Annotated in this window: 216 protein-coding genes, 1 tRNA gene, 3 pseudogenes and 1 riboswitch (1 of these 221 only partly in view); of the genes and pseudogenes, 100 read left to right on the top strand and 120 right to left on the bottom strand. The window is 61.3% G+C overall.

The window, feature by feature from the left end:
• The 5 genes from FAA86_RS14645 to hemN form a co-directional block, all read right to left on the bottom strand.
• On the bottom strand, positions 1–735 hold the 5' portion of the coding sequence (locus tag FAA86_RS14645) for a beta-ketoacyl-ACP synthase (RefSeq protein ID WP_136541718.1). Its footprint begins 555 nt before the window's first position; the window shows 735 of its 1,290 coding nt (coding positions 1–735); its start codon is at positions 733–735; the stop codon falls past the left edge of the window.
• A 13-nt stretch (positions 736–748) separates the two neighbouring features.
• Positions 749–1,954, bottom strand: coding sequence for a beta-ketoacyl-ACP synthase (locus tag FAA86_RS14640; protein WP_136541716.1), 1,206 nt, complete (start codon positions 1,952–1,954; stop codon positions 749–751).
• A gap of 103 nt (positions 1,955–2,057) precedes the next feature.
• Positions 2,058–2,531: a 3-hydroxyacyl-ACP dehydratase FabZ family protein gene (locus FAA86_RS14635; protein WP_113459611.1), complete on the bottom strand. Its 474-nt coding sequence runs from the start codon at positions 2,529–2,531 to the stop codon at positions 2,058–2,060.
• Between the two features lie 26 nt (positions 2,532–2,557).
• Positions 2,558–2,836: an acyl carrier protein gene (locus FAA86_RS14630; protein ID WP_003502893.1), complete on the bottom strand. Its 279-nt coding sequence runs from the start codon at positions 2,834–2,836 to the stop codon at positions 2,558–2,560.
• Between the two features lie 105 nt (positions 2,837–2,941).
• A complete protein-coding gene (gene hemN / locus FAA86_RS14625; RefSeq protein WP_136541714.1) occupies positions 2,942–4,291 on the bottom strand; it encodes an oxygen-independent coproporphyrinogen III oxidase in 1,350 nt (449 codons plus the stop codon).
• A gap of 191 nt (positions 4,292–4,482) precedes the next feature.
• On the opposite strand from hemN, the gene FAA86_RS14620 reads away from it, so the two are divergent.
• Positions 4,483–5,208: a Crp/Fnr family transcriptional regulator gene (locus tag FAA86_RS14620; protein ID WP_113459609.1), complete on the top strand. Its 726-nt coding sequence runs from the start codon at positions 4,483–4,485 to the stop codon at positions 5,206–5,208.
• Between the two features lie 52 nt (positions 5,209–5,260).
• On the opposite strand, the gene cbiB is transcribed toward FAA86_RS14620, so the two are convergent.
• The 4 genes from cbiB to cobA are packed head-to-tail and all read right to left on the bottom strand — an operon-like array spanning position 5,261 to position 9,395.
• Positions 5,261–6,238 (bottom strand): adenosylcobinamide-phosphate synthase CbiB, encoded by a 978-nt coding sequence (gene cbiB / locus FAA86_RS14615; RefSeq protein ID WP_136541712.1) that lies wholly within the window; start codon positions 6,236–6,238, stop codon positions 5,261–5,263.
• Positions 6,239–6,241: 3 nt separating this feature from the next.
• Positions 6,242–7,240: a threonine-phosphate decarboxylase CobD gene (gene cobD / locus FAA86_RS14610; RefSeq protein WP_136541710.1), complete on the bottom strand. Its 999-nt coding sequence runs from the start codon at positions 7,238–7,240 to the stop codon at positions 6,242–6,244.
• Positions 7,237–8,541 (bottom strand): cobyrinic acid a,c-diamide synthase CobB, encoded by a 1,305-nt coding sequence (locus FAA86_RS14605; RefSeq protein ID WP_136541708.1) that lies wholly within the window; start codon positions 8,539–8,541, stop codon positions 7,237–7,239. Before FAA86_RS14605 ends, cobD begins: the two co-directional genes overlap by 4 nt.
• Positions 8,538–9,395: a uroporphyrinogen-III C-methyltransferase gene (cobA, locus tag FAA86_RS14600; protein ID WP_113459605.1), complete on the bottom strand. Its 858-nt coding sequence runs from the start codon at positions 9,393–9,395 to the stop codon at positions 8,538–8,540. Before cobA ends, FAA86_RS14605 begins: the two co-directional genes overlap by 4 nt.
• Positions 9,396–9,502: 107 nt before the next feature.
• Here cobA and FAA86_RS14595 point away from each other — a divergent pair, with 107 nt between their 5' ends.
• Together FAA86_RS14595 and FAA86_RS14590 are read left to right on the top strand one after the other, a co-directional pair.
• Positions 9,503–10,642 (top strand): cobalt-precorrin-5B (C(1))-methyltransferase, encoded by a 1,140-nt coding sequence (locus FAA86_RS14595; RefSeq protein WP_136541706.1) that lies wholly within the window; start codon positions 9,503–9,505, stop codon positions 10,640–10,642.
• Complete coding sequence (locus FAA86_RS14590; protein WP_136541704.1) at positions 10,632–11,321, top strand: cobalt-precorrin-6A reductase; 690 nt, start codon at positions 10,632–10,634, stop codon at positions 11,319–11,321. Before FAA86_RS14595 ends, FAA86_RS14590 begins: the two co-directional genes overlap by 11 nt.
• 12 nt (positions 11,322–11,333) lie before the next feature.
• On the opposite strand, the gene FAA86_RS14585 is transcribed toward FAA86_RS14590, so the two are convergent.
• Positions 11,334–14,744: a DUF3971 domain-containing protein gene (locus FAA86_RS14585; RefSeq protein ID WP_136541702.1), complete on the bottom strand. Its 3,411-nt coding sequence runs from the start codon at positions 14,742–14,744 to the stop codon at positions 11,334–11,336.
• 122 nt (positions 14,745–14,866) lie between these two features.
• On the opposite strand from FAA86_RS14585, the gene bcp reads away from it, so the two are divergent.
• From bcp to FAA86_RS14560, 5 genes are all read left to right on the top strand, one after another.
• The gene (gene bcp, locus FAA86_RS14580; protein ID WP_136541700.1) at positions 14,867–15,334 is read left to right on the top strand and encodes a thioredoxin-dependent thiol peroxidase; all 468 of its coding nucleotides are present in this window, start codon (positions 14,867–14,869) and stop codon (positions 15,332–15,334) included.
• 1 nt (position 15,335) lies between these two features.
• A complete protein-coding gene (locus FAA86_RS14575; RefSeq protein ID WP_167494988.1) occupies positions 15,336–16,181 on the top strand; it encodes a ferritin-like domain-containing protein in 846 nt (281 codons plus the stop codon).
• A 133-nt stretch (positions 16,182–16,314) separates the two neighbouring features.
• Positions 16,315–17,625: a M23 family metallopeptidase gene (locus FAA86_RS14570; protein ID WP_377343312.1), complete on the top strand. Its 1,311-nt coding sequence runs from the start codon at positions 16,315–16,317 to the stop codon at positions 17,623–17,625.
• Between the two features lie 225 nt (positions 17,626–17,850).
• Complete coding sequence (locus FAA86_RS14565; protein ID WP_113459600.1) at positions 17,851–19,365, top strand: DEAD/DEAH box helicase; 1,515 nt, start codon at positions 17,851–17,853, stop codon at positions 19,363–19,365.
• Between the two features lie 3 nt (positions 19,366–19,368).
• The gene (locus tag FAA86_RS14560; RefSeq protein ID WP_136541696.1) at positions 19,369–19,776 is read left to right on the top strand and encodes an NUDIX domain-containing protein; all 408 of its coding nucleotides are present in this window, start codon (positions 19,369–19,371) and stop codon (positions 19,774–19,776) included.
• On the opposite strand, the gene FAA86_RS14555 is transcribed toward FAA86_RS14560, so the two are convergent.
• Genes FAA86_RS14555 through FAA86_RS14525 form a run of 7 tightly spaced genes read right to left on the bottom strand, consistent with a single transcriptional unit; the run spans position 19,764 to position 25,509 of the window.
• The gene (locus FAA86_RS14555; RefSeq protein ID WP_136541694.1) at positions 19,764–20,105 is read right to left on the bottom strand and encodes a TfoX/Sxy family protein; all 342 of its coding nucleotides are present in this window, start codon (positions 20,103–20,105) and stop codon (positions 19,764–19,766) included. The two genes, FAA86_RS14560 and FAA86_RS14555, sit on opposite strands and share 13 nt — an antisense overlap.
• A gap of 2 nt (positions 20,106–20,107) precedes the next feature.
• Positions 20,108–21,751: an NTP transferase domain-containing protein gene (locus FAA86_RS14550; protein WP_136541692.1), complete on the bottom strand. Its 1,644-nt coding sequence runs from the start codon at positions 21,749–21,751 to the stop codon at positions 20,108–20,110.
• A complete protein-coding gene (locus FAA86_RS14545) occupies positions 21,748–22,464 on the bottom strand; it encodes an XdhC family protein (protein ID WP_136541690.1) in 717 nt (238 codons plus the stop codon). The genes FAA86_RS14550 and FAA86_RS14545 overlap by 4 nt, the downstream gene beginning before the upstream one ends.
• On the bottom strand, positions 22,464–22,793 hold the full coding sequence (locus FAA86_RS14540) for an XdhC family protein (RefSeq protein ID WP_136541688.1): 330 nt from the start codon (positions 22,791–22,793) through the stop codon (positions 22,464–22,466). Before FAA86_RS14540 ends, FAA86_RS14545 begins: the two co-directional genes overlap by 1 nt.
• Positions 22,790–24,064 (bottom strand): vWA domain-containing protein, encoded by a 1,275-nt coding sequence (locus FAA86_RS14535; RefSeq protein ID WP_136541686.1) that lies wholly within the window; start codon positions 24,062–24,064, stop codon positions 22,790–22,792. Before FAA86_RS14535 ends, FAA86_RS14540 begins: the two co-directional genes overlap by 4 nt.
• Position 24,065: 1 nt before the next feature.
• Positions 24,066–24,998, bottom strand: coding sequence for an AAA family ATPase (locus tag FAA86_RS14530; protein WP_136541684.1), 933 nt, complete (start codon positions 24,996–24,998; stop codon positions 24,066–24,068).
• Between the two features lie 25 nt (positions 24,999–25,023).
• A complete protein-coding gene (locus FAA86_RS14525; RefSeq protein ID WP_136541818.1) occupies positions 25,024–25,509 on the bottom strand; it encodes a flavin reductase in 486 nt (161 codons plus the stop codon).
• 165 nt (positions 25,510–25,674) lie between these two features.
• Here FAA86_RS14525 and FAA86_RS14520 point away from each other — a divergent pair, with 165 nt between their 5' ends.
• A complete protein-coding gene (locus FAA86_RS14520; protein WP_136541682.1) occupies positions 25,675–26,769 on the top strand; it encodes a branched-chain amino acid ABC transporter substrate-binding protein in 1,095 nt (364 codons plus the stop codon).
• Positions 26,770–26,785: 16 nt separating this feature from the next.
• Here the strand turns inward: FAA86_RS14520 and FAA86_RS14515 are convergent, their stop codons facing one another.
• On the bottom strand, positions 26,786–27,550 hold the full coding sequence (locus tag FAA86_RS14515) for an SDR family NAD(P)-dependent oxidoreductase (protein ID WP_136541680.1): 765 nt from the start codon (positions 27,548–27,550) through the stop codon (positions 26,786–26,788).
• Between the two features lie 174 nt (positions 27,551–27,724).
• Here FAA86_RS14515 and rpe point away from each other — a divergent pair, with 174 nt between their 5' ends.
• The 5 genes from rpe to FAA86_RS14490 all read left to right on the top strand — a co-directional run bounded on the left by rpe (position 27,725) and on the right by FAA86_RS14490 (position 31,334).
• Positions 27,725–28,402 (top strand): ribulose-phosphate 3-epimerase, encoded by a 678-nt coding sequence (gene rpe, locus FAA86_RS14510; RefSeq protein ID WP_136541678.1) that lies wholly within the window; start codon positions 27,725–27,727, stop codon positions 28,400–28,402.
• On the top strand, positions 28,399–29,118 hold the full coding sequence (locus FAA86_RS14505) for a DUF2259 domain-containing protein (RefSeq protein WP_136541676.1): 720 nt from the start codon (positions 28,399–28,401) through the stop codon (positions 29,116–29,118). The genes rpe and FAA86_RS14505 overlap by 4 nt, the downstream gene beginning before the upstream one ends.
• 65 nt (positions 29,119–29,183) lie before the next feature.
• The gene (locus FAA86_RS14500; protein ID WP_246035083.1) at positions 29,184–29,597 is read left to right on the top strand and encodes a hypothetical protein; all 414 of its coding nucleotides are present in this window, start codon (positions 29,184–29,186) and stop codon (positions 29,595–29,597) included.
• A gap of 64 nt (positions 29,598–29,661) precedes the next feature.
• Positions 29,662–30,963: an adenylosuccinate lyase gene (purB, locus tag FAA86_RS14495; protein WP_136541674.1), complete on the top strand. Its 1,302-nt coding sequence runs from the start codon at positions 29,662–29,664 to the stop codon at positions 30,961–30,963.
• Between the two features lie 74 nt (positions 30,964–31,037).
• The gene (locus FAA86_RS14490; protein WP_136541672.1) at positions 31,038–31,334 is read left to right on the top strand and encodes a hypothetical protein; all 297 of its coding nucleotides are present in this window, start codon (positions 31,038–31,040) and stop codon (positions 31,332–31,334) included.
• 9 nt (positions 31,335–31,343) lie between these two features.
• Here FAA86_RS14490 and FAA86_RS14485 read toward each other — a convergent pair whose 3' ends face one another.
• A complete protein-coding gene (locus FAA86_RS14485; protein WP_136541670.1) occupies positions 31,344–32,135 on the bottom strand; it encodes a DUF2189 domain-containing protein in 792 nt (263 codons plus the stop codon).
• A 376-nt stretch (positions 32,136–32,511) separates the two neighbouring features.
• Between FAA86_RS14485 and FAA86_RS14480 the strand changes: the two genes are divergently transcribed.
• Both FAA86_RS14480 and FAA86_RS14475 read left to right on the top strand, forming a co-directional pair.
• A complete protein-coding gene (locus tag FAA86_RS14480; RefSeq protein ID WP_136541668.1) occupies positions 32,512–33,060 on the top strand; it encodes an RBBP9/YdeN family alpha/beta hydrolase in 549 nt (182 codons plus the stop codon).
• Between the two features lie 139 nt (positions 33,061–33,199).
• Positions 33,200–35,713, top strand: coding sequence for a sensor domain-containing protein (locus tag FAA86_RS14475; RefSeq protein ID WP_136541666.1), 2,514 nt, complete (start codon positions 33,200–33,202; stop codon positions 35,711–35,713).
• Positions 35,714–35,750: 37 nt separating this feature from the next.
• Here FAA86_RS14475 and FAA86_RS14470 read toward each other — a convergent pair whose 3' ends face one another.
• Positions 35,751–36,065 carry a DUF1476 domain-containing protein gene (locus FAA86_RS14470; protein ID WP_136541664.1) on the bottom strand — a complete coding sequence of 105 codons (315 nt, stop codon included), beginning with the start codon at positions 36,063–36,065 and terminating at the stop codon, positions 35,751–35,753.
• 244 nt (positions 36,066–36,309) lie between these two features.
• Between FAA86_RS14470 and purC the strand changes: the two genes are divergently transcribed.
• The 5 genes from purC (at position 36,310) to FAA86_RS14445 (ending at position 38,728) form a co-directional block, all read left to right on the top strand.
• Positions 36,310–37,074 (top strand): phosphoribosylaminoimidazolesuccinocarboxamide synthase, encoded by a 765-nt coding sequence (gene purC, locus FAA86_RS14465; RefSeq protein WP_113459581.1) that lies wholly within the window; start codon positions 36,310–36,312, stop codon positions 37,072–37,074.
• A gap of 18 nt (positions 37,075–37,092) precedes the next feature.
• Positions 37,093–37,335, top strand: coding sequence for a phosphoribosylformylglycinamidine synthase subunit PurS (gene purS, locus FAA86_RS14460; RefSeq protein ID WP_113376567.1), 243 nt, complete (start codon positions 37,093–37,095; stop codon positions 37,333–37,335).
• 19 nt (positions 37,336–37,354) lie between these two features.
• Positions 37,355–37,612 (top strand): hypothetical protein, encoded by a 258-nt coding sequence (locus FAA86_RS14455; RefSeq protein WP_136541662.1) that lies wholly within the window; start codon positions 37,355–37,357, stop codon positions 37,610–37,612.
• A complete protein-coding gene (purQ, locus tag FAA86_RS14450; protein WP_136541660.1) occupies positions 37,609–38,280 on the top strand; it encodes a phosphoribosylformylglycinamidine synthase subunit PurQ in 672 nt (223 codons plus the stop codon). Before FAA86_RS14455 ends, purQ begins: the two co-directional genes overlap by 4 nt.
• Positions 38,281–38,341: 61 nt before the next feature.
• Positions 38,342–38,728 (top strand): hypothetical protein, encoded by a 387-nt coding sequence (locus FAA86_RS14445; RefSeq protein ID WP_113459578.1) that lies wholly within the window; start codon positions 38,342–38,344, stop codon positions 38,726–38,728.
• On the opposite strand, the gene FAA86_RS24840 is transcribed toward FAA86_RS14445, so the two are convergent.
• Positions 38,729–38,887, bottom strand: coding sequence for a YjiS-like domain-containing protein (locus tag FAA86_RS24840; RefSeq protein WP_205910039.1), 159 nt, complete (start codon positions 38,885–38,887; stop codon positions 38,729–38,731).
• Between FAA86_RS24840 and FAA86_RS24835 the strand changes: the two genes are divergently transcribed.
• The 4 genes from FAA86_RS24835 to FAA86_RS14425 all read left to right on the top strand — a co-directional run bounded on the left by FAA86_RS24835 (position 38,886) and on the right by FAA86_RS14425 (position 43,209).
• Entirely contained in the window at positions 38,886–39,053 is a 168-nt protein-coding gene (locus tag FAA86_RS24835; RefSeq protein WP_205910038.1) for a hypothetical protein, read from the top strand. The two genes, FAA86_RS24840 and FAA86_RS24835, sit on opposite strands and share 2 nt — an antisense overlap.
• 20 nt (positions 39,054–39,073) lie before the next feature.
• The gene (locus tag FAA86_RS14435; protein ID WP_136541658.1) at positions 39,074–40,492 is read left to right on the top strand and encodes an aminotransferase-like domain-containing protein; all 1,419 of its coding nucleotides are present in this window, start codon (positions 39,074–39,076) and stop codon (positions 40,490–40,492) included.
• 146 nt (positions 40,493–40,638) lie between these two features.
• Entirely contained in the window at positions 40,639–42,861 is a 2,223-nt protein-coding gene (gene purL, locus FAA86_RS14430) for a phosphoribosylformylglycinamidine synthase subunit PurL (RefSeq protein WP_136541656.1), read from the top strand.
• A 114-nt stretch (positions 42,862–42,975) separates the two neighbouring features.
• Positions 42,976–43,209, top strand: coding sequence for a BolA/IbaG family iron-sulfur metabolism protein (locus tag FAA86_RS14425; RefSeq protein ID WP_054149753.1), 234 nt, complete (start codon positions 42,976–42,978; stop codon positions 43,207–43,209).
• A 52-nt stretch (positions 43,210–43,261) separates the two neighbouring features.
• Here the strand turns inward: FAA86_RS14425 and FAA86_RS14420 are convergent, their stop codons facing one another.
• A complete protein-coding gene (locus FAA86_RS14420; protein ID WP_136541654.1) occupies positions 43,262–44,416 on the bottom strand; it encodes a hypothetical protein in 1,155 nt (384 codons plus the stop codon).
• Between the two features lie 122 nt (positions 44,417–44,538).
• Between FAA86_RS14420 and FAA86_RS14415 the strand changes: the two genes are divergently transcribed.
• The 3 genes from FAA86_RS14415 to FAA86_RS14405 all read left to right on the top strand — a co-directional run bounded on the left by FAA86_RS14415 (position 44,539) and on the right by FAA86_RS14405 (position 46,543).
• Positions 44,539–44,769: a hypothetical protein gene (locus FAA86_RS14415; protein WP_136541652.1), complete on the top strand. Its 231-nt coding sequence runs from the start codon at positions 44,539–44,541 to the stop codon at positions 44,767–44,769.
• A 105-nt stretch (positions 44,770–44,874) separates the two neighbouring features.
• On the top strand, positions 44,875–45,207 hold the full coding sequence (gene grxD / locus FAA86_RS14410; protein ID WP_113459572.1) for a Grx4 family monothiol glutaredoxin: 333 nt from the start codon (positions 44,875–44,877) through the stop codon (positions 45,205–45,207).
• Positions 45,208–45,337: 130 nt separating this feature from the next.
• On the top strand, positions 45,338–46,543 hold the full coding sequence (locus FAA86_RS14405) for a multidrug effflux MFS transporter (RefSeq protein ID WP_136541813.1): 1,206 nt from the start codon (positions 45,338–45,340) through the stop codon (positions 46,541–46,543).
• 56 nt (positions 46,544–46,599) lie between these two features.
• Here the strand turns inward: FAA86_RS14405 and FAA86_RS14400 are convergent, their stop codons facing one another.
• Complete coding sequence (locus tag FAA86_RS14400; RefSeq protein WP_136541650.1) at positions 46,600–47,427, bottom strand: inositol monophosphatase family protein; 828 nt, start codon at positions 47,425–47,427, stop codon at positions 46,600–46,602.
• 175 nt (positions 47,428–47,602) lie between these two features.
• Between FAA86_RS14400 and FAA86_RS14395 the strand changes: the two genes are divergently transcribed.
• Positions 47,603–48,220, top strand: coding sequence for a thioesterase domain-containing protein (locus tag FAA86_RS14395; RefSeq protein ID WP_167494987.1), 618 nt, complete (start codon positions 47,603–47,605; stop codon positions 48,218–48,220).
• 5 nt (positions 48,221–48,225) lie between these two features.
• On the opposite strand, the gene FAA86_RS14390 is transcribed toward FAA86_RS14395, so the two are convergent.
• The 5 genes from FAA86_RS14390 to rpsD form a co-directional block, all read right to left on the bottom strand.
• On the bottom strand, positions 48,226–48,807 hold the full coding sequence (locus FAA86_RS14390; protein ID WP_136541646.1) for a protein-S-isoprenylcysteine O-methyltransferase: 582 nt from the start codon (positions 48,805–48,807) through the stop codon (positions 48,226–48,228).
• Positions 48,804–50,009, bottom strand: coding sequence for an alpha/beta fold hydrolase (locus FAA86_RS14385; protein WP_136541644.1), 1,206 nt, complete (start codon positions 50,007–50,009; stop codon positions 48,804–48,806). The genes FAA86_RS14390 and FAA86_RS14385 overlap by 4 nt, the downstream gene beginning before the upstream one ends.
• A 177-nt stretch (positions 50,010–50,186) precedes the next feature.
• The gene (ttcA, locus tag FAA86_RS14380; protein WP_136541642.1) at positions 50,187–51,074 is read right to left on the bottom strand and encodes a tRNA 2-thiocytidine(32) synthetase TtcA; all 888 of its coding nucleotides are present in this window, start codon (positions 51,072–51,074) and stop codon (positions 50,187–50,189) included.
• 58 nt (positions 51,075–51,132) lie between these two features.
• Complete coding sequence (locus FAA86_RS14375) at positions 51,133–52,062, bottom strand: glutaminase (RefSeq protein ID WP_136541810.1); 930 nt, start codon at positions 52,060–52,062, stop codon at positions 51,133–51,135.
• Positions 52,063–52,170: 108 nt separating this feature from the next.
• Complete coding sequence (gene rpsD / locus FAA86_RS14370) at positions 52,171–52,788, bottom strand: 30S ribosomal protein S4 (protein WP_113459565.1); 618 nt, start codon at positions 52,786–52,788, stop codon at positions 52,171–52,173.
• A 357-nt stretch (positions 52,789–53,145) separates the two neighbouring features.
• On the opposite strand from rpsD, the gene FAA86_RS14365 reads away from it, so the two are divergent.
• Complete coding sequence (locus FAA86_RS14365; protein WP_246035082.1) at positions 53,146–53,964, top strand: D-alanyl-D-alanine carboxypeptidase family protein; 819 nt, start codon at positions 53,146–53,148, stop codon at positions 53,962–53,964.
• A 28-nt stretch (positions 53,965–53,992) separates the two neighbouring features.
• On the top strand, positions 53,993–55,228 hold the full coding sequence (gene pepT / locus FAA86_RS14360; RefSeq protein ID WP_136541640.1) for a peptidase T: 1,236 nt from the start codon (positions 53,993–53,995) through the stop codon (positions 55,226–55,228).
• A 27-nt stretch (positions 55,229–55,255) separates the two neighbouring features.
• Here the strand turns inward: pepT and FAA86_RS14355 are convergent, their stop codons facing one another.
• The 7 genes from FAA86_RS14355 to FAA86_RS14325 all read right to left on the bottom strand — a co-directional run bounded on the left by FAA86_RS14355 (position 55,256) and on the right by FAA86_RS14325 (position 62,489).
• Positions 55,256–56,776 carry a helicase HerA domain-containing protein gene (locus tag FAA86_RS14355; RefSeq protein WP_167494985.1) on the bottom strand — a complete coding sequence of 507 codons (1,521 nt, stop codon included), beginning with the start codon at positions 56,774–56,776 and terminating at the stop codon, positions 55,256–55,258.
• A gap of 100 nt (positions 56,777–56,876) precedes the next feature.
• Positions 56,877–58,013: an MFS transporter gene (locus FAA86_RS14350; protein ID WP_136541636.1), complete on the bottom strand. Its 1,137-nt coding sequence runs from the start codon at positions 58,011–58,013 to the stop codon at positions 56,877–56,879.
• A 150-nt stretch (positions 58,014–58,163) separates the two neighbouring features.
• The gene (locus FAA86_RS14345; RefSeq protein WP_113459560.1) at positions 58,164–58,397 is read right to left on the bottom strand and encodes a DUF1127 domain-containing protein; all 234 of its coding nucleotides are present in this window, start codon (positions 58,395–58,397) and stop codon (positions 58,164–58,166) included.
• 394 nt (positions 58,398–58,791) lie between these two features.
• Positions 58,792–60,081, bottom strand: a complete 1,290-nt coding sequence (locus FAA86_RS14340; protein WP_136541634.1) for a hemolysin family protein — start codon at positions 60,079–60,081, stop codon at positions 58,792–58,794.
• Positions 60,082–60,165: 84 nt separating this feature from the next.
• Positions 60,166–60,993 carry a glutamate racemase gene (murI, locus tag FAA86_RS14335; protein ID WP_136541632.1) on the bottom strand — a complete coding sequence of 276 codons (828 nt, stop codon included), beginning with the start codon at positions 60,991–60,993 and terminating at the stop codon, positions 60,166–60,168.
• Complete coding sequence (locus tag FAA86_RS14330) at positions 60,974–61,807, bottom strand: RNA methyltransferase (RefSeq protein ID WP_136541630.1); 834 nt, start codon at positions 61,805–61,807, stop codon at positions 60,974–60,976. The genes murI and FAA86_RS14330 overlap by 20 nt, the downstream gene beginning before the upstream one ends.
• A gap of 145 nt (positions 61,808–61,952) precedes the next feature.
• Positions 61,953–62,489, bottom strand: coding sequence for a hypothetical protein (locus FAA86_RS14325; RefSeq protein ID WP_136541628.1), 537 nt, complete (start codon positions 62,487–62,489; stop codon positions 61,953–61,955).
• A gap of 221 nt (positions 62,490–62,710) precedes the next feature.
• On the opposite strand from FAA86_RS14325, the gene FAA86_RS14320 reads away from it, so the two are divergent.
• Positions 62,711–63,925 carry an NADP-dependent isocitrate dehydrogenase gene (locus tag FAA86_RS14320; protein ID WP_113459556.1) on the top strand — a complete coding sequence of 405 codons (1,215 nt, stop codon included), beginning with the start codon at positions 62,711–62,713 and terminating at the stop codon, positions 63,923–63,925.
• A 33-nt stretch (positions 63,926–63,958) separates the two neighbouring features.
• Here the strand turns inward: FAA86_RS14320 and FAA86_RS14315 are convergent, their stop codons facing one another.
• A complete protein-coding gene (locus tag FAA86_RS14315; RefSeq protein WP_136541626.1) occupies positions 63,959–64,477 on the bottom strand; it encodes a hypothetical protein in 519 nt (172 codons plus the stop codon).
• Positions 64,478–64,639: 162 nt separating this feature from the next.
• Here FAA86_RS14315 and FAA86_RS14310 point away from each other — a divergent pair, with 162 nt between their 5' ends.
• The gene (locus FAA86_RS14310; RefSeq protein WP_136541624.1) at positions 64,640–66,274 is read left to right on the top strand and encodes a SulP family inorganic anion transporter; all 1,635 of its coding nucleotides are present in this window, start codon (positions 64,640–64,642) and stop codon (positions 66,272–66,274) included.
• A 6-nt stretch (positions 66,275–66,280) separates the two neighbouring features.
• On the opposite strand, the gene FAA86_RS14305 is transcribed toward FAA86_RS14310, so the two are convergent.
• From FAA86_RS14305 to recA, 3 genes are all read right to left on the bottom strand, one after another.
• Positions 66,281–67,531, bottom strand: coding sequence for a GGDEF domain-containing protein (locus FAA86_RS14305; protein WP_246035081.1), 1,251 nt, complete (start codon positions 67,529–67,531; stop codon positions 66,281–66,283).
• 133 nt (positions 67,532–67,664) lie between these two features.
• Positions 67,665–70,322 (bottom strand): alanine--tRNA ligase, encoded by a 2,658-nt coding sequence (gene alaS, locus FAA86_RS14300; protein ID WP_136541622.1) that lies wholly within the window; start codon positions 70,320–70,322, stop codon positions 67,665–67,667.
• 153 nt (positions 70,323–70,475) lie between these two features.
• Positions 70,476–71,564, bottom strand: coding sequence for a recombinase RecA (recA, locus tag FAA86_RS14295; RefSeq protein ID WP_113459553.1), 1,089 nt, complete (start codon positions 71,562–71,564; stop codon positions 70,476–70,478).
• Between the two features lie 242 nt (positions 71,565–71,806).
• Here recA and FAA86_RS14290 point away from each other — a divergent pair, with 242 nt between their 5' ends.
• Together FAA86_RS14290 and FAA86_RS14285 are read left to right on the top strand one after the other, a co-directional pair.
• Positions 71,807–72,751, top strand: a complete 945-nt coding sequence (locus FAA86_RS14290) for a carbohydrate kinase family protein (RefSeq protein WP_136541620.1) — start codon at positions 71,807–71,809, stop codon at positions 72,749–72,751.
• Between the two features lie 29 nt (positions 72,752–72,780).
• Entirely contained in the window at positions 72,781–73,707 is a 927-nt protein-coding gene (locus FAA86_RS14285; protein WP_136541618.1) for a pseudouridine-5'-phosphate glycosidase, read from the top strand.
• An 81-nt stretch (positions 73,708–73,788) separates the two neighbouring features.
• On the opposite strand, the gene cckA is transcribed toward FAA86_RS14285, so the two are convergent.
• Positions 73,789–76,410, bottom strand: a complete 2,622-nt coding sequence (gene cckA / locus FAA86_RS14280; RefSeq protein WP_136541616.1) for a cell cycle histidine kinase CckA — start codon at positions 76,408–76,410, stop codon at positions 73,789–73,791.
• Between the two features lie 255 nt (positions 76,411–76,665).
• Here cckA and FAA86_RS14275 point away from each other — a divergent pair, with 255 nt between their 5' ends.
• Positions 76,666–78,132 (top strand): flagellar biosynthetic protein FliO, encoded by a 1,467-nt coding sequence (locus FAA86_RS14275; RefSeq protein ID WP_136541614.1) that lies wholly within the window; start codon positions 76,666–76,668, stop codon positions 78,130–78,132.
• Positions 78,133–78,231: 99 nt separating this feature from the next.
• Here the strand turns inward: FAA86_RS14275 and dksA are convergent, their stop codons facing one another.
• On the bottom strand, positions 78,232–78,651 hold the full coding sequence (gene dksA / locus FAA86_RS14270) for an RNA polymerase-binding protein DksA (protein ID WP_113459548.1): 420 nt from the start codon (positions 78,649–78,651) through the stop codon (positions 78,232–78,234).
• A 274-nt stretch (positions 78,652–78,925) separates the two neighbouring features.
• Between dksA and FAA86_RS14265 the strand changes: the two genes are divergently transcribed.
• The 4 genes from FAA86_RS14265 to FAA86_RS14250 all read left to right on the top strand — a co-directional run bounded on the left by FAA86_RS14265 (position 78,926) and on the right by FAA86_RS14250 (position 82,816).
• Complete coding sequence (locus FAA86_RS14265) at positions 78,926–79,420, top strand: SixA phosphatase family protein (RefSeq protein ID WP_136541612.1); 495 nt, start codon at positions 78,926–78,928, stop codon at positions 79,418–79,420.
• A 124-nt stretch (positions 79,421–79,544) separates the two neighbouring features.
• Positions 79,545–81,017, top strand: coding sequence for a YcjX family GTP-binding protein (locus FAA86_RS14260; protein ID WP_136541610.1), 1,473 nt, complete (start codon positions 79,545–79,547; stop codon positions 81,015–81,017).
• Entirely contained in the window at positions 81,014–82,123 is a 1,110-nt protein-coding gene (locus tag FAA86_RS14255) for a YcjF family protein (protein ID WP_246035080.1), read from the top strand. Before FAA86_RS14260 ends, FAA86_RS14255 begins: the two co-directional genes overlap by 4 nt.
• A gap of 141 nt (positions 82,124–82,264) precedes the next feature.
• Positions 82,265–82,816: a hypothetical protein gene (locus tag FAA86_RS14250; RefSeq protein ID WP_136541608.1), complete on the top strand. Its 552-nt coding sequence runs from the start codon at positions 82,265–82,267 to the stop codon at positions 82,814–82,816.
• Between the two features lie 27 nt (positions 82,817–82,843).
• Here FAA86_RS14250 and folK read toward each other — a convergent pair whose 3' ends face one another.
• From folK to folP, 3 genes are read right to left on the bottom strand one after another with little or no spacing between them, the layout of a single operon-like run.
• Positions 82,844–83,368 (bottom strand): 2-amino-4-hydroxy-6-hydroxymethyldihydropteridine diphosphokinase, encoded by a 525-nt coding sequence (folK, locus tag FAA86_RS14245; protein ID WP_136541607.1) that lies wholly within the window; start codon positions 83,366–83,368, stop codon positions 82,844–82,846.
• A complete protein-coding gene (gene folB / locus FAA86_RS14240) occupies positions 83,349–83,720 on the bottom strand; it encodes a dihydroneopterin aldolase (RefSeq protein WP_136541605.1) in 372 nt (123 codons plus the stop codon). The genes folK and folB overlap by 20 nt, the downstream gene beginning before the upstream one ends.
• On the bottom strand, positions 83,717–84,592 hold the full coding sequence (gene folP, locus FAA86_RS14235; RefSeq protein ID WP_136541603.1) for a dihydropteroate synthase: 876 nt from the start codon (positions 84,590–84,592) through the stop codon (positions 83,717–83,719). The genes folB and folP overlap by 4 nt, the downstream gene beginning before the upstream one ends.
• 104 nt (positions 84,593–84,696) lie before the next feature.
• Here folP and FAA86_RS14230 point away from each other — a divergent pair, with 104 nt between their 5' ends.
• Positions 84,697–85,323, top strand: coding sequence for a DUF922 domain-containing Zn-dependent protease (locus FAA86_RS14230; protein ID WP_136541601.1), 627 nt, complete (start codon positions 84,697–84,699; stop codon positions 85,321–85,323).
• A gap of 291 nt (positions 85,324–85,614) precedes the next feature.
• On the opposite strand, the gene FAA86_RS14225 is transcribed toward FAA86_RS14230, so the two are convergent.
• Together FAA86_RS14225 and FAA86_RS14220 are read right to left on the bottom strand one after the other, a co-directional pair.
• Complete coding sequence (locus tag FAA86_RS14225) at positions 85,615–85,935, bottom strand: 2Fe-2S iron-sulfur cluster-binding protein (protein WP_113459539.1); 321 nt, start codon at positions 85,933–85,935, stop codon at positions 85,615–85,617.
• Between the two features lie 111 nt (positions 85,936–86,046).
• Positions 86,047–86,430, bottom strand: coding sequence for an Hpt domain-containing protein (locus FAA86_RS14220; RefSeq protein ID WP_113459538.1), 384 nt, complete (start codon positions 86,428–86,430; stop codon positions 86,047–86,049).
• Between the two features lie 463 nt (positions 86,431–86,893).
• On the opposite strand from FAA86_RS14220, the gene FAA86_RS14215 reads away from it, so the two are divergent.
• Complete coding sequence (locus FAA86_RS14215) at positions 86,894–92,722, top strand: apolipoprotein A-IV repeat region-like domain-containing protein (protein ID WP_136541599.1); 5,829 nt, start codon at positions 86,894–86,896, stop codon at positions 92,720–92,722.
• A 109-nt stretch (positions 92,723–92,831) separates the two neighbouring features.
• Here the strand turns inward: FAA86_RS14215 and FAA86_RS14210 are convergent, their stop codons facing one another.
• From FAA86_RS14210 to FAA86_RS14190, 5 genes are all read right to left on the bottom strand, one after another.
• Entirely contained in the window at positions 92,832–93,464 is a 633-nt protein-coding gene (locus FAA86_RS14210) for an ABC-type transport auxiliary lipoprotein family protein (RefSeq protein WP_377343345.1), read from the bottom strand.
• A gap of 26 nt (positions 93,465–93,490) precedes the next feature.
• On the bottom strand, positions 93,491–94,864 hold the full coding sequence (locus FAA86_RS14205) for an MlaD family protein (RefSeq protein ID WP_136541597.1): 1,374 nt from the start codon (positions 94,862–94,864) through the stop codon (positions 93,491–93,493).
• 3 nt (positions 94,865–94,867) lie between these two features.
• Positions 94,868–95,677 carry an ABC transporter ATP-binding protein gene (locus FAA86_RS14200; RefSeq protein ID WP_246035079.1) on the bottom strand — a complete coding sequence of 270 codons (810 nt, stop codon included), beginning with the start codon at positions 95,675–95,677 and terminating at the stop codon, positions 94,868–94,870.
• Positions 95,678–95,687: 10 nt separating this feature from the next.
• Positions 95,688–96,839 carry an ABC transporter permease gene (locus FAA86_RS14195; protein ID WP_136541595.1) on the bottom strand — a complete coding sequence of 384 codons (1,152 nt, stop codon included), beginning with the start codon at positions 96,837–96,839 and terminating at the stop codon, positions 95,688–95,690.
• A 171-nt stretch (positions 96,840–97,010) separates the two neighbouring features.
• Positions 97,011–97,928: a UDP-2,3-diacylglucosamine diphosphatase gene (locus FAA86_RS14190; protein WP_374725540.1), complete on the bottom strand. Its 918-nt coding sequence runs from the start codon at positions 97,926–97,928 to the stop codon at positions 97,011–97,013.
• A gap of 149 nt (positions 97,929–98,077) precedes the next feature.
• Here FAA86_RS14190 and FAA86_RS14185 point away from each other — a divergent pair, with 149 nt between their 5' ends.
• The 4 genes from FAA86_RS14185 to FAA86_RS14170 all read left to right on the top strand — a co-directional run bounded on the left by FAA86_RS14185 (position 98,078) and on the right by FAA86_RS14170 (position 103,166).
• The gene (locus FAA86_RS14185; protein WP_136541591.1) at positions 98,078–100,393 is read left to right on the top strand and encodes an NADP-dependent malic enzyme; all 2,316 of its coding nucleotides are present in this window, start codon (positions 98,078–98,080) and stop codon (positions 100,391–100,393) included.
• A gap of 113 nt (positions 100,394–100,506) precedes the next feature.
• Positions 100,507–101,214: a helix-turn-helix transcriptional regulator gene (locus FAA86_RS24830; protein ID WP_205910037.1), complete on the top strand. Its 708-nt coding sequence runs from the start codon at positions 100,507–100,509 to the stop codon at positions 101,212–101,214.
• A gap of 122 nt (positions 101,215–101,336) precedes the next feature.
• Positions 101,337–101,978, top strand: a complete 642-nt coding sequence (locus tag FAA86_RS14175) for an acyl-homoserine-lactone synthase (RefSeq protein ID WP_136541587.1) — start codon at positions 101,337–101,339, stop codon at positions 101,976–101,978.
• A gap of 132 nt (positions 101,979–102,110) precedes the next feature.
• Positions 102,111–103,166, top strand: coding sequence for a DUF2865 domain-containing protein (locus tag FAA86_RS14170; protein WP_167494984.1), 1,056 nt, complete (start codon positions 102,111–102,113; stop codon positions 103,164–103,166).
• Here the strand turns inward: FAA86_RS14170 and bluB are convergent.
• From bluB to FAA86_RS14150, 4 genes are all read right to left on the bottom strand, one after another.
• The gene (gene bluB, locus FAA86_RS14165; RefSeq protein ID WP_136541583.1) at positions 103,123–103,848 is read right to left on the bottom strand and encodes a 5,6-dimethylbenzimidazole synthase; all 726 of its coding nucleotides are present in this window, start codon (positions 103,846–103,848) and stop codon (positions 103,123–103,125) included. The genes FAA86_RS14170 and bluB overlap by 44 nt on opposite strands.
• Positions 103,849–103,889: 41 nt before the next feature.
• A riboswitch (cobalamin riboswitch) is annotated at positions 103,890–104,078 on the bottom strand.
• Between the two features lie 38 nt (positions 104,079–104,116).
• The gene (locus FAA86_RS14160) at positions 104,117–104,953 is read right to left on the bottom strand and encodes a TolB family protein (RefSeq protein ID WP_136541581.1); all 837 of its coding nucleotides are present in this window, start codon (positions 104,951–104,953) and stop codon (positions 104,117–104,119) included.
• A gap of 19 nt (positions 104,954–104,972) precedes the next feature.
• The gene (locus FAA86_RS14155) at positions 104,973–105,290 is read right to left on the bottom strand and encodes a hypothetical protein (RefSeq protein WP_136541580.1); all 318 of its coding nucleotides are present in this window, start codon (positions 105,288–105,290) and stop codon (positions 104,973–104,975) included.
• A gap of 20 nt (positions 105,291–105,310) precedes the next feature.
• Positions 105,311–106,990 carry an NAD+ synthase gene (locus FAA86_RS14150; protein WP_136541578.1) on the bottom strand — a complete coding sequence of 560 codons (1,680 nt, stop codon included), beginning with the start codon at positions 106,988–106,990 and terminating at the stop codon, positions 105,311–105,313.
• Positions 106,991–107,190: 200 nt separating this feature from the next.
• Between FAA86_RS14150 and FAA86_RS14145 the strand changes: the two genes are divergently transcribed.
• Both FAA86_RS14145 and FAA86_RS14140 read left to right on the top strand, forming a co-directional pair.
• Complete coding sequence (locus FAA86_RS14145; protein WP_246035078.1) at positions 107,191–109,122, top strand: LTA synthase family protein; 1,932 nt, start codon at positions 107,191–107,193, stop codon at positions 109,120–109,122.
• 201 nt (positions 109,123–109,323) lie between these two features.
• Complete coding sequence (locus FAA86_RS14140; RefSeq protein WP_136541574.1) at positions 109,324–110,214, top strand: hypothetical protein; 891 nt, start codon at positions 109,324–109,326, stop codon at positions 110,212–110,214.
• A gap of 6 nt (positions 110,215–110,220) precedes the next feature.
• Here the strand turns inward: FAA86_RS14140 and FAA86_RS14135 are convergent, their stop codons facing one another.
• Both FAA86_RS14135 and FAA86_RS14130 read right to left on the bottom strand, forming a co-directional pair.
• Complete coding sequence (locus tag FAA86_RS14135) at positions 110,221–110,616, bottom strand: GFA family protein (RefSeq protein WP_136541572.1); 396 nt, start codon at positions 110,614–110,616, stop codon at positions 110,221–110,223.
• 82 nt (positions 110,617–110,698) lie between these two features.
• Positions 110,699–112,075, bottom strand: coding sequence for a class II 3-deoxy-7-phosphoheptulonate synthase (locus FAA86_RS14130; protein ID WP_113459523.1), 1,377 nt, complete (start codon positions 112,073–112,075; stop codon positions 110,699–110,701).
• A gap of 242 nt (positions 112,076–112,317) precedes the next feature.
• On the opposite strand from FAA86_RS14130, the gene FAA86_RS14125 reads away from it, so the two are divergent.
• Positions 112,318–113,178, top strand: coding sequence for an alpha/beta hydrolase family protein (locus tag FAA86_RS14125; RefSeq protein WP_136541570.1), 861 nt, complete (start codon positions 112,318–112,320; stop codon positions 113,176–113,178).
• 431 nt (positions 113,179–113,609) lie between these two features.
• On the opposite strand, the gene gor is transcribed toward FAA86_RS14125, so the two are convergent.
• From gor to rpiA, 3 genes are all read right to left on the bottom strand, one after another.
• Positions 113,610–114,998, bottom strand: coding sequence for a glutathione-disulfide reductase (gor, locus tag FAA86_RS14120; RefSeq protein ID WP_136541568.1), 1,389 nt, complete (start codon positions 114,996–114,998; stop codon positions 113,610–113,612).
• A 115-nt stretch (positions 114,999–115,113) separates the two neighbouring features.
• Positions 115,114–115,656: a DUF2059 domain-containing protein gene (locus tag FAA86_RS14115; protein WP_113459520.1), complete on the bottom strand. Its 543-nt coding sequence runs from the start codon at positions 115,654–115,656 to the stop codon at positions 115,114–115,116.
• A 17-nt stretch (positions 115,657–115,673) separates the two neighbouring features.
• Positions 115,674–116,375, bottom strand: a complete 702-nt coding sequence (gene rpiA, locus FAA86_RS14110; protein ID WP_136541566.1) for a ribose-5-phosphate isomerase RpiA — start codon at positions 116,373–116,375, stop codon at positions 115,674–115,676.
• 147 nt (positions 116,376–116,522) lie between these two features.
• On the opposite strand from rpiA, the gene FAA86_RS14105 reads away from it, so the two are divergent.
• Positions 116,523–117,194: an HAD family hydrolase gene (locus tag FAA86_RS14105; protein WP_246035077.1), complete on the top strand. Its 672-nt coding sequence runs from the start codon at positions 116,523–116,525 to the stop codon at positions 117,192–117,194.
• A 70-nt stretch (positions 117,195–117,264) separates the two neighbouring features.
• On the opposite strand, the gene FAA86_RS14100 is transcribed toward FAA86_RS14105, so the two are convergent.
• Positions 117,265–119,139, bottom strand: coding sequence for a L,D-transpeptidase family protein (locus tag FAA86_RS14100; protein WP_136541562.1), 1,875 nt, complete (start codon positions 119,137–119,139; stop codon positions 117,265–117,267).
• A gap of 449 nt (positions 119,140–119,588) precedes the next feature.
• Here FAA86_RS14100 and fumC point away from each other — a divergent pair, with 449 nt between their 5' ends.
• A complete protein-coding gene (gene fumC, locus FAA86_RS14095; RefSeq protein WP_136541560.1) occupies positions 119,589–120,977 on the top strand; it encodes a class II fumarate hydratase in 1,389 nt (462 codons plus the stop codon).
• A gap of 51 nt (positions 120,978–121,028) precedes the next feature.
• Here the strand turns inward: fumC and FAA86_RS14090 are convergent, their stop codons facing one another.
• Positions 121,029–121,901, bottom strand: coding sequence for a GGDEF domain-containing protein (locus FAA86_RS14090; protein ID WP_136541558.1), 873 nt, complete (start codon positions 121,899–121,901; stop codon positions 121,029–121,031).
• A gap of 171 nt (positions 121,902–122,072) precedes the next feature.
• On the opposite strand from FAA86_RS14090, the gene FAA86_RS14085 reads away from it, so the two are divergent.
• Complete coding sequence (locus FAA86_RS14085; RefSeq protein ID WP_136541556.1) at positions 122,073–123,680, top strand: fumarate hydratase; 1,608 nt, start codon at positions 122,073–122,075, stop codon at positions 123,678–123,680.
• A 216-nt stretch (positions 123,681–123,896) separates the two neighbouring features.
• Positions 123,897–124,961, top strand: coding sequence for a GGDEF domain-containing protein (locus FAA86_RS14080; RefSeq protein WP_113459513.1), 1,065 nt, complete (start codon positions 123,897–123,899; stop codon positions 124,959–124,961).
• 9 nt (positions 124,962–124,970) lie between these two features.
• On the opposite strand, the gene FAA86_RS14075 is transcribed toward FAA86_RS14080, so the two are convergent.
• On the bottom strand, positions 124,971–125,579 hold the full coding sequence (locus FAA86_RS14075) for a pyridoxamine 5'-phosphate oxidase family protein (RefSeq protein WP_136541554.1): 609 nt from the start codon (positions 125,577–125,579) through the stop codon (positions 124,971–124,973).
• Between the two features lie 68 nt (positions 125,580–125,647).
• Positions 125,648–126,574, bottom strand: coding sequence for an alpha/beta hydrolase (locus FAA86_RS14070; RefSeq protein ID WP_136541552.1), 927 nt, complete (start codon positions 126,572–126,574; stop codon positions 125,648–125,650).
• 47 nt (positions 126,575–126,621) lie between these two features.
• Between FAA86_RS14070 and FAA86_RS14065 the strand changes: the two genes are divergently transcribed.
• The gene (locus FAA86_RS14065; RefSeq protein ID WP_136541550.1) at positions 126,622–127,113 is read left to right on the top strand and encodes a MarR family winged helix-turn-helix transcriptional regulator; all 492 of its coding nucleotides are present in this window, start codon (positions 126,622–126,624) and stop codon (positions 127,111–127,113) included.
• Here the strand turns inward: FAA86_RS14065 and FAA86_RS14060 are convergent.
• Positions 127,094–127,456 carry a gamma-butyrobetaine hydroxylase family protein gene (locus FAA86_RS14060; RefSeq protein WP_136541548.1) on the bottom strand — a complete coding sequence of 121 codons (363 nt, stop codon included), beginning with the start codon at positions 127,454–127,456 and terminating at the stop codon, positions 127,094–127,096. The two genes, FAA86_RS14065 and FAA86_RS14060, sit on opposite strands and share 20 nt — an antisense overlap.
• Positions 127,457–127,661: 205 nt before the next feature.
• Here FAA86_RS14060 and moaA point away from each other — a divergent pair, with 205 nt between their 5' ends.
• The gene (gene moaA / locus FAA86_RS14055; protein ID WP_246035092.1) at positions 127,662–128,648 is read left to right on the top strand and encodes a GTP 3',8-cyclase MoaA; all 987 of its coding nucleotides are present in this window, start codon (positions 127,662–127,664) and stop codon (positions 128,646–128,648) included.
• Between the two features lie 23 nt (positions 128,649–128,671).
• Here moaA and FAA86_RS14050 read toward each other — a convergent pair whose 3' ends face one another.
• Positions 128,672–131,206: a methyl-accepting chemotaxis protein gene (locus FAA86_RS14050; RefSeq protein ID WP_136541546.1), complete on the bottom strand. Its 2,535-nt coding sequence runs from the start codon at positions 131,204–131,206 to the stop codon at positions 128,672–128,674.
• 228 nt (positions 131,207–131,434) lie between these two features.
• Here FAA86_RS14050 and FAA86_RS14045 point away from each other — a divergent pair, with 228 nt between their 5' ends.
• From FAA86_RS14045 to mobB, 4 genes are read left to right on the top strand one after another with little or no spacing between them, the layout of a single operon-like run.
• The gene (locus FAA86_RS14045) at positions 131,435–132,340 is read left to right on the top strand and encodes a DMT family transporter (protein ID WP_167494983.1); all 906 of its coding nucleotides are present in this window, start codon (positions 131,435–131,437) and stop codon (positions 132,338–132,340) included.
• 29 nt (positions 132,341–132,369) lie between these two features.
• Positions 132,370–133,575, top strand: coding sequence for a multidrug effflux MFS transporter (locus tag FAA86_RS14040; protein ID WP_136541544.1), 1,206 nt, complete (start codon positions 132,370–132,372; stop codon positions 133,573–133,575).
• Between the two features lie 4 nt (positions 133,576–133,579).
• A complete protein-coding gene (gene mobA, locus FAA86_RS14035; protein WP_136541542.1) occupies positions 133,580–134,206 on the top strand; it encodes a molybdenum cofactor guanylyltransferase MobA in 627 nt (208 codons plus the stop codon).
• Positions 134,206–134,724: a molybdopterin-guanine dinucleotide biosynthesis protein B gene (gene mobB, locus FAA86_RS14030; RefSeq protein WP_136541540.1), complete on the top strand. Its 519-nt coding sequence runs from the start codon at positions 134,206–134,208 to the stop codon at positions 134,722–134,724. The genes mobA and mobB overlap by 1 nt, the downstream gene beginning before the upstream one ends.
• 69 nt (positions 134,725–134,793) lie before the next feature.
• Here mobB and FAA86_RS14025 read toward each other — a convergent pair whose 3' ends face one another.
• Entirely contained in the window at positions 134,794–137,184 is a 2,391-nt protein-coding gene (locus tag FAA86_RS14025; RefSeq protein WP_136541538.1) for an OmpA family protein, read from the bottom strand.
• Between the two features lie 354 nt (positions 137,185–137,538).
• Between FAA86_RS14025 and FAA86_RS14020 the strand changes: the two genes are divergently transcribed.
• The 4 genes from FAA86_RS14020 (at position 137,539) to FAA86_RS14005 (ending at position 140,489) form a co-directional block, all read left to right on the top strand.
• A complete protein-coding gene (locus FAA86_RS14020) occupies positions 137,539–138,312 on the top strand; it encodes an ABC transporter substrate-binding protein (protein ID WP_136541536.1) in 774 nt (257 codons plus the stop codon).
• Positions 138,313–138,422: 110 nt separating this feature from the next.
• Complete coding sequence (locus FAA86_RS14015) at positions 138,423–139,226, top strand: ABC transporter permease (RefSeq protein ID WP_136541534.1); 804 nt, start codon at positions 138,423–138,425, stop codon at positions 139,224–139,226.
• Positions 139,223–140,053, top strand: coding sequence for an ABC transporter permease (locus FAA86_RS14010; protein WP_136541532.1), 831 nt, complete (start codon positions 139,223–139,225; stop codon positions 140,051–140,053). Before FAA86_RS14015 ends, FAA86_RS14010 begins: the two co-directional genes overlap by 4 nt.
• 169 nt (positions 140,054–140,222) lie before the next feature.
• A complete protein-coding gene (locus FAA86_RS14005) occupies positions 140,223–140,489 on the top strand; it encodes an usg protein (RefSeq protein ID WP_136541530.1) in 267 nt (88 codons plus the stop codon).
• Between the two features lies 1 nt (position 140,490).
• Here FAA86_RS14005 and FAA86_RS14000 read toward each other — a convergent pair whose 3' ends face one another.
• Positions 140,491–141,228, bottom strand: a complete 738-nt coding sequence (locus tag FAA86_RS14000) for a DUF2270 domain-containing protein (protein ID WP_113460901.1) — start codon at positions 141,226–141,228, stop codon at positions 140,491–140,493.
• A gap of 126 nt (positions 141,229–141,354) precedes the next feature.
• Between FAA86_RS14000 and FAA86_RS13995 the strand changes: the two genes are divergently transcribed.
• The 4 genes from FAA86_RS13995 to FAA86_RS13980 all read left to right on the top strand — a co-directional run bounded on the left by FAA86_RS13995 (position 141,355) and on the right by FAA86_RS13980 (position 145,441).
• Positions 141,355–142,167, top strand: a complete 813-nt coding sequence (locus tag FAA86_RS13995; RefSeq protein ID WP_136541528.1) for a class I SAM-dependent methyltransferase — start codon at positions 141,355–141,357, stop codon at positions 142,165–142,167.
• Positions 142,168–142,264: 97 nt separating this feature from the next.
• Positions 142,265–143,791 carry a hypothetical protein gene (locus FAA86_RS13990; protein WP_136541526.1) on the top strand — a complete coding sequence of 509 codons (1,527 nt, stop codon included), beginning with the start codon at positions 142,265–142,267 and terminating at the stop codon, positions 143,789–143,791.
• Between the two features lie 94 nt (positions 143,792–143,885).
• The gene (locus FAA86_RS13985) at positions 143,886–144,758 is read left to right on the top strand and encodes an NAD(P)-dependent oxidoreductase (RefSeq protein WP_113460904.1); all 873 of its coding nucleotides are present in this window, start codon (positions 143,886–143,888) and stop codon (positions 144,756–144,758) included.
• Positions 144,755–145,441: a DNA alkylation repair protein gene (locus tag FAA86_RS13980; protein ID WP_136541524.1), complete on the top strand. Its 687-nt coding sequence runs from the start codon at positions 144,755–144,757 to the stop codon at positions 145,439–145,441. The genes FAA86_RS13985 and FAA86_RS13980 overlap by 4 nt, the downstream gene beginning before the upstream one ends.
• Before the next feature lie 13 nt (positions 145,442–145,454).
• Here FAA86_RS13980 and FAA86_RS13975 read toward each other — a convergent pair whose 3' ends face one another.
• The 3 genes from FAA86_RS13975 to FAA86_RS13965 form a co-directional block, all read right to left on the bottom strand.
• Complete coding sequence (locus FAA86_RS13975; protein WP_113460906.1) at positions 145,455–145,943, bottom strand: Lrp/AsnC family transcriptional regulator; 489 nt, start codon at positions 145,941–145,943, stop codon at positions 145,455–145,457.
• 65 nt (positions 145,944–146,008) lie between these two features.
• Positions 146,009–146,653: a uracil-DNA glycosylase family protein gene (locus FAA86_RS13970; protein WP_246035090.1), complete on the bottom strand. Its 645-nt coding sequence runs from the start codon at positions 146,651–146,653 to the stop codon at positions 146,009–146,011.
• A gap of 34 nt (positions 146,654–146,687) precedes the next feature.
• Positions 146,688–147,251: a thermonuclease family protein gene (locus FAA86_RS13965; RefSeq protein ID WP_246035076.1), complete on the bottom strand. Its 564-nt coding sequence runs from the start codon at positions 147,249–147,251 to the stop codon at positions 146,688–146,690.
• A gap of 118 nt (positions 147,252–147,369) precedes the next feature.
• On the opposite strand from FAA86_RS13965, the gene FAA86_RS13960 reads away from it, so the two are divergent.
• Complete coding sequence (locus FAA86_RS13960) at positions 147,370–148,905, top strand: sensor histidine kinase (RefSeq protein WP_113460909.1); 1,536 nt, start codon at positions 147,370–147,372, stop codon at positions 148,903–148,905.
• A gap of 9 nt (positions 148,906–148,914) precedes the next feature.
• Here the strand turns inward: FAA86_RS13960 and FAA86_RS13955 are convergent, their stop codons facing one another.
• A complete protein-coding gene (locus FAA86_RS13955; RefSeq protein WP_136541518.1) occupies positions 148,915–149,337 on the bottom strand; it encodes a diacylglycerol kinase in 423 nt (140 codons plus the stop codon).
• Positions 149,330–150,352 carry a nicotinate-nucleotide--dimethylbenzimidazole phosphoribosyltransferase gene (cobT, locus tag FAA86_RS13950; protein ID WP_113460933.1) on the bottom strand — a complete coding sequence of 341 codons (1,023 nt, stop codon included), beginning with the start codon at positions 150,350–150,352 and terminating at the stop codon, positions 149,330–149,332. Before cobT ends, FAA86_RS13955 begins: the two co-directional genes overlap by 8 nt.
• A 123-nt stretch (positions 150,353–150,475) precedes the next feature.
• Here cobT and cobS point away from each other — a divergent pair, with 123 nt between their 5' ends.
• Genes cobS through FAA86_RS13935 form a run of 3 tightly spaced genes read left to right on the top strand, consistent with a single transcriptional unit; the run spans position 150,476 to position 152,216 of the window.
• On the top strand, positions 150,476–151,261 hold the full coding sequence (gene cobS, locus FAA86_RS13945) for an adenosylcobinamide-GDP ribazoletransferase (RefSeq protein ID WP_136541516.1): 786 nt from the start codon (positions 150,476–150,478) through the stop codon (positions 151,259–151,261).
• A gap of 35 nt (positions 151,262–151,296) precedes the next feature.
• Positions 151,297–151,518, top strand: coding sequence for a DUF1289 domain-containing protein (locus FAA86_RS13940; RefSeq protein WP_136541514.1), 222 nt, complete (start codon positions 151,297–151,299; stop codon positions 151,516–151,518).
• Entirely contained in the window at positions 151,515–152,216 is a 702-nt protein-coding gene (locus tag FAA86_RS13935; protein ID WP_167494981.1) for a retropepsin-like aspartic protease family protein, read from the top strand. Before FAA86_RS13940 ends, FAA86_RS13935 begins: the two co-directional genes overlap by 4 nt.
• An 8-nt stretch (positions 152,217–152,224) precedes the next feature.
• Here FAA86_RS13935 and FAA86_RS13930 read toward each other — a convergent pair whose 3' ends face one another.
• The 8 genes from FAA86_RS13930 to hmuQ form a co-directional block, all read right to left on the bottom strand.
• The gene (locus FAA86_RS13930; RefSeq protein WP_113460914.1) at positions 152,225–152,986 is read right to left on the bottom strand and encodes an ABC transporter permease; all 762 of its coding nucleotides are present in this window, start codon (positions 152,984–152,986) and stop codon (positions 152,225–152,227) included.
• Positions 152,983–153,909 (bottom strand): ABC transporter ATP-binding protein, encoded by a 927-nt coding sequence (locus FAA86_RS13925; RefSeq protein ID WP_136541510.1) that lies wholly within the window; start codon positions 153,907–153,909, stop codon positions 152,983–152,985. Before FAA86_RS13925 ends, FAA86_RS13930 begins: the two co-directional genes overlap by 4 nt.
• Positions 153,910–153,987: 78 nt before the next feature.
• Positions 153,988–155,292 carry a response regulator gene (locus FAA86_RS13920; RefSeq protein WP_246035089.1) on the bottom strand — a complete coding sequence of 435 codons (1,305 nt, stop codon included), beginning with the start codon at positions 155,290–155,292 and terminating at the stop codon, positions 153,988–153,990.
• Positions 155,293–155,395: 103 nt separating this feature from the next.
• A complete protein-coding gene (locus tag FAA86_RS13915) occupies positions 155,396–156,220 on the bottom strand; it encodes a response regulator (protein ID WP_136541508.1) in 825 nt (274 codons plus the stop codon).
• Positions 156,221–156,374: 154 nt separating this feature from the next.
• The gene (locus FAA86_RS13910) at positions 156,375–156,647 is read right to left on the bottom strand and encodes a hypothetical protein (RefSeq protein WP_136541506.1); all 273 of its coding nucleotides are present in this window, start codon (positions 156,645–156,647) and stop codon (positions 156,375–156,377) included.
• Positions 156,648–156,756: 109 nt separating this feature from the next.
• Positions 156,757–159,273 carry a DUF3772 domain-containing protein gene (locus FAA86_RS13905; protein ID WP_377344425.1) on the bottom strand — a complete coding sequence of 839 codons (2,517 nt, stop codon included), beginning with the start codon at positions 159,271–159,273 and terminating at the stop codon, positions 156,757–156,759.
• A 189-nt stretch (positions 159,274–159,462) separates the two neighbouring features.
• Entirely contained in the window at positions 159,463–159,981 is a 519-nt protein-coding gene (gene hutX, locus FAA86_RS13900; protein WP_136541502.1) for a heme utilization cystosolic carrier protein HutX, read from the bottom strand.
• Positions 159,982–159,988: 7 nt separating this feature from the next.
• Positions 159,989–160,333, bottom strand: coding sequence for a heme-degrading protein HmuQ (gene hmuQ / locus FAA86_RS13895; protein ID WP_113460920.1), 345 nt, complete (start codon positions 160,331–160,333; stop codon positions 159,989–159,991).
• Positions 160,334–160,578: 245 nt separating this feature from the next.
• Here hmuQ and FAA86_RS13890 point away from each other — a divergent pair, with 245 nt between their 5' ends.
• From FAA86_RS13890 to FAA86_RS13880, 3 genes are read left to right on the top strand one after another with little or no spacing between them, the layout of a single operon-like run.
• Positions 160,579–161,457, top strand: coding sequence for a heme/hemin ABC transporter substrate-binding protein (locus tag FAA86_RS13890; protein ID WP_136541500.1), 879 nt, complete (start codon positions 160,579–160,581; stop codon positions 161,455–161,457).
• Between the two features lie 20 nt (positions 161,458–161,477).
• On the top strand, positions 161,478–162,548 hold the full coding sequence (locus FAA86_RS13885; RefSeq protein ID WP_210309955.1) for a FecCD family ABC transporter permease: 1,071 nt from the start codon (positions 161,478–161,480) through the stop codon (positions 162,546–162,548).
• Entirely contained in the window at positions 162,548–163,339 is a 792-nt protein-coding gene (locus FAA86_RS13880; protein WP_136541496.1) for a heme ABC transporter ATP-binding protein, read from the top strand. The genes FAA86_RS13885 and FAA86_RS13880 overlap by 1 nt, the downstream gene beginning before the upstream one ends.
• A gap of 296 nt (positions 163,340–163,635) precedes the next feature.
• On the opposite strand, the gene FAA86_RS13875 is transcribed toward FAA86_RS13880, so the two are convergent.
• From FAA86_RS13875 to FAA86_RS13855, 5 genes are all read right to left on the bottom strand, one after another.
• Positions 163,636–163,711: transfer RNA gene (locus tag FAA86_RS13875), tRNA-Lys, on the bottom strand.
• 148 nt (positions 163,712–163,859) lie between these two features.
• Complete coding sequence (locus FAA86_RS13870; protein ID WP_136541494.1) at positions 163,860–164,777, bottom strand: PhzF family phenazine biosynthesis protein; 918 nt, start codon at positions 164,775–164,777, stop codon at positions 163,860–163,862.
• A 74-nt stretch (positions 164,778–164,851) separates the two neighbouring features.
• Positions 164,852–165,589, bottom strand: a complete 738-nt coding sequence (locus FAA86_RS13865; RefSeq protein ID WP_136541492.1) for an NUDIX hydrolase — start codon at positions 165,587–165,589, stop codon at positions 164,852–164,854.
• Positions 165,586–166,695, bottom strand: coding sequence for an endonuclease/exonuclease/phosphatase family protein (locus tag FAA86_RS13860; RefSeq protein ID WP_136541490.1), 1,110 nt, complete (start codon positions 166,693–166,695; stop codon positions 165,586–165,588). Before FAA86_RS13860 ends, FAA86_RS13865 begins: the two co-directional genes overlap by 4 nt.
• A gap of 107 nt (positions 166,696–166,802) precedes the next feature.
• On the bottom strand, positions 166,803–168,026 hold the full coding sequence (locus FAA86_RS13855; RefSeq protein ID WP_136541488.1) for an aminotransferase-like domain-containing protein: 1,224 nt from the start codon (positions 168,024–168,026) through the stop codon (positions 166,803–166,805).
• A gap of 192 nt (positions 168,027–168,218) precedes the next feature.
• Between FAA86_RS13855 and FAA86_RS13850 the strand changes: the two genes are divergently transcribed.
• Positions 168,219–169,412, top strand: a complete 1,194-nt coding sequence (locus FAA86_RS13850) for a GGDEF domain-containing protein (protein WP_136541486.1) — start codon at positions 168,219–168,221, stop codon at positions 169,410–169,412.
• A 45-nt stretch (positions 169,413–169,457) separates the two neighbouring features.
• Here FAA86_RS13850 and FAA86_RS13845 read toward each other — a convergent pair whose 3' ends face one another.
• Positions 169,458–170,048: a TetR/AcrR family transcriptional regulator gene (locus FAA86_RS13845; RefSeq protein ID WP_246035075.1), complete on the bottom strand. Its 591-nt coding sequence runs from the start codon at positions 170,046–170,048 to the stop codon at positions 169,458–169,460.
• Positions 170,049–170,127: 79 nt separating this feature from the next.
• Here FAA86_RS13845 and FAA86_RS13840 point away from each other — a divergent pair, with 79 nt between their 5' ends.
• Entirely contained in the window at positions 170,128–170,622 is a 495-nt protein-coding gene (locus tag FAA86_RS13840; protein ID WP_136541482.1) for a cupin domain-containing protein, read from the top strand.
• 211 nt (positions 170,623–170,833) lie between these two features.
• The gene (locus tag FAA86_RS13835; protein WP_136541480.1) at positions 170,834–171,211 is read left to right on the top strand and encodes a hypothetical protein; all 378 of its coding nucleotides are present in this window, start codon (positions 170,834–170,836) and stop codon (positions 171,209–171,211) included.
• A gap of 83 nt (positions 171,212–171,294) precedes the next feature.
• Here FAA86_RS13835 and ilvC read toward each other — a convergent pair whose 3' ends face one another.
• A complete protein-coding gene (ilvC, locus tag FAA86_RS13830) occupies positions 171,295–172,314 on the bottom strand; it encodes a ketol-acid reductoisomerase (protein WP_136541478.1) in 1,020 nt (339 codons plus the stop codon).
• Between the two features lie 23 nt (positions 172,315–172,337).
• Positions 172,338–173,024: a TetR/AcrR family transcriptional regulator gene (locus FAA86_RS13825; protein ID WP_136541476.1), complete on the bottom strand. Its 687-nt coding sequence runs from the start codon at positions 173,022–173,024 to the stop codon at positions 172,338–172,340.
• 434 nt (positions 173,025–173,458) lie between these two features.
• On the opposite strand from FAA86_RS13825, the gene FAA86_RS13820 reads away from it, so the two are divergent.
• The 4 genes from FAA86_RS13820 (at position 173,459) to FAA86_RS13805 (ending at position 174,756) form a co-directional block, all read left to right on the top strand.
• Entirely contained in the window at positions 173,459–173,698 is a 240-nt protein-coding gene (locus tag FAA86_RS13820; RefSeq protein ID WP_136538457.1) for a hypothetical protein, read from the top strand.
• 101 nt (positions 173,699–173,799) lie between these two features.
• Positions 173,800–174,048: a hypothetical protein gene (locus tag FAA86_RS13815; RefSeq protein ID WP_112241939.1), complete on the top strand. Its 249-nt coding sequence runs from the start codon at positions 173,800–173,802 to the stop codon at positions 174,046–174,048.
• 104 nt (positions 174,049–174,152) lie between these two features.
• A complete protein-coding gene (locus tag FAA86_RS13810) occupies positions 174,153–174,401 on the top strand; it encodes a hypothetical protein (protein WP_136541474.1) in 249 nt (82 codons plus the stop codon).
• Positions 174,402–174,507: 106 nt separating this feature from the next.
• On the top strand, positions 174,508–174,756 hold the full coding sequence (locus tag FAA86_RS13805) for a hypothetical protein (RefSeq protein ID WP_136541472.1): 249 nt from the start codon (positions 174,508–174,510) through the stop codon (positions 174,754–174,756).
• 71 nt (positions 174,757–174,827) lie between these two features.
• On the opposite strand, the gene FAA86_RS13800 is transcribed toward FAA86_RS13805, so the two are convergent.
• A complete protein-coding gene (locus FAA86_RS13800) occupies positions 174,828–175,292 on the bottom strand; it encodes an Lrp/AsnC family transcriptional regulator (RefSeq protein WP_136541470.1) in 465 nt (154 codons plus the stop codon).
• Positions 175,293–175,457: 165 nt separating this feature from the next.
• Here FAA86_RS13800 and FAA86_RS13795 point away from each other — a divergent pair, with 165 nt between their 5' ends.
• A complete protein-coding gene (locus FAA86_RS13795) occupies positions 175,458–176,171 on the top strand; it encodes an aspartate/glutamate racemase family protein (RefSeq protein WP_136541468.1) in 714 nt (237 codons plus the stop codon).
• An 11-nt stretch (positions 176,172–176,182) separates the two neighbouring features.
• Here the strand turns inward: FAA86_RS13795 and FAA86_RS13790 are convergent, their stop codons facing one another.
• Positions 176,183–176,935, bottom strand: coding sequence for a pyridoxine 5'-phosphate synthase (locus tag FAA86_RS13790; protein WP_136541466.1), 753 nt, complete (start codon positions 176,933–176,935; stop codon positions 176,183–176,185).
• A gap of 241 nt (positions 176,936–177,176) precedes the next feature.
• Between FAA86_RS13790 and FAA86_RS13785 the strand changes: the two genes are divergently transcribed.
• The 3 genes from FAA86_RS13785 (at position 177,177) to FAA86_RS13775 (ending at position 179,639) form a co-directional block, all read left to right on the top strand.
• Positions 177,177–178,157, top strand: coding sequence for a hypothetical protein (locus tag FAA86_RS13785; protein WP_136541464.1), 981 nt, complete (start codon positions 177,177–177,179; stop codon positions 178,155–178,157).
• Positions 178,158–178,334: 177 nt separating this feature from the next.
• Positions 178,335–179,018 (top strand): MerR family transcriptional regulator, encoded by a 684-nt coding sequence (locus FAA86_RS13780; protein WP_136541462.1) that lies wholly within the window; start codon positions 178,335–178,337, stop codon positions 179,016–179,018.
• A 108-nt stretch (positions 179,019–179,126) separates the two neighbouring features.
• Positions 179,127–179,639, top strand: coding sequence for a DUF4405 domain-containing protein (locus FAA86_RS13775; protein WP_136541460.1), 513 nt, complete (start codon positions 179,127–179,129; stop codon positions 179,637–179,639).
• 15 nt (positions 179,640–179,654) lie between these two features.
• On the opposite strand, the gene FAA86_RS13770 is transcribed toward FAA86_RS13775, so the two are convergent.
• From FAA86_RS13770 to FAA86_RS13750, 5 genes are all read right to left on the bottom strand, one after another.
• On the bottom strand, positions 179,655–180,785 hold the full coding sequence (locus FAA86_RS13770; protein WP_136541458.1) for an ATP-dependent DNA helicase: 1,131 nt from the start codon (positions 180,783–180,785) through the stop codon (positions 179,655–179,657).
• A 73-nt stretch (positions 180,786–180,858) separates the two neighbouring features.
• On the bottom strand, positions 180,859–181,233 hold the full coding sequence (locus FAA86_RS13765; RefSeq protein ID WP_136541456.1) for a nitrile hydratase accessory protein: 375 nt from the start codon (positions 181,231–181,233) through the stop codon (positions 180,859–180,861).
• Complete coding sequence (gene nthB / locus FAA86_RS13760; RefSeq protein WP_136541454.1) at positions 181,220–181,879, bottom strand: nitrile hydratase subunit beta; 660 nt, start codon at positions 181,877–181,879, stop codon at positions 181,220–181,222. The genes FAA86_RS13765 and nthB overlap by 14 nt, the downstream gene beginning before the upstream one ends.
• Entirely contained in the window at positions 181,876–182,532 is a 657-nt protein-coding gene (gene nthA, locus FAA86_RS13755; protein ID WP_136541452.1) for a nitrile hydratase subunit alpha, read from the bottom strand. Before nthA ends, nthB begins: the two co-directional genes overlap by 4 nt.
• 9 nt (positions 182,533–182,541) lie before the next feature.
• Positions 182,542–183,135, bottom strand: coding sequence for a LysE family translocator (locus tag FAA86_RS13750; RefSeq protein WP_136541450.1), 594 nt, complete (start codon positions 183,133–183,135; stop codon positions 182,542–182,544).
• A 156-nt stretch (positions 183,136–183,291) separates the two neighbouring features.
• Here FAA86_RS13750 and FAA86_RS13745 point away from each other — a divergent pair, with 156 nt between their 5' ends.
• Both FAA86_RS13745 and FAA86_RS25210 read left to right on the top strand, forming a co-directional pair.
• On the top strand, positions 183,292–184,137 hold the full coding sequence (locus tag FAA86_RS13745; RefSeq protein ID WP_136541448.1) for an aldo/keto reductase: 846 nt from the start codon (positions 183,292–183,294) through the stop codon (positions 184,135–184,137).
• A 165-nt stretch (positions 184,138–184,302) separates the two neighbouring features.
• Positions 184,303–184,578: pseudogene (locus tag FAA86_RS25210) on the top strand (metalloregulator ArsR/SmtB family transcription factor); the annotation flags it as partial.
• Positions 184,579–184,898: 320 nt separating this feature from the next.
• Here FAA86_RS25210 and ilvN read toward each other — a convergent pair.
• Positions 184,899–185,471, bottom strand: coding sequence for an acetolactate synthase small subunit (ilvN, locus tag FAA86_RS13735; protein WP_113460856.1), 573 nt, complete (start codon positions 185,469–185,471; stop codon positions 184,899–184,901).
• A 17-nt stretch (positions 185,472–185,488) separates the two neighbouring features.
• Positions 185,489–187,246: an acetolactate synthase 3 large subunit gene (locus FAA86_RS13730; protein WP_377344426.1), complete on the bottom strand. Its 1,758-nt coding sequence runs from the start codon at positions 187,244–187,246 to the stop codon at positions 185,489–185,491.
• A 365-nt stretch (positions 187,247–187,611) separates the two neighbouring features.
• Between FAA86_RS13730 and FAA86_RS13725 the strand changes: the two genes are divergently transcribed.
• Positions 187,612–189,729: an ATP-binding protein gene (locus tag FAA86_RS13725; protein WP_136541446.1), complete on the top strand. Its 2,118-nt coding sequence runs from the start codon at positions 187,612–187,614 to the stop codon at positions 189,727–189,729.
• A 6-nt stretch (positions 189,730–189,735) separates the two neighbouring features.
• On the opposite strand, the gene miaA is transcribed toward FAA86_RS13725, so the two are convergent.
• On the bottom strand, positions 189,736–190,650 hold the full coding sequence (gene miaA / locus FAA86_RS13720; RefSeq protein WP_136541795.1) for a tRNA (adenosine(37)-N6)-dimethylallyltransferase MiaA: 915 nt from the start codon (positions 190,648–190,650) through the stop codon (positions 189,736–189,738).
• On the opposite strand from miaA, the gene serB reads away from it, so the two are divergent.
• Genes serB through FAA86_RS13705 form a run of 3 tightly spaced genes read left to right on the top strand, consistent with a single transcriptional unit; the run spans position 190,649 to position 194,532 of the window.
• Positions 190,649–191,539, top strand: coding sequence for a phosphoserine phosphatase SerB (gene serB, locus FAA86_RS13715; RefSeq protein WP_136541444.1), 891 nt, complete (start codon positions 190,649–190,651; stop codon positions 191,537–191,539). The two genes, miaA and serB, sit on opposite strands and share 2 nt — an antisense overlap.
• A 5-nt stretch (positions 191,540–191,544) precedes the next feature.
• Positions 191,545–192,117, top strand: coding sequence for a GNAT family N-acetyltransferase (locus FAA86_RS13710; RefSeq protein WP_136541442.1), 573 nt, complete (start codon positions 191,545–191,547; stop codon positions 192,115–192,117).
• Positions 192,118–192,156: 39 nt separating this feature from the next.
• Entirely contained in the window at positions 192,157–194,532 is a 2,376-nt protein-coding gene (locus FAA86_RS13705) for a putative bifunctional diguanylate cyclase/phosphodiesterase (protein WP_136541440.1), read from the top strand.
• Between the two features lie 3 nt (positions 194,533–194,535).
• On the opposite strand, the gene FAA86_RS13700 is transcribed toward FAA86_RS13705, so the two are convergent.
• The 6 genes and pseudogenes from FAA86_RS13700 to thyA all read right to left on the bottom strand — a co-directional run.
• A complete protein-coding gene (locus FAA86_RS13700) occupies positions 194,536–196,137 on the bottom strand; it encodes a Do family serine endopeptidase (RefSeq protein WP_136541438.1) in 1,602 nt (533 codons plus the stop codon).
• Between the two features lie 110 nt (positions 196,138–196,247).
• On the bottom strand, positions 196,248–196,433 hold the full coding sequence (locus FAA86_RS13695) for a DUF2065 domain-containing protein (RefSeq protein ID WP_136541436.1): 186 nt from the start codon (positions 196,431–196,433) through the stop codon (positions 196,248–196,250).
• 4 nt (positions 196,434–196,437) lie between these two features.
• On the bottom strand, positions 196,438–197,439 hold the full coding sequence (gene hflC, locus FAA86_RS13690) for a protease modulator HflC (protein WP_136541434.1): 1,002 nt from the start codon (positions 197,437–197,439) through the stop codon (positions 196,438–196,440).
• A gap of 1 nt (position 197,440) precedes the next feature.
• Positions 197,441–198,565 carry an FtsH protease activity modulator HflK gene (gene hflK, locus FAA86_RS13685; protein ID WP_136541432.1) on the bottom strand — a complete coding sequence of 375 codons (1,125 nt, stop codon included), beginning with the start codon at positions 198,563–198,565 and terminating at the stop codon, positions 197,441–197,443.
• Between the two features lie 152 nt (positions 198,566–198,717).
• A complete protein-coding gene (locus FAA86_RS13680; RefSeq protein WP_136541430.1) occupies positions 198,718–199,239 on the bottom strand; it encodes a dihydrofolate reductase in 522 nt (173 codons plus the stop codon).
• A 21-nt stretch (positions 199,240–199,260) separates the two neighbouring features.
• A pseudogene (gene thyA, locus FAA86_RS13675) lies at positions 199,261–199,539 on the bottom strand (thymidylate synthase); the annotation flags it as partial.
• A gap of 324 nt (positions 199,540–199,863) precedes the next feature.
• Between thyA and FAA86_RS13670 the strand changes: the two are divergent.
• Positions 199,864–200,418 carry a hypothetical protein gene (locus FAA86_RS13670; protein ID WP_136541428.1) on the top strand — a complete coding sequence of 185 codons (555 nt, stop codon included), beginning with the start codon at positions 199,864–199,866 and terminating at the stop codon, positions 200,416–200,418.
• Here FAA86_RS13670 and FAA86_RS13665 read toward each other — a convergent pair.
• On the bottom strand, positions 200,415–201,059 hold the full coding sequence (locus tag FAA86_RS13665; protein ID WP_136541426.1) for a helix-turn-helix domain-containing protein: 645 nt from the start codon (positions 201,057–201,059) through the stop codon (positions 200,415–200,417). The two genes, FAA86_RS13670 and FAA86_RS13665, sit on opposite strands and share 4 nt — an antisense overlap.
• Before the next feature lie 433 nt (positions 201,060–201,492).
• On the opposite strand from FAA86_RS13665, the gene FAA86_RS13655 reads away from it, so the two are divergent.
• The 4 genes from FAA86_RS13655 to FAA86_RS13640 all read left to right on the top strand — a co-directional run bounded on the left by FAA86_RS13655 (position 201,493) and on the right by FAA86_RS13640 (position 207,580).
• On the top strand, positions 201,493–203,463 hold the full coding sequence (locus FAA86_RS13655) for an AAA family ATPase (RefSeq protein ID WP_246035073.1): 1,971 nt from the start codon (positions 201,493–201,495) through the stop codon (positions 203,461–203,463).
• Between the two features lie 634 nt (positions 203,464–204,097).
• The gene (locus FAA86_RS13650) at positions 204,098–204,739 is read left to right on the top strand and encodes a hypothetical protein (RefSeq protein WP_136541422.1); all 642 of its coding nucleotides are present in this window, start codon (positions 204,098–204,100) and stop codon (positions 204,737–204,739) included.
• Between the two features lie 656 nt (positions 204,740–205,395).
• The gene (locus tag FAA86_RS13645) at positions 205,396–206,397 is read left to right on the top strand and encodes a nucleoid-associated protein (protein ID WP_136541420.1); all 1,002 of its coding nucleotides are present in this window, start codon (positions 205,396–205,398) and stop codon (positions 206,395–206,397) included.
• An 85-nt stretch (positions 206,398–206,482) separates the two neighbouring features.
• Positions 206,483–207,580, top strand: a complete 1,098-nt coding sequence (locus tag FAA86_RS13640; RefSeq protein WP_136541418.1) for a hypothetical protein — start codon at positions 206,483–206,485, stop codon at positions 207,578–207,580.
• 162 nt (positions 207,581–207,742) lie between these two features.
• Here the strand turns inward: FAA86_RS13640 and FAA86_RS13635 are convergent, their stop codons facing one another.
• From FAA86_RS13635 to FAA86_RS13615, 5 genes are all read right to left on the bottom strand, one after another.
• On the bottom strand, positions 207,743–208,912 hold the full coding sequence (locus tag FAA86_RS13635; protein WP_136541416.1) for a PIN domain-containing protein: 1,170 nt from the start codon (positions 208,910–208,912) through the stop codon (positions 207,743–207,745).
• A 522-nt stretch (positions 208,913–209,434) separates the two neighbouring features.
• A complete protein-coding gene (locus FAA86_RS13630) occupies positions 209,435–210,187 on the bottom strand; it encodes a helix-turn-helix domain-containing protein (RefSeq protein WP_136541414.1) in 753 nt (250 codons plus the stop codon).
• An 88-nt stretch (positions 210,188–210,275) separates the two neighbouring features.
• The gene (locus FAA86_RS13625) at positions 210,276–210,896 is read right to left on the bottom strand and encodes a hypothetical protein (RefSeq protein WP_136541412.1); all 621 of its coding nucleotides are present in this window, start codon (positions 210,894–210,896) and stop codon (positions 210,276–210,278) included.
• Positions 210,897–211,437: 541 nt separating this feature from the next.
• Positions 211,438–212,025, bottom strand: coding sequence for a hypothetical protein (locus tag FAA86_RS13620; RefSeq protein ID WP_136541410.1), 588 nt, complete (start codon positions 212,023–212,025; stop codon positions 211,438–211,440).
• Complete coding sequence (locus FAA86_RS13615) at positions 212,022–214,409, bottom strand: hypothetical protein (RefSeq protein ID WP_136541408.1); 2,388 nt, start codon at positions 214,407–214,409, stop codon at positions 212,022–212,024. Before FAA86_RS13615 ends, FAA86_RS13620 begins: the two co-directional genes overlap by 4 nt.
• A 258-nt stretch (positions 214,410–214,667) precedes the next feature.
• On the opposite strand from FAA86_RS13615, the gene tnpA reads away from it, so the two are divergent.
• From tnpA to tnpC, 3 genes are all read left to right on the top strand, one after another.
• Positions 214,668–215,057 (top strand): IS66-like element accessory protein TnpA, encoded by a 390-nt coding sequence (gene tnpA, locus FAA86_RS13610; RefSeq protein ID WP_136541406.1) that lies wholly within the window; start codon positions 214,668–214,670, stop codon positions 215,055–215,057.
• The gene (tnpB, locus tag FAA86_RS13605; protein WP_136541404.1) at positions 215,054–215,407 is read left to right on the top strand and encodes an IS66 family insertion sequence element accessory protein TnpB; all 354 of its coding nucleotides are present in this window, start codon (positions 215,054–215,056) and stop codon (positions 215,405–215,407) included. The genes tnpA and tnpB overlap by 4 nt, the downstream gene beginning before the upstream one ends.
• 69 nt (positions 215,408–215,476) lie before the next feature.
• Positions 215,477–217,078, top strand: a complete 1,602-nt coding sequence (gene tnpC / locus FAA86_RS13600) for an IS66 family transposase (RefSeq protein ID WP_136541402.1) — start codon at positions 215,477–215,479, stop codon at positions 217,076–217,078.
• Positions 217,079–217,113: 35 nt separating this feature from the next.
• Here tnpC and FAA86_RS13595 read toward each other — a convergent pair whose 3' ends face one another.
• Positions 217,114–217,683 (bottom strand): hypothetical protein, encoded by a 570-nt coding sequence (locus tag FAA86_RS13595; protein WP_136541400.1) that lies wholly within the window; start codon positions 217,681–217,683, stop codon positions 217,114–217,116.
• A gap of 119 nt (positions 217,684–217,802) precedes the next feature.
• Between FAA86_RS13595 and FAA86_RS13590 the strand changes: the two are divergent.
• Positions 217,803–218,057, top strand: a pseudogene (locus FAA86_RS13590) (transposase domain-containing protein); the annotation flags it as partial.
• Here the strand turns inward: FAA86_RS13590 and FAA86_RS13585 are convergent.
• From FAA86_RS13585 to FAA86_RS24620, 8 genes are all read right to left on the bottom strand, one after another.
• Entirely contained in the window at positions 218,022–218,711 is a 690-nt protein-coding gene (locus tag FAA86_RS13585) for a hypothetical protein (RefSeq protein WP_136541398.1), read from the bottom strand. The pseudogene FAA86_RS13590 and the gene FAA86_RS13585 sit on opposite strands and share 36 nt — an antisense overlap.
• A 701-nt stretch (positions 218,712–219,412) precedes the next feature.
• On the bottom strand, positions 219,413–220,441 hold the full coding sequence (locus FAA86_RS13580; RefSeq protein ID WP_136541396.1) for a hypothetical protein: 1,029 nt from the start codon (positions 220,439–220,441) through the stop codon (positions 219,413–219,415).
• Positions 220,434–222,422: an ORC-CDC6 family AAA ATPase gene (locus tag FAA86_RS13575; protein WP_136541394.1), complete on the bottom strand. Its 1,989-nt coding sequence runs from the start codon at positions 222,420–222,422 to the stop codon at positions 220,434–220,436. Before FAA86_RS13575 ends, FAA86_RS13580 begins: the two co-directional genes overlap by 8 nt.
• Positions 222,419–223,378 (bottom strand): phosphoribosyltransferase-like protein, encoded by a 960-nt coding sequence (locus tag FAA86_RS13570; protein WP_136541392.1) that lies wholly within the window; start codon positions 223,376–223,378, stop codon positions 222,419–222,421. Before FAA86_RS13570 ends, FAA86_RS13575 begins: the two co-directional genes overlap by 4 nt.
• Positions 223,375–224,547 (bottom strand): DNA cytosine methyltransferase, encoded by a 1,173-nt coding sequence (locus FAA86_RS13565; protein ID WP_167494980.1) that lies wholly within the window; start codon positions 224,545–224,547, stop codon positions 223,375–223,377. Before FAA86_RS13565 ends, FAA86_RS13570 begins: the two co-directional genes overlap by 4 nt.
• 309 nt (positions 224,548–224,856) lie before the next feature.
• Positions 224,857–226,170 carry a site-specific integrase gene (locus FAA86_RS13560; RefSeq protein ID WP_136541388.1) on the bottom strand — a complete coding sequence of 438 codons (1,314 nt, stop codon included), beginning with the start codon at positions 226,168–226,170 and terminating at the stop codon, positions 224,857–224,859.
• A gap of 347 nt (positions 226,171–226,517) precedes the next feature.
• A complete protein-coding gene (locus FAA86_RS13555; protein ID WP_136541386.1) occupies positions 226,518–227,084 on the bottom strand; it encodes a hypothetical protein in 567 nt (188 codons plus the stop codon).
• Positions 227,081–228,897: hypothetical protein (locus FAA86_RS24620; protein ID WP_167494979.1), on the bottom strand; the 1,817-nt coding region annotated here is incomplete at its 5' end. The genes FAA86_RS24620 and FAA86_RS13555, both read right to left, overlap by 4 nt.

Genomic DNA, 228,897 nt, shown 5'->3' with positions numbered 1-228,897 from the left:
CACGAAGCCGTCGCGCTCCTTGCTGAAGGGTTTTGATGCTTTTTCCGGCGGATCATTCTGGGTCGAGAGTGCCGACAGCAGCGAGAAGCGGATGACCGCTTCCGGGCTGATCGAGCCATCGGTTGCAACCGTCAGCGCCCGTTCCGTACGGCCCTGGCGGATCGCCTCGACGCCGAGCTGGATCGCGGTCGCGCCAGACGCGCAGGCCGTCGACAGGGTCACCGGCAGACCACGGGTGCCGAACTTGTCGGACAGACGCTCGGAGATCGAGCCGAACTGCACCGCTTCGAGAAAGACCGGATCCGGCTTTTCGCGCATGGCGGCAAGGAAGCGGTCATAGGCGTCGCCCGGCTGGGTCGAGGCCGGAGCGCGTTCAGCGAGCGCAAAGCGGTCATGCCATTCCGGCTCGACCGGCGGGGCAGCGAGGAAGAGCGGGCCATTGAAGTCGCCATTGATGCCGGCCTGCGCCAGCGCTTCAATGGTCGTCTCGCGCGCCAGCGCATAGGAGCGCTCGACGGCATTGTTGGCGGGAACGGCAACGAAATCGACGGTGCCGCCGATGCGCGTCGACATGCCCTCGGTGTCGAAACGCTTGATGTAATGGATGCCGGATGTGCCCGAAGTGAGCTTCGACCAGTTGTCGGCAAGCCCCTGGCCGAGCGAGGTGATGACGCCCATGCCAGTGACGGCGATGATCGGGCGGCCGAGATGATCCTTGAAACGGCGATCGGTCATGGATCTTTACTCCTCACGCATTGGCCGAGAGCACGGCAAGGCCTTCGCCTCGCACATAGCCGACGGTGGAGATGATGGCATGTTTGGCCGGACCGGACTGAGCCGTTTCATGCGCCGGATCGAAGGCCGGCACGGTGGCGCCGGAATCGATCGCAAGGGCGGCAAGCGCCAGACCCGCGGGGAACTGCGCCTCGACTGAATGACCGATCGAACCGGCGAAGCCACGCACCGGCATGCCGGCGAAACGTTCCGTAAGGAGAGCCTTCTCACGTTGCGTAAGGTCGGCAAGACCCGAGGCGCCCGAAAACACCACGGTGTCCGCAGCCGACAGTTGGTCGGCTTCCGGAACCATGCCACTGAGGCGTGCTTCGAGCTTTCCGTCGTCACGCTGACCGCGGTCACCTTCGACGGCGTCGAGCACGGCATAGATATGCGCGCCACGGGCCTCGGCATGTTCGCGTGATTCAAGCACCAGGAAGGCGCCGACCGTGCCGAGGATCATGCCGCCGCCGGAGGAGCCGTCTCGCGCCCAAAGCGGCTGCCACGGTCCGGTCTGATGGGCACGAATGCCCTCGACGAGCAGCAGGATATCGGGACGCTCCGAAACGAAGGCGCCGCCGACGAGCGTATGCGTCGACTGGCCGGCCTTGATGCGGGCGAAGGCGGTGGCGATCGCCGAGATGCCGGCGGCTTCTTCGCCCATGAAGGTGCGCGAAGAACCGGTCACCTTGTGGACGATCGAGATATTGCCAGCGAGCAGGTTCGAAAGCTGTGCCAGGAAGAGCGTCGGACGCAGTTCGGTCTTCAGCTTCTCGATCAGGAACTTTTCGCGGTCGTTGCGCTGCAGGGCCTCGTCGACGATCAGGCTGTCGACGGCGATATCCCGCTCGCCACCACCGGCCGCAACGATCAGGTCCATGGTGCCGCAGGCATCCGCATCGTCCTTCATGCCTGCATCGTCGAGCGCGAGACCGGCGGCGAAGACGCCGAGACGCTGCCAGTTCTCCATCTGGCGCTGGTCGCCACGCTTGGCGATCTGCTGCGACCAGTCGATCTCAGGCAGCTTGTGCACGACGTAAGGCGCGAATTTTTCGGTCTCCAGGACGGGTTCCGGAGCGGTCGTGGCGGACAGAAGCGCCAGATGGGCGTCCTTGCCGGTGCCGTGGCAGGTGACGATCCCGACGCCGGTGATCACCACATCATTCGGTTGTTTGACCATAAGCAATCCTCTCGCCGGCAGGCTCACCGGCGTAAAATGCGGGTTTTCCCGAATAAGGCCCCAAGGTCAATAGGAGATTGCCTGCCTTGAAGCCGAATGCGTGTCAGCCTTGAGAGGCCATCGCGGCGATCAGGCCGACTTCCTCCGCGCGCTTGCGCACGATTGGCGCCAGCGGTACCTCGGAGAAGGGCATGGTGCGCAGCTTCAGCTGCGCGTCGCAGACCTTTTTGCCGGCGCTCGTGATCTTCGCCTTGGTGACGGCGAAACCCGATCCGTCATGCTCCAGCTCCGCCTCGATATCGAGGACCGCACCGGGCTCGACGAAAGTGCGCATCTTGGCGCCATCGACCGACATCAGGAAGGGCATGGCCTCGAAGTCCTTGACCGCGAGCAAAAGCATGCCGGAGGCCTGCGCCATGGTCTCGATCAGGAGAACGCCGGGCACGAGCGGCATGCCCGGAAAATGGCCCTCGAAGACAGGGCTTTCCATCGGCACGGTCGAGGTGGCCTTCAAACGACCAAGGCCGAGATCCACGCTCTCGACCTTGTCAATCATCTGGAAATATTCAAGCAGCATGACAATGTCCGCTCGTTGGAGACGGATCAGCCCTTTGCGGCGCGAAGCTCGTCGATCTTGGCGCAGAGGTTCTTCAACACGAAGTATTCTTCGGTCGAAACCTTGCCTTCGTTGACTTCCTGCGTCCACTGCTCGAGCGGGATCTTGATGCCGAATTCCTTGTCGATCGCGAAGACGATGTCGAGGAAGTCGAGGCTGTCGATGCCGAGGTCATCAATCGTGTGGCTTTCCGGCGTGATCGTCTCGCGGTCGATTTCGCTGGTCTCAGCAATGATGTCGGCAACTTTGTCGAATGTAGCGGTCACGCCTGTACCTCATATGTCTCAAATTCTGGGTTCCACATAAGGAAAACACCGTCAAATGCCAATGGTGGTTTTTTGCGGCAGCGAAATTTGCGGGGTTAGTGTTGCTTAAACAGCAATCGAATGGCGTCCCTTGCCATTGCCGAGATAGCTGTCGAAGACGGCGGCAATCGTCCGCGCGAAGGGACGGCCGGTCTCCGTGATGACGAAGCGGTCACCCTCGACGAGACAGATCCCGTCCTGGTTCGACTGGGCAAAGGCTCGCGCCTCGAGGACGATCGCCTCGGCGGCATCGCCGAACTCGGCGCGCAGATCGGAAAAGTCGACGGCAAAGCGGCACATGATCTCCTCGATCACCCGACGGCGCAGCCTGTCGTCGGCGCTGACCTCGATGCCGCGGACGGCCGTCAGGCCACCAGTGTCCGCCATGCGCTGGTATTCGCCGGTTGCCGGCATGTTCTGGACATAGCCCTGCGGCAACTGCCCGATCGAGGAGGCGCCGAGCCCGATCAGGGCCTCTGCAGCGTCATCCGTGTAGCCCTGGAAATTGCGCCGCAACCGCCCTTCCCGCGCGGCAATCGCCATCCGATCCGAGGGAAGCGCGAAATGGTCGATGCCGACGGGCTCGTAGCCAGCCTCGATCAGCATCGATGCCGCAAGGTTCATCTGCGCGAAGCGCTCGTCGAGCCCCGGCAGCACCTCTTCCTTGATCATCGTCTGATGCTTCTTCATCCACGGGACATGGGCATAGCCGAAAAGAGCGATGCGATCGGGCGCGAGCGAGAGGATGTCTTTCACCGTTTCCGTGAGTGTCGCCTCGGTCTGGTGCGGCAGGCCATAGAGGATGTCGCAGTTGACGGAATGCACGCCACGCGCCCGCACCGCATCGACGACGGATTTTGTGTGTTCAAACGTCTGGATCCGGTTGATCGCTTTCTGCACCTCAGGGTGGAAGTCCTGAACCCCGAGGCTGGCACGGGTCATGCCGATGGCAGCGAGCGCATCATAACGCGGCTCGTCGAGGTCGTTGGGATCCATCTCCACGCTGATCTCGACGTTATCGGCGAAACTGAAGACGGAGCGCAGCGCCGTCATCAGGCCGACGAGGTCGTCCGGGCGCAGCATGGTGGGAGAACCGCCACCGAAATGCACGGCCGTGACGGCGGCATCTCGCGAGACCAGCGCGCCGACCGAAGCGATCTCTTTCTTCAACGATTCCAGATAGATGGCGATCGGCTCGTATTTCAGCGTGTGCTTGGTATGGCAGGCACAGAACCAGCAAAGGCGATCGCAATAGGGCACATGGATATAGAGAGAGATTCTCTCCTGTCCAGTAATGGCCTTCAGCCACTGCGCATATTTGCCGCAGTCCACGGCCTCGTTGAAGTGTGGCGCCGTCGGATAGCTCGTATACCGTGGAACAGCGCCGGAATACTTGGAAAGTAGAGGATTTTGCATGGATTTGCGCTGCCTTGGATGTGTCGAGCTACGACCAAAGATAGAGCCGTCAGCAGATCCATCCTTTGACTTCGATCAATTTACTGATAGATTTCTCACGTAGAGTTTATTGAAACTCAGCGGCCCGAAACGGGGCACCGACCGGTTACGACGGTTTTTGTCGAGAACCGGTCACACGGGATGGCACGACCATGGACACCTATCGAAAACACTTCCCGGAATGCGAGGCTCCGGCCGTTTGTCGTTCCTGCGAGGCGCGCCATGGTGGCCTGTGTTCGGTCCTGACGGCCTCGCAGTTGACCGAGCTCAACAAGCATTCAATGCGTCGGCGGATCGACTCGGGCAATGAGGTGATCGGCCAGGGCGAACAGGTCGGCAGCTACAGCAATATCCTGAAGGGCGTGATCAAGCTGTCGAAGATGATGGCCGATGGCCGCCAGCAGATCGTCGGCCTACAGTTTGCCCCGGATTTCCTCGGTCGGCCCTTCCTTGGCGAAAGCACGATCACGGCAGAAGCCGCGACCGACACGGAAATCTGCACCTTCCCGCGTAACATTGTCGACCGCATGGTCGGCGAAGTGCCGGATATGGAGCGCAAGCTGCATGCCCAGTCGCTGAAGGAACTCGACGAAGCCCGTGACTGGATGCTGACGCTGGGTCGCAAGACCGCGCAGGAAAAGGTCGCAAGCTTCCTATACCTGATCGCAACCCATATCGACCCGGAAAGCGAAGGCACCCAAACTTTCGACCTCCCACTGTCGCGGGCCGATATCGCCGACTTCCTTGGATTGACGATCGAGACCGTCAGCCGCCAGATGACGAAGCTGCGCAAGGACGGCATCATCGTCATCGAGAACAATCGGCACGTCATCGTGCCGAAGCTCGACCGCCTGCGAGACGCAGCCGGCGTCGATTGATCGGACAATCCCGATTTTACAAGGGACCTCCGCATGCCCTTGCGGCATGCGATCAGAAAATGCGCACCATCAACCAGGCAAGCGCGACGGATGAGGCCATGACGCTGCAGGCCGTGTAGAAGACGCGGATGCCGGACAGGATATCCTGCGGGCCAGCATCAGCCCGGCCGGCCGCATGCATCATCGGCTCGCTGACCCTGATCCCGCCATAGACGCGCGGGCCTGCAAGTTGCAGATCGAGCGCTCCCGCCATGGCCGCCTCCGGCCAGCCGGAATTCGGCGAGCGATGCAAGCCGCTGTCGCGCAAGGCCGCAGAGAGCGAACGGCGCCCTGCCCCCGCCCCAAGCCGGAGTAAGGCTGCCACGGCGATGAAGCCGGCGGACAGCCGCGCGGCGGGCCAGTTTGCGAGATCATCAAGGCGGGCAGACGCCCAGCCGAATTGCAGGAAGCGTTCGTTCTTGTGCCCGATCATGGAATCGGCGGTGTTCAGCATCTTGTAGGCCAGGATGCCGGGAAGACCCGCAATCAGATACCAGAAGACGGGCGCGACGACGCCGTCGGCGAAATTCTCCGACAGGCTCTCGATGGCAGCGCGCGACACGCCCGCCTCATCGAGCGTCTTCGGATCGCGTCCGACGATCATGGCAACCGCCTGCCGCCCTCCCTCGAGACCATTGCGCAAGAGACCATCGCCAACCGCCTGCACATGATCGCCGAGGCTCTTCTGCGCGAGGAAAACCGCAACGACGATGATCTCCAGAATAAGCCCCAGAAATCCCAGGTGATGGAAGATCATGGAAAGCAGCATGCCGACGAGTATCGTCAGCGCAAGCAGTGCGAGGATGGTGAAGACACCATTCAGCCGGCGACCTTCCGGGGTGAAAGCCCCGGTATTCAGCCGCTTCTCGAAGAGATCGATGCCCTTGCCGAAGATCACGACCGGATGCGGAACGCGCTGCCAGAGCCAGGGCGGGTCCCCTACGATGCGGTCGAGCCCGATCGCGGCAAGAAGGATGAGGAGATGGCTCATGCCTCAGGGTCTCCGAAACGATGCGAGTGCATCCAGCAACCGCTTGTCCGACGCCTCATCCGGAGCAAGGCCGAAACGCAGCCAGTCCGGGCGATAGTCGAACTTGCGCGTCAGAATGTGGTGCTTGCAGAGGTGCTGGTGCACGTCGCCGGCCTGCGCATCCTCGACCAGTTGGAAAAGGTCGGTACCGCCGCGAATTGTCAGGCCTGCCGTTGCAAGAACATCGCGCAGGGCGCGGGCGCGTTGTCTGATGCGGTCGGCGATGATGTCGGTATCCGAGGTCATCAGTTGCTCGGCGAGGATCAGCGCGGGGCCGGAGACGGCCCAGGGCCCGAGCCAATCGGAAAACCGCGCAGCGATCGGCTCATCGGCGATCACAAAACCCAGCCGCACACCGGCAAGGCCGAAGAACTTGCCGAACGAGCGGAAGACAATGAGGTTCGGGCTGACGTCGCCGGCGAGGCTCTGATCGGGCTGCATGTCCCCGAAGGCTTCGTCGACCACGAGCACCCCATTCCGCCGCGCAAGCGTCTCGGCGAGCCGGCGCAATCTCTCCCGGCCGTGGAGCCGGCCATCCGGATTGTTCGGGTTCACGACCACGACGAGACAATGTTCGGCGGTCACGTGCTCGAGATCATCGACCATGTCGACGGCAAGCCCCGCCACGGTGAAAGCACGGACATATTCGCCATAGGTCGGAGAAACGACGGCGACCCGCGCGCCTGCGGGAACAAGGCGCGGCAGCAGCTGGATGACGGACTGTGTGCCCGGTACGGGCAGAGGCAGGTGCTCGCCCGAACGATAGTACAGCCGGGCAGCCTCCCGCGCAGCCAGTTCACGCTCCAGGTCGGGAAGTCTGTGCCAGGCGCGCATCGGGATCGCGGGCAGATCGGGCGGGCAAGGATTGATGCCGGTGGAGAGGTCCAGCCAGTCCTCGATCCGGCCGCCATGAAACGCCGCCGCTGCCGCAAGCCCGCCGCCATGCTGGATCGGTGCGCTCATCGGCTCTCTCCGGCGATGTCGATCAGATGCATGTAAGACCCGGCGATCGAACCACGGCGCAGACCGACAGAGCCCAGCGGCTCACCGAGCGCATCCTCGGCGGCGAAGAGACGGTCGACTGAACCCTCGGAGACGACGCTCGAGTAGTGGAACTCATGCGCGGTGAAGGCACCGGCAAAGAGATCCGGCGCCAGTGATGTCAGACGCCGATAGCCGAGATGGCGCTTGCGGGCGGCGTAGCTGGTGACGAGTGGCAGCAGGCCGAGCATCCCGTGCCGCGCACCACTGGCATCGATCAGGCCTTCGCCCAGCACCATATAGCCCCCGCACTCGCCATAGATCGTGACGCCACGCTCGGCCGCTGCGAGCATGCCAGCATGGAAATCTGCCGCAGCTGCCAGCCTACCCGCATGCAGCTCCGGGTAACCGCCCGGCAGATAGACGGCATCGGCGTCAGCGTGTGGGGCCTCGTCGGCCAGCGGCGAGAAGAAGGATATCTCAGCCCCCTGCGCCCGCCAGCTTTCGATGAGGTGCGGATAGGAAAAGGCAAAGGCGATGTCACGGGCCACTGCAATCCGCTGCCCGAGCGGCAAGAGGCCGGCAACCGCTGCTGAGGGAGAAGCCGCGGCGCTCTGGCCCGCAAGCTGAATCAGCGTGTCGAGATCGATGCCCTTCTCGACGGCATCGGCTGCGTGCTCGATGAATACCTCCAACGCGCCATGCTCGCCCGCCTGAACAAGCCCAAGATGACGCTCTGGCAGTGCGAGCGCGGGATCGCTTCGGAGACAACCGAGAACGGCTATCTCCGTCTGAGCCATCGCAGACCGCAGCATCGTCTCGTGCCGATCGCTGCCCACCCGGTTGAGGATCACGCCGGCGACACGCACATCAGGACGAAACCGCGCAAAACCGGTGACGAGAGCCGCGACGGACTGGGACGTGCGCGCGCAGTCGACGACGAGCACGACCGGCAGCGACAACAGAGCCGCCAGATCCGCGGCACTGCCGCCGCCGTCGGCCGCACCGTCGAACAGGCCCATCATCGCTTCGATGATCATTGTACCGTTTATCGAGCAGCGCTCGGCCTGGGACCTGAGAAAATTTGGCCGCATGGCCCAGGGGTCGAAGTTGAAGCAGGAGGCGCCACTGGCGGCTGCGTGAAAGGCCGGGTCGATATAATCGGGTCCGGCCTTGCCTGGCGCCACCGCAACACCCCGTCGCCGCAGCGCACGCATCAGGCCGAGCGTCACCACCGTCTTGCCCGACCCGGAAGCCGGCGCGGCGATCATCAAACCGCTCATGCCGTGTCTTTCCGCTCCACCGCAAAGGGATCCGGCAGCAGCTTGCGTCCCGACAAGGCGCCGAGCCAGTCCAGCGAGGGCCTCAGACGCACGACTTCGCCGATGACGACGATTGCCGGAGGTTCGATGCCGGCTGCCAGCATGTCGGCCTCGGCACGGCCGAGCGTGGTTTCGAGCACTGTCTGCTCCGGCGTGGCGGCATTGCAGACGAAGGCAACCGCCTCTTCGGCACGCCGGCCGGCCGCCATCAGGTTGGCGGCAATCTGCCCCATATGTTTCATCGCCATATACATGACGATAACAGGGGAGCCGCGACCGATCGCATGCCAGTCGATCCGATCCGGCACGACCCCGGAGGAATCATGTCCGGTGAGGAAGGTGACCGCGTGGTTGACCTCACGATGGGTCACCGGGATCCCGGCATAGGCCAAGCCGCCGATGCCGGCGGTAATGCCGGGCACGATGCGGAAGGGCACATTGTGTTCGATCAGCGTCAGCGCCTCTTCGCCGCCACGTCCGAAGACGAAGGGATCGCCACCCTTGAGGCGCAGGACCCGATGGCCGGCCTTGGCAAGCTCGACCAGCCGAAGCGAAATGTCACGTTGCTTGGCGGAGGGTTTGCCACCCCGCTTGCCGGCATATTCGAGCACGGCACCGGTCCGGGCGAGCTTGAGGCAGTCTTCGTTGACGAGCGCGTCATGCACGATGACATCGGCTTCCGACAGGCCCTTGGCTGCCAGCAGCGTCAAAAGGCCGGGATCCCCGGGGCCGGCACCGGCCAGCCACACATGGCCGGGCTGGATTGCCGGCAGGCTCGTGGGCAGGGCTAGACGCGTCGTGTCACTCATGCTCATGGTCTAGGCCCCGTGCGGCAAAATTGCAATTCCGAGATGCGGCTTTCCGTATGCTGGCAAGCGTCATCCGCCTTTCGCCCGGCAGCCGCCTCGCCTATAAGCGAGCCATGAGCGACGCCAAGCGACCGGACGCGAAAGATGCTGTGGAGACCCAGCGGCTGGAGAAGCCGGAGGGCGCTGCCTTGCTGCGCAATGGCTGGACCACGGGTGCCTGTGCGACCGCGGCAACCAAGGCGGCCTTTACGGCTCTTCTCACCGGAAAGTTCCCGGATCCGGTCTCCATCACCCTGCCGAAAGGCGAAACGCCGGCCTTCGCGCTTGCCCGAGAAGGCTTCGACGGTGAGAGCGCCTATGCTGGCATCGTGAAGGATGCGGGGGATGATCCGGATGTGACCCATGGCGCCACCGTAATCGCGTCGGTCAAACGCCTGCCTCCCGGAAGCGGCATCCGCTTTGTGGCCGGCGACGGTGTCGGCACGGTCACCAAGGCCGGCCTGCCGATCGCCGTGGGTGAGGCCGCGATCAATCCCGTACCCCGGGCGATGATGACAGCCGAAATCGAGGCACTTGCGCAAGAACATCGGGTGTCGCCGGACGTGGAGATCAGAATTTCCGTGCCCGGCGGAGAGACGATCGCCCAGAGCACCTGGAACCCGCGGCTCGGCATACTGGGCGGCATTTCCATTCTCGGCACCACGGGCGTGGTGCATCCCTTCTCCTGCGCGGCCTGGATCCATTCGATCCACCGGGGCATCGACGTGGCGCGGGCCGAGGGGCTGACCCATCTGCTCGGGGCCACCGGCTCGACATCCGAAAAGGCGGCGCAAAACTTTCACCGCCTGCCTGATGGCGCCTTGATCGACATGGGGGACTTTGCCGGAGGGCTCCTCAAATATCTGCGCAGTCATCCCGTTCCCCGTCTGACGATCGCTGGCGGCTTTGCCAAGATGTCCAAACTCGCCCAGGGCGCGCTTGATCTCCATTCCTCCCGCAGCCAGGTCGACAACGGGTTCTACTTGTCCCTCCCCTGCGCGGCATCGCTTCGAGAGCACGAGCGGGGTGCTGTGGAAAGCGCGAACACGGCGATGGAGGCGCTCGAGATCATGACGGCCGCCGGCATCGACATTGCAAAGGCTGTGGCTGAGACGGCCAAAAAGACAGCTGAAGGCGTCCTGCGGGACAGCGGCGTCAGCGTCGATATCCTCGTCACCGACCGCAAGGGCACGATCATCGCCCATGCAAAGTGATCGTCCGGCACAGCAAAAAATCCTGATCCTCGGTGGCACGGTCGAGGCACGTGAGCTCGCCGAAACCCTGGTCAGAGAAGGCCACGATGTGACGACGTCGCTTGCCGGCCGGACAATCGATCCGGTGCAGCCGGAAGGTTCGGTACGGATCGGTGGCTTCGGCGGAGCGGAAGGCCTCGCCACCTATCTCCGGGAAGAAGGCTTCGACAGACTGATCGACGCCACGCATCCCTTCGCCAGACGCATCAGCGAAAACGCCATCAAGGCATCCGCCTTATCAGGCATTCCGCTCGAGCAACGGCTGAGACCCCGCTGGCAGAAGCAACCCGGCGACCGATGGAAGGCGGTGGCAACACTCGACGCGGCGGCCGAAGCCTTGCCACCGGGTGCTACGGTCTTTCTCGCGCTCGGGCGTCAGTATCTCGACGCCTTTAGCGCGCGCCACGATTGCCGCTTCGTCATCAGGATGGTCGATCCGCCAGAGACGCCCCTCGCTTTCTCGGATCACGTGCTTGTCTTGGGCAAGCCCGCCAGCGATCCGGATCGCGAGGCCGATCTCTTCAGCGCCCATGGGATCACCCATCTCGTCTGCCGCAATTCCGGTGGCCCCGGCGGCTATGCCAAGATTATCGCGGCGCGGCGCCTGGCACTGCCGGTCATCATGCTGGAGCGCGAATAGAACCGCTGACGCTCAGCGGAATTCGAAGATCTGGCGGAAAACGCCGGGCGCGATGATCGACAGCGGATTGATCGCCAGATTGGGCTTCGTCGTAGCACCGGTGAGCTTGAAGGTGATGCCGAGCAGGCCGCGATCCCGGCCGTTTCCGAGGATTGCTCCGATGACCGGCAACTCACCGAACAGACGGTTCAGGCCATAGGCCGGCATGAAGGTGCCGGTGAGGTCGATGCGTCCGGACCTGTCGCGCACGATCCCCTGGAAGGTCGCACCGATCTGCTCGCCGCGCACGATCCCGTTCTCGACGCTCAAGGTCCCGTCAACAAGGGCAAGTCGCGCAAAGGCGCGCTGGAAGCGGGCCGAGCTGACATCGATATCCCTGCGGACGGCGGTGTTGAGACTGCGCCCATCGGCACCGGTCGGCGTCGAAACGATGGTCTGCAGGCGCTCTTCGTTCTCGACCTGGAAATTGCGCAGGTCGAGACTGCCGCTCCAGGAACCCTCGCGTGTTTCCGTCAGCCTCAGATTGGCAAGACCACCGCCGAGACGCTTGTAGGTATCGAGGAAACGCAGCAGGGCGCCGGCGTCACTCGTCGTCACCGACAGTTCGCGCAGGTCGTTCGGCTGGCGGAGCTTGGCAACCACGGCCTGGCCGCTGCGGGTCACGCCGGAAAAGTCGACGGCACTCACCCGGCCCCTGGACGCGCCGTAGAGAATAGACACGCCCGACAGATCCTCGCCACCGAAGCCGAGCACGCGGTCGAACCGCCCCTCGATCCTGAGAGACGTCCGCGACTTGGCCGCTTCACCGCCCCCGGCCGGGCCGTGCAAGGTGTTGAGCACCGAACGCGCGTCGAAAGCGCGGCCATTCGCAACGACCGAATAGACACCCTTGGACAGTCGAACCGTGAGCGCAACCTCATCTTCCGGCGACAGGCGCACGCGTGAGAGATCGGCAGCCACGAGCCCCGAATCGTCAGCGGAAATCTTGCCGCTGGCACCGAAGCCGTCACCGGCGAGCTCGAACTTCTCGATCAGCGACAGATCACCACTCTTCGACAGTTCAAATTTCGCTGTCGCACCGATGCCTTGGCCCTTGGCCCAGCCCACCCACGGGATGGTGAGGGTCGCCGAGCGCAAATCGACGGACACCGACTGGCGTGTCTCGTCCAGGCGCCGCAACTCGACCTTCAGCGGGCCATTGATGATCTCGTCAAGTCCGGGCACCAGCTTTTCGCGCATGGCGTTGTCGAGCGTCGCGGTCACCACCCGTTCGCGGTTGACCTCTCCTTCACCCTTGCGGATCGGTTCGGTGAGTTCGATCTCCATCGGCACATCGTCGATGCGGGCCTCGGCATCGAGCCTGGCGCTTGCCATGTCGACGGAGAGCTTGCCCGAGACATCGGCGATCTGGCGTCCGTCGAAGGGCTTCGATATGTCGACGTCCTCAAGATCGACCTCCGCATTCCAGACGGGGTCGGGCGGCCCCTGATCGGGCACGAGCCCGAGGCGGATCTTGGCCTGACCGCGCACCTGGCCGGAAAAGTCGTCGGGCTTGAAGTCGACGACCCTCAGCGCCTCGATCGGCTTGAACGAGACGAGTTCGGCAACGGCATCGGCCGCACCACTGACATCAAGGTCGAGATCGGCCATCAGCGGCTTTTCGTAGGCGTCCTGCAGAACAAGCCGGCCGCGCTCCAGCTTGACCATCCGGCCGGACGGGAAGAAAGACCCGGCCGAGCGGATATCGACATCCACCCGCTCGCCCACCATGTCGAACCGGCCATAGAGATCGCGCAACGGCGGCAATTCACCTGTCAGGTTCAGGCGCGCATCTTCGAGATCGAAGCCGATCTTCAACTCATCCGCATTGAGGCGCACGGGCTTCGGGTCGATCGAGAGACGGTTCTGCGGGATGAAGACATCGATCGTGCCGCTCGGAATGACGCCGCCATAGAGGTTTTCGAGCACCCATTGCCGCGGCTTTGATGCGATCCAATAGGGCCACAGCTGCTTGACTACGGTTGTGCGCATGTTCTGCACGCCGGCTTTAAACCGGATCTCCGGACCGGTGCCACCAAAGCGCACCTGCAACTTGCCGGCCATGTTGCCGCTCGGCGTCGAGACATCGAGCGTGTCGAGCTGCAGCATGTTTTCGGCAACGAGATAACGGCCATAGCCTTTCATGAAGAAGGGAAAGGGCGTCTCTCCGGCTGCCGGCACATTGGCCTTGCCGTCGTTGACCACGAGATCGATGCCGAAGCCCTTGCCGAAATTTGGCCCTTCCGGAAGCCGGTCGAGATCGATGATGCCACCGGACAGCGGGAAGACGGTTTCGCTAAACCGCGCCACCGAATCGGCAAGCTCGATCGTGTCCTTGGCAAAGTCATAGGAGAACTTCAGTCTGGCATCGGTGAGGTCCTGCCGCTGGCCGTCGGAGTAGAAGCCACCGTTCTGCATGTTGATGCCGAGCGAAATGGCAGCTGCCTGGCTGCCATCGGCGCGCCGCGCATTGAGAAGGAGTTCCGCCGAGCCTTCGATCCCCTGGCGCGCTTCGCCCGTGCTCGAGCGGCGCAGGAGGAAGGGCGTGACCCGGATATCGGCAACCCGCATCGTCAGCGTCTCGGCACGGCCACCGACATTGGTGGTGAGCGCCGTGAGCTCTGTCTGCTGCCCGTTGACGGAAACCGCGCCGAAGATCGAAAGGGAATCGTCATCACCGCGCTCCAGCACGACATCGTCGATGGCGATCGTCAGCGGTCTTCCGCTTGCGCTGGTGGAGGCGATCTCCAACCCCGCCAGCCGCATCCGATCGAGGCCGCCCCGGGCAATGAAGCCCTGCAGCCGGTCGAGCTCTGCAAAAGCATCCGTCAGTCGCGCCGGCACCTGATCGACGCGCCAGTTGGTGAGATCGATCGGCTTGCCCTTGGGCAGCACGGTCGCGTCGAGATTGATGCCTTCGCTGACCACTTCGCGTATCGAGAAGCGACCACCGAACAGCGCCAGCGGTTCGACGATGAAGCGAACGGAATTTGTCAGCGCCACCCGCTGACCGCCAGCCTGCTCATGCAGCGTGACGTCCCGCGCCTCGACGGTCAGTTCCAGATTGTTGGAGAACCGGACCTCGGTGCCGCCGATTTCGGCGGAGAATTTCGGACCGAGCGCATTGTTGAGAACCGTTTGCGCCCGCTGGGCGAGTGCCGCATCGAGTGTGCCGCTCTCGACGACCGCGTAGACGGCAAAAAACACGATGAGCCAGAGCCCGGCAAAGCCCGCAAGAACCCGCGAAAATCGACGGAGCAAGGACCGCTTCGGCGGCGGACAATGCACGATCAAGGGATCCTCGGCCTGGGCAGACGGAAGAGCATGCAAGGGTACGATGTCCCGCTTGCGAAACCGTAGCTTTTCGCCCCGGATCTCCGACATGTCCTGGTGATTGTCTCCGTCGATCGATGCCGCTAACAAGTCGCTCTGGACGACTGCGGAGCGGACTATATATCGATGACGCCCACAATCACCCACAAAACGGGCAAAAGAAAGGTTATCCCATGACGGATTTGACTGCAGGGGACATGGCCCCCGATTTCTCCCTGCCCCGCAACGGCGGAGGCACGATTTCCCTTTCCGATTTCGCCGGAAAACCGGTGGTTCTCTACTTCTATCCGAAGGACGACACGAGCGGCTGCACGACAGAAGCCATCGATTTCTCGGGCCTCGCCGGCGAGTTCGAGAAGCTCGGCGCGACCGTCATCGGGGTGTCGCCCGATTCGGTGAAGAGCCACGATAAGTTCGCCGCCAAGCATAACCTCTCCGTCGTGCTCGCGGCCGACGAGGAACACAAGGCGCTCGAAGCCTATGGCGTCTGGAAGGAAAAGAGCATGTACGGCAAGACCTACATGGGCGTTGAGCGCTCGACCTTCCTGATCGACAAAGCGGGCAAGGTTGCCGAAGTCTGGCGCAAGGTGAAGGTTCCCGGCCATGCCGAGGCCGTGTTGAAGGCAGCGCAGGCCCTCTGACATGCCTGAGACGATGCAGCCCGAGACGGCTTTTCATTCCCTTCGCGGCGCTGCCACTCTTGCGATCCTGAGCGCCGACCTCGACGAGAAGACGGCGCTCGCTCAAGCCGCGGCACTCCGGTGGCAGGAGCGACGGCTTTCGCTGCGCTCGCCGCTCGACCCGCCTTTGCCTGACAGACCGGGACGGCCGGCAAAACCGGAACTGGTGCCGCCCAAGGCGGTCGAAAAGCGGTCTCTGCACACCCTGCCCGGCCGCATCGCGCTTCTTCATGCGCTCGCGCATATCGAGCTCAACGCAGTCGACCTCGCCCTCGACATCGTCGCCCGCTTTGCCACGGAGCCAGTGCCTCACTCCTTCTTCGACGGGTGGATGAAGGTGGCCTACGAGGAGGCCAAGCATTTCCGGCTGGTGCGCGACCGGTTGCGGATGCTCGACGCCGATTACGGCGACATGCCGGCCCATGATGGTCTCTGGCAGGCCGCGCATTCGACGAAGAACGATCTGACGGCTCGGCTGGCCGTTGTCCCGTTGATCCTCGAAGCCCGCGGGCTCGACGTGACACCTTCGCTTCAGGAGAAGATGCGCGAAACCGGCGACATCAAGAGCGCGGATGTCCTGAAGGTCATCTATGAGGACGAGAAAGGCCATGTGGCGGTCGGCGCCAAATGGTTCCGTTTCCTCTGCGCCCGCGAAAAACGGGATCCGGCGCGTGCCTTCCAGGATCTGGTGCGGGCCAACTTCCGCGGTCAGTTGAAGGCGCCCTTCAACGACGTTGCCCGTGCCGAGGCAGGACTGACACCATCATTTTACCGGTCGCTATCCTCGAAGAACAACTCGTCGTTTTGACACGCAATTCCAAGCGCCTAACGCTTCATTAACCCTAATTATGCGTAACTTCCTGCGGCGGGAGCGGACAGGCGACTCGCTGCCATCGGGCACGCGCACATCAACGCTCAGCCCGGAATAAATGGGGGTGAGCGTGGCGACGAGTTCGAACGGCCAGGTCTTCGGCAAACGCAAGGAACAGCACATCGTCATCCTGGCGAGCGGCGACCGCATCCGCCACATGACGATCCGTCCCTGGATGGTGACGCTGACCGTCTGTTTTCTCGGCACCATGGCCATCGGCTATCTGGGTGCCACCACCTATCTCGTCCTGCGTGACAATCTGATCGGCGCCACCATGGCTCGACAGGCACGCATGCAGCATGAATATGAAGACCGGATCGCGGCCCTGCGCGCTCAGGTCGATCGTGTCACCTCCCGCCAACTGCTCGACCAGCAGGTGGTCGAGGACAAGGTTGAAAAGCTGCTCGAACAGCAGATGGCTCTGACCTCGCGCCATGGCCGCATTGGCGCTCTGCTGCAGGGTGCAGACACGACAGGCTCCCTTCCGAGCGACGGACCGGTCCCGGCCGACAAGCCCATGATCGACAGCAACGACCAGGCCGCCTTGCCGAATAGCACGCAGGCCTTCGCGGCCTTGCTGAGCGAGCCGAAGATGGCTCCGGGATCGGACGCTTCTCGCAAACCCGTGCTGGCCCTCGGCTATGTCCCGATGACCGGCGAAAATGTTGCCGATCGCGCCGACAGGCTGTTTTCCCACATGACGCTGTCGCTGAAGGAGATCGAGGCCGAACAGCTGCAGCGGATCGAGGAACTGGCAAGCGGCGCCTCGCAGACGGCCGATGAAATCGCAGCGATCCTCAAGCGCCAGGGCGTACCTGTCGACGAACAGGCCTCCCTGCCCGTGGCCGACGCCGTGGGCGGTCCATATCTCGCACCGCAATCCGACCGGGACTTCAATGCCTCGCTGAACGCGCTCGATGCCGCCCTGACGCGGCTGGAAACGGTTCGCGACACCGCCAAGCGGCTCCCCTTCGCCAATCCGGCTCCCGGCCGCGACATCACCAGCCGATTCGGCAACCGCCCAGACCCATTCTTTGGTGGCCTCGCCATGCATGCCGGCATCGATTTTCGCGCGCCGACGGGTACGGAAATCCGCTCGACCGGCTCCGGCAAGGTCGTCACCGCCGGCTTTTCCGGCGGCTATGGCAACATGGTGGAGATCGACCACGGCTTTGGGCTATCGACACGCTACGGCCACATGTCCCGCATTCTGGTAAGTGAAGGCGACACGGTCGAACCGGGTCAGATCCTCGGCCTGTCCGGATCGACGGGCCGCTCGACGGGACCGCATCTGCACTACGAAGTTCGCCGCAACGGAGCACCCGTGGACCCGATGCGTTTCCTGAATGCCGGAATGAAGCTGACGCCGCTGATCAATTGACGAACAGCGCGATTCGCCTAGCAAATATCAAAGGCCGAGCGCCGGCTCACAGACAGTCTGGACGGTGCAACCCAATTAATCGTGATCATTAAGCCTTTGTAGGGGTAAATCCGGCGGTTTCCTTGACTTTCCGGCAGTTTCCTTCTATTCGCCGCAACCATTGGAGCCCGATACGCCGGGCTATAGAGCGATGTTCGCGAGAACAGGAACGGAAACTACTTCCCTTTGACCACTTTTGCTGACCTTGGCCTGAGCCAAAAAGTCCTTTCTGCCGTCACCGATGCCGGCTACACCATTCCAACACCGATCCAGGCAGGCGCAATTCCGCCGGCCCTGCAGCGGCGGGATATTCTCGGCATCGCGCAGACTGGCACCGGCAAGACCGCATCTTTCGTTCTCCCGATGTTGACGCTGCTCGAAAAGGGCCGCGCCCGCGCCCGCATGCCGCGCACGCTGATTCTCGAGCCGACCCGCGAACTCGCGGCCCAGGTTGCCGAGAACTTCGAGAAATACGGCAAGAATCACAAGCTCAACGTGGCCCTGCTGATCGGCGGCGTTTCCTTCGAAGAGCAGGACCGCAAGCTGGAGCGTGGCGCCGACGTTCTCATCTGCACGCCCGGCCGCCTGCTCGACCATTGCGAGCGCGGCAAGCTTCTGATGACGGGGGTCGAGATCTTCGTCATCGACGAAGCCGACCGCATGCTCGACATGGGCTTCATTCCGGACATCGAGCGCATCGCCAAGATGATCCCGTTTACCCGCCAGACCTTGTTCTTCTCGGCGACTATGCCGCCGGAAATCCAGAAGCTGGCCGACCAGTTCCTGCAGAACCCCGAGCGCATCGAAGTCGCGCCTCCGTCCTCGACGGCAAAGACCGTGACCCAGCGTCTCGTCGCCTGTCACAACAAGGATTACGAGAAGCGCGCCACCCTGCGCGACCTGATCCGCGCCCAGGATGATCTCAAGAACGCGATCATCTTCTGCAATCGCAAGAAGGATGTCGCCGACCTCTTCCGTTCGCTCGATCGTCACGGTTTTTCCGTCGGCGCCCTGCATGGCGACATGGACCAGCGTTCGCGCACGACCATGCTGGCGAACTTCAAATCGAACGCGATCACGCTGCTGGTCGCCTCTGACGTTGCAGCCCGTGGCCTCGACATCCCCGATGTCAGCCATGTCTTCAACTTCGACGTTCCGATCCACGCCGAAGACTATGTCCACCGCATCGGGCGCACCGGCCGTGCCGGACGCTCCGGTGCCGCCTTCACTCTGGTGACGCGCAGCGACACCAAGTTCCTCGACGCCATCGAAAAGCTGATCGACCAGAAGATCGAATGGCTCGATGGCGACCTCTCCGGCCTTCCGGCTCCGGCAGAGAGCCATGACGAAAGCCGTGGAAAACGCGGTCGCGACAAGGGTCGCGAGCGGCGCGGCGGTCATAAATCCGATACGCGCAGCGAGTATGTGAAGCCGACCGAGGCTCGCAACGAACCAGTCAAACCGGCAGAGGAACAACAGGTGATGGAAGCGGTCAAAGTGGAACCGGTGGCGAATGAGCGCAAGGCCGACAAGCGTCGCGACCAGAACCCGCGCAACAACCGCAACAATCCCTATCCGGCCAATGACGACAACCGCGATCGCCGCCGCAATCGCCATCACGACCACGACGATGGCCCGACGCCCGTTGGCTTCGGCGATGACATCCCGGCCTTCATGCTGATCGTTGCCGCCAAGGCCTGATTTGTGGGTCAGCCCGGTCTCGATTTCCCCGGTCTCGGGGTTGGTCTTGCCATCCTACGGGATGGCAAACTGCTTTTGTGCAGGCGCATGAAGGCCCCCGAAGCCGGCTACTGGAACATCGTCGGTGGCAAGGTCGATCACATGGAGCCGGCAGAACTTGCCGCGCGCCGCGAGGCCGAGGAAGAAACGGGCCTGACGATCAGCGCGATCCGCTATGTCGGGATGACCGAGCAGCTGATCGAGGCCGACCGCCAGCACTGGATTTCGCTGCTGTATGTCTCAGACGACACGACGGGCGAGCCGCAGCTGACCGAGCCTGACAAGCTGTCGGAGATCGATTGGTTTGATCTCGACGCCTTGCCGCAACCGCTGTCAGTCTTCACCCAGGCCGTGCTGCCCTACTTGCGCTGAGCCGCCTCCCGCTCCGTCACCCGGATCGCCGCATCGAGCGCAATCCGCGCCCATTTCGCCATGATGTCAGGGTCATCAAGCGCCTCGTCGGGAATGGTCCAATAAGGCATGGCGACGGGTTTGCCTCCCTTGCCCTCATAGCGCCAGCGTGTGGCTCCAGCCCCTTCGAGCAAGGGCGCACTCTCCTCGTCGCCCTTCAGCATCAACTCGCCCCGCAGTTCGAGCGCGAAGATGATGCCGCGTGCATAAATGCCTTTGCCCCCGAACATCCGGCGGATCGTTACGGGCCCGACCGCCTCGAACATTTCCTCAATCGCCGCATTGTCCATGGTTAGCCCTTCAAGATCCCGCCGGCGGACAGAATAGCCTCAGGCGTATCGACATCAAGACGCGCGGCGGGTCCGATTTCGACATCGATCACGGCAAGCCCGGCGCTTTCGATGACGGGCCGCGCGCCGATGTCTCCTTCCAGCGCCTTCAGAGCCTCGAAGGTAGCGGCTGGCAGGATCACGGGATTGCCGCGCTGGCCATCGGAGACGGCGCGCACGACTGCCTTGCCACCGGACTTTGCGTAGGCGCTGGCCAAAGCCGCGATATCGGCAGCAGAAACATTCGGCATATCGGCGAGCAGCACCATCATGCCAGGCAGCCCTTTGTCTTCTGTAGCGGCAAGCCCGGTTTTCAGCGATGAGGCCATGCCGGAGGCATAGTCGGGATTGTCCACGAGTTTGATCGGAAGGCCGGCCAGCGCATCCGCAATCTCGGCGTTCCGATGGCCGGTGACGACGGTCACGGGCCCCACCTTCGCCTCCAGAGCCTGACGCACCGAACGCCGAACGAGCGGTTCGCCTTCGAATTCAGCAAGGAGCTTGTGGTGACCGCCCTCGCCCATACGACTTGCCCGACCGGCGGCAAGCACGACGAGACCGAGAGCCGCGGGATCCGAGTCGGCAGTGGCCGTCAGTCGCGGCAGCGGGCGGCTCGGGATCTCCATCAGCAAACCACCGACACCCCAACCGGTCATTTCGGCCCGATCCGGCGGATGGCCGGCAAGGATGCGGTTCAGCACCCAGTCGAAGCCGTTTTCCTTTGGTGAGCGGGCACAGCCAGGCGCGCCGATGACCTCGACATCACCGACACGGCCGAGCACGAGCAGATTGCCGGGATCGACGGGCAGACCGACATGGTCGACCACGCCGCCGGCGAGGCGGATGGCGGCGGGAATGACGTCATCGGCATCGGCAACGGCGGACGCGCCGAAGACGATAACGAGGGCTGGCTGACCCTTCTCTGCCTTTGGCTTGGAAAGGGCGGCCGAAATGGCCTCGGCCACCGCCTCAGCCCGGTGCGGTACACGATTTTCCGACACGATCCGGCTCTGCGAGGACGCGAGACGCGCCTCGAGCACGCGTGCGGTCTTGTCCATGACCGAGGGTTTCAGCGAGGGCAGCTGGGTGGCGATGAGATGCACCTGACGAGACTGATAGCCTGCAACCTGGAAGGCAGTGCCTTCGCGAAGGATCGCGGCGGCGGCTTCGACGCTCGAACCGGCGACCGCAAGCGGGATGATCTTGATCGTCGCCACCAGATCGCCCGTCCGGACATCGCGGCGGTCGGCAAGACAGGCGAGCGTGATGGCTGGGTCGACACTGTTGAAGCGATCGACCAGCCCCTTCTCCGCGAGGAAGAGGCCGTTCTCGGTCGCATAGAAATTCACGCGCCCCGTCGAGGCCGGGCTGCGAGTGATGCCTTTGACGTCGATCGCTGCGGACAGGCGTTCGGCAGCCTCGTCCTCGGTGAGATCACCCGGCTCGAGCCGACAGGCGATCACGCTGGCGATGCCTTCGTCCAGCAACCGCGCGATATCTTCAGCCTCTAGCCGCCGGCCTTTCGGCAGCTTGCCTGAGACGAGTGGCTGGGAATGGGCGAGGATCGCCCCCTCCGCCTCTCCGGTCGGCACGGGACCGAACTTCAAGACACGGCCTCGGCCGGATCGCCGGCATGGGCGAGGTCCCGGCGGCGCAGCGCACCGATGATCTCCGCCAGGATCGCGACCGCAATTTCCGCCGGCGTGGCAGCCCCGATATCGAGGCCGATCGGCGCCCGGATGCGGTCTATCATGGCCTGGTTAAAGCCGAGCGACGCGAGACGGTCGACGCGCTTCGCATGGGTTTTGCGGGACCCCAGCGCGCCGACATACAAACAGCCCGCTTTAAGGGCTGCAGTCAGGCCGGGATCGTCGATCTTCGGGTCATGGGTGACGGCGACCATCGCGCTGTAGCGGTCGAGCGGCTGGGTGGCGAAGACCTCATCGGGCCAGTCCGCGCGGAGATCAACGCCGGCAAAGCGTTCCGGCGTGGCAAAGGCCGTGCGCGGATCGATGATGGTGACAGCGAAACCTGCAAGGGTCGCCATCGGCGCCAGCGCCTGGCTGATGTGAACCGCTCCGATCACGACGATCCGCGGCGGCGGAAGATGAACGTTGAAAAAGAGGCTCTTCCCGTCGATTTCGACAGTGCCCGACTTGCCGGAGAGAAGCCGTGCGCGGATCTCGCCACTCAACGGATGCGACGCGACCTGATCTTCTGTCACGAGCTCTGACGAGCCGGCATCGAGGTCGCTTACCAAGACGGCGCCACGACGCTCGCGTTTGGCGGCATTCAGCGCGACAAGCGTTGCGACATCCATCAGCCGAGCCTCTCCACATGGACGCGGATGCGGCCGCCGCAGGAGAGGCCCACCCGCCAGGCCGTCTCATCCGCGACACCGAATTCGAGCATCTTGGATTGGCCGCTGTCGATGACGTCGAGCGCTTCGGTGATCACGGCACCTTCGACGCAGCCACCGGAAACCGAGCCCTCGAAATTGCCCTCGCCGTCGATGACGAGGTGACTGCCGACTGGGCGCGGTGCCGAACCCCAGGTTTCGATGACGGTCGCAATGGCGACAGTTCGGCCTTCGCCATGCCAGCTTTCTGCGATCGCAAGAGGATCGCGTGCGGTGGTCTCCATGGTCATGTCAGGCTCCTTTCAGAACCGAGGTAACGCCTGGGATCGCAATCCCGATCCGGTGCGCCGGACAAAGATTGCACCAGATCCGACAGGGCTTCCAGATTGTGCACGGACCTCAGTTCGTCAACATGCGGCAGCATGGCCCGCACGCCGCGCGCCCGTGCCTCGAAACCGGCAAAGCGCAAAAGCGGATTGAGCCAGACCAGCCGCCGGCAGGAGCGGTGCAGGCGGTCTGTCTCGCGGCTCAGCACATCCACTTCGTCGCGCTCCAGCCCGTCGGTGATCAGCAGCACCACGGCACCCTGCCCCAGCACACGCCGGCCCCAGTGACGGTTGAAGAGCCTCAGCGTCTCGCCGATGCGGGTGCCGCCCGACCAGTCGGCCACCGCATCGGTGCACTGGGCGATCGCCTCATCGGGATCGCGATGGCGAAGCTGGCGCGTGACATTGGTGAGCCGCGTGCCGAAGAGGAAGGTATGGACGCGACGGCGCCGTTCGGTCAGCACATGGAGGAAATGCAGGAAGATGCGCGTATACTGGCTCATCGAGCCGGAGATATCGGCAAGGATCACAAGCGGTGGCGGCTGTTGCCGACGCTCGCGAAACTTCGGCAGCATCAGGTCGCCGCCGGTGCGCAGCGACTGGCGCATGCTGGCGCGCGGATCAATGAGGCGGCCCTTGGTTGATGACCGGTAGCGGCGCGTCTGCACGAGATCGAGCGGCATGGCGAGGCGCTCGATGGCGTTGCGTGCCTCTTTCAGTTCTGAGGCCGTCATCTGACCGAAATCGAGCCGGCGAAACACTTCCTGGCCGGAGACCGTGAGCCGGGCATCCACCTCGACATCCGGCTCCTCGCGCGGCTTCGGCTCGCTTTTCCGGTCGGCAAACAGCGCATCACTGACGCGTGCGCCACCCGCCTTCGGCTTCTGGCGCTCTCCGATCGCGGCAACCGGTGACATCAGCGCAATCATCTTGGCGACGAGATCACGCGAGCGCCAGAAGATCGAGAAAGCCTCATCAAAGACAGGCTGGTCTTCATGCCGCTTGACAAAGATGGCCGACAGCGCGGCGTGGAACTCAATACGCGAGCCGATCCCGATCGCGTCGACAGCCTCGATGGCATCGATGACGGCACCGGGCCCGGGCTTGAGACCGGCCTTCCGCAGCACCCGGGCAAAGTGGACGATATTGTCGGCGAGCCGGCCATCCCCCTGCACCGGTGGCGGCACGACGATGCCGTCGTGTCCGCTGCTGGGATTAGGCCCGAAGCTCTCCATCTCAGCCGGCCTTTGCGAGCAGCTCTGCCTTCACCTCGGACAAGAGCTTCTCGCCTTCACTGCCCTGGATGCGGGCAATGTCCTCCTGGTATTTCAGGAGCGTGCCGAGTGTGTCCGCGATTGTCTCGGGATCGAGCGCCAGCCGGTCGAGCTCGGTCAACGCCGTCGCCCAGTCGATGCTTTCGGCAATGCCCGGATTCTTGAAGAGGTCGATGGTCCTGAGCTTCTGCACATAGGTGACGATCTGTCGGGAAAGCTGCTCGTTGCAACCCTTCACCTTGCGGCGGATGATCGCGAGCTCGTCGGCCGCGGCCGGATAATCCACCCAATGGTAGAGGCAGCGGCGCTTCAGCGCGTCATGGACCTCGCGCGTCCGGTTGGAGGTGACGATCACGATCGGCGGCTCGGCGGCCTTGACCGTGCCGAATTCCGGGATCGTCACCTGGAAATCCGAGAGCACTTCCAACAGGAAGGCTTCGAAGGCTTCGTCGGTGCGGTCGAGTTCATCGATCAGGAAGACCGGCGCGCGGCCAGGTTCGCCTTCGAGCGCCTGCAGCACAGGACGCCGGATGAGGTAGCGTTCGGAGAAGATGTCACCTTCGAGCCGGGATCGATCGGACACGCCGGAGGCTTCCGCCATGCGGATCTCCAGCATCTGCGCCGGATAATTCCACTCATAGACAGCGGAGGCGACATCGAGCCCTTCATAGCACTGCAGGCGGATGAGAGGACGATCGAGCGCCTTGGCCAGCACCTTGGCGACTTCCGTCTTGCCGACGCCCGCCTCACCCTCGAGGAACAGTGGCCGCTTCATCTTTAGCGCCAGGAACAGAACGGTGCCAAGTGGCCTGCCGGCCAGATAATCCTCAGCCGCAAGCAGATCGATGATGCCATCGATCGTCTCCGGCAGCGCCTTTCCCGAGGTCTCTGCCATGTCTCCTCCCTGGTTCGAGGAGAGCTTATAGCGTGTGAAAGCCCCGGTCCAGATAGATGAGCGATGGCTCACGCTCTCCGAAATGCACGGCCCGAACTTCGCCGAACAGCACCGTATGGGTGTTCGTCACCTTCCGGTCCGTCACGACGCAATCGAAGGCAACGACAGCGCTTGCAAGGACTGGCGAACCCGTTTCCATCACCTGCCATTCGGCCAGTGCAAACCGATCCTCCGCAGAGAGTTTGCCGAAGCCGGCAAAGGCATTGGCCAGTTCCTGATGGTGAGCACCGAGCGTGTTCAAGGCGAAGTGCCCGCTCTCGAACAGGACGGCATTGCTGGGATTGCTGTTGTTGAGGCAGGCGAGCACCATGGGCGGGCTGTCGGAGACCGAACAGGCGGCGGTGATCGTCACGCCGCGCCTGACACCCTCATGCTCCGTCGTCACGATCTGCACATGCCCCGCATAACGGCTCATAGCCTCGCGATAGACGACCGGATCCACACCTTGCATGCTCAAATTCACGTCTCCCCTCGGCGACCTTTCCCCGTCGCCATCGCAATATGGGCCGGAGGCCTTACCTTTTCCACAACGGCATCACGATTTCGTTCCGAGAGGTCACCATCGACCGGAAAGCCAGCATTTCCAATCGCCTGCGCTTTCGGCTAGGATCGCAGCATGACCAAAGCGCGACCGATCATCTCCTGGCTTGCACTTCCTCTGCTGTTCGGCGTGACGGCAGGACCGCTGATGGCAGACGAGCTGAAGCTTGCGGTCGTGGCGCCGAAGACAGGTCCCTTTGCGGTACTCGGCGATCAGGTGCGCCAGGGGGCTGCGCTCGCCGCCGGCAAGCTGTCCATTAGCCTCGTGGAGATCGACGAGAACTGCAACGAAGGCAGCGGACAAGCCATCGCCGAATCGATCACGGCAGCGGAGGCCAAGGCCGCAATCGGCTTCCTTTGCAGCGAAAGCCTGACGGGGGCTCTGCCGGACCTCGCCAAAGCCGATATTCCCGCCTTCACGCTCTCGGTGCGCTGGAAAGGCCTGATGGAGGATGCGCTGAAAGCCGGCTGGCCGCTGTTCCGCCTCGCGCCCAATGGCGATCAGGAAGCCGCAAAGCTCTCAGAGATCATTCTGCGGGACTGGGCGGGCGAACCGGTCGCCCTTCTGGAGGACGGCACGATTCGTGGCCGCGAACTGACCGAGGCGATCCGCATCAGTCTGGAAGAGCGTGGCCTGAAACCGGCCTTCATCGACACCTTCCGCCCCGGACAGGAGCAGCAGCTGGCCCTTGTCCGCCGGCTAAAGACGGCAGGCGTCACCCATGCCTTCGTCGGCGGCGACAGGAACGACGTCGCAATCATCGCTCGTGACGCCAAGCAGGAGAAGATGGCGCTCACCTTGCTGGGCGGCGAAGCCATGCGAGCGGCCGATGATCCGGTGCCGCTCGAAGATGGCGTGCTTGCCGTTGGGCTGATCGAGAAGCCATCGGAACCCGCTGCAACACTGCTGGCGACAGAACTCCAAGCGGCAAAGCTCGAACCGGAAGGCTATCTGATGCCGGCCCATGCCGCCGTCACGATCCTCGCGGATGCCTGGGGCATTTCATCGGCCGTGGGCACGCCTGTGACCGATGCGCTGATCGGCACGACCTTCGAGACGGCGCTCGGCCCGCTCACCTTCGGCGAAGATCATGAGCTGAGCGAGAATCCCTATCGCCTTCTGCAATGGCAGGGGGATGCTTTTATGCCCGTGGCCGAGCCCACGCAATGACGAGCCTTGCGAAGGATCAGTCGCGATAGGGCCAGAAGGCCTGGCTGAAGACGCCACCATCGACCCAGATCGTCTGCCCGGTCACGAAAGCCGATTGCGGCCCGGCGAGGAAGAGGATCGGCCCGGCGATATCCTCGGGCGTGCCGACGCGACGCAGCGGCGTCACATCACCCCAGGTCTTGGCATAATCGGGCGCTTCCGCTTGGGTTCGTGCCGTCTCGATTGCACCGGGCGCGATGCAATTGACCCTGATCTGATGCGGTCCAAGCTCGACAGCGGAAACCTTGGTCAACTGCTCGATACCCCCCTTGGAGGCGGTGTAGTCGACGAGTTTCGGAAAGGCGTGTTTGTTGCAGCCGGAGCCGAGATTGATGATCGAACCTCCCTTGCCCGCCTCGACCATCCGCCGCGCCACGCGCTGCGTGTTGAGGAACGTGCCCTTGAGATTGGTGCTGATGACGGCATCCCAACGCTCCTCGGAAAGCTCGAGCATCGAGGCCCAGGTCTGGATGCCGGCATTATTCACCAGGACATCCGGCACCTCGCCGGCCCATGCGATCACCTCGTCCAGAAACACCTCGATGGCTGCGCTGTTGGCAACTTCGCATTCGCGGCCGATCGCGCGCCCGCCAAGGGCCGCCGCCTCTTCCTCGACCTCCGATGTCGCATCATGCTGCCCAAGATGGGTGAAGGCGACGTCATAGCCTTCTCGCACGAAGGCCGAGACCAGATGCCGGCCGATGCCGGAACTGCCGCCGGTGATGATCGCGAACTTGGCCATGTCGTCCTCCCAGACTGCTTTTCATTGGCCGAGGGATGAAGCGAGCAAGCGTCATCGTCAAGGGTGCCGGGCCCGGAAAGCGACCGCTTCTCATCCAAAGGCATGGTTGCCGGTGGGGGTGGCCGGTGCTATGCGGACGCCCAACAGTCGCCCTACCCTTGCGAGGAGCCTTCGATGACCCGCCCTCTTCTGATTTCGCCTTCCATCCTCGCCTCGGATTTCTCGCGCTTGGGCGAGGAAGTCCGCGATGTCGTCGAGGCCGGTGCAGAATGGGTGCATCTCGACGTGATGGACGGCCATTTCGTGCCGAACATCTCTTTCGGCCCTGCGATCATCAAGGCGCTTCGTCCCTGGACCAAGGCGGTCTTCGACTGCCACCTGATGATTGCGCCGGCCGATCCCTATCTCGCAGCCTTCGCCGATGCCGGCTGCGACATCATCACGGTTCACGCCGAAGCCGGTCCGCATCTGCATCGCTCGCTGCAGACCATCCGCGGGCTCGGCAAGAAGGCCGGCGTTTCGCTCAATCCGGCAACGCCTCTCTCGGCAATCGAGCATGTGATGGATGATCTGGATCTGATCCTGATCATGAGCGTCAACCCCGGCTTCGGCGGCCAGAAATACATTCCCGCCATGACCGACAAGATCGCCAAGGCGCATGCCTTGATCGGCAACCGTCCGATCGATCTGGAGGTGGATGGCGGCGTCACCGCCGACAACGCGGCCGAAATCGCCAAGGCCGGTGCCAATGCCCTGGTTGCGGGCTCGGCGATCTTCAAGGGCAAGGGCGTTGACGACTACCGCAAGACGGTCGACACTCTCAGGCAGGTAGCCCTGGGAGGTCGCGGTTGAGGTCACAGCTTTCTGCCATTGCGCTCTCGCTTCTGTCGGCCTCTGCCGCAGGCGCGGGGGACGTGGCGGAGATGCGGCCGATCGGCTATTCGCCGGATGGCAGATATTTCGCCTTCGAACAATTCGGCGAGCAGGATGGCTCCGGCTTCGCCTATGCCGAAGTCCAGGTAATCGACACCGAAACGGACCGCTATGTCGAGGGCACGCCGGTCAGGGTTGTCATTCAGCGCGAGGAAGCCTCGATCGGCGAGGCGCGTCGCCAGAGCCTCGGGAAGGCCAAGGCAATCCTGGAAGCACGCAAGATCGGCGACGATCCGGGCCATCTCGTGGCTCTTACACCCATCGGAGAACTGGCGGAGAAGACGCGAGACCTGCGTTATCAGGCCTTTCCGAGCTTCTATGTCTCCGACGGCATTCACCGCATCTTTCTCGAAGAGTTCGAGGCCAAAGGTGAAGACCTCTGCGAAAGCATGGACGTCAAGGTGCGCGGCTTTGCACTGTCCGTGGCCAGTGACGCAAAGCCAGATGAGCGGCGCGAAGTCTATCGCGATCAGGCCGTTCCGATGAGCCGCAACTGCCCCAGCGCCTATGCCATCGGCGGCGTGGTAACGCCTGGCTATGGCTCCTCTGCGCCGCATATGGTTCTGGTGCAGGTCGTATCCCTGGGCTTCGAGGGCAACAATCTGCGCTGGCTGGCCGTCCCGGTGAAGCCTTGACCGGGGGACGCTGGCTTCCCTCCGCTCGGTTCTGGATGCTCGGTGCGCTAGGCTGGGGACTGGCCATGGCGGCGAGCTTTCTTCTCTCCATCCACCTCTTCAGCCGCGCGACCGGCAGCCACGACCTCATCCTGACGGTGATCTACGCCGGTGGCGGGATCTTGGGATGGGTCGTCGCACTGCCGCTGATCCACATCCTTACTGTCGGCCGCCAGCCGCAGATCGTCCTGGCCGGCTGGGTATCGCTCCTCGGCATCGTCACGATCGGCGCGACGGCCGGCCTCTATGCCCTGCAGTACCGTTATTTCTATGCCCACTGGCATGCCCCCTTCGCGACCCGAATCTGGGGTTATCAGCTGATTTACACGACGGCGGTCGCACTCTACCAGTTCGCGGTTCTGGGCCTGCGCCATCTGCTTCCGGTCGGATTGGCCCTGCTTCTTGCCGTGAGCATCGTCATGGCCCGCCGCAGCCGTTGAGCTTGCAGCCCCACTTTGCTAAGGGGGGCCAGAATTTTCCCATGTCCAACGAAAGACGAGCCCGATGATCCCGCGTTACTCCCGGCCGGAAATGGTCGCCATCTGGTCCCCCGAAACCAAGTTCCGCATCTGGTTCGAGATCGAGGCCCATGCCTGCGACGCGCTCGCCGATCTCGGCGTGATCCCGAAGGAATCCGCCCGCACCATCTGGGAAAAGGGTGGACCGGCCGAATTCAACGTCGCCCGCATCGACGAGATCGAGGCCGTCACCAAGCATGACGTCATCGCCTTCCTGACCCATCTCGCCGAATTCATCGGCCCGGATAGCCGCTTCGTCCACCAGGGCATGACCTCGTCGGACGTGCTTGACACGACACTCAACATCCAGCTGGTGCGCGCCGCCGACATCCTGATCGCCGACATGGACCGCGTGCTGGCAGCCCTGAAGGCGCGCGCCTTCGAGCATAAGGACACGGTCCGCATCGGCCGCAGCCACGGCATCCATGCCGAGCCGACGACCATGGGCCTGACCTTTGCCCGCTTCTATGCCGAAATGGCCCGCAACCGCGATCGTCTGGTCAATGCCCGGGCGGAAGTGGCAACCGGCGCGATCTCCGGCGCCGTCGGCACCTTCGCCAATATCGACCCGCGCGTCGAAGAGCATGTCTGCGCCAAGCTCGGCCTCGTCCCGGAGCCGATCTCGACCCAGGTCATCCCGCGCGACCGCCATGCGATGTTCTTCGCCACCCTCGGCGTCATCGCCTCGTCCATCGAAAACGTTGCGATCGAGATCCGCCACATGCAGCGCACGGAAGTCCTGGAGGCGGAAGAATTCTTCTCACCGGGCCAGAAGGGCTCGTCCGCCATGCCGCACAAGCGCAATCCGGTTCTCACCGAAAACCTGACGGGCCTTGCCCGCCTTGTGCGCATGTCGGTGACCCCGGCGCTCGAGAATGTGGCCCTCTGGCACGAGCGCGACATCAGCCATTCGAGCGTCGAGCGTGCGATCGGCCCGGATACGACCATCACCCTCGACTTCGCCCTGAACCGCCTCGCCGGCGTCATCGAGAAGCTCGTGATCTACCCAGAGAACATGTTGAAGAACATGAACAAGTTCAAGGGTCTGGTCATGAGCCAGCGGGTGCTTCTGGCGCTCACCCAGGCCGGTGTGTCGCGCGAAGACAGCTATCGCCTCGTCCAGCGCAACGCGATGAAGGTCTGGGAAAAGGGTGCCGACTTCCTGGAGGAACTGCTCGCCGACGAGGAAGTTCGTGCCGCCCTGTCGGAAGAGGACATCCGCGAAAAATTCGACCTCGGCTATCACACCAAGCATGTCGACACGATTTTCAAGCGGGTTTTCGGCTGATTTTCATCAGGCAATCTGACATGACGAGGGGGCGCGAAACATTCGCGCCCCTTTTCGGTTGAGAGGAAAGACCCTTGCGGCACCTGTTGCGCCTGATGCTTGCAGTGATCTCGCTGTCCGCGAGCTTCGGCATTGGGCTGCTCAGTGGTCACGAATACGGCTGGATGACCGAATTCGATGCGAGCCTCGATCCCACGACAATCGAAACCAATGGCAACCGAGCGCTGGTGCGCATCGTACTGCTGGTCCTTGCATTGGCTGCGGCAGCCACCATGGCGGCGACGACGAAGACCACGACAAGAAGTAGATACGTGCTACCTCTTGTCCTGTCCTTGCTCGCAATCGCCGCCTATGGCTTTGGCAGCCGCTGACGCTGCGCCTCAGACCACGAGCCGCCGGTAGAAGTGCCAGGTCGCATGGCCGAGCACGGGCACGATGACGACCAGTCCAACCATCAGGGTTGCCATGCCGATCGCGAGCAGCGCGGCGACCATGAGACCCCAGGCGGCGACCGGAACAGGATTGGCAAGGCTCGCCCTGACCGATGTCGAGACGGCGGATGCAGCGCCACAATCGCGGTCGAGCAGCATGGGAAATGCCACGATGCTGATGACGAGCGCAATCAGCGCCAGAACGAAGCCGAAGGCATTGCTCCAGAACAGGAAGGCAATGGCGTTGGGGTGGTCGAGAATACCGCTGGCGAAGGCAAAGACGCCCGGCGACGGATAATCGCCGATCAATTGCAGGTACAGCCCCCGCGAGACCACCAGCCAGACCATGAAGAGGGTCAGGAGGTAAAGGCTCATCATCAGCAGCGCAGGCAAAGATGGCGACCGCATGAGATCGAGCACATTCGACCAATCGGCCGGCTGACCGAGCTCGCGACGACGGCTAATTTCCATCAGCCCGAGCGCCAGAAGCGGCCCGACAAGGGCGAAACCGGCGAGAAGCGGGTAGACCATCGGCAGAAGCTCGATGCCGGCACTCCAGCCGATCATGATCGCACCGGCGATCGGATAGATGAGCGCCACGAAAGCATAATGCGAAGGCTTTTCGCGAAAATCCTCATAACCTTCGCGCAGTGCCGCAAGGACGTCGGACACGCCTATCCGCCGCACTTCGGGCCTGACGATCGTACCGGTGGCATCAGTCATTACATGAAAGGTCGACATTCTCACTTCCTCCTCGAGCAACAGGGTCTGTAAGCTGCAAAGTGAAATGCGTGGGCGACGTCGGGCCAAAGCGGTCGCGACGTGGCGCCGGCTCTTCCTCCCAAGGCCGGGGTGATGAACGCAATGCGCCGGGCCAAGGAGTTAAGCGATTAGATTATCACCTAAAGGTCTATCTGTCGCCCGTTCTCGGCGCACGAAGCCGTGAGTCATCTCGTTGATCTGTAGGTCCCCGTGTCGCCGCGAGACAGCTCGCCCTTCCGCCTGCGCAGAATCCAACAGCCCACGCCGAACAGAATGGCCCGTTCGGCGCGATTTTCTGGCGCTGAGCGCGCCGCGAAATCTTGACGTTGAAGCGGCGGAACAGCAGATAGGGGCCATGAAAGTTTCAGAAGCAGACATCCTGATCGTCCCCGGCTACACCAATTCCGGTCCCGACCACTGGCAATCCCGCTGGGAAGCGAAACTGTCCACCGCGCGACGAGTGGAACAGGCCGAATGGTCCAAACCGGTTCGTGAAGACTGGGTCGCGCGCGTGGCCGAGGAAGTGAACGCCTCCACGAAGCCGGTCGTGCTCGTGGGGCATTCGCTGGGCGTGCCCGCGATCGTGCACGCTATTCCGGAGATGAAGCAGCGTGTGGCCGGAGCCTTTCTCGTGGCGCCGCCGGACGTTGCCAATCCGGATATCCGGCCGAAACATCTGATGACCTTTGGTCCCTACCCGCGCCTTCCGCTTCCCTTTCCGTCGATCATGATCGCGAGCCGCAACGACCCCTTCGGTGAATACGCCCATGCCGAAGACATCGCCAATGCCTGGGGCTCCTTCCTGATCGATGCCGGCGAATCCGGCCACATCAATGCCGAGTCCGGACACGGTCCATGGCCTGAGGGAACCATGGTTTTCGCCCAGTTCCTCGGCCGCCTCTAGGCTTCGGACACCTGGGACACGGCGCGAGCCGGCAATTGCAAAGACGGCGTTAATTCCGGCGTCGGACGGGAGAGTTTAAAACCTTCTTAAGCGGGCACTCATAGACTTCCTGCAACCGTTCGAAGCCAGGAGCATGATCTTGCGCCCAAAAGCTGCCACCCTCCCCACGCCCGGCGCGGGTGGAATAGAGATCTCCTGCCTCGACTGGCCTGCTGCATGGCTCACCGCGGATGGGATCATCCGCTCGTTGAATGACGCCATGCGCGGCGCCCTCGGCGCCGATGCGTCGCCAGGCCTCAACGTCGCCACGTGCTTCAGGGACACCGACGCGGCGAAACTGCTGCTCGCGCTCAGCCGGCTGATGGACAACGAGCCATCGTCGATCGAGGTCTCGACTTCGAAGGCTGACCAAAAACACTTCATCGCCGGCCTGAGCCAGGCCAATTTCAACGGCTCAGGCGACGGCGCTGTTCTGCTCCAGCTGACCGATATCACCGACCTCCGTCGCAAGCTCGACGAGGTTACAATGCGGGAAAGCCGCTGGAATTACGCCCTGGTCGGCTCCACCTCCGGGGTCTGGGACCAGCGCAGTTCCGGCGACTACTATTACTCGGATGTCTGGCGCGAGATCCGCGGCCTGGGGCCCGATGATGCCTTCCCCCCGACCATGGAAGCATGGCTGGAGCTCGTCCACCCGCAGGACCGCGAGCGCGTCTTGCACTGTATCGAGCGGCAAAATGCCGGTGACCCTGATTACAGCGTCTTTCAGTACAGGGAGATGCACAAGCAAGGCCACTATGTCTGGATCGAGTGCCGCGGTGCATGCGTCGAGCGCGATGCGGATGGCAACCCTGCGCGCATCATCGGCACCGACACCGACATTACCGCCCGCAAGCAGCAGGAAGAGTGGCTGGAAGGCCTCTCGCGCCGCCTGAAACTGGCAATCGACATTTCCGGGATCGGCATCTTCGAGACGGACTTCGAAGCCGGCACCAGCGAATGGGACGAAGGGATGCGCCGGATCTTCGAAGTCGAAAACGACTGCGAGGTACAGATCGGCGGCTTTTGGGAGAGCAAGCTTCATCCGGAGGATCGGGCCCGAACGCTTGCCTATGTCGCGGGCAAGATCGCGGAGATGAAGCCCTTTACCGACAACTACCGGATCATCGCCCGGGACGGCAGCACCCGCTACATTCGCTCCAACAGCCTGCCCTTCATGGACCATGACGGGCGGCTGAAGATGATTGGCGTGAACTGGGACGTGACGGAGGACCAGCGCCTCAGACAGGAGCTCGAGCAGCAGAAGACGCTGGCCGAGGCCCGCAATGCCGAGCTGGAACGCACACGGCTCGAAGCCGAGCATTCGGCCATGCACGACTATCTCACCGGACTGCCCAATCGCCGCTATCTCGAGATGAAGCTCGAGGAGTGGCGGGACAGCAAGGGAGAGCTCGGCACGGGCATCGCCGTCCTTCACATCGACCTCGACCGCTTCAAGCAGATCAACGACACGCTTGGCCACGGTGCCGGCGACGCCATGCTGACACTGGCGGCCAAGATCCTCAGAGACAACATCCGCGTCACCGACTTTGCCGCCCGAATCGGCGGCGACGAGTTCGTGGTGCTGATCGATCATGATGGGGCCACACCGGCACTTGCGACCGTTGCCAGCCGCATCATCGCCCAGATGCGGCAGCCCGCCTGGTACAACGGTCAGGAATGCCGCTTCGGCGCCAGCATCGGCATCGCTCACAGCCTGACGCGGGACATCGACCCCAAGCAGCTGCTGCAGAACGCCGACATCGCGCTCTACAAGGCTAAGTATCTCGGCAGAAATCGCTACGAGTTCTATGTGCCTGCCAGCCGCACACTGCTCGCCGACAGCAATCGCCTTTCGAGCGAGCTACTGAGAGCGCTGGAAAACGACGAGATTTTCCCGCAGTACCAACTGCAGTTCGACGCACGAACCCGCAATGTGGTCGGGGCGGAGTGTCTGGCCCGCTGGCGCCATCCGACCCGTGGCATCCTCGGCCCAGACAAGTTCCTCACGATAGCCGAGGAATATGGGGTGCTGGCTCAGATCGATGGCCTCATCCTGGAGAAGGCGCTCATTGACCAGGCGGCCTGGCGCGCGGAGGGCATCGCACCGCCCAAGATTTCCGTGAACGTCTCCGCCCGCCGCCTCACCGACCCCGATCTGGCCCGCGGACTGTCTGATCTCGACATCAAGCCGGGCACGGTGTCTTTTGAACTTCTGGAGAGTGTCTTCCTGGATCGCCAGGATGCGGCCGTCATGAGCAATCTTGACATGCTCCGTCGACTGGCGATCGATATCGAGATCGACGATTTCGGCACCGGCCACGCCTCGATCGTCGGACTTCTGAACCTGAAGCCGACGACACTGAAGATCGACCGACAACTGATCGAGCACGTGCCCGACAGCCAGGAGCAGCGGATCCTCGTCAAGTCGATCATCCAGATCGCCCGCTCGCTCGGCATCAAGGTGACGGCCGAAGGCGTGGAAACCGAAGAGCATGCCCGGATCCTGAGCCGCCTCGGCTGTGATGTCCTGCAGGGTTATGGCCTCGCCCGGCCCAAAAGCTTCGAGGACGTCACGCAGATGCTCAGAGACAAAAAATCCGCCCAGGCATGAGCCGGGGCGGATCGTTATCGACGATAGGCAACTTCGATCAGGAATTCTGAACCTGCTCAATGGCCTGGCCGAGGAACTCGATCATCTTGGCGCGCAGTTCTTCATCGGTGATCGAAACGCCACCAGCCGTCAGGTCGCCCATGACCTTGCGGATCACGTCTTCATCGCCGGCCTCTTCGAAATCGGCAGCAACCACTTCCTTGGCATAGGCATCCGCGTCGGCTTTGCCGAGCAGGCCTGCGGCCCAGAGGCCGAGCAGCTTGTTGCGGCGGGCTTCTGCCTTGAAGCGAAGCTCCTGGTCGTGTGCGAACTTGTTTTCGAAGGCCTTTTCGCGATCGCTCATGCCGCTCATATCGATCTCCCGTTTTATACCGCCATCGTGCGGTTTCGTTTCCCCATTAATCAAAAGGGAGTACAAAGTGCAATGCAAACTTCCGCGATTCTGGGTCAGTCCCTGGTGGCGCGACGTTTTGGCAGGAAGGGGTGATCTGCGCATTGTGAAAACGAAGGTTTTCCGTTAAGGGACCGCTTCAGAGACCGATCCACTGCGTCCGCGCTTCAGGCGCCGGGATGCCAACCAACAGAGAAAACCATCCATGAACCGTCGCCGCCGCGTTTACGAGGGCAAGGCAAAGATCCTCTATGAGGGTCCCGAGCCCGGCACGCTGATCCAGTTCTTCAAGGACGATGCAACGGCATTCAACAAGAAGAAGCATGAAGTCATCGACGGAAAAGGTGTTCTGAACAACCGCATCTCCGAATACGTCTTCACGCATCTGAACAAGATCGGCATTCCCACACACTTCATCCGCCGCATGAACATGCGCGAGCAGCTGATCAAGGAAGTCGAGATCATTCCGCTCGAGATCGTCGTGCGCAATGTCGCCGCCGGCTCGCTCTCGACCCGGCTCGGCATCGAGGAAGGCATCGTTCTGCCGCGCTCGATCATTGAATTCTACTATAAGTCCGATGCACTCGGTGACCCCATGGTCTCCGAAGAGCACATCACGGCCTTCGGCTGGGCGAACCCGGCCGAACTCGACGACATCATGGCGCTTGCCATCCGCGTCAACGACTTCCTCTCCGGTCTCTTCCTCGGCATCGGCATCCAGCTCGTCGACTTCAAGATCGAATGCGGCCGCCTCTACGAAGGCGACATGATGCGCATCATCCTGGCCGATGAGATCTCTCCGGACAGCTGCCGCCTCTGGGATATCGAGACCCGCGAGAAGCTCGACAAGGACCGTTTCCGCCAGGATCTGGGCGGCCTGCTCGAAGCCTATCAGGAAGTCGCCCGCCGTCTCGGCATCATGAATGAAAACGAACCGATCCGTGGCACGGGCCCGGTTCTCGTCAAGTAAGCTTTGGAGAAGAGATCAGTGATCAAGGCACGTGTCACAGTCACCCTGAAGAACGGCGTTCTGGACCCGCAGGGCAAGGCCATCGAAGGCGCCCTCGGCGCACTCGGTTTCGACGGCGTCGGCCAGGTCCGCCAGGGCAAGGTCTTCGATCTCGAACTCGCCGGCGACGACAAGGCCAAGGCAGAGACCGAGCTGAAGGCCATGTGCGAAAAGCTCCTCGCCAACACGGTCATCGAGAACTATACTATCTCCATCGCCTGAGGGTTGTAGGAGATGCGCGATGGCTGAAGTCACCAGCGAATTGATGTTCGAACTCTTGAAGCGAGTTCACGCAGATATTGCGGACATCAAGCTGGGGCAGCGGGAGTTGCGCTCCGAGATGAATGCGATACGCGGGACGCTCGTCTTCGTGCATCAGGACATTCACAACATCCATACGACGCTGGCGCGTCACGAGGCGCGCCTGGATCGGATCGAAAATCGTCTGGAACTGCGCGAGTTCCAGGAAGCCCAGCTAAGGTTTGAGCCACAGCCATGAAATCAGCCGTCGTCCAGCTCCCAGGCCTCAACCGTGACCGTGACATGATCGCGGCGCTCACCAAGATCTCCGGCCATGCGCCCGTGACGATCTGGCAGACCGAAACCGAGGTCCCGGATGTCGACCTGATCGTCATCCCCGGTGGGTTCTCCTATGGGGACTATCTGCGCTGCGGCGCGATTGCCGCCCGCATGCCGGTGATGCAGGCGATCAAGGAAAAGGCTGAGAAGGGCGTGAAGGTCATTGGTGTGTGCAATGGCTTCCAGATCCTCGTGGAAGCAGGCATGTTGCCGGGCGCCCTGATGCGCAACACCTCGCTGAAGTTCGTCTGCAAGGAAATCAAGCTGGAAGTCGTCAACGCCGACACCGACTTCACCCGCGCCTATGCCAAGGGGCAGATCATCCGCTGCCCCGTCGCCCATCACGACGGCAACTACTTTGCTGATGCCGAGACCCTGAAGACAATCGAAGGCAATGGCCAGGTGGTCTTCCGTTACGCGGACGGCACCAATCCGAACGGCTCGATGAACGAGATCGCCGGCGTGATCAATGCCAAGGGCAACGTGCTTGGCATGATGCCGCATCCGGAAAACCTCATCGAGGCCGCGCATGGCGGCAATGATGGCCGCGGCATCTTTGCCTCGGCGCTCGACGTCATCGCAGCCTGAGGTAAGCTTCGCTTAATCGCGGACAGATAAGAGAAGGCGGCACTCAGCCGAAAGATCGTCCATGCGCCGCCTCGTCCTATCAGCCATCCTCATCGCAGCAGCGGGCCTGTCGGCCTGCAAGCCCGAAACACCGCGGCCGACGGCTAGCGGACAGTCGGCTCTCGACATCATGGAGAAGGTGGCGGTGAGCGCGAACAATTGCTGGTTCAAGTCCGGCGACGCCGCCTTCCGGGCCTACCAGCTTTCTCCTGAACTCAGCTCCTTCTCGGGTCGCCCTCGTATCCTTCTGGTTCGCAAGGGATCACGCGACGACCGGCCCGTGCTGGTGGTCCAGGCCGAAGGCAAGCCTCCGCGCCTCGATGCCTTTGGCCCGCTCCTGAACGAGGACGTCGCGCCACGCATCCGTCAGGACGTCGTTCGCTGGGCGAATGGCAGGAAAGACTGCTGATCAGAAGGGCGGCTGATAAGGCCGATCCAGCATCAACAGCCGCGACTTCCCGATTTCCCGCTCTGCCATTTCAGGCGTTAGCCCGACATCGCGCAACTGCTCTTCCGTGAGCTGCGCCAGATGCAGGCGCGTGCGCCGACGGCGCAACCAGAATGTCATGACCCGCACCAATGCGGCAGTCGACTTTGCCAGCGCGCCCCGCGATCGATCGGGCGAAGCGCGCTCCAAAGGTGCTCTGGAAGACATTGTCTCTATTGTCACCATGACCGTGTGTCCTTCTGACAAATCCTGTTTCGTCACGTATGAATTGACTCATTCAGGGTGACAATCTATAGAATTGTCATCATGACAAATTGGCTTCCTTCCCTCGATTCCGGCACCGGCCCACTTTACTTGCGCATCGCAGATGAGGCTGAGAACGCCATAAAATCAGGCGCACTGCCGCACGGGACCAAGCTGCCGCCGCAACGTGATCTGGCTTATGACGTTGGGGTGACAATCGGGACAATCTCGCGAGCCTATGCGCTTTTACGCGAACGTGGCCTCGTCACGGGCGAGGTCGGACGCGGCACCTATGTTCAGGGTCATGATGAACAGGCGAACGGCGCGCCCCGCGATCCCGTGTCGATGACCTATGGCGGCACGCGGGCCATGGTGCCGCCGCCGGGCAAGCTGCGCTTCGACACGACCGCTGCAATCGATGTCGGCCAGGCGGAGATTGTCGGGCGCATCATGGCGGAGATCGCATCGGCCCATCCCGGCGAGATTTCGAGCTATACCCGCACCCTTTCACCCGACTGGCTGGAAGCTGGCCGGCAATGGCTCTCTTCAGGCGACTGGTCACCGGACGCCGAGCAGATCCTGCCGCAGCTCGGCGTTCACGCCGGCATCAATGCCGTGGTCGCCGCCGTCAGTGGGGCGGGTGACCGGATTGTGTGCGAGCACCTAACCTATTCCCAGGTCTCCCGAAGCGCCAATCTCATGGGTCGACAGATCGTCCTGGTTGATTCGGACCAGGACGGCATCCTGCCGGCCGACTTCGAGCGTGTCTGCGCGCGGGAGCATCCGAAGGCGGCCTTCATCATGTCCTCGGGGCAGAACCCGACACTCGCCTCCCTGCCCCTCTTGCGCCGCAAGGAGATCGTCGACATCGCCCGGAAGTACAATGTCTGGCTGATCGAGGATTATCTCTATGGCGGCATGATCGGCGACAGGATCCCGCTGCTGGCCGAGCTGGCACCGGACCGGACTTTCCTGCTGAACGGGCTCTCGAAGTCGGTCGCGGCCGGCGTGCGGGGCGGCTGGGTCGCCTGCCCGCCGCATATGAGCCAGCGCGTGCGCGTGACGCAGAAGATGGTGAGCGGTGGCCTGCCCTTCCTGCTGGCGGAGCTTTCGGCGCGCCTCGTGCTCTCGGGTGCCGCTGCCGATATCCGCGATCGGGTGATCACGGAAATCGGCGCGCGCGAAGAGGTCGTCCGCGAGCTCTTTGCCGGACACGAGTTCCGCTCGCATCCCCGCCTGCCCTTCTTCTGGCTGAAGCTTCCGGAGCCCTGGATGTCGGGCACCTTCAAGCAGGCGGTACTCGATGCCGATGTCCTGATTGACGACGAGGACGAATTCAAGCCGGCGCGCTCGGCACGGGTATATCATCATGTGCGTGTCGGCTTCAGCGAAGGGCGCGACCGCTCGATCTCGGTCGAGGGCCTGAAGACGGTACGCCGCATCCTGGACCAGTCTCCGCTCGGCACGAGCGCCATCGTCTGACGCCCGGCTCACCTCGGCTGACATGGCAGCGAAAGGGGCAGGAAAGGCCTGATCGGTCGCATTTTTCAAGTGCGCCGGCCGCAGGCTTACGTTATAGCCTGCCTCGAAACCGATCTCCCACCGATCTCCATTGCCCTGAGAGCCAGATGACCGTTTCCAACTCCCGTCCCATCACCCCGGAACTGATCGCAAGCCACGGCCTGAAGCCCGACGAATACGATCGCATCCTGAACCTGATCGGACGCGAGCCGACCTTCACCGAGCTTGGCATTTTCTCGGCGATGTGGAACGAGCACTGCTCATACAAGTCTTCCAAGAAGTGGCTGAAGACGCTGCCGACCAAGGGTCCGCGCGTCATCCAGGGTCCAGGCGAAAACGCAGGCGTCGTCGATATCGATGATGGCGATGTCGTCGTCTTCAAGATGGAGAGCCACAACCACCCGTCCTACATTGAACCCTATCAGGGCGCGGCGACCGGTGTCGGCGGCATCCTGCGCGACGTCTTCACCATGGGCGCCCGTCCCGTCGCTGCCATGAACGCCCTGCGCTTCGGCGCGCCTGATCATCCGAAGACCAAGCATCTGGTGGCAGGCGTCGTTGCGGGCGTTGGCGGCTATGGGAATTCCTTCGGCGTGCCCACGGTCGGCGGTGAAGTCGAATTCGACGCCCGCTATAACGGCAATATCCTGGTCAACGCATTCGCTGCCGGCCTTGCCAAGGCGGATGGCATCTTCCTCTCGGAAGCCAAGGGCGTCGGCTTGCCGGTCGTCTATCTCGGTGCGAAGACCGGCCGCGACGGCGTCGGCGGCGCGACCATGGCCTCTGCCGAATTCGACGAGTCGATCGAAGAGAAGCGTCCGACCGTGCAGGTCGGTGACCCCTTCACCGAAAAGTGCCTGCTCGAAGCCTGCCTCGAACTGATGAAGACCGGCGCCGTCATCGCCATTCAGGACATGGGTGCTGCCGGCCTCACCTGCTCTGCTGTCGAAATGGGTGCTAAGGGCGACCTCGGCATCGAGCTGCATCTCGACAAGGTGCCGGTGCGCGAAGAGCGCATGACGGCCTATGAAATGATGCTGTCGGAAAGCCAGGAGCGCATGCTCATGGTGCTCGAGCCTTCCAAGGAAGAGGTCGCCAAGGCCATCTTCGTCAAGTGGGGCCTGGACTTCGCGATCGTCGGCTACACCACCGACGACCTGCGCTTCCGCGTCATCCATCAGGGCGAGGAAGTCGCAAACCTGCCGATCAAGGAACTCGGCGACGAGGCTCCGGAATACGACCGTCCGTGGATCGAGCCAAAGACCCCTGCCCCGCTGACCGAGAACGACATTCCGGCCGGCGACGTCGCGGACGCGCTCGTGAAGCTCGTCGGCTCGGCCAACAATTCCTCGCGCCGCTGGGTCTACGAACAGTATGACACGCTGATCCAGGGCAACTCGCTGCAGCTTCCGGGCGGCGATGCCGGCGTCATCCGTGTCGAAGGCCATGCCACCAAGGCGATTGCCTTCTCCTCCGACGTCACCCCGCGTTACGTTGAGGCCGACCCGTTCGAAGGCGGCAAGCAGGCGGTTGCCGAATGCTGGCGCAACATCACGGCGACCGGCGCCCTGCCGCTTGCCGCGACCGACAACCTGAACTTCGGCAATCCGGAACGCCCGGAGATCATGGGCCAGTTCGTCTTTGCGATCAAAGGCATCGGCGAGGCCTGCAAGGCCCTCGATTTCCCGATCGTCTCCGGCAACGTCTCGCTCTACAACGAGACCAATGGCCAGGCCATCCTGCCGACCCCGACGATTGCCGGCGTCGGCCTGATGAAGGACTGGAAGAAAATGGCCCGCATCCGCTTTGCCGCTCAGGGTGAGGCGATCCTGCTCGCGGGCGCGCCGTCCGGCTGGGGCACACATCTCGGCCAGTCCTGCTACCTGCGCGACATTCACGGCCGCACCGACGGTCCCGCACCGCATGTCGATCTCGAGCACGAGAAGAAGGTCGGCGATTTCGTCCGTAGCCTGATCGAAGACGGTCTGGCAACCGCTGTGCATGATTGCTCGTCCGGCGGTCTCGCGCTGGCTGTGGCGGAGATGGCCATGGCCTCCGGCATCGGCGCCCATATCAACGCCCTGGCCGACGCAAATCCGGTCGCCGTCTTCTACGGCGAAGACCAGGGCCGTTACGTGCTGACGGTCAAAGAAGCCGATGTCGACCAGGTGCAGGTCCGCGCCGAAGCGGCAGGTGTCTTCTGCCCGTGGATCGGCCGCACCGGTGGCTCGAATGTCGTGCTTGGCGATGCGAAGCCGGTGGCCGTCGAGGACCTGAAGAAGGCCCACGAAGGCTGGTTCCCGGCGCTCATGGACGGCGAGATCGTCTGATCCATGCGATCACATGCCTGTGGAGCATGGGGTAGGCGCCACCTACCCCATTGAAACGCTTCGGCGAATGCACGATAGTTCTCACATTGCTGATTTGCATGAGGGATCCGTTACATGCCGATGAAACCAGGCGACATTGAAGACATGATCAAGGCCGGCATTCCGGGAGCAAAGGTCGTCATCCGCGACCTCGCTGGTGACGGAGATCATTACGCCGCCGAGGTCGTCGCCGAAGCCTTCCGCGGCAAGAGCCGCGTTCAGCAGCACCAGATGGTCTATGACGCGCTGAAGGGCAATATGGGCGGCGTGCTGCACGCTCTGGCATTGCAGACAAGCATTCCTGACTGACCACCGGATTATTTAGACGTTCAGAGGCCTGCCGTTCACCGGCGGGCCTTTTTCATGACCTTGCAGGGATGGTCGGCGGCTTCTGCGAATCCAGCGTCTGGAAGGTGTTGGCGGGCAGCGGCCCGGCCGTCATCAGCGTGAAATCGAAGCCGCTCGGCTGATCCGGTCCGAGCACATATTGCCGATGCATGCGCAGAAAATCGCGCCGGTTCTTCTCATAACGCGGCTGCGACATCGCATGCTTGAAGCGGATGAAGACGAGCCTGGGTTGCGGCGCATCCTTGTGGCGAGACAGCGCCACCGTATGGCATTTGTAGAGATGGATCGGGTCCGTCAGACACTGAATGTCGAACCAGTCGACATCCGGACGCCTGGCGAGCGCACCGATGCGACCGCGAAGCACAGCCGCCGATGACAACAGGCTGCATTGAAGAGCCGCACCACCGAGTGTCACGAAGACCAGCCGACGGCCTTTGAGAGCCTCCGGCGCCAGCTCGAACACGCGAGCGATGACCGAGACCGCGAAATTGGCGCCCATGCTATGGGAGGTGACGAGGATTTCATCAGCGCGCTCTTCCAGTGCGGCAATCACCTGGGCGGCGGCCTGATCGATCCAGGAGGCAATCTCCGGTCGGTTTTCGGCAACCGCGACGGCGAGCCTCCAGTCTGCCAGCAGATGCAGGACGTGATAGCGGTCCGAGAAGCGGATCACGCCGTATCGGAAGATCAGATAACCGGCAGGTACTGAGAGCGCGAACCACCACGCCGAGAGCTCCAAGGCAGTCGGAATGGCCGCGATGTTGACGCCAAGCGCCAAACCGGCCGCCAGGAAGAGATACGGGAAGAGGAAGAAGAGCCCGAAGCGCCAGGCGTTGCGGAAATAGGCCCATGCGCCGCCCTGGACGACAACATCCCATCCGGCTCTGAAACCTCGTCCGATCTGAGTCCAGAGGGGCTCGGCCCGCATCGCCGTGATCAGTGCATTGTGATCGAAGACGTGGATCTTCGCAGAGGTATTCCAGCCGGCAACATCGGCATCAACCGGGAAATGAGCACCCCGCCTGTCGCGAGCGAGTTCACCGACCTCGAAGCTTGCATTCCAGACCGCTGACGCCTGCCCTGCAGATCGCTTGTAGCGCTGAAGATGGGCTTCGGCATCGAATGGCTCGAAACCCGGAAAATGCAGGACAATGCGGCTTTGAATCATTGAGGCAGTCACTCGATCGACGGCCGGCGGCCGCAGGTGGCGCTTGCTAGACGAGAATTGCGCTGATTTAAAGAGCGTATGGAACAAAACCACCTGAAACACAGGGTATACGGGAGGCGAACATGGCGGATCTGCTCGGCAACATCGTGAAGGACGTCGTCGAGGGCGTCCTGAAGGAAATCCTAAAGAAGACCAACCGCAAGGGCACCACCCGTCGGCGCAAGCGCCAGACCCGCTCGGCGACAACGGGGCGTTACGTCCGCAAGACGACAAAGCGGGTCAAGGCACCGGCCCGCAAGCAGGTGAGCCGCCGTCGCACCGCTGCCAAACGCAGCCGTCAGCGCAGCCGCTAATTCGGGCGTGCCACAAACTCGCCACTGGCAAAAGGCGATCCGTGTTGCTATTTCTACGGCAAATCGAAGCTGCCGCCTTGAACGGCATGTGAAAGGAAGAATGACATGAGCGCCCACGATTTCATCGACAACGAAGTCAAGACCAACGACGTAGTCCTGTTCATGAAGGGCAGCCCGCAGTTCCCGCAGTGTGGTTTCTCCGGCCAGGTGGTTCAGATCCTCGACTACCTCGGCGTGGACTACAAGGGCGTGAACGTGCTCGCCGACATGGAAATCCGTGAAGGCATCAAGGCCTATTCCAACTGGCCGACGATCCCGCAGCTCTACATCAAGGGCGAGTTTGTCGGCGGCTGCGACATCGTCCGTGAAATGTTCCAGGCGGGCGAACTTCAGAAGCATTTCGAAGACCAGGGCATCGCCGTCCGCGGCGCTGCCTGACCCCCCGGCCGACAGGCCATACAAAATCTCCAGGTTATGAAGGCGTTGTTCAAAGCAACGCCTTCATGCCGTTTCAAGGTCATAATTCATGTCAGATTCATTACAGGCCACGCCCAAGACTCTGGGCGCCATGGGACGTGCCGAATTTATTGCACTGATGGCTTTCCTGATGGCGCTCAACGCGCTCGCCATCGACATCATGCTGCCCGGTCTCCAGGAGATCGGCGCCGCGCTCAACGTCGAGAATGAAAACCACCGGCAATATGTCGTCTCCGCCTATCTGATCGGCTTCGGCATCGCGCAGCTCTTCTACGGCCCGATCGCCGACCGCTTCGGTCGCCGGCTGCCGATGATCTTCGGTCTTGCGATCTATGTCGTCTCCTCGCTGGCCGTGGTCTTCGTGCCCTCCTTCGAATCGCTGCTTCTGCTGCGCTTCATCCAGGGCATCGGCTCGGCCGCGACCCGCGTCATCACGGTGTCGATCGTGCGCGACGTCTTCGGTGGCCGCCAGATGGCGGAAGTCATGTCGCTGATCATGATGGTCTTCATGGTCATCCCGGTCGTCGCACCCGGCACCGGTCAGGTGATCATGCTCTTCGGCGACTGGCACTGGATCTTCGTCTTCATGGCGGTAATCGCCATGATCGTCGGCGTCTGGATGTATATCCGCCTGCCGGAAACCCTGGCACGGGAAGATGTGCGGCCCTTCACCATCAAGGTGATCTTTGACGGTTTCCGCATCGTCCTGACCGACCGCGTGGCACTCTGTTACACGATCGCCAGCACCTTCATCTTTGGCGCCCTGTTCGGCTTCATCAACTCCGCACAGCAGGTCTATGTCGGGATCTATGGTCTCGGCGTCTGGTTCCCGGTCGCCTTTGCCGGCGTCGCCCTGTTCATGGCCTTGTCGTCCTTCGTCAATGCCAAGCTGGTCGGCCGTTTCGGCATGCGCAAGCTGTCGCACGGCTCGCTGCTCGGCTTTATCGCGATCAACTTCATCTGGCTGATCGTTCAGGTCGTGGGCCCGCAGCCCATGCCCTTCTTCTTGTTCATCGGCTTCTTTGCACTGGCGATGTTCCAGTTCGGCTGGATCGGCTCGAACTTCAACTCGCTCGCCATGGAGCCGCTCGGCCACGTCGCCGGCACCGCCTCGTCGGTTCTGGGCTTCATGGGCACGATCGGTGGCTCGATCATCGGCGCCGCGATCGGCCAGGCCTTCAACGGCACGGCTTTGCCCATGGTGGCCGGCTTCTTCGTGGTCGGCATCATCGGCCTCGTCTTCGTCCTGATCGGCGAAAAGGGTCGCCTGTTCCAGGCTCACAACAAGCCGGTCTGATCGGCGCAAAGGCAATCGAGACAAGAAGGCCCGGTCAATGCCGGGCCTTTTCATTTTCAGTCGACGGTGAAGATCCGCTCCCGCAATTCCTGCCAGGCATCCGCATCCGATGCCACGAGCAACCCGCCGGAGGTGTGATGCGGCAGATAGGGTGACCCATCGAAGCGGGCGACATGGGCACCCGCTTCCTGCATCATCAGCGCACCCGCAAGGTGATCCCAGGGCATCAGCTTATTGTACATGGCAAAATCCATGTGTCCCTGGCCGAGCAGACGATATTCATGCGCTGCGCAGCGATAGCTGGTGAAGAGCCGCACCTCGGCGAGATTGGAGAGGATCCTGCGGCGCGTGTCGATGTCGAAGAAGCCGGTATTGGCGATCCCGATCATCTGCTCGAGCGGGCCGCTGGGACGCACCTGCATCTGCTCCTGCGAGCCATCCGGTCGGTAGAGCCAGGCGCCCGAGCCCTTTTCGACCAGAGCCCAGTCGTTGCCGATAGGGTCATAGATGACACCGCCGACGGTTTCGCCTTTGGAGACCACGGCCAGGATCATGCCGAACAGGGTGAGGCCGGAGGCGAAGTTGAAGGTTCCGTCGATCGGATCGACCACGACGGCAAGCTCCGCACCCTGCAGACGATCGAGCAGGGCCGGGTCTGCTGCGACCGATTCCTCGCCGACGAAGAGTGCATCGGGCATCAGGCGCTCGATCCCCTTGCGGATGACGCGTTCGGCGGCCTCGTCAGCCTCGGTCACGAGGTCGATCGCCTCCGTCTTCATCCTGACGTCGTCATCCCCGAGATTGCGGAAGCGCGGCAGGATCTCCTCCACGGCAGCCTCCTGCAGGAGATTGGCAAGGGCGGCGATGTCGATGGCGGCTGTCATGGGCGTCTCCTTGTGGGTGTAATGGACGCACGCTTCGACATACGATCCAGTCGTCCGTCTTCTAACGCGGCGACAAGGGCGAAGTACAGGCCCAAGCATGCGGCAATCCGGTTGTCAGCCGGCCTGAATCATGCATGAATTCGGAACAACTGCATTCCCAGGATCTTCTTCCGACATGATCTCCAGACGCGCCCTCCTCTCTCATGCCTCCCTGATCCTTGCCGCTTCCGTCCTGCCTGTCGAGGCCGCCAAACCTCGCAAGCCGAAGCTCGCGACAGGCCAGGTTTATCTCTTCCGCGGTTTCGCGAATATCTTCTCGACCGGGCTCGACACGCTCGGCAAGCAGCTTGCCGCGGACGGGATCAAGGCGGAGGTTCTGTCGCTGCCAAATGCTCAGGCCTTCGCCCGCAAGATCGCGGATCGCTACCGGGAATCGAAGGATGCCCGCCCGATCGTGCTTGTCGGTCACTCGCTGGGCGCGGACATGACCTTCTCGATCGCCTCCGCCCTGCAGCCGATGAAGATCCCGGTGGCGCTGATCCTGAGCTTCGACCCGACAGGCAAGGGTCCAGTGCCCGGCAACGTCAAGAAGACGCTGAACTTCTATACGGGTGGCGAAAACCTCTGGTCGCCGGTTCTGCCCGCCCCCGGTTTCAAGGGCGAACTCGCCAACATCAATCTGCGCCAGGGCGAAACCGCCATCAAGGGCATCGGCCACTTCAACATCGACAAGAACCCGGCCCTTCACGACCGCGCCATCAAGGAGATCACGCAGGCGCTTCGCAAGCGCTGACGCGGTCAGAAGATGCCGGGAATGAGACGTTTCGTGCGGGCGCTGTAGGCGTCATATTCCGCACCGAACGTGTCGCGCATCATCGCCTCCTCGCGCGACTGGCGGACGGCATAGAGCGCAAGCACGGCGGCGAGCCCGGCAAAACCCGCGATCCAGTTCGGGATCAGCAGCGCCTGGGTCACGCCCCAGAGCAGGAACGAGGCATACATCGGGTGCCGGACATGGGCGTAAACGCCTTGCGTGACCAGCTGATGGCCTTCGCGCACTTCCAGCGTTACCGACCAGTTCTTGCCGAGATCCTTGTGGCTGCGGCGGAAGAGCCAGAGAAATGCGACGCCGGTCAAGAGGCCCAGGATCAGCGGAATAATCCCCTGCCCGCGATCGGCAAACCCATCAAAGGCATGCAGGCGCCAGAGGATCGGCAGCACGACGAGGCCGACGGTGCAGAGAACCAGCAGCGAGATATCGAGGGTGGAGCGGCGGTCGACCCGGGTCTTCTGCCGGCGTGCGCGACGCATGGCCGGATAGCGCATGGCGCACCAGGTCACCAGCATCAGGGCCCAGAGGATGAAGGATACGCGCGTCATGATACTGTCTCTGTCATTACACCGGCATCTGCCGCAATCGGCAGCCGGTCGTTTCTTACGGCCTCGATCGGGCGCGTGCCACAGCAGATCATGAAGAAATCATAGAAATAGCGCCGGCTGTTGGCCGAGATAAACTGATAGTGAACCCGGAAGAAGTTCTTCTTCACCCGCTTATAGGCCGCGCGTTCGAGCATGTCGCGGAAGCGGACCTGAAACTGGCGCGGAAAGACGTCCGACCGCTGGTGGGTCAGCCCGGCACGGGCATAGGGGTCACATTTGTAGAAGTTGATGATGTCGGTCAAAGCCTGGAATTCGACCCATCGGATCCCATGATGTCGTGCCAACGTCTCAAGCCGCTCTCGCGCGCGCTTCGCCTTCGGATGAAGCGCCACCTTGAGCGACGTCGACCCCACCGTCACGAGCTTGAAGTCCGCTACTTTCCCCTCGGCCGCAAGCCGTTCGGCAAGCTGGTGCGCGACATCGAGAATAAGCGCGCCGCCGGTGGAGTGGCCGATCAGAAGCACTTCGTCGTAGTCGGTCGCGGCAGTCCGCTCCGCGATCAGCGATGCCCAGTCGTCGATGCGGGCGTCCATCTCGGGCCGGCGGCAATGCAGATGCTCCCGGCTGAAGGACCAGAGATCCATCAGGTGGAAGACGAAGTAGCGGCGTCCGATGAAGCGCCCGACCGCATAGGCGACGCTGGCGCCGACAAGCATTGGCAAGACGGGGCCGCCTGGCAGGGCCAGGAGACCAGTTAGTCGATAGGCGATGGTACCGAGCCAGGCAAAGAGGACCAGCATCACGAAGGGATAGAGGAAATAGAGGGCGAAGCGCCAGTTGGTGGCGAAGAAGCGGAACATCGTGCCGCTAAAGACATAGTCGAAGAAGGCGACCAGATAGACGCCGAGCCGCACGAGGAAGGGCCGCGCGCCATCCCGTTTGACGATGTCATCGAAGCTCAAGAAGGTGATGTCCGAGCAGCAGACACCGTCAGGGCCAAGATAGTCCGCAATCGCGGTCATCGCCACCGCGCCAGTCGCCTCAACCGGTGCGCCGAGCTTTGCCTCGACGGACCAGCATTTGCAGAAACGCTCCATCTCGCGGCCGATGCGCCGGAAGAAGCCGGCAGCATCGTTGCGTTCATAGCCTCCGACGAGAAAGACGGCACGCTTCGACACTGAAGGCTGAGCGACCTCAGACATTCCTACTCCCACGCATTGCGGGGGGCCCGACACTGGAAAACGCCCCGCCCCCTGATCCGGCCGCAATGTGCAAGAACCGTCCGACACAGTCCAGCCTTGGACGTCGATCTCCGTCGAATACGGCAATTTTCCTGTGTCTTTACAAGCAACCGCGCGAAGAGCGCAGAAAACCTGCCCTCAATCGGCCTTGGTTGCCATGAGCCCGGCGAAATCGAAAAGCTTCGGATCGAGGAGATGGGAAGGGTCGACATGGGCAAGCGCCCGCAGCATCGCATCCTTGCGGCCGGGCATCTTGGCTTCGATCCCCGCCAGCATCTCCTTCATCGCATTGCGCTGCAGACCGTCTTGGCTACCGCAGAGGTCGCAAGGGATGATCGGGAACTCCATCGCCTGCGCAAAGCGCGCCATGTCCTCTTCGGCCGCGTAGGCCAGCGGACGCAGCACGAAGAGATCCTTCTCGTCGTTCAGAAGCTTGGCCGGCATGGCCGAGAGACGCCCCCCATGGAAGAAGTTCATGAAGAAGGTTTCAAGAATATCCTCGCGGTGATGGCCGAGCACCAGCGCGTCGCAGCCTTCTTCCCGGGCGATCCGGTAGAGATTGCCGCGTCTGAGCCGCGAACAGAGCGAGCAATAGGTGCCGCCCGTCGGCACCTTCTCCTTCACGATCGAATAGGTATCGCGATATTCGATGCGATGCCTCACCCCGATCGAGGCGAGATAGTCCGGCAGGATATGCTTCGGGAAATTCGGCTGCCCCTGGTCGAGATTGCAGGCAACGAGTTCGACCGGCAGAAGCCCGCGCCATTGCAGGTCAAGCAGCACGGCGAGCAGGCCGTAGCTGTCCTTGCCACCGGAGAGACCCACCAGCCAGCGCTTCTGACCTTTCAGCATATCGAAGTCGGAGATCGCCTGACGCACCTGGCGGATGAGGCGCTTGCGCAGCTTGTTGAAGGACACCGAGCGCGGCGCCTTCGCGAAAACCGGATGCACGGTCGCAAGGTCGAGCTCATCCTCGCCCTCAAGCACGGCGGCGTTCTGGCTGTCGATCGTGTTGACGAGGTTCATCTCAGGCTCCGGCCTCGGCGGCAATTCTGCCCTGCAATGCCTGTTGCAGCCCGGAAGATCAAGTCCCGAACACGGACCAGCCGGTTCGGGTGGCGAGCATTTCGAGCGCTGCCGAGCCGAGCGCCGAATTGCCGACCTTGTTGAGCCCCGGCGACCAGACGGCGATCGAGGCCTTGCCCGGTGCCACGGCGAGGATCCCGCCACCGACGCCCGACTTGCCCGGCAGGCCGACCTGATAGGCGAAATCGCCGGAGCCGTCATAATGGCCGCACATCAGCATCAGGGCATTGATGCGCCGCGCCCGCTTCGGTGAGACGACGGAGAAACCGGTCAGAGGGTTCGTCCCCCTGTTGGCGAGAAACAGGCCGGCATGGGAGAGCTGCACGCAGGAAAGCGCCAGCGCGCACTGGTGAAAGTAGACGCCGAGCGTGTGCTCGACTGGATGCTCCAGATTGCCGAAGCCGCGCATGAAATTGGCAAGCGCGAAATTGCGGTAGCCGGTGCGTTGCTCCGACTGCGCCACTTTCTCGTCGATCGACAGGGTCTCGTCATCGGCGAGATAACGCATGAAGCGCAGATACTCGCCGATCGCCTCGCGCGGCGCGTGGCCCGCCAGCACCATGTCCGTGATGACGATCGCACCGGCATTGATGAAGGGGTTGCGCGGTATCCCGTGCTCGTGTTCGAGCTGGACGATCGAATTGAAGGAAGAGCCGGAGGGCTCGCGCCCCACGCGTTTCCAGATCGATTCGCCAGCCTTGCCGAGCGCCAGCGTCAGCATGAAGACCTTGGAAATGCTCTGGATCGAAAAAGCCGTGTCCGCATGCCCGGCCTTATAGGTCTGGCCGTCGACGGTCGTGATGGCGATCCCGAACTGCTTCGGATCGACGCGGGCAAGCTCCGGGATGTAGTCGGCGACCTTGCCTTCTCCGAGACGCGGCTCGAGCGCGCTGACGATGTCGTCGGCGATCAGCTGCAGATCCATCACGTTCCCCTTACCCATTCCTGCAGCACCATTGTCCTTAGTCGGCGCTGCACTGCAAACAGAAAAAGCCGCCCCGAGGGGCGGCTTTCCACAAATCCGTCGCGCGAGCGATTAGCGCGAGTAAAATTCGACGACCAGGTTCGGTTCCATGATGACCGGATACGGAACATCCGAAAGGGTCGGAACGCGTGCGAAGGTCGCAACCATCTTGTTGTGGTCGACTTCGATGTAATCCGGAACGTCACGCTCAGCGAGCTGAACCGATTCCAGAACCGACACGAGCTGCTTCGACTTCTGGCGAACTTCGATGACGTCGCCGGCCTTGCAACGGTAGGAACCGATGTTGACGCGAACGCCGTTGACCGAAACGTGGCCGTGGTTGACGAACTGACGGGCAGCGAAGACGGTCGGAACGAACTTGGCGCGGTAGACGATGGCGTCCAGACGCGACTCGAGCAGGCCGATCAGGTTTTCACCGGTGTCGCCCTTGCGGCGGTTGGCTTCTTCGAAGATCGCGCGGAACTGCTTCTCGCGGATGTCGCCGTAATAGCCCTTCAGCTTCTGCTTGGCGCGCAGCTGTACGCCGAAGTCCGAAAGCTTGCCCTTGCGGCGCTGGCCGTGCTGGCCCGGGCCATATTCGCGACGGTTAACCGGGGACTTCGGACGGCCCCAGATGTTTTCGCCCATACGGCGATCGATTTTGTACTTGGAAGATGCGCGCTTGCTCATCCGTATTTCCTCTCAACAGGTTACAGCGGTTTGTTACCAAGCCGCTTAAGGAAACACGCCCTCCTCTGAGCCTCCGTTTCCGAGGCTCCGACAGGATTCTCACGTCAGCGAACGGAGAAAACCACGGGACATGTCAAAACAAACACCGGGCGTTTCGGCCCGGCGTTGCGGCGTCATTAGTGGGGTGCGTGAGAAATGTCAACACGTTGTGCGGCCCGCGTGTGACGAAAGAGTGACTGCGCGAGACGCCGATTCTCTGGCGGAAAACGAGGCGAAAGCGCCTGCAAAGGCTGACAGAGGGCCAGAAGTTCGCTATCCCCCATAGCAACCTCCATGAAAGAAGTCTCTCCCTCGATGATGACAGACCTGTCCCGCCGTCTCCTGCTTGCCCTCGCTGTCACGCTTTCGATCATTGCGCCGGCAGCGGCCGAAATCAAGAAACCCGGCCATGCCCATATCCTGGTCGATGCCGCGACCGGCACGATCCTGGAGGCGGAGAATGCCGACATGGTTCTTTATCCGGCCTCGCTGACCAAGATGATGACGCTTTACCTGACATTCGAGGCGCTGCATTCCGGGCGCTTCGACTGGGATCAGCGGCTGGTGATTTCGCAGAACGCGAATGACAAGGAACCCTACAAGTTCGCGGTCGGTGCCGGCAACACGATCAGCGTGCGCGAAGCGGTCATGGGCATGGTCGTACTTTCGACCAATGACGCCGCGACCGCAGTGGCCGAAACACTGGCCGGCTCGGAGGAAGCCTTCGGCCAGATGATGACCCTGAAGGCACGCGAACTCGGCATGACGAGCACGGTCTTCACCAATCCGTCGGGTCTGCCTGACCCGCGCCAGGTAACGACGGCCACGGACATGGCACGCCTCGGCCTGGCTCTGATCCGGGACTTCCCCGAAGAATACAAGCTGTTCGCCTCCCGCGGCATGACCTTCCGCGGCATGAAGTTTCGCGGCCACAATGCCTTCCTGGTGCAGTATCCGGGCGCAGAAGGCATCAAGACCGGCTTCACCAACGCTTCGGGCTACAACATCGTGACCGCGGCCAGCAATGGCGAGCGCCGGCTCGTGGGCGTGGTCCTCGGCGCGGACAGCGCCAATGCCCGCACGCAGGAAATGATCACGCTGTTCGACCGTCACCTCGGCACCAAAGTCAGCCAGTGATCGCTGAGCCGGCCAGAAAGACAGAACCATGACCGATACCGTTCTCGACCGTTTTCTCCGCTATGTCGTCATCGACACCCAGTCCGATCCGTCCTCCGGCAGCCAGCCTTCCACGGAAAAGCAGAAGGATCTCGGCCGCGTTCTGGTCGCCGAGCTCCTGGCGCTCGGGCTGTCGGACGCGCATCTCGATGAACACGGCAATGTCTATGCGACGATCCCGTCCAACACGGACAAAGACGTGCCCGTCATTTGTTTCTGCAGCCACATGGATACGGCTCCTGATTTCACCGGCACGAATGTCAAGCCGCAGCTGGTGCGCAACTACCAGGGTGGCGACATCACGCTGACGGGCGACACGAGCCAGGTGATCCGAGTCGCCTCACATCCGCAGCTCAACAACCAGATCGGCAAGGATATCGTCACCACCGACGGCACGACCCTGCTCGGGGCAGACGACAAGGCAGGCGTGGCCGAGATCATGACGGCGGCCGCCCATCTGATGGCGAACCCTGACATCAAGCACGGCACGATCAAGATCCTCTTCACCACGGACGAGGAAATCGGCCGCGGCGCCGACAAGGTGGACCTCGCAAAGCTCGGCGCCCGCTTCGCCTACACGCTCGACGGCTCAACGGTCGGCGAGATCGAAAACGAGACCTTCTCCGCCGATGGCGTTGTCATCGAGATCACCGGTGTGGCCATGCATCCGGGCTATGCCAAGGGCAAGATGGAGAATGCCATCAAGGCCGCAAGCGACATCGTCGCCCGCCTGCCCCGCGACATCGCACCGGAGAGCACGGAGGGCCGCCAAGGCTTTATCCACCCGGTCGACATCTCCGGCAGCATGGAAGCGGCCAAGCTGCAGCTCATCGTGAGAGACTTCACCGAGGCGGGCCTGAAGGTAAAGGAAGATCTGCTGGAGAAGATCACCCGGGACGTCATGGCGACCTATCCGGGCTCCACACATACGCTGACGGTCAAACACCAGTATCGCAACATGAAGGAAGTCCTCGATCGCCATCCGGAGATCATGGACAATCTGGAGGAAGCCGTGCGTCGCGTCGGCCTTGAGCCGGTGCGCCACAGCATCCGCGGCGGCACAGACGGCTCGCGCCTCTCCTTCATGGGGCTGCCCTGCCCCAACATCTATACCGGCGGCCACGCCTATCACTCGCCGCTGGAATGGGTGAGCGTTCAGGACATGGAAAAGGCCGTCGAGACGATCGTGGCACTGGTCAAGGTCTGGGAAGAGCGGGCGGCCTGAGCCGCCCCACGAACAAGCTTAAGAGGCTTACTCGGCCGCCGAAGCCGTCTGCTCGTCGGCGTCGATCTGGTTCGGATCGCCGGGCTGCGTCTCCGCCTCCAGATCCGGAAAAGCGACGATGCGCTTGCCGGCAAAATCGGTGTGGACGACGACCAGCCCCTGCTCCTCGAAATAGCCCAGCAGACGACGGGCCCGACGGGCCGAATGCGTGCCATAGGCCCGAGCGATCCGCTGGTCTGACGGGCATTCTTCGTTGCGGAGTGCGGCCTTCGCGAGCAGCAGGAACACACCCTGCAGATCGTCGGAGACGCGCACCGAGAGAGACAGCGCCGTCTGCCAGCCCTCGCTTGCGGCCGTCTCCTCGTCGACACCGGCACGGGCGATCGCCACCCGACGGCGGAACTCGCCCATCGGCATCGGCGGCCCGGTCACACGCCGCATACGGGCCCGCACCAGGAACTCCTGGTAAAGCACGCTGTCGGTGCGATAGGCCGCCTGTGGATCGCCAAGGATTTCGGAAAGCACGGCAGCCAGCCGCTCCTCGCGCTCCTCCGCCGACATCTCGCTGCCGCGGCTCGGCATGTCGTTGGCGACCGGCGCGCTGGAGGCCGGCGTGGAGCGGGACAGCTCGGCGAGGATGTCGGTGGTCGGACGTGGTGCCGGCGGTGCGCGGCGCACGATCGGCCGGGTGAACTCCTCCGGGTCCGGCGTGAAGATCAGGTCCTCGACATCCTGGGGTGCATCCGGCAGCGGCATCAGCATGGGTGAAGACGAACGCGCCGAGGTTTCCACGGCGCCGATGACGATCGGCAGCGGCCGACGCGACATGGCAGGTCCCAGTGCGACGAAATTGCCGCGCTGCAGGTCGCGGAACATCTCCGCCTGGCGACGGTCCATACCGAGCAGGTCGGCCGCACGTGCCATGTCGATATCGAGGAAGGTACGCCCCATCAGGAAGTTCGAGGCTTCCGCCGCGACGTTTTTCGCAAGCTTTGCCAGACGCTGGGTCGCGATGACGCCGGCCAGTCCGCGTTTACGGCCACGGCACATCAGGTTAGTCATGGCGCCCAGCGACATCTTCCGCGCATCTTCCGACACATCGCCGCCGACGGCGGGGGCGAACATCTGCGCTTCGTCGACCACGACGAGCACCGGATACCAGAATTCGCGATCGGCATCGAAGAGGCCATTGAGGAAGGCGCCAGCGGCGCGCATCTGCTGCTCGACATCGAGGCCTTCGAGGGTGAGTACGCAGGAGACCCGGTGACGGCGAATGCGGTCGGCGATACCGGCCAGTTCCGCTTCGGTACGCTCGCCGTCGACGACGACATGGCCGTACTTGTCGGAGAGCGTGACGAAATCACCCTCGGGGTCGATGATGACCTGCTGCACCCATTGCGCCGATTGTTCGAGCAGACGGCGCAAAAGATGCGACTTGCCCGAGCCCGAATTGCCCTGCACCAGCAGGCGGGTCGCAAGAAGCTCCTCGATATCGAGCTTGGCAGGCTGACCGCCCTGCACCGTTCCCATATCGATTCCGACCTTCAATGGCGGCATCCTCAATTCATGTGTTGATCTCAAGTCCCTAACAGACTTGCACGCGTCCGTGTGCGCCGCATCCGCGAAACCCACAGGGAACTGCGCCTTTTCAGGCGCCCTGGCGCTGACGCAGCAGTCCGGCAAGCAGGATGCTGAGTAGCAGCGGCGGCAGCAGCGTGGCAAGCCCGCTGCGCAAACCGAGCTCTTCCGCGACGAAGCCGATCATCGGCGGCCCCACCAGAAAGCCGAGGAGCGCAATAAAACTCAGGATCGCGACATTCTCGGCCGCCGGACGATCTCCGAGATCGGCGGCAGCGGTGACCGCCAGCGGAAATCCGACAGAAACGCCGAGACCGACGCAGGCCAGACCGAGATAGACCAGAGCGGCTGCGGGCGCCGTGACCACGAGCAGGATGCCGCCGAGCGCAAACAGCAGGCAAAGCCGCGCGAGCATGACAGCGCCGAAGCGCTCCTTCGCCTCATCCCCGAGGAAGCGCCCGAGGGACACCATCATCGCGAAGACGACATAGCCCATGCCGGTTGCCATGCCCGCAGTGGCGAACTCATCCTTGAGATACACGGCAGACCAATCGGCAACAGCCCCTTCCGTCATGGTGATCCCGAAGACAAAGAGGCTGATCCCGAGGATCGCCGGGCTCGGTAGACGCCAGGAGGATTTGACCCTGGTCTCAACAGCCGGTGCGTCATGGAATGGCAGCGCGCGGCAGACGACGATGGAAACCGGGATCAGGATCAGCGAGAGCACGCCGATCGCTACAAAGGGCTCCGTCTGCAGCGCGAGGAAGCCCGCACCGATGGGGCTGCCCGTCATGATCCCGAGGCTCCAGAAGCCGTGACAGCGGTTCATGATCGAAGCCGTCCCGCGTTTTTCGATCACATCCGCCTCGACATTGAGACCGAGTTCGATCGTTGAGAGGCCAATGCCAAGCAAAGCGAGCAAGAGAAACAAAGAGACGATGTCGGGAGCCGCGACCGGCAGCGGTACGAGCGCGAGAAAGACGGGGAAGCCGAAGATCAGCGTGTTGCGGCTTCCGATCCGCCCGACCAGTTGACCGGCAAATGGCAGCATCAGGAGGATGCCGATCGGCAATCCGAGCAAGGCAACCGCAAGCTCTGCCGGTCCGAGCGACAGCCGCTCCTGAACGACAGGGATTTGCGGCAACCAGCTGCCGAAGGCGATCGGCTGCAGGAAGAAAGCAGCCATGATGGTGAGCTTGGGGGACATGGATGATCCGGAGGCGGCGGGAAAGAAGGAATCAGAGAGTCTCCGACTGTCCGACAGCGCCGGCGATTTGAAAAGCAGACCACCCCCTCGAGTGGTCTGCTTCGGGTCGAAAAAGGGATGTGGCCGACAGCCGAAGCCGACCGCACCCAGCTAAAGCCGGATATCCCAGAGGGAGAGTCGCCGCGGGAAGACGACCTCCTGTTCCGGCAGACCGATGTCCCGCCTCAGCTGCGGTGACAGGTGGTCCGTGAGATTGCGGATCTGCCGCCGGCGCCAGCTCGCACCCAGAAGTGCGGTGAAGAGACGCCAGGAGCCGAACCTCTGGATGAGATCATCCATCCGCTGCGACAGCGGTATTTCAACTATAGATTGATTATCGTGCATGACTTGTCCGTCCCGGAAACGCAAAAGCGCCCAGGTCCTTTCGAGATGAAAAGCGACGTGATGCAGGCACGCGAACGCAGTCACACGCGCAGGCGGCAAGTCACGTCAGGATGGTTGAAAAATGCCGAAATGGCCGGAAAAATGACTGTTCAGACAGTCATCGGGTGCAGCGGCAGGTCGCGGAAGCTCCCGCGTGGGCCGATGGCACCGATCCGCCAGAAAGGCGCATGCGCATGAAAAAATGAGTCATCTGTCGCCTCCTGTTGTTCGTGTTGCGGATGTCGGGACGATGGCACGCAAAAACGCCCGCCGCAAGAGCGCAATTCGAGATTGCAAAACTTGCGGCGGGCCGTTGCACATATGCAACAAATTGTCGCAGGGGCTGTCGCGGGCGTCAGGCCTCGCCAGAGATCACGCGCGAGATCAGCAGCTTGTCGATGCGACGCCCGTCGAGGTCGACCACTTCGAAGCGCCAATCGCCCTTGACGAAACTCTCGCCGAGTTCGGGAATGCGCTTCAGCTCATCCAGAACAAAGCCGGCGACCGTCGTGTAGTCGGGATCGGGATCGATCGGGACGCGGATGATGTCGACGAATTCGTCGACCGGCGTCCAGCCGGCGACGAGATAAGACCCGTCTTCCCGCTGCACCATGGCCTGCTCTTCGGTCTCGTCCTGGCTGAAGGCGCCGGTGATCGCCTCCAGAATGTCACCGGAGGTGATGATCCCTTCGAAATGACCGTATTCGTCATAGACGAGCACCATGTGCAGCGATGTGCGACGCAGGGATTCGATGATGTCGGTCGCCTTGGCCAGATCCGAAACGACAGGAACGTCGCTGACGAGATCGGAGAGGTTCAACGGACCGCCCTCGGCCATGCGTTCGTAGAGCTTCTTGGTGAAGAGCACGCCGACGATTTCGTCGGAATCCCCGCTGCGGACGGGAATGCGCGAATGCGGGATTTCCCGCAACTTTTCGCGCACTTCGTCGAGCGTGTCTTCGATGTCGAGCATCTGCACGTCACGGCGCGGGGTCATCAGGCCGCGGGCCTGGCGGTCGGCGAGACGCATGACACCGGACAGCATGGCGGATTCGCTGGTCTCAATGACGCCGGCGCTATGGGCCTCGGCAAGAACGGTGCGGATTTCCTCGTCCGTCACCTTACCGCCGCCATCGCCGCTCTGGCCGAGCAGAGACAGGACGAGCTTGCCGGATCCGTCGAGCAACCAGACGAGTGGCGCGGCGATCCGCGACAGGACGGACATGGGAATGGCAACCCGCGCGGCAACACCTTCGGCATTGCGCAGCGCCACCTGCTTCGGCACGAGCTCGCCGACGATCAACGACAGATAGGTGATGAGCACGACGACGGTACCGACGCCGAGCGCATCGGCGACACCGACGGAAAAACCCTGGGCCTGCAGCCAGAACGACAGACGCGCACCCAATGTCGCGCCAGAAAACGCGCCTGAGAGAACGCCGACCAGCGTGATGCCGATCTGCACGGTGGAAAGAAAACGGCCAGGGTCACTGGCGAGCCTGAGCGCCGTCTCGGCACCCCGGCTGCCCTGCTCCGCGAGAACCTTCAGGCGGGCAGGACGGGCAGATACGACCGCAAGCTCGGACATGGCGAGAACGCCGTTCAAGACGGTCAGGAATAAGACAATCGCAATTTCGATAAACAAGTAAGGGGCTAGGCTCCTCTAAACCGGCTGAGCGTCCGGCAGCGAGCCATAGCTACCACATCAGGCCCTGCGCAAAAAGACTGCTCAGACGGGATGCAGCGCGTCTGCCGGCTGCACCGACAGTCCGAGCCCCTGCATCAGCCGGCGCGTCGAGAACGTCGGCACACCCGAGGTAAAGACCGCAAGATCGAGCCCCTCCGGATGCTCCGCGCCATCAACGAGCGGCACAAGACGCCGCGCCTGACGCGCGATGGCTTCGGCCGGATCGAGCCAATCGACCGGCCAGGGTGCGAGCCTACGAAAGACATTGGCGAGGAAGGGATAATGGGTGCAGGCGAGCACGACGATGTCCGTTCGCGCACCGTCTTTTTCGACGAAACAGGGCGCGATTTCCGAGAGGACAGCCGCATCGTCCAGGCTCTCGCCGCGGATATAGGCTTCCGCCATGCGGGCGAGATTTTCAGACCCGACAAGCCGGACGTGGCACTGCGAAGCGAAGGACTGGATGAGGTCGCGCGTATAGGCCCGCTTGACCGTGCCGGGTGTCGCAAGCACGGAAACGAGACCGGACCGTGTCCGCTCCGCCGCGGGCTTGATCGCCGGGACCGTACCGATGAACCGCATCTCGGGAAAGGCAAGCCGCAGATCCGCTCCGGCCAGCGTAAAAGCCGTATTGCAGGCAACGATGACGGCTTCCGGGTCGAAGCGTTCGAGAAGGTCGCCGAACAAGGCCACGATCCGTGCCTTCAGCGGCCCCTCTTCCCAGCCACCATAGGGAAAGCCGGCATCATCCGCCACATAGATGAAGCCGCGCTCCGGCATCAGAAGACGGGCTTCACGCAGCACCGTCAGACCGCCGATGCCGGAATCGAAGACCAGGATCGGCTTCAGCTCAGGCGTCCCGTTCGTCATCATCCGCTGCTCGCGCCTCGCTCTCGTTCATCGCCGCAGGCAGCCTCTGCCCGGAGCGGGCGTAGCGGTCGAGCGAACTGATGACCCCACGGACCACATGGATCTCCGGGCCGGTGAACGCGCGCCTGCTGAACACAGCCCTCAGATTTTCGATCATCTTGGCCTTTTTGTGAGGCGGATGGAAATAGTTGCGTACCTCGAGCGCCTCTTCCAGATGCTCGAACATGCCGATTACCTGCTCCTTCGTGGCCGCCGGCTGTTCTGGCGCATCGAAGGGCACGGCATGCACATCGTCCATGCCCGACTTCATCCACTCGTAGGACATCAGCAGGACAGCCTGGGCAATGTTGAGCGATGCGAAGGCGGGATTGACCGGGAAGGTGACGATCTCATCGGCGAGTGCAACGTCTTCATTGGACAGGCCGGATTTTTCCCGCCCGAACAGAATGCCCGTCTTCTCGCCGGAGCGGAACCTGGTTCTGAGCGTTTCGGCCGCAGTGACTGGAGAGCGAACCGGCTTGAATCCGTCACGATAGCGCGCGGTCGTGGCATAGACGAAGTTGAGATCGGCGATCGCCTCCTCCAGCGTATCGAAGACCACTGTCCCGTCGATCACATGATCGGCCTTGGCAGCCGCAGCACGGGCCTTGTCGGAGGGCCAGCCGTCTCGCGGATTGACGAGACGCAACTCGACGAGACCGAAATTCGCCATGGCGCGCGCCACCATCCCGATATTTTCGCCGAGTTGCGGCTCGACGAGAATGATCGCCGGCCCTTCGGCCAGCATAATGCGCTCGCTGTTCGTTCCTGCCATGGTCTGTCCTTCTGAGATTTAGGGACCCATTGGCACAAAACACCGGGCAGGCAAAGGGGCCTCACGATCTCTCGCGCGGCGCAGCATCGCTTTCCACCGGGGTCTGCGACCTCGACGTCGATGTGAAAGCACCCTCCGCCAGCGGTCAGAGGCCGCCCTGCAGCTTGAGGTCCCGCTTGATCGACGAGCCGCTCTGGCCATCCACGACCGGATAGAAATCGTCGATGACAGTCCGACCATCCTCTTCAACGACCTCGAAGATCAGGACCGTTTCGACCTCGTAGTCAGGGCCTTCGCCCATGCAACGGCGATTGTTGAAAAACGCAGTCACCTGCCCCTCTCCATCATCCTCAAGATGGATATTCTCGAAGGGGCAACCATCCTGCCCCTGGGCAATCGGGTCGTAGTCGAAGGGATAGCCGGTCGTCTCGCCCTCCGGCGGGTCGAAGGGCGGATTTTTCGATGCAGCCTCGAAAGCTTCAACGAAATCCTCGCTGAACAGTCGCTCCAGCCGATCCACGCTGAAGACGTCTTCGGCGGGCTCGTCGGTCGTGTTGTCCCAGCTGCGGGCCGCCGCCTCGATGATTTCCCGGACCGGAGCCTTCATGTCGGCTGTCGCGGCACTCGGCGCAACCGATACGAAAAACAGGCCAAGGACGAAGGCTGCAGACAGGGGCTTCATGGGAGACTCCGAAGGATCTGATCGATACTTTGCTTTTAACCGGAAATCGGGCGTCTCCCGCAACCAAGTTTGGGGCAAAACGCACGTCGAAAGTCTGAACCATAATCTGTCCGAAGCGCCCCTCTGCTGTTTGCCTTGTCCTGAGAGAATGTTATAGGCAGGCCATCGGCAGAGCGCCCTCCCCGCGCCTGCGCGTCAGGCAAAAACTCGTGAGGATATTCATGACCAAGATCAAGGTAGCCAACCCGGTCGTCGATCTCGACGGCGACGAGATGACCCGTATCATCTGGCAGTTCATCAAGGACAAGCTGATCCTTCCCTACCTGGATCTCGACATCGAATACTACGACCTCTCGGTCGAAAACCGCGACGCCACCAATGACCAGGTAACGGTCGACGCCGCTCACGCCATCAAGAAGCACGGCGTCGGCATCAAGTGCGCGACGATTACGCCGGACGAAGCCCGCGTGAAGGAATTCAACCTCAAGGAAATGTGGAAGAGCCCGAACGGCACGATCCGCAACATCCTCGGCGGCGTCATCTTCCGCGAGCCGATCATCTGCAAGAACGTGCCGCGCCTCGTTCCCGGCTGGACCAAGCCGATCGTTGTCGGCCGTCACGCCTTCGGCGACCAGTACAAGGCAACCGACTTCAAGTTCCCGGGCAAGGGCAAGCTGACCATCAAGTTCGTCGGCGAAGACGGCGAAGTGATCGAGAAGGAAGTCTACAACGCTCCGGGCGCCGGCGTGGCTCTTGCCATGTACAACCTGGACGAATCGATCCGCGAATTCGCCCGCGCCTCGATGATGTACGGCCTGATGCGCAAGTGGCCGGTCTACCTGTCGACGAAGAACACCATCCTCAAGGCCTATGACGGCCGCTTCAAGGACATCTTCGAAGAAGTCTACCAGAACGAGTTCAAGGCTCAGTTCGACGAAGCCGGCATCGTCTACGAACACCGCCTGATCGACGACATGGTCGCCTCCGCCCTGAAGTGGTCGGGTGGCTATGTCTGGGCCTGCAAGAACTATGACGGCGACGTCCAGTCCGACACGGTTGCTCAAGGCTTTGGCTCGCTCGGCCTGATGACCTCGGTTCTGCTCTCGCCCGATGGCCGCACCGTCGAAGCCGAAGCGGCACACGGTACCGTTACGCGCCACTACCGCCAGCATCAGAAGGGTCAGGAAACCTCGACCAACTCGATCGCCTCGATCTTCGCCTGGACCCGTGGTCTCGCCCACCGCGCCAAGCTGGACGACAATGCTGAACTCGCGAAGTTCGCAACGACGCTCGAAAAGGTCTGCATCGACACCGTCGAAGCCGGCTTCATGACCAAGGACCTGGCGCTGCTCATCGGCCCAGATCAGCCGTGGCTCTCGACCACCGCCTTCCTCGACAAGGTCGACGAAAACCTGAAGAAGGCCATGGCCGCCTGATCGGCCGCCACAGTCTGAACAATCAGAACCCGGTCACGGTGACGTGGCCGGGTTTTCCATTTCAGGCACGGCCTCTTCGGCATCGACCTCGGCAAAACGCTTGCGGATCTCCGCCCCGAGGCGCCGCCCGGAGATATGATAGCCCGAAAGAGGCAGGTCATAGCTTTCCAGCCGATCGGGATCGTCTTCATCGAGATAATCGATATCGATCACCCAGCGGCCGGCGACCCGCCTCTGGGCCAGTTCGACCATTGAGGCCCAGGCGATGCGCCGCTCGGTCCGGTAGTCGATCAGTTCCTCGTTGTTGAGCTCCACCACGGGACGCATCGCAGCAGACAGCTCGCGCCAGCCTTTCCGAAAACCGAGGATGCCGAGCGTGAGCAGCACGAGATAGACGAAGGTCATCAGGCCCGCCCAATTGCCGCCGAGGAGGCTCGCCATCAACCCGCCGAATGCGACGGAGAGGATCACGGCGGCGCCCGATGCCCAGAGCACCGCAAGCCCACGGCGCGGATAGAGAACTAGGGTCGGATATGTGGTCTCGGTCTTCATGGTCTCTACCCTTAGGCAAAAACTGCTGGCTCGACCAGACGGGCACCGCCTGCCGATGGTATCCCTTTGGCCATGTTGTCAAAAGGCGGGACTCAGCGTCCAATGACGATGAGACGCGGCAGAGGGGTTGATCGCGTTCGCCACATCAGAACCGCGGTCACCATGGCAGACGTCATTCTTCCGAAAACCGTCAGCGTCTTCAAAGAAGGCTATGGTCCGGCACGCTTCAAGGCGGATGCGCTTGCCGGTCTCACGGTGGCCATCGTGGCGCTACCTCTCTCCATGGCGATTGCCATTGCCTCGGGCGTCACGCCGGATCGCGGGCTCTACACCGCAATCGTCGGCGGCTTCATCGTGTCACTGCTCGGTGGCAGCCGCCACCAGATCGGCGGCCCGGCCGGCGCCTTCATCGTTCTGGTCAGCGCGACCGTCGCCCGCCATGGGATCGACGGCCTCTTGCTGGCGACCGCCATGGCCGGCCTGATCCTGATCGCCTGCGGCTTCCTGAGGCTCGGCGACTACATCAAGTTCATTCCCTATCCGGTGACGGTTGGCTTTACCGCAGGCATCGCCGTCATCATCTTCGCAAGCCAGATCGGCGAACTTCTTGGCCTGACCTTTCCGGGCGGCGAACCTGGGCCGCTCGCAGAAAAACTCGCCGCGATCGCCACCGCTCTTCCGGGCTTCTCCGCCGCAGCGGCAGCCGTTGCGGGACTGACCGTCGCGATCATCCTTCTCCTGCGCCGCTACCGCCCGTCATGGCCGGGACTGCTGATTGCCGTCATCGCGGCCTCCACGGCCGCCGCAGTCCTCCAGCTGCCTGTCGCCACCATCGGCTCGAAATTCGGCGGCATCCCATCAGGGCTTCCCCTGCCATCCCTGCCCGATATCACGCCGGAACTCGCCCTTGCCGTCTTGCCCGATGCGATTGCCTTCGCGCTGCTGGGCGCGATCGAATCGCTCCTGTCTGCGGTGGTTGCCGACGGTATGACCGGGCGCAGGCACAGGTCGAACACCGAGCTGGTGGCGCAAGGAACGGCGAATATCGCCTCGGCGCTCTTCGGCGGGATCTGCGTGACCGGAACGATTGCCCGCACGGCCACCAATGTCCGTGCCGGCGCAACAAGCCCGGTCTCCGGCATGCTGCATGCCGTCTTCCTGCTCGCCTTCATGCTGATCGCGGCACCGCTGGCCGCGTATATTCCGCTTGCCGCCCTCGCCGGCGTCCTTGCCGTCGTCTCCTGGAACATGATCGAGAAATCGGCGATCGCCGCACTCGTCCGCTCGTCGCGTGGCGAGGCTCTAATCCTGGCCGTCACCTTCCTGCTCGTGATCTTCCGGGACCTGACGGAGGGCATCGTTGTCGGCTTTTCGCTCGCCGCGCTGCAATTCATCCACCACATGTCGAAGAGCATCCGGGTCACGGCCGAGGGCCCGGAAAAGCCGCTCGATGCGACCGATGCCGATACCGTCACCTACCGTCTGGACGGCGCCTTCTTCTTCGGGGCCGTGGCCGCAGCTGGCGCCGTGCTCGACCGGATCGGGGACGATCACCGCAACCTGATCCTCGATTGTACCGGCATCCAGTTCGTCGACGCCTCCGGCGGCAACCTCTTGGCCAGCGTCATTCGCAAGGCGATCCGGCAAGGCGTTCAGGTTTATCTGATTACGGATCGCACGGAATTACAGACGATGTTGTACCACCACGAAGTGCCGGAAGGCGGGGTCACCTTCGTCCGGAGCATGGCGGAAGCCAGGACAGCGATTGCGGGCCAGGCGGCGAGCACTCGGTCGTAGGGCACGTCAGGCGGCGGATCTCGTCGCCGTCGATGCCCCGACACCGGTGGCGTCGCTCGCCTCAGCGATCGGTCTGTCGCCTCGGCCATTCTCGAGCGCGGCCAAGGTGACGCAGTTCCGCCCGGCCTTCTTCGAGGCGTAGAGCGCCTTGTCCGCCCGCGCCAAGGCACGGGAAAAATCGAGCGGACCGGCGGGTAAGGACGCCGCACCGATGCTGACCGTGACCATAGGCAAGGGCGGCTGGTGGTCGGTGGTGATAAGGCTCACGCCGCGGCGAAGCTCTTCGAGAAGGTGGGGACGATCAAGAACGAGATCCGCCGGCAGATAAACGCCAAACTCTTCGCCGCCGAGCCGACCCACGATAGCTCCCTGCGGCAATTCGCGTGACAGGTAGTCGCACAGCGCGACCAGGACCGCATCGCCAGCTCCATGACCGTAGGTGTCGTTGATCGTCTTGAAGTGATCGGCATCCACGACGGCCATGGCAGCACCCGGCCCGGCGCCGCCGAAACCCGCACGCGCTCTGGTCACCGCCTGCATGAAGGCGCGCCGGTTGAGGAGCGATGTCAGATGGTCGGTTTCGGATGCCTGCTTGTAGCGCCGGGTCGCCCGCTCATGCACCATGGCGAAGATCGCAAGCGCGCCGACGAGCCCCTGGAGGAAGAAGCCGAAGGTCATCGTGCCGTACCAGAGCGGCGCATAGCCCTCGACGATCTGCACCGGTTCGATCATCTGCAGGGGGAAGCGGAGGACATAGGCCGCGCCATGAGCGCCGAAGGCGAGCAGCGCAATGACGCGCGCCGGAAGGGGCTCTCGCCGCTGACCTGCGAGAAGCACCGGAAGCGAGAGGAAGGAATAGGCGGCGTAAAGCGCTGACGCAACGAGAATGCGCGTGCCGAGATCCGATGACAGAGCGGGAAATGCAAAGAGACACAGCCAGATGACTGCACCGGCCGCGGCGATGACGCCGGCCCCTTTCTGCCGCACGTCCTCGAAGGCGAGGCAGCCGAGCCAGATGAGCCCCAGACTGTAGATCCCCAGACCATTGCCCAGGCCAAGCGCAATGAAGGGGGGCGCGAGTTCCCGCAGGCTGACCAGCACCATGCCGAGCGCACCGGATGAAAAGCCGAGCGACCAGTATTTGAGGGCCAGATTGCCGCGATCATGCGCCCAAAGCAGCGTCAGAAAACCGGAAACGATGATCAGTGTGGCCGCAAGGCACACGGTGAGCGTGGGGATGTGGAAAACAGCGGACAAGACGACGACCTCAAGAACGATCGAGATCTAATCGGGAAGTTTGAAGAATCCCCAAAAACCAGGTGTAAAATCTACTGTGGTGACCACAAAAAAGGCCGGGCATGACCCGGCCTTTCATCTCGTATCAAAGCTGTCAGCCGAGCGCGGCTTCGACGGCGGCGATCGCCGCATCGGCCTGAGATCCGTCCGGGCCACCGGCCTGGGCCATGTCCGGACGGCCGCCGCCGCCCTTGCCGCCGAGTGCAGCCGAGGCCAGGCGAACCAGGTCGACCGCGCTCAAGCGATCGGTGAGATCGGGCGTGACGGATACTACGGCACTCGCCTTGCCGTCTTCGGCGACAGCAATCAGCAGCACGACAGCGGTCTCGAGACCGGCCTTGGCCTCATCGGCCATGCCCTTCAGATCCTTGGCGTCGATCCCGTTGAGCGTGCGGCCGATGAAGTTGATGCCGTTCACCTGCTTCGGAGCCTCGCCACCGCCGCTTGCGCCGCCGCCCATGGCGAGCTTGCGCTTGGCGTCCGCCAGTTCCTTCTCGAGCTTGCGGCGCTCTTCGACCAGCGCTTCGACGCGAGACACGACATCCGTCGGCTGCACCTTCAGCGTTGTCGCAAGTGTCTTCACCCGCTCGTCCTGCTCGGCGAGATAGGCGCGAGCTGCATCGCCCGTCAGCGCCTCAATGCGGCGCACGCCCGCGCCGACAGCACTTTCGCCAACGAGGCGCACCAGGCCGATGTCGCCGGTCGCCGACACATGCGTGCCGCCGCACAGTTCCGTCGAATAGGACTTGCCCGCCTTCTGGCCGCGCACCGCCGTGCCCATCGACACGACGCGCACCTCGTCACCATACTTCTCGCCGAACAGCGCCATAGCGCCCTCTGCAATCGCATCGTCGACAGCCATCAGACGAGTGGTGACCGGCGCGTTCTGGATAATAATCTCGTTGGCCATCTCTTCGACGACCTTCAGCTCCTCGGCCGAGATCGGCTTCGGATGCGAGATGTCGAAGCGCAGACGCTCGGGCGCGACCAGCGACCCCTTCTGCGCCACATGGGTGCCGAGAACCTCACGCAGAGCCTCGTGCAGGAGGTGCGTGGCGGAATGGTTGGAGCGCAGACGCGAGCGGCGGGCGTGATCGACATTGAGCGTCACAGCGCCGCCAGCCGTCACCACGCCGTTCTGCACGGTGGCGACATGCACGAAGACGCCCTCGCCCTTCTTCTGGGTATCGGTGACTGCGAGCGAAAAGCCTTCGCCGACGATTTCGCCGGTATCGCCCATCTGGCCGCCGGACTCACCGTAGAACGGCGTCTGGTTGACGACGATCTGCACGTCCTCGCCGGCACTCGCCTGGTCGACGACCTTGCCGTCCTTGACGACGGCGAGGATCTGGCCTTCCGCGGTTTCGGCGCTGTAGCCGAGGAATTCGGTGGCGCCGAACTTTTCCTTGAGCTCGAACCAGACCGTTTCCTGCGCCTTGTCGCCGGACCCGGCCCAATTGGCGCGCGCCTCGGCCTTCTGCCGCTGCATGGCGTCGTTAAAGCCGGTGAGGTCGACGCCGATGCCGCGGCCGCGCAGCGCATCCTGCGTCAGATCGAGCGGGAAGCCATAGGTGTCGTAGAGCTTGAAGGCGGTTTCACCATCGAGGCTGTCGCCCTTGTCGAGGGTGGCGGTCGCGTCGGACAGCAGTGTCAGGCCGCGCTCGAGCGTCTTGCGGAAACGGGTCTCCTCAAGCTTCAGCGTCTCGGAGATAAGCGCCTCGGCGCGGACCAGTTCCGGATAGGCGCGACCCATCTGCTGCACCAGGACCGGCAGCAGCTTGTAGATGATCGGATCCTTGGCACCGAGCAGCTGCGCATGGCGCATGGCGCGGCGCATGATGCGGCGAAGCACGTATCCGCGGCCCTCGTTGGACGGCAGCACGCCGTCGGCAATCAGGAAAGCGGACGAGCGCAGGTGGTCGGCGATGACGCGGTGGCTCGCGCGACGCTCGCCTTCGGCCTTCACGCCGGTCAGATCGACGGAGGCGTCGATCAGAGCGCGGAACAGGTCGATATCATAGTTGTCGTGCTTGCCCTGCAGCAGCGCGGCGATGCGCTCGAGGCCCATGCCGGTATCGATCGAGGGGCGCGGCAGATTGATGCGCTCTTCTTTCGTCACCTGCTCATATTGCATGAAGACGAGGTTCCAGATTTCGATGAAACGGTCACCATCTTCTTCCGGCGAGCCCGGAGGGCCACCCCAGATGTGATCGCCGTGATCGTAGAAGATCTCCGAACACGGGCCGCAGGGGCCGGTGTCACCCATGGCCCAGAAATTGTCGCTGGTCGGGATGCGGATGATCTTGTCATCCGACAGGCCGGCGATCTTTTTCCAGAGGCCGTGGGCCTCGTCATCCGTGTGATAGACGGTGACCAGAAGACGGTTGCGATCGATGCCGAATTCCTTGGTGATCAGGTTCCAGGCGAGCTCGATCGCCCGTTCCTTGAAGTAATCGCCGAAAGAGAAGTTGCCGAGCATCTCGAAGAAGGTGTGGTGGCGGGCGGTATAACCGACATTGTCGAGGTCATTGTGCTTGCCGCCGGCGCGCACGCATTTCTGCGCGGTTGCAGCCGTCGTATAGGGGCGCTGTTCGAGACCGGTAAAGACGTTCTTGAACTGCACCATGCCGGCATTGGTGAACATCAGCGTCGGGTCGTTGCGCGGCACCAGCGGGCTGGAGGAAACGACCTCGTGACCGTTCGTCTTGAAGTAATCGAGAAAAGTCGACCGGATGTCGTTTACACCGCTCATGTCACGCCCTTCATTCAGGCCGGGAAGCCGGCCAATTTGCAAAATCAATGGCTTTTATCGCCCGGCTCACTTGCTGTCCAGCAGTCGAAACGAAAACCGGCCGCGCTTCGGGAGAAACGCGGCCGGTTCGAAGAAACCTCAAGGATGAGGCGATTAGATATCGTCGGCACCGTCGCCGTCATTGGCGTCAGGACCACCATTCTGCAGGAAGCGCTCGGCGATCAGACCGGCATTCTGGCGAAGCGCCATCTCGATTTCCTGGGCAACGGCGGGATTGTCGCGCAGGAAGAGCTTGGCGTTTTCACGGCCCTGGCCGAGACGCTGGCTGTTGTAGGAGAACCAGGCCCCCGACTTTTCGACGATGCCGGCCTTGACGCCGAGGTCAATCAGTTCGCCCGTCTTCGAGACGCCTTCGCCATACATGATGTCGAATTCGACCTGCTTGAAAGGAGGCGCCATCTTGTTTTTGACGACCTTGACGCGGGTCTGGTTGCCGACGACCTCTTCGCGATCCTTGACCGCGCCGATGCGGCGGATGTCGAGGCGGACCGAGGCATAGAACTTCAGCGCGTTACCACCGGTCGTCGTTTCCGGCGAACCGAACATCACGCCGATCTTCATGCGGATCTGGTTGATGAAGATGACCATGGTCTTGGAGCGCGAGATCGACGCGGTCAGCTTGCGCAGCGCCTGGCTCATCAGACGGGCCTGCATGCCCGGCAGGCTGTCGCCCATTTCACCTTCGATTTCCGCACGCGGGGTCAGCGCTGCAACCGAGTCCACGACGAGAACGTCGATGGCACCGGAGCGCACCAGCGTATCGGTGATTTCGAGCGCCTGTTCACCGGTGTCCGGCTGGGAGATCAGGAGGTTCTGCAGATCGACGCCCAGCTTGCGGGCATAGACCGGATCAAGCGCGTGTTCGGCGTCGACGAAGGCGCAGATGCCGCCCTTTTTCTGGGCTTCCGCAATGGTCTGCAGGGCGAGCGTCGTCTTACCCGAGCTTTCCGGACCATAAACTTCAATGATGCGCCCCTTCGGCAGGCCGCCAATGCCGAGCGCGATGTCGAGGCTGAGCGACCCCGTCGAGACCGTCTCGACTTCGACCACGCTCTCGTTCGCGCCGAGCTTCATGATCGAGCCCTTGCCGAACGAGCGTTCGATCTGCGAGAGCGCCGCTTCCAATGCCTTGCTTTTATCCACCGATTTGTCCTCTACAAGCCGCAAAGAATTCTGTGCCATTTGATCCACCTTTAGGTTATTGAGGCCGCATAGGCAATGAAGCCGCCGATGGGGAATATGTACTCTTTTTGTTCTCATTTTGCAAGAGCAATCGAAGCGATTGATTTTCAATGGCTTCCGGCAGCATGTTCGAAATTCGTTCCACCCGTTCCGCATGGTGGCAACCCGGCGGGCCAGATTGGCATCCACTGGCTTGATCACGGGCTTTCGATTCGGTTCCAGACTGCCGCGGAGGCGAGAACATGACCATCGAAATCCTGGCCATCGGTGGCGCGCATATCGACCGTCGCGGGCGCCTGTTCGGGGAGACGAAACCTGGCGCCAGCAATCCCGGCCAATGGTTCGAAGAAGCAGGCGGCGGCGTCTTCAATGCCGCGTGCAATCTCTCCCGGCTGGGTCGCGCAGTCAGGCTGATCGCGCCACGCGGCGGTGATGCGGCAGGCCAGATGGTCGCCGATGCCGCCGAGCGTGCGGGCCTCGATGACCAGCCGGTGATGTTCCTCGATCGGGCCACGCCGAGTTATACGGCGATCCTGGAGCGCGACGGCAATCTCGTCATCGCTCTGGCCGACATGGCCCTTTACGACGCCTTCACCGCCCGGCGCCTCAAGGCACGCTCCCTGCGCGACAGCCTCGCCGCGGCAAAACATGTGCTGGCCGACGCCAATCTGGCGGCAGAGACGCTGGCCGCACTCGCGGCAAGCTGCCAGGCGTCGGGATGCGCCCTGTCGGCCATCGCAATCTCGCCGGCCAAGGTGGTGAAGCTGAGCCGCGCCCTTTCGAACCTCACGCATCTCTTCATGAACGGCGCCGAGGCGGAAGCGATCGCCGGCACAAGGCCGGACCACGCCGAAGACTGGCCCGCCCTGCTGCGCGCCAAGGGCCTTCAGGGCGGCACGGTCACCAGTGGCAGCGGCCCGACGGTCGCCTTCGGCCCGGGGGGCGTGGCGCTCATAGAACCGATGGCACTCGACACCATCGCCGACGTGACCGGTGCTGGCGACGCGTTTGCGGCCGGCTTCCTGCATGCCAGGCTGAAGGGCGCGGATCTTGGCGAAGCCCTGCGTCATGGCACGGCAAGCGCCGCAATCACCCTCGCCTCACCCCATGCAACCGATGAAAATCTCTCTGAGGAACGGCTCGCACGTCAGTTGGCTCTTGTCCCGCCGGCCCGTTTCCTGTCATGAGAGCCTGAATTTCTAGCGGAAGATCCCCCATGACCCGTTCCATCTCCCCCCTCCTCCCCATCACCTATTCGAGCGAAGTCAGCGCCGCCAAGCAGCGTGGCGCTCCAATCGTCGCGCTCGAATCGACCATCATCACCCATGGCATGCCCTATCCCGGCAACCTGCAGATGGCCCGCAGCGTCGAGGACATCATCCGCCAGCAGGGTGCCGTGCCTGCGACCATTGCCGTCATCAAGGGCGTGCTGCACATCGGTCTCGAACCGGCCGAACTCGAAGAACTGGCGCAGATGGAGCACGTGATGAAGCTCTCGCGCGCCGACCTCGCCTTCGCGATCGCCGAACGCCGCAACGGCGCCACCACGGTTGCCGCCACGATGATCGCCGCCTATCGCGCCGGCATCCATGTGTTTGCGACAGGCGGCATCGGCGGCGTGCACCGCGGCGCGGAAGAGAGCTTCGATATCTCGGCCGATCTTGAAGAGCTGGCCCGCACTGCCGTCATCGTCGTCTCCGCTGGCCCGAAGGCAATCCTCGACATCCCCAAGACTCTGGAGGTGCTGGAAACGCGCGGCGTTCCGGTCGTGACCTATGACAGCGAGGACTTCCCGGCCTTCTGGTCGCGCAGTTCGGGGCTGAAGAGCCTCCTCAACCTGCAGAGCCCGGCGGCCATCGCCAACTTCCAGAAGATGCGCGACCAGCTCGGCATCGATGGCGGCATGCTGATCGCCAATCCGGTTCCCGAAGCCGACGAGATCCCGCGCGAGGAGATGGAAATCTATATCAGCCGCGCGCTTGCCAATGCCGAACGCGACGAGATCGCCGGCAAGGCCGTGACGCCTTACCTGCTCGACAACATCTTCCACCTCACCGGTGGTCGCTCGTTGAAGACAAACATCGCCCTGGTCGAGAACAACGCCCGTCTGGCCGCCGAAATCGCGGTCGCGATGAACGGCTGATCCGCGAACAAGGCCTGAAACAAAGAACCCGCCGGAGCGATCCGGCGGGTTCTTTCGTTCTATGGCCTGACGGAGACAATGTCAGACTTCACCGTCCAGCATCTCGCGCACCGCAACGGCGAGCTGCTTCAGCGAAAAGGGTTTCGGCAGGAAGCCGAATTTGGCATCGGCCGGCAGGTTGCGGGCAAAGGCGTCCTCGGCATAACCGGAGACGAAGATGAACTTCAGGTCCGGATATTTCTTGCGCAATTCGGTGAGCAGGGTGGGGCCGTCCATTTCCGGCATGACGACGTCGGAGACGACGATATCGACCGCTCCATCGAGTTCGTCCATGATGTCGAGCGCCTCGACACCCGAACCGGCTTCGTGAACGGTATAGCCGCGCGTCTCGAGCATGCGCTTTCCGCCGCGCCGGACCGCCTCCTCGTCTTCGACAAGCAGAACGACGGCCGACTTGCCCGTCAGGTCTGGCGCATCCTGCGCCTCGGCCGTGGCAGCTGCCGGGGCGACCGTGATCGTGTCGCCACTGACGGAAGCCATGACCTGTCCTTCCGGAAGCGCCTGAACCTCCGGCACGTGACGCGGCAGGAAGATGCGGAAGGTCGTGCCTTTGCCCACCTCCGATTCCGGATAGATGTAGCCGCCCGACTGCTTGACGATGCCATAGACCATAGCAAGGCCGAGACCCGTGCCCTTGCCGACCTCCTTCGTGGTGAAGAAGGGCTCGAAGATCTTGTCCATGATTTCGGGCGCAATGCCGGTTCCGGTATCGGCGACTTCGACCAGCACCATGTCTTCGGACGGCAGACCGCGATAGCCGAAGGCACCGGCTTCCTCGGCATCGACGTTGCGGGTCGAGACGGTGATCGAGCCACCCTCGGGCATCGCATCGCGAGCATTGACGCAGAGATTGATCAGCACCTGCTCGAACTGCGAGAGGTCGGTTTTCACCGGCCAGAGATCCCGGCCATATTCGACGCGAAGCTTCACATTGGTGCCGGAGATCAGGCGGTCGACCAGCATGCGCAGATCACCGATGACATCGGTCAGGTTCAGCACGCTCGGCCGCATGGTCTGCTTGCGCGAGAAGGCGAGCAGCTGGCGCACGAGAACGGCGGCGCGGTTGGCATTGCGCTTGATCTCCATGAGATCGGCAAAGCTCGCATCCGAGGGGCGCGCCTGCAGAAGCAGGTGATCCGAAGAGAGAAGGATGGCCGTCAGCACGTTGTTGAAGTCGTGCGCGATACCGCCGGCCAGCGTGCCGACGGCGTTCATCTTCTGCGTCTGCGCCATCTGCGCTTCGAGCGCCTTCTGGTCGGTCACATCGACGGCATAGACGATGGCCGCCTCTTCCGGCGCCTCGTCGCTCTGATCGATGACGGCATTCACGTAGAAGCGGAAGTGTCTGACGTCATTGGTCGGGTGGCGACTGTCGATCGGCGGAATGTCGCCTTGGCGGTCCATCGCCGCCGCAAGCGCCTCGCGGAAACCTTCCCGCTCGTTCTCGTGCAGCACGACTTCGATCAACCCGTGACGCTCGATTTCGTCGCGCGAGATGATGTCGGCGAAGAGCTTCATGAAGGGCGCGTTGGTCCGCAGGATCCGGCCCTCGCCGTCGACGGAGGCAATGGCCATCGGCGTATTGTTGAAGAAGCGGGTGAAGCGCATGGAAGCGACCGAATCGGACTGGTCGCTCCCCTCGCCTTGGGCGCGCGACAGGACGATCGACCGGCTCTCGCCCGGCGCGCCGTCGCGAGCAGCCTTCACGCGATGCACCAGTCGAACCGGCAGGCTCTGGCCGTTAACGCGGCGCAGGTCGAGATCAAGCGTCTCGGTGCGCGCCTGCCCCGGTTCGGCCTGCACCGAATCGATCAGCGCCATGCCCTCGCCGGCCACAAGATCGGAAATCGTCATGGAGCCCGGATTGAACTGGGTGAGATCGACGCCGAGCCACTCCGCCAGTGTGGCATTCAGATAATAGATCTCGCCCTTGCGCCCGGCCGAGAAGAAGCCGGCCGGTGCATGGTCGAGATAATCGATTGCGTGCTGCAACTCCTTGAAGAACCGCTCCTGATCGTCGCGCTCGGCGGTGATGTCGGAGATCTGCCAGACATGCAGCGGCTTGCCGCGGCCTTCGCCCGGCAGAAGCCGCGCCTTCAGACGATACCAATGGGCACCGGAGCCGTTGGCCGTCTGGTTGCCGAGCGGCTTCAGCAGCCGAAACTCTTCATAGCTGTCGCGCCCTTCGCGCAACCCGTTGGTCAGGCGGTAAAGCGCCTCGCTCGATTCCCGGTAGCGGGAAAGCAGTGCCTCGAGCGTCTGGACCTCTGTCGCCTTACGGGCGCCCGTCATCTGGCCATAGGCGGCATTCGCAAAGACGATTCGGCCCTCGGCATCCGTGATCAGCGTGCCCTCGGGCTGGCTCGCGAGGAAGCGGCGGGCAAGCGTATCGCTGTTGGTCTGCGGCATTACTTCGACGAAACCGATGACCGCCGAGACGATGAAGAAGATGCCCATCATCGCCAGGATGCCGAGCACGCCGAGAACGATCTGGTTGTCGAGCTGATCCCGGAAGAAGATGAAGGCGACCGAGGCTGCGATCAGGACGAGCGCGAGCAGCAGGATACGCAGCGCCATGCCGACGCCACCGCGGCGATCGACCAGCGGGCCGTCTCCATCTCGATCAAACTGCTGTCGTGTCATGGATGCCTCATGCGTAAGCGCAAAACTGATCCGCCCTCGCGAGAATCGGCGCTGCCTTCTGTTTATCAATTTGCCTTGACAGCAAAAAGCAAAGAAAGGGCCAGATAGCCGCCGGAGGCCGCTCTCCCACAGGATTGCCGCATTCCTGGCCGAGCATTTGACGGATCGTGCGCCGCAGGCCGCGAATCCTTGCGTGTTGCAAGATTGCGGAAGGGGACGTCTTCTGACAGAAAGCCAGATAAAAGGAGCACGACAATGCTGGATGACCTGATCTCGGCCTATGGCGATCGTTTTCTCGTGGCGGCACTGGGTGTTAGCCTTGCCCTGCTTTGCCTGTTCATCGTGCTTTGGATCCTGCGCAACCGCGCGCCCTCGCCCTTCGTCCGCGGCGGACGTAATCGCCAGCCGCGTCTTCAGGTTCTGGATGCGGCAGCCGTCGACACCCGCCGACGTATCGTGCTGATCCGGCGCGACAATGTCGAACATCTTGTGATGATCGGCGGCCCGACCGATATCGTGATCGAGAGCGGCATCGGTGACGAGCGCGCCTATCTGAGTGCGCGGGCTGTCAATCCGCTGCCTCTGGAAGAGCAGTCCGAACTGCCGAAACCGGCGGAAGCCCTGGGACTCGCCACGACCGAACCGCCGGCAGCCCGGATCGCAGCACCGTCTCCGGCCGCAAGCATGCCAATCGACCTGCCCACAAGACGTCCGTCAGCCCCGCAAACGACGCGGGCGGAACCGGCACCGGTCCAGGCCCGTGCGGCGCAGGCGCCTGCACCGGCCGTCGAGCAGCGCCGCCCGCAAGCCGCGCCTGTTCGGCCGCAAGAGCCCACCGTCGACGCGCAACCCGCGCCGGCCGTTGCTCCCGTCGTGGCCTCTCCGATCGTCGCTGCCGTGGCCGCAGCCCCCGTTGCCACGGCGCCAACGCGCTCCGAACCGGAGATCACGCCGGCCGCCCCTCTCGAAGCGCCGAAGCCAGAACCTGTCGCACGCGTCACGCCTGCGTTTCCCCCGGCACCTGAAGCCCCGGTCACCCGCCCGACGGCAAGCCTGGAGCCCGTGATGGCCGCTGGGGTCAACACAAGCTTCGACCCGGTCCGCCAGGACACCGAAACGGCGCGCACGGAACCCGCTATTGAGCCGGCTGTGACGTCCGGGACTCCGCCGGTCGAGGTCTTCCGCATTGAGCCGGTCGAGCCGGTGATGGCGGAGGTGAAGCCTGAGCCTGTCTCCGAAATGCAGAGCCAGCGTCCGCCCATGCAGTCCGCCCCCGATCTGGGTCCGGCGATTGACGCGCCGGCCGCCGAAGATCTGCTGGAAGCCGCCCGCCAGCGTGTGTTGGTCTCATCACCGGCTCCAGTTCCGCCCCGTCCCTTCGACGCGCAGAAATTCGAGCCGCCGGCCGAGACCCGTCAGGCAGCACCGGATCCGCAACCGGTAGCCCGCGACATGAGCGATTTCGAGCGTGTCCTCGAAGAAGAGATGGCCCTGCATCTGGCATCCGATCCGACGCCGGCCCAGACGACGAGAGTGGAACTTCCGCAGATCCTGCCGGAGACCCGCGCCGACAGACCGCGTCTACCTGCGACGGCCATCCTGCCGGCAGCTCCGCCTTCGGACCAGCCGGCATCGCCTGCGGCACAGGCGGACAAGGAGCCCAATCTGCAGAACGAGATCGCGCGCATCTTTGGCGAGATGTCGGCCAGCCGAAATCCCTGAGCACCTGTCAGGGATCACCGGCCGCGCATGGCATAAACGAAAAAGACCCGCCGGTGGCGGGTCTAACAAATGTAGGACTGCGTCGAAGACATCGCGCCTTCACTCGTCGCGATAGACCTTCTCGCGACGCTCGTGACGCTCCTGCGCCTCGATCGACAGAGTTGCGATCGGGCGGGCGTCGAGACGCTTCAAGCCAATCGGCTCGCCGGTCTCCTCGCAGTAACCGTAGGTGCCGTCTTCGATGCGCTGCAGAGCGGCGTCGATCTTCGAGATCAGCTTGCGCTGACGGTCGCGGGCGCGAAGTTCGATGGCTCGGTCGGTTTCGGAGGAGGCCCGGTCGGCGAGATCGGGATGGTTGGCGCTTTCTTCGGCGAGGTGGTCGAGCGTCTCGCGCGCTTCTCGGAGGATATCGTTTTTCCAGGCAATGAGCTTGGCTCTGAAGTAAGCCCGCTGGTTCGCGTTCATGAACTCATCGTCTTCCGAGAGGACATAATTGCTAAGATTGATCTTCTCACTCAACGCGATTCTCCTGAAGAACATCTCAATGGGCGGGTGTATATCCTTTCAACGCAAGCGGTTCAAGCCTCAACAGTGTTTCAACGCCATTTTTAAATCTGTTACATTTTTCAGCTAAATTTCTATTTTTTAAGCATAATTTTCTTGAAGCCCGAGGCGCGATATACATGCGACCACCACGATAGGATGATGAGCGTCCCGCGCCGACACGGTTGACGGCATAGGCCTAGAACCGGTACTCCAAGGACAGCACGATCTTACGCGGAATGTCCAACGGATGACGCCCTCCATTCAGCTTCCCAAGCGCATCTATCTGCTGCGCCACGCGAACTCCGGTTGGGCCGAGCCAGGTGGCCGTGATTTTGATCGCAGCCTCTCCGACGCGGGCTTCGCGGAAGCCGAACTCCTGGCCGAAACCGCCGCCGACAAGAACTATCGTCCTGATCTCGTTGTCTGTTCTACGGCAAAACGCTGCCGCCAGACGGCCGATGCGATCGGTCGCGTCTTCTCGGGCCTCGTCGAGTTTCGCTATGTCGACGCGCTCTACAACGCCCCCGCCGACACCTATCTCGAGATCGCCAGTTCCACCCGGGGCGTCGATGCGCTGATGCTGGTCGGCCACAATCCGGCCATCGAGGAGGTCTTTGCCAGCCTCTGCGGAAACGATGTCATGGCGCGCACCGTCCCGGAAGGCTATCCGACCTCCGGTCTGGCGGTCATCGACGTCATGGGCGAAGAGGCCTACAGCCTGCGCGATTTCCTGGTGGGCTGACTGCGCGCCCACTGATGGCGCTGCCTCTTTTTTGCCCCCTCAGCCACGCCTATATGGGGATGGACACATCTTGAACCTCGTGCCGTAAACGCATGTGCACGGCATCGCCCAGCAGGACAGCCCCTTGCCGCCATCCCTCACCAGCCTGACCGACGAAGCAGCGATCACCTTAGACAATCTGGCCGATCGCGCCGCCAATCTGGTCAATCCGACCATCAGGCTCGGCGTCACCGGCCTGTCTCGTGCCGGCAAGACCGTCTTCATCTCGTCGCTGGTCCACAATCTGCTGCATGGGGGCCGGTTGCCCTTGTTCGAGCCGCTGCGCTCCGGCCGCATGACCGGCGCCACGCTCCAGGAACAGCCGGATGATGCGGTACCGCGATTCCAGTATGAGGACCACATCCGTGCCCTCGTCGATGAACGCATCTGGCCCGATTCGACCCGTGCGATTTCAGAACTACGGCTCACCATCGAATATCAGAGCGCCAGCACCTGGAGCCGCATGTTTTCGGCAGGCAGGCTCTCGATCGACATCGTTGACTATCCCGGCGAATGGCTGCTCGATCTGCCGCTCTTGGGCCAGGACTACCGCACCTTCTCCGACAATGCGACGAAGCTGGCACAAAGCGGCGTCCGCTCGGAACTCGCGCGGGAGTGGCTGGCGCTTGCCGCAACGATCGACACCGAAGCCCCGGCAGACGAGATGACCGCAAGGCGCCTTGCCGAAGCCTTCACCACCTATCTCCGGCTCTGCAAATCGGACGAGCGCTCGCTGTCGACGCTTCCGCCAGGACGTTTCCTGATGCCCGGCGATCTCGAGGGTTCACCCGCCCTCACCTTTGCTCCCTTGCCGGCATTGCCGGAAGGACGGGCACCCAAAGGGTCGCTCCGGGCGATGATGGAACGTCGCTTCGAGGCCTACAAATCGGTGGTCGTCAAACCGTTCTTCCGCGAACATTTCGCCCGTCTCGATCGTCAGATCGTGCTCGTGGACGCGCTGCAGGCCATCAATCGTGGTCCGGAAGCCGTACAGGATCTCGAACGCGCACTCGGCGACGTGCTCGCCTGCTTCCGCGCCGGATCCAACAACATCCTGACCTCACTGGTGCGTCGTCGCATCGACCGCGTTCTCGTCGCCGCAACCAAGGCGGACCACCTGCATCACGAGAGCCATGACCGGCTGGAGATACTCACCAGACGTCTGGTCAACCGCGCGATCAAGACGATCGGCATGAGCGGTGCCGGGATCGAGGTTATGGCGCTCGCCTCCGTGCGCGCCACGCGAGAGGCAAGCGTAAAGCAGGACGGCCACGACCTGCCGGTGATTGTCGGCACGCCGATGGCGGGCGAGCGAATCGGGAACGAGGTCTTCGACGGGAACCGCAAGACGGCGGTGTTTCCGGGTGACCTGCCGCAGGATCCGGAGGCCTATTTCCGTTCCGTCGATGAAGGCGATACCTCCGCGCTACTCCCGGACCTGAGCATCGTGCGCTTCCGCCCCCCGCAACTTGAAGAGAAACAGGGCCTCACGCTCTCCGTCCCCCATATCCGTCTCGACCGCGCGCTGCAGTTTTTGCTGGGAGACCGTCTCGCATGAAAAAACCGACTGTCCCTCCCATGGGCTCGTCCCGCCCGAATGCCAACGACACACAGCGGCGACCTGCAGCCTTCACAATTGATCCCGATCTTAAGCCTGCGGCACCCACGCAACCGTTGAACCGTGCGCCACGGAGCTTTGCCGGCGATGTTGCGATCGTTCCCGACGAACAGGATCCCTTCCTGGCTGCGGCGGTCGACGACATGCCGCCCCTGCCCATTGCCGAATCGCGCCGTCGGCGCTTCTCGTTTGCCAAACTCGCGACCGGTGCCTTCGGGATCCTGCTCTCCCTCGCCTTCGGCCTCTGGGTCGACCGGCTGATATCGGATCTTTTCGCACGCGCCGACTGGCTGGGCTACGCCGCGATCGCCGCACTCGCTGTCGGTGTGTTGGCCCTGGCCATCGCCGTCGGACGCGAACTCGTCGGCTTGTGGCGGCTGGATACGGTGCAGGATCTGAAGCTTGAAGCGGAAGCGGCGGCGGAAAGCGGCAAACGCGCCCGAGCGGCCGCCGTGGTGGCCAAGCTGACGGGCCTCGTCCGCCACCGTCCGGAAACCGCGAAGGGCCAAAAGTCGCTCGAGGCGGTCAAAGACGACATCATCGACGCGCCCCATCTGATCGAGCTTGCCGAAAGGGAGCTCCTGGCACCGCTCGACGTCAAGGCACGCGCACTTATCCTCAACGCGTCGAAGCGGGTCTCGGTTGTCACGGCGGTCAGCCCGCGCGCGGTGGTCGATCTGGCCTATGTGCTCTTCGAGGTCGTCCGCCTCGTGCGAGGCATGGCGGACCTCTATGGCGGCCGTCCGGGGTCCTTCGGCATGCTGCGGCTCCTGAAGGATGTTTTCGCACATCTGGCCGTCACCGGCTCAATTGCGATCGGCGATGGCCTCGCTCAACAGGTGCTCGGCCATGGCCTTGCAGCGCGTCTTTCGACCCGGCTGGGCGAAGGCGTGATCAATGGCCTGATGACGGCACGGATCGGCATTGCGGCCATGGATCTCTGCCGACCGCTGCCGTTTCGTGCCGCGAGAAGACCCGGCATCGGCGACTTCATCGGCGATCTCACGCCATCGATGTCAGGCAAGGACCGCGCGCGCGCGGAGTGAGGCAGACAAGCCACACCCGAGACACCAGTTACTTTTGCCGATTGTCGGACCCCGCATTTGAGGGTATTGGCAAGGATACATTAACCATTTTTCCGCTAGGGTTTCCGCGGGGTTTCTGGTTTCTCGTACCAAGGCAAATCGATGTTCTCTCGCTCCTCGACATTCGGCCGTTGCGCCGCCATCCTTGCTGTTGCCGCACTTCTGCCGGCCACGGTTGCTGATGCCGCTTCTCGCGACAAGCGCTTCTTCGAATCCGTCGCCGGCGTCTGGAAAGGCCCGGGCGAAATTGTTGCGGGCAAATACAAGGGCACCAAGTTCACCTGCAACCTGACAGGCCTGCCGGCCGAGGGCAAGGAAACCGGGCTCAAGCTCGACGGCACTTGCCGCGTTGGCGTCTTCAGCCAGCCGATGTCGGCTGTCATCTCGCAGTCCGGCGGCAGCTACAAGGGTCAGTTCCTGGATGGCGCAGACGGCAAGGGCCTCGACATCGTCTCGGGCAGCGTGACCGGCAATCGCGCCGTCATGGGCATCAACCGCGCCAAGCTCAACGGCGCCATGGTTGCACGCCTGGAAGAAGGCGATGCCATGAACATCACCATTTCGGTGAAGGTGGAAGATCGCATGATCCCCGTGATCGGATTGAAGCTCAATCGCCAGGCAACCGCCATGGCCGAGACCGCCGAAAACGACTGACCGCCGACAAGCCTTGCCGGGACGATTTTAGCCGCGCCACCAGGCGCGGTTTTCGTTTGCGACGGCGATACCCGTGCGATCGGCACGATCGAGCCAGCGCGCGACAGCCTCTCCCTTCACCACCAGAGACGGATCGATATCCGCCAGCGGCATCAGCACGAAGGCGCGCTCGGTCATGCGCGGATGCGGGACCTTGAGGTGCTCGGCATCGATCACCCGGTCGCCGAAGGTCAGAATGTCGATATCGATCGTGCGCGGGCCCCAGCGTTCGACGCGCACGCGCTTCATTGTCCGCTCGATCTCGAGACAAGCGGCGAGCAGTTCCTGCGGCTCCAACAGCGTCTCGACCGCCGCGCAGGCATTGTAAAAGTCGGCCTGATCAGTCTTGCCCCAGGGCGGCGTCCGGTAGAGACGCGACACGGAGGTGACCCGACAGTCGGCACGCTCGTCGAGGCGGCGCAAAGCCTCCGCCATGGCGGCCACCGGATCTCCGATATTGCCGCCGAGACCAAGCGTTGCCGCCAGCCAGGTTTTACTCTCTGAATTGTTCAACGCTCACCTGTACATGATCGAGAATGCCGGCGATCGGCGCGCTCGGCTTACGCACCGTGATCCGGCATCGCTGCATCTCGGGGAAGCGGTCCAGAAGGCCGCGGGCAATCGCCAGCGCAAGTGCCTCGATCAACTGTCGCCTGCTGCCGGTGACGATGTCGCGGATGACCTCGAAGGCGATACCGTAATGCACCGTGCCTTCGAGCGTATCCGTCTCGGCCGCATTGAGCGCATCCACATCGAATTCAGCGTCGACGAAGAACCGTTGGCCGAGAACGCCCTCCTCGGGGAAAACCCCGTGATGCGCAAAGAAGGCACAGTTCTTCAGCGTGATGGTGAAAACGCCGCTCATACGGGCAAATCCTTGTTTGCAGCAAGCCGCCGCTCTGCCGCGAGCATAGCATCGGCCATCACCAGGGCGTCGCGGTTGATCGCGACATTATGAACCCGGAAAACGGAAGCCCCCTTCAGGCGAAGGGCAACCGTGGTGGCCGCGGTCGCCGCGTCACGGTCGCGTGCGTCGCGGCCGGTGAGCGTTCCGAGAAACCGCTTGCGCGATGTACCGGCCAGAAGCGGGAGGCCGAAGCCATGCAGTTCCTCGAAACGCGCGATCAGGTCCATGTTCTCTTCCAGAGTTTCCTTGGCGAAACCGAAACCCGGATCGAGAACGATTGTTTCCCTGGACACGCCCGCACGCGCCGCGATCTCCAGCGAGAGCCCAAGGAAATGCCGCTGGTCGGCGATCGGATCCTCAAGTTTCTCTCGCCCGCGCCCGGTATGCATGATGCAGAGCCCTGCCCCCGTCGCAGCCGCGACATCGGCAATTTCGGGCTCGCGCTGCAGGCCATGCACATCATTGATGATATGCGCGCCGGCCTCAACGGCAGCCCTGGCGGTCGCAGCCCTGTAGGTATCGATGGAAATGAGTGCGTCGGTGTTCTCGCGCAATGCGTCAATCACCGGCAGCACGCGGGCCATTTCCTCGTCAGCACTGACTTCCGCGGCCCCTGGCCGCGTCGATTCGCCGCCGATATCCAGGATGACCGCTCCGTCTTGGGCGCAAGCCAGCGCATGAGCCACTGCCGTCTCGACACCGGCATGCAGCCCACCATCCGAAAAGGAATCGGGCGTGACATTGATGATCGCCATGATCGCACCATGCTCGGTCAGATCGAGGGAACGGCCATGCCCTACACGCCAAATTGTGCGTTCAACCATGGTCACGCGACCCTGTATCCTCTCGACGTATTTCGGCGAAGCTGCGATAGTGCAGATCGGGTTTGGCTATGCCCCAAGGGCGCGGCGAATACAACATTGCGGAAAAAAGAATGAAGCACTCCCGCCGTCTTCGGGCCGCCGTCACCTTGGCTGTCCTGATCGGCATCTCCCTGCCACCCTCGGCCAGTGCCGACGTGGTGGTTCGCAAGTCCATCAGCTATTTCCAGATTGGCGGGCGAACCGCAGCCGACATCGATGCGGAACTGTCACGCAAGGGTCCGTTCACCCAGGCGAGCGGCAATCGTCATCCCGGCGCCACCCAGATCCGCTTTGGCGGCGACATGACTTACACGAGACGCGGCAATCGCTGCGCCGTCGACGATGTCCGCGTTACCGTCGAGACCAAACTCATCCTCCCGCGCTGGAAGAACCGCAAGCGCGCGACGCAGGACATGGCCACTCTTTGGGATGCCCTCGCCTCCGACATCAAGCGTCACGAAGAACGTCATGCCGAAATCGCCCGCCAGCATGCGAAACTCCTGGAGCAACGCCTTCTGAAGCTGCGGCCGGAGCGGGACTGCGAAATCCTGCAGGAGCGCGTGGGAGAGGTCACGGAAGAGGTCACTGCGGCCCACGACGAGGCGCAGATGCGATTCGACAGGATCGAGGCGAAGAACTTTCAGGATCGCATGCTGCGGATCCTGCGATATCGCCGTGCATCCCAAGAAAACCAGTAGAATTCACCCCTAAATTACGAGGGTGAGTGTTGCCGCCATGCTGCGGCTTGCCCGAGCCTTGCGCCTCCGCCTGTGAATAACCGGCAATTTCTCGGCGTGGCTCTTGATACAAAACTGAAATATAAGTGTCATCGAATACGTTGATTAAGCGTAACCGATTTCCCCGTTCTCCCGGCGCGTCCTGGTGCCACAGGTGCTTCCTCCCTCGCCTGGTTGGCGATGCGCCCCCTTGCCCCGCTTTCGTCTGACGGAAGCGGGGCCTTTTTTCGCGGGTAGCGCTGACAGGAGATGTCAGCCCTGACGCTCGGGCACATGGACGACGAGGCCGTCCAGCGCCGCCGTCACCTTGATCTGACAGGAAAGACGCGACGTCGGCCGTACATCCACGGCAAAGTCGAGCATGTCTTCCTCCATCGGCGACGGCTGGCCGACCTTCTCGGTCCAGGCGTCGTCGACATAGACATGACAGGTGGCACAGGCGCAGGCGCCGCCGCATTCGGCATCGATCCCGGGGACCGAGTTGCGGACGGCATTTTCCATGACCGTGGAGCCATCGGCTGCCGCGATGTCGAAACGAGTGCCGTCGAATGCGATGATGCTGATATTTGCCATGAGTGCCTGTCCAGATGTCGCCTTGTGAAAACCGGCGAAGTCATCTCTTAAATCGGAAAGTCAGTCAACTCACGGCGAAGCGATCAGTGGATCGCATTCAAACAGCGTCGTTCAGCGGGCAAGCTTCAGGATGAAATGCTCAGCCTCGAGCACGGCCGCCGCAACGGAGGCGAGCGCATCGGCATTGGCGCCCTTGGTCTCGATCAGATCGGCGGCACCGGCAACCCGCAAAGCGCCGACCGCCATCGCGGCGTTGCGCAGACGATTGGCCGCAGCCTTGACCTCAACCTTGTTGCGCCCGGCGGAGATGGCGGTGAGGCATCCCCGCGCCTGGCGGGCAAACATCTGGAGGATCTCGATTTCGACCGCCTTGTCCCCCTTGGTCTGAGCCGCGAGGTGAACGAGATCGATCGGACGTTCCCGGGAGGGCGTCGGGCCAACGAGGTTGTCGGGCGCATCGAACGCGATATTGACTGCTGCTGCCATGCCACTCATCCTTGGTTTTCTTGTTTTTGGTGACCAGACTTTGCGGCGCGGCAATGGGCATCCCGTTAAAAACCCCGGGGATTGGGCCAAAAAGCTTTCGCTATGGTTAACGCGAATTAAACCCCGATACAGACTGGCTTTTCGGCCGAAACCTTGATTGAAATACTGTTAACAAGAGCAAGGGGCGCTGGACCCCGGGAACCGCGTTAATTGTATCGCATGGGCAAATGTGTCAGTACGATACGGTTGATTGGGCAAAACTGCGTGAAGTTTGCCCGAAAGCCAGTCGGTGCTAGAACTTCCGGCGGGAATGCCGGCGGCGAGCAGTCCGACTGCGAAAGAAGAGATTTCGTCTGGCGTGGCGACAGGCGGGACCTCAAGTGAACGGTAGGATCAGGACGGAGCCTGGCGATGAGCGGCATCGCTGTCTGCGTCCCCCTGCCGAGAGTAAGCGGTAACGAGGCGTAACCCTATGGCGAACAAGAAGACCGACTCGATTGACGAGAACGCGTTCCAGGCTCTCGAGGCGGCCCTGAGCATCGATTTCGAGGGCGAGGAGTCCGCCGCGCCTGCCAAGGCACGGTCCAAAATGCACGCCCCGGAGGCCCCTGTGTCAGATAGTATCCCGCGGTCTGCGTCCAAGAAGACGATCGAGCGCCGCTCTGCGCGCGCCGGCGAACTCAATCCCGAACCGGCACCCAAGGCGCCGGCCTTCGCGCCCGCCAATGACGGTTCGCGCCGCACGCCCAACGCGATCCTCAAGACGCTCGACGGCGCCTCGCTGACCTCAGCCCTCCGCAATGCCGGTATCGTGTCCGCGCTCTGGGTGCTCGGCGCACTCGGCCTCACCCAACTCCTTTACGGCAGCAGCATCTGGCAGGCCCCGTCCATCGCGGACATCGTCGCCACGCCGGGCGTCGTTGCCATTGTCGTCGGCACCTTCCTGCCGATCATGCTCTTCTTTGCTTTCGCCATCATGATGGCGCGTGCGCACGACCTGCGCAATGCCGCCCGCTCCATGGCCGAAGTGGCCCTTCGTCTCGCAGAGCCGGAAACCATCGCCTCTGAACGCATCATGACGGTCGGCCAGGCCGTCCGGCGCGAAGTTTCGGCGATGAACGAGGGCATCGAACGCACGATCGCTCGCGCCACCGAACTCGAAACGCTCGTCCATTCCGAAGTCACCGCGCTTGAGCGCAGCTATACCGACAACGAACTGCGCGTCCGTGGTCTCGTGCACGAACTGGGCGCCGAGCGTGATGCCATCGTCAATCACGCGGAGCGCATCCGGTCGTCGATCGTCGGTGCCCATGAACAGCTGAAGGAAGAGCTGTCGCTCGCGACCGAGGAAATTTCGGTTCGACTGCAGACGTCGGGCGAAGCTTTCGCCTCGATGATCGACACGCGCGCTGCGACGATCATGGAAAAGTCCGACGCGGCTGTGACCGCGCTTGGTTCGCTGCTCGCGCACAAGACCGAGACCATGGTGCAGACGCTGGCCGCATCGGGCATGTCGCTGTCCAACGAGTTCGACACCCAGCTGCAGTCACTGACCTCGACGCTGAGCCAGCGCGGTCGCGAACTGCTCGGTGAATTCGAGACCCGGGCCTCAACGCTCGATGCCAATACCGAGAAGCTGAACGCTGCTCTCAACGAGCGCGCCCGCCAGCTGAACGAAACCCTGGTCGAGCGGACCCGCGACATCGCGGAGACCCTCAAGGGCAGCGAAAGCTCGATCGCCTCGTCGCTCGACGACGTGCTTTCCCGCCTCAACAGCTCGCTCGACGAGCGTGGCCGCAGCTTCCGTCAGAGCCTTCAGGCGAGCGCCGACGACGCGATCGTCGATCTCGACCTGCGATCCGGCCTCTTCGAGGACCGCTTCCAGACGACGATCGGCCAGATCAATGCGACCTTCGACCAGCGCGTCGCCGAATTCGCCAGCGCATTCGACCAGCGTTCGGGATCGCTCGATTCGAAGCTCATGGAAAGCCTCGCCCGTATCAACGAGACCGTGAACGGCGGGACCGATTCGATCAGCGGCATCCTGAACTCCAGCATCGAACGCCTGGGCTCCACCCTGACCGACCAGTCGCTGGCGCTTGCGATGACCCTGAGCACGAGCCAGGAAATGCTGGATAGCTCGATGTCGGACCGCGCGCAGGAGATCGCGGACGCGATGTCTGCCCGCGCAGTCGCGCTGACCGAAAGCCTGGAAAGCGCCCAGAAGCGCATCGATCAAGTCATGGAGGAGCGCAGCGGCTCGCTCTACAACGCGCTCACCGACAACCAGTCGCGCTTCGAGCAGACGCTGTCGAGCCGCGCCGAGCACATCGTCAATGCACTGGAAGCCAACCAGGATCGTTTCGCCGAGACGCTCGACGTCAAGGCCCGCGGCATCGCGACCCTGGTCGAGGGTCAGAGCGAACAGCTGATCGACGCGCTCAACACCAAGAGCCTCGAACTCGACCTGACCCTGACCGCCCGTACCCAGGATCTCTCCGAGACGCTGAACGACAGCCAGCGCCGCATCGACGAGACGCTGAGCCAGCGCGCCTCCGCGATCATCGAGACGGTGGCCGATGCCGATCGTCGCATCGACGCAGCCTTTACCGAAAAGGCCGAGGCGATCCGCACGGCCTATGGCGACAACCAGGAGCGTCTCGAGCTCTCGCTTGCCAGCCACACCTCCTACCTCGCTTCGACGCTCGAAGATGCCAGTGGCGACATCGAGCGCACGCTCGGCCAGACGACCGGCCGCATCTCGGAGACTCTTGCCTCCGGCATTGGCGAGTTGGAAAACAAGCTCGGCAGCAGCGAACGGAACCTCGGCGAGATTCTGACCTCCGCATCCGGCGCGATCGCCCAGACGCTGGACGACAATGCAACTCGCATCGCCGAAACGCTGACCTCGGGTGTCGGTGATATCGACGGACGTATTGCCGAAACAGGCGCGAACCTCCGCGCAAGCCTCGAAGCAGCCTCCGGCGCCTTGGCCACGACGCTTGGCGAGAACACCGACCGGATCGCGCAGACGATCGAGCAGGGCGTCGAGGCGATCGACGGTCGTCTTGTCGACACGCATGAACGCATCCGCGCCACCCTCGACGACCGCACACAGGCGATCTCGCTGACGCTCAACGACGCCCGCAGCACGCTCGAGACGAGCCTCGGCGAGCACGCCACGTCGATTGGCGCCTCGATTGCCGCCAGCGCCGGCATGCTCGAAATGAGCCTGGAAGATCACGAGGAAAACCTGCGCAAGGCCATCGACGACTCAAGCCGCGCCTTGGACGAGCGTCTGCGCGGCACGGCCGGTGCCCTCACCGACCAGATCCGCGAGGCGGCCGAAGACATCACCCGCTCGGCACAGGGCTTCTCGGGCACCGTCGAACAGTCGGTCACCGGCATGGCCAGCCGCCTCGACGAGACGAGCACCCGGATCGAACAGAGCCTCGGCACGCTTGAAGACCGCCTGCGCAACGGCCTCGACGGTGTCGACGCCCGCGTCAACGATGCTGGCGAGAAGTTCGCCGCACGCCTCGACGAAAAGGTCTCCACGATCGAGCGCGTCGGCAACGAAGCCTCGATGCGCGTCGCCCAGGCTCTCGACGAAGGCACGAACCGCGTCGCGGAAACCTTCGACACCCGCACGCCTGTCATCGAAGAGCGTCTGGCGACCATGGACCGCGCACTCAACATCGGTCTTGAAAACGTCAACCGCACGATCGAAGGCAAGGCCGCCGGCCTTGCAACGGCTCTGCGCAGTGCCGTCACCGACGCCGCCCGCGATCTGGATGCCGAAGCCCAGCGCTCGGTCGATCGCCTGACCGCCACCACCTCGCAGTTTGCCGAGCAGATCGGTGAGCGCAGCGCCGAGCTGAACCGGACGGTCGAGGAGCGGTCCGAGGAACTGGCAAAGCGCATCACGGATACGCAGAACCGCCTCGCGGGCCAGGCTGCGACGATCGCCGAAACCTTCTCCCAAGCCGGCGATGTCATCAGCAACAAGGTTTCGCAAGCCGAAGCCCTGGTCAGCGCGCAGGTCGCGAACCTCTCCGGCACGCTCGGCGAAGTCAGCACGACGCTCGAGCAGCGCGCAGCCGCGATCCGTGAAGCAATCTCCGGCAATACGCGGGAACTTGCCGATGCCATGAACGAGGCAGAAAAGGCACTCGAGGCCCGCGGCAACTCCATCCGCGATGCGATCTCCGGAAACACCCAGGAACTCGCGACCACGATGAACGCGGTGGAGAAGGCGCTCGAAGCGCGTGGCAACTCCATCCGCTCGGTTCTCGACGATCGTACCCGCGAGCTCAACTCCATGCTCTCGACGCGCTCGGCAGAACTGTCACGCCTGATCGATGAAAAGGCCATCCCGGTCGTGGCATCCTATGCCGAAACGGGCCGCGCCGCCGCCGAGCAGATCGCAGCCGCCGCAGAGCAGAGTGCAGAACGCCTGCGCAGCGAAAATGCTGCTCTGGTCGATGCCATCAGCCAGCGCACCGACCGCGCCGTCTCGACCCTCAGCACCGCCGAACAGAACCTCGTGGCAAGCGCCTCGCAGCTCATCGAGCGTCTGGGCGACAGCAATGCCGGCCTGTCTTCGATGATCGATCAGGCCGTTCAGAGCATCGGCTCACTCGACAGCCGCCTCGGCGCGACCGCCAACCGCTTCAACGAGACGGCGACCCAGGCGACCGACATGCTGTCGACCTCCAACCGCCTGCTCGACGACAAGCTCGGCCGCCTGACCGCGGTTTCCGGCGAAACGCTGCAGCAGGTCTCCTCGATCGTCAGCCGCTTCGGCGACCATACGCAGGTTCTGGGCAAGGCATCGGAGCTTCTCTCGGCGGCCCAGTCGAACCTCGTCGGCACGCTGGAAGAGCGTCAGCAGGCCCTGCGCGACCTATCGATCGGCCTCGTCAAGCGTTCGGAAGAAATCGAAACGACGATGCAGTCGCTCGGCAAGATGGTCGAGACGGCGTTCGATCGCGCCGAGCAGCGTTCGGGCCAGATGGCTGGCAATCTGCGCCAGAGCGTGCAGGCCTCCTTCACCGATATCGGCCAGATCCTCGGCGAGACCGAAAAGCGGGCGCAGTCGACAGCCGCCAGCATGCGCGACAGCGTCCAGGCATCGTTCTCCGATGTTGGACAGATGCTCGGCGAGACCGAGAAGAAGGCGCAGATCACCGCGGCCAATATGCGCAACGCCCTTCTCTCCGCCGAACAGGAAGCCCAGCAGTCGATCGACAAGACGCTGAGCGAGGCGGAGAAGCGTTCGGGCGAACTCGCAAACCGCCTGCGCGGTGGTCTCGCGGTCTCCCTCAACGACATCGACCACCTCCTCGGCGAGGCAGGCCGCAAGTCGGAAGGTGCTGCCGCAGCCCTGCGCCAGGCCATGCAGGAAGCCGTCAACGAGGCGGTTGCCCGCTTCACCGGCGCAACGGACGAGATCCGCCGCTCGGCCGTCGACATCCGTAAGGAGCTCGACCTGACGCGCAACGAATTGAAGCGCGGCGCCTTCGACCTGCCCGAGGAAGCCAAGGAAAGCGCGGCCCAGATGCGCCGCGCCGTCGCCGAGCAGATCAAGGCCCTGCAGGACATTTCCCAGCTCGTCGGCCGCACCAGCCAGACGCTGGAGATCTCGGAACCCGTGGCGCGTCGTCTCGCGGAAGCCCAGCCTGAACCGGTCCGCCGTCCGGCAGCTGCTCCGCAGCCGGCCCGTCAGACCGAAAGCCTCGGCCTGCGTGGCAGCCTGGGTGCGACCGAGCCCTACACGCAGTCGACCGCAGCCACCACGCGTGCAGAAGGCGGCGGCTGGATCAGCGACTTGCTCCGTGGCGCCTCCCGTGAGGAACCCGCGGAAGCCCCTGCCCCGGCACGCCCGGCCCCGGCACCCCAGCGCCCGGTCGCCGAAAGCCAGCCCGCCCGTCAAGGTGACACGCGCAATCCGCGTCACATGGTCGAATCGCTGAACTCGCTTTCGGTCGACATCGCCCGCGCCATCGACCACGACGCCTCGGTCGATCTGTGGCGCCGCTACCAGCGCGGCGAACGCGACATCTTCACGCGCCGCCTCTACACGCTGAAGGGCCAGCAGACCTTCGACGAGATCAAGCGCAAGTATGACCGCGAGCCGGAATTCCGCGTCGCAGTCGACCGCTACATCGCCGATTTCGAGAAGCTGCTGGCAGATGTCGCCCGCACCGATCGCGACAAGTCGATCACCCAGTCCTACCTGACCTCGGACACGGGCAAGGTGTACACCATGCTCGCCCACGCCGCCGGTCGCTTCAGCTAAGAAACAAAAAGAGAGCCGGGCAGCCGGCTCTCTCGCTTCACAAAGAAAACCCCGGACCGCATCGGCGCTCCGGGGTTTTTCATGTGCTGATTGCCTGGGTCGGCAGGTGTCACATGGACTGAAGCGTCCAGCCGACGATATCCGCCGTCACGCGGGCAAAGGCCCGATCCAGTGCAGCAACATAGGCGGCGTTGTCGGTTCCCGAAGACGGGACTTCGGCACGGAACACCCGTTGCGCCCTGACCGTGCCATTGCGGTCGTTGAGCAACTTGGCTGAGATCTCGACGACGCCACGGTCGGCACCTTCGGCGGAAATCTCGAATGCGCGAACGTCGGTGATGAGCTGGTAGTCGATCGCCAGGCCCTGGCCCGGCTTGCCAACGCCACCAAGGCGATTGGTGTTCTCGAAGGCTTCGACCAGCTTGGACTGGACGACGCGCGTCAGGCGGTCGCTCCACTGCGACTGTGACAGATACTGGATTTCGGCGCCCGAGACGCGCACGAGGATCTGCTCGCTGTCGAGCGCCTTCAATGCCGAGGGATCGGCAACCAGCAGCTGCCGGTTACGGGCGCTGGCAGGTGTCGCGATCTCGCTGACGGAGGCCGTCAGGTCGAAGGTGTCGTTGACCGCCTTCGAGCCGCAGGCGGCAAGCCCGAGCCCGAGTGCCGGAACGAGCGCGGTCACCGAAAGCAACCGGCGCAACCGCATCACGGAAAACTCGCTCGCCCCGTTCCTGTCCATTCTGTCGTCCTTTCGGGATGTTCTCGTCATCGGCGCGTCCGTCCGTCGAATTCCTTCACGGTGTCGCCACCGAAGAGAAGGCGCTGCGGGTCGTCGTCGAAATTGGTGATCGCGTCGTTCAGGCCGCGCACGGTGTTGCGCGTGTCGTTGACCAGCGTCTGAATGTCACGCAGTCCGGTCGACGAGAAGCGCTGCAGATTTTCGGCGATCGGCCCGATGCGCGCATTGAGGTTCTCGGCGGCAAGGCGGATCGACTCGAGCGTCCGGCGCGCTTGTGCGCTAAGCGAATCCGCTTCACCCGAACCGAGGAAACTGTCCACCTTGCGCAGGATCCCGTCGACCTGTGTCGACGCGTTGTTCAGACGATTGGCAAGCTGCGTGAAGTCGTCGATCGCGCGATCGATATCGTCCTTGCGGCCCGTGATGCTGTTCGACAAGTCGCGGAAGCCGGCAATGGCCTCGCGCGCATCGGCCGAGGCAACGGAGACGTCGTCGACCACGCGACCGATCTTCTGGCTGTCCACCGCATCGATCAGACGGGAGACCTTCTGGAGCGTCTGGTCGGCATTGTTGCCGAAGCGCTGGAAGGTGTCGGCAGTCTCGCGGAAGCTGTCGATCGCCGGCCCGATGCGGTTCGAGGCCTCGGCAAAGCTTGCGGTCGCCCGTTCGGTGTTGGCGAGGATCTGGTCGATCTTGTCGGAATTCAACGACCTGAACAGGTCTTCCGCAGCAGAGAGCGTGGAATCGAGACGGCCCGACAGACCGGCGACGGAGTCCGACAGCGCGCTCACGCTCTGGAGAAACTGGTCGATGCCGGCCGCATTGTCGGCCAGCGATTTCGAGAATGTCTCGGCATTGCGCACCGTGTTGGTGAGCGGCCCGCGCGCATCGGCGATGAAGCCCTGCAATTCCGCGACCGCGCCATCGGCACGCTGCAGGATCCGGTCGGCCGTCGACAGAAGATTGGTCACGCTGGACTGTTCGGCCGTAAGGATCGCCGGTTCGCCTGTGTCAAGCGCCCGCTGAAGAATGGCGTCGCCCGAACCCGGACCGCCACCCGAAAGCTCGACATAGGCGGCGCCCGTCAGACCCTGGATCTCGAGCACGGCCTTCGTCCCAGACGTGACAGGCGCATCGGCGCGCACCTCGGTAAAGGCGACGGAGAAGTTCGGATCCTCGTTATCGATATAGAGATTGCGGACCGATCCGACGGAAATGCCGTTGAAGCGCACCGGAGAACCGATGCTCAGACCATTGGCCGAGCCCGGAATACGGATGGCGAGCGGCGCCATCTCGCCGCCGCGTCCATATTCCGCCATCCAATAGACGAAACCAAAGGCGGCCCCGATGACCATCATCGTGAAGAATCCGACTATGGCGTAATTGGCTTTGGTTTCCATGGCTCACTCTACCGGATGTCCGGCGGAAGACTCCGCCCGGGGAATGGAACGGGCACGTTTGCCCCTGAAATAGGATTGCACCCACGCATCATCGAAGGCGAGCATGTCGTCCAGCGTCCCCTCGACCAGAACCTTCTTCTGTCCGAGAACCGCGATACGGTCGCAGACGGAGAACAGGCTGTCGAGATCGTGGGTCACCATATAGACCGTCAATCCAAGGGTATCGCGCAGCTGCGCAATCAAATCATCGAATTCGGCGGCACCGATTGGATCGAGACCGGAGGTTGGCTCGTCGAGGAAGACGAGATCCGGATCGAGCGCCAGCGCACGCGCCAGAGCCGCGCGCTTGATCATGCCGCCCGAGAGTTCCGAGGGATATTTGTCTGCGGCATCAGGCTTCAGACCGACGAGGTCGATCTTCAGATAGGCGAGTTCGTCCATCAGCCATTGCGGCAGGTCCAGGTATTCGCGCATCGGCAGCTGGATATTCTCCTTCACGGTCAATGCCGAAAATAGGGCGCCGTGCTGGAAAAGAACCCCCAGGCGTGTGTCGAGCGTCATGCGCTGTGCATCATCCACCGCATCGTAATCCGCACCGAGGATCTCGATCTTGCCGGAACGCCGTGGGAGAAGCCTCAGAACCGTGCGCATCAGCACCGACTTGCCGGCACCGGAGGCGCCCACGAAGCCGAGAATTTCGCCGCGATAGATATCGAGGTTCAACTTGTCGAGGACGATCTTGTCGCCAAAGCCGACGGTCAGATCCTGGACCGACAGGATGATCTCGCGCTCTTCGGAAGGTCTTTCGTTCACCGGGCCCTCCTCAGAAATCGATGGCTGCGTAGAACATGGCAAACAGCCCGTCCACGAGGATGACGACAAAGATCGACTTCACCACGGATGCCGTGACATGGCGACCGAGCGATTCGGCACTGCCGCCCACCTTCATGCCTTCGACAGCGGCGATGATGCCGATGATCAGCGCCATGAACGGCGCCTTGATCATGCCGGTGGCCAGCGTCGAATAATCGACGGCTTCGTGCAGGCGGGTGATGAAGACGTCGAAGGTGATACCGGAATAGCCCCAGGCGACCACTGCAGCGCCGTAAAGGGCCGCAAAGTTCGCGACGATGGTCAGCAGGGGCAGCGCGATCGTCAGCGCCACCAGCCGCGGAAAGACCAGGACACCGATCGGGTTGAGCCCAATCACCTTGAGCGCGTCGATTTCTTCACGCATCTTCATCGAGCCGATCTCGGCCGTGATCGCACTGCCGGAGCGCCCCGCGATCATGATGGCGGTCAAGAGCACGCCGATTTCGCGCAACTGCAGAATGCCGACGAGATCGACGACAAAGACCTCGGCGCCGAAATAGCGCAGCTGGAATGCCCCCTGCTGCGCGATGATCGCGCCGATCAGGAAAGACATGAGCGTGATGATCGGGACAGCCCGGACGCCCATATGGTCGAGCTGATTAACGACGGAAGCAGGCGAGACCCCTGCCCCACGGCCGAGCTTGGTCTGGGCGCCGCGAACGGCAGAGCCCAGAACGAACATCATCGCGACGATGTCGCCCCAGAGGCTTAGGGTGACTTTTCCGACGGGTTCGAAGACGCGCTCGAACCGGGTGCGGTGATCGACCGGCTTTTCAGGCGCCGTGACATGTTCGGGAAGCGCCTCGATCAATTCGCGCATGCCGGCAGTACCGCCGACGATTTCGACGGAACCTCCCCGCTCGCGCTGCTCCGTGACGAAGCGACGGATGAGCCAGGCACCGGCCGTGTCCATGCCGGTCACGCCGCTGAGGTCGATCGTCTCGTGCCCGGAACCGCCGGCATCCACCAGTGGCCCGGCGGACTTGATCATCGCGCTCAGGGAGTTGTTTTTCCAGCGACCGGCAAGGCGGATCAGCCGACCGTTGCCGCCCGGCTGTTCCTCGATGTCAATGCGGGCATTTTCTGGCTCAACCGAACTCAAGGTGGCGACAACTTCCAAATTCGCGCCGGGGGATCCGGTTGCGCAAATCACGTGACAGATGGCTGCACACTATAACCATCGCCGCCCGCGAAGAAATCCTTTGCAAACCGTTAATTGCGTTTTCCAATCCGATTGCAGGCGGCCATGACCGCTTTGCAACAGGCAGCGTCGTCAGGCGGCGCGGATACCGTCGTCCTGAGCGGCTTCCGGCATTGGCTTGGGCAACAGGATCGGCACGAGTTTGCCTGCCCGTTTGCCGGCCGGCACTTCGCTGATCTTGTGGCCCCAGGAGATCAATTCCAGGCGACCGTCCGGGTGCTCGGCAATTGCCGTGCAGCTTTCGACCCAGTCACCGGTGTTGACGTAATGGATGCCGTCGATGTCTTCCATGACCGCATGGTGGATATGGCCACAGATGACGCCATCCACCTCGGCGCGACGCGCCTCGTCCGCCACGACCCGCTGGAACTCGCCGATGAAATTCACCGCGTGCTTCACCTGCAACTTGGCCCAGGCCGAGAAGGACCAGTAGGGCATGCCGAGACGACGGCGGATGGCCGCGAGCATCACGTTGATGGCAATGGCGGTGTCATAGGCCCAGTCGCCGAGATAGGCGAGCAGGCGTGCATTGCGGACCACGACGTCGAACTCGTCGCCATGCAGCACGAGGTATTTCTTCCCGTCCGCCATCTCGTGCACGATGCGCTGGGCAACTTCGATGCCGCCGAAATGAATGCCGGGGAAGTCCCGCATGAACTCGTCGTGGTTGCCGGGGATATAGATGATCTTCGTCCCTTTGCGCGCCTTGCGCAGGAGCTTCTGGACCACATCGTTGCACTGCTGCGGCCAGTACCAGCTGCGCTTCAGGCGCCAGCCATCGACGATATCGCCCACAAGGATGATGGTATCCGCCTCATGGGTACGCAGGAAATCGAGAAGGAAGTCCGTCTTCGCGGCCTTCGATCCGAGATGCACATCCGAGATGAACAGGGTCCTGAAATGGCGTGTTTCGCTGGCTTCTTCCACGGCACGGTCCTCTTCGCTGTCTGGACAGCGCTTAATCAGACTCGTGTTGCAGGAAGATGACATCGCCGTGATCGATTGTTCCACCGGGCCCTGGCCTCCGCCAGTCCGACCACACGCTGCTGGGCATAGCCGGAACTAAAGTCTACCACTCCCGATCAATTCGTGTATGACGGGCAGACCAGATTTAAAGCCCAGAAACTGCCGGTGGACCGATGAATTCCCAGGACAAGAACAAGCCGCAAGCTGCGAACCCGACCGCTGATCTCGACGAACAGGCTCTGTTCTACCATCGCTATCCCCGCCCCGGAAAACTGGAAATTCAGGCCACCAAGCCGCTCGGCAACCAGCGCGATCTGGCGCTGGCCTATTCGCCCGGCGTTGCCGCCCCGTGCCTCGCGATCAAGGATGATCCGGCCGCTGCCGATGATTACACCGCGCGCTCCAACCTCGTTGCGGTGATTTCGAACGGCACGGCCGTCCTTGGTCTCGGCAATATCGGCCCGCTTGCCTCCAAGCCGGTCATGGAAGGCAAGGCCGTCCTCTTCAAGAAATTCGCAGGCATCGACGTCTTCGACATCGAGATCGACTCGCCGACCGTCGACCAGATGGTCTCGACCATCTCGGCGCTCGAGCCGACATTCGGCGGTATCAACCTTGAGGACATCAAGGCGCCGGAATGCTTCCAGGTCGAGGACCAGCTTCGTGCCAAGATGAACATCCCGGTTTTCCATGACGACCAGCATGGAACAGCCATCATCGTCGCGGCCGCGATCCTGAACGGCCTGGAACTGGCCGGCAAGAGCATCGAGAACGTCAAGATCGTCGCCTCTGGCGCGGGCGCCGCAGCCCTTGCCTGCCTCAATCTTCTCGTCATCCTGGGTGCGAAGCGCGAGAATATCTGGGTGCACGACATCGAAGGCCTCGTCTACAAGGGCCGCAACGAGTTGATGGACCCGTGGAAGGAAGTCTACGCACAGCCATCTGACAAGCGCACGCTGTCCGAAAGCATCGATGACGCCGACGTCTTCCTTGGCCTTTCGGCCGCCGGCGTGCTGAAGCCGGAACTGCTGGCCCGCATGGCGCCGAAGCCACTGATCATGGCGCTCGCCAATCCGAAGCCGGAAATCATGCCGGAAGAAGCGCGCGCTGCGCGACCCGATGCGATGATCTGCACCGGCCGCTCGGACTTCCCCAACCAGGTCAACAACGTCCTCTGCTTCCCCTATATCTTCCGCGGCGCACTCGATTGCGGTGCAACGACCATCAATGAAGAGATGAAAATGGCGGCGGTACGCGCTATTGCAGCGCTCGCCCGCGAGGAAGTCTCGGAAGTCGCCGCCCGCGCCTATACGGGGGAAACACCGACCTTCGGCCCCGATTATCTGATCCCCTCGCCGTTTGATCCGCGCCTCATCCTGCGCATCGCACCGGCTGTTGCGAAGGCGGCCGCCGACAGCGGCGTTGCCCGCCGCCCGATCGCCGATTTCGACACCTATCTCGATCAGCTGAACCGCTTCGTCTTCCGCTCCGGCTTCGTGATGAAGCCAATCTTCGCCGCCGCCAAGACGGCTGCGAAGAAACGCGTCATCTTCGCCGAAGGGGAAGACGAGCGCGTGCTGCGCGCTGCCCAGGTTCTGCTCGAAGATGGCATCGGCGAACCGATCCTGATTGGCCGCCCGCAGATCATCGAGACGCGTCTCAAGCGCTACGGCCTGCGCATCCGGCCCGGCACGGACTTCCAGCTGGTGAATCCGGAAGACGATCCGCGTTACCGTGACTATGTCGACGACTACTTCGCACTCGTCGGCCGCGCCGGCATCAACCCGGAAGCCGCCCGCACGATCGTGCGCACGAACACGACGGTGATTGGAGCGCTGGCGGTCAAGCGCGGCGAAGCCGATGCCCTGATCTGTGGTGTCGAAGGCCGCTTTGACCGCCATGTCCGCGACGTCCGGCAGATCATCGGCAAGCGCTCGGGTGTGCGCGACTATTCCGGCTTGAGCCTGCTGATCTCGCAGCGCGGTGCCATCTTCTTCACCGACACCTTCGTGACCGATGACCCGAGTGCAGAAGAACTGGCCGAGATGACCATGCTCGCTGCCCAGGAAATCCGCCGCTTCGGAATCACGCCGAAGGCAGCCCTGCTGTCGCATTCGAATTTCGGCTCGCGTCCCTCGGCAAGCGCCTCGAAGATGCGTCACGCCTTGGAGATCATCCGCAAGAACGCCCCGGATCTCGAGGTCGACGGCGAAATGCAGGGTGGTTCGGCCCTGTCCGAAGTCCTGCGCAAGCGCGCCATGCCCGACAGCACGCTCACCGGCGAAGCCAATCTCCTAGTCTTCCCGAACCTCGATGCGGCGAATATCTCGCTCGGCATTGTCCGCACCATGATGGACGCCCTGCATGTCGGCCCGATCCTTCTAGGTGCTGCCATGCCAGCCCACGTGCTTTCGACCTCGGTGACCTCGCGTGGTGTTGTCAACATGGCAGCACTCGCCGTCGTCGAAGCCTCTCAGCCGGCCGGTTGATGCCATCAACCGCATGCGGCAGCCCGCTGCCGCATGCCGCTTGAGAAATGCCCTCTGGACAAGTCAAAGCTGCAACCGCGAGATTGTTACCCTTGAAATCTAGGGTAAGTGGCATGGCAGCAGCGGAGGCCTATTTCGATTTGCTGGATCTCTTGGACAGTCAGGAGATCCTTGATCCCCCGGCTTTTCTGTCCCTGATCCAGCACGCTTACGGCACCGGTCCGGTCACCTACCTTGAGGGTGACGTCATCGATGGGCGTCTGCAGGCCCGCAGCCTCCACTTCAGTCACAGGACCAATGCCAATGCCTTCCGCCGAAGCCTGCATCGAAAGGCGGCCGTTGAGCAGATCCTGCGTGTCCTTGTGGCCCTGGAGCCGATCGCTTTTTCCGGCTGGCAGAAGAGCAAAGACCACGATCAGCATCTCATCGGCTATCCCTTGCCGGGGCGGCACAGCTGCCTGCTTGTGGACCTCGGCTCCGTCCCCAGTGAGATCAGCGCGTGGCGGCGGGCCCATGATCGCGACCTTCTGAGCCTCGGAGCGAAGCTGAATGCCCGGCTGGCGAGCGCCGCTACGGACGGGCTGCAGAAGCGCATTCCCTCCACACCCCTCACCCGCCGGGAGCGGGAAACGCTGGCCTGGATTGCCGCGGGCAAGAGCTACTGGGAGACGGCTGTGATCCTCGGCATATCCGAGCGCACCATCCGGCATTTCATGGCCAACGCGCGCCAGAAGCTCGACGTGGTCACCAATGCGCAAGCCGTCGCAGAAGCGGTCTGGCGAGGGCTGATCCCGCGTCTTGCGGATACTCAGGCGTCCTGAAGTCAGCGCAAACGTACGACAATATCATAGATTGCATATCGCAAAATGGTCGCTACCGCCAGTTTAACAAGATGATGCTGCACGCCATCCTTCCTGCTTCGGTCTGCAAGAAGGAGCAAGGCATGATCAGGATCATCAACGGCGCGCGTCGAAACCAGTTTCCCTCCGACATCGACGCCATGCATAGGCTGCGCAAGCGGGTCTTCCATGACCTCTTGGGCTGGGAGGTTCAGGTCCAGGAAGCCTGGGAAATCGACGACTACGACCGCGCCAACCCGCTCTATGTCCTCTCCTATGACGAGAAGGGAAAACTTCGCGGCTCGCTGCGCCTTCTTCCGACGCTCGGCCCGAACATGCTCGACGACACCTTTCCGATCCTGCTCGGTGATGGCCCGGAGATCCGCAGCGCAGCAGTCTGGGAGTCGAGCCGCTTCTGCATCGATCCGGAGATTTCCCAGGACCGGGCGCGCAACCAGGTGACGATCGCTGCGGCCGAACTGATGTGCGGGGTCGGCGAACTCGGCCTCGCTTCCGGCCTCAGCCATATCGTGACAGTGACCGATGTCTTTCTGGAGCGAATGTTCAAGCGCATGGGCTGCCCGGGCAGCCGCATCGGCGAGCCGAAACGCATCGGCGTCGTCCAGGCGGTCGCCGTTTCCTGGGAGGTCTCCCATGAGCTTCTGGATCGCATGAAGGCCGTGGCCGCGATTGACGGCAGCGTGCTGGAAGAAGAGATGACGCTCGCCACCGCGCGCGCAGCGTGACGGCATCTCGGGCGGATGCGGCCCATGTCGCATCCGCCACGTCATCCGTCATTTCGTTTTGATCTACATTCGGATATCCTGCGATACGTCGGGGCCGTCATCTGCCCTGCAAATGCCAACTGGGATCCGGATGTGCCGAGCAGGATAGTCAGTTCCATCGCCATGATCCTCCTCATGGGCGGGGCCATGCCAACCGCCGCTGAGGCCTCGGCGCTTTGCGAGCGACTGCGCGATCGGCTGGTTCTGGTCGAGCAAGGCGGGCCTTCGCCCGAGATCAACAGTTATGCCAGCGCGATCGCCCAGCAGAATCTGGAGCTGCGCAAGGCACGCCAGGACCAGCGCCGCCTTCGCTGTCTTACCTCCTCCATCGTCCAGATCCGCCCTGATGGCGGCAATGACTGCGGAGATCTCGCCACCGCGATTTCACGCATGGAGGCAAACCGCGATATTCTGGCTGCACGCCTTGCCGATCTTCGCGAAAGCCGGGCCGCCGATGCAAGGGCCGCGCTGGTGACGGCACTCGAGGCCAATGGCTGCGGGCCCGACCAGGCGCCGCTACCAGAGGAAGCGCAGCGCATCCCATACCTCGACACTCTGGAGGAACCCTACAGGCCGGACCGCGCCGCCGAGGCTGCCTATTCCGATCCGCGCCCATCCTTCGGCATCCTGCCAAGCGGAAATGTCCGCACGCTGTGTGTCCGCACCTGCGACGGCGGCTTCTTTCCGATCTCGTCCCAGACCTCGGCCATGAATTTCGCCCGCGACGCCGCCCAGTGCGAGCAGATGTGCCCCGGCACACAGACCGAGCTCTTCTTCCACGCGCCCGAGCGCAGCGAGACGGTGGACATGGTTTCGGCCGTCACCGGCCAACCCTATCGCGACATGCCGAACGCCTTCCTCTACCGCAACCGCCGGACCGATGCGGATCCCGCCTGCAGCTGTAACCTGCAGCAGTATTATCAGCGCATGACGCCCAGACCGGCTGTCCCGGATTATCAGTCCTCGGTGCTCGATATGGCGCCGAAGTCGAAGCCAGTGCCAGCAGCACATCCTGCGGCGACCGAGCGCCCCCTGGACGAAGCAAGCCTCAATGTCCGGCGCGTGGGCCCCGCATTCCTGCCGTCGGACAAAGGCACGATCGACCTCAGGAACCCTGCGGCGCCTGGCCCCCAGCCGCTCCAGGAGTAACGGTGGCCTCCGGCGTCTCGCCCCAGCGGTCCTCGAAGATCAGGTCATCGAGTGAAAGCCGCTTCCGCCAACCTTTCACTTCGAGTTCCGGCTTTGCGTAGAGCGTGTCGACATAGCCGATGCAGAGATAGCCGATGATCTGCACCCGCGGCGGAATGCCGAGGATAGCTTTCAATTCGTTCTCATAGAAAATGCTGACCCAGCCGAGGCCCACGCCTTCGGCACGGGCGGCAAGCCAGAGGTTCTGGATTGCGCAGACGGTCGAAAACGCGTCCATCCGTGCGTCATGCGTTCGCCCGAGCACGACGGGACCGGCTCGGTCGGGGTCACAAGTGATGCAGATGTTGAGCGGCGCCTTGCGGATACCCTCGAGTTTGAGGGATCGGTAAGCGCTGCGACGCTCCGGCGGGAACATCGCCTCGGCCTCCTCGTTGGCGCGCACGAAGGCTTCCCAAACCGCCTGCCGTTTCGCTTGGCAGCGGATCAGCAGGAAATTCCAGGGCTGCATGAAGCCGACAGAAGGCGCCGCATGGGCTGCTTCGAGCAACCGCCTGACGAGGTTATCCGGCAAAGGGTCGGAGAGGAACTGGTCGCGGACATCGCGCCGCGTATGGATCGCCTTGTAGACCGCGTCCCGCTCATGCTCGGCAAAAGGCGCAGCCCCGACGAGATCGTCGTGCATCGTAATCCCCACAATGCGCAACCACCCGCCGTCCGCGCGGGCTCGGTCTATCTTGCCAGGCCGGTCTTCTGACTGGGCTTCACCTGTAATGCGCGCCTTCCCGGATTACTCCAGTGGCTGGGTTTCCCCGGCGCATCACATCCGCCTCACAGTGTTGGGCACGTGCCGGAATTTCACCGGCTTCCCGATTCTCCCGCCTTTCGGCAGGCACCTGACGGGGTTGTTTTACGTCAGATAGCGCACGAGCGACAGATCAAAAACGACAGCCTCAATCAGGCACGGGGAAATAGCGGACGAAGGCGAAGGCCGATCCATCCGGCGACCAGTTCGGCACGTTGATGCTGCCCTGCCCGCCGAAGAACTCGAACAGGGTCTCGACATTGCCGCCATCGGCATCCATCAGCCGCAGCCTGACCTGCTTATCGCGCGGATGTCCGGAGATATCCTCGACATAGGAGAGGAACAGAACCTTGCTTCCGTCCGGCGACGGATGCGGGAACCAGTCGCCATAGCCGTCCGAGGTCAGACGCTCAAGATCACTGCCATCGGTCCGCATGCGCCAGATCTGCATCGTGCCGGTGCGGCTGGAGTTGAAATAGATCCACTGTCCATCGGGAGAGTAATCGGGACCGTCATTGTGGCCCTCCCCATGGGTCAACCGCTTCTCTGGCCCACCCTTGGTCGAGATCGTGTAGATGTCGAAAACGCCATCGCGATCGCCGCAATAGGCAAGTTGCTTTCCATCCGGCGACCAGCCGTGCCAGTAGGATGGCATCTTCTCGGTCACCTGGCGCGGCTCCTCATCGCCATCACCGAGCAGGTAGATGCAGGACTTGCCGAAGAGCGTATGGTCGGAAAAGGCAATTGAGGCGCCGTCAGGGGAAATGCCGTGATCATTGTTGAGACGGACGGCAAAACCCGTGTCGATCAGTTCCGGCTCCGGATCGTCCTCATCCAGTGACAGGGCGTACAGAAGGCCGTCGCCATTGATCACCAGGAACTCGCCGTCCCGCGACCAGTTGGGCGCCTCGACGAGGTCCTCCGTCTGCCAGACCACCTCGGCTTCACGGGTCGCCATGTCGTAAATCTCGACCGAACTGCGCATCATCGTCTCCTTGGAATGATCAGTCAGCGACCGAGCGACTTTCGATCGCTTGGCGCAGTTTGGCGAAGACCGTCCGGCCGGTCCGCTCGATATGGGCATTGCGCCACTCGGTGTAGAAACCCCAGCACAAGCTGACGATCAGGGTCACGAACCCGATGCCGAGCATCTTGAAGCTTTCCTCCCACAGGCCATAGCAGCCGATTGCCATGGAGGGCAGAAAGTATGCAGCACCCGACAGCACCCGATAGAGCCCGCTATCCTGATTGTCATGGGCTCCGACAGCAAAGATATAGCTGCGCTCCTCCGCCGTGAAATCCGGCATCGTAGCCGGCGCCAAACGATCCTCTGTCGACACCCTCAGCGATCCCGGAACCGGTTCGTGATCGGATAGCGACGATCGCGCCCGAAGTTCTTCTTGGTGATTTTCACGCCGGGCGCCGATTGGCGGCGCTTGTATTCGGCGAGATAAAGCAGGTGCTCGACCCGGTGGACGGTCGCGATGTCATGGCCACGCGCCACGATCTCGTCGACACCCATCTCCTTCTCAACGAGGCATTCGAGGATGTCGTCGAGCACAGGATAAGGCGGCAGCGAATCCTGGTCGGTCTGGTTGGGACGAAGCTCCGCGGAGGGCGCCTTCGAGAGGATATTGGCCGGGATGACTTCGCCCGAGGGGCCGAGCGCACCTGGCGGCACGTTCTCGTTGCGCCAGGCCGACAGCGCATAGACCTGCATCTTGTAGAGGTCCTTGATCGGATTGAAGCCACCGTTCATGTCGCCGTAAAGCGTGGCGTAACCGACCGACATCTCCGACTTGTTGCCGGTCGTCACGACCATTGAGCCAAACTTGTTGGAGATCGCCATGAGAATGGTGCCGCGCGTGCGGCTCTGCAGGTTCTCTTCGGTGATGCCGCTCTCCGTGCCCTCGAACATTTCCGAAAGCGATGAGAGGAAGCCTTCGACCGGCTCCTGGATCGGCACGATGTCGTAATGGCAGCCGAGCGCCTTGGCACAGGCCTCTGCGTCCGCGAAGCTCTCCTGCGAGGTGTAGCGGTAGGGCAGCATGATCGTGCGCACCCGCTCTTCGCCCAGCGCATCGACGGCGATTGCCGCGCATATAGCTGAGTCGATACCGCCGGAGAGCCCGAGCACCACGCTCTTGAAACCATTCTTGTTCACGTAATCGCGGAAGCCGAGCACGCAGGCGCGGTAATCGGCCTCTTCCTTCTCAGGGATCCGCGACATCGGCCCGTGCTCGCAGCGCCAGCCATCCGACGTGCGCTTCCAGGTCGTGACCGAAAGCGTTTCCTCGAACTGGCTCATCTGGAAGGCAAGCGACTTGTCGCCGTTGAAGGCGAAGCTTGCGCCGTCGAAAACGAGTTCGTCCTGGCCCCCGAGCTGGTTCGCGAAGATGAGGGGCAGTCCGGTTTCGATGACTTGGCGCAACGCCACCTGATGGCGCACATCGACCTTGCCGCGATAATAGGGCGAGCCATTCGGCACGAGCAGGATCTCGGCCCCGGTCTCGGCCAGCGTCTCGCAGACGCCGAGATCATTCCAGATTTCCTCGCAGATCGGCACGCCGATCCGCACGCCGCGGAAGTTCACCGGCCCCGGCATCTCGCCTTCGACGAAGACACGCTTCTCGTCGAACTCGCCATAGTTCGGCAGATCGATCTTGTCGCGGAACGCCAGGATCTTGCCGCCGTCGAGGATCGCGACGGAGTTGTGCCGCCCCTTCTCCCCCTGGCGTGGGAAGCCGACGATCACGCCCGGGCCGTTGTCGGACGTATCGGCGGCAAGCGCCTCGACGGCCTCCAGGCAAGCCTTCAGGAAGGCCGGCTTCAAGACGAGATCCTCGGGCGGATAGCCGGAAATGAAGAGTTCCGTCAGGAGCAGAAGGTCCGCCCCCTGTCCGGCGGCTTCAGCCCGCGCAGCACGTGCCTTGGCCAGATTGCCGGCGACATCGCCGACAATCGGATTGAACTGTGCCACCGCAATACGCAGGACGTCGGAGATCTTCTTTGCTTCGCTCATGACACCGATTTAGCCGCTCACCCGTTCGACCGCAACGATGCATGTCGAGCAAGTGTTCCGCAACCTCCCGAGCCGCTAACCAAGCCCCTCGAAATTCAGGGAACAAACCCTCGAACGCCACGGTTCATGTAGCATTCATGACACTTATGTGACATCTGTGCGAAACTTTCACGACACTTGCTCATGACCTGGAGTACGACGTGGCCCAGCCCACCCCGAAATCGCTTGTCGCGACATTCTTCAATTCCTTCGGCGCGACCCGCGAACGGGACTTCGGAAACTCCTTTGCACTCCAGCTGGCGGTTCAATGCGTCAACACCGCACTGATCGCTGTCGCCATTGTCATGCTGAGCGAAGTGCTGGCGCGCGGCACCATGGTCGATGTGGTGGAATATCTGACGTCGTCGAGCCGTCCTGGGCTCGTGGCCGTGGGTATCGTCTTTCTGGCCCTCTGTTTCGCCGACGCAATCATCGGCAAGGCCTACCAGTCCACACTCCTCATCGCGCCCCTGGCGCTGTTGCCCGCCTTCTTCTCCGGGCAGAAGCAGCTCTTCCTGTCGGACCCGCTTTTCCCGAGCGACCTGCTCTTCGGGCGCCAGATCCTGCAGCTCATGCCGGCGATGGTTGCCGCTGAACCCCTGAAGGCCATCGCACTCGGCATTGGCAGCGTGGTTTTGATCGCAGCTTTCGGCGCCTTGATCTGGAAGAGCCGCAAAGTGTTTCCGCGGCTGAACCTGACGGGCCGCGGCCTGCGGCTCGCCCTCGCCTTCCCGCTGCTTGCCGCCTTTGCCACGCTGATGGACCCGATGGCCTTCTCGGCCGTCCGCGATCGGTTGAACATCGTTCCGATGATGTGGGACCAGAAGGAAAACTACCGCCACAACGGCTTTCTGCTGGCCTTTGCCTTCAACGTGCCGATGGCCTCCGTCAGCGCGCCGGCGGGCTATAGCAATGTCGCGATCTCCGACATGCAGACCGACCTTCTGCCGGCATCCTTCTTTTCCGGACGTCAGGCCGACGTGATCATGGTGATGAGCGAGTCGCTCTGGGATCCGACGAAGATGAGCGCGGTCCGCTATTCGGCAGACCCCATGCCGGTGATCCGCGCGGCGCAGTCGGGCGCAGTCTTCTCCCCGGAATTCGGCGGCATGACTGCAAACGTCGAGTTCGAGGCGCTCACCGGCTTCTCCAATGCCTTCCTGCCCTATGGCAGCATCCCCTATCAGCAGTATATCCGCCGCCCCGTTCCCTCGCTCGCGACCTTCTTCGAGTCCAAAGGCTATGTGACCAAGGCCTTCCACCCGTTCGAAGGCTGGTTCTGGAATCGCACCAACGTCTATCAGTCGCTCGGCTTTCAGGAATTCCATTCCGAGGAAAACATGCCGGCGATGAACAAGCGCGGCATCTTTGCCTCGGACGAGGACCTGACGCGCTACATCATCAAGGAAGCGGACAACACCGACGAGCCCTTCTTCTTCTTCGCCGTGACGCTTCAGGGACACGGACCTTACGAAGCCAATCGTTATGCCAAGAACACGATCGAGGTTGACGCACCGACGCTCTCGGATGCCAGCACGAGCGCCCTAGCTACCTATACCCAAGGTGTGAAGGAAGCGGATCAGAGCCTGAAGGCACTGATGGACTGGGCCAAGAAGCGCCGCCGCGAGACCATCATCGTCCTCTTCGGCGACCATCTGCCGCCGCTGAATGCCGTATACACCGAAAGCGGCTACATGCCGAATGTGGTGGCCACCCGCAAGGCCTCGGTCGAGACGATGAAGCGCGAGCATGAGACGCCGCTGGTCGTCTGGTCGTCCAAGCGCGGCGTCCAGAAGGACATCGGCTCGATCAGCCCGTCACAGCTGCCCTATTACATCGTGCACATGGCGGGGTATCGTCACCCCTATTATACCGGCATGCTCGGCCGCGTTGCCGAGCGCTATGCGGTGATCGACAGACACCAGCTGATCGGCCGCAACAACAAGGCGCAGGCAGACTGGGCGCTGGCCGGTGGCATTGATCCGCTCATTCGTGATTACCGCTTCCTGCAGCATGACGTGATGTTCGGGGAAGGTTTTGGTCTCGAGCGCTTCTTCCCCGAGCAGGCGGATCGACTTCAACCCACCAGTTGAACCGGTCATTACTTCCAATCACAATTATCCATAAAGAGGTTTTGATCGGGTGCCGCTCTTGCAGCGTCACCCAATTTCGGCCATAGACTTTTTTTGTTCGATAAATCAGCGTGCTTGACAGTATTAAGATAACTGTTCTTGCCCGAACGCTTGTGCGTTCCAACACTCTGATGACTTAAAGTTTAGAACAGAGCTATTGCCATGCCCCCGATGTCACGCGCAGATATTGTTGCCCATCCGCTTTATCCTGCCATCGAAAAGCAAATTGCCAAGCACCTCATCGGCATCCACATGCGCACACCGCGCATGTCGCGCCTGAAGGCCTCTCATCGCAAGTGGCTGATGACGCATTCGGTCTTTGCGCTTGCCCTGCGCCGGACTGAGGACGATCCGCTTTCCGGCCTGACGGCGACGCGCTTCGTGGAGACCGTGATGCGCCTGGGGGCTGCAAGCCGCAACACGGCGACCGGCTATCTGGCAGAACTGGTGGCCTACAAGTTCCTCCGGGACGTCCCCGATGTGCCCGACAAGCGCGTGCGCGTTCTCGAACCGACAGAGATCAGCCTCAATGGCCTGCGCAGCTGGTTCGACGGCCATCTGGCCTGCCTCGATAGGCTAGACGGCGGCAACCGCGAAATGACCTCGCTGGCGGAAGAGCGCATCTTCCTCATCGCCCAGCCGATCGGCGCAGACATCATGGTTGCCGACCCGCTCTGGCGTGAACCGGCGGACTCGATCGGCCACTTCCTCTGGTCCGATCTCGGCGGCATGATCCTGCATGATCTGACCGCCCGCCTCGACAATATCGACCGTTCGGCCCCCACCGTATCCTGCGGCCCCGTGACGCTGGTGGAGTTGAGCGAGACCTACCAGGTTTCGACCACCAATCTGAAGCGCATGTTCAAGAAGGCGGAGACGGAAGAGCTACTCTACTGGGAGCAGCCGCGCCGTCGTGGCGACCTGCTGCTCACCAGCCGTTTCATCGAGGACTACTTCACCTGGCAGTCGGCCAAATTCGCCGCCATCGACCAAGCCTATCACATGGCTCTGGATCAACTGGGCATCAAGGCTGGAAACGCCGCGGCTGCCTGATGACGATCAGCTGCTGCTCGCCGGATATTGCGGCAGGCCGTCATTGATCTCGTAGAAGTCACCTTTGTCCGCGCAAAAGATATGCGAACCGCCCGTCAGCCCGGTCGGATTCGGGAAGAGGCCGGCCATGAGCGACAGTCGCGAGCCCCCATCCGCCTTCCAGTAGAGCGGCGAGCCGCATTCCCGACAAAAGGCCCGCTGCGCATCCGGGCTTGCCCGGAAGCTGCCGATCTTGTCACTTCCCGAAATGTCCACATCCGCGACCGCCGCATCTGTGGTCGCGTAGTAGAGCCCGGTCTGGCGACGGCATTGTGAGCAGTGGCAATAGCTGACCGGCCCAAGTTCACCGCGAACCGTAATGACCACTGCGCCACAGAGGCAGCGCCCCGTCTTCTCTTCCATATGATCCACCTCCGAAACGAAAACCGGGCGAGCCTCACAGAAGCCCGCCCGGTCGTCAAACTCGGAAATCTGAAACTATGTTTCAGCCGTTCGCAACCATCATCCGCTTTTCGTCGCGGCCGCTCTTCATCCGCTCGGCGAGCAGGAAGGCGAGCTCGAGCGCCTGGTCGGCGTTGAGGCGCGGGTCGCAATGGGTGTGGTAGCGGTCGGCCAGATCATTGCCGGTGACGGCACGCGCACCGCCGGTGCATTCGGTCACGTCCTTGCCGGTCATCTCGATATGGATGCCGCCCGGATGCGAACCTTCGGCACGGTGGATCTGGAAGAAGCTCTCGACTTCCGACAGGATCCGCTCGAACGGACGGGTCTTGTAGTTGTTGAGCGTGATCGTGTTGCCATGCATCGGATCGCAGGACCACACGACCTTGCGGCCTTCGCGCTCGACGGCACGAATGAGGCGCGGCAGGTGCTCGGCAACCTTGTCGTGACCGAAGCGGCAGATCAGCGTCAGGCGGCCGGCTTCGTTCTGCGGGTTCAGGATGTCGATCAGGTTCAGGAGATCGTCAGCCTGCAGCGACGGACCGCACTTCAGACCGATCGGGTTCTTGATCCCGCGGCAGTATTCGAGATGCGCGTGGTCGGCCTGACGGGTGCGGTCGCCGATCCAGATCATGTGGCCTGATGTGGCGTACCAGTCGCCCGAGGTGGAATCGACGCGGGTCAGCGCCTCTTCATAGCCGAGAAGCAACGCTTCGTGGCTGGTGAAGAAATCGGTTTCACGCAGGCTCGGATTGTTTTCCGACGTGATGCCCACGGCCTTCATGAAGTCCATGGTCTCGGAAATGCGGTCGGCGAGCTTGCGGTAGCGCTCGGCCTGCGGGCTGTCCTTGACGAAGCCGAGCATCCATTGGTGCACGTTTTCGAGATTGGCATAGCCACCCATGGCAAACGCGCGCAGCAGGTTCAGCGTCGCAGCCGACTGGCGGTAAGCCATCAGCTGGCGCTCCGGGTTCGGAACGCGCGCATCTTCGGTGAATTCGATGCCGTTGATGATGTCGCCGCGGTAGCTCGGCAGCTCGACATCGCCGATCTTTTCCATGTCGGAGGAGCGCGGCTTGGCGAACTGGCCGGCGATACGGCCAACCTTCACGACCGGCAGCTGCGCACCGAAGGTCAGGACCACGGCCATCTGCAGGAACGCACGGAAGAAGTCGCGGATATTGTCCGCGCCATGCTCGGCAAAGCTTTCGGCACAGTCACCGCCCTGCAGCAGGAAGGCCTCGCCTTCTGCGACCTGGGCAAGCGACTTCTTCAGACGGCGGGCTTCCCCCGCAAAGACCAGCGGCGGATAGGTCGAGAGCTGCTGCTCGGCTGCCTTCAATGCGTCAAGGTCCGGATAAGCCGGAACCTGCTTGATCGGCTTCTGTCTCCAGCTGCTCGGGGTCCAATTCTGCGCCATGGTCGTCACCTGTCTAAAACTAGCTGCGGCAACCTCCCGGCCGCATCGGATGGGGGCTTATAAACGGTTAATCACCGCTTGGAAAGGCGTAGTTTAGGGACTTTAGGAGCATCTATAAAGCCGGCGTCGGGTGCCTGAGGCAAGGCCAAACAGCATCCTCCTTCCATGCCTCGCGGCTGCTGCTTGATATGACCTGCACGTAAACGTAAGATCCGCCGTAAATCCGGAACGGGAGGTTCTGCATGAGCGATTATCAGGTCGAAAGGGCGGAGGTCGAATTTCGGGCACCGGATGGGTTCCCCCTGCATGGCACGCTGATGCGCGGCAGCGGCGACGGACCCATGGCGCTCATCTCCTCCGCTGCCGCGGTGCCGCGCGGCTTTTATGCCCGCTTCGCCGAACACCTCATCACGGTGCATGGGTTTCGCGCTGCCCTGACATACGACTATCGCGGCGTTGCGTCCTCCCAGGCGCCGAAAAGCTGGCGCCAGCCTCTGCTGATGCGGGATTGGGCACATCTCGACATGCCCGCAGCGCTGGAGCGTCTGGAACTGGAAGCACCGGAACATCCCATCGTCGGCGTCGGACAGTCTTTCGGCGGCCAGGTGCTCGCGCTTGGCGGACGCCACGAGAGGTTCTCCCGGTACCTGATGGTCGCGACCATGACCGGCTACTGGGGCAACACCAAGCCGCGTTTTCGGGTCTTCAGCCAGATGAACCTCGTCGGCGTGCCGCTGGCGGCCCTGCTCGGCAAGGTGCCGGGACGCATCGGGCTCGGCCAGACGCTTCCGGGCAGCATTTTCCGCGAATGGGCGCGCTGGGGCCGCCATCCCGAATATTTCTTCGCCGATGAGAGCATGGATGCAGCCCGGCGCTTCGCCGAGGTCGAGACGCCGATCCTCGCCATCGGCCTGACGGACGATCCCTGGGGCACACCGAAGGCACAGCATGCGCTGCTCAAATACTACCACCGTGCACCCACCGAAATCCGCTGGATCTCGCCCGCCGAAGCGGGCGGACGCGTTGGCCATCTCGGCTTCTTTCGTTCCGCCTTCAAGGACACCCTCTGGCAACCGGCGATCGACTGGCTGAAGCAGATCTGAGCCTTTCGCACTGCACCAGGGTTACCCACATGATCCACAGGTCGGCACGCAGCACTTCTTCAGGGAATGCTTGCAAAGCAATGCCTTCGTGACACCATGAGCGGTCGTTGCACCATTCTGGCACGCAGCGACTTTCGGCAAGCCTCAGGCAAGCCTCGGCATCTACCCCGGTCGGCGGGGGCGTAACGTGGTATTCGGGAAGACCGAGTCTTCCTGTGTTGATCATGAGGATCGTGTGATGGCGTATGATTGGACCGGAGTACAAACCCGCAGGAGCCGCAGGCTCCGCATTGCCCTGCTCTCTCTCTTGAGCCTCGCCGCCCTGTCGGCGCCCGTTCTCGGGCTGGATCTTCTCTCAAAGTTCTAAAGCGGCCGCGGACCTCGGGCGAGGTCCGCGGCCCTAACGGCGCTCTGATTTTAGCCGCGGCGGATCAGACCCGCTCGCCGTTCCGCACCCGGTAGCTCGGGCTGTACATGGTCACCAGTTCCTCGGCTGCGGTCGGGTGAACTGCCATGGTGCGGTCGAAGTCGTCCTTCGTGCATCCGGCCTTCAGTGTGATGCCCAGCAATTGCGCCATCTCCCCGGCATCGTGGCCGAGGATATGTGCACCAACGACCTTGCGATCCGCCGCGTTGACAATGAGCTTCATGATCATCTTCTCCGCACGACCCGAGAGTGTCGCTTTCATCGGCCGGAACTGCGCGCGGTAAACCTCGATCTCCTCGAACTTCTTGGCCGCGGCTTCTTCAGAAAGACCGACGGTGCCGATTTCCGGCTGCGAGAAGACGGCCGTGGCGATCAGATCATGGTCCGGAGAAGTCGGATTGTTCTTGTACTCCGTCTCGATGAAGCACATGGCCTCATGAATTGCGACCGGCGTCAGCTGAACGCGATCCGTGACATCGCCCAGCGCGAAGATGCTCGGCACATTGGTGCGAGAATACTGGTCGACGACGATGGCGCCACGCTCGTTGATCTCGACGCCGGCGGCCTCGAGGCCAAGCCCCTTGGTGTTCGGATCGCGCCCAAGCGCCAGCATCACCTGTTCAACGACCAACCGCCCGTGATTGATCGTATCGACCTCCAGATTGCCGGCCGGCGATTTCGTCACCTTCTGCACGTGGTCATGGCAGAGGATCCGGATGCCCTTGGCCTCCATCGCCTCATGCAATCCACGGCGCATGTCGTGATCGAAGCGGCTGAGGATCTCTGCTCCGCGGTAGATCAGCGTGGTTTCCACGCCGAGCCCATGGAAGATATTGGCAAATTCCACGGCGATGTAACCACCACCGGCGATTAGGATCGAGCGCGGCAGCTTCTCCAGATGAAAAGCCTCGTTCGACGAGATGCAGTGTTCATAGCCTGGCAGGGCGGCATGGGGATTGGGTGCGCCACCGACGGCAACGACGATCCGCTCCGCTGTGACTTCCTCGCCGCCCTTCACCAGACGTACGCTGTGTGGCCCGGTGATTTCGGCGCGTGTTTCGAGAATTTCGACACCGGCATTCTCCAGCCCCTTGCGATAGAGCCCCTCGAGCCGGTCGATTTCCTTGTCCTTGGCGGCGATCAGCGAGGGCCAGTCGAACTTGCTCTCGCCCACGGTCCAGCCATAACCGGCAGCATCCTCGAAATGCTCGTGATACTGCGAAGCATAGACGAAGAGCTTCTTTGGCACGCAGCCGCGGATCACACAGGTGCCGCCGAAGCGGTATTCTTCCGCGATCGCCACCTTCTTGCCGAGTGAGGCAGCGACGCGCGCGCTGCGGACCCCGCCAGAGCCGCCACCGATGACGAAGAGGTCGTAGTCGAATTGGCTCATGGGGATCTCCTGCCCGGTCGGGCGCTTGCTGCAACTGTGCCTGATATAGGAGACGCAAGCACCAAAAGAAAAGCCCGGGACGATGCCCGGGCTTCAAAATCCAGCGTCGAATGCCTTACGGCTTCGGAGCTTCTGCGGCGGCCGGCTGCTGTGCCTGCACCTCGGCGAGAAGCGAGGCATTGGCCTGCTGCTCGAGATCACGGGCAATGCCGGCGGTCCAGATATCGGCGGCCTTGAGCAATTCGCGCGTGGCGATCGGGCCGTCCTTCAGAAGCTTCTTGCCGGTTTCGCTGTTGTAGAACGCGGTGATCTGGGTCAGTTCCTCGGCCGTGAAGGCCTTGGCGTAAACCAGAGCGGCCTCGCGCTCCAGGTCCGCGCGGCGGGCGGCGAGCTTCAGCGCTTCTTCTTCGACCTTGGCAGAGATGACGTCCTGCAGGTTCGGATAGGCCTGGATGAGCTGTGCCGTCAGGCGATCCATGATGTTCGGCAGGATCGCATCGAAGCGGTTGGTCACGCCAAGCGCCGTGATCGCGTCGCGCGCAGCCTGCATGTGCTCGGCCGGCACATCCTGTGCCTTGGCGGAAACGGCGCCCAGCGCAAGGCTGCCGGCGATAACGGCGATCGAGGCGAAGCGGCCCATACCCGTAAAGCTGATCATGAAATTCAATGCTCCTGTTAGTTCTTCGGCTCCATCACCCGCGCACCCGCCGGTCCGGCGATGATCGCAAGCGATGCCAAGTGAATGAATAGGCCGTGTTCCACCACGCCGGGGATTTGATTGAGCCGGCTTGCCAGTGCGTCTGCATCAGGAATGCGGCCAAAAGATGCGTCGAGAATGAGGTGTCCGCCATCCGTCATGAACAGGCTCTCGTCGGACCGTGTGCGCAGCGTCATCGGACCGGACAGACCGAGCTCCGCGGCAAGGCGCTCGATGGCAAGACGGGTCGATGCCTGGCCGAACGGATTGATCTCGATCGGCAGCGGAAAGGCGCCGAGCGTGTCGACGAGCTTGGTCTCGTCGGCGATCACGATCATGCGCTTCGAGGCAGCCGCCACGATCTTCTCGCGCAGGAGCGCGCCACCACCGCCCTTGACCAGTCGGAATTGCGGGTCGATTTCATCGGCGCCATCGATGGTCAGATCGAGTTCGGGCAATTCGTCCAGCGACTTCAGCGGCACGCCGAGTTCGAGGCAAAGACGCGCGGTGCGCTCCGACGTCGGCACACCCTGAACCTTGAGGCCGCCCGCAACCTTTTCCGCCAGCAGGCGGACGAATTCTTCCGCAGTCGAACCAGTTCCGATCCCGAGACGCATGCCATCTTCGACATGCTCCAGTGCCGCGGCTGCGGCCTTGATCTTCATTTCGCGGGCGTCCATGCGCCGAAAGCTCCCGTCCGTTTCGTTGGAAGCTGTTTACACGCCTCCTTGTCCGAGTGAAAGCCCTGCATCGCCATGCGACATTGCCTTTTCAGAGGATTTCCCCTACCCGGGCGGACACCAAGGAATGCGCAAGGGAGGCCCGTCTTGACCACAACGACCATCGTCTTCGACCTCGACGGAACGCTGATCGACACGGCTCCCGATCTCGTCGAAAGCCTCAATCACACGATTGCCGCCCGCGATCTGGATCCGGTGAGCTACGAGGATCTCACCCATCTCGTCGGCCAGGGGGCGCGGGTGATGATCCAGCGAGCCTTCGCCCTGCGCGGCGCGCCGCTCGCCGATGATGAGGTGCCAGGCCTGCTCGATCGCTTCATCGATCACTATGAAGCCGGCATGCCCGGCAAGAGCCATCCTTATCCCGGGCTCATCGAGGCGCTCGGCAGGCTGAAATCGGCGGGCTACGTTCTCGCCGTCTGCACCAACAAGATGGAGCGCCTGGCCCTGCCCTTGCTAGAGCGGCTGGAGCTGACGCACCACTTCGCCGCGATTGCCGGTGGCGACACCTTTGCCTTCCGCAAGCCCGACCCTGAGCACATCCTGGCGACGGTGGACCGCGCCGGCGGCAACCGCGCCAAGGTTCTGATGATCGGGGACAGCATCAACGACATTCTGGCTGCGAGGAATGGCGGCATCCCCTCGATCGCCGTCCCCTTCGGCTATTCGGACGTGGCTGTCGACGCGCTCGGCGCGACACATGTCATCGGTCATTTCGACGAGCTGACGGTCGAACTGGTCGAGACGCTCACCCGCTGAGCCTCACGCACCAGAAACGACGAAGGCGGCCCGGAGGCCGCCTTTTCTGCTTTAGTAATCCTGTTTCCGCTCAGGCGCGCGGTGCGCGTGCATCCGTAGTCGCCTTGAAGGCCTTGGCCGTGTGGCTGTCGCGGTCATAGACGTCGTCATAATACTCGACCACGCCATCCTTGTTCGGCCATGCGGTGAAATAGGACACGTAGACCGGGATCTTCTGCGGCACCTGGACGGCGCGGTTCTGACCCGAGGCGATCTGCTTGCCGATCTCCTCGACGGTGGTGCCCATGACGGCAGCGGCCATCACACGCGGCTCGGCAAGACGCACGCAGCCGTGGCTCAGAGCGCGCATGTCGCGCTTGAAGAAGCTCTTCGACGGCGTGTCGTGCATGTAGATCGCGTGCTCGTTGGGGAACAGGATCTTCAGCTCGCCCAGCGCATTGTCGCCACCCGGGGGCTGACGGACATCGACCGCATGCGTCGCATTCCAGTCGACCTGGCTCGAGGCTACCTTGCGGCCACCATAGGAAACCTCGTAACCCAGACGGTCGAGATAGGACGGATCAGCCCGAAGCTTCGGCAGCATCTCGTTGACGATGATCGACTTCGGCACGCCCCAATAGGGGTTGAATTCGACAGTCTCGATCTGGTCCTGGAAGAAATAGGTCTGGTTGGCCTTCGAGCCCACCACCACGCGCATGGCCAGCTGTTCCTTGCCATCATTCACATAATAGGCGGTGAAAGCGGGCTGGTTGATGAAGACATAGCGCTGCCCCAGATCCGCCGGCAGCCAGCGGATTGCCTCAAGCGAAACCTGGAGCTTGGCGATCTTCTCGGCATTGCTGTGGCCGGTCATGGCCCGGATCGTCGCGGGACCGACGACGCCATCCGGCTTTAGTCCCTTTTCCTTCTGGAACGCTTCGACAGCCGCGACCAGCTCCGGCGTGTATTCCGGCGTGCCGGTATAGGCATTGAGCGCCATGGAATGCTCGGCCAGCAAGGCTTCCGAGCCGACCTGCTTCAGCGCACCGATGACCTGCGCCGTTTCCGGCTTGCTCTGCCCGGGCTTCAGAAGGGTGCCGGGCGTGATGGTGATTGCCTGTGTCGTCGCAGCCGCATCCTCGGCCTTCAGCCGCGCGAGTTCGTCACGCAATGCGATGAATTGCGGGCTCTTGGGATCGCGATTGCGCAGATAGGCCGCGACGTCGGGGCTCATGCGCAGCATGTCGAGCACCGGCGTGATGTTCACGCCCTTGCGCTTGAAATCGTAATAACCGGAAATCTTGTTCGGATCGATGCGCCCGCGAGCCGTGTCCTGCACATAGGTCAGCACCTTGGCAGAAAGCGCGACCTCGAAGCTCATCAGCTCGCGCTGGCGCTTTTCCGGATCGGCTGGATCTGCCGTCTCGGCCGGCAGGGCCACGGCATAATCGTCCGGCGAGAGGCCCACGGTATCAGCAGCGGCAAGCGCTTCGATCATGGCGCGACCGCGCGGGGAGATGCCCTCACCGTCCGTCCAGATGAGCGGCTTGTTCGGGTTGCCGTAGTAGCTCTCTATGGTCTTCGCCACCTCGTCGGTCGCCCGCACGGTGACATCCGACAGGAAGCGGCGCGCACCGAGAACTTCCGGCGAGGCCTGCGTCTCGGTCGAGCCTGCTGCGGGTTCGGCCACCGGCAGCTTGATCTTGATCGCGCGCTGTGCCTCGGCCTTGTAGGTGTAGTATTGTGGGCCAGAGATCTTCGGCAGAGGCTCAGGATCTCCCATTTCCAGGCCACCACGCGCCTGACTTTCGAGCGACGCGGGCGCCGCCTGCTGTTTCACCTGACGGCCCGGGCCGCCCCGGAGAAGATCGAGAAGCGTGGTGGCAGTCGCCTCGCCCGGCAGGGTTCCGACCGCTGTAGTCGCAGCAAGGAGTGCGGTGACTACGAATTTCGTGTTTCTCGTCATTCTCTCTTCCATTCCCGGTCCGAATCCAAACTGGACTCGCGGCATCATGAGTTTCAGCGCGGATCACTAGCGGATCAGCATTTCGTTGAAAAGTTGGCCGGCGGCGCCCTTGTCGAGAGCACGGCGTCAAGTTTGCGTGAGCCGTGAAGCGATCCGAACGCCCGCCTCCGCGCAAACTAAATGGAAACATTCGTTAAATTTTGATTGACGTTAACAACTGGTGACGAATCCGCCCCAGAGATCCACATTCACATGATCACAAATAGTCGTGACACGTGCTGGAAAGGCCACAGCGAGGCCGGGTCTGCGAGAGGTCGCTTAGAACCGATACCGATAGTTGACAAGGATCGTCATCTTATGATGTGCAGCTTGCATCGGCGCGGCGAACACCTAGATCCATCCACACAGCCGACAGCCAGAACGAGCCCCCGCAAAAGGCAGGATAGAAGATGACACACCGCACAGAGACCGACACCTTCGGACCGATCGAAGTCGAAAGTGACCGCTATTGGGGCGCCCAGGCGCAACGCTCGCTCGGCAACTTCAAGATCGGCTGGGAAAAGCAGCCCCTGCCGGTGGTGCGTGCGCTCGGCATCGTCAAACAAGCCGCCGCTCGGGCAAATATGGCCCTTGGCAAGCTCGACCCCAAGCTCGGCGACGCGATCGTCAATGCCGCGCAGGAGGTCATCGACGGGAAGCTGAATGAGCATTTCCCGCTCGTCGTCTGGCAAACCGGCTCCGGAACGCAGTCCAACATGAATGCCAACGAGGTCATCTCGAACCGGGCGATCGAAATGCTGGGCGGCGAGATGGGATCGAAGAAGCCTGTTCATCCCAACGACCATGTCAACATGAGCCAGTCGTCGAACGATACCTATCCGACGGCCATGCACATCGCCGCCGCCGAACATGTCGTTCACCACCTGCTGCCAGCGCTCAAGCACCTGCATGCCGCGCTCGATGCCAAGGCGAAAGCCTTTGCGCACATCATCAAGATCGGCCGCACCCATACCCAGGATGCCACCCCACTGACGCTCGGTCAGGAGTTCGGCGGTTACGCCGCCCAGGTCGCGTCCTCGATCAAGCGCATTGAAATCACCCTTCCCGGCCTGTACGAACTCGCCCAGGGCGGCACCGCCGTTGGGACGGGCCTCAATGCGCCCATCGGCTTTGCCGAGAAGGTGGCGGACGAAATCGCCCGCATCACCGGCCTGCCCTTCATCACCGCGCCCAACAAGTTCGAGGCGCTGGCCGCCCACGATGCCATGGTCTTTGCCCATGGCGCGATCAATGCGGCCGCGGCCGCCCTTTTCAAGATCGCCAATGACATCCGCTTCCTGGGCTCGGGCCCGCGCGCCGGGCTCGGCGAACTGGCACTCCCGGAAAACGAGCCGGGTTCTTCGATCATGCCGGGCAAGGTCAATCCCACCCAGTCGGAAGCCCTAACCCAGGTCTGCGCCCATATCTTCGGCAATCAGGCCGCGATTACCTTTGCCGGCAGCCAGGGCCATTTCGAGCTCAATGTCTATAACCCGATGATGGCCTACAACTTCCTCCAGTCCGTCCAGTTGCTCGGCGACGCCGCGGTCTCCTTCACGGACAACTGCGTTGTCGGCATCGAGGCGCGCGAGGACAACATCCGCAAGGGCGTCGAAAACTCCCTGATGCTGGTGACCGCGCTGAACGGAAAGCTCGGCTACGACGTCTGCGCCAAGATCGCCAAGACCGCGCACAAGAATGGCACCACACTGCGCGAGGAGGCAGTCGGCGGCGGATACCTCACCAATGAGGAATTCGATGAGTATGTGCGTCCGGAACTGATGATCGGACCGAAGTAACGGTCACGCCGCGGCGGCGTCGTTATAGGCGCTGCCGCGGCCCGAGCGGGGTCAGGATCTCAGCGTCTCGAGACCGGTCCGCAGCATGTCCTTGGCGCGAAACAGCGCCATATCCGCCTTGTGCAAGAGGTCAGCGATGGGTTCGCTCGACTGACGCACGGCGATCCCGAACGTCACGCGCAGGCTGCCAGCCGCAAGCGGGCCGACTTCGAGTTCCGCAACGCTCTTGCGGATGGCCTCGCAGCAGGCAAAGACCGCATCCGGCGTGTCACCCGAAAAGAGAAGCACGAAGGTGGTGCCGGACATGCGCGCCGCCACCTGTCGCGGCAGAAAATATCGGCGGACCACATCGCCGACGGCGACGAGCGCGAGATCGGCAGTCTCCCGTCCGTGCCGCGCACCCAGGGTCTCGATGCCCTCCAGCTCGAATACGGCAAGGGTGATGGCGGTGCCGCCGACGGAATCGCTCGGAAAGTACGGCAGCTGCACGCTATAGGCAGCGCTACCATTCAGAAGACCGGTCAAGGGATCGAGCGCCGGTTGGCCTTCGACACGCTCGGCAAGCGCTGAGATTTCGCCCACCATCCCACACACGGCCCGGGTAACCACAGCGATCTCGTCGTTTCCGTATTTGCTGAGCTGCTCTTCGGCAAAGACACCGCCCGCCCGATAGCGGCTGATCACGCTGGCGAGGTTGCGCAGCGGCAGCGTGAGCCACCACATTGCCGCGAGGCAAGCAGCAGTGCCGACCAGCGTTGCGCCGAGCACCACCAACCCTATGGACCAGGCGTCCGACCCGGTGCCGGTGCCGAAATTCAAGAGCAGCGCGATCAGCGGGATATGGATACAGACAAAGCAGATCAAGAAGATCTTCAAGACGATCGAACGGCGCCAGTTTGCCCGGTTCGTCCCATCCCACACCATGCTCTACCTCCGAATCCATTCCATTAGTTACAAGCGCTCGAAGCCGCCCTTTTTTAGATCGGCAACCCTCCTGTCAACGCTTGCAGCTTGGGCTTTCGGCGCATTGAATTTTTAAGGCCTTCCGCTTACACCACCGAAAATCCTTAAGCTGATGCCACGAAAGGCCCCGTGATGGCAGACGATCTCTTTCCCCTTGGCGAAGACACGACCCCCTACCGCAAGCTCACCTCAGACTTCGTCTCGGTGGAAACATTCAAGGGTCAGGAAATCCTGACGGTCGAACCGGAGGGTCTGCGCCTGCTGGCCGAAACGGCGCTCTCCGACATCAATCATCTGCTGCGCCCCGGCCATCTGAAGCAGCTCGCTTCGATCCTCGCCGACCCTGAGGCGACCGACAATGACCGCTTCGTCGCCTTCGACCTCCTGAAGAACGCCAACATCGCCGCCGGCGGCATCCTGCCGATGTGCCAGGACACGGGCACCGCGATCGTCATGGGCAAGAAAGGCCGCCGCGTCTTTACCGACGGCCACGACTATGAAGCGCTCGCCGAAGGCGTCCGCGACGCCTATGAGCGCCGCAACCTGCGCTATTCGCAGCTGGCGCCGATCAAGATGTTCGAGGAAAAGAACACCAAGACGAACCTGCCCGCCCAGATCGACCTCTATGAAGAGGGTGAGGACGCCTACAAGTTCCTCTTCATGGCCAAGGGCGGTGGCTCGGCCAACAAGACCTACCTCTATCAGGGCACCCCCTCACTCCTGACCCATGACCGCATGATCGACTTCCTCAAGGAGAAGATCCTCACCTTGGGTACGGCAGCCTGCCCCCCCTACCATCTGGCGATCGTCATCGGCGGCCTTTCCGCCGAGATGACGCTGAAGACCGTCAAGCTCGCCTCCGCGCGCTATCTCGATGACTTGCCGACGGAAGGGTCCGAGTCCGGCCATGCCTTCCGCGATCTGGAGATGGAAAAGGAAATCCACAAGCTCACCCAGTCGATGGGCGTCGGCGCGCAGTTCGGCGGCAAGTATTTCTGTCATGACGTCCGCGTCATCCGCCTGCCCCGTCACGGCGCCTCGCTGCCGATCGGTCTCGGTGTCAGCTGTTCCGCCGACCGCCAGGCCAAGGGCAAGATCACGAAAGACGGCATCTATATCGAGCAACTCGAAACCGATCCGTCGAAATACATGCCCGACATCGACGAGACCGCCCTCTCCTCGTCGGTCGTCAAGATCGACCTGAACCAGCCGATGAGCGCGATCCTCGCCGAACTGACCAAGCATCCGGTCAAGACCCGCCTCTCGCTGACCGGCACGATCATCGTCGCGCGAGACCTTGCCCATTCCAAGATCCGCGATCGCCTCGAAAGGGGCGAAGGCATGCCAGACTACATGAAGAACCACCCGGTCTACTACGCCGGCCCGGCCAAGACCCCGACCGGCTACGCCTCCGGTTCGTTCGGTCCAACGACGGCGGGCCGCATGGACTCCTACGTCGACCAGTTCCAGTCCTTCGGCGGCTCCATGGTAATGCTCGCCAAGGGCAATCGCTCGCGTGCCGTGCGCGAAGCCTGCAAGACCCATGGCGGCTTCTATCTCGGCTCGATCGGCGGTCCGGCCGCGCGTCTCGCACAGGACTGCATCAGACATGTCGAGGTGCTGGAATATCCCGAACTGGGCATGGAAGCCGTCTGGAAGATCGAAGTGGAAGACTTCCCTGCCTTCATCGTCACCGACGACAAGGGCAATGATTTCTTCCAGGAATTCAACCTCGGCTGATTTTTCCTGAGAACGACACTGACTGCCGTTGCGGAAGGCACACTCCGCAACGGCGAATTTCTGAAAGATCTGAAATACTTGCGGGCCGTGAGCGATAATTGCTCATTTCGCACCGACAATTTGTCGTTGCTCGAATATTAAACATTTTCCAATCATTTGCCCCTAATTTTTCTTAGGGCCTTAAGGCCAGCACTGACGACCACTGGAGTTGGCCGAATGAGCACGGCAACACCGCCGAAGACGCAGACACCTGACGTTGCGGCACAGATCACCTATGCAATGCGCTCGATGGGGGTCGCTCCTATCCCGCGCAACTACGAGCTGTTTTACGAGGCCTTCATCGGCTCGAACCCTTCCCTGACCCGGGAACTGGCAGCGCTCGGCAGCCGCGCCACCCAGGACGAGCTGGATGCCCTCGGTGAGCAGTATTTCGCGGCCCACCAGACCAAGGCCATCGAAAACGTCCACAGTAAGCTGATCGGTGAACTGGATGGGCTTTTGCGGCTGCTTCAGCAGGAGCAGAACTCGCTGCAGAGCTACAATCGGCTGCTAGGCGAAACCTACCACCGGATCAACTCCAAGAGCAGCAACAGCGCCGACATCCTGCGCAGTGCGATCAGCATCCTGACCGAAGCTACCGGTTCCACCATGGCACATGGTGAGGAAACCGTCGTGCAGATGTCGCAGCGTTCCCAGGAGATGGACGAGGTTCGTCGCGAACTCGACGAATACAAGCGGATCGCCAACACGGACTCGCTCACCCGCATCGCCAATCGCCGCGCTTTCGATGAGAAGCTCGCATCCGTCTACACCAGCGGCACCAAGCCGCTTGCCGCACTCGTTCTCGCCGACATCGACAACTTCAAGAAGGTGAACGACGCCTATGGTCACCCGGTCGGCGACAAGATCCTCGCGACCGTTGCAACCGTGATCCGCAGCAATGTCCGCAAGGACTGCTTCGTCGCCCGCACCGGCGGCGAGGAATTCGCCATCATCATCGAGGGCAATACCACGGACGAGATCTATCAGACCTGCGAACGGGTCCGCATCGCGCTTGAGACCACGCCCTTCAAGAACTCGAAGACGGGCGTCAACTACGGGCCGATCACCATCTCGCTCGGTTTCGCCATGGCCTCGGATGCCGAAGACGCCGGCGAGCTCTATGCACGATCCGACATCGCGCTCTACTGCGCCAAGAATGCCGGCCGCAATCGCACGAAGCCCTATGAAGACGGGATGAAGAAGGACTTCACCAAGAGCTGGCTGATCTACAAGCGCTGATGCTGGCGATCACCACATGGTCTTTGCGGCCCGCGCCGGCCATTCGCGATCATATGTCTCGCGGTCGAAGTCCTCTTTTGCAGCCTTGAGCATCTCGCCGGGCGTTGGTAGATCCTTGGCCGCCACCTGGCTGTCGGTCGCCCACAGATCGGCGCGCATCACGGCGCGGGCGCATTGGAAATAGGCTTCATCGATCGTCACCACCACCACGCTGCGGGGATGGCGGCCTTCCATCTCGAAACTGTTGAGAAGCTCTGGCGCGACGGACACAACGGCGCGACCATTGATCCGCATGACGCTACTCGACCCCGGGATCAGGAACATCAGCGCAACCCGCGGATCCCGCACGATGTTCAGGAGCGAATCCACACGGTTGTTGCCGCGCCAGTCCGGCAGGGCCAGCGTCTTCTCGTCTTCGACACGCACGACCGAGCCGCGATCACCACGCGGCGAGCAATCGAGACCTTCGGGCCCGACCGTCGCCAGCGCAACGAAGGGAGACATCTCGATCATGCGTCGATAGGCCGGCGTCAGCTGGGTCGTGACCTTGGCGGTCGAGGCCTCGGTCACCTCACCATAGATCGCCTTCAATTCCTCGACACTGCGGATGATCGTCATGAGTCGCCTCCCGTTTTGCGCCGCCACCATTTCTCAAGGGCGCGGCTTAGGGAAGCCCCATGACGGCTTCATGACACTGCGCGCACCCTCGAATTGTCGGAGGCATCGGCGGCCGTGAGGAAAGAGGAAACCGCATGGATGACTTCGGGCGCGCTGACGATCCTGCGGTGACCATGGCCATTGGCCCAGAGATGCCGGACATGCGGTGACACGCCGAGATAGCGCTGCGCATGGCCGACATTGACCTCTTTGTCGTCTTCGGCATGGACGACAAGCAGCGGCCGGTCGATGCGCCGCGCGACGGCGACCCCATCGAGATCCTCGACCTGGGCACCGACCAATTCCATCGCCCTGTTCCGCATGGCCCCGACACTGCCGCGTCCGAGACCGACCGTGGATGCAAAGCCGTTGAACACTTCACCCATGCTGGAAGGCGAGCCGATCAAGGCGATGCGGGCCGCGTTCAAGGGCTGAAGTTCCGGGAAGACGTGTCCGGCTGCCATCATCACGGCCGCCCCGCCGAAAGAATGCCCGACCACGCCGTCAAAGCGTCCGAAATGGCGTTCAGCCGCGACGATGGCTTCCGCTGCAATCTTGAGGTCCAGCCGCCGTCCGCTCGATGCCCCATGCCCGGGCAGGTCGAGCATGACGACTTCCGTTCCCGTCTGGCGAAGACCCGTCGCAAGGTCCGTGAGATACTCGACCCGCGATCCCCAGCCATGCACCACGAGCACCCGACGGCCATTGGCGGGCACACCTTGCACGGCCAAGACGTGGACCGCCGCCATACCGCGCGACAGTGCAAGCCGCACCGTCTGCGCCTGCCGAAGCCTGTTGCGTCCGGTCAGAAAGACCTGCTTCGCCTTCGCGCCTTTCGGGCGACGGCTTGGCGTCCGGCAGAAGAGCTCGAAGGCGAGCCGCCCCGCGAGTGTCGGCGACATCTTCTCCAGCCCGGTGAAAGCGAGGCGGGTGACCTTGAGAGGAAAGGATGGCATAGTCGGAATCCCATCAAATGTTCAATGCTGAACAATAAAGTACAAGAATGAACAAAACGCAAGCCTTCCCCTGGGACCATCCCCGTTTTCGCAGCTGGATCTCCGTTGCCCGGGCCTGCCAGCTGATGCAGCAAGCCCTGGGGCGAGCGCTGGCACCGCTCGACATCAAGCCGCCGCATCTCGATATCCTGGTCAATCTCTACCGGTTCGAAGGCATTTCGCAGCAGGAACTCGCAAGGAAACTGCTCGTCGGTCGCTCCAACATGAGCATGCTTCTGCCCCAGATGGAAAAGCGCGGCCTTCTCGAGCGACGGCCCGATCAGCGGGATAAGCGCGTTCTCAGACTGGCCCTGACCGACGAAGGACGGGCGCTCAGCGAAAAAGCCATGCGCATCCAGACGGAACTCATCGAGCGGACGCTGTCGGCGACGCCGATCGAGGACTGCCAGCGCCTGGCTGACAACATGGACCTTCTCATTCAGCGCATGTTGTCATCGGACGACATGAAGGATCTGGAGATCAGCGAGGATCGCGGCTGAGACGCTTCTCGGCGAGTTCGGCTTCATAGGCGGCGAATTTCTCATCGCCGGTCTCGCCGAGCTCGCGCAGGTAGAGCCACGTGAAGATGCCGGTGTCATGCCCGTCATCGAAGCCGATGCGCACAGCATAATTCCCCGTAGGCGTCATCTGGCGGATGGCGACATTGCGCTTGCCGGGCACCGTGACCTTCTGGCCGGGTCCGTGCCCCTGCACTTCGGCCGACGGTGAGAGAACCCGCAGCATCTCCGCCGGAAGCGAGGCGACGACCCCGTCATTGAAGGTCACCGTCAACAGACGGCGATCCTTGGACACCTTCAATTCGCTTGGCCAGATCTCGCTCATGGGGGCACTCGTCTTTCGGTTCGACTGCTGCAGACCTAGGTCGATCCTCTCCGGTTTGCAACGCAATTTCGCTGAGATATCAGGTGTCAACTTGACGCTTCCAGGCCTTGGCCCCACATTGACGGAAATGCACAGGAGAGACCTGTTGGACCATAGCCCCGCCAACTGGCGCAATGCCGAACCGCTCACAGACCGTGCCGCCCCGATGATCGACCCCTTTGGTCGCTCGGTGACATATCTGCGTGTTTCCGTCACGGACCGTTGCGATTTCCGCTGCACCTATTGCATGGCGGAGAACATGACCTTCCTGCCGAAGAAAGACCTCCTGACGCTGGAAGAACTCGATCGTCTCTGTTCCGCCTTCATTGCAAAAGGCGTGCGCAAGCTGCGCCTGACCGGCGGTGAGCCGCTGGTGCGCAAGAACATCATGCATCTGGTGCGCAGCCTTTCGCGCCATATCGGCAGCGGTCTGGACGAACTGACGCTGACCACCAATGGTTCGCAGCTTGCACGCCATGCCGCCGAGCTTGCCGATTGCGGCGTGCGCCGTATCAACGTCTCGATCGACACGTTGGATGCGGACAAGTTCAAGACGATCACCCGCTGGGGTGAACTGGACAAGGTCATGGAAGGCATTCGTGCTGCCCAGGCCGCTGGCATCCACGTCAAGCTCAACGCCGTGGCGCTGAAGGATTTCAACGAGCACGAGATCCCCGATCTCCTGCGCTTCGCCCATGGCGAAGGCATGGACCTGACACTCATCGAGACCATGCCGATGGGTGAGACGGATGAGGACCGGACGGATCAGTATCTGCCGCTGTCATTGGTCCGCCAGAGGCTCCAAGAGCAGTTTACCCTTGATGACATTCCCTACCGGACCGGTGGTCCTGCCCGCTATGTCGAGGTGCGCGAGACCGGTGGGCGACTGGGCTTCATCACGCCCCTCACCCATAATTTCTGCGAAAGCTGCAATCGCGTACGCCTGACCTGCACCGGTACGCTCTACATGTGCCTCGGCCAGGACGATGCAGCAGACCTGCGCACGGCGCTCAGAGCCTCCGACGACGATGCCTATCTCTTGGCGGCAATCGACGAGGCGATTTCGCGCAAGCCCAAGGGCCACGACTTCATCATCGACCGGAACCACCGCAAGCCGGCCGTGGCCCGGCACATGAGCGTGACCGGCGGCTGACCGCCGCCGGTCGGTTCAAACGATCATGCCGACCGGCGATAGGACTGCAGGTCCGCCCGCTGCGTATCGGTGCGGAAGCGCGAGATCTTGTGCATCAGGATATCCACGCGCTGGCGTAGACCCTGGATCTCGGCATTGTTTTCCTCGACCATCGCCGCATTCTGCTGCGTGATTAGCTCGACATCACGCACCGCCGACGTCACCTCACTGATGCCCGTGGACTGTTCCCGGGTGGCGGCCGAAATGCTCTCGACAAGCGACTGCACCTCCTCCACCTGATCGATGATCGACTGCAGCGCGACACCCGTGTTCTCGACGAGTTCGACACCGGACTTGACCTGACCGCCACTGACCGAAATCAGCGTCTTGATCTCCTTGGCTGCATTGGCGCAGCGCTGGGCAAGATCGCGGACTTCCTGGGCGACCACGGCAAAGCCGCGGCCAGCTTCGCCGGCCCGGGCGGCCTCGACGCCTGCATTGAGCGCCAGAAGGTTGGTCTGGAAGGCGATCTCGTCGATGACGCCGATGATGGTCGAGATCTTTTCCGAGGATCGACTGATCTCGGCCATGGCCTCCACGGCCTTGCGCACGACGACACCCGATTCGCGGGCGTGATCGCGGGCCGACTGAACGGACTGAGCGGTGCGCCCTGCCCCGTCGGCCGTCGAGCGAACGACGTCGCTGAGGTGCGAGAGCGCACGCACGCTTTCCTCGAGCGCTGCCGCCTGCTGCTCCGTCCGGCGCGCGAGATCGTCGGCCGAAACCGCAAGGTTTTCGGTGCCGGCATTGATATCGACGCTCGCCGCGCGGACCTCTTCAAGCGTAGCACGCAGCGCTTCGACAGCCTGGTTGTAGGTTGACGCCATGGCAACGAAGTCCGCCGGCAGGTCGTCGCGCATGGAGACGTTGAGCTGCCCATTGGCGAGCGCTTCGAGCACGGAAGACAGGGCTTCGAGCGCCGAGCGCTGATCGGCCTCGACGCGAGCCCGTTCCTGCGCACGCTGAGCGCTCTCCTGTTCGGAGCGCGAACGGGCGGCCTCCGCCTCCTCTTCGAGACGCTTGTTTTCCAGCGCCGCGTCGCGGAAGACGGTGACGGAGCGGACCATATCGCCGATCTCGTCACCGCGATTGCGTCCTTCGATCGGAACCGAGAGATCGCCATTCGCCAGCCGTGCCATGACGCTGGTGATGCGCTTCAGGGGTGCCCGCAGCGTCTCCACCAGCATTAGTCCGCCGATGATGGCAAGCAGCGTACCGACTACCATGGTGATGACCGAGATCGTTGCCGAGCGCTCGCTGTCTTCACGGCCGATTTCCTGGGCCTGGCTCACGAAGTTGCGCAGTGATTCCATCGCAGCAGAGACAGCAGCATTCGCCGCCAGGCGCTTGTCCTGCCAGTCACGTCCGGCATCCAGACGGGCCTGGGAGTTCTCGGTGATGGATGCCAGATGCGGCGCAATCTTCTGCGGGAAGTCGCGCAGCGCACTATTCTTGGCACCAAGTTCCGAGATGCGCGCGGCCACTTTCTGAAGCGCCTCGACTTCGGCGACAACCACGCCTCGGGCCTGATCATCCAGCGCACCGAGCATCTGCTGAACGCGGAGTTCGACTGTTGCGATGGTGAGCGCCGCACTGTCGACGAGCGACATCAGCTCCTTCTGTTCGGCCACGAGCTTGTCGAGGCTGACGAAGCGGTCGGCCGCGACATCGCTGTTCTTGGCCGCCTGCAGCGTGATCTTCTGTTCGATCTCCACCAGTTCGGCGAGAACCCGACCGAGCTCCTGCGCCCGTGCATCATCCGGCCCCGACTGGTTCAGGATCGTCTCGACCTTGGTGATGGCGGCATCGACCTCCCCAACCAGCACCTTGCCCTTCTCGGATGCGATCTCGTTGGCTTTCGCCAGATCCTTCTGCATGGGCTTCAGATAGAGCTTCGCCTCCGCGAGTTGCTCTTCCGGAGTGAAGGCCATCTGCACGCCGACGCGCAGCTTGCCGAGGCGATCGAGCAGCGACTTGAACGCGGATGCGTCGAAAAGCAGTTCCTTGGCGAAACGCTCCTTGCCCGCCAGATCGGTGCGAACGAAATCGACCTGCTTGACGATCTGCTGGCCCTCCGCCTGCAGCGCCGCGACGGCGGACGTGAGGCTGACATCCAGCTCATCACGCGTCGTCTTGTTGTCCCAAAGCGCGTTCGTCTGCGCTTGCATCGTGCCGGGCAAACCGGTGAGTGCCGAAAGATCGCCCGCCTGCGCCTGCTTAGCGAGGACACCGTTCAGCACGGCCAGCCCTTTTTCCTGATCATCGATAGCCGACGAAAGCGCATCCTTGCTCTTTTCCGTCGGTTCGAGGCTGAACTCCTGCAGGCCCTGCTGCAGCCGCTCCAGATCGCTGATGTTACCGATCGTGGCGCGGGTCACGGTCATATGGCCGTTCAGCGTAGTGGCGGTCCAATAGCCCAGGAGGCCAACGCCAGCCATGAGCAGAACGAGAGGAACGACGAATAGCAAGACTTTGGTGACGATCCTGCGGCTTTGCAGGAGGCGATCAATAAAACTCATGAGGCCCTCGAAAGAGGTCGATATCCCGCGAGGTCATTACCCGGTATCGAAAAACAGACGCCACCTCATGTGCGCCACGCGAGAGATTGCGGTGTTCAGTTTGAACAATGGTTAATCGCAATTCGTCATTTTGGCACTGCAGCATCGTTTCAGCGGGAGAAAAGGCGAATTCTGTTCCTCGCGCATGCCGCTTGGTTTAGAACCGCCGGGTACGCACGGGAATCGAGCATGGCATTATCAGAGAATACCCGAGGCGCCCTTCTGATGGCGATCTCGATGGCTGGCTTCACCTTCAACGACGCCCTGACGAAATCGGTGACTGCGGAACTGACCGTGGCGCAGATCATGTTCGTGCGCGGCGCCTTCACGGCGCTTCTCGTCTACATCGTTGCGCGGCGCATGGGTGCCCTCGACCACATCAAGAACATCCTGCAGCCGATGATTCTGGTGCGGATCGCCTTTGAGACTGTCGCAGCAGTCGCCTTCCTGGCCGCCTTGGGACAGGTGCCCCTCGCCAATGCCTCAGCCATCCTCCAATCCCTGCCGCTCGCGGTGACCTTGGGCGCCGCACTCTTCTACAAGGAACCGGTCGGCTGGCGGCGCTGGACCGCGATCGGCTTCGGCTTCATCGGCGTCCTCGTCATCATCCAGCCAGGTCCCGAAGGGTTCACGCTCGCTTCCCTGTATATCGTCCTCTGCGTCGTCATGGCGGCCGGACGAGACCTCGTCACCCGGCGTATCGATGCGAGCATCTCCTCGCTGACCGTCACCTTGTTCACCGCCGCCTCGATTTCTTTCGCCGGGCTCCTGCTGATACCGGCCTTCGGCGGCTGGCAGCCGATGTCGGGCAGCGCGCTCGGGCGACTGGCCTTTGCCTCGATTTTCCTGTTTGCCGGCTATCAGGCCATCATCATGGCGATGCGAACCGGCGAGATCTCCTTCATCGCGCCGTTCCGTTATACGAGCCTGCTCTGGGCCGTGCTTCTCGGCATGCTGTTCTTCGGCGAAACGCCCGACCTCTGGATGGTCATCGGCTCAGCCATTGTCATCGGCTCCGGGCTCTACACATTCTACCGCGAGAGCAAGCGCAAGGCAGCGCTTGCCCGCCGTGCCGACCCGGCCTCCCCCGGCTGATATCGGCTCAGTTTCAAGGATAGATGCGCGTGCAGCAGGTTTCCCGCTTCCTGGATAGAACCACGGCCCCACACATCGTCAGTCTGGTGGCGATCGCGGGATTGTCAGCGCTGACAATGAACATCTTCCTCCCCGCCCTGCCCGCCATGGCATCCGATCTCGGCGTGGATTACGACCGCGTGCAGATCCTCGTCTCCGGCTATATCGCGATGACCGCACTGGTGCAGCTGGTGATCGGTCCGCTGTCGGACCGCTATGGACGCCGGCCGGTGATGCTCGGCGCCTTGGGCATTTTGATCGCCGCCTCCCTGATCTGCATGATCGCGACCTCGATCGAGATCCTGACGGTCGCGCGCATGGTCCAGACGGCAGTCGTCGCGGGCCTGGTTCTCTCGCGTGCCATCATACGCGACATGGTGCCGATGGACGAGGCGGCCTCGATGATCGGCTATGTGACCATGGGCATGACGCTGATCCCGATGATCGGTCCGACACTCGGTGGCCTCCTGAGCGACAATTTCGGCTGGCGCTCGAACTTCACCGCGATCCTCGTTGCCGCCATCCTCGTGCTGATCCTCGTCTACCGCGACCTCGGCGAGACGAACCGCCAGAAGAGTGGCAGCTTTTCCGCCCAGTTTCGGGCCTGGCCGCGCCTGCTCGCCTCGCCACGTTTCTGGGGCTACACGATGGCCGGCACCTTCACCTCGGGCGCGTTCTTCGCCTTTCTGGGCGGCGCACCCTTTGTCGGGGGCACGCTGATGGGTTTGACACCGAGCATGCTCGGGCTGCAGTTCATGTTTATCGCAGCCGGATACATCGCCGGCAACTATCTCTCCGGGCGCTATGCCCGACGCCTCGGCATCGACATGATGATGCTGGTCGGCGGCATCGTCGCCCTCGCAGGCGCGGCGATCCCGATCGTTCTCTTTCTGCAGGGCTTCGTCTCGTCGATTGCCTTCTTCGCCCCACAGGTGGTCGTCGGCTTTGGCAATGGCCTGTCATTGCCGAGCACCAATGCCGGGATCGTCAGCGTGCGGCCGGAGCTTGCGGGCTCTGCATCCGGATTGGGCGGCGCAATCACCATGGGCGGCGGGGCCTTCGTCTCCTGGCTCGCCTCCCGCATCCTCTCGATCGAGACTGGTGCCATGCCACTCCTGCTGGTCATGATGGCCTGCTGCGTTCTAGCTCTTGTCGCCGTCCTCTTCCTGCGCATCGCCCCGGGCGAGGAGCGCTGAGCCGATGGCAGAGACTAAGCCTTTCCCCGCCGTCATCCTCGCTGGAGGCCTGTCCCGGCGTATGGGCTCGGACAAGGCGATGATCCCTTTCGGCCGAGGGACGCTGGCCGAACATATCGCCGAACGACTGGCGCCAAAAGTGGCCAGCGTGTCGCTGAATGCCCCGCTCGACCACCCACTTGCCGGCCGGCTGCCGCTGCTTCCCGATCCGATCCCTGATCGACCCGGCCCCCTGGCCGGCGTTCTGGCAGCTCTACTTGCAGCAAAGGACATGCCCGACAGACCAACCCATGTTCTCACGACCGCCTGCGACACGCCCTTTTTGCCGTCTGAACTCGTGGGTAAGCTCACCTCGGTTGCAGCCGAGAATACGGTCATCATGGCCGCCTCGGCGGGGCGCGGTCATCCTGTCACGGCGCTGTGGCCCGTGACGGTGGCGGAGGATCTGGGCGCCTGGCTCGACGACCCCGATCATCGCCGGGTCTTCGAATTCATCGCCCGCCATCCCGCGAAGATGGTCGAGTTTGCCCCCCTGGATGGCCCGTTCGGACCTGTCGACCCCTTCTTCAACATCAACACGCCCGAGGATCTGGCTGTTGCCCAGGCCGTCCTCGACAAAGGTGATCTCTGATGACCAGTCCCCGCATCTTCGGCATCGCCGGCTGGAAGAATTCCGGCAAGACCGGATTGGCCGTCCGGCTCGTCGAGGAATTCACCCGTCGCGGCTACCGCATCTCGACCATCAAGCACGCCCATCATGACTTCGACATCGACAAGGTCGGTGCCGACAGCTACCGCCACCGGGAAGCCGGCGCCCATGAAGTGGTCATCGTCTCGGGCACCCGCTACGCCATCATGCATGAGCTGCGCGGCGCGCCTGAACCGAGCTTCGACGAAATTCTCGCCCGCATCGGCCCCTGCGATCTCGTGCTGATCGAGGGCTACAAGCGCGAACCCGTCCCGAAGATCGAGGCAAGACGCGAGGCGGCTGCCAAGCGCGAGCCATTAGCGCCGACCGATCCGCATATCCGCGCGATTGCGGCCGACCACGCCGTCGAGGATACCGACCTGCCGGTCTTCGATCTCGACGACACCAGCGCGATTGCCGATTTCATCGCGGACGTCACGGGATTGCCACCGAGGCCATAACTCCCTGCCCAGACACAGAAAAGGGCCGCCGGATCGCTCCGGCGGCCCTTCCTTTGTCTGTGGTGTGGATCAGTCGTTGCTCGACACGTTCGCCGGACGCACCAGCGTCGTGACACGGCGGATGGCCACGCGACGGTTCTGCTGTTCGGCAGCCTCGGTGCGGATCTTCAGGAACCGCTCGCCGTAACCCTGGACCGACATGTTTTCCGGCGGGATGCCGTAGACTTCGGTCAGCAGGTTGGCGACCGTCTCGGCGCGCTTGTCGGAAAGGACAAGGTTCGACCGATCCGAGCCAACCGCATCCGTATGGCCCTCGATGAGGAAGACTTCACCCGGATCCTGCTCCAGCAGCTTTTCCATCGCCTGGGCCACGCGACGCAGGGTGCGGGCCTGCTCGAGCGGCACTTCGGCCGAACCCGACGGGAAGGTGATCGTATCGAGGTCGATACGACGAACCTTGTCGCGGATACGAGCCGACGACTTCACTTCGTCGATCGAGTAGACCCGCTCGACGCGCTCAACCGGCGGACGGGCGAGGAAGTCGTAGTAGTCACGGTCCGGGTCACGGGTCGTGCTGACGATGTAGTCGCTGACCGGAATGGTCAGGCGCATCGGCGGCAGAGCGGCGCCGACATCGACATACATGCTCGGACGCTGGCCATCGGCCTCCGGCGAGTACATCAGGACATATTCACGACCGCGGGGCGAGATCCGCGAGCGGATGATGATGTCGCCATAACGGTTGTAGACCGTGACCAGCTTGCTGCCGTCAGCACGCTCGATGGTCTCGCGAACGCGACCACGCGACAGCTGCTCGTAATAGGTGTCCTCGGCATCGTAGCGCAGACGCTGACGGTCATCGCTGCGGACGACAATCCGGTCGCCGACATTGATGACGGTGCGGTTGTCGATCTGCTCGATGACCCGAACTTCCGTCACCTGATTGACGACGTTGTTCTGGACGATCGTGTTGTTGGTGACGTTATTGGTCACATTGTTGGTCACGTTGCTGTTGCTGACATTATTGACGACCGTGGTCGGCACGTCGAAGGTCGGCGCAGCATCAAGCGTCGTGCCGTCTTCCGTGATGGTCGCCTGAATGGTCTGCGGATCCACCTCGATCGAATCGGCCTGAGCCTCGGCATCCGTTTCCGGCGGCGGAGCCACGTCTTCCTGCGCTCTCAGCTGATTGCGCTGCTCGCGGCTATCCTGCCCGCCACTGTTGTCGGCATCCTTGTCGCTGTCAAGGACGGCTGCACCGTTTTCGACCGGCAGGACGACGGTTTCGGAGGTCTGGGACGGATCTTCTGCGATCGCTTCCTTTTCCTCAGCTGTACGAGTGTCGGTGATCTCCTGGACAGGCTGATCCTCAGGCGGCTCGACGGCAGGTACCAGAACCTGCTCGCCTTCCGGCTGCTGACCATCGGCAGGCACCTCTTCACCGGTCGCCTGTTCTTCGGTCGGCTGCTGATCGGCGGGCTGCTCGGCCTGGTCGGCCGGGACTTCGCCTTCGTTGGCAGGCTGTTCGCCGGCGGCATCCTGGGAAGGACGAAGCTCTTCGTCAGCGGCCGGCGCCTGATCTTCGGTCTGTTCAGGCGACGCCTGTTCTTCGCTTGGCTGGGCTTCTTCCGCCGGCTGCTCTTCCGTCTGCTGCTGCTCTTCCGCCGGCTGTTCCTCGGTGGCCGGAGCGGCACATTCGGCTTCGGTCGCAGCCTGAGAGCCATCTGCGCAGGTCACACCCTCAGCGGCCGGCTCTTCGGCAGGCTGCTCGGCCTGCTCGGCTTCCTCAGCCTGCTGTGCTGCGGCTTCTGCCTCGGCCTCGGCCTGGCGCTGAGCCTCTGCTTCGGCTTCAGCCTGCCGCTGTGCCTCGGCATCCGCTTCGGCCTGACGCTGGGCTTCTGCCTCGGCGTCTGCCTGGCGCTGAGCTTCTTCTTCGGCTGCGCGCTGGGCTTCAGCTTCCGCTTCGGCCGCACGTTGGGCTTCTGCCTCGGCTTCGGCCTGGCGCTGAGCCTCTTCCTCTGCGGCTCGCTGAGCCTCGGCTTCCGCCTGGGCCTGTGCTTCCGCTTCGGCGGCACGTTGCGCTTCCGCTTCGGCTTCCGCCTGCGCCTGTGCCTCTGCTTCGGCAGCACGCTGCGCTTCGGCTTCCGCCTGGGCCTGTGCTTCCGCCTGGGCCTGCGCTTCCGCCTCAGCCTGACGCTGGGCCTCTTCCTCGGCCGCGCGGCGCTGCTCTTCTTCCGCGGCAGCCTGGGCGTCGCGGGCGGCGCATGTTTCGGCATCCGGGGCTTCGGTACCATCGCCGCAGACGACCGCCTGCGCGAGCTGGATCAGTGCTTCTTCAGCCTGGCGTGTTTGGCTCTGGCTCTCGCCCATGCCGATTGTCGAGGCGCCCACCGGCTTTGCCAGCATCGCCACCGACAGCACGGGGATCGCAACCGTGGCCAGCAATCTATTTTTCAGCATTCTTCGAGTTTCCTTCCCTACCATCGCAACCGGCAAGTGAGCCGGACGATGTTCTTCAATAACGATGTCAACGACGCGTACCGTAACTGCCGCCAGACTAGGTTCCGCAGGATTAACCCTGCCTGAACGCATCCGGACGTCTTTTGCTCCATTGCCCATGATCGCATCGGTTCTCAGCGAACGGCAGCCCTGCTCCCGCCTGAACCACTGCAATTTTTGTCCAAAGCGCTGTTTCCTGTTGATTTCGTCACTCAAACAAGACGAATATTGGGCCCAAGTGTGGACGACCATGCCACACGATCACGGGCAGCTGCATCACAACAACAAGCAGCGCCCACCAACAGAGAGGATCTCATGCGTATTCCGACACGTTTTCTGGCCGCAGCTTCCATCGCAGCCCTGTCGCTCTTTGCCGGCTCGGCGATGGCCCAGGAAAAGCTGATCATCGGCACCGAAGGCGCCTATCCGCCGTTCAACAACCTGGAAGCCGATGGCTCCCTCGTTGGCTTCGACATCGACATTGCCAAGGCGCTCTGCGAGGAAATGAAGGTCACCTGTGAATTCGTCACCCAGGATTGGGATGGCATCATTCCGGCGCTGCAGGCGAAGAAGTTCGACGCGATCATCGCCTCCATGTCGATCACGCCGGAGCGTCTGGAGAAGGTCGACTTCTCCAAGAAGTACTACAACACCCCGCCGGCCGTTGCCGTGCCGAAGGACTCCGCCATTACCGATGTGGCTGGCCTCGCAGGCAAGACCATCGGCGCTCAGTCTTCGACGACCCACGCCAACTATGCCGAAAAGCACATGGCCGACAGCGAGCTGAAGCTCTATCCGACGGCCGACGAATACAAGCTCGACCTCGAAGGCGGCCGCGTTGACGCCGTGGTCGACGATATCGTCGTCCTCTCGGAATGGCTGAAGACGGATGCCGGCGCCTGCTGCAAGATCCTCACCCCCCTGCCGGTTGACGTTGAAATCAACGGCGAAGGTGCAGGCATTGCGGTTCGCAAGGGTGAAACCGAGCTGGCCGACAAGTTCACGGCTGCCATCGCGGCGATCCGCGAGAACGGCAAATACGCCGAAATCAACAAGAAGTATTTCGATTTCGACGTTTACGGCGAGTGATCCCGGGATAAGCTGATAAAGCCGAGTGGCGGAAGTCGAACACTTCCGCCATTTTGCATTTGAACTGCAACGACATCAAAAAGGCGGACAAACCGCCAAGGGGGAATGGCATGGGCGGATTGTCTTCTGCGCTCGGCTCGATCTGGGAGTGGATCAACTACGCATTCGATCCGCTCTGTGGTCCGGTCGGGCTTTTCCGGCTGTTGGCAGCGGACACCCTGGTCGGCTGCGGCGACACCGGCTGGGGCGACGAAATCGCCTTCGGCGTGAAGGTGACGATCTCGCTGGCGCTCGCCACCCTGCCCGTCGGCCTAGCTCTCGGCTTCCTGATCGCGCTCGCTAGACAATCGGGAGAATGGAGCCTGCGTGCCGCGACCGGCGTCTACACGACGATCTTCCGCGGCCTGCCCGAACTGCTCACACTCTTCATCGTCTATTTCGGCTTCCAGATCCTGGTGCAATCGGTCCTGACCTGGTTCGGCATCGAGCAACGCGTCGAGATCAACGCCTTCGTCGCGGGCATGATCGCGCTTTCCGTTGTCTTCTCGTCCTACGCGTCGGAAGTCCTTCTCTCCGCCTTTCAGGCCATTCCCCGTGGCCAATATGAAGCGGGCAGCGCAGTCGGCCTCTCGAAACACCGGACCATGTGGCTGATCATCGTTCCCCAATTGATCCGCATCGCGCTTCCGGGCTTGAGCAATCTTTGGCTCGTCCTTCTGAAGGACACGGCGCTCGTGTCCGTCATCGGCCTTGCCGATATCGTCCGCCAGACCGGCGTCGCAGCACGCGTGACGAAGGAAGCATTCCTGTTCTACGGCATTGCCTGTCTGCTTTACCTGCTGCTGGCAACGGTCTCGTCGATCGGTCTCAACGCTGTTTCCCGCTGGGCCAATCGTGCGGAGGTCGGACGATGAGCCACGCACTGGAGATGATCCCCGCCCGCCCCGCCCCGCCGGCAAAGGCCAGCCGTATCAGCGGCGCGCGCATCCTCGGATATGCCATACTCGCGCTCTGGGTGGTGCTCGGCGTCGCACTCGTCTGGTACCTCGCGTCGAGCTGGGACCCGGAGAAAATCGAACGTTATGGCTGGCGATATCTGGACGGGCTGGCAACCACGCTGATCCTGACCTTCGGCTCGATCACGCTCGGCGCCATCCTGTCCTTCCCCGTGACCTTCGCCCGGATGTCGAAGAACCCGGTTCTGAACACGATCGCCTATGGCTACGTCTACGTGTTCCGCAGCACGCCGATGCTCTTGCAGATCTTCCTGATCTATTACGGCCTCGGCTCCTTCCGTGCCCAGATCGAGGCGATCGGCCTCTGGTGGTTCTTCCGCGAGGCCTGGTACTGCGCGCTCTTCGCGATGACGTTGAACACCGCGGCGTATCAGGCCGAGATCCTCCGCGGCGCCATCGAGAGCGTGCCACGGGGCCAGACCGAGGGCGCAAAATCGCTCGGCCTGCCGACATCGGTGACCTTCTGGAAGATCATCCTGCCCCAGGCGCTGATCGTCGCCCTGCGCCCCTATGGCAACGAGATCATCTTCATGATCAAGGGATCGGCCGTGGTCGCGGTGGTGACCGTGCTCGATCTCATGGGCCAGACGCGCTACGCCTTCTCGCGCACCTTCGACTACCAGACCTATCTCTGGGCGGCGATCTTCTATCTCACCATCGTCGAGGCCCTGCGCCACACCTGGGGTGCCATCGAAGCGCGCCTGACACGCCATCTCAAGCGCTAACTTGAACCGGGCGGCGCAGACCGTACCGCCTGTTCATTAGCAGTTCCTTCACCATCCGGTGCTTCCATGATTACAGGGCCCGCGTCGGTCGCGGCCCCGGTCGGTCGCGGAAGCGATGACACCGTCCGCGTCGATCCGTCTTCCAAGAGAACACGGGGAACGCATTTTCATGAACAGTGAAATGGAATTGATGCTGAAGGGCTATGGGCTGACCACCGCCCAGATCCTCTACCGCCTGCCCGACCACCCGTCCCTGCTACAGACCTATATCTGGCAGCACTACGATCTGGCGCCGGACTTTCCCGAAATGCGCGGCTTCCTGCGCTTCTGGCAGGACAAGATCGAAGGCCCGATCCACTCGGTCACCTACGTGCACAAGAAGATGATCGCCGCCAGCGAATGGCGTTCGCTCAAGGGCGAGTTCATCCTGCACTAGGTCAGACATGCACCTCGCCATGCGCAATTTCTCCATCCTTTGGCTTCCGATATAGGACGGCAAAGAGAAGAGCGAGATAGAAGGCGCCCACAAGCGCCAGAACGAAACCGCCATGCAGCGGTCCGAGATCCGCATGGCCGACGAGCTGCCAGAGGCTGCCGACAAACTCCTCCGGCGCTTCTCCCTGTTGCAGCTTGGGGCTTGAGATCTTCAGCGCCCAGGCGAGAAGCAGGATGAGATACATCCAGATGTAGTTGCGCCTGATACGGCGGAACAACGCTTCGCGATAAGCCATCAGGAAGACCGGCTTGCGCAGGCTTGCGGCAATCGCCTCGGCCCAATCGGGTTTGAGTTCGGCTTGGGGGCACAGAGCCTGCGAGAAATAGTGCCGCTCGAGCTGGCGCACGCGGGCCCGGTAGACATCGAAGAAGCGATAGCGCCGCGCCTCGATCAACAGGAACACCGAGACCAGAAGCATGGCGAACAAGACGACGCCATGGTGCGACGACGGGGTTGATAGCGAGACGGACAGAAGACCCGCGACCACAGTCATCGACCAGTTGGTCGTTCGGTCTATGCGATCGCGCCAGCTGGTCATGCGGCCCATTTCTCCACGATAATAGTGGATGATCATATTGGCCTTCTCGGCCGAACTCGCCGGCAAAGCAGGGGCAAGGCGCGCGGGCTTGGCGCTCTCCAGTGGCAGGATGCTCGTATCGGTCTGAGATGTTTGTTCCATGCTTGGCTCCCTGTCGGGAGAACACCAAGGGACGCCCTGCGGTTCCCTTTTGATTGCCAAGCCGGGCGCGACCCGTTAGACGAGCCGAAAAGGCCCGATGAGCGGCCAGGAACACAGGAGCCGGACATGGCAAAGATCGACGAAGAAGCCCTGGCGGAAGCCTATAACCGTGCGCTTGCACTGGAGAAGGCCGGCGATATCGATGCAGCCGTCAAGGCCTATGAGGAGGTCCTGGCAATCGACCCCGACGACCACGGTGGCGCATCGGTCCGGATCGCAGCACTCGGCCGTGGCGAGGCTCCGCCCAAGGCCCCGGACGCCTATGTCGAGACACTGTTCGACCAGCATGCCGACGCGTTCGAGGACATTCTCGTCGAACAGCTAGGATATACCGTGCCCATGATGGTGCGCCAGCGCCTGCAGGCACTCAACCTTGGTCCGTTCAAGCGCCTGCTTGATCTCGGTTGCGGCACAGGCCTGACCGGCGGCGCCTTACGCGACATGGTGGACGACATGACCGGCATCGATATCTCGGAGAAGATGGTCGAGCTGGCGCATGAAAAGGATCTCTACGAGACGCTCTACGTTGCCGAACTCGAGGACTTCCTCGAAGACAATGACGATGAGCCCTTCGACCTGATCACGGCCACCGACGTGCTTCCCTATCTCGGCGCCCTCGAGCCGCTCTTCTTCGGCGCGGCCGAAAACATGGTCACTGGCGGCATCTTCGTCTTCTCCTCCGAAACCATGCCGGCCGACGTGATGGCCAGCCGCCCCTTCATGGTCGGCCCCCACCAGCGCTTCGTCCATGCCGAGACCTATGTCCGCGAACGCCTGACAGCCACGGGCTTCGATCTGGTGGAAATCTCGGACATCAATGTCCGCATGCAGGACGGCAACCCGTCACCGGGGCACCTCGTCGTCGCGAAAAAGAAATAATTCGAACGTGGGGGTTGCGAAAGACAACCCATGCGCGCATCAAATTTGTGGCCACAACGCGAATATCCTGCTTTGCTCCCTTTGAGAGGGCGCTGCGATGGATGTTGGCTATCTTGTGAACTACCTGAACGCATGGCTGGGTGAATGCTTTTCGCCCACCTGCCCGCCGAATTACTATGCACTTGCACTGGCGGTACTGACGCCCGCTCTATTCATCTACGCACGCAACGAGATGCGGCAGAAAAGGCTTCTCGTCATCCGGGACTTCCTCACGTCCTATCCCGCGACAACCAGGCCGTCCCAAGACCAGCCGGAAGGAACGGGCTATCTTAACCCGTCGGTCGAGTTCGTTCGATCCAAGTACGTGCAGGGCATTTCACTTAGCAAAGCATCAAGTCAGAGTGGCCGCAAACTGTCACCGGTCGAGGAGATCGATCAGTACATCAATGATGCTAGGCTGTTCGGCTGGGGAGACCTCAGACTGCTTGCATCCGCCCTCGGCATGATGATCGTGACCTACTACGGGATGGATGCGCTGCTCGTGGGGCTCTCGGCCAAGGTGTCGGCACAGGGCTGTGGCATTGCATTTCTGTCCCCGCTGTCCGCGCAAGTGCACCTGATCGCCGGTCTCGCGTTCGCCGGAGCCTTTCTCGCTGCCATCCGAGGGTTTACACGCGGGCTCGCCGCATTTGACCTCTCACCGATCACGTTCCTCCGTTACACCGTCGAGACGATCGTATCGGTCGTCTTCATCGTCGCTGCCTACCGCGCGATCCCTGATCCGACCCTCGGCATCCGGATAGTGGCCGAGTCCGGTGTGGCGACGCCCTCGCAGACTCCCGCTCCCCAACAACTACCTGACGTGTCCCGCATATGGCTGATTTTGGCGCCGGTCCTCGGCTACTTGCCAGACAGTGCTTCGAAGTTCGTGTTGCTGCGTCTGCAATCACTGATCTCGTGGGTAAAAATGGACGACGATCGCTTCAACAAGGTGACACGGATCACGCCCCTCGATGCGCTGGACGGCATCGACTATGCAACGCGCTTCCGGTTGCAGGAGTCTGGGATCTACGACGTTCAGGGACTCGCAACTTACAATCCGATCATGCTGCATATCGAGACCCCCTATGGCATCTATCAGTCAGTGGACTGGGTGGCTCAGGCGCAATTGTGTCACCTTGTCGGGCTCGAAAAATTCCTCATCCTGCGTGAACTGCAGATAAGGACCATTTTCGATTTGGAGAGGGCGATCGATTTTAGGAAGACCGGATCCGACGTCAGTGACAGCCCAGAAGAGTTCGATCTTCTGCTTGCGGGGGTGCTGATTGCGCCGACACAAAACCTCCGCGATGTCTGTAATATCGGTGGGACGAGCCTATTGATGGTGGACCAGAGAACCATCCGCCAAGCCGCCAATCCCGACGAATTTTGCCGCTGGTTCCGCGAAAACCTCGGGGTCACCACCACGGAAGTGAAAGCCCGTGTTGAACACATGATGGGCTGGATCGCAGACGATCTCCATGTCCGTCGTCTAAGGCGCATATGGCAGGAGATTTCCGACTCGCTGGGGGAACGCTCGAAACGCCTTGACGGCGAAACACCGAGACAGACCGCCCTCGGTTAGCAAGCAAGCCTCCGCGGTGTGGCATCTCTGACTTTTCCTTGATCGCGTCCTGCTTTATGCCTTTGCCTCAACTGTAATCGCAGAGGCAGAGCAAATGGCAAAGGTCGCATTCATCGGTTTGGGCGTCATGGGCTTCCCCATGGCCGGTCACTTGAAGGTCAAGGGCGGCCATGAGGTCAAGGTCTACAACCGCACCACCGCCAAGGCCGAAGAATGGGTGAAGAAGTTCGGCGGCAGCCATGGCCTGACGCCGGCGGAGGCCGCAGAGGGTGCGGATTTCATCTTCACCTGCGTCGGCAATGACGACGACCTCCGCTCGGTCACGACGGGCGAACATGGCGTGATCGCAGCCATGAAGCCAGGCGCCATCCTGATCGACAACACGACGGCTTCCGCCGAAGTGGCGCGCGAACTGGCGCAGGCCACGGCCGCCAAGGGCTGCGGCTTTATCGATGCCCCCGTTTCGGGCGGCCAGGCGGGCGCCGAAAACGGTGTCCTGACCGTCATGTGCGGCGGAGAGCCGGAAGTATTCGAGAAGGCAAAGCCGGTCATCGATTCCTATGCCCGCATGGTCGGTCTGATGGGTCCGGCCGGTGCCGGCCAGCTGACCAAGATGGTCAACCAGATCTGCATTGCCGGCCTCGTCCAGGGCCTCGCCGAGGGGGTGCATTTCGGCAAGAAGGCCGGTCTCGACATCGAAAAGGTCGTCGAGGTCATCTCCAAGGGGGCGGCCGGTTCCTGGCAGATGGAAAACCGCCACAAGACGATGAACCAGGGCAAATACGACTTCGGCTTTGCTGTGGACTGGATGCGCAAGGACCTGGACATCGTGCTGACGGAGGCCCGTCGCAACGGCGCCAACCTGCCGGTTACTGCACTGGTCGATCAGTTCTACGGCGAGGTCCAGAAACTCGGCGGCAACCGTTGGGACACCTCGTCCCTCTTGGCACGGCTCGAAACCAAGTGATCAACCCCTCCGCCACCGCAGCCGAGATTATCGCATATCTTCGCTCGATGCGGTCGGTAGAAAACGTCGCCGGGATGGCGCGCTTCGGGATCGTCACCGAGGATGCCCTCGGCATCGGCAATCCTGCCTTGCGCCACATCGCCAAAGCGATCGGCCCGAACCACGCGCGAGCCGAAAGTCTCTGGGCATCCGGCATACGAGAGGCGCGACTGGTGGCGATCTGGACTTTCGTGCCGACACAGCTGTCGCCGGACGATATCTGGCGGCTCGCCGCCGATTTCAACTCATGGGAAATCGTCGACGCCGCAGCCGATCTGCTGACCGAGACGCCCAGCTGGCATCAACTCGTTGAAGACTTCGCCGCAGACGACAGGGAATTTGTCAGGAGGACGGCGTTCGCCATGATCGCAGGCGCCACTGTTCACAACCGTAGTGAGCCGGATGCGACATTCCTGGCATGGCTTCCGCTGATCGAGCGACACGCCACCGACCCCCGAAACTTCGTCAAGAAGGCTGTGAACTGGGCCTTGCGGAACATGGGCAAGCGTAGCCGCGCTTGCCACGAAGGGGCGCTGCAATTGGCCGGAAAGCTGGCCGAAAGCGCCGATCCGACCGCCCGTTGGATTGGAAAGGATGCCCTCCGAGAGCTGCGTGATCCGAGGCGGATCGCCAGGCTCAAGTGAAACGGCGTCCCTCTCAGTCTTCCGCGTTCTTCTGGTTGTCGAGCACCATGTAGTCGAGCGGCAGCTCGGTCGTGTACTTGATCTGCTCCATCGCAAAGGCCGAGGAGACGTCGCGGATCTCGATCTTGGCGATCATCCGCTTATAGAAGGCATCATAGGCCGCGATGTCGGGCACGACGACGCGCAGAAGATAATCGACGTCGCCGCTCATGCGGTAGAATTCGACGACCTCCGGGAACTCCGACACGACCTCCGAGAAACGCTTCAGCCATTCGATGGAGTGGCTGGAGGTCCGGATCGAAACGAAAACCGTGACCTTCGTGTTGACCTTGCCGGGATCGAGCAGCGCGACGCGGCGTCGGATAACGCCGTCCTCTTCCATCTTCTGGATGCGCCGCCAGCAAGGCGTGGTCGAGAGCCCGACCTTTTTGGCGAGGTCCGCCACGGCCAGCGTCGAATCTTCCTGGAGAATGCGGAGAATTTTACGGTCGAGGCGATCCATGACAGGTCCTGAAAAACTGATTTTCCGTCATATAGCTGATTTGAGACAATTTATGGAAAATCATTTCAACCTATCAACAAGGAAACTTCACGCCGCAGGACAGGCAGCACTTCTGCCTCGAACCAGGGATGCCGCTTGAGCCAGCCGGTGTTGCGCCAGCTCGGATGCGGCAGAGGGAGCACCCGAGCCCCCTCGCGATTGGCGAGCAGGAAATCGCGCCAGTTGGCCACGGTCTCGGTCATGGTCTTGCGCCTCAGCGCACCCAGATGCCAGGCCTGAGCATATTGCCCGATCGCCAGGATCAGATCCACCTGCGGCATGGCATCCATGACCGTCTGGCGCCAATGCGGCGCGCATTCCCGCCGCGGCGGCAGATCGTGACCGTTTGCATCATAACCCGGGAAACAGAAACCCATCGGAGCAATCGCGAAGCGCGAACGGTCATAGAAGGTTTCCCGGTCCACCCCCAGCCATTGCCGCAGTCGATCTCCGGATGCATCGTTGAAGGGAATGCCGGTCTCATGCACCCGAAGCCCCGGAGCCTGACCGGCGATCAGCACCCGCGCCGTCGATGAAAGATAAGCGACCGGCCGCGGCTCGTGTGGCATCCGTCGTTCCGGTCCGCCGGCCGGACAATCCCGGCAGATCCGGCATTGCGCGATGGCGTGGCTCAATTCGCCGATCGGTGGAGGCAGATCGCCGCGCGGCATCACCGGCGGCAAGGGGGCATCAGCAGTCATTCTCTCATTCCTCGAACCAGCGCGACATCCATCGTGGCAGTAACGCCTCGACCCAACCGGCAAGTTCCGCTTCCTCGATCTGTCTCTGACGGCGCCAATCGGAAGGCCGCTCGAAACGTCCACGCCAGATCCCCTCGCCCGCCGCCCGCGCATTGGCTTCAGCCGCAAGATATCGTCCGTCGGCAACGGCTAAGCCGGCCGAGACGATGCGCTCGGCAAGATCATCCGCCCCGGATTTGCAGAGAACGAGAAGCCGCTGATGGCGATCGCGGCCCGTTCCGCTGCATTCCCATGCACGGGCCACGACGAGGGTCGCAAGCAAATCCCGCGCGTCCTCGCCGCAGCGATAGACCGAGCCATCCGCCGCATCGCAAGTCTGGGAGAGTTCCGGAGCATCGATCCCTTCCAGGCGAAGCCGCTCCCCTGATGTCAGCAAGGTGTCGCCATCAACAGCCGTGAAAGGCCCCGCGAAACGCAGCGCCTGCTCGTTCTCGAGCTTCGCGATGATGAGCAGCGCCAGCGCCAGGATGGCGAAACCGAGCACCACATCCCGCAGGCGCTTCGTCACATTCCCACCCATTTCAACAACAGATCCTTTTCACACATGGCAAACAAATCCTTCCACGAAAGGATCTTCTTAAGAATTCCTCGCTAGGTTCCAACAAGGCGCGGAAGACTGCAACGCAATGAGTAACGGCGTAGACACATCGGCGGACAAAAATGTGCTCGACCTGACGCGGAACATCCGCAACCGGTCGACGAACCGTGCCGTGCGCTCCACCCGCGAACGACTGCAGTCTGGCCAGGGCACCTCGCCAGCCTTCGACGTCGAGATCCTGGCGATGCATATCGCGGCCTGCCTTCAAGGTGCGGCTGTCATCCCGATCATCATCCTGCTGATAGCCGCCTCCGGCGCTTACTTCACCTCGCAGCCGCATTTCATTGTGTGGGGCCTCTTTGCGCTGTCGATGCACGCCATTGGCATCATGATCGTCAAGCGCGCGTCGAAGAGCGAGATCACCCTGGAAACCCAGGGCAACTGGCGCCGGATCCTGCTTCTCTCGCAGGTCGCCATGGGAATGTCCTGGGCGATCTTTGCGCTACAGGACTGCGACACCTGCAACCCAACCGCTTTCACATTCTACAAGGGCGCCGTGCTTCTGGTCGCCCTGTCGATCACCGCCATGGCGAGCATGCTCCTCCGCCAGGCTGTCCTGTTCGGCTTCCTCCCGACGGTGATTGCGCTCACCTTTTCCTCGAGCCGAAGCCTCGACATGCTGGATCTCGGCCTGACGGCCGTCTTCACCACCGCCCTCATTTTCTTCATCTACATCACCAACAGGCTGCATCAGGCCAATCTGAAGCTCCTATCGTTCCAGACGGAAAAGGATGACCTGATTGCCGAGCTGGAAGTTGCGAAGTCGCTCTCGGATGAAGCGCGTCGCCGCGCCGAAGAAGCCAATATGGCAAAGTCGCGCTTCCTCGCCTCGATGTCGCACGAGCTGCGCACTCCGTTGAACGCCATCCTCGGCTTCTCCGAGGTGATGGCGACGGAAGTACTCGGTCCCTTGAGCAACCCGCTCTACAAGGAATATGCCGGCGACATTCATCGCTCCGGTTCGCATCTGCTCGAACTAATCAATGAGATCCTCGACCTCTCCCGCATCGAAGCCGGCAAGTATGAACTCAGCGAGGAAAGCGTCTCCCTGCTCGAGATCGCCGAAGACTGCATCGGCATGATCCAGCTGCGCGCGAAATCCAAGAACATCCGCATCGAACAGCAGTTCGAATCCAACCTTCCCTCGCTCTGGGCCGACGAGAAGGCGATCCGGCAGGTCATCCTGAACCTGCTGTCCAACGCCGTGAAGTTCACGCCCCAGGGCGGCGAGATCATGGTGAAGGCCGGCTGGACCGCCGGTGGCGGACAGTACATCTCGATCCGCGACAATGGCCCCGGTATTCCTGAAAACGAGATCCCTGTCGTGCTCTCGGCCTTCGGTCAGGGCTCGATCGCCATCAAGAGCGCGGAACAGGGTACCGGCCTCGGCCTGCCGATCGTCCAGGCGATCCTGGCCAAGCATGGCGGCGAGTTCAAGCTGAAGTCCAAGCTGCGCGAAGGCACGGAAGTCATCGCCATCCTGCCCCCGAGCCGCGTGCTGGAGAGCCTGCCGGCCGTGTCCGAGGTCAAGGCCGTCGAACCCCGCCGGCGCCAGTTCGCGTAAGCGGTGTGCTTAGCCGAGCAAGACCCGGCTGACTATGACGTAGAAGGCAAAGGCGCCATTTGCGATGATCAGGCAGAAGACCGCAAAGGAACCGAGGTCCTTCGCATTGCGGCCAACGGTCGAGATCTCCGGGGAGATCCGGTCCACCAGTTCCTCGATCGCCGTATTCAGCGCCTCCACCGAAAACATCAGCATCATCAGGACGATGAAGCCCAGGAATTCGAACAGGTTCGCACCGACAAGGGCGAAGACGACGAGCCCGCCGACAAAGCCCAGCAACTCGTGCCGGAAGGCCGATTCCTGAACCAGGCGCCTGAAGCCCTGCGCGGAATACTGGGCGGCTGCAAACAGATGCGCGACGCCGGTCTTCTTCTTGATGACAGTCGATGCGAGCGGCTCGGGACCACCGGCCTGTGCGTTGCGGTCAGTCATGGGACTTGTTGGATACCCCGGCCTGTTCGAAGGTCGCCATGCCGGAATGGCAGGCAGCCGCAGCCTTGACGATGCCGGCCGCAAGCGCCGCACCCGTGCCCTCGCCGAGCTTCATACCGAGCGCCAGAAGCGGCGTCTTGCCGAGCCGTTCGATCGCGCGCAGATGCCCGGGCTCGCCCGAAACGTGACCGATCAGGCAGTGATCGAGGGCCGACGGATTGGCGGCCTTCAGGATCGAGGCGGCGGCAGTCGCCACATAGCCGTCGATGAGAACCGGGATCTTTTCCATGCGCGCGGCCAAAATAGCGCCCGCCATGGCGGCGATTTCGCGGCCACCAAGGCGCCGCAGCACTTCGAGCGGATCCGAGAGATGCTCCTTGTGGAAAGCAACAGCCTGTTTGACGGCCGCGACCTTGCGGGCCAGCACATCGCCTTCCGAACCCGTGCCGGGGCCAACCCAGTCTTCCGCCTCGCCACCATAGAGTGCGAGGTTGATGGCTGCGGCGATGGTCGTGTTGCCGATCCCCATTTCGCCGATGCAGAGCAGATCCGTGCCTCCGGCAATCGCCTCCATGCCGAATGCCATGGTCGCGGCGCAATCGCGCTCGGAGAGAGCCGGCTCACAGGTGATGTCGCCCGTCGGGTAATCGAGCGCGAGGTCGAAGATCTTCAGGCCGAGATCATGCGTCACGCAGATCTGGTTGATGGCCGCACCGCCGGCCGCAAAATTCTCGACCATCTGCTGGGTCACGGACGGCGGGAAAGGCGTGATCCCATGTTTGGTGACGCCGTGATTGCCGGCAAAGATCGCGACCAGCGGCCGATTGACGGCGGGAGCCTTACCGCTCCAGGCAGCGAGCCACATGGCGATTTCTTCCAGGCGACCAAGCGCACCCGGCGGCTTGGTCAGCTGCTTGTCACGTTCGCGCGCGGCCACCAGCGCTGCGGTATGCGGTCCCGGCAGGTCGCGCAGCAGGGCGCGAAAATCGTCGAATGGCAGGCCGGTAACGCTCATGGATCGGGCTTCCTTGTATTCTTCCAGCAAATCAGGCTTTGTGGCCTCTCTCATACTGACCGGACCCGTGCCGCTCAACTCAAAAAAGCGACGCAGTCCGTCGACGACGAAACGGAAGGAACCATGCAGGTCATCGAGAACCTCGTCACGGAGACGATGCGCGCCATTTCCTTTCTGAGCCGCCTGCCGATACCGGATCGCTTCTTCGCCGGACATGATGGAAGCCTGAGCCGGACCGTTGCCGCGTTTCCCCTCGCCGGTCTGGTCATTGCTCTGCCGGCGGCGGTGATCCTCTCCTTGCTCTCGGCATCCGGCACAGAGCCCGTGCTCGTTGCACTTATCGTCATTGCCCTGCAGATCATGCTGACGGGAGCTCTGCACGAGGATGGTCTTTCCGACACGGCCGATGGCTTGGGCGGCGGCGCAAACCGGGACAAGGCGCTGGCGATCATGAAGGACAGCCGCATCGGCACCTATGGCGCGCTGGCGCTAATCCTCTCGGTCACCCTGCGTGTCGTGTCGCTCGCGATCCTGATCGAAACCTTGCCACCGATCGCAGTTGGCCTCTCATGGCTTGCGACGGCTGCACTGAGCAGGAGCCTGATGGTCTGGCACTGGTCGTCTCTGCCGGCGGCTCGCGCAGGCGGCGTGGCGGCTGCGGCAGGTGCGCCCGACAGTGCCGCGGCACATATGGCCTATCTTTTCGGCAGCCTTGCCACGGCCTTTCTCGGTCTCCTCGCCTTGCCGTTCCATGCCTGGTTTGCGGCTTCGCTTTCCGCGCTCGCCGCGGTCGCCCTCTTCACCGGCCATTGCCGCAAGCGCATCGAGGGCCACACGGGCGACACCATCGGGGCCAGCCAACAACTCTCCGAGATCGGCTTCCTGCTGGCTCTTGCCATGATAGTTTAGGGACCCGATATAGGAGCGAAACCAAAGGGCCCGCGATGGAATCTCCCTGCATTCTCGTCTGTTCGATCGATGACAAGACCGGCTATTGCTTCGGCTGCGGACGTACCCGCGAAGAGATCGGGCTGTGGACGAGCTATTCGAGCCTCGAACGCCGCACCATCATGGCCGAGCTCCCCGCACGCCTCGAAAATGTTGAGCGCAAGCCGCGTCGCGAAACCCGCCGCATGCGGATGATCCGTGAGCGCGAGGGCAGTTGATGCGGTTCATCCTCGGCATCGCCATCCTGCTGATCGGTCTCGTCGTCCTCGTCGTCAATCACGATAGCGGTCAGAGCTTTGGCATCGACAACGAAGCCTTCGGGCGCCTGGTCGTCGCACTGCCGATCCTGCTGATGATTTCAGCCGGCATCCTTGTCGGCCGCCGCTCGCTCGGCCAGAGCCTGCGCCAGATGGCAATCTGGGTTCTGATCGCGCTCGTGCTCGTCACCGGCTACCTCTATCGCGGCGACTTCCGTAGCATCGGTGAACGCGTGCTTGCCGGCCTCATGCCAGGGCGCGCCGTCACGGTCACCACTGCAGACGGTCGCGCCGAAGTCATCCTGCACAAGACCCTTGGCGGGCACTTCGAGACGACAGTCGATGTCGGCGCCACCTCCGTGCCGGTCCTGATCGACACCGGCGCAAGCTCGGTTGCCCTGCGCTATGAAGACGCCATGCGCATGGGCATCGATCCGGGCGAGCTCAGCTTCACGCGCACGGTCCTCACGGCCAATGGCCGGGCTTCCGCAGCACCCTTGCGACTGCCCGAGATCCGGCTGGGCCCGATCGTGCGCACCGATGTCGACGCCGTCGTGCTCGAAGAAGGCCTGCTCGACCAGAGCCTTCTCGGCATGAGTTTTCTCTCGACACTGAGTTCCATGCAGATGCAGACCGACGAGCTGCGGCTGCGCGACTGACGCGCTTCTCAGGGACGCAGCTTGTAGCCCGTGTGGAAGATCCAGGCGAGGAAGCCAAGGCAGGCAGCCAGGAAGACGCCGATCATGCCGAGGCTGATCAGGGGATGCACATCCGACACCTCGAAGAAGCTCCAGCGGAAACCGCTCACCAGATAAAGAACCGGATTCAGGTGGCTGACCGCCTGCCAGAAGGGCGGCAACATGTCGATCGAGTAGAATGTCCCGCCCAGGAAGGTGAGCGGCGGGACGACGAGTGACGGCACCAGGCTTAACTGCTCGAAATTCTTGGCGAGAATGCCGATGATGAAGCCCGCAAGGCTGAAGGTGATCGACGTCAGCACCATGAAGAGCAGCATCAGCAGCGGATGCGCAATGCTCAGATCGACGAAGAACATCGCCGTGATCAGGATGATCAGCCCGATCATCATCCCCTTGGTGGCGGCGGCCCCGACATAGCCGATCAGGATTTCTGTCATCGCGACGGGCGCCGACAGGATCTCGTAGATCGTCCCGGTAAATTTCGGAAAATAGATGCCCGCCGAACCGTTCGACACGCATTGGGTGATCAACGCCAGCATGATGAGCCCGGGCGTGATGAACCCGCCATAGGAAATGCCGCCAATGCCCTCCATCCGCGAACCGACGGCAGCGCCGAAGACGATGAAGTAGAGCGCGGTGGACAGAACCGGAGAGATGACGCTCTGCAGCAGCGTGCGGCGCGTGCGCGCCATCTCGTAGACGTAAATGGACTTGATGGCTTCGATATTCATGCGGCCTCTCCGATCAGCGAGACGAAGATGTCTTCTAGAGACGTCTGGCGTGTGGAGACATCGCCGACTTTCAGACCGGCGGTATCGATGGCCAGCAGGAGCCGCGCGATTTCCCCGTCCTCGCTTCCGAGTTCGTATTCATAGACAAGTTCACGTCCGTCTTCACCGAGCGCCAGCGAGTAGCCGGCAAGGCTGGCCGGGATCACCTCGATCGGCTCGGTGAGCACGACCGACAGCTGCTTGCGCCCGAGCTTGCGCATCAGCGTGTTCTTTTCCTCGACAAGCAGCAGCTTCCCCCGGTTGATGACCCCTACCCGGTCGGCAATTCCCTGCGCTTCCTCGATATAGTGGGTGGTCAGGATGATCGTGACACCGGTCTGGCGCAGGCGCTCGACCAGCTGCCACATGTCCTTGCGCAACGCGACATCGACGCCCGCCGTCGGCTCGTCGAGAAACAGGATGCGCGGCTGGTGCGACAGCGCCTTGGCGATCAGCACCCGCCGCTTCATGCCGCCGGACAGCTCGCGCAGCGCATTGTTGCGCTTGTCGTAGAGGCTGAGGTCTTTCAGGACCTGCTCGATATAGGCGGGATCCGGAGACTTGCCGTGCAGACCGCGGGAAAAGCTGACGGTGTTGAACACCGTCTCGAACATGTCGGTGGTCAGTTCCTGCGGCACAAGGCCGATTTCGGCGCGCGTCTTGCGGAAATCCTTGACGACATCGTGGCCAGACACGGTCACCTGACCTCCGCTGGGATTGGTCATCCCGCAGATGATCGAGATCAGCGTGGTCTTGCCGGCGCCGTTCGGACCGAGAAGCGCAAGAATTTCACCCTCTTCGATATCGAAACTGACATTATCGAGCGCCTTGAACCCGTTGGAATAGGTTTTGGACAAAGATTTGATGGAAATAATGGGAGCCATGGGACACTCCGGGCTGCGGAAGGTCGGACACATATAGGCACCCACCCGCGGCGAGACCAGAGCCGAACGGCCACCAAATCAGGAAAGCATGGTTTCGGAATAGACGCGGTTACGCCCATAGCTTTTCGCGAGATAGAGCAACTGGTCTGCCGCAGCGAGATAGTTGCTGAAGCTCTCACGGCCCGCGATCTCTGCGAGACCGATCGAGATGGTGACATTGAGGTCCTGGTCATCGAGCGCGACCCGAAGGCTCTCTATGTCGGCGCGCAGGGTCTCGCAGAGCGCAGCACCCGCCTCCACATCGAGCCCCAGCATCAAGACGCTGAATTCCTCGCCACCCAGGCGCGCCAGAAGATGGCCACTCCCCTCAAGCCGGCGTGCGAGCTTGGCGCCCACGGCCTGCAGAACACGGTCACCGATCTCGTGACCATAGGTATCGTTCAGCTTCTTGAAGTGGTCGATGTCGAGCATGGCGATGCAGCAGGCCTCGCGCCGCTCGAGCCGTCCGGCCACCTGCGCCGGCCCCTCATCGAAGAAGTAGCGGCGGTTGGGAAGCCCCGTCAGATAGTCGCTGAAGGCCGCGACACGCAGCTGTCTGAGCTGCGCCAGCGTCTCGATATTGTGCTGGATCCGGCATTGCAGCTCTTCGACGACGTAAGGTCGGTAGACGAAATCATTCGCACCACCCTTGAGGAAGCTCGCCGACAGCAGCCGGTCGGCCGAAGAGGAGATGCCGATGATGCGAAGGCGATCGCTGTTGTGCTCGCGACGGATCCGCCGCGTGAGTTCGTAACCGTCCATATCGGGCATGTGGTAGTCGGTGATGACGAGCTCGATATGCGGCTGACGCGCCAGGATATCCAGAGCCTGGTAGCCGGTTGCCGCTTCGTAGACCTGGAATTTCTGGACCCGCAGCAGATCGGCCAGCATCGACCGGGCCGACGGCACATCGTCGACCACGAGCACGCCGACATCCCGATTGCCGAGGAGCCGCAAGACGGAGGACACCACCATATCGATGGCATTCTCATTGTTTTTCACATGGTAATCGGCAACACCCTTCTGGAGCAGCCGGTCCCGCAGATCGCGATTGAAATCGGCCGTGAAGACGACAGCCGGAATGCCCTCGGCGATGACGGCATCGAGCACCTCGCCATCGGACGCGCCGGGAAGGTTGAGATCGACAACGGCCACATCGAAGGGGTCACCTCGGCGGATGATGTCCCGGAAGACATCGGCGGACGCGCATTGCGTGACCTGGCAGAAGAAATCCTTCTCGAGCCGATGCCGCATGAGGGAGGAAACCGACCGGGAGTCCTCGATGATGAGAATGCGGCCCTGTTCGGCACGTTTTGCACTCAGCGCCCCCTGGCGCGCATACATCTGCTCTGAAAAATACATAAAATACCCACCACCTCGTGAGGTCGCTTGAAAAGCGACCTCCTCCCAATGGCAGGACATTAGCGACCTTGGTTATAAGTCGCACCTATTTTTTGCGGGCTTGCGCAGCTTTGATTTGTACCAGCGTGTCCAGGTTCTGGTTGACGCGGCAATAAAACTCTTCGTCGATGAAGGGACGCAGCATGAAATCGTTGCCGCCGACCTTCAGGAAGCGCGCGGAAAGGAGGCGATTCGTGGATGACGAGACCCCGATGATTCGCAGCTCGTGGGATCCGCGGACCGAGCGGATGCGTCGCGTAAGCTCGAAGCCGTCGATGTCGGGCATGTTGTAGTCGGTGACCACGAGGCCGATGTCCGGATTGGCCTTCAGGATCTCGATGGCCTTGGCGCCGCTTTCGGCGAGGCTGACCCGGAAGTTGTAACGGCGCAGGCGGCTCGACAGCAGCGCACGGGCGGTGGGGCTGTCATCGACGATCAGAACGTGATGACGATGGTTGGTGAGGAAGCGGTAGACCGATTCGGCCAGCATCTCGACGGCAAAGACATTGTCCTTGAGGATGTAGTCGACGATGTCCTTGGCGAGCAGCTTCTCGCGCATCTCGTCCTGGAAGGTCCCGGTGAAGACGATCGTCGGAATGTTGCAATCGATCAGATATTCGAGCGCTTCGCCGCTTTCGGCGCCCGGCAGGTTGATGTTCGAGATAGCCAGCACCACCGGCTCCTGCGAAAGCTCGTTCGCCATCTGCAGATCCTCGAAGGTCCGGCAAATCTCGACGTCGACGCCCATCAGCTCCTTCAGGCGCTGCCTGATCATCTGCGTGAAGACGTTGGAGTCTTCACCGAGGATGATCCGGATATCGGGAAAGGTCTCTCCCGAATACTGCATTCCAGAAACGCCGAGAACTGCCATGGCTAGCCTTTGTGTGTCTTGTTTATGGACACCACAACTATCTGAAGCCATTTGCGGAACCGTTAACTGCGGCCTCTCGGCGGCAGCAAGGACGGTTCATAGTTAAGCATTTCAGAATATCGAGTTACAACGGTCTGCACCTGCAAGACCGGCACTATTTGATGGTCGCCACGCCATCCTTGATTTCCACGGTCTCACCACCAGCCAGGCCGATACGATCGCCGTTCGGCAGCGTCAGAAAGCAGCCCGACGAGCAGATCACGTCCGACCCGCCGGCATCGAGCGAGATCTCGACCTTGTTGCCGTCTTCGACCACGACGATCACCACCGAAGACGAGCCGATATTGACGACGGAGGCCGCAAATGCGGGGCCGGCGGCCAGCGCGCCCGCGAGCATCGCAACCAGTTTTGCATAGAACTGCTTCATGCCGACAGCGAAGCCTGAGGCTTCGTCCTCTCAACCGCGGTCGGTCGATCCCGATCGCTCCTGCCCTTCTTGTGCCGCATTGCGCCTGAATGGCGGCTGAATGCAGCGTTCATGGCAAGAGTTTGTCATCATCCGTGTCCGGTGACAATTCCTCGCTCGGATCCGATCGCTTCTGCGCCTCACGAGCCCGGCGCCGAACAAGCGCCTGTCGATCGTGATCCTGGACATGCAGCATGACGTCCTGATGCGGATACGGCATGACAATCCCGCGCGCCCGGAAGCGGCTAAGGATCTCCATCCGCACCTCGTTTCTGACCTTCAATCCATCGCCGATGTCGGCGAGATGGAAACGCAGTTCGAAGTCGAGCGATGACGCGCCGAACCGCAGAAACTCCACATGCGGTTCCGGATTGCGCATGATGTCGGTCCGTTCGTTCACGACCTCCAGCAGGACGTCCATCACCTCCTGCGGATCGGTGTCGTAGGCGACGCTGACCGGCACTTCCGAGCGCTGCATGCGATTGCGATGCGTCCAGTTGCCCAGCGGCGAGTTGATCAGCTCCGAATTCGGCACGATGATCGATTGGCGGCGGAAGGTCTCGATCTCCGTCGCGCGCACAGAGATGCGCTTCACGATGCCTTCGTTGACGCCGGTGATGACATGATCGCCCACCTTGAACGGCCGCTCAACGAGAAGGATGAGGCCCGAGACGAAGTTGGACACGATGTTCTGGAGGCCAAAGCCGATGCCGAGGGAGAGCGCACCGGCGACCAGCGCCAGGCTGGAGAGATCGATACCGGCAGCGGAGATGCCGATGATGCCGGCAATCCCGGTCCCGAGATAACCCACGCCGGTCTTGATCGAGTTGCGCACACCGCCATCGACATGGCTGCGGGCCATGACATTGCCGTCAAGCCACTTCTGGAACCAGCGCGTGACCACAAGACCCCCGGCAAACAGCAGGATGCCGCCGAGGATGCCGAAGATGGAGATCCGGATCGTGCCGATATTGATCTCGGTGAAGAGGTTGAACAGCCAGAGCTGCAGATCGCGCGGCTGGAAGCCCCAGGACATCAGGATCAGCGGAAGGCCTGTCGCGAGCGCAAAGATGTAGATGAACAGCCCGGCCGCGATCCCGCTCTGGTCCAGTCCCACGGCGGACAAGCGGAAGCGCCGACCGATGAAGCGACCCACACGGGTCTCGCCAAACTGATTGGGCGCCGAGATCGCCTTGCCGGAGAGGATGCCGATATACATGGTCGCAAAGACCGCGCCCGTGAGCACGATCTGCGTCGCGAGGAATCGAGCAAGCCCAACATAGCCGATGGCGGCAGCAAGGATCAGGACCGCACCGACGACCCTCAGCGTGATCGCGATTGCCCGCGGCCAAGGCCGTCCCCGCTGGGCGGGGTTGCCATTCTCCGCCAACACCGGCCGCAGGAAGGAGACGAGGAAGAGCAGCAGTCCGACGATCACCGAGGACGCGAAACTCTTTATGACGGTCAGCACGACCGGCGAACTGTAGGTCTCGCTAACGACGGACAAGACGTAGTCCAGCCCATTGATCAGCGCCATCAGGAAGATGGCGATGCTGATGTCACGGGCGCCCTTGTTCGACAGCCGGACCAGCCGCCAGTTCGGTGCGGCTGGCGCCATCACGGCACGGGAGATGGCGGTAACAAAGAAGACAAGACCGATCAGCCCGAAGAGCGACGCGACGATCGGCGCGATGTCGGGTCTCAGCACATTGAAGGTGTCGAGCAGGAAATAGGTCGACGCAAGGAAGAAGCTGAGCGCCAGCGACGGCAGGATCGTGGAGAAGAAGGCAACGGAAAACCGGCTGAGATAGGATGGATTTTCGATCGTCGGATCGCGGCGGTTGATGCGCCCGAAGAGCCGGTATTCCGCAAACAGGATCAGTGAAGCGAGCACCATGGACAGCACGACGGCGATCGCGAGCGGCAGCGCCTTGAACTTGAAGACGAAGGTCAGCCAGCTCATGATGCTCCGCTGCACCCGGTCTGCATCCGCTGCAAAGGACTGCAAGGCCTCGTCCAGAACGCTGCGATTGATTTCGGTATGCTCGAACAGGCGGCTCGTGAAGAGCGCGCGCCGCGTATCGGATATGCGATCGGAAAGCGCCTTGGCGTCGATGGAGAGATCCTCGGCCTGCCCCATCAGCGCGTTGACCTCGGCCCTTGCCGCATTAAGCCGCGCACGTTCTTCCGCCACGCTCGCGCTCTCCGGTGGCTGCCCTTCCGCGGGCGGCTCGCCAAGTTCGGTCAGGCGGGCCTGGATATCGTCGATCCGCGGACGCAGATCGACGGTGGTCGCAAGCGCCTCCCGTACCATGGCGTCGGACTTGACCTTCAGATCGGCGAGAAGCCCGTCGTCCTGAAGGTTCTTCTCGACCTGATCACGAAGGGCAGCAAGACGCGCGCGCGCCTCCTCGATCCGGCGCTCTACGGCGACGATGGTCTCATCCCGGGCGGGCGCTGCTGCGGGCTGGGGTGCGGCGGTTGCCGGCGCAGGCTGGGCGGGAGCGGCGGCCTCCGGGGCTGCGGGCGCTGCCGGAGCCGGTGTTACCGTCTCGCTTTCCTGCGCAAAGCCTTCGTGCGGACCGATGAAAAGCGACGGGCCTGCAGAAAGCAGGCTGAGCGCAACGACGAGGGCAAACGGGCGGAAGCGGATCAAGAGGATGTCCAGTGCGAGAATGAAATCCGGCGGACAATAGATCGAGCTTAAGGCAAAAGAAAGAACGACTTAAAGGCATTGAGCCGCCGGTCACACGGAGCCGGCGGCTACCGTTTTTTGTTAGCCCAGCGCGGCGCGCAGCGTCTCGAAACGCTTCACCTGTTCGTCCAGAAGGTTGCGCTCCATGTCTCTGCGGACGAAGACCTTGAACATTGCCTTGCCGTCGGCATTCATGAACCAGACCGAGCAGGATCGGCGCCCATGAAAGCCGCGATCGACGAAGGCGATTGAGACACAGCGCTCCTTGCGGATGTGGCCGCCGATCGGACTGTCGCCGTGGATGTTGAACCAGCCATGGCCTTCGCTGCCATCGGGCAGGCGCCCTTCGACTTCCAGCACGATGTCCTCGGTGTGCACGATCATCAGGATCTCGCCCCAGGAGCTCAAGTCCGTCCAGATGCGCTCCCACTGCTGAGCCGGCACGACGACGGCCGCGCCCTCGGGGAGAACCGAAAGCACCTCGGCAGGCGTCACCTCAGCCTTGGCAGCAATCTGCTCGATCACGCCATCGGGCTTCTCGGCGAGCGCCGCAACCGCCCTTTCCCGTCTTTCGCTGCTGGTTTGCGTGAGCGTGTCCATTATCGCCTCACGCGGCTTCGGGGGCGGAGCGCTTGCCCGAGCGATCTTCGTGGATGATCACGTCGAAGCCTTCGAAATGCGGACCCGACAGATACTGCACCTTGCTCTCGCCGGCACGGGCATGCGCTGCGCGGAACTGCTCGGACTTGGTCCAGGCGACGAAATGGGCATGTGTCTCCCAGACCGTGTGCGAGGCATAGAGCGTGTGGTCGTCTGCCTTCGGCCCCTTCAGCATGTGGAATTCGATGTAACCCGGCATTTCTGCGAGGCGGCCCTCACGAGCCTTCCACTGGTTTTCAAAGGCTTCCTCGAAGCCCGGGACGACGCGAAAACGGTTCATGGCGATGTACATGGATCAGTTTCCCTCTCTGGAAGACGCTGTTTCGCCGAGGTCGCACATGCTTGCAAATCCGAGTTTACCCTGAAATCCGCCAGCGTGGAACGACCTCGCTCTGTTGCCTTCCTATTTAAACTTGTGTATCGCAGTCAAGTTAATTGTCGGGCTGTCGGCCCGACATGACGATCTCCACATCGGCACCCTGTTGGGCGACCCTGGCCGCTCTTCAGACGCCCGAAAACACAGGTTTGAGCGCATCCATGTTGACCCTTTGCCCGTTGCGCCGTCAGGTGCTTTCCACCGCCTTCTTCGCCCTGACGCTCTCGCTCACACTCCCCACGACGGCCTCGGCCAAGGATGCCGAACGCATCGTTTCGATCGGCGGCACGATCACGGAAATGATCTACGCGCTCGGCGAAGGCGACCGTGTCGTCGCTGTCGACACGACGAGCCTCTATCCGCAGGAGGCCACAGCGAAGCCGAACATCGGTTATGTCCGGCAGATCTCGGCAGAGGGCGTCCTCTCGCAGACGCCGGATCTGATCATCGCCGAATCCGGCGCCGGTCCGGTCGATGCAGTAAACATCCTGAAGGCGAGCGGCCTGCCCTTTGTCAGCATCCCCTCCCCGCCGGAGACGGCGGCAATCCCGGACAAGATCCGCGCTGTCGGCGAGGCCATCGGCCGTAGGGACAAGGCAGAGGCACTGGCGAAGTCCGTCGAGGAAAGCCTCAAGGCGATCGAGGACAAGGTGGCGGCATCCCAAGGTGCCAAGAAGAAGGTTCTCTTCGCTCTCTCGCTCGCCAATGGCCGCGTCATGGCAGCCGGCAGCCAGAGTTCGGCAGACGCGATGATCCGTCTCGCCGGCGCAGAAAACGCCGTCTCGACCATCAACGGCTATACACCGCTCACCGATGAGGCCGTGATCGCGGCAGCACCCGACGTGGTGCTCGTCATGAGCGGTGGCGCCCAGCACCTGACGGCCGAACAGGCCTTTGCCCTTCCGGCCCTCGCCGCCACGCCGGCCGGACGCAACAAGGCGTTTCTCACCATGGACGGCCTCTACCTCCTGGGTCTGGGACCGCGGGCTGCCGATGCCGCCCGTGATCTGAATGCCATGCTTTACCCGGAAGGACAGTGACCGTGAACACGCTGGCCCTGATGTCCACCCTTGGCAGGCGTGACGGAGATCGATCCGCGCTCGGCGCACTGGTCATCGCCTTGCTGGCCGTTCTGCTGATCATCGCGATCCTGGTGTCGATCGTGATCGGCCCGACCGGCGTCGGCCTGCCCCATCTGATCGCCTATCTGACGGGTGATGCGGCAGCCATCGACCCGCAGAACCGGATCATCCTCGAAGCCGTGCGGCTTCCGAGAACAGGCATGGGCTTGCTGATCGGCGCAGCACTCGGCGTCTCCGGTGCCATGATGCAAGGCCTTTTCCGCAATCCGCTGGCAGATCCCGGCATCGTCGGGGTCACCTCCGGCGCAGCGTTCGCCGCCGTCATCGCGATCGTTCTCGGCCCGACCCTGCTCTTTCCGCTCCAGGCCTTCTTCGGCGAGCAGTTCCTGCCAATGATGGCATTCCTCGGCGGGCTCGCCAACACGCTGCTCCTCTACGCGATCGCGACGCGCAACGGCCAGACCTCCACCACCGCTCTCATTCTCTCAGGCATTGCGATTGCCGCCATGACGGGTGCTGCGACCGGCCTCCTGATTTTCATCGCAGATGACCGGGCCTTGCGCGACATCACCTTCTGGTCGCTCGGCTCGCTGAGTGGCGCAACGACCTCCAAGATCGTCGCCATCCTTCCCTTCGTGCTCTTCGTTGTCGCCATCATACCCTTCGTCGCCCGGGGACTGGATGCCCTGATCCTGGGCGACGCCGCTGCCTTCCACATGGGCGTGCCCGTGCAGCGGCTGAAGCGGATGACGATCCTGGCTGTCGCTGCCGCCTGTGGCGCAACAGTCGCCGCCGCCGGCTCGATCGGCTTCATCGGCATTGTCGTCCCGCATCTGCTGCGGCTTGCCATCGGACCGGCACACCGCTTTCTCCTGCCGGCCTCGGCGCTTGGCGGAGCTGCGCTGCTGCTGCTCGCCGACACCGTTGCCCGCACCATTGCCGCGCCGGCGGAACTGCCGATCGGCATCATCACGGCGATCCTGGGCGCACCCGTCTTTCTGATGTTGCTTCTCGGACGACAGGGCCGTCAGGCCATGGAGGGTTTGTGATGATCCGCGCGCAGAACGTCACGGTGCGCCGGGGGGACCGCAATCTTATTGAAGACATCAGCCTCTCTCTGGAACCCGGCAAGTTCACTGTGGTGATCGGGCCGAACGGTGCCGGCAAATCGACGCTGCTCAAGACCCTTTCGGGCGAGATGAAGCCGGACGGTGGCGACGTCTACTACAACGACCGTAGAATTCCTACGCTGAGCGCTCTGGAGCTCGCGGCCGAGCGGGCCGTGCTGCCGCAGTCCACCGCCCTCTCCTTCCCCTTCACAGCGCTCGAGGTGGTGCGCATGGGCGCCGTGGCACAGGGGAGCCACGACCCAAACCTTGCAGCACGAAAGGCGCTCGCCCGCGTTGATCTGCTGGGTTTCGAAGGGCGCAGCTACAATGCGCTATCAGGCGGCGAACAACAGCGTGTGCAGCTCGCGCGTGTCCTCGCCCAGATGCCGGACCCGGTCGCAAACGGCCGTCCGCGCGCCATCTTCCTCGATGAGCCCACAGCAAGCCTCGATATCGGCCATCAGATTTCTGTCCTGGAGATCGCCCGCGATTTCGCAAGGCGTGGAGGGGCCGTGCTGGCAATCCTGCACGATCTCAACCTGGCGGCCGAGTTTGCCGATCATCTCGCCATCCTGCACCATGGGCGCCTGATCCGCGAAGGAAGTCCGACGGCAACGATTGACGACGAGACGATCGCCCATGTCTATGGCCTGTCCGGCACGGTCGGGCGTGTCCCCAGCGCCGCAATCCCCTACGTCCTGCCGCAATCCCGGTTCAGCGCATCTCGCTGAGCCGGCTACCGGTGTTGTCCACAGTTATCCACAGGGTAACGCCACACAATATCGCGAAAAACCCGATACATACCGGGAACACGATCGACCGGCGGGCGATACATAAAGAGAACACCGCCGTTCGGATCAGGGTGTTATCGGCTGCGTAAGACTCAGCCAATCGATTTCCCGGCTAACATCCTCGGCAAACGCTAATAGGCCGACGCAGTTGAGCAGCACGCGATGTTCAAACACATGCTGAATGGTCCTCGGAGAGAGGTCCGAAATACCTGTTTCAGTGTTCTGAGAGAAGAATTTGGTGGGTGATGTAGGGCTCGAACCTACGACCCGCTGATTAAGAGTCAGCTGCTCTACCAACTGAGCTAATCACCCGCCTGCACCGTTTCCGGTGTCTCCGCCGCCGTTTCCGGTGGCGTGACCGGGCGTATAAACAGGATCAGGGACCTTGTCTAGCGCCGCCGCGAAAAATCTTGGCTGTTTGGTCAAAAAAATTTCAAAAAGCGCAAATTCTCCTTTGTTTTCAAATGTCGAGCGTTCCGGTCGCGAGACGCACAGCCTGTCCTCCGATCCGCGCACGCGACACGGCGCCGTCCTTCACGTCGATATGCAGGTGAATATAGGACGGGCGGCCCATCTCGACCCCCTGCTCGATCATCATCGGATGGTGCCCGTCCGGAAGCGCATCGAAATGATGGATCGCGCCGGATAGAGCCGCAACCGCCGACCCGGTTGCTGGATCTTCGGTGATGCCCATGTCCGGCGAGAACATCCGCGCATGGAACTTGGCGGCATGATGGACGCCGCCGCGACAATAGACATAGGCAGACGTCAGGCGGCCCTCGCTCATCGGCGCGACGCGCTCCCAGAGCTGCGGGTCGAAGTCAACGCTTTCGACAGCGGCCAGATCATGCAGAGGCACCAGCAGAAACGGCACGCCGGCGCTCCAGACGACCGGCTGATGATTCTCGAACCCGATGGAGGTCACCTTGACCGACAAGGCGTCGGCAAGCCCCTGACGGTCGAGCTGGTGCTCGTGATGGCTGGAGATGCGCGGCAGGTCGAATTCGGCGAAACTCGCCTCCCCTGGCCGCACACGCACCGCACAGCGCACAGGGCCGACGGTCTCCTCGAGGACCGATACCAGATCCATGCTGGCCGTGTCGCCGCTATAGGCCCGTTCTGCAAGCGCTATCGCCGTGCCCACAGTGGGATGGCCGGCAAACGGCAACTCGCGTCCAGGCGTGAAGATACGAATACGGGCCGTGTGCGAAGCATGATCGGCCGGCTGGACGAAGACGGTCTCGGACAGGTTCATCTCCCCTGCCACCGCCTGCATCATCTCGTCCGAGAGACCTGCGCCATCGAAGATAACCGCCAGCGGATTGCCCGCCAGTTTCCGGTCGGTGAACACGTCGTAGATGGCATAGTCTCTCGCCACGGGCCGTCTCCCTGAAGGTCTCGCTCGCGGCCCACACTGCCCGAGCCGAAACGGCAAGGCAAGACGAGCCGGCCTTACGCCCTCTGCGAGAAGTACCAGCCGAGAATCGGCAGCATGGCCAGGCCGTAGCGATGCGCCGTCGGATCCCCGTCGCGAATGGCAACCGCACGGGTGATCTCCGGCTCGTTGCACCGGCGGGCAAAGGCGTTGATGCTCTCGACCAGTTCATCTGCCGTCTCGCGGAAGTGGAAGAGCCGCAGAAGCGTCATTTTCCGCGATCGGTAGCTGGCATAGAGAATCGGATCCGGCTCGGCCGCGCGAAGGTCGAGACCCGTCTCCTCCAGCACTTCGCGCCGCATGTTACCCTCAATGTCACAGCGCCCGTCGACAATGTCCGAGAGGTCGAGTGATCCGGCGGCGAAATAGACCTGGCCGGGATTGGCCGTATGCGGCGCCATCTCGACCGCGATGAGCGCGCCATCGCTTCCGACCAATACCGGGTAGGCAAACAGGTGGCATGCGCCAGTGAGCTCGGGCTGTCGCCGCCACCACAGGAAAGTGGCAAAGCCCGCGACATGGCCCTCGGCCTCCAGATGCCCCTCAGAGTAGCGGATCTCCCGTTGCAGGATCAGCGGCCCATTGAAGAGTGCGGGATTGGCTGCCAACTCCGCCTCCCAGTTGCGGGCGATCGCTTCAGCCTGTGCCGTTTCCAGAGGATGAACCAAAGAGGAAACGCGCAGATCGAGCGAACGCACCTCATGCACGCTACCGTCTGCTGGCAGACCGACATCGTCGAACACGAGCGCGCTCATGGCAGGTGCAGGGTCATGGCGATCGGGCAATGATCGGAGGCCTTCGGCCGATCCCAACCGATCCGCGGATAGCGCTCCACCTCCTGCCCCGGTGGAAAGGGCGTGCGGAAAGGCTGGCCATTGCGGATCACCTCGGGCACGGCAGCCGGATTGGCGTCCGCGAGGCCTTTCGACAACCAGATATAGTCCAGCTGGCAGAGATGCTGCTCTTCCGGCCCGCGCGCATGGTACAGCGTCCAGCGATCGAGAGCATCGCGACGAGCCATGGCATTCTCGGCAAAGCCGTCATGCGAAAAGACATCGAGCGCACTCTCGAGGTCTGGCCGAAGGACATAGTCATAGCCAGTGCGCCGATCGCCGATGACGTCCACCCGCTCCTGATAATCGTTCATGTCGCCACAAATGACGAAATTGCGCCGGCTCGCATGGTCACGTCCAAAGCGGTTCTCGATGATGTGGCGGACTGCCTTCGCCTCGGCCTCGCGGATCGGCATGGTCGATGTGCGCCCGTCGACGCCATCGCGGCCATTCGTCATCGATTTGAAGTGGACCACATAGACGGTCAGCGGCCGCCCGCCGATGCGAAGGTCGAGTTCCAGGCAGTCCCGCTTGAAGATGCGGTCATCCGGACGAATATTCGGTCCAAGGCCCGGGTGATAGAGGCCGAGATCGTGATAGGTGAGTGCGGCGTGACTGGTGACGTCGCGCACCTCGATACGTTGGCCATCGCGTGTCTCCTCCCGCATCAGAACGGCAACGTCAATGCCGCGACTGTCATTGCCCTCGACCAGATATTTCTGTCTGTATCCCGAGCCGATCATCCGGAAGAGATAGCCGTATTCGAAGGCCTTCAGCGCCTCGATGTTATCGACTTCCTGCAGGCACAGGATGTCGGCATCGGTGTCGGCGATGGCAAGCGCCGAGAGCTGCCTTGTATCGTCGGTGGACGAGACGATACGGGCCGCTTCCAGCCGCTGGTAATCGGCCTCGGACTTGATCTCGAAGAGTTTCAGCACCCGATCGGACCGCAGCTGGTTCCGATAGCCCGTGAAATCGAAGCGGGCGATCAGGTTCTCGATGTTGAAGGTCGCGATGCGGATGGACATGGACACTCGTCGGCTTGAGGCACTAGGGCGGGGCGCACTCAATCACGCCCTCCCCCTTGTCGCAACCCACACGGCTGCGGCCGGCAAAGCCCTCGGCCCGCCCGCTGTCAGGCGGCGCGGTCCAGCGCGCTACCAACCAGACGGCCGAGACGGCGGATCCCTTCGTCGATCATCGCCTCGTTTGCGCAGGAATAGGAGAGCCGGATAGTGTTGGCACCGGACCGATCGGCAAAGAAGGCCTGACCGGGCACGAAGGCGACCTTTTCCGTTTCCACCGACCGGGCCAGGAGCGCGGCTCCGTCCATGCCTTCCGGCAGCGTTACCCAGACAAACATCCCACCTTCCGGCCGCGTCCACTGCGTCCCCTCCGGCATGTATGTGTCGAGAGCCGCAAGCATCGCATCGCGCCGGGCGGCATAGGCTCTCCGGATCTTCGCAATCTGCGCGGGGAAATGTTTCTCGGCGACCTCGGCCACGACCATCTGGTTGATGGTAGAGGAATGCAGGTCCGCGGCCTGCTTCATCAACACCAGCTTGCGGATCACGGGCTTTGCCGCCACCACGTAGCCGACCCGCAGACCAGGCGCGAGCGTCTTGGAAAAGCTGCCGCAATAGATCGTCCGGCAGGCGTCGATCCCGCCGCTGCGGGCAATGTCGAGCGAAAGGATGGGCGGGATTGGCGTCCCGTCATAGCGCAGATGCTGATAGGCCGCGTCCTCGACCACCGGAATGTCGAGTTCATCGGCCAGCGCCAGAATCTGCTGCCGTTCCGCAAGGCTCACCGTCTGGCCTGTCGGATTGGCGAAATCGGTCGAGAGATAGGCGAATTTGACGGCACTTCCCTGCGCTTCCGCCGCTGCCCGGTAGCTCGCCGGTGTCCGGTTGCCGGTCGACAGTTGGTCATACTGCGGCTCATAGGCATTGAATGCCTGGAGCGCACCGAGATAGGTCGGCCATGTCACCAATGCGGTATCGCCGGGAGAGAGGAAAAGCTTGCCGAGATAATCGAGCGCCTGCTGCGATCCTGACATGATGAAGATGTTATCGACGTCGCAGTCGATCCCGAGACGCCCCATCTCCTCCTTGAGCCAGGTCCGGAGCGGCAGATAGCCTTCGGACACCGAATATTGCAGCGCCGCACCGGCCTTGCCTTCCGAGAAAAGCGCCTGATAGGCCTGGTTGAATTCCGCTTCAGGAAAGAGGGCTGGATCGGGAATACCGCCTGCGAACGAGATGATATCCGGCTTGTCGAGCAGCTTCAGCAATTCTCGGATTTCTGACGCGCGCATGCGCGACGACCGGGTGGCAAAGACGTGATCCCAGTTCAGCATCGGTGTTTCCTCAAGGCGTGTTGTTATCGCGGCAGAAGATCACGAAATATGCGATAGGTCAACAATGCTGACCTATCGCATATCCGTCGGTCACCATATGCTACCCACGCGGAAGTCGCTGCCTGAGATTGCGCTAACATTTGAGTAAAACTCCCCTATGATTGAAGGCGAAATCAGCAAAGGACTCACTGCTTGCTCCTGCAAAAGCTCGCCCTGCCAATGATCGGCGCCGAAGACGAGACGGATCCGCCATGGGATCATCTGGGCGTCCTCTTCAGCATCACGCCACATCTCGTTGCAGCCGTCGCCATCCTGGCCGCGACCATACAGCCTTACGGCGCGGGAGAGTTTGGCAAAGTCGTGCTCGTTCTTCTGATCCTCTCGGCCCAGGTCGCGATCCGAGGCATCGGCGACTACATGTATCGGCACCGCTCGCCGGCGGATAAGCTGCAGCTCTGGCTTGCGCGCTTCTCCGTGATCTCGCTGCTCTCGGGTGTCGCTTGGGGGCTGGCGCTTGCCATTCTCTACGCAGACAGCCCCCCGGACACCCAGGTGGTCGCGCTGGCCATTGGCTGCGGCATTGTGCAGTCGGCCGCCGCCCGCGCCTATCTCGCACCTCGCTCGACTTTGCTGGTCATCATGACCGTGACGGCCTTCGTCAATGTCGCGGCGATCCGCGAGGGCAACTGGGTCATGGTGCCGATCTGCGTCGCCTATGTCGGCTTCCTCGCAAGCTACATGGTGCGGCTCATTACCCTCGACGAGAAACGCATCGCAGCCGAAAAGCGGACGCGTGTTCTCGTCGATGCTCTGGCAGAGAGCAACGAGAAGCTGACCGAGGCAAACGAGCAACTGCGCCGCCACGCCCGCACCGACGCGCTCACGGGCCTCGACAACCGACGCGGCTTCAACGAGGAGCTGACCCGCCGGCTAGACCTCGCTCACAAGGCAGACCGGCCTCTGGCGCTTCTCCTGATCGATGTCGATCACTTCAAACGCTTCAACGACACCCATGGCCATCAGGCGGGGGACCGATGTCTTCAAGTGGTGGCCGAACTCCTGCAATCCGCCATCAGGGGCCTCGATGCCACCGCCGCTCGCTATGGCGGCGAGGAATTCGCCCTCCTGCTTCAAGGATCCGAGGCGCCGGACGCGATCGACTTTGCCGACACGCTGAGGGCCCGGATTGCGCAATTGCTGGTGCCGGCCGAGGAGGGACGGGCGGCAAACCTCACCGTCAGCATCGGGGTCGCCGTGGCGCGTGCGGATGATGATGAGAACTCCATCGTCAGCCGAGCCGATCGCTATCTCTACGCAGCCAAGGAAGCGGGCCGCGACTGTGTCCGCGGCACCGAAACGCCGATGCGGGCCGACGTCAGCGCCTGACCGAAGCCCAGTCTCACAATGGTGGTTTCAGGCCGTCCGATCCGCTCAGGACTGCGGAACGGCAAGGCCGGCGAGCAGGGTCTTGGCAGCCCATAACGTTGTCTCCCGCGCATCGGCCGCATCCAATCCGCAGACGTCCTTGAGAACCACGATCGTCTCGATCCCGGTGAGCAGGGACAAAGCGTAGACCAGTTTCTTGAAATCTCCCGGCGGCAGATGCGGGCGCAAAGGCTCGAGCGTGTCGGTCAGCCATCCGATACGCCGCCCTCCCCGCTTGGCTGTCTCCTCTCCGGTCACCGTGCTGGCCAGCAAGGCGCGAAACATCGCCTCGTTGTCGATCACCATGTCGAAAATGCGCCCGACCAGCGATTGAACTTGAACGCCGACGGTCTCCGGACCCGCACCAGCCGGGGGCGGTTCGATCGTAATCGTATTGGCGACCGCGTCCAGCACGGCCTCCCGGATCATTTCCTCCGGCGCGGAGAAGTAGCGATAGGCCGTGGCGCGCGAAATGCCGGCATGATCTGCCACTTCCGCCACCGACGGCTGGCGCCCCCCTTCCGCAAGATCTCGGGCTGCACGCAACAGTTCCGTGCGCGTACGCCGCTTCTGGTTGATCCGTTCGAAACTTTTCACTTGACTGCTCATCATCACCTCATTATGAGACAACCATCTCATTAAGAGAGAATGTATCACAAAGGAGAAGGGATGCAACATGAATACGGAGACCATAACAGTATCGAATGAAACCGCCTCACCGGCAAAGACCGTGCACTTTCTTGGCAGCCTCTTGACCTTCCGCGCCCGCGCGGCAGAAACCGGCGGTCAGTTCACGATCGTCGAGTCATGCTCCGCACCGGGTGCAGGAGCGCCGCCGCACCATCAGGCCGACGCAGAAGCCTTCCTGGTGACCGAAGGCAGCTTCGAGTTCATGCTCGGCGAAACCTGGCGCCGTTGCGGCCCGGGCGAGTTTGTCTATGTCAGCCCCGGCATGGTCCATGCGTTCCGCAACCCGGCAAGCACGCCATCCAAGATGCTGATCATCAACCTGCCGGGCGGCCCCCATGAACACTTCTTCGAAGCGGTCGGAGAGCCGGTCGAAACCGAGACCACCATCTTCCCGCCGATGGGACAGCCGGATGTCGCGCACATCACCGCAGAAGCGGCACGCTTCGGCGTGACAATGCTGCCCCCGCCGGCGCATCACTGATCACCACCCGCTGGTGCCGAAGTCCCCGGGGGACGATCAGGGACTTCGGCAAGGAGCGAGTGGCCAACGTGGAGCGACTGAGGGACGGCGCTCCACCAAGGCCACGCACAGGCCCAAAGGCACCGCGATGGCGCCAGCATGTGCCGAGCCATGGCCTCACCACCTGTCGGCGTTTTGCAAGACAATCTCAAATCTAAGAAAGGTTCGCCTCATGCGCGGATTGGCATATTTCTGTTTCGTGTCGGCTGCAGCCTATGCGCTGGTCGGCATGGGTTTCGGCATCGTCATGGCCGCATCGCACGACCACACGCTGTCGACCGCCCACGCCCATCTCAATCTCTTGGGATGGGTGTCCATGGCCATCTACGGCCTGTTCTACCATACGGTTCCCGCCGCCGCTGAAACGCGCCTGGCGCGGATCCATGTCGTCGTCGCAACCCTTGGCCTCTGGATCATAATCCCGGGGATTGCAATGGCGGTCATGGGCATGTCGGAAGGACCGGCGGTCATCGGCTCCCTGCTGACCATCGTCGGCATGATCCTGTTTGCCGCGCGCGTTGCGACGATGAAGCGCTCCCTGGCGGTCTGATCGCCAGAGACGCGGAGGCCCGAAAAAGAGAAGGCCGGGAAGGTTTCCCCTCCCGGCCTCTGTTCATCCTCAGCGGATGACGATCAGTTGCGGTCCTTGTCGACCAGCTTGTTCTTGCCGATCCACGGCATCATGCCGCGCAGCTTGGCGCCGACTTCTTCGATCTGGTGGGCGTCGTTCATGCGGCGGATACCCTTGAAGCGGGCAGCACCGGCGCGGTATTCCTGCATCCAGTCCGAGGTGAACTTGCCGGTCTGGATGTCGTGCAGGACGCGCTTCATTTCAGCCTTGGTTTCAGCCGTGATGATGCGCGGACCAGTGACATATTCGCCCCACTCGGCCGTGTTCGAGATCGAGTAGTTCATGTTGGCGATGCCGCCTTCATAGATCAGGTCGACGATCAGCTTCACTTCGTGCAGGCACTCGAAATAGGCCATTTCCGGTGCGTAACCGGCTTCGACCAGGGTTTCGAAACCAGCGCGGATCAGCTCGACGAGACCGCCGCACAGAACGACCTGTTCGCCGAAGAGGTCGGTTTCGCACTCTTCCTTGAACGAGGTTTCGATGATGCCCGAACGGCCGCCGCCAACGCCACAGGCGTAGGAGAGAGCGAGTTCAAGCGCATTGCCCGAGGCATTGTGATGGATGGCCACGAGGCAGGGAACGCCGCCGCCCTTCTGGTATTCGCCGCGAACCGTGTGGCCCGGGCCCTTCGGCGCGATCATGACGACGTCGACGGACGACTTCGGCTCGATCAGGCCGAAATGAACGTTCAGGCCGTGAGCGAAAGCAATCGCTGCACCGTCGCGGATGTTCGGAGCGATATCGGCCTTGTAGATGTCGGCCTGGAGTTCGTCCGGGGTCGCCATCATCATCAGGTCGGCCCAGGCTGCAGCTTCGGCAACCGTCATGACCTTCAGGCCGTCGGCCTCTGCCTTCTTGATGGTCGGCGAACCGGCCTTGAGCGCGATGACGAGGTTCTGAGCGCCGCTGTCCTTGAGGTTCAGCGCATGCGCGCGGCCCTGGCTACCGTAACCGATGATGGCGACCTTCTTCGACTTGATCAGGTTCAAGTCGGCATCACGATCGTAATAAACGCGCATTGTAGTGTCCTTCCCTATGCTTGTCAGTTGTGGTGGATGTTGTTGATCGGCGAGCCGGAACGGGAGGCCCCGTCCAGTCCCGCCAGTACGCGGTCGGTGCCGTAGAGCGCGAGAAAGGCAGAGACAGCCTTTGCGGCGCGGGCACCAAATTTGTGGGTCTGCGGCGCCTCGCCGAGCAGCATGCGCACATGCAGATCGCTGACGATCAGACCATAGAGCGTCCGGTAAGCCTCTTCACCATCGCCGAAGCGCAGGAGGCCGTCGCGCTGACCGGCTTCGAGCAAGGCCCTCGCCCGCCGATCGATCTGGCGGCGGCCGCGCTCGAGAAGCAGCGTGCCAAGCTTGGATCCGTCACGGCTCGACTGGCCGATGGCCAGACGGTTGAGCGCAAGCGAGACGTCGCCTGCAAGCACTTCCAGCAAATCACGCGCGAAGATCTCGAGGTGGTCCGTCAGGCTGGCGACCGTCAGCCGCTCGCCGGGACGCTCGAAGGTGCGAACCTTGCTCGCCTGATAGGAGATCATCGCCGACAGGAGACCGTCGCGATCGCCGAACCACTTGTAGAGGCTCTCCTTGGAGCAGTTGGCGGCGCGAGCCAGGCCCGCTGTCGTGACCGCCTTGTCCCCGCCTTCCACCAGCAGACGGAGAGCCTCGGCCAGAACTGCATTCTGGCGTGGCGTGAATTCCGAGCTCTGATTGTCCATCGACATGGGCGCCTCCTGGTACCGTACGGTACGGTTCGGCTTCTTTATGTCCGGTGGAACCACCGAGGTCAAGTCCAGCGGCGCAGAAATTTGTGGCAACTGCCGTTTTGATGAGGCTGGATTTTGAGCAGCAGGATCGGCGTTGTGGCCGCCATACTCCCGTCCCCCACCCCCTCGGGCCCTCAAACGGCAGTCACAAAAGGGTGAAAGAAATAAAAAATAATCGTTGTATGTCATAGTTAAATGACGGCAAAAAGACAGCCTAACTCGCTGTTTTCATTCAATCATAATTTCAAGTGCCTCCCGTGATACCGGGTACTTTCACCGAACCAATCAGTTCGATTGTGCGCAAAGGGGTATTGTAATCCCAATCATCCTGCGCCAAATACAACTCATCGAACCAAGCAGTTCGATCCGCAAGGTTCTAAAGGTACATGCAAATGAAGACCATCGCAGCAGCACTCCTGACCACCATCGCAGCCGCTTCGGCCGCTTTCGCGATCGAGCCAATCCCGGGCTCCATCACCTATGGCGGTGCGCAGCCGAGGCTCGAACAGGCTCCCGCCGGTTCGAACTTCTTCCATACCTTCTACGCCAATGGATCTGAAGTCCATGAGATCTATCAGGTGAACGCAGACCGGACCGTCTCCCTCGTTTCCCGTTCCGTAGCGAACGACTGACGCGCCAGACGATCTGAGATCCCGGGTAGAACCCTACCCACATCCACAATCATGAGCTGAACACATCCGGTGTTGCTCTACCAAAGATAAGGAATACGACCATGAAGACCATCATCTCTGCAGCCCTCATCTCCCTCGCAGCCGGTTCTGCCGCTTTTGCCGCCGTCCAGCCGATCCCGGGCTCGATCACCTATGACAACGCCAATGTTCAGCTGGAAAAGGCACCTGCCGGTTCGACCTTCTTCCACACCTTCTCCAACGGTGACGGCCGTGACGTTCGCGAAGTCTACAAGGTCAATGCCGACAAGTCGGTGACCCTGGTCAACCGCACCGTCTCCAACGCTTCTTAATCAGCGCGCCTCCCAAAACGCAACTGAGACCTCCAGCGGCAGGCTCGGCCCCTCTCCACCGCCCCGAGCCGCCGCCACACACAACGCACAAAGGAATTAAGATCATGAAGACCATCATCTCTGCAGCCCTCATCTCTCTCGCAGCCGGCTCGGCCGCTTTTGCAGCCGTTGAGCCGATCCCGGGCTCGATCACCTATGACAACGCCAACGTCCAGCTCGAGAAGGCACCGGCCGGTTCGACCTTCTTCCACACCTTCTCCAACGGTGACGGCCGTGACGTCCGCGAAGTCTACAAGGTCAACGCCGACAAGACGGTGACCCTCGTCAACCGCACTGTCTCCAACGCTTCGTAATCAACGCGCCTCTAAAGGACGCACCCTTCGGCGGCCGGCTCGGTTCCCCTCTCCCCCTTCCCCCAACCAGGCCGCCGCCACCCCAACCCTTGAAAGGAATACGATCATGAAGACCATCATCTCTGCAGCCCTCATCTCCCTCGCAGCCGGCTCGGCCGCTTTTGCAGCCGTCCAGCCGATCCCGGGCTCGATCACGTATGACAACGCAAACGTCCAGCTGGAAAAGGCACCTGCCGGTTCGACCTTCTTCCACACCTTTGCCAACGGTGACGGCCGTGACGTTCGCGAAGTCTACAAGGTGAACGCCGACAAGTCGGTGACCCTCGTCAACCGCACCATCTCCAACGCTTCCTGATCCAAGGGTGCGTGATGGGCCTCGGGGCTTCGGCCCCGGGGCTTTTTTTGTCTTCAGGTCCTGATCGGATCTTACTCTGCGTAATCCACCGGGACGGCAAAGCCCTGCTTCAACGTCTCCATCGAAATGGAGGCGGATACATCGAAGAGTTCGACGCGTTTGACGAGCCTGCGATAGACGACATCGTAGTGTTCGACCCGGGGCAGGACGACCTTCAGGATATAGTCGTAGTGCCCGGTCAGCCGATGCGCCTCGACGATCTCCGGGATATCGCTGATCGCCCGGCGAAACTCCTCGATCCAGTCATCGGCGTGATGCGCCGTCTTCACCAGCGCATAGACGGTTGTCGGGACACCGCTCTTTTCCCGATCGAGCACCACGATCCGGCGAGCGATGTAGCCGCTCTCTTCGAGCTTCTGAATGCGCCGGGAGCAGGCAGAAATCGAAAGCGACACCTTCTCGGCAATGTCGGTCACGGGCGTTGCGGCATCCCGCTGAAGGATGTCGAGAATCTTCCTGTCCCTGTCGTCAATCACGCGATCAAATCCCGCTCGTCCTTCCCTAAGCGCAAAAATAGCGCGTCCAATGACACTAAAGCCGAAGTCGAGCTACGGCAATGAGCGAAATCTGCGCGCGAAACGCAAACACAGCGCGATCGCTCTGCGTCATTCTTTCCCCATTGAAAACACGAGGGGCAAGACATGCGCACGATTGGTTTGATTGGTGGAATGAGTTTCGAGAGTTCTGCGGTCTATTACCGCCAGATCAACGAGACCGTGCGGGCGAAGCTCGGCGGCCTCGCCTCTGCCGAAGTCATCATGCACTCGGTCAATTTCGAAGAGATTGTCGCCTTGCAGAAGGCAGGCCGCTGGGATCAGGCAGCCGACCGTCTGGCACGCGCCGCCGAAGGCCTGGAGCGCGCCGGCGCCGACTGCATCCTCATCGGCACCAACACCATGCATCTGGTGGCCGATGAGGTCGCAGCCCGCGTCTCGATCCCTCTGATCAACATCATCGACGAAACCGCTACCAGCCTGATCAGGAACGGCGCCCGCCGCCCGCTGCTGCTCGCGACACGCTACACCATGGAGCACGGCTTTTACGCCAAGCGCATGGCAAGCCACGGCGTGGACGTCATGGTTCCCGATGCGGACGGTCGCACCGCGACCCATGACATCATTTTCGACGAGCTCTGCGCCGGCAGCATCAAGGACTGCTCGCGGGAGAAACTGCTCGCCATCATCGAAAAGGCACGTAGCGAGGGCGCCGACAGCGTCATTCTCGGATGCACCGAGATCTGCCTGATTTTGGATCCGGCCAAGCTGCCGCTTCCCGGCTACGACTCGACGACCATTCACGCCGATGCAGCCGTCGCCTTCGCGCTCGAAGGCATGAGCGGGAGAAAAGCGGCCTGACGCTCAGCGCGTCAGATCGCCTGTCCGCAGGCGCGGCAGAAGCGGCGCACGGTCTCGGCCATGCCATATTCCAGCGCATCGGCCGTCAACCCGTGGCCAATCGAGACCTCGGCGAGATAGGGAATGCGCTTCACCAGAAGCGGCAGGTTGGCGACCGTCAGGTCGTGCCCGGCATTGACGGCAACGCCCTCCGAACGCGCCGCATCGGCCGTCAACCCGAGCAGTTCGACCTGTCGTGCAGCCTCCTGCGGATCGTCGTAGCAACCCCCATAAGGACCGGTATAGAGCTCGACACGCTCGGCACCGGTCGCCTTGGCAAGCGCCATCGCCCCGGCCTTCCCGTCGCCGTCCACGAAGAGCGACACGCGCATGCCTTTCCCCCGCAGGCGCGAGACCACGCCTTTCAGAAAATCCTGATGCCGTTCGAGATCCCAGCCATGATCCGAGGTCGCCTGAGCCGGGTCGTCGGGCACGAGCGTCACCTGCTCCGGCTCCGTTGCTTCGCAAAGCGCCAGGAAGTCCTCGCTCGGATATCCCTCGATATTGAACTCGGCCGCCGGAAACTCGTCGTCGATCAGCGCCCGCAGCACCGGCAGATCGCTGAAGCGGATATGCCGCTGGTCTGGCCGCGGATGCACCGTCAGCCCGCTCGCTCCCGCCTTCAGGGCAATCCGACCGAGATCGGCCACATCAGGCCAGGGAAGGTCCCGACGGTTGCGAAGCATGGCGATGGCGTTGAGGTTGACGGAGAGCTTGGCAGGCATGGCGGCATTGTCCGGCTATGAAGATGGTGCGGCATCCTTACGGCATCGCGGAACCGAAGGCCAACGAGAATCGCAAATGATCTGATGCGCGAAATTGATGCATGGCAACGGCCAATACCCCCTAGACTTTGGGGTATTGACCGGATGGCCCCATCCTTTAGTCAGAGTGCCAATTGTGACGGAACGCACACGACGCGACATCATCGCGCAGAGGCGTCAACCGAAACGGTCTGGAGCAACCATGTCGACGGCAGCCAGGATCGATGGCGCAGAAGTCTCTGACGCTCTTCAGCGCGTGCTGACGAGCCGGACCTTCGCGCGGTCCGAGCGTTTGCGCTCCTTTCTGAAATTCATCGTCGAGATGGAGCAGCTTGGCCTGTCCCATCAGCTGAAAGGCTACACGATCGGCATCGACGTCTTCAGTCGCGATACCGGGTTCGATCCCGGCACGGATCCGCTGGTCCGCGTTCAGGCGGGCAAGCTGCGCAAACTGTTGCACCAGTTTTATGCATCCGAGGGCCGCGACGAAACCTTGCGGATCAGCATTCCCCTGGGCGGCTACGTGCCGGTCTACGAGCGGATGGCCGAGGACGGGCTGGTGCCGGCAAACGGCAGCGGGCTCGACTTGATCGAGGCGCATTTTGCCGATGGGGCCGACCACTGGACGCTCTCGGGCGCAAAGTCCCTGCCGCGCCTGTTCATCCGCAAACCGGCACCGGACGACCAGCTGGCCTCAATCTTCATCAATGCCATGCGCCTGTGGAATTCACGCCTCTGGGCCGTCAGCTTTGCCGGTCCGGAGGAGCGCATCCATTTCGAGGGCGGCGCGCCCCACCCGCTGCAGTTCGAGCTGAAGGCCGAGGGGGGCCCGACGGGGCTTCGCCTGCAACTGCGCCACCTCAGATCAAACCGCGAAATCCCGCTCTCCCCGAGTGTCTTCGAAACCTCGGGCGACAGCCTCGAGATCGGTGCCATTGCCAACCAGTTCGCCGGTGCAAACCTGACCATCCCGGGGTCCATCTATCGCTTCTGCCACAAGAACGAATTGTCGACCGGTCAGATGCAATGCCTCGACGCGACCTATCGCTATACACTCGAGGGCACTGACGCCGCTTACCTTGTCGCGCGGCGCTCCCAGCAGCAATGGGCGGGGCTTGGCTCGAGTGGCGAAATCATCACCGAGATGAGCAAGCTCATCGCACGATCTTCCCTTCTGCGTTGAACCCCACGCCCCTCTCGCCGCGTAACGCCGCAACGCCGAAAGTTATTTCACCGATGTCGAATATACTGTAGCCTCGGGGCTGGCGGAGATTCGGAAATCGGGGAGAACGGCAAAACCAGAAAGAGCGGCAAATCATCGGCTTTCGCAGACGCGTCGAAACTGAGCATGGAGGGGACCATGTCGAACGGACTATACCATCTGCAACCGATTACCAGTCCATCAGAGCCTTCCGGAAAGCCGATATACTTTCCCGAAATCGCCCTGACCCGGACACCACCCAGGGAGCCCGTGGCCATCGCGGATATGGCCGAGTTTTTCGGGGTGACCCACAGGACTTTGCATTTCTACGAAGAGAAGGGCCTGATCACCGCCCAGCGGTTTGGCCTCATGCGCGTCTATGGGCGCAGCGAAGTGACCCGCATGGCGCTCATCAATGTCTGCCGCGAAGTCGGCATGTCGGTCTCCGTCATCCAGGATCTCTTCGACACCCTGTCAACCGCGACCTCGCAGAGCGAAGCCAACCTTATGTTCGAAGAGGCCCTGATCGCCCGGCGACGGGAGCTGGCGGCCAACCTCTCCACCGTTCACAGGCAGTTGCAGCAACTCAACATCCTCCTGGAGCACGAAGAGACTAATCCCGGCCGTGGCCCGCAAAGCAAGGGACCTAGCCTTGACGACATGGAGACACGCTGCCTGCAACTGATGGCAGAAGGCTACACGTCGATGCGGATCGGCCGCACGCTGGAGCTCAAGGCCGACGAAGTCGCATCCCTCGAGGCGAGCATTGCAGGTAAGCTCGGCGCCCAGAACCGGTTTCAGGCCGTGGCCAAGGCCGTTCTCCTGGGCATGGTGGCGAACTGAAGCTCGGGTTAAAGCCTTGAGCATCGTCAAAAATGGAGGAAGTTTAACGGGACAGTGACGGGCGGCGACGCTAGGAGCGGATAAGACCACCAGGATGAGGCCGCCCTCATGCCTACGCTTCTCTCGCGCTATGCCACGCCCTTCACGACCGGGCTGTTTCTCGTTTCGTTGATTTCCGGCATCGCGCTCTTCTTTCACTATGGGACGGCCGCCTTTCGCGGAATGCATGAATGGTTGAGCGTGGTGCTCATCCTGCCTTTCCTGCTGCATGTCTGGAGAAACTGGCGCCCCTTCCTCGCCTATTTCAAGCGGCTGCCCATGGCGCTGTCGCTCGCGGCCTGTCTGATCGCCGGTCTCGTCTTCGCCTGGCCTGCCATCACGGGGTCGGCGAGCGGTGCAGGTGGCAACCCGGCCTTTGCCATGATCAATGTCGTGGCCGCCGGAACGCCCAGCCAAGTGGCACCGCTTCTGGGCAAGACGGACATAGATCTTGTGAGTGCGCTGAAGCAGGCCGGGTTCACGGCCGCCGAGGCCACCAAGCCGCTGTCGCAGATCGCGACCGACTCCGGCAAGAACACGATGGAATTGATGGCAACGCTATCCGCCCAGAAGGCGAAATGAGCAGATCGCTAACGCTCACCTGACGATGGTGAGCGTCTCCGCCGCACGGGTGACGGCGGTATAGAGCCAGCGCTCGCGCGTATCGCGAAACGCCCAGCTCTCGTCGAACAACACGACGTCGTTCCACTGCGAGCCTTGAGCCTTGTGCACGGTCAGCGCATAGCCGTAGTCGAACTCGTCGTAACGCTTGCGCGTCGACCAGGGGATCTCGGTCTCGATGTCCTCGAAGGCGGCCTTCAAAAGCTTGATCTTCGCCGCGCCGCGATCCATGTCGTCGTCTTCGGGCTTGATCAGCAGGTTGATGCCGGGCTTCACCGTTTCGCGCGACGAGGTCATCACTTGCCAGAGCGAGCCGTTGAGCAGGCCCTTCACCTGATCGTTCCTGAGGCACACCAGCTTGTCGCCGGCCTGCGGATAATCGACGGTAAAGCCCTTCAACTCGCGCAGCCGCATGTTGTAGCGCCGCCTGGTCTTGTTCGTCCCGACGAGCACCTGATCGGCACCGAGCACCAGGTCCTGCGTCACCTCGTTCTTCGAGATCACGCGCGCGGTTGAGCCGTAATCGCCATACATGATCTCCTTGCCCTCGCGCATATGCATCGCGAGCTGGATGATCGGGTTGTCGCGCGCCTGGCGATGGATCTCGGTGAGCAGGTAGTCCGGCTCCTGGTCGGTGAAGAAGCCGCCGCCGGAAACCGGTGGCAACTGGCCGGGATCGCCGAGCACCAGGATCGGCGTGCCGAAGCTCATCAGGTCGCGGCCGAGCGCCTCGTCGACCATCGAGCATTCGTCGATGACAATGAGTGCCGCTTTGGCGACCGGGCTCTGGCGGTTGATCGAGAACATCGGCGCAATCGAGGTCTTGCCGGTTTCCTCGTCCTCCACCGCCTCTTCACCGCGCGGGCGGTAGATCAGCGAATGAATGGTCTTGGCGTTGGAGGCCCCGCGCGAGCGCAAGACCTGCGCCGCCTTGCCGGTGAAGGCCGCAAACAGCACATCGCCGTCGACATGTTCGGCAAAGTGCTTGGCCAGCGTCGTCTTGCCCGTACCCGCATAGCCGAACAGCCGGAAGACGGGGGATTTCCCCTCCTTCAGCCATTTCGAAACGGCCTTGAGGGCCTCGTCTTGCTGGGGCGCGAATTGCATGGCCTAGGTCATGCGCGGATTCGTAGGCCTGATGCAAGGCCAAAGCCGGGGAAATCAGAACAAATCGTGGACATCAGTCCCTGAGCGGGTCGTTTGAAAGCTCGATGGGCGCACCATGCGGCGTCGCTTCCGCCGCCCGCTGCCAGCTTTCCCGCAACGTCTCGACGGCGTCGCGATCGGCAAGCCCCTTGCGTTCCAGAAGCCCCGCCAGGGCTGCGACCCAGGCATCGAAATAGTCGGATCCATCCACCGCCCGCTCCGGCCGATGTACTTCGGCAGACAGGCTCTCCGCCCATTCCGCCCAGCTGAACACCCCGCGTGCATGCAGATGCACGGTCATGGCGAAGGCCTGCGCCTGCCAGGGTTCGGCGAAAACGGGCGCCCCTTCGGGCGAGCGCGGCAAGCCCGGCGATGCCGTAAGATCGATCACCGTATCACACGCGCTCAAGATAGCTCTCCCAGGCGTCGATCGAGACGGTCAGCGTCGGGTCGGCACCCTCGCCCCAGATCTCGTCTCCGGTGAAAACGACCGTGTAAACCCATTGCGGGTTTTCACCTCGCCCATGGGCATTGTCGTCTGGAAAGACGAAGCCGCCTTGGACGGCCTCCACGACACCCGTCTTCGCCCGGGCATAGCGGGGCAGCCGTGTATGGCCGGTCGGATGGAAATTCTTCGTCCGCACCCTGTCGTCGACGGCAAACTTCGGTTCGGTCTCGACGGGACGGTCGCAAGGCCCGCCACGGGCCAGCACGCCTTCGACCATGTCTGCCGTCAACACCCGTTTCGGCGCGTGTCCCTGCTCCAGGTGCCGGCCCTGTGCCAACTCCGCGGCGGTGGCAAAGCCATGCCGCTCAAGCAGCATGTCGATACCGCGGATCCAGACCTCGTAATAGCTTGCCGCCAGATAGCTGGCCGGCGGAATATTCTCGCGCGCATGCCGGCTCTCGTCGATCGACCAGGCGCCGAAAGCGCCGCAGGAGAGCGTGATCCCGAGCGCCCGCTTTTCCCAGTCGGCATGAAAGTAGGGTTCGTCTTTTTCCGGTGCGACCGGACCGAAGCCCATCTGCCCGCCGAGATCATGCGGCCCGTTCATCGCGAACCCTTCGGTGGGAGCGCGAGACCCGTGCCGATCATCGAATCGCGCGTCACGAGATTGGCAAGCGCCTCCTCGTCCATCCCCTCGGTTCCGGCGGGCCGCAGCGGCACGACGAGATAACGCAGCTCCGCCGTAGAATCCCAGACGCGGATCCGCATCTCATCCGGCAGGCTGACCCCGAATTCGGCGAGCACGCCGCGCGGATCGATCACCGCCCGCGAGCGATAGGCCGGCGCCTTGTACCAGACCGGCGGGAGCCCAAGCACCGACCAAGGGTAACAGGAGCACAGTGTGCAGACGACGAGATTGTGCGTCTCCGGCGTATTGAAAACGGCGCGCATATGCTCGCCCTGCCGGCCGGTATAGCCGAGGCTGGCGATCGCTTCCGTCGCATCGCGCCTCAGCCAGTCGGCGAATGCGGGATCGGCCCAGGCCTTGGCCACGACCCGCGCGCCGTTTCTTGGGCCCACCTTCGTCTCGTAAGTCTCGACGATCGCATCGATCGCTTCAGGATCGATCAAGCCCTTTTCGGTCAGCAGTGTTTCCAGCGCCTTCACCCGCGCCTGCATGTCCGAATACTGGTTGTCGTGGTGGTGATCATGGCCATGATGATGGTGATGATCGTCGTGGTCGTGATGATGGCCGGACATCGCGCATTCCTATTTCAGCATGGGCCAGAGGCTGAGCACGAGCAGCACAGCCATGGTGATATTGAACCATTTGAGCCGGACCGGCACCGCCAGCCACTCCCTGAGCGCCGAGCCGAACCCGGCCCAGGTCGAGACACTCGGCACGTTCACCGCCGCAAAGACCAGCGCGACGATCGCCACCGTCAAAGCATATTGCTCAGGGTTAGGATAGACCGCCATGGCCGTCACCGCCATGACCCAGGCCTTCGGATTGACCCATTGGAAGGCGGCAGCCCCCAGAAACGTCATCGGTCGCGCCTTCGCCTCCCCCTCGCCCATCGAGCGAGACGAACCGATCTTCCAGGCGATCCATAGGAGATAGAGTCCGCCCGCGACCTTGAGCACGATGAAGGCTGGCGGATAGGCATGCAGCACGGCGCCAAGGCCCATGCCGACGCCGATCAGGAGCGAGAGGAAGCCGGCACCGATGCCGAGCATATGCGGCACCGTCCGCCGGAAGCCGAAATTCACGCCCGATGCGAAGAGCATCATGTTGTTCGGCCCCGGCGTGATCGAGGTCGCAAAGGCAAAGAGGACGAGCGCGAAAAGCGTATCGGCCGACATGGATGTTTCTCCCGAATTTTTATGTCAGCCTAGCTGTCCTTTGGACCGATGCCATCCGCATTCTTGTTACGGTGACACGAAGGCCACAGCGCTTTGTCCTTGCCTCGCGGGACCGCCTCGCTATCCTTCGCGCATCCCGCCTTAAGGAGGATCACCATGCATGACGCCATCCCCACTGTCACTCTGCCGGGCGGCCAGGAGATCCCGACACTCGGCTTCGGCACCTGGATGATGGGGGAAACGAGATCCGAGGCCAAGGCGGAAGTCGATGTCGTCAGGCTGGCGCTCGATCTCGGCATGACGGTGATTGACACGGCTGAGATGTATGGGGATGGCGGCGCCGAACGCATAGTCGGCGAAGCGCTGAAGGATCGACGCGAAGACGCCTTTCTCGTCTCCAAGGTCCTGCCCTGGAATGCGAGCTACGATGGCACGATCAAGGCCTGCCATGCCAGCCTCGACCGGCTCGGGACCGACCATCTCGATCTCTATCTCCTGCACTGGCGCGGTGAGCACCCACTCGAAGACACGGTCGCGGCGATGGAAGAACTGAAAGCGGCCGGTAGGATTGGCGCCTGGGGCGTCTCGAATTTCGACCTTGACGACATGGAGGAGCTGTTCTCTGTGGCCGATGGCGAGAATTGCGCCGTCAATCAGGTCCTCTACAATCTCTCCCGCCGCGGCATCGAATTCGACCTCCTGCCCTGGTGCCAGGAGCATGGCATCCCGATCATGGCCTACTCCCCGATCGAGCAGGGCCGTATCCTGCACCATCCCGAACTCATTCACATCGCTCAGGCCTATCAGGCGACCCCGGCACAGGTTGCCCTTGCCTTCCTGCTGGAGCGTGACGGGGTGATCCCGATCCCGAAGACCTCGAACCTGCGCCGTCTGCCGGAAAACCGCGACTCGGTCGATCTCGACATCTCCGACGAGGACTGGGCCCGCCTCGACGCGGCCTTCCCGCCCCCGTCGCGGAAAATGCCGCTGGCGATGCTGTAGAGGCCAGAGAAGGCCGGGCGGCTCCCGATCCTGCCCATGCACCGCAAAATCGCGATCTATCCACAGGCCCTGCATTTCCAGCACTTTACCGCAGCCTCTCAGGAAATTAGGAGATTGCCTAACTGGAAAATTGCGGTGTGAAAACCGCAGGCTGAGGGGCATGACATGGCAAAGCGCGGAAAGACCGAAGTTCATCCGGCAATGGACAAGATCTCGTCCCGCGTCTTCCACGCGCTCGCTTCCGATCCGCGACGGATGATGCTGGTGCATCTGTCGCAATCGACTCTGACCGCCGGCGAGATCGCTGCGCGCTTCGACATGGCCAAGCCCTCGATTTCCCAGCATCTCTCGATCCTGGAAAACGCCGAACTGATCGAGGGCGAGAAGAAGGGCCAGTACATCCACTACAGCCTGAGACCCGCAGCCCTGCGCCATGCGCTGACCGCCATGCTGACCACGACCGAAGTCGAGGGTCAAACCATGGAGACCATGGCCGCTGAAGAACCGGCAGCCAAGACAAAGAAGGCCCCGAAGAAGAAGACGGATCCGGCAGAAACCGAAGCATCCATCCAGACACCTCAAAAAGCATCGAAGGCCGAAAAACCCGTCAAGGAAAAGCCGAAAAAGGCGGAAGTCGACCTGCCCCCTGCACCCCAGCAGATGGGCCTCCTTGACCTCCTCGGCATGAACTGAAACAGCGGACAACAAAAAAAGGGCGACCAACGGGCCGCCCTTCTGCATTTCGGGTATTCCCGAATTCCTTACATGCCCTGCGGGCCGCGGTTCATCGCGGCGATGCCGGTGCGGCAGATCTCGTTGAGGCCGAGCGGCTTCATGATCGAGACGAACTGGTCGATCTTTGAGGACTTGCCGGTGATCTCGAAAATGAAATGGTCGACGGTCGCATCGACAACCTTGGCGTGGAAAGCATCGGCGAGACGCAAGGTCTCGGCGCGCATCTCGCCGGTCGAAACCACCTTCACCAACGCCACCTCCCGCTCGATCGGGCGCTCCTGTCCCAGTTCGCGGGCCCGAACGGTCAGATCCAGCACGCGATGCACCGGCACGATGCGCTCGAGCTGCGCCTTGATCTGTTCGAGAACGGTCGGCGTCCCACGGGTCACGATGGTGATGCGGGACAGATGCGCCTCGTGCTCGGTCTCGGAAACCGTGAGGCTTTCGATGTTGTAGCCGCGACCGGAAAACAGGCCGATGACGCGGGCAAGAACGCCCGGCTCGTTGTCGACGAGAACCGAAAGCGTGTGGCTTTCGATCGTGGCGGTTTCTTTGGCGATGAAATAGGCCGAGCCGGTCGGCTGAAGATGTGCGTTCATGGTCTTGTTCCTCCCGGTCAGACGAGCTGACGGCCCTTGGCATCGATGGCATTGGCGACCGCTTCATCCGTCGCCTCGTCCGGCAGCAGCATCTCGTTATGCGCCTTGCCCGACGGAATCATCGGGAAGCAGTTGGCGAGATTGGCCACGCGGCAGTCAAAGATCACGGGCTTCTTCACGTCGATCATCTCCTGGATCGCACCATCGAGATCATCGGGCTTTTCGCAACGAATGCCGACGGCGCCATAGGCTTCGGCCAGCTTGACGAAGTCAGGCATGGCTTCCGTGTAGGAGTTCGACAGACGGTTGCCGTGCAGGAGCTGCTGCCACTGGCGGACCATGCCCATGTACTGGTTGTTCAGGATGAAGATCTTGATCGGTGCTTCATACTGGATGGCGGCCGACATTTCCTGGATGCACATCTGGATCGAGGCATCGCCCGCGATGTCGATGACGAGGCTCTCCGGATGGGCGATCTGCACACCGAGTGCTGCCGGCAACCCGTAACCCATGGTGCCGAGGCCACCCGAGGTCATCCAGCGGTTCGGCTGCTCGAAGCCGTAATACTGAGCGGCCCACATCTGGTGCTGGCCGACTTCGGTCGTGATGTAGGTGTCGCGATCCTTGGTGAGCTCATAGAGCCGCTGCAAGGCGTATTGCGGCATGATCACGTCCTTCGACGGCGTATAGGCGAAGGAGTTGCGGGCGCGCCACTTGGCGATGGTTGAATTCCACTCAGCCGTCTGCGACGCCTCGGGCTTCTTCGGCAGGGCGCGCCAGGCACGGACCATGTCTTCGAGAACCCGGCCGACATCGCCGGTGATCGGCACGTCGACACGGACATTCTTGTTGATCGACGACGGATCGATGTCGATGTGGATCTTCTTGGAATTCGGCGAGAACGCGTTGAGACGGCCGGTGATGCGGTCGTCGAAGCGCGCGCCGATGCAGACCATGACGTCACAGTCATGCATCGCCATATTGGCTTCGTAAGAACCATGCATGCCGAGCATGCCGAGCCAGTTCTTGCCCGAGGCTGGATAGCAGCCGAGGCCCATCAGCGTCGAGGTGATCGGGAAGTCGGTGAGACCAACCAATTCGCGCAAGAGCTTGGTGGCTTCCGGACCGGAGTTGATGACGCCACCGCCGGAATAGATGATCGGGCGGCGAGCAGACGCCATCAGCTCGACGGCGGCCTGGATCGCGCGGGCGTCACCCGTGACCTTCGGCTGGTAGCTCTTCAGCGCCTTATGCGCATCCGGCGGCGTATAGGTGCCGGTGGCGAACTGAATGTCCTTCGGGATATCGACGAGGACAGGGCCCGGACGGCCCGTCTGGGCAATGCGGAAGGCTTCATGGATGATCGAGGCCAGTTGGTTGACGTCCTTGACCAGCCAGTTGTGCTTGGTGCAGGGGCGCGTGATGCCGACGGTGTCGCATTCCTGGAAGGCGTCCGACCCGATCAGCGAGGTCGGAACCTGGCCGGAAATGCAGACGAGCGGCACGCTGTCCATCAGCGCATCCTGAAGCGGCGTCACCGCATTGGTGGCACCGGGACCTGACGTAACCAGCATGACACCGACCTTGCCCGTCGAGCGGGCATAACCTTCGGCAGCGTGGCCCGCACCCTGTTCATGGCGCACGAGGATGTGCTGGATGTCGTCCTGCTGGAAGATCTCGTCATAGATCGGAAGCACGGCCCCACCGGGATAGCCGAAGATGTGTTCGACACCGTTATCCTTGAGCGCGCGCAGGACGATCTCGGCGCCAGTCATCTGATTGTCTTTACCCGTCATGCTGTGTTTCCATCTGCCTTCTTGGTTTTGGGGCTGATAACCCGGTTCAGGGCATAAAAAAAGGCCCCTTGAGGAGCCTGTCATCTAGCGCATGGGTGGCTATCGCCGGATGGTTACACCATCCTGCCCATGCGCCTTCCCACCACGATAAGTGCAACCGAGTTTTTCATGGGCCGAAGTGTTAGCCAGAAAGCCCCCGAGCGTCAACGCATCATTTGCAAATTTTTGCCTTGCAGCACGAAAGTTTGTTGCGCCGAGTTCGATCACATCTCGCCATCGGCCTAATGAATTACACGAAATTTTAAGCGCTGCCGCCTAAGCTTGCGCCAGCAGGGAGAGTGCACTTGTTGAACGATGATCTTCACAAGTCCGGCGATGCCGGAGAACAAGACCGCCGCGATGGCATGCGGCCTGGGAACCGGATGCTGGGGCGCGTCGTCGCCTGCAACGGCTCGCGCGCGACTATTTCTGCCGTTGCGGCCGACGGCGGAACCGACCTCACCGAACTCTGGTCCGTCGGCCGGCTGATCTCGATCAGCGTCGGCAAGAACCGGGTCGTGGCACTCGCCTATTCCATGCAGACGGAAGGCAAGGACTGGGGCGAAGGCGCCGACAACCAGTTCCTGATCGAGGTCGAGCTTCTCGGCGAGGTCTATGTCCAGCAGGACGGCAAGGAAGTCTTCTCCACCGGCATCTCACGCTATCCTTATCTCGGCGCGATCGCCCACCGCATCCGCGCCGCAGACCTGCTGCGCATCTACGACACGCTGCTCGGAGACACCGCCGTCATCGGCAAGCTCACCCAGGACGAGTCGATCGACGCCACGATCCACATTCCTTCGATGCTGTCGAAGCACTTCGCCGTCGTCGGCTCGACCGGCGTCGGCAAGTCGACCGCCGTCTCGCTGCTCCTGCGCAAGGCGATCGAGAGCGATCCGAAGCTGCGCATCCTGATCCTCGACCCGCATAACGAATTCGCGGCCGCCTTCCCCGAACTGGCCGTCGTCATCGACACGGATACGCTTGACCTGCCCTTCTGGCTGATGCGCCTCGACGAGTTCGCGGAGGTTCTCTTCCGTGGGCGTCCTCCCGTGCCGGAGGAGCTCGACATCCTGCGCGACCTCATGCCGGAAGCAAAACGCGCCTTCCGCGGTAATGAGAGCGCCCTGATGCGCCGCATGGCCGACAAGAGCTCGATGACCGCCGACACTCCGGTGCCCTACCGCATCGCCGACCTGCTTGCGCTCATCGACGAACGCATCGGCCGTCTCGAAGGCCGCGGCGAAAAGCCGTTCCTGCGGTCACTGAAGATGCGCATCATGTCCGCGGTCAACGACCCGCGCTACCACTTCATGTTCTCCAACAACACGATCAGCGACACGATCATGGAGACGATCGCGCATATCTTCCGCATTCCGGGAGACGACCGCCCGATCTCCACGTTCCAGCTGGCCGGCATTCCCTCGGAAGTCGTCAATTCCGTCGCCTCTGTTCTCTGCCGCATGGCATTCGAACTGGCGCTCTGGTCGAATGGCGCGATCCATATGCTTGTCGTCTGCGAAGAGGCGCACCGCTACGTGCCCGCCGATCCGACGCTCGGTTTCTTCCCGACCCGTCAGGCCATTGCGCGCATCGCCAAGGAAGGCCGTAAATACGGCGTGTCGCTCGGCGTCATCACCCAGCGACCTGGCGAGCTCGACCAGACCATCCTCTCGCAGTGCTCGACGCTCTTTGCCATGCGCCTTGCCAATGACCGCGACCAGGAGATCATCCGCTCGGCGATCCCCGACAGCTCGATCTCGACGACCAGCTTCATCTCCTCGATCGGCAATGGTGAGGCGATCGCCTTTGGCGAGGCCATCGCCGTGCCGATGCGCATGCGCTTCAGCCGCGTCGAGGAACGCCAGCTGCCGAAGGCCAATGGCGTGAACGCCAAATACACCGAGGACACACCCGATACCGTCGACCTGCGCACGATCGTCAGCCGTATGCGGGCCATCGCCGGGCCGGATATCTCGGCCTTCCAGCAGGCCTTCGACAGCAGTTTCGGCGGCGGCCACGTGCCGAACGCACCGGATGGCATCTATGACGACGAGGAGTTCGACGACGAGGATCAATACGATGATCCCCGCGCGGCTTTCATGAGCCGCCCGGCGGCTCCTCCGCCACAGCCCATGCCGTCGTTCCAACAGGCCCCTCGCCCGAGCTACGAGCCGCCGATCCAACGCCAGACGCTTGCGGCATCCGAGACGCCGGCCATCGAGCCCTACCGACCGGACATGCTGCCGCGCGCCGGTGCGGACGAAGTCCTGCGTCCCCGCCCCGAGACTCCGGCTCCGGCCTATGCCGCAGAGCCGCCGCCGCCGGCCTTCGGCTCTCAACCGCTCCGCCGCGAAGGCGGCTCATCACTACGCGAAAGCATCCTGAAGAAGCCGCTTTCGAGCCTCTACAAGCGGGACTAAAGCCGATTACTCGATCCGGAATGTCGCCGGATCGACCCGCTGCCAGCGGTCATCCATCTGATTGCGGAACCAGGTCATCTGCCGCTTGGCATATTGCCGCGTTGCCGCTGACGCGCGCTCGATCGCATCTTCCCCACTGATGCGACCGGCAAGCATTTCGGTAATTTGCGAAACACCGATCGCCTTCATGGCCGGCATCTCCGGCGGCAGCCGAAGCGCCAGGATGGCCTCCACCTCCTCGATCGCGCCTTCGTCCATCATCGCTTCGAACCGACGGTTGATCCGCTCATGAAGCACCTTGCGATCCGGCAAGACAACAAGCTTCAACGCACGATCCGGATCGACGAGAACCGGCCCGGACTGCTTCTGAAAATCGCCGATCGATCGCCCTGTCGCGCGAAAGACCTCCAGCGCCCGAACGATGCGTTGCCCATCGCCTGGATTGAGCCGCCCGGCCATGAGCGCGTCGACTTGCGCAAGCTCCTCATGCAGCGCGAGCGCTCCCTCTGTCTCCAGCCGATGACGCAGCTCGGCGCGCAAGGCATCCGGCACGGCAGGCATGTCCGACAATCCACCCGTCAAGGCCTTGAAGTATAGTCCCGTCCCGCCGACGACGACCGGCAAGCGCCCCTCGCTGCGCAAGCGAACGAGCAGCATCTCGACCTCTCGCAGCCAGTCACCTGTCGAATAGCTCTGACCGGCGGGGACATGGCCGTAGAGCTCATGGGGAACGCCCTCCATCTCTTCGACACTCGGGCGCGCCGTGAGCACCCGCAACGTGTCGTAGACCTGCATGCTATCGGCATTGATCACCACGCCTGCGTGGCGCTTGGCGAAAGCGAGAGCGAGCGCGGACTTGCCGCTGGCCGTCGGCCCGGTTATCAGGATCGCGTCGTTGTTCATGCTAGGATCTTCCATCATGGCCTTGGTTGCCACGCTTGTCGCCAATCCGTCAAACCCTGTTCTGACCCCGGCGCTCGCCGAGAAGGCTGCAGACGCAGTGGCATCCTCACGTCTGTACTGGCTCGCCGACGGCATTGCCTGTGACATCCCGCTCCTCGACCATGCCGATCCGGTCGAGGCAGAGCGCCTGTTGCGCGAAGCCATCGCCGGCCATCCGGTTGATGTCGCCGTGCAGAATGCAGAGACGCGACGCAAGTCCTTCCTGATCGCCGACATGGATTCGACGATGATCGGCCAGGAATGCATCGATGAACTGGCCGCCGAAGTCGGGCTGAAAGACAAGGTTTCTCAGATCACGGCACGCGCCATGAACGGCGAGATCGCCTTTGAACCGGCGCTTCGCGAGCGCGTCGCCTTGCTGAAGGGCCTGCCGATCACCGTGGTCGACGAGGTGATCGAGAAGCGCATCACGCTCACCCCGGGCGGCCGCGAACTGATCGCGACGATGAAGGCCAGAGGCGGCTATGCGGCCCTCGTCTCCGGCGGCTTCACCGTCTTCACGGCCCCGATCGCAAGCCGGCTCGGCTTCGATGAAAACCGCGCCAATATCCTGATCGAAGAGAATGGCATCCTGACCGGGGAAGTGGCCGAACCCATCCTCGGCAAGCAGGCCAAGGTGGATTCTCTGCTCGACATCGCCGGCAAGCTCGGCATTTCGCCTGATGATGTGATCGCCGTCGGGGACGGTGCCAACGATCTCGGCATGCTGAGCATCGCCGGCTCCGGCGTTGCCCTGCATGCAAAACCGGCTGTAGCAGCAGAAGCCAAGATCCGCATCGATCATGGAGACCTGACTGCCCTGCTCTATCTCCAGGGTTACCGAAAGACCGATTTCGTCACCGGCTGAGACCAATGATCATTGTCGAAACCGAGCGGCTTGTCCTTCGCAACTGGCAGGAAGGCGACCGCGATCTGTTCTATGAGATCAACCGCGATGAGAAGGTGATGACCTTCTTCCCGCTGCGCCGCAGCCATGCCGAATGCGATCTGCTCTTTGCGCGCAACCGCGACGCAATCACGGAGACGGGCTTGGGCTTCTACGCTCTGGCGGATCGCGACACCGACGAGGCCTACGGCTTCTGCGGCCTGTCGAAGGTTGACCTGCCGGGCATTCTTCCGGAAGGCGCAGTGGAAATCGGCTGGCGCCTGGCCACTCGCTACTGGGGCAATGGATATGTCACCGAAGCTGGCAAACGCCTGCTCCTATACGGCCATGATGACTTGGGCTTGCGCGACATCTACGCCTTTGCCGTCCATGACAACATCCGGTCCACCGCTGTCATGCGCCGCCTTGAGATGCAGTATCTGCAAGGACAAGACTTCGATCATCCGAATGTCCCCGACACGCATCCGCACCTGAAGAGACATGTTCTCTTCCGCTCGACAGGCGATATTCGGCCAACCGCAACAAAGCAACACGACTAATTTACGCAGACTTAAAATGTAGTGGCTATAAATTGCGCTATGGACACAAGAATCCTTGCGCGTGTAGCCGGCCCGATGATCCGCATGTTCGACCGCTTCCTGCGCCTTGGAGAAGGCGGCCAGACAGCGGAAGAAGCCGAACGTATTCGCGCCGTCCGCCTCTCCATCGTCGGGGCCAGCACCCCATGGATGATGGCTGCAAATGTGTGCAACGCGACGCTTGCGATGCTGGTTTTCCAGGGAAGTTCGGCATCCACGGCGGTCAATATCGTCTGCCTGCTCATTTTTGTCAGCGCCGTCCACACGAGCTTTTCCTGGTGGCGCAACCGCAATCGGGGCCCGCGAGAGCGCGCAAGCCTTCGTGGAACGGTCCGGGCAGTCATCTACGCTGCCTTGCTCAGCGGCCTTTGGGCGACACTGGACGTCGTTGCCTATCACGTCGCCGATGAAACGCAGCGGATGGTGTTGATCGCCTTGACCGTCGGCATGGCCGGCGGCGGTGGATTTGCACTGGCAACCATTCCGCCGGCAGCGATCACCTTCTGCGGCACGGTAGCCATCGGCGCGGCCGTTGCCCTCTCCCGCGATCCGACGATGGTAGGCGCCTACCTATTCGCCCTCTACCTCGTCTTCGCGGCCATCATCATCCGATCATCACTGGCCGTATGCCGCAGCCTGACGGAGCGCGTCCGCGCGAAGTTCGCCGCAGACGAACAGCGTGATGTGATCAATCTTCTGCTCAACGACTTCGAGGAGAATGCTGCCGACTGGCTTTGGGGTGTCGACAGCGACTTCAATCTGGAGCGCGCATCCGCACGTTTTTACGAGCAAATGCAGGTGCCGGAAAACATGGTCCTCGGCCGGCCGATCACCAGCATCATTCCCTTCTCGCCGGTCAGTGTGGACGGTCGCAACTGTCATGAGAACTTCGTCAACAGCCTGCTCTCCAAGCAGACGTTCCGCGACCAGGACATCTGTGTCGAGCTCGGCGGCGAACTGGCGATCTGGTCCCTGACGGCCAAAGCCATTCTGGACGAGAAGGGCAACTTCACGGGATATCGTGGCGTCGGCCGTGACGTGACCGCCAGCCGTGAAAGCCGGATCCGTATCGAGCACATGGCGCGCCACGATCCGCTGACGGAGGTCGGCAATCGGGTGATGCTGGCGGAGGATTTCACCCGCGCCGTCTCCCGCCATGAGCGCTTCGGCGACCTCTTCTCCGTTCTCCTCCTCGACCTCGATCGCTTCAAGCAGATCAATGACAACCTGGGACACACGGGCGGCGACGAGTTGCTGCGCTCGGTCGCCAGCATCCTGAGCCAGCTGCGCGGCGAATCCGATACGCTGGCGCGCGTCGGCGGGGATGAGTTTGCCATCCTGCATCTCTCCGGTGACGACCCGCAGAGTGCTGCCTTGCTCGCGGCAAGGATCATCGACAAGCTGCAAAAGCCGATTGCCCTTCGCACGGGCATGGCGCATATCGGCGTCAGCATCGGCATTGCCTGTGCCCCGATCGATGGCACGGACCCCGACCAGCTCATGCGCAACGCGGACTTGGCCCTTTACCGCGCCAAGGCCGACGGCAGAAATCGCTACCGCTTCTTCGATTCCTCTCTCGACGCCGCAGCTCGACGCAGAAGCCTGATCGAGCAGGAACTGGCGCTCGCCGTGGCGGAAGAACAGCTCAGCATCAACTATCAGCCACTGATTGACGCCCAATCCCGGAAGGTCGTCTGCGCGGAGGCGCTTCTTCGCTGGACCCATCCGACGCTGGGCGTCATCAGCCCGGCCGAGTTCATTCCCATCGCTGAAGAATCGGGCCAGATCGGCGCGATCGGCAGCTGGGTTCTTCGCCAGGCCTGCAAGGACGCGGCGAGCTGGCCGGATAGCATCCGCATCGCCGTGAACCTGTCATCTCGCCAGTTCCTGAGCCCTGGCCTGCTGCCACTGGTCGAAACGGCCCTGCGCCAGAACGACCTGCCGGCCCATCGCCTGGAACTCGAGGTCACCGAAAGCCTTTTGATGGAGACGACGATCGGCATTGAGGAAACGCTCGCCTCCCTGTCGCGGCTCGGCCTGCGCATCGCGCTCGACGATTTCGGAACGGGCTTCTCGTCGCTGAGCTATCTGCGCCGCTACCACTTCGACAAGCTCAAGATCGATCAGTCCTTCATCTCGGACCTCGAGACCAACTCCGACAGCCGCGCGATTGTCGAGGCCGTCATCAAGCTCGCCCGCGACCTGCGCATGAGCGTCGCAGCGGAAGGCGTGGAAACCAACGGTCAGTTCGAACTGCTGCGGCAACTCGGCTGTGGCGAGATCCAGGGCTATCTCGTCGGGCGGCCGAAGCCACTCGACCGTTTCGAGCAATATCTCCGTGACAACAGCACGTCTGTCCAGCGTCTCTCGGCCTGATCGCTATTCGAGCGGCACCGCAACAAGTCTCAGATTGCCGTCGCTGTCTGCGATCATCAGATAGCCGCTGCGCCGTCCTTCACCCTTGATGCTGGTGAGTTTCTGCGCGACCTGTTGCGGCGTCTTCATGAATTCCTGCGCGACTTCGACGATCACCTCGCCGACCTTCAGCCCCTTGCCCTCGGCCTTGGAGCCCGGGAGGACGCGGGTGATCAAAACCCCTTCGACACCCTCGGCGATGGAGAAGCTCTGACGCTTGGCATCGTCGAGTTCAGACAGCTCCACGCCGATCAAGCCCTCAGTGACAGGCGCCGCCTGCTGCGCCTGATCTTCGGCGCCGGGTGCGTCGCCCGGAGCCTCTTCGGCCTGCGGCGCTTCTTCACCCGCCTGCGGATCATCGGACGGGGTATCGCCATCCTGATCCTCCGGTGCCGTTCCCTCTTCACCCGGTTCGACCACGGTTTCCGGATCGGTTTCGTTGCTCGCCACCTCGTCGTCCTCGAGACGGCCGAGCGTCACCTTCACGGTCTGCTCCTTGCCGTCACGCAGGATTACCACGTCGAGCGGCTCGCCGATCGGGCTCTCGGCCACGATCCGTGTCAGATCGCGGGTCTCGGCAATGGCACGACCGTTGAAGCTGGTGACGATGTCGCCGACCTGGATCGGCCCATTCGCCACCGGGCCGCCTTCGACGACGCCGCTGATCAAGGCGCCGCGCGCGCGACCGATCTTCATGCTTTCCGCCACCTCGTCCGAGACCGGCTGGATGCGCACGCCGAGCCAGCCACGACGTGTTTCGCCGAACTCGATTAGCTGGTTGACGATATTCTCGGCGAGTTCGGTCGGAACGGCAAAACCGATCCCGATCGATCCACCGCTTGGTGAAATGATCGCGGTGTTGATGCCGATGACCTCGCCATTCATGTTGAACAGCGGGCCGCCGGAATTGCCCTTGTTGATGGCCGCATCGGTCTGGATGAAGTTATCATAGGGGCCGGCATTGATGTTGCGGCCACTGGCCGAGATGATGCCGACGGTTACCGATCCACCGAGGCCGAACGGGTTGCCGATCGCCATGACCCAGTCGCCGATGCGCATCTTCTTGGAATCGCCGAACTTCACCGACGTCAAAGGCTGTGGCGGTTCGACCTTCAGAACCGAAAGGTCGGTCTTGGTATCGGTGCCGATCAACTTCGCCTTGAGCTTGGAGCCGTCGGAAAAGATCACCTCGATGTCGTCAGCGTTTTCGATCACGTGATTGTTGGTCACGATGAAGCCGGTCGGATCGATCACGAAGCCGGAACCCAGCGAATTGACCTTGCTGTTCGGCTCGGCCCCTTCACGGTTCCGATAGAAGTCTTCGAACAGCTCCTGGAACGGCGATCCTTCCGGCACCTGCGGCAAGGGGCCCTCGCCCTCGTCGGCGACGCTCTGGGACGTCGAGATGTTGACCACCGCGCCCAGCAGGCCGCTTGCAAGATCGGCAACCGAATCAGGCCCCTGGGCGTAAACGCGCTCCGGTGCGCCAACCGTGCCAACAGCCAGCGCGGTTCCCACGAGGAGAGCCGGCAGAATCATTCGCGACGTGCGGGCAGGTTTCATCATCGGCTTCCTCGCTGATTTGTCTGGGGTCTCATAGAGCATAAGGCGGTTTGGGCAGAGGGAAAATCACAATTCCCGGAATAGCTCTATCCGCCGGTTGCGACCAGATCTTGTCAGCGCTGCAGCAACCAGACGATTGCGACACCGATTGTCACGGCGCCGAGCCCGAGAAGCCGCAATTGGTCTTCCGGAACATGCGGCAGGAGCCTTGCCATCCGCACAATGAAACGAGGGGCCAGCGCATAGGCCAGCCCCTCGATGATCAAAAAGATAGCGAACCCTGCGAGCAGGTCGTCCATCAGGTCAATTGCCGACGGTTGCCGGCGGCGTCGGAGCCGGTGCCTGCGCTGGCGCCTGCGCCGGCGCTTGCGCCGAAGGTGCCGTCGTGCCTGCCGGCGGCGTCGGAGTGCCTTGCGAAGCGCCACCTGTGTTCATCCCGCTGTTGAAGAAGCGGAAGAAATCAGAGTCCGGCGACAGGACCATGGTCGTGCCCTGATCGCTCAAGGCGGCGACATAGGCCCGCATCGAGCGGTAGAACTCGAAGAAGCCCGGATCGCGCTGGAAGGCCTCGGCGAAGATGTTGTTCCGCTGAGCATCGCCCTCACCGCGCAGGATTTCCGAATCGCGCTGCGCTTCGGCCTGAAGCTCGACGACCTGACGGTCGGCGATCGCCCGGCGACGCTGGCTTTCTTCGTTACCGCGGGCGCGGATCAGTTCGGCTTCGGCCAGACGCTCGGCCTTCATGCGCTGGAAGGTCTGCTGCGAGACTTCCTGCGTGAGATCGGTACGGCGGATGCGCACATCGGTCACCTGCAGGCCGAGGCTCTCGGCCGCCGCCTGAAGGTCGTTGCGGACGTCCGACATCATAGAACCACGCTCTTCGGAAAGCGCCGCATCGAAGTTGCGCAGACCGTAGACACGGCGCAGGGCTGCGTCGAGACGTGTGCGCAGACGCGATTCTGCAGCTTCACGGTCGGCCGAAACCGTCTCACGGAAACGGCGGGCATCGGCGATGCGATAGACCGCGAAGGCGTCAACTTCGTAGAAGGCGCCACCACGGACCTGAACGCGGATATTCGGCAGGTCGAAGCGCAGGGCGCGGTCTTCGACATACTGTACCCGGTCAGCGTCGATGAAGGCGAAGGGCAGCTTGAAGTAAATGCCCGGTTCGGTCTTCACGTCCTGGATCTGACCGAAGCGCAGGACGATGGCCTGTTCGCGTTCGTTGACCACGAATATCGACGAGTAGACGAAGAACAGGGCGACGCCGATAGCGACGAGGATATAGGGAAGACGGTTCTGCATGTCAGTTCCCTCCCGTCGCCGACTGGCCGGCAGGCTGATTGCCCGACTGGCGCGTGATTTCGTTGAGCGGCAGATAAGGCAGGACGCCCTGCTGCTCGTCGATGATCACCTTGTTGGAATTGCGCAGGACATTCTCCATCGTTTCGAGATAGAGGCGCTGGCGCGTGACATCGGGGGCCTTGACGTATTCGTTGTAGATCGAGACGAAGCGCTGAGCCTCACCTTCGGCCTCCTTGACGACACGATCCTTGTAGGCAGCCGCTTCTTCACGGATCTGCGCAGCCTGACCGCGTGCCTGACCGAGACGCTGGTTGGCATACTGGTTGGCTTCTTCAACGAAACGATCTTCATCCTGCTGCGCGCGCTGGACTTCTTCGAAGGCTTCGGCCACTTCGCGCGGCGGAGCAGCGTCTTCGATCGGAACAGCATTGATCGCGATCCCGGCACCATAAGTATCCATGGTGCCCTGAATGATGTCGCGAACCTGCGTGGAGATCTCCTCACGATTGTCGCGGAAGACGTCCTGTGCCGGACGGCGACCGACCACTTCGCGCATGGCGCTTTCCGAGACCTGCTGCAGGGTCTGCGTCGGGTCTTCAAGATTGAACAGATAGGCCTGCGGGTCAGAGACCGTGTAGAGCACCGAGAACTGGACGCTGACGATGTTCTGGTCGCCGCTGAGCATTAGGCCGGCGCCCGGATTGCTCGAGGTCGGACGGCTGCCGATGTTCTGCTGCTGCTCGGTGACCTTGACGATCTCGACGGATTCGATCGGCCAAAGATGGAAGTGCAGGCCAGGCATGGCCACTTCTTCCTTGGGCTTGCCGAAGCGGAGTTCGACGCCACGCTCGTCCGGCTGGACGGTATAGACGGCCTGGATCAGCCAGAAGGCGACCAGCACGATACCGACGATGACGAAGGCACCGCCGTTGAAACCGCCGGGGACGACATTCTTGAGCCGGTCCTGACCGCGACGGATGAGTTCTTCGAGATCCGGGGGCTGATTGCCGCCGCCACCGTTACCGCGTGGCCGGTTTGGCCCCTGCCCCCAGGGGCCCTGATTATTACCACCGCCGCCGCCGCCGCCCCATGGGCCGCCGCCGCCGTTCTGATTGCTCCAGGGCATCAATACCTCTTTGCTGTAAAAGCTCCCAAGTCCCCTGCCCGCGGGCCGGTCGGCCGACATGCATGAGGTTCCAGAGGGTTATAGGTATCGCAGCCACTCCTTTCAACGCGAGGCGGCCAACTTCTTCTGCGGAAAGGGCAAATTTTGCGTTATCAGCCGCCCCTGCGACGGTATATCGCGTAGCGTGTGGGGTAATTGTCCTTTTCCCCCGCCGGAACGCGTGTTTCCTCAACCCGCTCGAAGATTTCCGGATCGATCGCCGGGAACGAGGTGTCACCATCCACGATCGTCTCGACATGGGTGACATAAAGGACATCCGCAAGCCCGAGAGCCTGTCGGTAGATCTCGCCACCGCCAACCACGCAGACCTCATCAACACCGGCATCGGCCGCGAGTTCTTTGGCCCGCCGGAGCGCCTCGTCCAGGCTTGCGACGGTCTCTACACCCGGCATCTCGATCTGCTGACTGCGGCTGACGATGACATGCGGACGGCCCGGCAACGGCTTCGATCCGACGGACTCGAAGGTCTTGCGCCCCATCACCAGAGGCTTGCCCATGCTGAGCGCCTTGAAGCGCTTCAGATCGGTCGACAGCTTCCACGGCATGTCGCCGTCGCGGCCGATGATACCGTTCTCCGACACGGCGACGATGATGACGGTCTTGATCGCATTCATTCAGACGAGCCCTTCCGACGCCTAGACGGCGATCGGTGCCTTGATGCTGGCATCGGCTTCGTAACCGATCAACGTAAAGTCCTCGTAGGTGAACGAGAACAGATCCGTCACCTCCGGATTGAGTTTCATGACCGGCAGTGCTTTCGGCGTGCGCGTCAGTTGCAGCTTCGCCTGGTCGAAATGGTTTGCGTAGAGATGCGCATCGCCCAGCGTGTGCACGAAGTCGCCCGGCTCCAGCCCCGTCACCTGCGCCATCATCAGGGTCAGCAGCGCGTAGGACGCGATGTTGAAGGGTTTTCCAGAATGTAAGAACATCGGTGATTTCGGTATCATCTGTGACCTATCGTAGCCAAGCTTATTTCGGCTATGCCCCATAGCTACACGCCGAAATAAGCTTGGCCTATCGCTGACGCTAATCGACGTATGTCGCTTTGCCCCGACCGTAGGTTCGGGGCTTTCAGAAGGTCCCTAACACTTCGACCGTTTTGACGCTAGCTAGCCTTACGCGGGCCGTGGGTCCGGGCTTATTGCCTCCAAGGCAGCCTTGACGCGATGGCCCATTGTTTCCATCCTGCCGTCCCAGGACGTGGCGTTTCGCCTCTTTCGCATTCATGGAGACATTCGTTGACGACCGCCTTCCGAGGAGTTGGAGACAATGACGATCAGGTCCACCGGCTTGATTCGGGCAAATGGCAGGACCAAACGTTCCCTAGAGATGGATGGCGCTTTTCAACTTTCAAGGACGCTGGGACAGCTCATATTCGTTGCGAAATGTGCCTGAATGCGCGTGTTCGCTTCGCCCACACGTTGGTCCACGCGAAGGTGCCTGAAGGCATCCTGGTTGGATTGATGTGCGCGGAGGCTCTACAGAAAGATGATTACTACGGCCCTGAAAGGCGCGAGCGCGAGTATCGGGACGACCTACGGATAAGAAACGACTGGCATAAACGGAAGTGGAAAACCTCCAAGATTGGCAACGCATACATCAATGCCCGCGGTTTCAATATCTCCATCTGGAGAAAAGGAGCAGGCTACGGGGTCACAATTCGTGTGGAGAATCGATTTGAGGACGAGTTTGTCCGAAACGACCCGAAGATGTATATGAACCTCAAGGAGGCCAAACTTGGTGCGCTGGACCGCCTTATGGAAGCACGAGCCGAATTGCGAAGGCAGGGTTAGGCTCGGCCGACGGACAAACCCTTATCACTTATCCCGTCATCAAAAAACTCTCGTTCCGAATTCGCCCAACGAACTCCAACACCATAATAGAGCCCCGTTCGAACCTCACCAGTACCCATGAACTCGATGCCGGCTTGAACATAGTATGAGCGCAGCCTGTGATATGCCTCACCAGAGCGTGTACCGGCTTCAAGCGCTGCCAAATCCTTGAGTGATATGGCCGAATGGTCCGCGACCGCAACTCTGCTCGCTCCAAGGAGGCACCTAGCCGCAACGAACATCGTACCATGTAACTCGGCATGGTACTTTGACGCCTCGGTCAGCGCCGGTGGGAAAGTATCGGGCGGTCGCCAGCGCACACCAGCGGCATTGATGCTACCCGTATCGATATCGATCACACCGAGGAACTGCAGCCCCTGGTCTTCGTAGAAGCGACGCATTTTCGACACCGTCGGAAGAGGAGCAGATGCATCGCTCTCCGCAGCGGATATGCTCTGACGGGTCACCTGAATCTTCTTGGATAGCTCTTGCTGCGACAGCCGCAAGAGAGCGCGGGCCGCCCGGAGCGCATCGGGAGGAGCGAAAGACTTCATGAAAACGAAGAACCGGCGGAAAACCAAAAAGTCAAATGACGTCTTCAATTTGACAATAATCCCGCATTCTGGAATCAAATGTAAAAGTTAATCCGACAATTGATTCCGAGGTGAACCACATGTGCGAGTCAGGTAGGAAATGGCTAGGAAGGCCTGATCCCCTTTTTGTTGATAAATTGGGTAAGCTAGCCGACGATTCGGCGGACGTTCAAAATTGCTGTGGAGCGAACGCCCGTAGCGCGGCGTTCAGCAGCTGGACTTCAGGGAGAAGGGTCGCCCTGTGCCTCGTTGGCTATGCCTTAGGATACCCATCGATCCCCGACGGCAGAGCAGAATTTTCCAGCGAAGTTTTCTACCTTGACCCGGATCGCAGAATTGCCCGGACGATGAGCCGCTGGTACCGCCTCGGCACCCATATCAGACCAAAGTATTGGAGCGAGCGCTTCCGCGTTACTTCATTTTTGCAGGAGGGAGGCCTGTAATGGAGAGCTGGCTTCTTCCCGAAACCGAAATCGTGCCGAGCAACCGGGCAGGAAAGCTATTAGCACCATGGAAGGCTGATAAACATGCTGTCGGCACTTCTATGACAATCCCGGTTTTCATGGCGTTTTGCGGCTTAGCAGCCGCTCTCCGACCGTGGAACCGGCTCGGTTCCAAATTCATCGTGACCGTATGCCTGCCAGACGACTTCTCAGAAGAATCTTATACGCGTGCGGCTCAAGTATTCTTGGCTTGTTTTACAAATAAGCGCAGTGACCATTCCATAGTAAATGTGTGGGGAAGGAAGCACTCTTACCGGGACCAGCAAGAGGCATTGGATAACGACCGCTCAATCTTCATCAAGGAGCCTCACATGGACCTCGACGGCGATGCCAAGCTTTTTGCGGACGCTGTGGTAAATGTTTCCCCTCGTTGCAGACGGCATGCCGAAGCCGCCCTCCGGCGCAGTGGACTGCCGATAGTCAACGAACATGTCGAGCTTTTATTGTCCAAGCCGTGGCCTCTTCTAGACAAGGCATTTCAAGATCGCCGTTCGCCGTTGCTCTCTTTCCAAAGACTCAAACAACTTCCCCGGACAGCCCCACCCTCTTGCTCAGAAACTGAGGCCGCAGGGCCAACTCTCGCCGAGTTGCATGGTTTCGGTGCAGCAGCCGATTGGGGGCGCGATCTGGCTATCGACCTAACAGACTACAAAGCCGGAAAGATAAAGTGGGAAGATGTCGATCCCGGGGTCCTGTTGTCGGGTCCACCCGGCACGGGGAAAACTATGTTCGCCAAGGCTCTCGCCGACACTTGTATGGTCCCGCTCGTTTATGGCTCACCCGCGGCATGGCAGGAAGCGGGTTCTTTGGACGCCCACCTCAAGGCGATTCGCAAATCTTTCGCCGAAGCCAAGGCGGTAGCCCCTGCGATTCTGTTTATTGACGAGGTTGACACCATCGGCAGCAGAGACACGAGGGACAACAATCAGCTTTATGCGCGAGCCGTCATCACAGCCTTTCTCGAACTACTCGATGGTTTCGACCGCCGAGCGGGCGTAGTCGTAGTTGCTGCCTGCAATCACCCACAACAAGTCGACCCAGCCATCAGGCGCGCCGGAAGGTTGGATCGGCATCTGCCAATTTCGCCACCCGACAGCGCAGCCAGACTGGCTATTCTACAGCATTACGGCGAGGTCGAACTCGATCAAGCTCACGTCGAGATGTTTGGGCTTGCTAGTTCTGGCTTGTCAGGTGCCGATATCAAACGGATAACTCGAGACGCGAAACGATCCGCACGTCGGAGACGCGAACCGCTGAATTCGGCACACATTCTCGAGCACCTGCCGACAGTTGTCGCACTACCGAGTGATTATGTACGGGCTATCGCTATCCACGAGGCCGGGCATGCAGTTGTTGCTGCTTGCATGCATTTTCCAGTCAGAGACATTCGCCTGTCTAGTCACAAAGTCGAAGGTGAACTGACCAATACCTTAGGCGCAGTATCATACAGTCATTCCGCGTTCACCCGAAGAACTCGTACATTTTACCTCGACCAGATATGCACTTACCTCGGAGGTATGGCCGCTGAGACTGAGGTTTTCGGTTCTTTCTCGGATTTTTGCGCAGGTTCGCACTTAGCAGACCTGAATGTTGTTACTCACCTCGCGACGACCCTTGAGGGTGCCTTGGGCATGGGTGAAACATTGATAGTCGAGGACCAATCACCTGGCAGGCTGGAGAGACTTCGCGATTATAACCCAGAGCTGAGACGGAACACCGATGCACTGATATCCGCGTCGTTCGACAGGGCAAAAAAGATTATTCGGGAAAACCGGGCAGCATTGGACGACATAGTCACTAAGCTTATCGAAAAACGATCGATGTCAGGTAGCGACGTTTGCGAAATCCTTGAATGGCATAATAGACCAAAAGTCAGTTTAGCTAAGGCGTCACGCCCTGGCGCTAGCTAAACTTTCCCCCACACTTATGCGGTATCCTCATATTGGCACCGCTACGCGCTTATGAGGGCGGGGTCTTCATGGAACGGACACAACCTATCCTACCAACTCCCGTCTTCGGGGTAGAAACGAAACTATGAATTTCCTTCGAGCTCCATCTGAAGTTTCGCATTCCCTTTGAGCCCCCTCGAATCTTCAGCTCTATCCGATGAAAGCATAGGATTTTCCCTATACTTCATCATAAAAGTCTGACGCAGAAAGCCAAGGCCTGCATCCTACTGAGTACACCATAGCGCTACACACGCGCAGCCTCTGACAGGGAACTGGTTCTGCTGATGGTCGAGGATTTTAGAAAACAGGACGGCAACAAACGCGGCAATGAGAAGGCCACCTCGTTTAGCTCCGTCCTTAACGAGGTCGGCTCCCAGCAGCAGTGGAACTGAAGCAAAAAATCAGGCATGGCTTAGAAAGAATGATCAGCGGACTCGCGAAGAAGATGTCTGAGCCATTTGCCGATGTTCAGCCGACCTCAAAACAAAGCAAAGTCGACTATCGTGGGATGGGAAGACAACAAGACCCTGCATAAATAGTCGGCGAGCAGCCCTTTCCGGATGTTTGAAATCACCCTCAAACCAGACGAGTGAATATGCCGCGCGTCCACGATCAGTTTCCGCAGGCGTGGCCTGCGATCAAAGCAGCCCTAGCTGAAGATTCCACCCCTGAGCAATGGGAGCTGGCGATCGAAATGTGCCTCGATTCCAGACTGAGACATCGTTACATCCAACCCATAAATGCGATCGCCGGCAGCCGGAAACTGAAGGGCGAAGGATTTCTAATACTGACGATCCAGTGTTCGCTTTTGGAATTCCTTGCATCTCTGCGCATTGGGTGGAACTACCGTCACGGAGCGGACTGGGGCTCTGACTTCGAGTACGGCGACAGCAAAAGGCTATTCGTTGACTTTCTTCGTCATAACTCTCCGTTCTCGAACTTTATATCAACGAAGGCTAAGGCTGGAATCTTCTATAGAGACATCAGATGCGGCCTTGTCCACGAGGCACAGACGAAGAACGGTTGGGTCGTCAAGGGCGGTCTATCAAGATATCCACTCGTCGATTTCGATACCAAGATCGTCAACCGTGACGCCATGAGCAATGCCATCGATCAGTATCTTTCGGAATACCGCCTGGCATTAAAAACCGGCCCAGACCTGCGCGATGCGTTCGTACGCAAATTCGACAACCTTTACCTCCACGCTTCTTTAGGAACCGGATTCTCCGTCGGTTGACGACGCCCATCAGGCCGTGGGGCTGTTAAGGAAGGAAATCTTCCCCAGGCCGCCAACGCCGATTGTCAATCCCCCTACGCCGCCAACCAAATGTCTGCGGGTTTCCTCGCATATTGCCCAAGCTAAATTAGCCGTCGCGAAAATTACTCCACGACAGGAATGGCAAGGATGCGCCAACTGCGGATAATTTTACGACTGCCACGCCAGGAACGGCAGAACCTAAACCTCTCCGCGTCGGTGCCTTGGGTGATATGAAGATAACGCATAAAATCAGACCACGGCGGGTTCCATAGCAGCTAAGAGTCGGAGCGCTTTGCGATCACGTTAAATCCAGCGATCGCGATAGCGATAGCGAACAGAGCCAAGTCGACATCGCCTGTTCCCCACGGTTAGCCAGGCGTGGCGCGCCCGAATCTGTTCTGGCAGAACGGTTCGAGCGGCCAAATCAAGGCATCGTTGTGGAAGCACCGTGTCGCTAACCCACCGGCACCGAGGCTCCGGCGATCCGGCCCCCTCCCCCCCGCCGCCAACGGCTGATCGGAAGGCCCCACGAGTTCTTCAATTTGCAGCAACAAATGGCCCGCGGAAAACAACCGGGACTTGAATTCATTGAGTTAAAGAGCCACAACGGCTAAGGTAAGTGGAGGGGAGAATCGATGGTCGACAGCGTGGTAAACGTTGCAATCCATAACTTGGAAAAACATGGATCGGATTTTGACGTTGTTCTCGGAAAGAACCAACTCACGATATCCAAGACCGTCATTCGAGTCGTAAACGAACTGCACAAGATGTATGCGAGCCGCGCGTCAAAGGCGCATGGCAAGTTCTCCGACGACACCGTGAATTTCCCCGCCCAGACGTTCATATCCAATTTCGTGCAGAGCGATTTCCAAGGCTTCGAGGCGCTGACAAAAGGCCTCATGACCGTCCTACTGGCACAGGCGCGCAGAAAATCAGGAGCAACTGGTGGTCATGTGCTCTTCGCTCATTTCGAGAAGGACAAGCAGCTCTATCTCCTCGTGGCCATTATAAACGACAGGCTCGGCGCGTTGCTAAACGAGGACATGGATATCAGCGACGTTCGCCACCTTGATCTCGACGGGTTCCGCTTCGCCGGCCGCGTCAATATCTCGGCGTGGACTTCAGGCGCGGATCGCTACATCGGCTTCCTAAAAGGCAAAGGCGATGTCGCTGAGTATTTCAAGGAGTTCCTCGGTTGCGACACCACAGTTCAGGACCGTGTTGACACTACCGCTCTGATCAACGTCTTGCGGGATTTCGCCGAACAACGCAAAGACCTCGTCACCGACAAGGACGCTTTCCTCCAGCGCGCATTCGACATTTGCCAGCGCCATATAAGAGAAAACGCACCGCTCGACTTTGAGTCATTCGCGAACGAGATGCTTCCAGACGACCCGTCGAAACTCTCGGGCGCACTCGGTGATCCGGATGTTGCGCTGGGTGACGGATTCGTTCCCGACAAGCGGGCATTGAACGCCCTCGTCAAATTCCGTGTAAAGACGGACCTGTGGTCCATGGAGTTCGATCGCAGGGCAATTGCGCAGGGCAAGATTGTGTATGATCCTCACAAGAAGACCATCACCATCAAAGAACTTCCTCAGGACCTGATCCAAGAGCTCGACCGCGACCGCGAATGAAATGTCAAACATCACGTTCGACCAACTGATTGCCGTCTACAGAAGTGTGAGGCTCGACGCGGGCAGCACTTCGGGGAGTCTCGCCGTGTCCAACGACGCGGTCCTTGAAACGCTCCGGACGTTAGATACCGACGACAGGGCGTTTGAAGAGTCGGGGATCGCCATTCAAAGCAAACCCCACGGTATTGTGCTCGGTGCTTCGGTGGTCGTTGACATTCAGCCGCCGCGATCAGGTCTAGGTCTTTACGTCGGAAACGTTGATGCCATCCTCGCTGTCCCATCTAACAGGGTTACCGAGCCTCCCCGATACTATTTGTCGGAGGAGCGTTTTGGATATGGGGATGCCGTCGTCCCCGATGCAATATTGCAATATCGTCTGGCCGTGAGGGTCGTCAAATGCATCGGCGAAGTCGCCGCATTTGTGGATCGTTATCAGGCGGAAGCGGTGTTTTTTGCACCAAGCCGTCTCCGTATGCCGATCGACTACAAGGTGAACGATCTGAAAAATCTGGCGCGAAAAGACGTCGAAGGTCTCGAGAGCTTTGTTTTCGAGAAAATGCATAAGGATCAGAAGGCAGCTATTTTGTCGGCGGCCATCGTAGAGGCCTGCAAGGACAAAACGGAACCGTCCCGTTTCAAATACTTGATCGCGAACCTAACAGAAATCGTCGACAAAGCGCAGGAGGGATACAAGCTCTTCGCCTCGGAATTCTCATACGAGAAGATCAAGGGAAAAACAGAGGACGCGATCAATGACTACACTGGGAAAATACACAAGACATTTCACGACATACAAAACCAGGTGATGGGCATTCCAGTCGCCACGGTCATCGTCGCTACGCAGCTGAAGACAGCGACGGGGTGCGGCGTGGAGTTCTGGGCGAACCTGGCAATTTCGGTCGGCGCGACGCTCTTCGTAGTGCTTTTGTCGATCGCGATCGCAAATCAGCTCATGACCTTGTCCACTATACGCGGCGACCTCACCCGTCAGCAGGCAAAGCTCACCACGAATTATTCCGCTATCGCCGATCAATTCAGCCCGCTTTACAGGTCGTTAGAGACCCGTGTCACCATCCACCGGGCGCTGCTCTTCGCGATCCTGCTGATCTGCGTGCTTGGAGTCTGCCTAACCTGGGTCATTTTTTATCATCTCACGACACTCGGAACCGCCGCCTGCATCTAAGCGCCGATTGCAGGCATGCCTGCGCGGACTCAATCACTGACATAATGCCGATCGCAGAATTATTGGTGCGCGCTGACCAGTGCGGGCTGACGGTTGGCAGTCTCTGGGCTACACATGCTATTCGTAGTAATGACTGGATATTCAGTGAATTTGAGAAAGAGTTCAATCCGGCGGATTGTAATCCTCTCGCTCAAATACGTCGATATCCCCTAGATCGACCTCGAAATAGGTACCGTCTAACTCGCATTCGAGGACTTCGAACATCTCATCCTCGCCACCAAGGTCCCGGACTGCGATGTTGACCGTCGCTCTGATTTCCAGTTCCTCCTCGGGTTCGACGGAACGTCCGCCCATACCAACGGACTCACGGTCAATACTATCCCATATGGAGAATTCAATTTCGATTGGCACCTTCACCACGAGTGATAGCGGTATGCTAAGCGTGACGAAAACATGACCTTCATGAGAACGTTCGATCTCAATGAGATCGACTTCTTCCGCCTCCGGCCAAATTGTTTCCTGTAGTTCCCCTGCCCACGCGTGGGCTTCCATCTCGCCAGAGCTAGCGTTTCCATTTACGAAAAACTCGAGTCGTTCGACCGCCCGAGCAAGGTGCGGTGAAATTTCTTCCCTTCCTTCGCCATCTTCGCCCAACCATCGGCTCAATGCTGCCCTCAGCACTACGGGCGGATCGTTGATCAATGAAAGCGCACGTTCGATGTCGGTTACGAGATAGAGCCGTGTCGACCTGTCGCAGAAGGCTTGCCAATCGCCATCTTTCGACACCACGATGATGCCTTTCCCGCGTTGTTCCGCGGCACGCTCGAGCGCGTTGAGTGCAAGTGCGTCCGGAAATTCGCTTTTCTTTGCGCCTGTGCCAAAGGGTGGTTCACCCTTGAAATATGCATTGAAAATTGTAGCCGTGTCGACGAGGGTAGCATCGTCCAAAACCTCGCAGTTTGTAGACGATAGGTAATCTCTAAACCTATTCTCCACCGCTTCAGTTGGTGTCTGCCCACCTGATATCAGCCCAAGGATGTCGTCCCTGGTTGGCGTCTGGATTTCGAAAGCACCAAGCGCGACACCTATGGCCTTCCTCGCCGCGCGGAACGCGTCCGTCGTTGACCGTTCCAGGTGACGTCTAATCTCTTCTGCCACGGTACCCGACAACAGGAAGTCAAAATGCAGAGCTGCTAGACGACTTACAGCATGTAGTGCGGTGCCATTTAGCTGCAGCCCTTTCTCGTCGAAGATGTTGGTATCGACCGAGATCGCGTTGATCTGACCTTCAGCAAGTAGCTTGGAGAGTTCGATGTCTTCGATGATCGGCATACCAGCATACTGGCAGGACCTCGTATGATTTGGAAGGCCGGCGACTGACAACGTGTGCAATAACTGATCAGCATGCTAGAACTGACGTCTGCAATCCCCGGTTCAGCGCTAGTGACTTTGGATTTCACCATCGGAAATGTCGGGGCGTGGCTGTTCCCCTTCTGGCTCTGCATTGACTGGTTTCTCAACCTCGACATGCAAACGGAGGCGATCATGAAGACAATGCTCAAGACTGGAATGAGTGTTCTTGCGGTTCTGTGGGGCCAGGTTGGGGAACAGTCACGCCATCGACAAGAAAGTGTGTGATCCCAATACGTCACGCTGAAAGACCGCAGAGCGGTTCGAATCCGCTCCCCCACACCATTTCGTTCGTAGAAATACGAAGGGCGCTCAATCCATTTCTGGAGAGCGCCCTTCGCGAACCCGGACAGCATCGCGCGCGACGAAGTCACTGCGGCAAGCCATCGAAACGGGTGATGGCTCCTAGATGTGATTGCTGATCTTCGAATTCAAGAAGGCCCATCAATCGAAGTCAGGCAGCGTCATGTTGGAAGGCGCGATAATTCGGCTGTCCACGAAAATCGAGGTCCTTTTGATCGCACCTGGATCGCTGAGTTTCGGGGTTACGCTGATGATCGCGACCTTGTGGCCATTGTCGTTGGGCTGTTTCGAAGTCATCACGCCGCTGAGGACGGTCAGCCCCCTGCGCTCCATCTCAGAGACGTAACCGAGGATGTCTTTGTAAAGCTTCCGTCGAGACGGCTCCTCGTCGGCGCACTCTATCTCCTCGCACAAGACGAACGAGGCGAGATCGATCCACTCCCGCAGTGTCGAAATATCATCGTCATAAACTTCTGGGACTTCAGGACTGTGGAGGAGGATGCCATCACACCTCGCCGCCTCGCGGACAGCGCGCTGAGTGTTCATCGGCGCGACAGCCACTTCTTCCATGTAGCCGTAGGTCTCGACCAGAGCTTCAAACGCCTTCTCAGGGACGAGTGGAATGCGGGGAGCGTAGAACGCGCCCTTCTCGCGGCCCAGCGCCGCCGCGATTTTGTCCAAGGCCTCCTCGCCTACTTTTTCGGCACGCTCGACCCTCTCCACTGTGGAGACTGAGACGGCCGCGAAGTCAGCTAGTGTTGAGACCTTCCAGTTTCGTAGGTTTCGGCAGGCACGAACAAAATACGCTACCGTATCGAGCGGCGGGGGCGTCGGAATGTCGGTCGGGCGATCCTGCGAGGGCATGAAGCTTTTCCAGTCCGTGTAGGTGTTCATCAGGTATCTCCTTCGATTGGATGTCCAGAGAATGCCCGACATCGGCCGACCAAAAGAGTCCCCAAAATCCTTCTGCGCTTCACACCTGTCACAGGAGGAATGGCTCACGTGTTGGCTCGAGTTTCAGAAGTGCCGCAGCCCAGTTGGCGTCCACTCGGTCCCGCGCATCCACGGCAGCCACACCCGCCGCGATCAGCGCCATGAACTCATTCCGCATCTGAACATGAACGTGGGGGTATTTGCGGAGCGCCAAAGGAAGCGGTCTTCCACCCCGATATGCGTCCATACCCGACCCGTTTGCCGATTCGCGCCATTCAATCTGGCTGTCGGGGATGAACTGGAACCGTGAAGGCAAAGTGGCTGTCTGCGGCGTGAGACAATACCAGTCCCCTCCGATATCCACTACCGAGTGAAGTATCAGATCGGAGCCATAAATATACCATCCCGAAACGTGGCGGCTCCGGCCTTCCGTGTCGTTTGCAGCCTGCGCCGCACAATTAGCGTGGCAGTCATTTGGACGCATGCCGATCTCAAGTAACTGTTCCACCGGAGGACGCATGACCGTCACACGAGGTAGCGCCAACACTTCCAGAAGCGTCGACGCCTCCCATTCGGAAGGCTCAAACGCCATCTCCTCCACGTTCCGAAAGATGAACTGATCAAGCTCGGTTTGGACTGCTTCGCTGTTGGTCGTGGTCGAGCTGGTCATGGCTACCTCTTTTTCAACTTCAGGCGCGGGTCGTAGTCTTCAGCATTACGTTGATTATCTGAAATAACATCCTACTATCAACGGCTACCGGGGAGACCAAGATGGTATCTGGATACGATAAAAACTCACCAGACCCGAAGTATGAACCTGACCTCGGGCCAGGGGGAAACATCTTCCTACTGGCGCTTGTCGCCTTGATCGTGTTCGGGACCCTGGGATGGGTTCTGATCTGAGATGAATAGGCGACGGCCCAGGAGTTATCGGTTGCCTAGTTGTCGATCCCGTCACATGGTGCTGTCGTCGAACAATCAGGCCTTGTGGGAAGACCAGTGAAAAAATCAAAGGATGCCAGTCGAGTTCTCCAGAAGGATTCTCTCGGCTCTGCCATTTGCAGGAAAGGTTTCAAGGCAGTCGGCCGTCGGAAGGTGCCGCAGGGGATCGACCAACCACCGCTTCGACGTCCATGCCTTCGCCCCGATAATCGGTCATGAGCGATTAGCCCTGTAAGCCTGTTTGGCCAATAGGTGTCGGCAGCGCTGCGTCAGTGTCTCGGGCGGTCGAGCCTGAATTCGCTTTCGGGAATATCGATGCGCCAGAGGTTGTCCGGCACCACGATGAACTCGTCCTCGTTTCGATTTACCCGGCAATACACCTCACGTAATTCGACTGTGGTAGCGTAGACAGCCATCTCAGGAGCCTGCCCAGGCCTCAAGTGCCATTCAACATGCCATTTGGCGTAGTGGATCGCCTTGTCGAGCGACGTGGTCCACGACATTCCCGGAGTGTGAACAGGACCCGCACATCCACGGAAGAGGGAAATCCTCTCGGTCGATATGCCTTCAGCAACCGGAACGCAATCATGATGAGCCTGTAGTATTGACCGGTCGCACGCGTCGAAAATCGCCTTGAGCTTGTCGAAGCCGACATCTTGGAAGTGAGATGTGAAGACATAGGTCGTTAGCCACGATTTCTCGAGCTCTCCAATCTGTGCCAACCTGACGTAATTGCGCACGATGAAGTCTAGAGAGCGCTCTCCGAAGTGTCCGCGAAGATCGTCACCGCTCTTGATTGCACGCATGTAGGCGTCGATCTCCTCGTCGCTCAGTCCCGTGAAATCCCAGTCGATCATGATGGTCTGCTCCGACCTGATGGAATCCTCGATTTCAGGGAAGACCAAGCCTCGGACACCTTTTTGCCTGCCGCCTGCGTTTTCGAAGGCTCGGACCTCAAGACCTTGAGAAGGTCAGTCAACTCCTTCTCAACGGCAAGGGGGTGGACCTTGGCCGCATCCATGGCCGACAGACCGGCCCGCGCCTTCGCAGGGTGACTCATGGTCGGAATAGTCACCGCAAGGTCATAGGCAACCTCCTCGAGGAACAGGATGTCATCGGCAAAGCGCGCGCTAATCCAGTCATTGATTTCGGGAACAGTATTCGGAACGCTGGCCTGCTTTTCCTTGAGCATGGCGACCTTGGCACGAACTGCCATTGAAACCGCCATCCGGAACAGCTCGGTGGACCGATCAAGTTCAGAAAGCCATTCGGAGGACAGCAAGCGGGTCGCCTGCTCCCTTGTCCACCCTGCCCCGACCAGAGCGCCGACTCCTCCGACGCCGCCGAGAACGAGAGCGCCTGCGGGACCGAATGCCAGAAGCCCGAGTGCCTTGCCCGACAGAGTTCCGACTGTGGCGAGGCCACCCTTCACACTCGCATCCAACACCATGGAGAAAGGCAGGTCGGACAACGGCATGCGACCGCGCCAGACACGATGAAGATTACGGGCCGAGGAAACGGCCATGGCAAAGTAAGGGACATTCAAGTCACCCAGAGCCTCGCCAGCTTCCAGGGAGGTCGTCATGATAAAGTCGGCGATCTCGCGGTCGAATCCGTCGACATAGAACACGAGTTTCGACCACTCTGCCCCGCTGTTGATGACAGCCTCCGCCAACTCGGAATTGGCGTAGACGGGCATGTCAGGATACTTCGCGAAATGCGTTCTCAAGCCTTCCAGGCTCTGCAAGCACTTAACCTGGAATGGCACTCCGTCCACGATGAGATCGAACCCTGCATTGTTCGATGTCTCGGGGAAGCTGACCACGTGTCCGACTTCCACCAGACGCGCGGCCACGAGCTGCTCCGAAACATATCCGCGAAGGTTATTGGCTGCGCCACCTGCGGCAGCCTCGCCCATCGATCCGACGCGGTTAGCGAACACGCTGAACTGGAAGATGTCGCCGAGGTCCTCCGAGCGGGAGAAGTCCGCCGCGGCGAGTACCATTGGATCGATGGATACCGCATTGTATAGCATGTCTCCCGCCGACAGAGCTGTCACGGCTGCCACCTCGAGCCCGTCCCCCTGCTTCTTTGAAAGCACACCTTCGAGCAGAGTGCCCCGTCTATCCGAGGCGGTAGCGAAGGCTTTTAGATTTCCAGGAGCCTTCGGCAAGCTGCCGCCCGTCGCACTGACGATGGCCGCGTTGCGAGAGATGGTACCCCCCTCCACTTCCTTCGGGAGCATAGCAAGATCGGCCTCGGTGGCGGACCGGAAATCATTCAGTGCAACCGCTAGTCCATCTCGTCCCGCTGACAGGCCACGGAGTGACAGCTGGACTGAAACGAGAGCCGCCAGCTTGGCGGCCTGCCCGCCGTTCACATAGTTGTTGGCAAGGTATCCGACACCAAGGACGGCAGGAATACTGAACAGTGGGTTTGCGAGCATGAACAGTGTAGACACGACGGCTGGTCCGCTCATAAACGGGATGAACGCCGACGTCTGGGCGGCGAGAATATATGCGCTGAACCCCGCGAGATTGACGCCCATGCCAATTGAGAACGCCGCCGTTCCCGTCGCGAGTACGGTAAGCGAGGCACGGTCTCCCGCGGTCAATGCGTGACGCATGGCGTCATCATGGAGCTCGGGTGGAAGCCTCTGGATATGGTCCCGTACACGCTCTTCGAGTTCGGTGGCGAGATCGTCTGGGACATCACCGGATACCGCCGCCTCGGCAACAGCTTTTGCGACGAGTTGCGCCTGCTCGGCTACCAGGAAAGAGAAATCCTGATGCGGGCGTCTACGGAGCGCCTTCACTGCCTGCCAAGCTCTCTGAATCCCTGTCTGCTGTGTCTCTTCACTTTCATCCGCAACTGGCACGGACATCACGGAGGATGCCTTGGAAGCCACACCCGCGCCGACGGCATTGGCTCTTCTCGACGACAGGGGAATTGTCACATCCAGATCGAGCGCCGTAGCGATCCTTACCCACAGTCGAATGCGTAAAGCGCGTTCCAAGACGTCAGATACGAACAGGTCGTCAGCGGCCGCCTTCAAACGGCGGGCGAAGGCCTCGGTATCCGACGACTCACCGTCCTTGTGAAATCGAGAGATGATATCGCTGACCCGATCCACGCTCATGGACAACAATGTCGTCGCCTCGAAGCTCGCAATCAGGTTGCAGAGATCACGACGATCAAGAACCCCGAGACCAGCAAAAATCGTCCATGGCGGTACATACATAGCTTCCCCTCAATCACTGGGCACTTCATGCCGGATAGACCGAAGGTTGTCGAATGGTTTGCGCGAGTTGCAAAGTAATTTGGTGCACTGCCCCGCCTCCCTGCCCTGCACGCCATGGACCGTTCCGACGAGTTTCTATACCCAGTCTTGGGGGGCTCCACCCAACGATCCAGAGTAAGCGCTGTTCCGCCCCCACATTGGCAGCCGCTGCCTGATCTGTGATCGACATTCCATGGATGAGCGACAAGGAGTTTCTCCATGGAGAGTACGTTGGAGGTTCTCACAACGGGGCGGAGCAGGCGTGAGGCGCACCGCCATTGGCCTGACAAGGTCAAGGCACGGATCGTTTCGGAGAGTTTGAGACCAGGCGTGACGGTGAATGAAGTGGCTGAACGCTACGGGCTGAAGGCCAACCACCTGTCATCGTGGCGGACGTTGGCTCGGCAGGGCAAGCTGGTGCTGCCAGAGCCGGAAGAAGCAGTCGAGTTTGCGGCAATGGTTATCGAGACGTCATTGCCGGAGCCGCCGACGGCAAAGGCTGCTACGCGCGCCGAGATTGCCGTCGGTCCCGTCACAATCCGTCTTGAGGAAGGTGCGTCTGCTGCCCGGATCGCTGCCATCGCCCGCGCCCTGGCGGCGGCGACATGATCTTTCCATCGAACCGCGTCAGGATCATGGTGGCGACCAAACCCGTGGATTTCCGCAAGGGTCATGACGGCTTGGCGGCGCTGGTGAAGAACGAACTGCACAAGGACCCGTTCACTGGAACGGTCTTCGTGTTCCGGTCCCGCAAGGCGGACCGGTTGAAGCTGATCTACTGGGACGGTTCCGGGATCGTCATGGCCTACAAACGGCTGGAAGAGCACACATTCACCTGGCCCGGCATCAAGGACGGGTTGATGACACTCACCCACGCCCAATTCGAAGCACTGTTTGCTGGCCTCGATTGGCGGCGGGTTCATGCCATCCAGACGAGAATCCCGGAGGCCATCGAGTAGCTGCGGCACGATGACTCAGCACGGCAAATTCCAAAGGCAAATCGGCTCCGGATTTGGTAGCTTCCAGCCATGCTCGATGCCGCCGACCTTCCCGATGATGTTGCCACCCTGAAGGCGATCCTGATCGCGGCGCAAGCACGCGAGGCGGCCAAGGATGTCGCGATAGCGAGCAAGGACGAGCATATCGCCCGCAAGGATGAGCGGATCGAACGGCTTGAGAAGCTGGTCGCAGCATTCAAGCAGGCAGCCTTCGGACGCAAATCCGAGAAGACCGATCCTGACCAATTCGACCTGGCGCTGGAAGACCTGGAAACGGCTATGGCCGTAATCCATGCAGAGGATGAGGCGGACGTTCCTGCGGCAAATAGGATTGCCAAGCCACGTGCGATCAATCGCGGCTCGTTTCCGAAGCATCTCCCGCGTATCGAGGAAGTTATTGAGCCAGAGAGGCTGATCTGTGGCTGCGGCGGTTGCCTGCATTGCATTGGCGAGGATGTCTCCGAGCGGTTGGACGTGATCCCCGCACAGTTCCGCGTGATCGTCACCCGCCGCCCTAAGTATGCCTGCCGTGCCTGCACCGACGGGGTCGTCCAAGCCTCAGCTCCGGCACGGTTGATTCAGGCTGGGCTGCCGACGGAAGCGACCGTCGCGTATGTGCTGGTCTCTAAGTATGCGGATCACCTTCCACTCTATCGGCAGGCGCAGATCATGAGCCGCCAAGGAATCGACCTCGACCGGTCCACGCTGGCCGACTGGGTCGGTCGGGCAGCCTATGAACTGCGGCCCGTCTTTGATGCGTTGATCGCCGACCTGAAGCGCTCAACCAAGCTGTTCATGGATGAGACCTGTGCCCCGGTTCTCGATCCGGGCTCCCGCAAGACGAAGACCGGATACTTCTGGGCGCTGGCGCGGGATGATCGCCCGTGGGGCGGCGGTGCTCCGCCAAGTGTTGCCTTCACCTATGCTCCTGGCCGGGGAGGCATTCATGCCGAACAAATACTGCAGGGCTTCTCCGGCATCCTACAAGTGGATGGCTATGCGGGAGACAATAGGCTGATCGCACCAGAGCGTATCGGCCCAGACATTCAGCTTGCCTATTGCTGGGCGCATGCCCGGCGCAAGCTGGTGGAGATCACCCGCAACGGGTCAGCACCGATTGCCGAGGATGGCGTCAAGCGGATCGGCGAGCTGTATCGTATTGAAGCCGAACTGCGCGGTCTTGATCCCGAGGCTCGTCTCGCTGGACGGCAAGAGCGATCAGCGCCACTCGTCGCAAACCTACATAGCTGGCTCGTCCATCACCGCGCCCGCGTGGCAACGAAGTCGCCGCTCGGGGAGGCACTAGCCTACATCGCCAAATATTGGGATGGACTGAAGCTCTTCCTGACCGACGGCCGCATCGAGATTGACAACAATAGCGTCGAGCGGACCATCCGGCCGATAGCCCTCAATCGGAAGAACGCACTCTTTGCGGGCCATGATGCCGGAGCAGAGAACTGGGCAATGATCGCCTCACTGATTGAGACCTGCAAGCTCAATGCTGTCGATCCGCAGGCCTATTTGACCACGACGCTCACCGCTATCGTCAACGGACACAAACAGAGCCAGATTGAAGGCCTGCTTCCCTGGAACTACAATGTATATGATCCAGGGCGAAAGCCGAAAGCCTAATGCGCTCGTTGGGGGGCATTACGCGTTCGGGGCCGTCATGGTGGCGCATTAGAACCAACGTAATGAGCCACGATCTCGTCAAAGGACTGCCGGTCGATCTTTGCTGATATCGTTGTATCAACGTAGAATCCTAAATGGACTAGAGACGACGTATAGAAGCATCTCTCCAAATCGTCGGGCCTGATCCGCTTTTCTATGATCACGATTGACCGATTGATCCGATCTCTGAAGCCGCAGGCACCATAAACATGCTTAAAACTATTTGCTGGGCGCTTACTGCCCGAGATCAAGAAGTTCACCCCGATCTGATCTTCAAAACGCGACCTCAGGTAGGTTACCAGCCCGTTCCTCGCCGCAATAGCGCTCAAGTCTTCACAAACACTTGTGGGCTCAACGCCTCTCGCATAGATGCAAGAATAAATCAGGTGAACGTTGGTACTCTGAAATTGAGGATATGCTTCCTTGGGATTCTTCGCAAAGAAGTATTCTGTCACTGATGTCGTGTCGTCAGCGATGGCAGCGTTGGCCGTGGGGAAGATGGCCAACGCGGTGGCAACAAACAGCGAAGACGAGATTAGCACTGATGCGGTCCGAAAGCTCGTCATTTTGAAGAATCCCCAACGCTAGCGGCACAACCTGTGTAGTACACAAAGCATTTGATACGCCAGTGCGCATCACTCTGAAGAGAACGTAGACCCGTGGCGAACGTGGGTTGGAAGTAGCGGTTACCCTTAATCGGAATAACGCACTCTTTGCAGGACATGACGCTGGGCCGAGAACTGGGCAACCATCGCCTCGCTGATTGAGACGTGCAGACTGAATGCCGTCGATCCGCAGGGCCTACTTGACCAGCACTCTCACTGCCATCGTCTCCGGCCACGAGCAGAGCCAGATCGATGAGCTGCTGCCTTGGTCTTTTGACGAAGCGTCAAAGTGCAGGCAACTAATCTGCTACCCCACGTCTTCTCCAGAAGTTTAGCGCTGAGGCGAGTTCTTCGTCGGAGACAGCAAATTGGTTGGCAAACATCGAGTTCTTTCCGCTCTGTGGGGCAGAGCGCCCCGGCTCATCGGCATTGCGGTCGGTGAATCCAATAATCTGCCTGACAGGGATTATCCTGCCTGCTCGCGTAATGGAAGAAACCGGTGTGAAGTCCTGGACATCGCGCCAACTCCACTGTTTGGTGGAAAGGAGGGTTGTGAACTTCATTCCTTCCGAATCCAGTGTGAGCCGATTAGGCCTTATGGCCACCGCTGCCAATACGAGTGCAGGGACCCCGAAAACCATTGAGAAGGCCAGATGGCTAATCACGCCGCCGGGCAAAGCATAGGCTGGGGAAAATGAGCTTGGTATCAATGCCAAGACAGCAGAGACCCCCGCGATCAACAAATTCCGACCCCGTTGGCCGACCAGAGTGACCGGTTCGGGATACGCGGCAACTATCGAGACAGAGGGTTCCGATGTTAACTTTCGTGGATACCGCACTACGGTGAAGACAACAGCCGAGGACAGGAAGAACAGCAAGACGGGCCAACCGCCTTCACGCCCCTCGACTACCATCAAGGCTCCCCCGAGAGCGAACAGCAACGCAAGAGACATCAGGATTGCAAAGCGCATCCTTGACATAACGGCCATATGCAAACTTCCCGAGCTAAGTGCTCTATGAATTCGCCGAATGTCTAAACGAAGGATGTTTAAGCCTAGTTTCGCCATGCCCGACAATTTTAATGATCGTCCGGACACTGGCAGGAAAAGCCGGACCACAAGATGGAAGAGGAAGACGATGAGACGCGCGAATCTCGCGGTCAAGCCAACTCGCTTAGAGGTCTACGTGACAGCAGACAGCGCTTACGATCCAGAACCCCACTCTCGGCGGTTTTAGCGCGAAGATTGCCCTGTACGGCGACGAACGATTTTCCGATATAGGTTAGGTTTGTGACGGCCATGTAGCGGCTGCCCAACCAAGTCAGCAAACCCGGCCGATTAGGCAGGCACACTTGACCTGGGACAACGACCGGCCGGAGGGCTCGCAACGTCTCCTACACCTCCCCTGCGACAACTCGCTGAGATTCAAGCGGTGATCCGTTTCCCGCGACAAAATAGGGCGCGACTTATACGATAATTACCGAACTTCATCACTTGTTAAGCAACCTCAACAACGCGGAGCGGACTGCGGTTGACTAAAATCTCCAGCAACATTAGATAGCAGGCTCCGAAACCGCTTAGCGATTGCAGTGCGGGCGTCTATCATCTCGATGGGCAGTCGTTGGCAACACGTTTACCTGTTGTCGAGAGTAGGAAGCTAAATTAATGGGGCTCTTCAGAGCCCCATTTTTTTATAATTGGTAAATTTGCCGTCCTTCGTACTTCACTGAATACCCCAGAATCTGAAGTTTTCCGTGGCGCTCAACAGCACGTTCCGTGTAGTTCGTGGCGTAGCGTTGAGGCTGTGCATAGTACACTGGAACCTCAGGTAGGTCTCTTGCCTCCGCGGCAAGGGAAAACAGACACATCGCCAATGAAATTGGTTTCGGACCGTAGGGGGCCATTAAGGATGTCTTTTGACCATTCTTGCTCACAGCTCTCATGGCATCAAACGCTTGCGACGCATCCGTGGCCGATAACTGCAGATAATCAAGTGGCTTGAACGGTTCCACGGTTCCGTCCGCGAATTTCATAGTGCGTTCGATATGCTCAACGAAGCGCCAGTTGCGTTTAAGGCCTGGCGGTCCAGGAGGAAATGGAAAGAGAAGTCGCAACGCCTTCGGCCTGTCGTCTCCGAACATCGTGAGCATACTGATTGAGTGAAAGCCGACGCCGATGAACGCAACGTCATGATCTGCCCGAGCATCTATCGACGCAAAAGTCTGAATGGGCCTGAGAAGCTCGTAGTTTTCAGATATCTGCTCAGCATACCCCTCTCCCGCAGTATAAGCGATTACAAGGTTCCGAACACGGCTGTCTTGATACAGGAAGCGTAGGATAGGGAAAAACCAGCGTTTGGGAAAACATGTGACGTCGAGGACAACATTAGGAGACCGAAGGACACACTCCTCAACCCTCTCCCGTATGGTGTCGAGCGACGACTTGAGCTCATCTTGGTGAAAGGTAGCTTTGCACGAGACTGCAGCCACCACTGCATTTCGCGATTTCTCCAACGCCTGTTGGTGAGTAGCTTCATCCATAGGATCGGGATCGTCTATACTGATTACTGACATCCAGTCGACGTACTTGGACAATTCTATAATTGAGGAGACGCTTCGCTTCTCCGTTGCAACGCAACTTAGCGCAACCCATGACTTTTTTTCAAACCCGTTCAACAGCCAACCAAAATCGCCCCACGGCCGGTACTGCAGTTCAGCCATCGGAAAACAGTTCCTTCTGCGAAGAAGGGAGTTGAGGCGCAAGGGCGACCTTGGAGCCGGCGCTGAACATCCAAGAGAGTACCTCCTTTACGGACGCGTAATAGGGCTCCTTGGTTCGCACGTACGGAAGATCGAAGCGCGGACAGAATACGGGATGGAAGTACAGCTTCACCCTGCCTTTTCGATCTGCATTCTTGGTCGTGTGATCCAACATCAAAAAGTTGCCGTAGTCCGCCAATTCTTCCAAAAAAGCCTTCACTCCAGGAAAATCTTCAAGATCGCTCATGAGGACGGAAAAGCCCGTATGGCCGGGATTGCTGAGCTTGTCGTCCTCGTACAATCTACGGGCCAAAAACTCTGCAACGATGAAGGCAAAACGGAAACGATCCCCGCTTCTCCCAGTTTCCTGCCGAATTTTTTCAACCCAGAAGTGACTTGCCTTATGAACGCCTGCCGTCTGGACACCTATTTCTATTTTTGGAAGGTCCTCCAAAGAGTTGAAATCTCGCCCCTTGTCTTGAAGCCATGTGTCCCAGATGAACTGGTTGAGGCTCAAAAAAACAAGAATGTTTCCACCCGACAATCCAACTATGTCTTCCGCACCACCCCACAGAGCTCTAGTCCCAGTTTGGGAAGCTATTTGAAGCGCAGCGACCTCTCTCCTCTCCTTTTTCCAATATTTTTGTAGCTCCCATGGAAGCTTTTCATCCGGAACCTGCAAATCGTACACATCGCCCTTCTGGCGTATCCAAATCTCACCAAGTTTTGCGCTGAGCAGGTCCCTTTTGGCCAGGCTATTCAAGATTTCGATTGTTTGCGGCTTCGTTCCCTTTTCGAAGCGTAACGCCCGCTCAGGTCTTCGAATACCGAACTTTCGCACCTTCTCAGACGACGTTGGGCTCTTTCCGTATACGTCAACCAAAGCATCGGTGCCGCTGCTCCTGACACACATCTCACTGAAGCCGGCGAACTTCAGCCGCCGCTGAAAGACATCACGTGCGAATTTGCTAAAAATATCCTTGCCAACATTCTCCGATCGCTTGAGGAGCATATCGAGATCGACATATTTGTAGTCCCGCTCCTCCTCTAACTTCGCATTTGTCCCCATTATCTGGCTATGTCTTCGCCAAGCATGTCCTCTCGTGCCAATTCGATATGAGACACGCGGGTCTCTCGAGGCCAACGCCTTGTTGATGACTGCCCGATAATCCGCAGGATTTTCCTTATTCCGTGACGAGATGTTTCCGAGCTCCTCGTACTGATCGACGTTCACGAAGACGTTTGTACCTGGAGCAATAAAGCCAGAATTTCGGAGCGCCTCAGCACACTCGATGATCGGTATCCCTACTGCTGTGCGAGTGGAGCGGAAGCTTGGATCAAGCACCCTATCTTTCATGTGAAGATATCGGCGATACCCATGAAGCCGTGAGGCGACCGATTTTTGAAGATCATCAAGAGATGAAGTAGGCTCAAGCCAGCCTTCCCAAACGGGCAACTGCGAGACCGAGCGAGCAATCTCGTTCACCTCGTTGCCCATCACTTTAAGCCCCGCTTCTCGCGCTAGCTCGACGGGGCCTTCGGCGATATAACGAATGTTCTTTAAGAGGCCATCGATCGCGAGATAATTAAAGAAATCTGCGAAGAGAAGCTCAACTTCCGCCGGTTCGTCATCAAAATCACGTCTCAACCCGAAATCAATAGCGCTGCTATGGGCGAGGTTGACATTCACCCCCAAGAATTTGCGGCGTTCGGGCGGCACAGGAAACTCCGTGTCCGACTCGAAATATTGCCTTCTGATGTAAGGCTGAAGAAGTTGCAACAGCATTGACTTGCCACTGCCTTGTATACCAGTAATAACGGCATTACCCTGAAGAAACAGGGGTTCCGCGTGCGGAACAAGGAAGTCACTGAAGATCGTGACAAAATCACGAGGAGAAATTCTGTCTGTTACGTATAGCTCGAAGAACGGGTTAGACTTCATAACACCCTCCGAACTCTAGGGAACAAAGGCTCCCATTTGTCGGACGAATGGTGAAAAACCTGCAATGTGTTATTGGGACAATTCGAATGCATCACAACTTGGGAACCGGTTGATTTAAAGCCGTACATCGTTTCGTGGCTAGGTAGATCGAATCTTGCAGATATTTTATCGAATAGAGTTCGTGCACCCGCATGGTGAGTCGGTTCTCCCTGCACACCGACTTCTGTGAAAATAGATGACTGCGGAAGAACCAACTGCGGGGCATACGTGACGTTCGGAAATCGACCGGCGATGCTGTGAAGGCGCTCATCTCCTTTTGGACACACGATAAGCGGACAAAGTAAAACGTTGAGTTCTGGGAAATTACTGCCAAGGAATGTCAGCACTCCCGATGCTTGGTTGCCCGTTCCGACAAAATCCTCAAGTATAATCAAGTTTCGGATGTGTGCCTTTGCCAGATATGTTCGAATCTTATCGAGATCGCCCAATTCTTTGAGAGAATGCCAATCGGGTCGAAGCGACTGACTGATCAAGTTGTTCGTTTTTAAAAAGGCGTTGATGCGGAGGCTATCCGTCATCGGACACACCCAACTCTCGTTGACGCGAGTCCTAATCTGCTCGTCAATGTCGGGCGAGAATAGGGAAAGCGAACATACATCTACGATCCACGACGAAATTATCCCACTGTACGCTGAACGATACAGAGCTGCATACTCTTTGCGCCCCACGTAGAAGATGTCCCCCAACAAGGCGAAAAGGAGCTTTCGATCGTCTTCGTCTTCAACGTTATTCAACCAGTCAAGCAATTGGGCGTCGAACGAGTGAAATTGCAGCGGCTCATAGTCGTCGAAGAGCTTTTGACCGAGGAACCGAACATAACTGACCGTTCCGGGCTCCAGAATGTTCCTATCGCCTCCGGCATCCCACGCGACGGGTATTTCGGATAGTTTGGTCACAAAAGCGATCTCACAAACGTGGCTACGGCGTAACCTACAGGTGGCGGGACAGCATTACCTACTTGGGTAAATGCGATGCGTTCATCTTTGTCGAAAGTAAAGCTATCGGGAAACCCTTGGATGCGCGCCGCCTCCCTCACGGTCATTCCCCGTTGCTCGGTGGGGTGAAGAAACAGTCGAAAGTCCCCAAACCGCGTATCCACTGTGGGCGAAACATCGTTGACGTCCAAACGGCGATATTTGCCATTGAAGGTATTCGTGAGATCGATTTTTCCATTAAGTCGCCTCAGATAACCCTTGCCGACCAGTGAATCTACGTTGCTCGTTGGATCACGACCATACGCAAAGCTCAGTCTCTCCAAGGAAACAGGGTCGGCGTCGCCGAAAGACCTCTCTCGTTCAGTGCGCCTGAGCCGCTGGACAAGTTCGAGTATCCGCCTTTCGTCCGCAGAAACTTCCCCGAAAACTTCCGGGATATCCCACGTCGGCACCGCTGCATCGCCAACTCGCACATTGCAAAGCTTTTGACCCTGGCCAATCCTCCTCGCGATACGCTCGTGATTGGAATTCTTAGTAAGTGGTTTAGGATTGTGATCAGTTGCCTGCTCGTTCAAACCGCCAAACACATTGGCCAGCCCCAGTGTTCGTGGGCCATCACCTAAGCCCGCAAGGTGGAAATGAGCTCTTCCTATACGTGCGATGATGAACAGACGCCGCCGACGTTGAGGGACGCCCAACCTCTCAGCTTCCAAAACCTTGAACTCCACGGCATAACCGCCTGCAACCAGGATATCGATGGCAACCTGCATCGTATTTCGATTACGCGAATTGCCCAATGCTGCGACGTTCTCTATCACCGCTACTCGAGGCTTAGCGGACACTATCAGCTTCGCAGCCACCGACAAAAGATCGTTTCTGGGGTCTTCTTGTCGATATCCCCCCGCAGTGGAGAACCCTTGGCAAGGTGGAGTTGCAAGCACAATATCAGCACCTTGGCCGATATCGGACCCCTCATCCAGAACACGGCTCCTCGCCACATTCTTCAAGTTGAGATTATAAGTTTGTGCCGTGCGATCATGGGCTTCATAGGCAGCAATGACTTCGAAGCCGACCTGCTCAAAGCCTATGTCCAGCCCACCGCAACCCGAAAACAAACTGACAACCTTCAAAACATCCTCGGCAGCCTGCGTGGAAACGAGGACTCTGGATCGGTCTTGCAGGCACAACCCGCAGCTGCTTTCAGCCCAGAGATTAGTGAACTCACCTCACTCGGCAACGACCCGTACAAGCAGTTAAGTTCCATTTCGAGCATGCAAGCATGAATACGCGATTTTGCCATGCAACTCAATCGCGTTGCTACCGGAAGCCGGCGGTCGTTCTGCACTGTCCACTGGGTCCTCACCTAAGCTTAGTCCAATGATCTGCGCTACGATGCGTTATCAACTTCACCACGCTGAAGGGGGTGGCAGTGCTCACATCTACCTCCGTAAAAGGTCCTCAACAAATGCATGAACCTGGTTTAGGATTACGTCTCGACGCGGAGAGGAGTCGATCTTTCGAAGGATATTGTGGAACGCCAGCGAGCCCGCCAAGCGAATCTCGATGTCAGCAAGCGCTTGTTTCGTCTCCTCTAGCTGGTGTTCGAGATTTGCAAGCGCGTCTGCCCCCCCGTGTGCCGTTTCCTCCGCAAAAATATCGTCCATATAGGGCCGCAGCTCCGCAACAGAGCTATGGTTCATGTCGATCGCAGAAGCCGACAGAATTGTCTCCGTCCAATTCGATGCCGGACCAATCTTTACCGCGTGCTCTCTAGCGGTGTCCAAACGCGTTTTGATTTTCTTTTTGATATAACGGCTTCTCAATTTGTGGAGTGTGCTATTAGAAAGTCCTGCCTCGCGGAAGACCTTCGTCACAAGCTTGGTTACGCTATCGAGCTTCAGGGGCTTTCCATTGTCTTTCAGGAAAAGTTCTTGCGTTGCGGACCCAGTTTCCCGAACGATCTTTGCTCGTGGACCATCGACATAGCTCATCAGTCGCATCACGGTCGCGGGCCTGAAACGTAGAGGAGCGACTTCACCCGTCTGCTCGTCCTGCCCCTTACGGCTGACCTCAATCACCCACACGCCGTTGCTTGTCAAAAGGTTGTGCAGCTGTTGTGGAGAAGGCATCTGGTCAACCTTAATCAATTGCACTTCCTTACGTCTTCCACCGCTGTCCTCATACGCGGACAGCATCGCAGAGTTCCTTAGTCCGTGTTTCTGATTTCGGAGGAGTTTATGGACGGTCTGCATTACCTCGTCAGTTGGCGTTGCTTTTTTCCCGTAGGAGCTTTCCTTACCTCTCAGCAGCCAAGGCGATGCCCAGCCGCTAGTTTTAGCGCCACGCTTCGACACACGTGTCCGAAGTTCGCTCGTGATAGGAAATTGGTAGTCGAGTAAGTCCTCAGGTAGCGCAGCCGGTTCATAGACTTGAACTCTGTAACGCAATCGACCGGACAGTTCTTGATGCCGGTAAAAAGAATGGATGACGCCCATAACTTTATTGACATGGGCCTTCGTGTCGCCGTTTGCTCGCAACGCCTCGCGGAACTCCAGGATAATCTCGTCGTCCACATCGACCCAGTGAAGCCTATTTTTGCGAAGCCACCGAAAAAACTGCAGCATGATTTTTGCGCTGTCCCAGAGAGTGTCTGGTAGTTCGACCCGTATTCGAACACACTGCCAGCTGTAAATCTCCTCTTGAAACGCGTTGTTGAATGTGACCTCGGGGCACTTCCGGGTTTTGCGGCCCACACGGGCCTCTCCCCACTCAACTCCATCTCGAACCTTTCGGGTTTGCTCGCGCCGAATGCGTTCGATCGTAAGGTCATCCAGCTGGGCGTCTCGATGCACCGATTTGGCTGCCGGTTCTTCTGCGGTCGTATTGTTAGAGGCGGACCTCCCACCCCGGACGGAATCCCACTCTTGAAGAAATGGCTTCACGGCAGGTGTGCTCAAGAAAGATGGGTGGCACGCTATCTCCTTGGTAATCCATCTGCGAACCACTCTCCCTCGATCGAAAGGCGCGGTTGTCTCGTGCTGCTGACGGAGTACTTTCAGCCGTTGTTTGTAGGTTGCGCTGAGCGATGCGTTCGAAACACTCATTGAACGACCTTGAAACCTTGGAAGGCTAGCAGCCTGGCTTTCAGATTGCTGTTTTCTTGGCTGAGCGCATCAATCTTCCGCTCGTAGTGCTCAATCAGTGTTTCTTGGGCTCGTGCGGTCTTGGTTTTCTTTCCCAACTCCTGCGACAGACGACGTCTGTCTCTTTTGGCAACCTCGAAACGCGCCGAAAGCAGTTGCTGTGCCTGCTTGCTCTCGAGCAGCTGTACTGCTAGCGGCTTTCTGGGGTTGGGCGTGGCGCTCGCCGAACGTGGTTGAAGGCGGCTGATTTCACGCTGCAACAAAACGACCATTGCCCCGAAGTCAGCGTCTACCGTCGTGTACTTCTTCTTTGAACCGATGGGTTGGATGCCATACTCCAGAGATTCCCATTTTCTCACGGCCTCGAGACTACTTATTTTCTCCCAGAGTTCCGGCGTGATGTCTTCGGGCTTGAATTTCCCGAGAACTTCAATCCTGGAACGCAAACGCTGTTCCATCGTACCTTCGAAAACGCGCCTTTTCTTTCTTTCGGCGGTGTGAATTCGCCTCGTCCGTTTGATCATGCGGGGTCCTCCACAAGCTCAACGAGGCGCAGGTATCGGCGCTCCTGCAGCATCTTAAAAATGTTTTGAGGCCGGCAATCGTTGTCAAGGATTTCTCTTGTCTTGCCTGCATCGCGTGCAACATATGCACGTTGCGCTGAATTCTGCATGCCCCAAGGACAGTCACCGCAGACCGATGTCCCCGCGTCCTTTAGGCTAGCACCCAGACCTTGCCCTTTTCCGCCCTTCCGGCAATTTGCCTTGTCGGTGCCCTTTTGCGAATTAGGGCATCCGCATGTGCTCCACGCGTTAACCGTGAAAACGTTTGCTTGGCGACCCATGTGCCGGACAATTAACTCCGCAGCGGTTTGGTCTACCAAGACTATTTTGCCACGTAACAGTCGCTTTGAGCGCTCCGACAGCTTCCGGTAACGATTTGCTAGCGGCCCCGTCAACTCTTCTTCGTCGTTCGCAATTGTAGTGGCAACGTGACGCTTGAACTCCTGCTCTGTCTTTAGCCAGTAACGAGCTGCTTCTGTGTCGAGGGTCGCGTAGCCCCGCGCCTGATCGACGCTCCAATGCCTCAACTCGTGGCACAGCGTTTCCATGCCGCCGTTGAACCGGTGAAAGAAGAGAACCGCAAAGAATCTACGGAACTGGCGAGGATACCATACCCATTCCTTTTCTACGCCGTCCTCCTCGTACGACACGGCATCGAGTTTGCGGGCAAACTCCGTGATCCCCCTATCAACATTCAGCTCCACAAACCTTTTCAGATTTGGGGCATAAGTGACGAAGAGTTTGTTTGTAGTTGCTTCATCTGCGTGTAAGTCAGCAATTTCTATCAAGATGCTGACCGCACGCGCCACGATGTTGGGAATTGTGACCCAGGTCTTTGTGTGATCGTGGTTCTTAATCACGGTGACTTTGAGCCACCAACCCTTCTCGTCGTTGCCAGCCAAACAATCGCGCTCTAACAGCCGGACCTCTCCTGGACGACGTGCGGTGAACCCACTGATTAGAACGAAGCATGCTTCAGCGACATGAAGGACCTTCGAACGAGCCTGCAACACTTCCGACCAACTGACCGACGAAGTGAGGTAGAGCCGAGCCGCTCGCATGTATTCCGATCGGATGCCCTCCCAGTCATTTACCAGAATCTTCGAACAGCCCTCGAACAATCGGATCATCAGGTAATGAGGGGCGATCGGTGTTCTCCTGCCGGCCCGGCCGAGACGTTTTGCGATCTCGTATGGCGTTTCCTCCTTGAAAGGGTTGAACCTGATGGTTGGACAGTTCATTACATCGCGTAGTGCGTGCTGCGCTTCGAAGTATGATATGAAGTCGTACATAGACCCGGCAGAAAGCACACACCCGGCCGTACCGTCGGCATCGGCGTCTGCATGACAATCTGCATCAGCCTCCAGTGACGGAAGCTGAGGTGTCAAGCGTTCTAGCTGTAGCTGTAGCTTGGAATGAAAGGCTTTCAAACTTGTGACGGAGGCTGGAAGGTTGCATGCTTTCGCGACGGCTACCGCGTTCAATTTTAGTTGGGGTTTCCTAATCAGGAATTCTTCTGGCACATCTTCGATGGTCTGAAACGGCCGCAAAAGAGCATCAGCCCTGCCGTCGACGTTGAGAATCCCATCGACGCCCATCACAACGGATTCCTCGAAGTAATCTTCCAAATCGTCTTCAGTGAGCTGTTCTAGGGATTTAAAACCTCTGAGAGAGAGACCATGAACGGTGTTAAGGCCTACGCGGTGCCAGCGTTGATGGGTTACGGCATCCTTCAGCTTGACATATGGCCCCGCCCGAATCCAAAAGGTGAACT

Origin of the sequence: Rhizobium rosettiformans W3 (assembly GCF_004912135.1) — a bacterium.
GTDB lineage: Bacteria > Pseudomonadota > Alphaproteobacteria > Rhizobiales > Rhizobiaceae > Allorhizobium > Allorhizobium rosettiformans.
The sequence above is the reverse complement of the archived record's forward strand: the minus strand, read 5'-3'. Positions and strand labels throughout refer to the sequence as shown.

Excerpts from the sequence above, each read along its gene's own strand:
- FAA86_RS14640 (WP_136541716.1), bottom strand. The coding sequence starts at position 1,954 with ATGGTCAAACAACCGAATGATGTGGTGATCACCGGCGTCGGGATCGTC.
- FAA86_RS14635 (WP_113459611.1), bottom strand. The coding sequence starts at position 2,531 with ATGCTGCTTGAATATTTCCAGATGATTGACAAGGTCGAGAGCGTGGAT.
- hemN (WP_136541714.1), bottom strand. The coding sequence starts at position 4,291 with ATGCAAAATCCTCTACTTTCCAAGTATTCCGGCGCTGTTCCACGGTAT.
- FAA86_RS14620 (WP_113459609.1), top strand. The coding sequence starts at position 4,483 with ATGGACACCTATCGAAAACACTTCCCGGAATGCGAGGCTCCGGCCGTT.
- cbiB (WP_136541712.1), bottom strand. The coding sequence starts at position 6,238 with ATGAGCCATCTCCTCATCCTTCTTGCCGCGATCGGGCTCGACCGCATC.
- cobD (WP_136541710.1), bottom strand. The coding sequence starts at position 7,240 with ATGAGCGCACCGATCCAGCATGGCGGCGGGCTTGCGGCAGCGGCGGCG.
- FAA86_RS14605 (WP_136541708.1), bottom strand. The coding sequence starts at position 8,541 with ATGAGCGGTTTGATGATCGCCGCGCCGGCTTCCGGGTCGGGCAAGACG.
- cobA (WP_113459605.1), bottom strand. The coding sequence starts at position 9,395 with ATGAGCATGAGTGACACGACGCGTCTAGCCCTGCCCACGAGCCTGCCG.
- FAA86_RS14595 (WP_136541706.1), top strand. The coding sequence starts at position 9,503 with ATGAGCGACGCCAAGCGACCGGACGCGAAAGATGCTGTGGAGACCCAG.
- FAA86_RS14590 (WP_136541704.1), top strand. The coding sequence starts at position 10,632 with ATGCAAAGTGATCGTCCGGCACAGCAAAAAATCCTGATCCTCGGTGGC.
- FAA86_RS14585 (WP_136541702.1), bottom strand. The coding sequence starts at position 14,744 with ATGTCGGAGATCCGGGGCGAAAAGCTACGGTTTCGCAAGCGGGACATC.
- bcp (WP_136541700.1), top strand. The coding sequence starts at position 14,867 with ATGACGGATTTGACTGCAGGGGACATGGCCCCCGATTTCTCCCTGCCC.
- FAA86_RS14575 (WP_167494988.1), top strand. The coding sequence starts at position 15,336 with ATGCCTGAGACGATGCAGCCCGAGACGGCTTTTCATTCCCTTCGCGGC.
- FAA86_RS14555 (WP_136541694.1), bottom strand. The coding sequence starts at position 20,105 with ATGGACAATGCGGCGATTGAGGAAATGTTCGAGGCGGTCGGGCCCGTA.
- FAA86_RS14545 (WP_136541690.1), bottom strand. The coding sequence starts at position 22,464 with ATGGATGTCGCAACGCTTGTCGCGCTGAATGCCGCCAAACGCGAGCGT.
- FAA86_RS14540 (WP_136541688.1), bottom strand. The coding sequence starts at position 22,793 with ATGACCATGGAGACCACCGCACGCGATCCTCTTGCGATCGCAGAAAGC.
- FAA86_RS14535 (WP_136541686.1), bottom strand. The coding sequence starts at position 24,064 with ATGGAGAGCTTCGGGCCTAATCCCAGCAGCGGACACGACGGCATCGTC.
- FAA86_RS14530 (WP_136541684.1), bottom strand. The coding sequence starts at position 24,998 with ATGGCAGAGACCTCGGGAAAGGCGCTGCCGGAGACGATCGATGGCATC.
- FAA86_RS14525 (WP_136541818.1), bottom strand. The coding sequence starts at position 25,509 with ATGCAAGGTGTGGATCCGGTCGTCTATCGCGAGGCTATGAGCCGTTAT.
- FAA86_RS14520 (WP_136541682.1), top strand. The coding sequence starts at position 25,675 with ATGACCAAAGCGCGACCGATCATCTCCTGGCTTGCACTTCCTCTGCTG.
- FAA86_RS14515 (WP_136541680.1), bottom strand. The coding sequence starts at position 27,550 with ATGGCCAAGTTCGCGATCATCACCGGCGGCAGTTCCGGCATCGGCCGG.
- rpe (WP_136541678.1), top strand. The coding sequence starts at position 27,725 with ATGACCCGCCCTCTTCTGATTTCGCCTTCCATCCTCGCCTCGGATTTC.
- FAA86_RS14500 (WP_246035083.1), top strand. The coding sequence starts at position 29,184 with ATGGCGGCGAGCTTTCTTCTCTCCATCCACCTCTTCAGCCGCGCGACC.
- purB (WP_136541674.1), top strand. The coding sequence starts at position 29,662 with ATGATCCCGCGTTACTCCCGGCCGGAAATGGTCGCCATCTGGTCCCCC.
- FAA86_RS14485 (WP_136541670.1), bottom strand. The coding sequence starts at position 32,135 with ATGTCGACCTTTCATGTAATGACTGATGCCACCGGTACGATCGTCAGG.
- FAA86_RS14480 (WP_136541668.1), top strand. The coding sequence starts at position 32,512 with ATGAAAGTTTCAGAAGCAGACATCCTGATCGTCCCCGGCTACACCAAT.
- FAA86_RS14470 (WP_136541664.1), bottom strand. The coding sequence starts at position 36,065 with ATGAGCGGCATGAGCGATCGCGAAAAGGCCTTCGAAAACAAGTTCGCA.
- purC (WP_113459581.1), top strand. The coding sequence starts at position 36,310 with ATGAACCGTCGCCGCCGCGTTTACGAGGGCAAGGCAAAGATCCTCTAT.
- FAA86_RS14455 (WP_136541662.1), top strand. The coding sequence starts at position 37,355 with ATGGCTGAAGTCACCAGCGAATTGATGTTCGAACTCTTGAAGCGAGTT.
- purQ (WP_136541660.1), top strand. The coding sequence starts at position 37,609 with ATGAAATCAGCCGTCGTCCAGCTCCCAGGCCTCAACCGTGACCGTGAC.
- FAA86_RS14445 (WP_113459578.1), top strand. The coding sequence starts at position 38,342 with ATGCGCCGCCTCGTCCTATCAGCCATCCTCATCGCAGCAGCGGGCCTG.
- FAA86_RS24835 (WP_205910038.1), top strand. The coding sequence starts at position 38,886 with ATGACCCGCACCAATGCGGCAGTCGACTTTGCCAGCGCGCCCCGCGAT.
- FAA86_RS24840 (WP_205910039.1), bottom strand. The coding sequence starts at position 38,887 with ATGACATTCTGGTTGCGCCGTCGGCGCACGCGCCTGCATCTGGCGCAG.
- FAA86_RS14435 (WP_136541658.1), top strand. The coding sequence starts at position 39,074 with ATGACAAATTGGCTTCCTTCCCTCGATTCCGGCACCGGCCCACTTTAC.
- purL (WP_136541656.1), top strand. The coding sequence starts at position 40,639 with ATGACCGTTTCCAACTCCCGTCCCATCACCCCGGAACTGATCGCAAGC.
- FAA86_RS14425 (WP_054149753.1), top strand. The coding sequence starts at position 42,976 with ATGCCGATGAAACCAGGCGACATTGAAGACATGATCAAGGCCGGCATT.
- FAA86_RS14420 (WP_136541654.1), bottom strand. The coding sequence starts at position 44,416 with ATGATTCAAAGCCGCATTGTCCTGCATTTTCCGGGTTTCGAGCCATTC.
- FAA86_RS14415 (WP_136541652.1), top strand. The coding sequence starts at position 44,539 with ATGGCGGATCTGCTCGGCAACATCGTGAAGGACGTCGTCGAGGGCGTC.
- grxD (WP_113459572.1), top strand. The coding sequence starts at position 44,875 with ATGAGCGCCCACGATTTCATCGACAACGAAGTCAAGACCAACGACGTA.
- FAA86_RS14405 (WP_136541813.1), top strand. The coding sequence starts at position 45,338 with ATGGGACGTGCCGAATTTATTGCACTGATGGCTTTCCTGATGGCGCTC.
- FAA86_RS14400 (WP_136541650.1), bottom strand. The coding sequence starts at position 47,427 with ATGACAGCCGCCATCGACATCGCCGCCCTTGCCAATCTCCTGCAGGAG.
- FAA86_RS14395 (WP_167494987.1), top strand. The coding sequence starts at position 47,603 with ATGATCTCCAGACGCGCCCTCCTCTCTCATGCCTCCCTGATCCTTGCC.
- FAA86_RS14390 (WP_136541646.1), bottom strand. The coding sequence starts at position 48,807 with ATGACGCGCGTATCCTTCATCCTCTGGGCCCTGATGCTGGTGACCTGG.
- FAA86_RS14385 (WP_136541644.1), bottom strand. The coding sequence starts at position 50,009 with ATGTCTGAGGTCGCTCAGCCTTCAGTGTCGAAGCGTGCCGTCTTTCTC.
- ttcA (WP_136541642.1), bottom strand. The coding sequence starts at position 51,074 with ATGAACCTCGTCAACACGATCGACAGCCAGAACGCCGCCGTGCTTGAG.
- rpsD (WP_113459565.1), bottom strand. The coding sequence starts at position 52,788 with ATGAGCAAGCGCGCATCTTCCAAGTACAAAATCGATCGCCGTATGGGC.
- FAA86_RS14365 (WP_246035082.1), top strand. The coding sequence starts at position 53,146 with ATGACAGACCTGTCCCGCCGTCTCCTGCTTGCCCTCGCTGTCACGCTT.
- pepT (WP_136541640.1), top strand. The coding sequence starts at position 53,993 with ATGACCGATACCGTTCTCGACCGTTTTCTCCGCTATGTCGTCATCGAC.
- FAA86_RS14350 (WP_136541636.1), bottom strand. The coding sequence starts at position 58,013 with ATGTCCCCCAAGCTCACCATCATGGCTGCTTTCTTCCTGCAGCCGATC.
- FAA86_RS14345 (WP_113459560.1), bottom strand. The coding sequence starts at position 58,397 with ATGCACGATAATCAATCTATAGTTGAAATACCGCTGTCGCAGCGGATG.
- murI (WP_136541632.1), bottom strand. The coding sequence starts at position 60,993 with ATGACGAACGGGACGCCTGAGCTGAAGCCGATCCTGGTCTTCGATTCC.
- FAA86_RS14330 (WP_136541630.1), bottom strand. The coding sequence starts at position 61,807 with ATGGCAGGAACGAACAGCGAGCGCATTATGCTGGCCGAAGGGCCGGCG.
- FAA86_RS14325 (WP_136541628.1), bottom strand. The coding sequence starts at position 62,489 with ATGAAGCCCCTGTCTGCAGCCTTCGTCCTTGGCCTGTTTTTCGTATCG.
- FAA86_RS14320 (WP_113459556.1), top strand. The coding sequence starts at position 62,711 with ATGACCAAGATCAAGGTAGCCAACCCGGTCGTCGATCTCGACGGCGAC.
- FAA86_RS14315 (WP_136541626.1), bottom strand. The coding sequence starts at position 64,477 with ATGAAGACCGAGACCACATATCCGACCCTAGTTCTCTATCCGCGCCGT.
- FAA86_RS14310 (WP_136541624.1), top strand. The coding sequence starts at position 64,640 with ATGGCAGACGTCATTCTTCCGAAAACCGTCAGCGTCTTCAAAGAAGGC.
- alaS (WP_136541622.1), bottom strand. The coding sequence starts at position 70,322 with ATGAGCGGTGTAAACGACATCCGGTCGACTTTTCTCGATTACTTCAAG.
- recA (WP_113459553.1), bottom strand. The coding sequence starts at position 71,564 with ATGGCACAGAATTCTTTGCGGCTTGTAGAGGACAAATCGGTGGATAAA.
- FAA86_RS14290 (WP_136541620.1), top strand. The coding sequence starts at position 71,807 with ATGACCATCGAAATCCTGGCCATCGGTGGCGCGCATATCGACCGTCGC.
- FAA86_RS14285 (WP_136541618.1), top strand. The coding sequence starts at position 72,781 with ATGACCCGTTCCATCTCCCCCCTCCTCCCCATCACCTATTCGAGCGAA.
- cckA (WP_136541616.1), bottom strand. The coding sequence starts at position 76,410 with ATGACACGACAGCAGTTTGATCGAGATGGAGACGGCCCGCTGGTCGAT.
- FAA86_RS14275 (WP_136541614.1), top strand. The coding sequence starts at position 76,666 with ATGCTGGATGACCTGATCTCGGCCTATGGCGATCGTTTTCTCGTGGCG.
- FAA86_RS14265 (WP_136541612.1), top strand. The coding sequence starts at position 78,926 with ATGACGCCCTCCATTCAGCTTCCCAAGCGCATCTATCTGCTGCGCCAC.
- FAA86_RS14255 (WP_246035080.1), top strand. The coding sequence starts at position 81,014 with ATGAAAAAACCGACTGTCCCTCCCATGGGCTCGTCCCGCCCGAATGCC.
- FAA86_RS14250 (WP_136541608.1), top strand. The coding sequence starts at position 82,265 with ATGTTCTCTCGCTCCTCGACATTCGGCCGTTGCGCCGCCATCCTTGCT.
- folB (WP_136541605.1), bottom strand. The coding sequence starts at position 83,720 with ATGAGCGGCGTTTTCACCATCACGCTGAAGAACTGTGCCTTCTTTGCG.
- FAA86_RS14230 (WP_136541601.1), top strand. The coding sequence starts at position 84,697 with ATGAAGCACTCCCGCCGTCTTCGGGCCGCCGTCACCTTGGCTGTCCTG.
- FAA86_RS14225 (WP_113459539.1), bottom strand. The coding sequence starts at position 85,935 with ATGGCAAATATCAGCATCATCGCATTCGACGGCACTCGTTTCGACATC.
- FAA86_RS14220 (WP_113459538.1), bottom strand. The coding sequence starts at position 86,430 with ATGAGTGGCATGGCAGCAGCAGTCAATATCGCGTTCGATGCGCCCGAC.
- FAA86_RS14215 (WP_136541599.1), top strand. The coding sequence starts at position 86,894 with ATGGCGAACAAGAAGACCGACTCGATTGACGAGAACGCGTTCCAGGCT.
- FAA86_RS14210 (WP_377343345.1), bottom strand. The coding sequence starts at position 93,464 with ATGGACAGGAACGGGGCGAGCGAGTTTTCCGTGATGCGGTTGCGCCGG.
- FAA86_RS14205 (WP_136541597.1), bottom strand. The coding sequence starts at position 94,864 with ATGGAAACCAAAGCCAATTACGCCATAGTCGGATTCTTCACGATGATG.
- FAA86_RS14190 (WP_374725540.1), bottom strand. The coding sequence starts at position 97,928 with ATGTCATCTTCCTGCAACACGAGTCTGATTAAGCGCTGTCCAGACAGC.
- FAA86_RS14185 (WP_136541591.1), top strand. The coding sequence starts at position 98,078 with ATGAATTCCCAGGACAAGAACAAGCCGCAAGCTGCGAACCCGACCGCT.
- FAA86_RS24830 (WP_205910037.1), top strand. The coding sequence starts at position 100,507 with ATGGCAGCAGCGGAGGCCTATTTCGATTTGCTGGATCTCTTGGACAGT.
- FAA86_RS14175 (WP_136541587.1), top strand. The coding sequence starts at position 101,337 with ATGATCAGGATCATCAACGGCGCGCGTCGAAACCAGTTTCCCTCCGAC.
- bluB (WP_136541583.1), bottom strand. The coding sequence starts at position 103,848 with ATGCACGACGATCTCGTCGGGGCTGCGCCTTTTGCCGAGCATGAGCGG.
- FAA86_RS14160 (WP_136541581.1), bottom strand. The coding sequence starts at position 104,953 with ATGCGCAGTTCGGTCGAGATTTACGACATGGCGACCCGTGAAGCCGAG.
- FAA86_RS14150 (WP_136541578.1), bottom strand. The coding sequence starts at position 106,990 with ATGAGCGAAGCAAAGAAGATCTCCGACGTCCTGCGTATTGCGGTGGCA.
- FAA86_RS14140 (WP_136541574.1), top strand. The coding sequence starts at position 109,324 with ATGCCCCCGATGTCACGCGCAGATATTGTTGCCCATCCGCTTTATCCT.
- FAA86_RS14135 (WP_136541572.1), bottom strand. The coding sequence starts at position 110,616 with ATGGAAGAGAAGACGGGGCGCTGCCTCTGTGGCGCAGTGGTCATTACG.
- FAA86_RS14130 (WP_113459523.1), bottom strand. The coding sequence starts at position 112,075 with ATGGCGCAGAATTGGACCCCGAGCAGCTGGAGACAGAAGCCGATCAAG.
- FAA86_RS14125 (WP_136541570.1), top strand. The coding sequence starts at position 112,318 with ATGAGCGATTATCAGGTCGAAAGGGCGGAGGTCGAATTTCGGGCACCG.
- gor (WP_136541568.1), bottom strand. The coding sequence starts at position 114,998 with ATGAGCCAATTCGACTACGACCTCTTCGTCATCGGTGGCGGCTCTGGC.
- FAA86_RS14115 (WP_113459520.1), bottom strand. The coding sequence starts at position 115,656 with ATGATCAGCTTTACGGGTATGGGCCGCTTCGCCTCGATCGCCGTTATC.
- rpiA (WP_136541566.1), bottom strand. The coding sequence starts at position 116,375 with ATGGACGCCCGCGAAATGAAGATCAAGGCCGCAGCCGCGGCACTGGAG.
- FAA86_RS14100 (WP_136541562.1), bottom strand. The coding sequence starts at position 119,139 with ATGACGAGAAACACGAAATTCGTAGTCACCGCACTCCTTGCTGCGACT.
- fumC (WP_136541560.1), top strand. The coding sequence starts at position 119,589 with ATGACACACCGCACAGAGACCGACACCTTCGGACCGATCGAAGTCGAA.
- FAA86_RS14090 (WP_136541558.1), bottom strand. The coding sequence starts at position 121,901 with ATGGTGTGGGATGGGACGAACCGGGCAAACTGGCGCCGTTCGATCGTC.
- FAA86_RS14085 (WP_136541556.1), top strand. The coding sequence starts at position 122,073 with ATGGCAGACGATCTCTTTCCCCTTGGCGAAGACACGACCCCCTACCGC.
- FAA86_RS14080 (WP_113459513.1), top strand. The coding sequence starts at position 123,897 with ATGAGCACGGCAACACCGCCGAAGACGCAGACACCTGACGTTGCGGCA.
- FAA86_RS14075 (WP_136541554.1), bottom strand. The coding sequence starts at position 125,579 with ATGACGATCATCCGCAGTGTCGAGGAATTGAAGGCGATCTATGGTGAG.
- FAA86_RS14070 (WP_136541552.1), bottom strand. The coding sequence starts at position 126,574 with ATGCCATCCTTTCCTCTCAAGGTCACCCGCCTCGCTTTCACCGGGCTG.
- FAA86_RS14065 (WP_136541550.1), top strand. The coding sequence starts at position 126,622 with ATGAACAAAACGCAAGCCTTCCCCTGGGACCATCCCCGTTTTCGCAGC.
- FAA86_RS14060 (WP_136541548.1), bottom strand. The coding sequence starts at position 127,456 with ATGAGCGAGATCTGGCCAAGCGAATTGAAGGTGTCCAAGGATCGCCGT.
- moaA (WP_246035092.1), top strand. The coding sequence starts at position 127,662 with ATGATCGACCCCTTTGGTCGCTCGGTGACATATCTGCGTGTTTCCGTC.
- FAA86_RS14050 (WP_136541546.1), bottom strand. The coding sequence starts at position 131,206 with ATGAGTTTTATTGATCGCCTCCTGCAAAGCCGCAGGATCGTCACCAAA.
- FAA86_RS14045 (WP_167494983.1), top strand. The coding sequence starts at position 131,435 with ATGGCATTATCAGAGAATACCCGAGGCGCCCTTCTGATGGCGATCTCG.
- mobA (WP_136541542.1), top strand. The coding sequence starts at position 133,580 with ATGGCAGAGACTAAGCCTTTCCCCGCCGTCATCCTCGCTGGAGGCCTG.
- mobB (WP_136541540.1), top strand. The coding sequence starts at position 134,206 with ATGACCAGTCCCCGCATCTTCGGCATCGCCGGCTGGAAGAATTCCGGC.
- FAA86_RS14025 (WP_136541538.1), bottom strand. The coding sequence starts at position 137,184 with ATGCTGAAAAATAGATTGCTGGCCACGGTTGCGATCCCCGTGCTGTCG.
- FAA86_RS14020 (WP_136541536.1), top strand. The coding sequence starts at position 137,539 with ATGCGTATTCCGACACGTTTTCTGGCCGCAGCTTCCATCGCAGCCCTG.
- FAA86_RS14015 (WP_136541534.1), top strand. The coding sequence starts at position 138,423 with ATGGGCGGATTGTCTTCTGCGCTCGGCTCGATCTGGGAGTGGATCAAC.
- FAA86_RS14010 (WP_136541532.1), top strand. The coding sequence starts at position 139,223 with ATGAGCCACGCACTGGAGATGATCCCCGCCCGCCCCGCCCCGCCGGCA.
- FAA86_RS14005 (WP_136541530.1), top strand. The coding sequence starts at position 140,223 with ATGAACAGTGAAATGGAATTGATGCTGAAGGGCTATGGGCTGACCACC.
- FAA86_RS14000 (WP_113460901.1), bottom strand. The coding sequence starts at position 141,228 with ATGGAACAAACATCTCAGACCGATACGAGCATCCTGCCACTGGAGAGC.
- FAA86_RS13995 (WP_136541528.1), top strand. The coding sequence starts at position 141,355 with ATGGCAAAGATCGACGAAGAAGCCCTGGCGGAAGCCTATAACCGTGCG.
- FAA86_RS13990 (WP_136541526.1), top strand. The coding sequence starts at position 142,265 with ATGGATGTTGGCTATCTTGTGAACTACCTGAACGCATGGCTGGGTGAA.
- FAA86_RS13985 (WP_113460904.1), top strand. The coding sequence starts at position 143,886 with ATGGCAAAGGTCGCATTCATCGGTTTGGGCGTCATGGGCTTCCCCATG.
- FAA86_RS13975 (WP_113460906.1), bottom strand. The coding sequence starts at position 145,943 with ATGGATCGCCTCGACCGTAAAATTCTCCGCATTCTCCAGGAAGATTCG.
- FAA86_RS13970 (WP_246035090.1), bottom strand. The coding sequence starts at position 146,653 with ATGCCGCGCGGCGATCTGCCTCCACCGATCGGCGAATTGAGCCACGCC.
- FAA86_RS13960 (WP_113460909.1), top strand. The coding sequence starts at position 147,370 with ATGAGTAACGGCGTAGACACATCGGCGGACAAAAATGTGCTCGACCTG.
- FAA86_RS13955 (WP_136541518.1), bottom strand. The coding sequence starts at position 149,337 with ATGACTGACCGCAACGCACAGGCCGGTGGTCCCGAGCCGCTCGCATCG.
- cobT (WP_113460933.1), bottom strand. The coding sequence starts at position 150,352 with ATGAGCGTTACCGGCCTGCCATTCGACGATTTTCGCGCCCTGCTGCGC.
- cobS (WP_136541516.1), top strand. The coding sequence starts at position 150,476 with ATGCAGGTCATCGAGAACCTCGTCACGGAGACGATGCGCGCCATTTCC.
- FAA86_RS13940 (WP_136541514.1), top strand. The coding sequence starts at position 151,297 with ATGGAATCTCCCTGCATTCTCGTCTGTTCGATCGATGACAAGACCGGC.
- FAA86_RS13930 (WP_113460914.1), bottom strand. The coding sequence starts at position 152,986 with ATGAATATCGAAGCCATCAAGTCCATTTACGTCTACGAGATGGCGCGC.
- FAA86_RS13925 (WP_136541510.1), bottom strand. The coding sequence starts at position 153,909 with ATGGCTCCCATTATTTCCATCAAATCTTTGTCCAAAACCTATTCCAAC.
- FAA86_RS13920 (WP_246035089.1), bottom strand. The coding sequence starts at position 155,292 with ATGTATGCGCGCCAGGGGGCGCTGAGTGCAAAACGTGCCGAACAGGGC.
- FAA86_RS13915 (WP_136541508.1), bottom strand. The coding sequence starts at position 156,220 with ATGGCAGTTCTCGGCGTTTCTGGAATGCAGTATTCGGGAGAGACCTTT.
- FAA86_RS13910 (WP_136541506.1), bottom strand. The coding sequence starts at position 156,647 with ATGAAGCAGTTCTATGCAAAACTGGTTGCGATGCTCGCGGGCGCGCTG.
- hutX (WP_136541502.1), bottom strand. The coding sequence starts at position 159,981 with ATGGACACGCTCACGCAAACCAGCAGCGAAAGACGGGAAAGGGCGGTT.
- hmuQ (WP_113460920.1), bottom strand. The coding sequence starts at position 160,333 with ATGTACATCGCCATGAACCGTTTTCGCGTCGTCCCGGGCTTCGAGGAA.
- FAA86_RS13890 (WP_136541500.1), top strand. The coding sequence starts at position 160,579 with ATGTTGACCCTTTGCCCGTTGCGCCGTCAGGTGCTTTCCACCGCCTTC.
- FAA86_RS13885 (WP_210309955.1), top strand. The coding sequence starts at position 161,478 with ATGTCCACCCTTGGCAGGCGTGACGGAGATCGATCCGCGCTCGGCGCA.
- FAA86_RS13880 (WP_136541496.1), top strand. The coding sequence starts at position 162,548 with ATGATCCGCGCGCAGAACGTCACGGTGCGCCGGGGGGACCGCAATCTT.
- FAA86_RS13865 (WP_136541492.1), bottom strand. The coding sequence starts at position 165,589 with ATGAGCGCGCTCGTGTTCGACGATGTCGGTCTGCCAGCAGACGGTAGC.
- FAA86_RS13860 (WP_136541490.1), bottom strand. The coding sequence starts at position 166,695 with ATGTCCATCCGCATCGCGACCTTCAACATCGAGAACCTGATCGCCCGC.
- FAA86_RS13855 (WP_136541488.1), bottom strand. The coding sequence starts at position 168,026 with ATGCTGAACTGGGATCACGTCTTTGCCACCCGGTCGTCGCGCATGCGC.
- FAA86_RS13840 (WP_136541482.1), top strand. The coding sequence starts at position 170,128 with ATGAATACGGAGACCATAACAGTATCGAATGAAACCGCCTCACCGGCA.
- FAA86_RS13835 (WP_136541480.1), top strand. The coding sequence starts at position 170,834 with ATGCGCGGATTGGCATATTTCTGTTTCGTGTCGGCTGCAGCCTATGCG.
- ilvC (WP_136541478.1), bottom strand. The coding sequence starts at position 172,314 with ATGCGCGTTTATTACGATCGTGATGCCGACTTGAACCTGATCAAGTCG.
- FAA86_RS13825 (WP_136541476.1), bottom strand. The coding sequence starts at position 173,024 with ATGTCGATGGACAATCAGAGCTCGGAATTCACGCCACGCCAGAATGCA.
- FAA86_RS13820 (WP_136538457.1), top strand. The coding sequence starts at position 173,459 with ATGAAGACCATCGCAGCAGCACTCCTGACCACCATCGCAGCCGCTTCG.
- FAA86_RS13815 (WP_112241939.1), top strand. The coding sequence starts at position 173,800 with ATGAAGACCATCATCTCTGCAGCCCTCATCTCCCTCGCAGCCGGTTCT.
- FAA86_RS13810 (WP_136541474.1), top strand. The coding sequence starts at position 174,153 with ATGAAGACCATCATCTCTGCAGCCCTCATCTCTCTCGCAGCCGGCTCG.
- FAA86_RS13805 (WP_136541472.1), top strand. The coding sequence starts at position 174,508 with ATGAAGACCATCATCTCTGCAGCCCTCATCTCCCTCGCAGCCGGCTCG.
- FAA86_RS13795 (WP_136541468.1), top strand. The coding sequence starts at position 175,458 with ATGCGCACGATTGGTTTGATTGGTGGAATGAGTTTCGAGAGTTCTGCG.
- FAA86_RS13790 (WP_136541466.1), bottom strand. The coding sequence starts at position 176,935 with ATGCCTGCCAAGCTCTCCGTCAACCTCAACGCCATCGCCATGCTTCGC.
- FAA86_RS13785 (WP_136541464.1), top strand. The coding sequence starts at position 177,177 with ATGTCGACGGCAGCCAGGATCGATGGCGCAGAAGTCTCTGACGCTCTT.
- FAA86_RS13780 (WP_136541462.1), top strand. The coding sequence starts at position 178,335 with ATGTCGAACGGACTATACCATCTGCAACCGATTACCAGTCCATCAGAG.
- FAA86_RS13775 (WP_136541460.1), top strand. The coding sequence starts at position 179,127 with ATGCCTACGCTTCTCTCGCGCTATGCCACGCCCTTCACGACCGGGCTG.
- FAA86_RS13770 (WP_136541458.1), bottom strand. The coding sequence starts at position 180,785 with ATGCAATTCGCGCCCCAGCAAGACGAGGCCCTCAAGGCCGTTTCGAAA.
- nthB (WP_136541454.1), bottom strand. The coding sequence starts at position 181,879 with ATGAACGGGCCGCATGATCTCGGCGGGCAGATGGGCTTCGGTCCGGTC.
- nthA (WP_136541452.1), bottom strand. The coding sequence starts at position 182,532 with ATGTCCGGCCATCATCACGACCACGACGATCATCACCATCATCATGGC.
- FAA86_RS13750 (WP_136541450.1), bottom strand. The coding sequence starts at position 183,135 with ATGTCGGCCGATACGCTTTTCGCGCTCGTCCTCTTTGCCTTTGCGACC.
- FAA86_RS13745 (WP_136541448.1), top strand. The coding sequence starts at position 183,292 with ATGCATGACGCCATCCCCACTGTCACTCTGCCGGGCGGCCAGGAGATC.
- ilvN (WP_113460856.1), bottom strand. The coding sequence starts at position 185,471 with ATGAACGCACATCTTCAGCCGACCGGCTCGGCCTATTTCATCGCCAAA.
- FAA86_RS13730 (WP_377344426.1), bottom strand. The coding sequence starts at position 187,246 with ATGACTGGCGCCGAGATCGTCCTGCGCGCGCTCAAGGATAACGGTGTC.
- serB (WP_136541444.1), top strand. The coding sequence starts at position 190,649 with ATGGCCTTGGTTGCCACGCTTGTCGCCAATCCGTCAAACCCTGTTCTG.
- miaA (WP_136541795.1), bottom strand. The coding sequence starts at position 190,650 with ATGATGGAAGATCCTAGCATGAACAACGACGCGATCCTGATAACCGGG.
- FAA86_RS13710 (WP_136541442.1), top strand. The coding sequence starts at position 191,545 with ATGATCATTGTCGAAACCGAGCGGCTTGTCCTTCGCAACTGGCAGGAA.
- FAA86_RS13705 (WP_136541440.1), top strand. The coding sequence starts at position 192,157 with ATGGACACAAGAATCCTTGCGCGTGTAGCCGGCCCGATGATCCGCATG.
- FAA86_RS13700 (WP_136541438.1), bottom strand. The coding sequence starts at position 196,137 with ATGATGAAACCTGCCCGCACGTCGCGAATGATTCTGCCGGCTCTCCTC.
- FAA86_RS13695 (WP_136541436.1), bottom strand. The coding sequence starts at position 196,433 with ATGGACGACCTGCTCGCAGGGTTCGCTATCTTTTTGATCATCGAGGGG.
- hflC (WP_136541434.1), bottom strand. The coding sequence starts at position 197,439 with ATGCAGAACCGTCTTCCCTATATCCTCGTCGCTATCGGCGTCGCCCTG.
- hflK (WP_136541432.1), bottom strand. The coding sequence starts at position 198,565 with ATGCCCTGGAGCAATCAGAACGGCGGCGGCGGCCCATGGGGCGGCGGC.
- FAA86_RS13680 (WP_136541430.1), bottom strand. The coding sequence starts at position 199,239 with ATGAATGCGATCAAGACCGTCATCATCGTCGCCGTGTCGGAGAACGGT.
- FAA86_RS13655 (WP_246035073.1), top strand. The coding sequence starts at position 201,493 with ATGGAGAGCTGGCTTCTTCCCGAAACCGAAATCGTGCCGAGCAACCGG.
- FAA86_RS13650 (WP_136541422.1), top strand. The coding sequence starts at position 204,098 with ATGCCGCGCGTCCACGATCAGTTTCCGCAGGCGTGGCCTGCGATCAAA.
- FAA86_RS13645 (WP_136541420.1), top strand. The coding sequence starts at position 205,396 with ATGGTCGACAGCGTGGTAAACGTTGCAATCCATAACTTGGAAAAACAT.
- FAA86_RS13635 (WP_136541416.1), bottom strand. The coding sequence starts at position 208,912 with ATGCCGATCATCGAAGACATCGAACTCTCCAAGCTACTTGCTGAAGGT.
- FAA86_RS13630 (WP_136541414.1), bottom strand. The coding sequence starts at position 210,187 with ATGAACACCTACACGGACTGGAAAAGCTTCATGCCCTCGCAGGATCGC.
- FAA86_RS13625 (WP_136541412.1), bottom strand. The coding sequence starts at position 210,896 with ATGACCAGCTCGACCACGACCAACAGCGAAGCAGTCCAAACCGAGCTT.
- FAA86_RS13620 (WP_136541410.1), bottom strand. The coding sequence starts at position 212,025 with ATGATCGACTGGGATTTCACGGGACTGAGCGACGAGGAGATCGACGCC.
- FAA86_RS13615 (WP_136541408.1), bottom strand. The coding sequence starts at position 214,409 with ATGTATGTACCGCCATGGACGATTTTTGCTGGTCTCGGGGTTCTTGAT.
- tnpA (WP_136541406.1), top strand. The coding sequence starts at position 214,668 with ATGGAGAGTACGTTGGAGGTTCTCACAACGGGGCGGAGCAGGCGTGAG.
- tnpB (WP_136541404.1), top strand. The coding sequence starts at position 215,054 with ATGATCTTTCCATCGAACCGCGTCAGGATCATGGTGGCGACCAAACCC.
- tnpC (WP_136541402.1), top strand. The coding sequence starts at position 215,477 with ATGCTCGATGCCGCCGACCTTCCCGATGATGTTGCCACCCTGAAGGCG.
- FAA86_RS13595 (WP_136541400.1), bottom strand. The coding sequence starts at position 217,683 with ATGACGAGCTTTCGGACCGCATCAGTGCTAATCTCGTCTTCGCTGTTT.
- FAA86_RS13585 (WP_136541398.1), bottom strand. The coding sequence starts at position 218,711 with ATGGCCGTTATGTCAAGGATGCGCTTTGCAATCCTGATGTCTCTTGCG.
- FAA86_RS13580 (WP_136541396.1), bottom strand. The coding sequence starts at position 220,441 with ATGGCTGAACTGCAGTACCGGCCGTGGGGCGATTTTGGTTGGCTGTTG.
- FAA86_RS13575 (WP_136541394.1), bottom strand. The coding sequence starts at position 222,422 with ATGAAGTCTAACCCGTTCTTCGAGCTATACGTAACAGACAGAATTTCT.
- FAA86_RS13555 (WP_136541386.1), bottom strand. The coding sequence starts at position 227,084 with ATGATCAAACGGACGAGGCGAATTCACACCGCCGAAAGAAAGAAAAGG.